Here is a 222,976-nt window from a genome sequence, read left to right on the forward strand (position 1 = left end):
CCGGCCCCGTGCGCCGGCCTGGCCGCGGATGGTTTCGCGGTAGCCGACCTGCGGCGGCCGGCTCGCCACCGCCACGCCATAGCGGCCCGCGAGCTTCTCCAGCGCGACACGCAGATGCATCTCGCCCTGGCCGGACAAGCGGGTCTCGCCGAGCTCCGGCACCTGGGTGACCGAAAGCGCCGCATCCTCCTCGGTCAATCGCTGCAGGGCGGCCGCAAGCCGGACATCGTCCTTGCGTTCCTTCACCGCGATCGCGACGGCATGGACCGCCTCGGGCGGCGCGATCGCGCTGACGACGCTTGCACGCTGCTTGCCGAGCATGAAGGAATCGCCGGTCTCGATCCCCTCCAGCTTGGCGAAGGCCGCGACCTCGCCCTCCTCGGCCGCGGGCTTGCGGCTCTGCTCCGCGCCCTTCAGCGCCAGGACGCCGGCGATGCGGGCCTCGACCCCGGCAGACGAGGTCACGACATCCCCTTCGGCCAGGCGCCCGCGCATGACCCGCGCCAGCGAGAGCTTGCCGCCCTGGCTCGAATGCCAGGTCTTCATCACCTGGGCGAGCGGCGGTCCCTCCGGCAGGATACCGGTCCGCCCACGCGTCTCGGCCAGGCCCGGCGCCTCGTGGCGGAGCGCCTTGAGCAGCCGCGTCACGCCATTGCCGCGTTCCGCCGCGCCGATCAGCACCGGCACGACATGGCGATGCTGCAGCTCGCGGGCGAGATCGTCGAAGATGCGGTCGCGCGGCGGCTCCATGTCGCCGAGCAGTTCCTCCATCAGTTCGTCGTCGTAATCGGCGAGCCGCTCGAGCATGGAGAAACGCGCTTCCTTCTCGCGGTCGCTCTCGTCGATCGCCAGCGGCACGACCTCGCTCGGCGCATGCTCGCGATAGATGAAGGCCCGCTCCAGAGCGAGATCGATGAAGCCGACGGCGATGCCCTTTTGCCAGATCGGGATCTGGCGCAGCAGCAGCGGGGTGCGCGACGCCCGCTGCAGGATGCCGAGCGTCTCGCGCACACGGCGCGAGGCCGTGTCGATCTTGTTGAGGAAGAGGAAGCGCGGAATGTCGGCCTCCTCGAGCTCGCGCAGCACGAGCTCCAGCGCCGGCGCCTTGCGGTCATCCGCCTCGCAGACCACGACGGCGGCATCGACCACCGGCAGGACATGCCGCATCTCGTGCAGGAACTCGACCGAGCCGGGACAATCGATGAAATGGAAGATGTCGCCGAGGAAATCGACCGTCGCGACGCTGGGCTCCGTGCTCATCTGGTGGGCGCGGGCCTCGGGCGCGGCATCGCCGACCGTATTGCCGCCCTTGACGGAGCCCGTGCGCGAGAGCGCGCCGCACCGCATCAGGATGCTTTCGAGCAAGGTGGTCTTGCCGCTCTGAAAGGGGCCGACGATCGCGATGCATCGCGGCCCCGCGCGTCGGGTGCCGCGGGCTTCGTCTCCCTTGCCGTTCTGTGCTGCCATGACGTCCTCCTGCGGGTTGGGCCGCGTGGAGGGCTGGAGCCCGTTCCGGCGCGGCTGGAGGCCGGCGCGGCGGGAAAGCGAAGCCGAGACGCCGGTCGGGCGGCGGTCGCACCGGCCCGAGCAGGTCGGGCGGCCGTCGAGAGGCTATCGTGCAGGAAGGTTCGCGCCGTTCCGCGGTCGGTGCAAGGGAATTGTCTGCTGCGCTGCGACGATGCGGAGGAGACGACAGGGCGTCATGCGCGGCCTCACGGCTGCGACAGGCGCTCGGCATCCGGCAGTTTCCAACTCTTGTCGAAGAGCGGCTTCTCCGGTCCGTAAAGCCGGAACAGCAATTCGAACTTGCGGTTCGGGTCGGTCGGCACCCAATTCGCTTCCTTGCCGGCCGGCGCCTGTGGACCGAAGAACACGTCGACCGAACCATCCGGATTCTTCTGCACCCCGGGGCCGATCGAGGCGAGGCTGGCCCGGTTCATGTTCTTGACGAGGGCGTGGGTTTCCCGGTCGTAGACCGTCGCCGACCAGTATTGCTTCACCGGCGCGTTGGGCGGCACGGTCAGCCTGTAGCTGGCGCCGCCGTCGAACGGGTTGCCGTCCTTGTCCTTGTTTGCCATCAGGTAGAACTGCGCGGTACCGATCCGCTTGATGCCGGTGAAGCCGAGCGTATAGGTCACGCCGCGCGCATCGACGGGATAGAGGTCGATATCGGCGTAGCCGTTCTGGACCGCCTTGATGACCTCTGGCATCGCGGCTGGAAACCAGCGGATACCCTGGTTGATGACGGGGAACCCGGCCTCGTAGCGCTGCGAGAGCAGCGCGCGGGCTTCCCTGGCGCCCGCCTCGAGAGCGTCCTGCGTCTTCGCATCGGGGGTGAAGGGCTTGCCCTTCTCGATGCCGAGCGTCTTGAGCTGGTCGATCATCGCCCGGTCGCGCTGCAGCCAGGGTTCGTTCTGCACGACGCGGTCGAGGTTGCGATAGAAGCTGGCGTCGTACTTGATCGTCGAGTCGAACATCACGTCATAGGCGTCGACGAAATTCGTCGCCGGCGGGCTCGCGGCGCGCGACAGCGGGTAGATTCTGACCTGCTTGCCATAGGCGACCGATTTCGCGATGTCCGCCGCGCTGTGGCTCGGCAAATTGGCGCGCAGCAGTGCAAAGCCGCTATAGCTGTCGGACGGCAGATGGAAATAGCCTGCCGGAACCCTGCCCTTGTAGCCCGGCGGCGTGATCAGGTACTTGCCGCCTGTGCCCCTGTCCGCCCCTTCCGGCCCGGCATCCTCGAGCGGCATCTGCCAGATGGTGACGATGTTGCCGGCGATCGATCCACCCTTTGCCGGAGGAATCTGGATGACGACCGGGCCGTCCTTCACGTTCCAGAACGACATGAAGTAGATCGAATCCGGGTTCGGCGTCAGCGTCTGGTTCTTCCAGTTCACCGGCTGCGACCAGAAGACGATATCGTTGGGCTTCGCCTTGGTCTTGCTGAGAGCCTCCTGAAGCATCAGATCGGTATTGACCGCAGGCATGGCCCAGATCATGGCCTCTGTCGCACGCCGTTCGACGCTGCGGCGCGCCAGCTCGTCCGCAGGGACTGTCTGAGCTTGAACCGCAAGCCCGTGCAGGGCCAGCATCGCGCCACCAAACCAGCTTAACCGCATCGTCCTCTCCCGCGCAAAGGCTTGGATCGGCAACTTCGCACGCCTCCCCGACCTGTCGATGCTGTAACGGTTACAAGCGCATCGCCCGCGCGCCGCTTTGGGGATGATGCGGGGCAATGGCCTGCCGCGCCGCGACAGCGGCTCCTGCGCACGCCGCCGAACGGCAAACTGTTCAGGACCGAATAGGCGGGAAACTGGACCGATCCACCGAGGCCACAGTCCGTCAGTCCGGATTGCCGGCGCGATAATGGGCCACCAGCGCATTGGCATGGCCGTGCCCCATCGTGTGCTCCGCCTTGAGCACCGCGACCATCTCGGAATGCTTCTTCTCCTTCATCCCATCGATGATCGAAAGCCAATGATCGATCGACTGGCCGTAGGTCTTCTCGATAGAGGGGAAATACGAGGCAGGGCCTTTGACCTTTTCGGCAGACATCTTGACCTCATTTCCTTTTTTGCTCAGCCCCGCCTGTGCGGCAACACGAAGACCGCCGGATGAAGACACAACCGACCTCGCCTACAGGTTCCGTCGCTCGCCGCGCAGCGTGGCGAGACCGATGCCGACCGCGTCGAAGCCGCCATCGACGGCCAGCACCTGCCCGGTGATGTAGCTCGCCTTGTCCGAGCACAGGAAGAAGATCGACTCGGCCAATTCCTCCTCCCGCCCGTAGCGGGCGAGCGGAATGGCGTCGCGATAGTCGGCGCGGATCTCGGCGCTGTGCACGGCCTTGGCCATCGCGGTCTCGACAGGGCCCGGCGCGACCGCGTTGACCCGGATGCCGAGCCCCGCGAGCTCCGCCGCCTGCTGCTTGGTCAGATGCGCCAGCCCCGCCTTCGAGGTGCCGTAGGCGACGCGCAGGGTCGAGGCGCGCAGGCCGGAGATCGAGGTGATGTTGACGATGGCGCCGCCGCCATGGTCGGCCATCAGCGGCGCGGCGAGCTGCGTCGCCAGGAACGGGCCGGTGAGATTGACCGCGAGCACCCGCTGCCACTCCTCATAGGTCGTTTCCAGCAGCGGCTTGAACACCGCGGTTCCCGCGTTGTTGACGAGCGCATCGAGCCGCCCGAAACGCTTGGTCAGCCCGGCGAAGGCCGCTTCGAGCTGCGCGGGCACGGCCACGTCGCAGGGCAGCACCAGCGTCCGCTCCGGCTCGGCGATCTCCGCCGCCGCTCGCTCCAGACCGGCCCCGTCGATGTCGAGCAGCCCGACCTGCCAGCCTTCGGTCAGGAAGCGCTTGGCGGTGGCAAGCCCGATGCCGCGCGCGGCGCCGGTGACGAGGGCGGTCTTCGTGGTCGTCTCGGTCATGGCCTGTCGTCCCGCTGGTATCTCGGTTCCGGCAAGGCTATGCATATCGCCATTGTCGCCAACAAGCGGTTCCTCGCCGGCGCGCTTTGCCGGCATTGCCGCTCGACAAATGCACGGGTGTCCTGTATGGCCCCGCACTCAACTGAAAACAGCGCGCCGTAACGCCCGCGTGTCCACACGCGAACACGGCCATGGAGAGACCCATGAACATCATCGAACAGCTCGACCAGGAGCAGATTGCCAAGCTGAGCGAGGGCCGCGAGATTCCGCAGTTCCAGCCCGGCGACACCGTGCAGGTCAACGTCAAGGTCAAGGAAGGCGAGCGCAGCCGCGTCCAGGCCTATGAGGGCGTCGTGATCGCCCGCAACGGCGGCGGGCTCAACCAGAGCTTCACCGTCCGCAAGATTTCCTATGGCGAGGGCGTCGAGCGCGTCTTCCCGCTGTTCTCGCCGAACCTCGATTCGATCAAGGTCATCCGCAAGGGCAAGGTGCGCCGCGCCAAGCTCTATTACCTGCGCGATCGCCGCGGCAAGTCGGCCCGTATCGCCGAGCGCGTCGATGCCAAGCCCGCCAAGGGCCAGAAGGCCGCCGGCAAGTAAGCCGCAGCCTCAGCGCGAGAAGATTGGAACGCGGTCCTTCGGGACCGCGTTTTTTTGTCGCCTGGAATGGTCCCCGAAATCTGCCGGCGTCGCACGGAGACGCGCCGTCATCCCGGGCTTGACCAGGAATCCATGCCGGAGCGCTTCCGGTCGAGGTTCAGGCCTGGATCCCGGATCTCCGCTTCGCTCCGTCCGGGATGACACGCTCGCCGACGCATCAACCCCAAGACATTCTAAAAACGCATCTCAAGGCTCAGTTTTGTCGGTTGATATGCGTCCTAGTCAGATATAAGTATGCCAATCATTAGCATGCTACTTATGTTCGCCCTATGGATCACGCACAGCTTCAGGCCGCCTTCACTGCCGAGCTCGCTTCCGTCAACCGGAAGCTGAGGGCGCTCGTCGACGAGCGTGCCCGCGGCATGGGGCTGACCCTTGCCCGCGCCCGCCTGCTGATGGAGCTCGCCCGCGAGGACGGCCCGATTCAGTCCGATCTCGCCGACTTGCTCGACATCGAGCAGCCGACGCTGGTGCGTCTCCTCGACGGTCTCGAGCGCAACGGCATGATCGAGCGCCGAGCCGTCGAGGGCGACCGGCGCGCGCGCCGCGTCTTCCTGACCGAGACAGCTCGCGCCCAGGCGCAGGACATCCTGAACTTCCTCGCCGAACTGCGCGCCGGCATCCTGCAAGGCATCGCACCGGCCGAGCTGGAGACCGCGCTCGACGTCCTGCGCCGTACCTCGCGCAACATCGTCGCCGGGCGGAGCGCCGCCCCATGAGCGCGACCGAAACGACGATCGCTCCCACCGCCGCGCCTCCGGCCGGGCTCACCATGCCGCCCGCCCGCGCCCTCGCCTACATGCTCGCTTCGGTGACGCTGGCGATGACGCAGCAGATCGGCCAGAACATCGTCAACACGAACGTCTACCAGATCCAGGGCGAGCTCGGCGCCACCATCGCCGAGACCAACTGGCTGATCGCCGCCTATATGGCGCCGAACGTCTCGCTCTCGATCGCGCTGATCAAGATCCGCATGCAGTACGGACTGCGCAATTTCGCGGAGATCAGCCTCGCCGGCTTCGTCCTCGCGGCGCTGCTCAACTTCTTCTTCGTCCACGATTTGCAATCGGCCGTGATGGTCCGCTTCATGAGCGGCATGGCGGCGGCGCCGATGTCCTCGCTCGCCTTTTTCTACATGATCGAGCCCCTGCCCCCGCAGAAGAAGCTCACCGTAGGCATCTCGCTGGCGCTGACCAACACCACGCTCGGTATCCCGGTGACGCGGCTGATCTCGCCCTGGCTCCTCGATATCGGCGGCTTCCATGGCCTGACCCTGTTCGAGGCGGGGCTCGCCATGGTCGCCTTCGGCTTCGTCTACGCGCTGCCGCTGACCTCGCCGCCGCGGGTGAAGTGGATCGGCCCGCTCGATCTCGTCAGCTATCTGTTCATCGCGATCGGCTTCGGCTCGATCGCGATCGCGCTCAGCCTGGGCCGGATCTACTGGTGGTTCGAGGCGCCCTGGCTCGGCTGGCTCCTTGCCTGTGCGGTCGTCTGCCTGATGCTGGCCGCGATCATCGAACTGCACCGCGAAAGCCCGCTCATCGATATCCGCTGGCTCACCAGCCCTGCGACGCTGCATTTCGCCGGTGCCTTGCTTCTGCTGCGCGTCGTCCTGGCGGAGCAGACGGTCGGCGCCTCCAACTTCTTCCAGGCGCTCGGCATCCAGAACGAGCAGACCCTGTCGCTCTACGGCGTGATCCTCTGCACGATCCTGGCGGGAGGGCTGACCTGCGCGCTTTTGCTGCGCCCCGGCCGCGAGAACTGGTTCTATGGCACGGCGCTGGCCTGTGTCGCGCTCGGCGCCTGGCTCGACAGCGGCGCCACCAGCCAGACCCGGCCGCACGACATCTATCTCAGCCAGGCGTTGGTCGCCTATGGCTCCGCGCTGTTCCTGCCGGCGGCGATGGCACAGGGGCTCGGCGGGGCGATCGCGCGCGGGCCGATCTACATTCTGAGCTTCATCACCGTCTTCCTGTTCACGCAGAGCATCGGCGGCCTGCTCGGCTCGGCGATCTTCGGCAGCTTCATCACCCTGCGCACCAGCTTCCACTACCATGTGCTGGCCGAGCGTTTCGCGATGTCCGACCCGCTCGTCGCCCAGCGCATCAGCCAGCTCGGCGGCAGCTACGGCCATGTCCTGACCGACACGACGCTGACGCGGGCCGAAGGCGTGACGCTGCTCGCCCAGCAGGCGACGCGGGAGGCGACCGTGCTCGCCTATAACGATGCCTTCCTGCTGATCTCGCTGATCGCCGGCCTGGCCTTGGCCGGCCTCCTCCTCCACCTTGCCGTCCTGCGCTTCAGGGCGCGCTTCACCACCGCCCCTGCCCCGGCAGCCGGCTGACCCAACGTATCGACCATGACCCGCGTCTTCCGCTCCGTCTCGACCTATATCGCCCTGGCCATCGGCCTCGCCGGCCTCGCCGTGATCCTCTACGCATGGCGGCTGCCGCCTTTCGCCAGCGCCATCGAGACCACCGAGAACGCCTATGTGCGCGGTCAGGTCACGATCATCGCGCCGCAGCTCGCCGGCTATGTCGCAGAGGTGCCGGTGCAGGATTTCGCGACAGTGAAGCAGGGCGACCTGCTGCTGCGCATCGATGACCGCATCTTTGCGCAGAAGCTGGAGCAGGCCCGCGCCAGCCTCGCCGCCCAGCGCGCCGCACTCGCCAATTCCGAGCAATCCCGCGCTGCGGCCGAGGCGCGGCTGCGCGCCAGCGAGGCGAATGTCGCCAGCGCCGAGGCCGCGCTACGCACCGCCGAGGCGAATTGGGGCCGCATCGAGCCGCTGCGCGAGCGCGGCGTCGTCAGCCAGACCAGCACCGACCAGAGCCAACAGGCCCTCGACCAGGCCCGCGCCGCGATCGCCGCCACCAACGCCGCCGTCGACGTCGCCCGGCAGGACATCCAGACGGCGATCGTCAACCGCCAATCATTGGAGGCGGCGGTCCAGGGCGCCGAGGCCGCCGTCCATCTCGCCGAGATCGACCTGCAGAACACCCGCGTCACCGCCCCGCAGGACGGGCGCCTCGGCGAGGTCTCAGCCCGGCTCGGCCAATATGTCTCGGCCGGCACGCAGCTCATGTCGCTCGTGCCCGCGCAGATCTGGGTGATCGCCAATTTCAAGGAGACGCAGCTGCCGGGCATGCGCGTCGGCCAGCCGGTGAGCTTCACCGTCGATGCGCTGCGTCATGCCAGGCTGACCGGCAGGATCGAGCGCTTCTCGCCGGCGGCAGGCTCCGAGTTCAGCATCATCCGGGCCGACAACGCCACCGGCAACTTCATCAAGATCGCCCAGCGCGTGCCAGTCCGCATCGCCGTCGATCCGGGCCAGCCCCTGGCGGAGCAGCTGACGCCCGGCATGTCCGTCGTCGTCAGCGTCGATACCTCGCGGCGCTGAGCGCGGAGCCTCAGGCCAGCGTTGCAAGCCGCTCCAGCAGAAGCCGCGCATCATCAGCGTTCTGATAGAGGCCGAAGCCGAGGCGCAGCCGGTCGCCGCGCAGGTCGACGGTGATGCCTGCACGCGCCAGCCGCTCGTGCCAGAGCGGCGCATCGCCGTGGCGGAAGGTCAGGAAATTGCCGCGCGCCGGCTCGGAGAGCGGCAGGACGAGGTTCTCGGGCGCGAGCACGCCGCAGGGCCGGCGCTCCAGCCCCTCGACCACGATCGCCTGCAGGGCGTGCGCATGGGCATGGATCGCCGCCGCGTCGAGCCCTTCCGCGTCGAGCCAGTCGAACACCGCACCCATGCGATAGAGCCCCGAGGGATCGAAGGTGGCGCCCATGAAGCGCCAGCCGTTCTCGGCATAGCCGACGCCGCCCTGCGGCCCGGAAAGCGCGCCGAAGGAGGCATACCAGCCGGTGTCGCGCGGCCGCGTCGCGAAGCCGGGCGGGCAGTGCATGAAGCAGGCTCCCTCGCCCGCCATGGCGTATTTGTAGCCGCCGGCGATGTAGAAGGCCTTGTCGGCGATGGCCGAGAGATCGGTCGGCCGTGCCAGGAAGCCGTGATAGCCGTCGATGACGACGAGCCGGTCCGGCGCGCCGACCCCGGCGACCAGCCCTTCCAGATCGGTCAGCGCATAGCCGGAGTTGAACTGCACCTGGCTGACGAAGACCATGTCGGGATTGCCAGCCCTCGCCGCCGCGACGAGCCGCTCCGTCAGGCCGGCGAAGGGCTCGGCCGGCACGACGGTGAGCTCGATCAGCCCCTCCTCCGCCAGCCGCTCGATCTGCCGGCGGAATGAATGGAACTCGGCGTCGCTCGTCAGGATGCGCGGCCTGCGCTCGCGCGGCAGGCAGGAGAGCAGCCGGTTGACGAATTCATGGGTGTTGTTGGCGGGAACGAGCCCTTCGATGCCTGGCAGGTGGAGGCGTTTCGCCACGCCCTGCGCCACCTTCCGCCAGACCGGGCCAAGAACCTCCTCCCACTTGCCGTCGACGAGGCGGGCGGCATCGTCCCAGCAGCGCAAATGCGCCTCGCGGGTGACGTCGGGCCAAAAATGGTGGCTGTGAGCGGCGAAATGCAGCTCGTCCGGCCAGTTTCGGCGGAAATGCGAGAAGGCGGCAGTGAGGTCGAGGGGCGGCCGGCCGAGCGCCGCGGGAATATTCGTCGCCTGATCGGTCGCCATTGTCATGTCCCGTCAGCCTTGTTCGCGCGGCAAAATACTTTAAGCTTAAAATATATGGCGCCTTCCCTTCGTCAAGGCGCATGGCAAGCGAGGGCAGAGCGATGGGCACCGGCACAGGGGATCATCAGAGCCGCGTCGAACCGGGCATGCAGACCGACTTCAAGGAGCGCATGGACTACGCCTCCTATCTCGGCCTCGATCTCCTGCTCGCGGCGCAGAAGCCGCTGAGCGACGCGCCGGACGAACTGCTTTTCATCACCATCCATCAGGTACAGGAACTCTGGCTGAAGCTGGCCGCGCATGAGCTCGACGGCGCCACCGCAGCGATCCGGGCCGACCAGCTGCAGCCGGCCTTCAAATCGCTGGCGCGGGTTTCACGCATCCAGTCCCAGCTCGTCAGCGCCTGGGACGTGCTCTCGACCATGACGCCGGCCGACTACCTCGCCTTCCGCGACGCGCTCGGCCAGTCGTCGGGCTTCCAGTCCTACCAGTACCGCGCGCTGGAGTTCCGCCTCGGCGCCAAGGACCCTCGCATGATGGCGATGCACCGGCACGATGCCGGGCACCATGCGCATCTGCAGGCGCTGCTGGAGGCGCCGAGCCTCTATGACGAAGCCCTGCGCCTGCTCGCCCGGCGCGGCCTGCCGATCCCGGCCGACTGCATCGAGCGCGACTGGAGCGTGCCGCATGTCGCGAGCGATGCCGTGAAGGCGGCATGGCTTACGATCTACCGGGACACGCCGCGTTACTTCGATCTCTACGAGCTCGCCGAGGAACTGGTCGACGTCGAGGACCAGTTCCAGCAATGGCGCTTCCGCCACATGAAGACGGTCGAGCGCATCATCGGCTTCAAGCCGGGCACCGGCGGCTCCAGCGGCGTGAAATTCCTGAGGACCGCCCTGGAGCGCTCCTTCTTCCCGGAACTCTGGCAGCTGCGCAGCGAGCTCTGACGCGGCCACTGCCAGCTCTCCGGCCGCCCCGGCGCCTCTGCGTCACATTGATGACATGGCTGCGATGGCGTCGATTGTCCGGCTTCATTGGAACTGCTACATAGTGCCCATGTCGCCGTGTGAGCATCAGTTCCAGCGCTTCTGCGCCGTGCAGGGAGAGGGCCATCTGCCGCCCCTGCCGACGACGCAGGATTTTGTCGCGCTGGATGATCATGCCCGCCTGCCGTGGCGCTTCTTCGGCCGCTTCACAGCCTCCATCGCCGCGGGCCTTACCAGCGCCTGAGACCGGCCGCTCTCGCGGCCGGCGACAGGCGCTTGACCCAACGCGTCGGAATGACCGGCGCGGCGATGCACCGAATTTCCAAGTCACAGTTTTAAAGACCGAGACCAAGCCATGACTGCGTCAACAGGCCCCCGCACGCTCTACGACAAGATTTTCGACGATCACGTCATCGACCGGCAGGATGACGGCACCTGCCTGCTCTACATCGACCGCCACCTCGTCCACGAGGTCACCAGCCCGCAGGCGTTCGAAGGCCTGCGCATGACCGGCCGCAAGGTCCGCAGCCCCGAAAAGACGCTTGCCGTCGTCGACCACAACATCCAGACGACCGACCGCTCCAAGGGCATCCAGGAAGAGGAAAGCCGCATCCAGGTCGAGGCGCTCGCGAAGAACGCCAGGGACTTCGGCGTCGAGTATTTCAACGAGCTCGACAAGCGCCAGGGCATCGTCCACATCGTCGGCCCCGAGCAGGGCTTCACCCTGCCCGGCACGACCATCGTCTGCGGCGACAGCCACACCTCGACGCATGGCGCCTTCGGCGCGCTCGCCCACGGCATCGGCACCTCCGAGGTCGAGCATGTGCTGGCCACGCAGACGCTGATCCAAAAGAAGGCGATGAACATGCTCGTCCAGGTGGACGGCACGCCTGCGCCCGGCGTCGGCGCCAAGGACATCACGCTCGCCATCATCGGTGAGATCGGCACGGCCGGCGGCACCGGCTCGGTGATCGAATATGCCGGCGAGGCCATCCGCGGCCTGTCGATGGAAGGCCGCATGACGGTCTGCAACATGTCGATCGAGGGCGGCGCGCGCGCCGGCATGGTCGCGCCGGACGAGAAGTCCTTCGCCTATCTCAAGGACCGCCCGAAGGCGCCGAAGGGCTCAGCCTGGGAGGCCGCCGTTCGCTATTGGGAGACGCTGTACACCGAGGACGGCGCGCATTTCGACCGCGTGGTCACGCTCGACGCCGCCAACCTGCCGCCCATCGTCTCCTGGGGCACCAGCCCGGAGGACGTCATCTCGGTCACCGGCGCCGTGCCCGATCCGGAGCTGATCGCCGACGAGGTCAAGCGTGCCTCGAAGAAGCGCGCGCTCGAATATATGGGCCTCTCCGCCGGCACGAAGATGACCGAGATCCCGCTCGACGTGATCTGGATCGGCTCCTGCACCAATGGTCGCATCGAGGATCTGCGCACGGTCGCCAAGATCGTCGAGGGCAAGAAGATCCATGAGAGCCTGGACTACGCCATGATCGTGCCGGGTTCGGGCCTGGTGAAGATCCAGGCGGAGCTGGAAGGCCTCGACAAGATCTTCCTCGCCGCCGGCTTCGAATGGCGCGAGCCGGGCTGCTCGATGTGCCTGGGCATGAACCCCGACCAGCTCAAGCCCGGCCAGCGCGCCGCCTCGACCTCGAACCGCAATTTCGAGGGCCGTCAGGGCTATCGCGGCCGCACGCATCTGGTCTCGCCGGCCATGGCGGCAGCGGCGGCCCTGACCGGCCATTTCATCGACGTCCGCACCCTGGGCTGAGCGGCAAACGCGGGGAGCCGATCATGACGAACGATCCCCGCGGAGCCTCTCGGGAGGCCGAGGCCAAGGCGGCGCTGGAGCGGGTCAAGCGCGACAGCGAAACCGTGCTCGGCTCCTCGATGAACCGGGCGGCACAGCATTTCTCGGGCGCCGACGCGCCCGATGGCGACAGAATCGAGCTCTGGGGCCGGCGCATCGGCCGCACGCTCTCGCTGCTGGGCGTCGTCGTGCTGGCCTGGTGGCTCGGCCATCAGCTGAAGGTTTGGTGAGACAGGTTATGGACGCCGTGGCGACGAGAAGCACGGAGATCGACTGGGACGGAGCCAAGGCGCCGTCGCAGGACGCGTTCGAGGTGCTGGCGCAAGCCGCCTTCGACCGCCTGCCGGAGGAGTTCCGCGCCTTGTGCTCGGACGTGATCTTCAACGTCACGGAGTTCCCGGAGGACGACGTGCTGAAGGAGTTGGAGGCGGAGAGCCCGTTCGACCTGCTCGGCCTGTTCAGCGGCGTCGGCCTGCCCCAGCAGGGCTTCGGCCCGCAGACGGGCCAGATGCCCAACACCATCCATCTCTATCGCAGGCCGATCCTCGACTACTGGGCCGAGCATGATGAGAGCCTCGGATCCATCGTCACCCATGTCATGGTCCATGAGATCGGCCACCATTTCGGCTTCTCCGACGAGGACATGGAAGCCATCGAAGCCGGAGCGCTGGACGATGCTGGATGATTTGATCCGCCATCTGCCCAATCTGGCGCTGGTCTATTCGGCCTTCTTCCTGGCGGTCGCCAGCCCCGGCCCGAGCAACCTCGCCGTGATGGCGACGTCGATGGAGCGCGGCCGCAGCGCCGGCGCCACCCTGGCGCTCGGCGTCACCGCCGGTTCCCTGACCTGGGGCGTTCTCGCCGCCATCGGCGTCACCGGCTTGGTCGTGGCGCATCCCGGCGCGCTCTACGCCATCAAGATCGTCGGCGGCGTCTACCTGCTGTTTCTGGCCTGGCGTTCGGCGCGATCGGCGTTGCGCGTCGACATGCCACCAGCAAGGGCCGCCGTTCCCGGGCATCGCGCCTTCCTGCGCGGCTATCTCATGCATCTCACCAATCCCAAGGCGATCCTGAGCTGGACGGCGATCATCGCGCTCGCCCTGCGGCCGGATACGCCGCCGGTCGTGCTCTACGCCATCATCGGCGGCTGCATGCTGATCTCGCTCGCGATCAACCAGTTCTACGCCGTGCTGTTTTCGACGGCCTCGATGATCGCGGGCTACCGCCGGATTCGTCGCCGGGCCGAAGCCTGCCTCGCCGCCTTCTTCACCTTCGCCAGCTTTAAGCTGCTGACCTCGCAGCTCTGAAACCCTCATCGTCATACCGGCAAGAACATCGCAAAAAGGCCCATCGGAGTTTCCGCCATGCAGCCCTTCACCACCCTGACCTCGACCCCCGCGCCCATGAAGGTGGTCAATGTCGACACCGACATGATCATCCCGAAGCAGTATCTGAAGACGATCAAGCGCACCGGCCTCGGCACCGCGCTGTTCTCGGAGATGCGCTACAAGGAGGACGGCTCGGAAAACCCCGATTTCGTGCTGAACCAGCCGGCCTATCGCAAGTCGCAGATCCTGGTCGCCGGCGACAATTTCGGCTGCGGCTCCTCGCGCGAGCACGCGCCCTGGGCCCTGCTCGACTTCGGCATCCGCTGCGTGATCTCCACGAGCTTCGCCGACATCTTCTACAACAACTGCTTCAAGAACGGCATTCTGCCGATCAAGGTCACGCCCGAGCAGCTCGACGCCCTCTTCGACGACGCCGAGCGCGGCTCCAACGCCACGCTGACCATCGACCTCGAGAAGCAGACGATCCAGGGGCCGGATGGGGGCACGATCACCTTCGAGCTCGACCCCTTCCGCAAGCACTGCCTGCTCAACGGCCTCGACGATATCGGCCTGACCATGGAAAAGAACGCGAAGATCGACGCGTTCGAGGACAAGCTGAAGCAGCGCGAATGGGCCTGACCGGGCTCCGCTGAGCCCAAGCGAAAGGCCGCCGCTTCCTGCGAAGCGGCGGCCCCTGCGAATGGTCGTCGCGATCGCCCGCCTCTACATCGCCGGTAGAGCGGCGACGTCTCGTACCGGCGCGCTGAGACCGGCGACCTTCCCGACCATCGTAGCCTTGCCCGTGGCGAGATCCACCTTGTGGAGTGCGCCATCCGCCAGCAGCCAGCCCGTATTCGCGCCGTCCGCCCCGGTCTCGATATCGAAGGCGATGGCCTTCGCCGTCACGCCGAGCTTGCCGACGGCGCCGAGCATGCCGTCATTCGGCGGCGCCTGCTTGATCAGCCCGCCGATCTTGCCGTCGATGTCGTAGAGCGCCGTCTCCTTGGCGCCCTTCATCGAGTTGGTATAGGCGCCGGCCACGATCATCGGCGCCTCGCCCTTGTGCATGTCGGTCTCGGCGAATTTCAGCTTGCCGTCGACGGTCGTCTTGCCGTCCTCGACATTGACGCGGAGATTGGTGCCGTCAGAGCCGATGACGCGCAGTCGGTCGGCGGCGGGGTTGAAATCGACGGTCGCCATGGCATCGGCGGCGAGCACGGTGTCCATCTTCGACTTCATCGTCGCCTTGCCGGCGGTATCGACCGTGTAGATCGTGCCGTCCGTCGCCAGCGCATAGAGCATGCCGTCGGCCGGGCGCACGTCGATGCCGGCGATCTTGCCGTCGATGCCGGTGACCTTCATCGACTTGCCGGCCTTCATCGTCGCCGTGTCGATCATGGTGAGGGTGTTGTCGCCGCTCAGCGCCGCAAGCGTTCCCGCCTGGGCCAGCCCGGCCAGCGAGCCGGCGCTCAGGATGGTCGTGGCCGTCAGCGCGATGCGCATTATCCTGGTCATGTCGTCGTCCTCCGCTTGTGTTTCGCGGCGCCGCCGGGCCTGTCGGAGGCTCGCGGCGCTCGGAGGGGTTAGACGCCAGGGGAGTGCCCGGATGCGCCGGGAAAAATAAAGAAAATCGCTGCATCCATGATCGTTTCCAGCGTGTAACCTTTCGCTGGACCGTGCCGAGGCGCGGCTGGCCGATCAGGGAGACGAGGATGGCGGGCGACGCCGCGCGACCGGAAATGACGATCGCGATCGAACAAGCGCTCCTCGCCTGCGCCGGCGGCGATAAATCGGCATTGAAGCGCATCTACGAGGCCGAGTCGCCGCGTATGGTCGGTGTGGCCCTGCGCATCCTGAAGCGCCGGGCGCTGGCGGAGGAAGCGGTGCAGGACAGTTTCATCCTGATCTGGCGATATGCGGCGCGGTTCGATCCGCAGCGCGGCAGCGGCCTGACCTGGATCTACGCCATCCTGCGCAACCGCTCGCTCTCGATCCTGCGCGATGAGAAGCGCACCGAAACGAGCGACAGCCCGCTGGCCGAGGACACCCCGAGCGAGGAGGACGATCCCGAAACCGTCATGGCCAAGCTCTCCGACGCAAAAGCCCTGCAGGGTTGCCTGGAGGCGCTGCCGGCCCAGCGACGCGGCATGGTGCTGCTCGCCTTCGTCCAGGGTCTGACCCATGGCGAGATCGCCGGGCGCCTGGGCATGCCGCTGGGCACGGTGAAGTCCTGGATCAGGCGCTCGCTGATCACGCTGAAGGAGTGCCTCGGATGAGCCCGGTCTCCGGCATGATCCCGACGCCTGAGGACCGCGACGCGCTCGCAGGCGAATATGTGCTCGGCCTGATCGAGCGCGTCGACCGCGAGCGCTTCGAGCAGCGCCTCGACAACGACAGCGACCTGTCCCTGGCCGTCGCACGCTGGCAGGCCCGCCTCGCGCCGATCGATGCCACTGCCCCGGCCATCCCGCCCTCGCCTGCCTTGTGGCCGGCCATCGAGGCAGCGATCGCCATGGCAGCGCAGCCCGGCCGTCGGCCGGCAGCCCAAACGCGCAGCCGCTTCGCCGGTTGGTGGGAAAGCTTGCCGGTCTGGCGCGGCGCAGCGCTGGCCGGCGCGTTCGCTACGCTCCTGCTTGCGGCGGGCCTGATCGGCGCGCTCGACCGGGCGCGGCGCCAGCCGGTCATGATCGCGGTGCTGCTCACGGACACGAGCGTGGCCGCCGCCGTGGTCAACACCTTCGCCGACGGTCGCGTCGAGATGGTGCCGCTACAGAACATCGCGGTTCCCGAAGGCAAGGCGCTCGAGATCTGGACGCTGTGGGATCGCGCGGTCGGCCCCCGCTCGGTCGGGCTCATCGATCGCGCCCGCAGCACGCCGCTGCGGCTGGATCAATTGCCTCTGGGTCGCGACCAGCTCTTCGAAATCACGCTGGAACCGTCGACAGGCTCGCCGACAGGCCGCCCGACAGGCCCCGTCATCGCGAAGGGTACGACGGCGCAGGCTTTGTGACGGATGAGTCGACGTTTGGAAGCGGCCATCCGGATGAAGGCTGCTGGCCCGAGTCGCGCCTCGAATATGTTTGCTTCCGGATGTCGCCGTCGTGCCTGCCGTGATGTGACAGCGAAACCCGGTGTGTCGATATGCCTTCGTAGATTGTCCCCAGGGACAGCTTTCAGCTTGAAGGTCGTACGAATAGTAGGCGAAAAGCCGAGCTGTCCGAAGAGGACGTCCGGCGCTGGTTCCGGAATGCAACAATGGAGTTCGCTGTGCTGAAACGATGTGTCACCGTGGTGTTCATCCTGCTCGGGCCGGTCGGTTGTGTCACGCAAGATACCGTTCCCAGCAAAAGAGCGGATGGGCCTGCCTACACGCAGCCTGGCGTTGGCGCGCCTGCTCGCCAGACCGACATGTTTGGGAATGCCTTTCGCTAGTCGAAGAGCGGCGAAGGCGACTGCGCAACTCTGATCCGTCAGGTGCGGCAGGCCGGCTTTCCAGGCGGCGCCATCACTCAGCGATCCGAACGAGGCGATTTGCGCTTATGCCGCGTACCCTTAGCCGCAAGCAGCGGCGTTCGCTTGGAGCCTGCTGCGTTTTCGTGGAAGCGCCGGTCATCCCGGACGGAGCGAAGCGCAGATCCGGGATCCATGCCCGACGATCCGTCCGACAGGCTCTGGCATGGATCCCGGGTCAAGCCCGGGATGACGGTGTGGTTCCGTACAAAATCAGCAAGCTTTAGAGCCAGTCCGCCAGCGCTTCCCACTCAAATAAGACGTCGCCCGAACGCGCTAAACCACCACCGTGATCGTCTCCGCCGCGCGTGTCAGTCCCGTATAGAGCCAGCGCGCCCGGTGCTCGCGGAAGGCGAAGCTCTCGTCGAAGAGCACGACGTCGTCCCATTGCGAGCCCTGCGATTTGTGCACCGTCAGCGCGTAGCCGAAGGTGAACTCGTCGGTGTGCTTGCGCAGCTCCCAGGGGATTTCCTCCTCGGTGCCGTCGAAGAAATTCGGCATCACCGACACCTTCACCGCCTTGGCGCCGGTGTCGTCCTCCGGCGTCACCCGCATGGTGACGAGCCCCTTCTTCGAGGTCTTGATCTCCTGCACGATCCAGGAGCCCCCATTGAGCAGCCCCTTGCTCTTGTCGTTGCGCAGGCAGACCAGCTTCTCGCCCGCGACCGGGCTGTTGTCGGTGCGGCCCATCAATTGGCGGATGCGGGCATTGTAGTTGCGCCGCGTCTTGTTCATGCCGACCAGCACCTGGTCGGCACCCATGACGATCTCGGGATTGATCTCGTCGCGCCGGATCACCCGGCTCGGGCCGTACTCGCCGAGTTCGAGCCGCCCGCCCTCGCGCACGATCATCGACATCCGCACGATCGGGTTGTCCGCCGCCTGGCGATGGACCTCCGTCAGCATCACGTCCGGCTCCTGCTCGGTGAAGAAGCCGCCGCCCTTCACCGGAGGGAGCTGGGCGGGATCTCCGAGCACCAGCACCGGCGTGCCGAAGGAGAGCAGGTCGCGCCCCAGATCCTCGTCGACCATGGAGCATTCGTCGATGATGATAAGCTTGGCCTTGGCGGCCGCGCTCTCGCGGTTGAGCACGAAGGTCGGGCTCTCCTCCTCGACGCCGCGCGAGCGGTAGATCAGCGAATGGATGGTCTGCGCGCCATCGCAGCCCTTGTTGCGCAAGACGAGCGCAGCCTTTCCGGTATAGGCGGCGAAGACGACCTCGCCGTCGACCGCCTCGGCGATATGGCGCGCCAGCGTGGTCTTGCCGGTGCCGGCATAGCCAAACATGCGGAAGAGCTGAGGCTCGCCGGCCTGCAGCCAGCGCGCAACGGCGGTCAATGCCGCATCCTGCTGAGGCGACCAGCTCATCGTAATGGGACCGTCGAAGAAGGCATGGCGCAGATGGGGCCGAGTCGCGCGCCGAAGGCAAGCGCGACGATGCGGAAACAGCTCAGGCCGCGCGCAGGCGCCGCACGAAGGCACCGGCCTCCACCTGCAGCGCATGAATCCGCCGGTCGAGCTTGCCGGCACTCGCGGCGCCCATATCGGCCTGCCCAACAGTCTGCAGATTGGCGGCCGCGATCTCGCTCATCGCGATCGCCGCCGTGGCGGTGACGTCGGAGATGCGCCCCACAGTCTCGCCGAGCGAACCCAGCAGTTCGACATGCGAATTCACCATCGTCGCGATCTCGGTTCCAGTCTGCTCGACGGCGGCAACGCTCGTTCCGATGGACGAGACGGCTCCCGCCGCATGGGAAAGGGCTTCCTCGGCCTGCGCGATACGACCCACGATCCGTGCAGCCGCCTCAGAGGCCTGGTTCGCCAGCGTCTTCACCTCGGCGGCGACCACGGCGAAGCCGCGGCCATGGGTGCCGGCCCGCGCCGCCTCGATCGTGGCGTTGAGCGCCAGCATGTTCGTCTGCCGCGCGACCGCCTCGATGATGCCGACGACATCGCGCATCTGGGCGGCATTCTCGGTCAGCCGCGTCACCAGCGCGTGGGTCCCGGCCGCTTCATGCGTCGCGGCGGTCGCCATCTCCGAAACCCGCCTCACCTCGGCATTGATCTGGCCGATGACATATTCCATGCGCAGCGCGGCCTCGCTGGAGCGACGCGCTTCGATGCCGGCTCCGTCGACGGAGCCCGCCGCGGTCTCCGTGCTCCTCGATACCTGATGGACCCGTACCGCCGCGTCCTGCAGCGCCATGCGCAGCACTTCGCTCTCCCTGCCGATCTCTCCGAGCAGGAGGCCGAGCCGCGCTTCGAACTCGTCGGCGATGCGGGCAAGCTCCGCGCTGCGCATCTGCTCATGGCGGCGCGCGTCGCCTGCTTCCGCCTCGCGCGTCACCAGCGTCGCCCGCACCTCGCTGAACTGGCGCACGATGCGGGCGAGCTGGCCGATTTCATCGGCCCGCCCGCGATAGGGCACCTCGATCACCTGATCCGATGCCGCGGCCTGCCCGATCGCCGTCATGAGGCTTCGCAGCGGCCGCGTCAGGTGGCTGCGCAGAAGCAGCAGCGCCGCCAGTCCACCGGCGAGTGGCAGCAGGCAGGCGAACAGGATGGTCCAGAGCCGGACATTGCCGGCGCGCTCCCCGGCACGGGCTGCCGTCTCGGCCGCACGGCGCGCAAGCTGGTCGCGCAGGGCCGATGTCGTGATGATGATCTGGTCGACATTGGTCCGTGCTTCATCGGCTCCCGCTTCGAGGAGGGCGGCCTTCGCCGAAACGCGGCGGCCGATATCGACGATGCCGCGCTGAAAGGCGATGAAGGTCCGGATCCGGGCGTCGAGCGTCGGGTTGGCCTCGCGTAAGGCGACAGGCAAGGAGGAGATCAGATGCGCGCGGGCCGCGTCGACCAGCTCGACGGCGCCGTCGAGCCGCTCCAGCATCGTCTCGACCTCCCGCTTGGGCATGTCGGCGTCGACACTGCTGAGCAGGGCTGCGGCTGCGACGCGGCTGGAAAGCAGCGAGGCGCTGCTGGCCAGTCCGATATCGGCGAAGGCGGCGGCATCGATGCGCCGGGCCTCGTCGAAACCCTGCAGCGCGCTGACGAGGCCAAGCGCCCCGGCGAGGCTCAGCAGCGCGAAGAATGCCATGATCTTCGCCGTCAAACCCAGTCGTCGCATGGTCGTCACCGTCTCGTAGCCACGGCCCGTTTCGCAGACGCGAACGAACGGGAGGTTAACAGCAGCTTCATATTACAACAAAATCAACAACTTAGCCGATTACATAAACTTGCACCTCCTGGCGCGGCGCCTGCTTTGTCAGCGGCGTTGCCCACGGACGAGAGGCAGCCTAGCTTCGCACGATGAGACCACGCGCGACCCGGATTCTCCTGCTCTGCCTCGGCTTGGCGCTCGCGGCCTATGCAGCCTTCGTCCTGTCGCCCTGGCCTTCGGCCCTGCTGACCCGAATGGCTTTCGCCTACGGTGCTTCGAGAACCAATGCGGCCCTGGCCAAGCACGTTCCGGCCTCGCTTCGCGAGCGACTCGATATTCCCTACGGCAAGGCCGAGGAGGCGCGGCTGGATGTCTACCTGCCGCAGGGCGGTGCCCAGCCCGGCCGTCCGACCATCGTCTGGGTACATGGCGGCGGCTTCGTCGGTGGCGACCGGAAGGATGTCGGACCTTACCTGAAGATCCTGGCCGGGCGCGGCTATCCGGCCGTTGCCGTGGGCTACACCCGCGCGCCGACCGCCCGCTACCCCGAGCCCGTGCTGCAGGTGAACGAAGCGCTCGGCTTCCTGCAGCGCGAGAGCCAGCGCCTCGGCCTCGATCCCTCGCGGATCGTGCTCGCCGGCGATTCCGCCGGCGCGCATATCGCGGCCCAGCTCGCCGCCGGCCTGACCGGAAAGGACTATGCCGAGCTGCTCGGCCTCAAGCCCACCGTCGGGCCCGCCACCCTGCGAGGCGTCGCGCTGTTCTGCGGGGCCTTCGACCCGACGGCGCTAGACTTGTCAGGGCCGTTCGGAAGCTTCATCCGCTCCGTACTCTTCGCCTATTTCGGGGTGTCGAACCCGCTGGAGAGCGACCGCATCACCGAAGCCGCGGTTCCGCGCTATGTGACGGAAACCTTCCCCCCGAGCTTCATCACGGTCGGCAATGGCGACCCGCTGGCGCCGCAATCGGTGGTGATGGCTCAGGCTCTGCAAGACCGCGGCGTCAAGGTCGACACGCTGTTCTTTCCGCCCGAGACCGAGCCGAAGCTGCCGCACGAATACCAGTTCGACCTCGACAGGCCCGAAGGACGGCAGGCGCTGGAGCAGCTGACGGGTTTTCTCGGCAGGCTGAGGAATTGAACTCCCGGATACGACAATCATGCACGTTACCGTGAACGGGGTTCGCCTCTACGTCGATACCGAGGGAGCTGGGCTGGTCCCGGACGGGCCTCGAATGCGCGAGACGCCGACACTCGTGCTGCTTCATGGCGGCCCGGGCGCTGACCATAGCCTCTACAAGCCCGCTTTCTCTGCTCTGCGCGACATCTGCCAGATCGTCTACTACGACCATCGCGGCTGCGGACGCAGCGAAGACGGACCACGAGACCTGTGGACGCTCGCCCAATGGGGTGACGACGTTAAGGCGCTTTGCGACGCGCTCGGCATCAACAAGCCGATCGTGCTCGGAACCTCCTTCGGCGGTTTCGTCGCCCAGGCTTATGCGACGCGCCATCCGGGCCATGCCGCAAAACTGATCCTCGTCAGCGCGGCGGCAAAGGTCGATTTTCAGCAGATCTATGCGGCCTTCGAACGGTTCGGAGGCGCGGAGGCGGCGGCTGCGGCGCGAGCCTATTGGTCAGCCCCGTCCGACGCGACCCGCGCGGCCTATCGAGAGGTCTGCGTCCCGCTCTACGCGCCTCGCAACCAGAGGCATGACGGGTTGTGGGTTGCCCGCGCCATCATGCGCAACGAAACTGGCGTCCACTTCAACGGTCCCCGCAACGAGCACGGCCGCTTCGACTTCAGGGATGCGCTCGCGCGCGTGTCCTGCCCGGTTCTCGTCATGGCCGGAGACAAGGACCCGATCACACCGATCGCCTTCAGCGAGCAGATCGCGGCAAGCCTCCCACCTGAACAAGTCCGCTTTCAGCGCTTCACCGATTGCGGCCACGGTATTCTCGCCGACGATCGGGATGGCGCCTTACAGGCGATCCGCGACTTCATCCTCGCATAGAGCGAAACCCGTTCTGCCTACAGTATCAGCCTGAGTAGCGGCCGCCCCGGCTTCTGCCGGGCCACCTCGACGAAGCCCGCGCGCAGGAACACGCTTTCCGGCCCGACATAGAGCCCCTCCGCGCTGCGCTTGTCCTGGTTATCCATGGCAGCCGCCTCGATCAGCCGCGCGCCGCTGTCCCTCGCGAACGCAACGGCTCCATCAACCAGCGCGCCGGTGACGCCCTTGCCGCGAAATCCCCTGCGCACGAAGAAGCAGGAAGCCGCCCAATTGCTGATGTCCTCGGCCGCCGCGTCCGGCAGCGGCGTCGAGGCGCGGCGCGGATTGTTCCATTCAGGGATATGCGCCCGCGGGCCAATCTGCAGCCAGCCCACGGCCTTGTCCTCCGCATAGGCCAGCACGCCCGGCGGCGGCCCGTCCCGCACCCGCTCCTCGAACAGCCGGCGCGCTCCCTCGCCGAGCAGAGGCTTGCGCAGGCGCTGCGGCATGCGGAAATGGTTGCACCAGCAGCCATAGCAGGGGCCCTGCGGGCCGAAGAGGTCCTCCAGATCGCCCCAGCGCTCCGGCGTCAACGGCCGCACGGCAAAGCTGGCATCACCCATCGCGAACCTCTCGTTTCGGCGACTGCGAAGGGACTGGACACCCGTTCGGCATCGGCAGATCACTAGGCGATACACCCGGAGGCCCGCGCCATGTCGCTCGAAGTCTATGCCGCCTATCTGCTCGCCTGCATCGTCATCATCATCGTTCCCGGTCCGACGGTCACGCTGATCATCGCCAACAGCCTGAAGCACGGTACCCGCGCTGGCCTCCTCAACGTGGCAGGAACCCAGGCCGGCCTCGCGATCATGGTCGTCGTCGCCGGCATCGGCCTCAGCTCCGTCATCGCAGCGCTCGGTCACTGGTTCGAGTGGCTGCGGCTGGCGGGCGCCGCCTACCTGATCTGGCTGGGCTGGAAGATGTTCCGTTCAGCCGGCGCAGACCTCGACGGCAGCGCCCCGACCAAGGCGCCGCGCGGCGGCTTCTTCCTGCAGGGCGCGCTGGTAGCGCTCAGCAACCCCAAGACGCTGCTGTTCTTCGGTGCCTTCTTCCCGCAGTTCCTCGACCCGGCGCGCGACCACGTAACCCAGATCGCGATCATGGGCGCGACCGCGCTGGCCTTCGCCGCGCTCAGCGACAGCGCCTATGCCGTGCTGTCCGGCCGCGCCGGCCATCTGCTCTCGCAGCGGCGCGTCCGGCTTCTGTCGAAGTTCAGCGGCGGCCTGTTGGTCGGCGGCGGCCTCTGGCTCGCCTCGACGCGGGCGAGTTGAGCAGACGCCGCCCTTACCAGGCGATCTTTTCGCCCGTGTAGTCGCGGAAGCTGTTGGTCTCGGCCATGCCGGAGGCGTCGATGGTGAGGATCAGCCCGCCTGCGCTTTCGGCAGGGGTGATGTCGGCCCCGCCGCCGCCCATGTCGGTCTGGACCCAGCCCGGATGGAACAGCAGCACGCTGACATTGCGCTCGCGCACCGCGTTGCCGAACACGACCATCGCCATGTTCACCGCAGCTTTCGACGAGCGATAGATCAGCGCATTGCCGGGATTGGCGGCGATCGAGCCCATGCGGCTGGAGATCGTCGCGATCTTGCGCGCCTGCCCGGCCTCTATATTGGGTAGGAAGGCCTGCGCGACCCGCACCGGAGAATAGACATTGACCTCGAAGACCTCGCGCCATTCGTCGAAATCGACATCGAGCCCGCTCTGCCGGTCGCGCGGGCCGTAGAGGCCGGCATTGTTGAGGAGAACATCCACCGGGCGCCCCGCCAGCGCGTTCTTGGCGGCCGCCACGCTCTTGTCGGAGGTGACATCGAGTTCGAGCGGCGTCAGCGCCCCGGCATGTTCGGCTGCGAGATCGCCCAGCGCCCCGCCCCGGGGGTTGCGCGCCGCGGCGACGACATGGTCGCCTCGCCGCAGCAATGCGTTGGTGAGCGCGAGCCCGATGCCGCGATTGGCACCGGTGATCATCCAGGTCTGGGGCATGTCCGTCTCCATGGTCGAGAGACGGAGCTAAGCCTCAACCCTCGGCTTTTCCATAGCCCCCGGCCGTCGGCGTGATCACCGTCACCGCTTCCCCGGCCTGCAGCAGCGTCTGGTCGGACGGCTTCAGCTCCTCGATCGCGCCGGAAAGCCTGCGCACCAGCGTCTTGCCGAGCTGGCCGGGCTCGCCGCCCTTCACGCCGAAGGGCCTCACCTTCCGGTGCGAGGCGAGGATCGCGCAATCCATCGTCTTGAGAAAACGGATGGTGCGGCTGGTGCCGTCGCCCGCCGTCCATTCGCCCTTGCCGCCGGAACCGGCGCGGATGTGGAAATCCTCCAGCACGACGGGGAAGCGCGTCTCCAGTATCTCCGGATCGGTGAGCCGCGAATTGGTCATGTGGACATGCACGCCCGACGTGCCGTTGAAGCCCGGCCCCGCCGGCGAGCCCGAGCAGATCGTCTCGTAATACTGATACTGGTCGTTGCCGAAGGTGAGGTTGTTCATCGTGCCCTGCGAGCAGGACATCGCCTGGAGCGCCCCGAACAGCGTGTTCGTCACCGCCTGCGACACCTCGACATTGCCCGCGACGACGGCCGCCGGATAGCGCGGTGCCAGCATCGAGCCCTCCGGCACGACGATTTTGATCGGCCTGAGGCAGCCGGCGTTCATAGGGATGGCATCGTCGACCATGACGCGGAAGACATAGAGCACGGCGGCGCGGGTGACGGGCGCCGGCGCGTTGAAATTGTCCGGCCGCTGCTCGGAGGTGCCGGTGAAATCGACCGTTGCCTCGCGCTTCTCGCGGTCGATGGTGATCTTCACCTTGATCGCGCAGCCCTGGTCCATCGGGTAGGTGAATTCGGAATCGTGCAGCTTGGTCAAAAGCCGCGCCACGCTCTCGGCCGCATTGTCCTGCACGTGGCCCATATAGGCCTGCACGACATCGAGGCCGAAGGAGCCGATCATCTTCTTCAGCTCCGCCACGCCCTTCTCGTTGGCGGCGATCTGCGCCTTCAGGTCGTTGACGTTCTGCACGACGTTGCGCACCGGATAGCGCGCCCCGGTCAGGAGCTTGACGAGGTCTTCCTCGCAGAAGCGGCCCTGATCGACGATCTTGAAGTTGTCGATATAGACGCCCTCTTCCTCGATGTTCGTCGCCAGCGGCGACATCGAGCCCGGCGCCGTGCCGCCGACATCGGCATGGTGGCCGCGGCTCGCCACCCAGAACAGGATGTCCCTGTCCTCGGCATCGAAGACCGGCGTGCAGACCGTGATATCCGGCAGATGCGTGCCGCCATTATAGGGCGCGTTGAGGCAATAGACGTCGCCCGGCTTGATGACCGGATTGTTGGCGATCACCGTCTCGACCGAACGATCCATCGAGCCGAGATGCACCGGCATGTGCGGCGCATTGGCGACGAGCGCGCTGGTCTGGTCGAACACTGCGCAGGAGAAGTCGAGCCGCTCCTTGATGTTCACGGAATAGGCGGTGTTCTGCAGCGTCACGCCCATCTGCTCGGCGATCGACATGAACAGGTTGTTGAAGATCTCGAGCATCACCGGATCGGCCTTGGTGCCGATCGCCGCCAGCTGCACCAACGCCTTGCTACGCACGAGGACGAGATGGTCCTTGGCCGTGAGTTTGGCGCTCCAGCCATCCTCGACGACGACGGTCTGGTTGGGTTCGATGATGATTGCCGGCCCCGCGACGCTCTGGCCGGGCCTGATCGCTTCGCGCCGGACGATGGCGGCATCGTGCCATTCGCCCTTGGAGAACAGCCGCGTGCGCTCGGCGATCGCCGGCTCGCCAGCCTCTTCCGCGACTGAGGCCTCCTCGAACTTGGCGCCGCCACCGACCGCCTCGACCTCGACCGCTTCGACGACCAGCGCCTTGGTCTCGTCCATGAAGCCGAAGCGCGCCTTGTGCGCAGTCTGGAAGGCCTCCTGCATCGCAGCCCGTGTCCCAGCCGGGACCGCGATCGCGGTGTCGGTGCCGGCGTAACGGATATGGGCTCTGGTATGGATGGCGATGTCGCCCGCGGCCACACCCTGCCCCGCGACCTCCGAACGGGTCTCGGCAGCGAGCTTCCCGGCCACGGCCTCGATCGCTGCTTTCGCCTCGCCATCGAGCGGGACATCCAGCGCCGCCGTCCGCGTCGAGCGGATTTCGGCGAGGCCCATGCCATAGGCCGAGAGCAGCCCGGAGAAGGGATGCAGCAGCACCGTCTTGATGCCGAGCGCATCGGCGACGAGGCAGGCATGCTGCCCGCCGGCACCGCCGAAGGAATTCAGCGCATAGCGGGTGATGTCGTAGCCGCGCTGGACCGAGATCTTCTTGATCGCCTCGGCCATGTTGGCGACCGCGATCTGGATGAAGCCGTCCGCGACCTCCTCGGCCGAGCGGCCGTCACCGACCTCCGCCGCAAGCGTCGCAAACTTGGCCCGCACCGTCTCGACGTCGAGCGGCGCATCCTGCTTCGGCCCGAAGATCGCCGGGAAATAGGACGGGATCAGCTTGCCGACCATGACGTTGGCGTCGGTCACCGCGAGCGGCCCGCCGCGGCGATAGGCGGCCGGACCGGGATTGGCGCCGGCCGAATCCGGGCCGACGCGGAAGCGCGCGCCGTCATAGTGGAGAATGGAGCCGCCGCCGGCCGCGACCGTATGGATCAGCATCATCGGCGCGCGCATGCGCACGCCGGCGACCTCGGTCTCGAAGGCGCGCTCATACTCGCCGTCGAAATGCGCGACGTCGGTCGAGGTCCCTCCCATATCGAAGCCGATCACCTCGGCGAAGCCGGCCGAGCGGCCGGTCTCGGCAAGACCGACGACGCCGCCGGCAGGGCCCGACAGGATCGCATCCTTGCCCTGGAACAGCTCGGCGGCGGTGAGACCGCCCGAGGACATCATGAACATCAGTCGCGCGCCGGTGCGGGCGACATCGAGTTCCTCCGAAACCTGCTGCACATAGCGGCCAAGGATCGGCGAGAGATAGGCATCGACCACGGCGGTGTCGCCACGCCCGACCAGCTTGATCAGCGGCGAGACCTCATGGCTGACGGACACCTGCGGAAAGCCGATCTCGCGGGCGATGCGCGCCGCCGCCTGCTCATGCGCCGCATAGCGATAGCCGTGCATGAAGACGATGGCGACGGCGCGAAAACCGGCATCGTACTGCGCCTGCAGCGCCGCGCGGACCGTCGCCTCGTCAAGCGCGTGCTCGATCGTGCCGTCGGCGAGCACACGCTCCTCGACTTCCAGCACGTCTTCATAGAGCTGCTCCGGCTTGACGATCTCCTTGGCGAAGATGTCGGGCCGCGCCTGGTAGCCGATGCGCAGCGCGTCGCGGAAACCCTTGGTGGTGACGAGCAGCGTGCGGTCGCCCTTGCGCTCCAGCAGCGCATTGGTGGCGACGGTCGTGCCCATCCTGACCTCGCCGACCGCACCGGCAGGGATCGCCTCGCCCGCCTTCAGACCGAGCAGGTCGCGGATTCCCTGAACGGCCGCGTCGCGATAAGCGCCGGGATTTTCGGAGAGCAGCTTCCTGGCATGGAGATTGCCAGCCGGATCACGTCCGATCACGTCGGTGAAGGTGCCGCCGCGATCGATCCAGAAGTCCCAACACGCCGCCGACATCAGACGTTCTCCCCACCGTCATGCCAGCGACGGGTCACGCTGACGTTTTATCGATAAATCGTCGATGAGTTATTGACAAGACAATTTCGGCGGCTACCATCCCGATTGTGGCTGGAACATGGCTGAGGGGCCGGGCCGGCACGAAAGCGGAGAATGCGACGATGCGAGCAGTCCTGGCAATCGGGCGCTCATGCGCCACTCACCGGCGGGAGCGGCGCGCGCCATGATTCGCCGCACGCTCGACGCGCTCTACCTCTGGGCCGGCTACGCGGCCGGGGTCTTCCTCATCCTGATCTTCGTGCTGATGATGCTGATGTCGATCGGCCGCGAGATCGGCCTCAACATCCCCGCCGGCGACGATTTCACCTCTTGGTGTATGGCGGCGATGGCCTTTCTCGGGCTCGCGCACACCTTCAAATCCGGCGACATGATCCGCGTCGGATTGCTGATCGACCATTTCAAGGGCCGCAAGCGCTGGTTCTTCGAGGTGTTCTCGCTGGTGCTCGGCCTCGGCTTCTCCGGCTTCTTCGCCTGGCATGCCGCAGTGATGACCTGGCAGTCCTGGGAGTTCAACGACATCGCCGGCGGCGTCGTGCCGATGCCGCTCTGGATTCCGCAGCTCGGCTATTCCGGCGGCCTCGTCATCCTCTTCATCGCGATGGCGGACGAGTTCGTCCATGTCGTGATCCGCGGCCAGGAGCCGCGCTACGAGAAGCCGCCCGCGCAATCCGACGAGGAAATCGTCGAGCGCGCCATGGCGAGCGGAGTGTAACGCCATGGCGATGATCGAGATATCCGGGCTTCTGCTCCTGCTGCTCGTCGTCTTCCTGGCCGGCGGCGTCTGGATCGCCATCTCGCTGATGGCCTGCGGCTGGGTGGCGATGCAGTTCGTCGGCGGCGGCATCCCGGCCGGCTCCGTGCTGGCCACGACGATCTGGGGCAACAGCGCCTCCTGGACGCTGGCCGCGCTGCCGCTCTTCATCTGGATGGGCGAGATCCTCTACCGCACGAAGCTCTCCGAGGAGATGTTTCGCGGCCTCGCGCCCTGGCTCAACTGGCTGCCGGGCCGGCTGATGCACGTCAACGTGCTCGCCTGCGGCATCTTCGGCTCGGTTTCCGGCTCCTCGGCCGCGACCTGCGCCACCGTCGCCAAGATCGCCCTGCCGGAGCTGAAGAAGCGCGGCTACAACGAGAAGGTCGCGCTGGGCTCGCTGGCCGGCGCCGGCACGCTCGGCATCCTGATCCCGCCCTCGATCACCATGGTGGTCTATGCGGTGGCGGCCAACGTCTCGATCATCCAGATCTTCCTCGCCGGCTTCCTGCCGGGCCTGCTCGTGATGGTGCTCTATTCCGGCTACATCGCCATCTGGCACATGCTGAACCCCAGCCAGTCGCCGCCGCCAGAGCCGAAGATGAGCCTGCGCGAGAAGCTGCGGGAATCGGCGCAGCTCGTCCCCTGCATGCTGCTCATCCTCCTCGTCTTCCTGTCGCTGCTGCTCGGCTGGGCGACCGCGACGGAATGCGCCGCCTGGGGCGTGCTCGGCTCCTTCGGCATCGCCTGGTGGTCGGGCACGCTGACCAGGGAGGCGTTCTGGCAGAGCGTGATGGGCACGACCCGCATCACCTGCATGATCATGCTGATCCTGGCTGGCGCCTCCTTCATGTCGACCTCGATGGCCTATACCGGCATTCCGGCGGCGCTGGCCGCCTGGGTCGACAGCCTGCACCTCTCGCCCTACGCGCTGATCGCGGCGTTGACGGTGATGTACATCGTGCTCGGCACGGCGCTCGACGGCATCTCGATGATCGTGCTGACCACCGCGATCGTCATCCCGATGATCAAGACCGCCGGCTTCGATCTGGTCTGGTTCGGCATCTTTCTCGTGCTGATCGTCGAGATGGCCGAGGTCTCGCCGCCGGTCGGCTTCAACCTCTTCGTCCTGCAGACCATGTCCGGCAAGGATTCGAATACGGTCGCGCTGGCGGCGCTGCCGTTCTTCTTCCTGCTGGTCGCCGCCGTCGCGATCATCACCATCTTCCCGCAGATCGTGATGGTCTTGCCCCAGATGGCCTTTCCGCCTCAATGATACCGCATCAAAACCAAGGGAACGGAGACAAGACCATGCATCGCAAGGACTTCATCAAGGGCCTTCTCGTCGCCGGCGTCGCCGCCGGGGCGCTCGCTTTCGGATCGCTCGGCGCGGCGGCTCAGACCAAGTGGAACCTGCCCAACGCCTATCCGGCGGATAACCCGCACACGGAAAACCTCGTCCTCTTCGCCAAGGATGTCGAGGCGGCCACCGGCGGCAAGCTGTCGATCACGGTCCACGCCAATGCCGCGCTGTTCAAGGCGCCGGAGATCAAGCGCGCCGTCCAGACCGGCCAGGCCCAGATGGGCGAGATCCTGATGTCGATCCATGAGAACGAGGATCCGGTCTACGGCATCGACGTCGTGCCCTTCCTGGCCACGAGCTTCGCCGACTCGCGCAAGCTCTACACAGCCTCCAAGGCCGCGATCGAGAAGAAGCTCGATTCACAGGGTATCAAGCTGCTCTTCATGGTCCCCTGGGCACCGCAGGGCGTCTACGCCAAGAAGGACATCAACACGATCGAGGACATGAAGGGGCTGAAGTGGCGCTCCTACAATGTCGGCACCGCCCGCCTCGGCGAATTGCTCGGCATGCAGTCCGTGACGATCCAGGCGGCCGAGCTGCCGCAGGCGCTGGCGACCGGCGTCGTCAACTCGTTCATGTCGTCCGGCGGCACCGGCTACGATTCCAAGGTCTGGGAGTCGCTGACGCATTTCTACGACACGCAGGCCTGGATCCCGAAGGATGCCACCTTCGTCAACAAGGCGGCCTTCAACGCCCTCGACCAGGCGACGCAGGACGCAATCCTGAAATCTGCCGCCGCTGCCGAGGAGCGCGGCTGGAAGATGTGGCAGGAGAAGGCCGGCTGGTATCTCGACCAGCTCAAGGCCAAGGGCATGAAGGTACAGGCGCCCTCGCCCGAACTGGCCGCGGGCTTCAAGAAGGCCGGCGACACCCTGACCGCCGACTGGCTGAAGAAGGCCGGCGCCGATGGCCAGGCGATCGTCGACGCCTATAAGAAGATGTGAGGCGGGCCAACTCGCCACAGGTCAAATCGAGATAGCGGTCATCACGGGCGACCGGAGGGAGACCCGGGATCCATGCCGGAACGGTTCAGGCATGGGTCCCGGATCGGCGCCGCTATCGCGGCTTGTCCGGGATGACCGCGCGTTTTTATTCAGGATAATGGAGCGCGATGACCTCTCCCGCCCCCGACCACCTCGGTCCGATCGTCTCCTCCGGCCACCTTGCCGCGGGCGCCTTGCCGGCGCTGTCGGAGTTCGAGTTCGCGCTGAGCATGACGGTGCACGCTTTCCAGCGCTGGATGATCCGCTGCATGGCGGCCGCCGGGGTGCCGGACCTGTCGCCGCTCGACGTCCTTGTCCTGCACAACGTCAATCATCGCAGCAAGCCGAAGCGGCTCGCCGATATCTGCCTTGTCCTCAACATCGAGGACACGCATCTGGTGAACTATTCGCTGAAGAAGCTGGAGCGGCTGAAGCTGCTCAAGGGCGGGCGCAAGGGCAAGGAGAAGACCGTGGAGGTCACTCCGGCCGGCGAGGAGGCCTGCCGGCGCTATGCCCAGATCCGCGAGCAGCTTCTGGTCAAATCCGTCCGGGCCAGCGGCGCAGATTCCGAGCGGCTGTCGGAGATCGCCGCCGCGATGCGCTCCCTCTCCGGCCAGTACGACCAGGCGGCACGGGCGGCGGCGAGCCTGTAGGTCTCAGGCCGAACCGCCCTGTTCCGGCAGATCGGCATAGCGCGCCGCATAGTCCGCCTCCAACTTCTGGTGGCGCGACCAGAATCCGCGCCTCGGGCTGCCCGTGAGCAGGTCCTCCAGCAGGCCGAGATGCATGTGCCAGCCGCCGGAAACGCTGGTCATCTCCGCCTTGCTGCCGAGCTTGCGATGGGTCAGCACCAGCAGGACCTTGTCGCCCTGCGGCGAGAGAGCGAATTCCACCTCGGATTCCGGCTCGTCCCCGCCGCCCCAGGTGAAGGCGATGAGACGCGGCGGTTCGTAGCGGGTGATCGTCCCGGTCGAGGGCCAGCCGTTCTCGTGCATCTCGCGATAGGCCTCGGGCGGCGCCTCGTCCGTGATCTGCGAATGCTTGAACAGCATCTGGGTGCGCCCGCCGACACGCAGATCGAAGGGCCCGGAAGCGAGCCAGCGCCCGCGCTTCTCCGACTCGGTGATATAGGCCCAGACACGTTCGACCGGCCCGGGCAGCAGGCGCTCGAAACGCACCGCCCCGCTTTCCAGCACAACGCCATATTCGCTCATCGCGTTTCTCCCTCGCCCGTCCCGGGCTTCGCGAGTTCCTGTTCCAGCAGATCGAGGTGATGCCCCCAGAAGCGCCGGACCCGACGCAGCCAGGCATCGAAGGCATCGAGCCCAGCCGGATCGAGCCGGTAGATCCGCTGCTGGCCCCTGACTTCGACCGTCACCAGCCCCGTCTCCCGCAACACCTTGAGATGCTGCGAGATCGCCGGCGCGCTCGCACTGAAGCGCGCGCCGATCTCCCCGGCGGAAAGCGCGCCTTCGCCCAGCATCTCGACGATGCTGCGGCGCGTGGGGTCGGCAAGGGCGGCGAAGGGATCCATGCGCTATAATTTTCAAACTCACTTAATTAAGTAAATACTTAAATCAAAAACGCGGCCCTGCCATGCTGCCAGGCGGGCTTGCTTCGCAACCATGAGTTGGCCAGTGGTGGCGCGCCATGAAAACCGACAGCTCGCCATGACCGCCCGCAACGCCTCGCTCGCCGGCATCGCCATGATGCTCATCGGCATGCTGCTGTTTTCGCTCAACGACGTCATGGGCAAATGGCTGGTCGCCACCTACACGGTCGGGCAGGTGCTCGTATTGCGTAGCATTGCGGCGCTCCTCGTCATCATGCCCTTCGTGTTCAAGCAGGGTGTGCAGCGGACACTGCGCCCGGAGCGCCCCCGATTGCAGGCGCTGCGCGTTCTCTTCGGCTCGGCCGAGGTCGCGCTGTTCTATCTCGCCGTGACCTACCTGCCGCTTGCCGACGCCATGACGATCTGGCTCGCCGCCCCGGTCTGGGTCGTCATCCTAGCGGCGCTCCTGCTTGGCGAACGCGTCGACGGGCGGCGCTGGCTTGCCGTTGCCCTCGGCTTTACCGGTGTTGCCGTTGCCCTCGCCCCAAGCGGCGCGAGCCTGTCGATGCCAGCGTTGATCGCCGTGCTCGGCAGCTTCTTCTTCGCCTCGATGATGATCGCCGGCCGACAGCTGCGCGGCACGCCGGACGTGACGCTGGTGGCGTGGCAGACTCTCGGCGCGCTACTCATGGGGTTGGCGCTGCTGCCCTTCGGCTGGGTGACGCCGAGCCTGAAGGACGCCGCCCTGCTCGGCCTGCTCGGCATCATCGCGATGACCGCGCATATCTGTGTCACGCGCTCGCTCAAGCTCGCCGAAGCCTCGGTCGTCGTGCCCTATCAATACACGCTGATCGTCTGGGCGCTGGTCTTCGGCTGGTTCATCTTCGGCGACTGGCCGACACCTGCGATGCTGTGCGGGGCCGCCCTGATCGTCGCGGCAGGTCTCGCACTGCTTGTCCTGGAAAGGCGCACGTCCGGCGCCGCCTACAAGGCCCGACAGGAAGCTGTTACCATCGAGCAGGGTTGACGCGAAACGGAGCAGGGCCACGGAACGGAAGCCATCCGACCTCTGGCTCATGACGCTGGGCGTGGTGGCCACTGCCGTCGGCCTCTATATTGCGGCCACGGCCTGGGCGCGGTTTCCGTTGCCGCGCGAGCAGCTCTCGGTCGCGGGCCATGTCGGTCCGATCTCGATCGATACGCCGCTCGTCCAGGAAGGCACAGGCCGCAACCAGGGCAGCTACCGCACCCAGCGCATCGCGCTCGTCGCCACCGGCCACCCGCTCAAGACCTATTCGCCGGCGCGCACCCTGTGGTCGAGAATACCGATCGCATCCGCTGGGGCCAGCCATTGCACTTCCTCGTCGATCCCGACAGGGGCTTGATCTACGAGGCCACGACCGAAGGCAGGACGATGCTGTCCTATGACGACACCGTCGGCAATCTGTCGGCCTCGGCCCGCAATCGCTTGCTGGTCGGCCTCGCCTTGTTCGCCTTTGCTATCTGGCAGTTCGGGACGGTGTTCCAGCGGCATAGGTCCGGCCGGTCGCCGAACCCTGCAGCCGAGCGCTGAGCGATACCGCGCTCGAGATCGTCACTCTTTTCGAGCCGGGGTGATCTGCGCCGGGCTCACGCCTGCGGGCTGGCATCCTCCGCCCGGCCGGGCGACAAAGCTGCCCTGCGGAAAAGGCCGGCGGGAGGCACGACATGGCGCTGATCACCTATCTCACGACGATCAAGTTCGGCTTCGGCGAGGTCGCTGGCATCGAGGCCGATCTCTCCGGGCTCGGCATCACCAGGCCGATGATTGTTGCGGACAAGGGTATCCTTGCGGCCGGGCTTGTCGAGGCCGTGCAGAGACATGCCACCGCCTTGCGATCCGCCCCGGTCTTCGTCGATACGCCCACGAATCCCACCGAGGAGGCTGTCGAGGCGGCGCTCGTGCTCTACCGCCAGCATGGCTGCGATGGTGTCGTCGCGATCGGCGGCGGCTCTCCGATCGATCTCGCCAAGGGCGTGGCGCTGCTCGCCACCCATGACGGCCCGCTCGAAACCTACGCCGCGATCCTCGGCGGCATCCCGAGGGTCACCGCCAAGGTCGCCCCCGTCATCGCGATCCCGACGACCTCAGGCACCGGCAGCGAGGTCGGCCGCGCCGCGCTGATCACCCTGAAGGACGGGCGCAAGCTCGGCTTCATCGCACCGTACCTGATCCCGCGCCTGGCCATCTGCGACCCCGAGCTGACGATGGGGCTGCCCGCTTGGCTCACCGCGGCCACCGGCATGGACGCCGTCACCCATTGCATCGAGACCTATCTCAGCCCGCGCGAGAACCCGCCGGCCGAAGCCATCGCCCTCGACGGGCTGAAGCGCGCCGTCGACCATATCGAGCGCGCCGTTAAGGACGGCTCGGACCGCGAGGCCCGCAAGGAGATGATGATGGCCGCTCTACAGGGCGGCATGACCTTCCAGAAAGGGCTCGGCGCTGTCCATGCCCTCTCCCATCCGCTCGGCGGGCTGAAGGAGGTCTCGCTGCATCACGGCACGCTGAACGCCGTGCTGCTGCCCGCCGTGCTGCGCTTCAACGCGCCGGCGGCCGAGGCGAAATATGCCGAAATCCGGCGCGTCCTCGGCCTTGCCCCCGATGCCGACCTCGCAGAATGGATTGCCAGTCTGGTCGCCCGGCTCGGCATGCCCGGCAGCCTCTCGGCCATGGGTTTGCCACGCCGTGTCGTGCCGGCCATCGCCGAGGCGGCGACGCTCGACCATTCGAGCGCGACCAACCCGCGCGCGGCCACGGCGGCCGATTATGCCGCCATGCTCGAAGCGTCGTTCTGACGGCACGCGCCTCTCAGTAGAGGCGCGTGCGATAACCTTCCTCGAGATTGCGATCGGCCTCGTCGCCATCGACCGCCTTGGTCTGGTCGGCGATGATCCGGCCGAGCGTCGGGAAGCTGTTGCGAGGCACCTGCGAGGCCTGATCCCACAGCTTCGAGCGGATCAACGCCTTGCCGCAATGGAAGAAGGTTTCCTCGACCTCGACGATGAGCCCGGTGACGGGCGGGCGTTCCAGCATCGCGGACGGCGCCAGCAAATCGGAATCGCGCGTCGCCCGGCCCTTGCCGTTGACGCGCAGAGTCTCGGGAATGCCCGGCACCATGAACACCAGCCCGACGCCCGGCGCCGACACGATGTTGCCGAGCGAGTCGACGCGGTTGTTGCCGCGCCGGTCCGGAATCAGCAGGGTCCGCTCGTCGAGCACGCGCACGAAGCCGGGGCCGTCGCCACGCGGGCTCGCATCCGCATTCCCATCCGCATCGCAGCTCGCCAGCACGAGGAACGGCGAAAGCGCGATGAAGTCTCGGCAGAACTGATCGAGCTTTTTCAGGACCTTGCCGGTCGCCAGCGGATGGACCGGGCCGATATGGCCGCGCAGCAAGCCTGCATCATCGATGCGCGCCGCCGGATCGTCGAAGCAGTTCGTCATGGCGTCTCCCCATATCTGCAGACAATCTGTCGGAAGCCGGATGAACGCGCCAGCATGGCTTCCGACGAGATGCTCTGACCGGCTCGCATGACAACGCGACTGTGGCCGCAAAGCCCGCCGAGTGCTCCGCAACAGCGACGAGAAGCATCTTTTCTTGACCCCTGACCGCGGCATCGCCATCGTGCCATCTATATTCGCCCTCCTGTACGAGGCCTGATTCCATGCGCCGCGCTCTGCTGCGAACCGCCCTTGTCTCCCTCGCTTGCCTGACCGCCTTCGCGGCCGGCGCGAGCAGCCGCCGCTACGTCCATCCCGCCGACCGGGCCGAAGCGCGCATCATCCCGATGTACGGCAACCTGCCGGCCTGCGAGGACCCGGCCGTCCTCGGCGAGCTGACGAGCTGGTTCAATTCCCGCGAAGCCAAGTTCTGGGGACCGCTCCAGGCCGTCTCCTATGATCGCATCGGGGAAATCGGCTTCCGCTCCTGGGGCGACGACTTCATCCCGCGGCGCTTCTGCAGCGGCCGCATCCTGCTCAATGATGGCACCTTCCATCGCGTCGATTATTCCGTGCGCGAGAATCTCGGCCTCTTCGGGCTGACCTGGAACGTCAACTGGTGCGTCAGCGGCCTGGACCGCAACCGGGCCTATGCGCCCGACTGCAAGATGGCGCGGCCGTAAGATCTGCCCATCGCGCGATGATGAAGCGCCTTGCGCTTGCAGCTCTGTCGCTGTTCTGCCTCGGCGGAGCGGCTTGCGCGCAAGGCTTCGGCCAGCGCGGCGGCACGCCGGGCGATTTCGACTTCTATGTTCTGGCGCTGTCCTGGTCGCCCGGGTTCTGCGAACTCGACGGCGACCGCTCGCGCAACCGCGAGCAATGCGGCGAAGGCAGCAATCTGCGCTTCGTCGTGCATGGGCTCTGGCCGCAGAACGAGCGCGGCTATCCCAGTGAATGCGGGCCCGCCGGCCGCTCGCCCTCGCGAATCGCGCTGGAACAGGCGGAGGGCCTGTTCCCTACGGAAAGCCTTGCCCGCTACGAGTGGCGCAAGCACGGCACCTGCAGCGGCTCCAGCCCGAGCGATTACTTTCGCGATGTCCGACGCGCCCGCGACAAGGTGACGATCCCCCCGGTGCTCGCCAGGGCCGAACGCGATCAGAGCTGGACCGCGATCGATCTCGAGCGGGCCTTCGTCGCGGCCAATCCCGGCCTGCGCACCGACATGATGTCCGTCGCCTGCAAGCGCGGCGTCCTGCAGGAGGTCCGGATCTGCTTCAGCAAGGACCTGCGCGATTTCCGCAGCTGCCAGGAGGTCGATCGCTCCGGCTGCCGCGCCCGCGAGTTCACCGTCGTCGCGCCGCGCTGAAAGCTGCGGCCTTCAGGGGCTTTGCCGCTTTCGGGCGCGAGCGCCTTGCTCTACGAACGCTCCATGAATTACCGCCACGGCTTCCATGCCGGAAACTTCGCCGATGTGCTGAAGCATGTCGTGCTGACCCGCATCCTGCTGCATCTTGCCGCCAAACCGACGCCTTATCGCATCATCGACACCCATGCCGGCAGTGGGCGCTATGATCTGAGTTCCGAGGAGGCGCTTAGGACGCATGAATGGAAGGATGGAGTGGCGCGAATCGAGCAATCGCCGCTCGCGCCCGCTGCAGAGGAATTGCTCGCCCCCTACCGTGCCGCGCTGGCCGGCATTCGCGCGCTCCACGGCCCCGGCGCCTATCCCGGCTCGCCCTGGTTCTGTCGCCACGTCATGCGGCCCGACGACCGGCTGATCGCGGCCGAGCTCCACCCGCCGACCTATCAGAAGCTCGTCGAGGCGGTCGGAATGGACAAGCGCTGCAAGGCCCTGGCCATCGACGGCTGGACGGCGCTCAGGGCCAATGTCCCGCCGAAGGAACGCCGCGGCCTCGTCCTGATCGACCCGCCCTTCGAGCAGAAGGACGAGTTCGCGACGCTCGCCGCCCAATTCATCGCCGCCCATCGCAAATGGCCGACCGGCATCTATGCGCTCTGGTATCCGATCAAGGACCGCGGGGGCGTCGAAACCCTCATGAACGATGTCCGCGATGCCGGCATCGCCCGGTTGCTGCGGCTGGAGATCGAGGTCGATCGCCCGGAGGCGGCCGGCGGTCTCGGCGCAACCGGTCTGCTGATCGCCAATCCGCCATGGCGGCTTGCCGAAGAGGCGAAGATCCTTCTCCCGGCCCTGACCGAACGTCTCGCGCAAGGGCCGCGGCCGCGCTATCTCTGCGAACCGATCCGCTCCGACGGCTGATCGTCTTCCGTCTCGTCCCAGCAAGGGTTTTGTCGATGCTCGTCCTGCGCTCCTCCCCCGCTTCGCCCTTCGGCCGCAAGGTCAAGATGGCGGCTATCGAACTCGAGCTCACGGACCGCATCGAGATCGTCGCGGCCGATACGAACGATCCTTCCGAGCCGCTGCGCCAGCAGAATCCGCTCGGCAAGATCCCGACGCTGATCCTGGAAGACGGCACGACGCTGTTCGATTCCCGCGTCATCGTCGACTATCTCGACCATATCGCCGGCGGAAAGATCATCCCGGCCGGCGACGCGCGCTTTGAGCAGCTACGCCTGCAGGCCTTGGCCGACGGCATCTGCGATGCCGCCCTGCTTCAGGTCTACGAAGGGCGCTACCGCGCAGAGGAAGGCCGCAATGCCAACTGGCTGGCGCATCAGGACGGCAAGGTTGGCCGCGGACTCGCCGCACTGGAAGCCGCGCCGCCTGCTTTCCCGAATCGCCCTCGAATCGGCGAAATCGCGCTGGCCTGCGCGCTCGGCTATCTCGATCTGCGATTCGAGGGGAAATGGCGCGCTGCTCATCCGAAGCTGGTCGCCTGGCTCGATGATTTCGCCGCCCGCGTCCCCGCCTTCGAGACGACGCGCTTCAAAGGCTGAACAGCGCGAGCGCAGCACGGCGTCGGGCATACCGACGTCGTCACGAATCTGGTCCGCCGGCAGTCAAAAGCTGCCGGCTTTTTCTATCGCCGAGGCTCAGCGGCCCCCGTCATCAAGACAACAAAAAACCCGGTGGCCGAGGCCACCGGGTTCGTTCCGTCTCCGGGAGGAGAGATCAGAACTTGTAGCTGAGGCGAGCGCGGACGACCGAGAAGTCGGCGCCGACCTTGCTGGTGCCAATGTTGTTGATGATGTTCTTCTCGCCGAGGTCGACGTAGAGGTACTCGACGCCGGCAACCAGGTTGTTGGTGAAGGCGTACTCGAGGCCCGCGCCGATGGCATAGCCGCCGGTGTGGGTGCGGTCGGACGAGAAGCCGATGCTCGGGATCGAGGTCTTCACGTTGCCGTAGGCCCAACCACCGGTGACGTAGGGCATCCAACGATCGATGGCCCAGCCGAGACGGGCGCGGACGGTACCGAAGTACTCGGTCTTGACGCTCGTGCCGAAAATGTTGCCGCCGGAGCTCAGGTCAGCGCCCTGGAAGTCGGCTTCGGCGCCGAGCACGAACTGGCCGATCTGGTAGTTGTAGCCGACCTGGCCGCCACCGATGAAGCCGTCGAGATCGCCGACCTGACCGAGGTTGTTAGTGCTCGTGTTGCCCCAGCCGTAGCCGGCGTTGGCACCGACGTAGAAGCCGGTCCAGGTGAAGACGGGGACGTAGATCGGGGCAGCGATCGGGCCCTTGCGCGACGGCAGGTCAGCGGCAGAGGCGGCGCCAGCGGCGAGGATGCCGAGCGCTGCAACGCTCGCAAGCAGGTACTTCTTCATGATAAACTCCTTAGTCGTCGCAGCGCCAACGGGCCGGCAGGTGATTTCGATGGACCCTGTATAAGACGGGGCAGCGGTTTTGTCTGTTGCACTGGAAGCACATCTGCATTGCAGACCGCGGCAGAAATGCGGCACGAATGCGATGACTGCATGCAAATAGGTAAAGCCAGGTTAACCACGCTCCTCCCGACATCAATGGTAAATCGAATACTAATAAAGCGCTAAACCCGGCTCGTTGACCGCGGCTGATCGGGGCTAAAAACGCGGGAGATCACGCAAGGTTCCGGCAATTTTTAGCGCGTGCAGGCCCGCTCTCCGTTCCAACCTTGCCGCACCGCACTGGGCATGCTTAAGCCTTGAAATCACAAGGATTGATCGAAACCGTGCCGCCCCTCTCGATTTTCATCATCGCGCAGAACGAAGCGGACCGGATCGGGCGCACCATCGAGGCTGCCCGCGCGCTCAGCGACGATATCGTGGTGGTCGATTCCGGTTCGACCGATGGAACGCAAGCCCTCGCAGAATCGCTCGGCGCCCGGGTGATCTTCAATTCATGGCCGGGCTACGGCCGGCAGAAGCGCTTCGCCGAAGAACAATGTCGCCATGATTGGCTCCTGAACCTCGATGCCGACGAGGTGCTGCCTCCCGATCTCGTCGCCGAGATCGCCGCGCTCTTCACCCGCGGGCCAGCAGCCGATGCCTACAAGATCAGAATCGCGGAGATATTCCCCGGCGAGAAAGCGCCACACCGCTTCGCCTATGCGCTCGCCCCCGTGCGGCTCTATCGGAAGAGCTGGGGCCGATACTCGCTCTCCCCGGTGCATGACCGTGTCGACCTGCAGCCCGGCACGAAGGTCGGGCGCCTGAAGGGAACGGTCCACCACTTCTCGGTCCGCTCCCTCGGCGAGCAGATGGAGAAGCTCAATGCCTATAGCGATGCGCAGGCCGACGATCTCGATGCCCGCGGCGAGACGCTCTCGGCATTTCGGCTGGTCGCCGAATTCCCAGCGAACTTCTTCAAAGCCTATATCGGGCGCCGCCACGCGCTACGCGGCGTCTACGGCTTCATGACCGCGATGAACTACGCCTTCTATCGCTATCTGCGCGTCGCCAAGCACTGGGAACGCCGGCTTCAGCGGCGCTCCGCCATTGAAGCCCCGGTAACGCCTGCCGACCCGGCCCGCTCCTCCAATGACTGAGGTCGCTATGGTCACCGGCGGCGCCCGGCGAATCGGCCGCGCGATCGCCACGGGACTGGCGAAAGCCGGCTATGCCGTCGCGATCCATCACGGCGACAGCCGCGGCGAGGCCGAAGCTCTCGCTGCAGAACTTCGGCTCACCGGAGCCTCCTGCTGCACGCTTTCGGCGGACCTCGCCGATTCGCAGGCCGCGGCAGCCCTGATTCCGGCAGCCGCGAGGGAGCTGGGGCCGGTGACGCTGCTCGTCAACAGCGCCGCCAGCTTCATCGATGACGACGTCCGCTCGCTCGATGTGGCGGCATGGGACCGCCAGTTCGCGATCAACCTTCGTGCGCCCTCGCTGCTGATCGGCGCCCTGGCCGAGCATCTGCCGGAGGGCATGAACGGCGCGGTCGTCAATATCGTCGACCAGCGCGTCTGGAAGCTGACGCCGCAATATTATTCCTACACCTTGACCAAGGCCGCGCTGCTCACCGCAACCCGGACGCTGGCGCAGGCGCTCGCTCCACGGATTCGCGTCAACGCGGTCGGCCCCGGCCCGACCTTTCCCAATGCCTATGACGGTCCCGCGCTGATGGAGCAGGAGGCAGCCGCCACCCTGCTCGGCCATCGGGTCTCCCCCGACGAGATCGCCGACGCGGTGCTTTATCTGGCGCAGGCGCGCTCGGTCACCGGCCAGATGATCGCCGTCGACGCCGGCCAACACCTGGGCTGGCGCACGCCCGACATCGTCGGCTGAGTCTCAGACCGCACCGTCCGGGCGATAGGCTTCGCGCCCGCTCGCCAGCGCTGAATCGAGCAATTCGAGGCGGTCCTGCCCCCAGAACACCTCGCCATCGAGCACATAGCTGGGCGCACCGAAGACGCCGGCCTCGATGGCTTGCCCCAATGTCGCCTCGTAGCGTTGCCTGATCGGCGGGCTGTCGGCCGCGGCGAGCAGCGCCAGCCCGTCAAGCCCGGCTCGCGCGGCGCAGGCGAGAAGCGCCTCGGGCTGCGTCATATCCTCGTCCCGGGCCCAGAGGCCGGCCATCACGTCGCTGATGAACGCGAAGGGATCGCCGCCGGCAGCCAGGATCGCGATCGTCATGCGGTCGGCCTGGGACGGATCGAAGGGAAAATGCCGGGGCTGCAGGACGAGCGGCACGCCGCGTCGCTCGCGCCAGCGCTGCAGATCGAGCAGCCTGTAGCGTTGCCGAACCGGATGCCGCTTCGGCAAGGGCAGCCCGCCCGTCTCGTCAAAAACGGAGCGAAGCGGCATCGGCCGGTAGTCGATGGTGCAGCCATGCCGGCGAGCGATATCGTGGAAGACAGCATTGCCGAGATAGGTCCAGGGCGAATGCAGCGAGAAATAATAAGCGATCGAACGGGACAAGGCGGCCTCTCAAGCGTCTTCGGCCACGCAGCATCGCCGCTGCGGGAACCGCCGCGCAAGGTCCAGGCCGTGCGTAGCGCGCAGCCCGGCCCCGCAAAGAGCCGGGCTGCCGTATCGCGTTGCTTGCTCAGGCGGTCTTGTTCTTGAGCGCGCCGATGATCGCGGTCAGGATCGCGCCGCCCGCACCACCGGCGATCAGGTTGGTCAGGACACTGCCGACGCTGAGATTGCCGCCCTGCGCCGCCGCGCTGATCGCCGGCAGCAGGAGCGGTATCAGCTGGCCGAGCACGCCGCCGCCGACGAGTCCGGAAATCGTATTGCCCAATGTCCCGAGATCGAAGCTTGGACTGGCCTTGCCGGCCGCATTGCCGCCGATCGCACCGGCGATCAGGTTCATCAGGATCTGTTCCATCTCGGCCCCCGCATCTGGAATGCATCGCCCGAAGAACGTCTCTAAGCCGCGGAAGCGATGCATTCCGACCAGCCGGGAGCGACGATGACTCCGCTGTCGGGCCGCGACAAGCGCAGCAGCCGAACCGTCAACCGCTTTCCGGTCAATCGAGGGCGATCGCCGAGATCAGCCGCCCGTAATCCGGCTCGCCGCGATGCGTGGTGCGCCGATAGCTGAAGAATCGCTGCTCATCGCCATAGGTGCACAGCGCCATGTCGACGAATCGACCGATCCCGGCCTCCTGCGCCTTGAGCGCGATGAAGGCCGGAAGATCGAACATCGCATGGGCCGCCCGCTCGGACGCCGTGAAGAAGCGGGAATAGGTCCGGTTCTCCGCCTTGAAGCGCTCGATGAACTCGGGCCCGACCTCGTAGGCCTTGGCGCTGATCGTGGGCCCGAGCACGGCAACGATGCGCTCCCGCCGCGCGCCGAGCTTCTCCATCGCGGTGACCGTCGCACCGACGATGCCGGTAAACGCGCCCTTCCAGCCGGAATGCGCCGCGCCGATGACCCGCGCCTCGCTGTCGGCGAACAGGATCGGTCCGCAATCGGCCGTGGACACGCCGAGCGCGACATGCGGCGCAGTCGTCACCATCGCATCCGCCTTCGGGCGCTCACCCGGCCAGGGGCCGGTGACGACAGCCACATCGGCGGAATGCACCTGATAGAGGCTGACCAGATTCGCCGGCTCGACTTCGAGATGCCGCGCCATCCGCGCGCGGTTCTCGGTGATCGCCGCAGGATCGTCGTTCGAGCCCAGCCCGCCATTCAGCGAAGTGTAGATGCCGGTCGAGGCGCCGCCCTCACGCGTGAAGAAGGCGTGGCGGATGCCGGCTTCGCCGGCGAGTTCACGGGCGGTGATGAACATGGCGTGGTCCGGTTGGCGCGAATCCGCAGATGGTTCCGCTGAAATCAGCCCTGCTCTGGCAGCCGATGAAGGTCAAATCCGGGCAAGGGCGGCAGGCCGGGGTGGGATAGCGCGAAAACCTTGAACAAATCGCCCATCCCGGTCTCCCCTTCTTCGGTCAGCCGATCGAAAGCGGCAGAGATTGCAGCCTGCTGGTCAGGAGCTGCCTTGAGCGAAAGCGCCTGCGCCCGCTGCGCGAGACCCAACGCCAGCAGGAAATCGCGCTGGCTAGCCGGGCCATGCAGCGCCGCGCCAGCCTTGAGCGCTGCCTGCCCCATACGCTCGAAATCGACATGCACGGTGAGATCCGCCTCCCCCGGCTCGGCCAGCGGATCGACGAAGCCATGCCGCTTCATCGCCTGCAGCGTGTCGCCGAAGCCGGATCGCGCCGAGCCGTAATCGATGAACAGCGCCGCCCCGCCTTCCGCCGCGACATGGCTCGCGATCTGCCTGACGATGTCGAGCGCCAGGCTAGGCTGCTCGAAGGTGGCCCCGGCCGGCCCCGCGATATGCAACGTCTCCTCGCGCGCGGCAGCCAAACCGAAGGCAAGGCCGCCATCCGCATCGAGCCCCACCAGCCGCGCGCGCCAGCCTTCCGGCGTCATCACGAACTGGTCGAGCGGCAGGGCATCGAGGAATTCATTGGCGACGACGATCACGGGGCCGGACAGGGCGTCGCCGACATTGTCGTGCCAGACCGGATCGATGCCTTTCAACGCGGCCGCCTGCCGCTCGCGCAGAACCGGGTTCGTCTCAACGAGATGCACCGAGACCGCCTCGCGAAAGCCCGGAACGATGCGGGTCGCCCGCAGCATGTCGGCCATCAGCGTGCCCCGCCCCGGCCCGAGCTCGATCAGGCGCAGTCGCGAGGGTGTCCCCATCGCCTGCCAGAGATGGGCTGCCCAAAGCCCGATCAGCTCGCCGAACATCTGGCTGATCTCGGGCGCCGTGGTGAAGTCGCCTTCCTGCCCGAAGGGATCGCGCGTCATGTAGTAGCCATGGCGTGGATGCCCGAGCGCCAGCGCCATGTAGCGGCCGATTCCGATCGGCCCCTCCTGCCGGATCAGCTCGACGATCTCGGCCTTGAGGGCATTCACGCACGCACCTCGCCCTGCGGCCCGCGCCGGCTCCGCAGCACGAGCCAAAGACCTGCGAAGAAGACCGGCAGCGAGAGCAGCATGCCCATGGTGATGCCGCCGGAAAGCGCATCGACCGAAGCGCCGAACAGGAAGCCGAGCTGCGGGTCGGGCTCGCGGAAGAACTCGCAGACGATCCGGGCCAGCGCATAGCCCATGCCGAACACGCCGGCGACGAGGCCCGGCCGCTTGAAGCCGCCGAAGCGGACAACGAGGTTCACCAGGACGAAGAGCAGGATGCCTTCGCCGAGCGCCTCGTAGAGTTGGCTCGGATGGCGCGGCACTGGTCCGCCATGGGGAAAGACCATCGCATAGGCGAAATCCGGCGCCGGCCGGCCCCAGAGCTCGCCATTGATGAAATTGGCAATGCGCCCGAGAAAGAGTCCAATCGGCACGACCGCCGCCGCCAGATCGAACACCGACAGGGCCGGGTATCCGCGCCGCTTGGCGAAGAGCCACAGGCCCAAGGTCGCGCCGAGCAGCCCGCCATGGAAGGACATGCCGCCCTGCCAGATCGCGAAGATGTCCTGCGGGCGCTCGAGATAACGCGCCAGATCGTAGAACAGCACGAAGCCGATCCGCCCGCCCAGCACGACGCCGAAGGCGACGAACAGCAGCATGTCGTCGAGCTCTTCCGGCTTCGGCCGCGCCCGCCCCGCCCAGAGACTATCGGCTGCGACCAGCCGGCGCGCATACCACCAGCCGCCGAGCAGGCCGACGACATAGGCGAGCCCGTACCATTTGATCGCGAGCGGCCCGAGCTGGACCGCGACGGGATCGATCATCGGGAAGGGAATGGCGAAGACGGGCATGGGCAGGGTCCGGTAGCGGGCGAACGGTGATGGCCGCCCGCCCGCTGACTGGTCAAGGAAAAAGGCTTGCGCGTGGCACGCTGCCTCAGAGCTTGACGATCAGCTTCCCGAAATTCCGGCCTTCCAGCAGCCCGATGAAGGCTTCCGGCGCATTCTCCAGGCCCTGGACGATGTCTTCTTTATATTTGACGGCGCCATCCGCGATCCAGCGGGCCATCTCCTGCCGGAAGGTCGGCGCCTGGGCTGCGGCGAATTCACGCTGGATGAAGCCGCGGATCGTCAGGCTCTTCGAAAGCACCTGTCGCATCAGCACCGGCAGCCGGTCCGGGCCCGGAAAATCGCCGCTCGCATTGTATTGCGCGACGAGACCGCAGACCGGAATGCGCGCGAAGGTGTTGAGCAGCGGGAAGACGGCATCCCAGACATGCCCGCCGACATTCTCGAAATAGACGTCGATGCCGTCCGGACAGGCGGCCGCGAGCTTGCCCGCCATGTCGGGATCGCGATGGTCGATGACCGCGTCGAAGCCGAAGGTATCGCGCACGAAGGCGCATTTCTCCGCCCCGCCGGCGATGCCGACAGCCCGCGCCCCCTTGATGCGGGCGATCTGCCCTACGGCCGAGCCGACTGGCCCGCTCGCCGCCGCCACGACCACGGTCTCGCCCGGCTTGGGCTGGCCGATCGTCAGCAGCCCGGCATAGGCGGTGAAGCCCGGCATGCCCAACACGCCGAGCGCCGTCGTCACCGGTGCGCTCGCCGGATCGAGCTTGCGCAGCTGCGAGCCGCTGGCCACCGCATGCGACTGCCAGCCGGAATGGGAGAGCACGATGTCGCCCGGCTTGAAATCGGGATCGCGACTTTCGAGCACCTCGGCCACGGTGCCGCCTTCCATCACCTGCCCGATCTCGACGGGAGCGGAATAGGATTTCGCTGCGCTCATCCGCCCGCGCATGTAGGGATCGAGCGACAGGTAGAGGACCTTGAGGAGCACCTGCCCATCGGAGATCGTTGGGATAGGGGCATGCTCCAGCCTGAAATTCGCCGGGCTGGGACGCCCTTCCGGACGGGAGGCAAGGACGATTTGAACGCTGTCAGGCTGGGGCATGAGCTTCGATCCTCGGTGATATCTGCCGCGTAAGGCTGTCTTCTCATATTGGCCCGACAGCGAACGACCGGCACCACCTACGATCTGCATTTCCGGACGAGGCAGGACGCATTCCGAGCATGACACGGCTAACGACGGTTGATCGCTCCCTCTCCTGACATGACGAAGGCGCTCCGGCATCCTACATGGAGGCCATGAATCGCGAACGTCAGGACGATCTGCCGCAGGACGAGTTCGAGGACGAGGAGGACGGTCTCCTCGCGCCCGAGCCTGCGCTCGATCTGGCGGAGGCCGCCCCCGGCGCGCTCAAGGCCGGCATCGAGGTCATTCAGCAATTCGCGAAGCATCTGCCGAACAAGCCCGGCGTTTACCGGATGTTCGATCGCGCCGGCGACGTGCTCTATGTCGGCAAGGCCAAGAGCCTGAAGAACCGCGTCACGGCCTATGCCCGCGGCATGGCCCACACCAATGCCGTGGCGCGCATGATCGCCGAGACGGCGAACATGGAATTCGTCACCACCGGCACCGAGACCGAGGCGCTGCTGCTCGAGTCCAACCTGATCAAGCAGCTCCGTCCGCGCTACAACGTGCTGCTGCGCGACGACAAATCGTTTCCCTATATCCTGCTGACGGGGGACCACGAGGCGCCGGCCCTCTTCAAGCATCGCGGCTCGCGCCATCGCAAGGGTGATTATTTCGGCCCCTTCGCCTCGGTCTGGGCGGTGAAACGCACCATCGATGCGTTGCAGAAGGCCTTCCTGATCCGCACCTGCTCGGATTCATTCTACGAGAACCGCACGCGGCCCTGCCTGCTCTTCCAGATCAAGCGCTGCGCCGGCCCGTGCACCGGTGAAATCTCGATCCCCGACTATCAGGCCCTCGCCGGTCAGGCGCGCGACTTCCTCTCGGGGCGCTCCTCGGCGGTGAAGCAGTTGCTCTCGACCCGGATGCAGGCGGCGGCGGAAGAGCTCGAATTCGAAAAGGCCGCACGCTATCGCGACCGCCTCGCCGCACTCTCGGCCGTGCAGGCCGGGCAGGACATCAACACGCAGGGCGTCGAGGAGGCCGATGTCTTCGCCATCGACGAGCAGGCCGGGCAGTTCTGCGTCGAGATCTTCTTCTTCCGCAATCACCAGAACTGGGGCAACCGCGCGCTTTTTCCGCGCGCCGACCGCTCGCTGACGCCAGCCGAGGTGCTCGCCTCGGTCGTCACCCAGTTCTACGACGACAAGCCGCCGCCACGCGTCGTCCTGCTCTCGCATCCGGTCGAGGAGATCGAGCTGATCGGCCAGGCCTTGTCGGCCCGCGCCGGCCGCAAGGTCGAGGTCGCCCATCCCAAGCGCGGCGAGCGCGCCGACCTAATGGCGCATGCCGTCAAGAACGCGCGCGAGGCGCTGTCGCGCAAGCTCGCCGATAATGCCGGCCAGAGCGCCCTGCTCTCCGCGCTCGGCGCGGCCTTCGGCATCGAGAAGGCGCCGCGCCGCGTCGAGGTCTACGACAACTCCCACATTATGGGCACGAACGCGGTCGGCGGCATGATCGTCGCCGGGCCGGACGGCTTCATGAAGAGCCATTACCGCACCTTCAACATCTCGACCGACACCATCGCCGGGGACGATTTCGGCATGATGCGCGAGGTGCTGACGCGTAGATTTGCGAAGTTGGCGAAGGAGGGCGGCATCTCTCTCGGCCCTCATCCTGAGGAGGCCGCGCCGGCTGTCGTCTCGAAGGATGCTTCAGAGGGCGACGGAGCCGCGATCATCATCCTGCCAGACGCGCCAGACGCTGCCACTCAGGATGGACCCTTGCCCGGCAAGAGCCGCAAGACACCGAAGGCACGTAAGGACGAGGACGGCTTCCCCTCCCGTCCCGATCTCGTCATCGTCGACGGCGGCAAGGGGCAGTTCGAGGCCGCCCGCAAGATCATGGCAGAGCTCGGCGCGACCGACATCCCGCTCGTCGCCATCGCCAAGGGCGCCGACCGCAACGCCATGCGCGAGACCTTCCACATGGTCGGCCGCGAGCCCTTCAAGCTGCAGCCGCGCGACCCGGCGCTTTATTTCATCCAGCGCCTGCGCGACGAGGCGCACCGCTTCGCCATCGGCACGCACCGGGCCAAGCGCAAGCGCGAGACGATGAAGAACCCGCTCGACGAGATTCCCGGCATCGGCCCCTCGCGCAAACGCGCGCTGCTGCTGCATTTCGGCACGGTGAAGGCGATCCAGCGCGCCAAGCTCGACGACCTCATGCGCACGCCCGGCGTCAACGCCGCGACGGCCAAGGCCGTCCATGATTTCTTTCATGATGCTTGAGCTTTCTGCCGCCCTCGCGGTTTTGCGTGTTGACGCTGCGGTGGCGCGCTTGCTTTGGTGCTTCCCGTGACGATTCTTCCAGACGCCATTAGGCGGCGCGGCCCCTGGTCGCTGCCAAACCTCCTCACCTACGGCCGGATCCTCGCGATCCCGGCGCTGGTGGCGATACTGTTCTGGCCGCGTGACGACTGGATGCGCTGGCTCGCCTTGGCGATCTACACGCTGGCCGCCGTCACCGACTATCTCGACGGCTACATCGCTCGCGCCTGGAGCCAGCAATCGGCGATCGGCCGCATGCTCGACCCCATCGCCGACAAGCTGCTCGTCGCTGCCTTGCTGCTCATGCTGGTGGCTGACGGCACGATCCATGGCTGGCCGCTCTGGGCCGCCATCGTCATCCTCTGCCGCGAGATCCTGGTCTCGGGCCTGCGCGAGTTCCTCGCCGAGCTCAAGGTCAGCGTCCCCGTCAGCAAGGTCGCGAAATGGAAGACGACGGCGCAGCTCTTCGCGCTCGGCTTCCTCATCGCCGGCCCGGCGGGCGACAAGGTCCTGCCCGGCAACACCACGATCGGCATCGTCCTGCTCTGGGCCGCTGCCGGCCTGACGATCTATACGGGCTGGGACTATTTCAACGCCGGCATCCGCCATCTCGTCCAAGAAGACGAGCGCATGCCATGAGCGCCGCCGTCGCAACGGCTGCGACAGGCACGCGCCCGGTCAGGGTCGTCTATTTCGCCTGGGTGCGCGAGCGCGTCGGCCTGCCGGAAGAGACGCTCGACATCCCCGCCGATCTCGCCACCGTCGCCGAGCTCGTGCGCTGGCTGAAGGCGCGCGGCGAAGGCTATGAAGCCGCCTTTGCCGACGAGGCCGTCGTGCGGGCAGCGCTCGACCATGTCCACGCCAAGCCGCAGGCCGCGCTCGGCAACGCCCGCGAGATCGCCTTCTTCCCGCCGATGACCGGCGGCTGAGGCCGCTCGTGACGCCCCTCATCCGCATCCAGCGCGAGGATTTCGAGCTCTCGGACGAGATCGCGGCGCTCAGCCATGGCCGTGCCGATATCGGCGCCGTCGTCTCCTTCACCGGCTTGTGCCGCGACGAGAACGGAATGCTGAGCGCGCTGGAGATTGAGCATTATCCCGGCATGGCCGAGGCGGAGATCGCCCGCGTCGCGGCGGAAGCGGCCGCGCGCTGGCCGTTGATCGGCCTCGTCGCGATCCACCGCTTCGGGCTGATCCGGCCGGGCGAGCAGATCGTGCTGGTGCTCGCGGCCTCGACCCATCGCCGCGACGCCTTCGAGGCCGCCGATTTGATGATGGACTACCTCAAGACCCGCGCTCCGTTCTGGAAGCGCGAGCATCGCGCCGACGGCACGCTCGGCGGCTGGGTCGAGGCCAAGGCGGGTGACGACGATGCGGCGAAGCGCTGGGAACAGGCTCCCTGACACGATGAAGCCGCTTTGGCTCGGCGCCGGACTGGCCCTGCTGCCGGCGCTCGCCCTAGCGGCCGCGCCCGAACCGAAGAGCTTCCGCGACTGGATGGCCGGCTGCGACAACGTCAAGGGCTGCACCGCCCTGTCGCTGCCACCCGAAATCGCCGATACGGTCGCCTATCTGCGCCTAGAGCGCCCGGCCGGTCCGGATGCGGCGGTCAAGCTCGTCCTGCGGCTGCGTGGCGACTGGAAGAAGCCGCCGGCGACGGTCCAGCTCAAGCTCGACGGCGCCCCCTTCCCCACCGGCGGCAAGCCGCTTCCGGTCACCGCCGACGGCGACACCGTCTCGCTGGCCTTTCAGCCGGCCGATATCGCCGCTCTCATCGAAGCCGCGCGCAAGGCGACCAAACTCGCCGTCGCAGCGCCGGGCGTGACGGCCAGCGTCTCGCTTTCCGGTTCGGTTGCGGCACTGCTCTGGATCGACGAGCAGCAAGGGCGGCTCAACACGACATCCGCCCTCATTCGCAAGGGCAGCGCGACGAATGTGCCTGCCGCCCCTGCCTTGCCGGTCATCGAGGCGAAGCCCGCTGCCGGCACCGTATCGGAGAAGGACGGAAAGGCGCTCGCCGCTGCGCTGCGCAAGCAGATCAAGCAGCGCGACGCCGATCTGTGCGAAGACGACGAGATGCTGGTGGCCGCCGACGAAGCCTGGCCGCTCGCAGGAGAGCGCCGCCTTGTCGGCCTCGCCTGCTCGCGCGGCGCCTACAATGTCACGACGGCGTTCTGGACGGCCGAGCGCGGCGATGTCGCAGCCGCGAAGCCGATGGCCTTCCCGCAGGGCGAGGGCGATGCCGGGAACATGCTGACCAACGCCGATTTCGATCCGAAGACCGGGCGCATGAGCTTCTTCGCCAAGGGACGGGGGCTGGGCGATTGCGGCGTCATTGGCAGCTATGCCTGGACCGGCGCCGCCTTCGTCCAGACCGAGCTCAGCATGATGGGCGAATGCCGCGGCATCGGCCCCGACGACTGGATCACGCTGTATCGCAGCACGGCAAGGTAAAACGCGTCAGTCTCGGACGGAGCGAGGCTCCAATGCCAGATGGATCCTCGCCGTCATTCCGGGGCAGGCCGCAGGCCTGAGCCCGGAACCCAGAACCGATACCGTCATGAATTCAAGCGCTGGCCCGACTGCGCTTCTCGTGAAACCCGCATCGGTTCTGGGTTCCGGGCTCTTCGCTGACGCGGAGCCCCGGAATGCCCCCGTGGTCCACAAAAACACAGGATAGCCGTTTGTCGTCATGCCCGGGTCAAGCCCGGGCATGACGGGGCTGGCTCACGCCGCCTTCGACTTCGGGCGGACGGCGTCGGAGTAGTCCTCCATGATCACCTTGCCCATATTGCCGGTGACGAAGGAATACGGTCCGATCTCGGAGACCAGCGTCACCTCGGCGGCTGATCCGGTGATGAAGCACTCGTTGAAGCCTTCCAGCTCCTCCGGGCGGATACGCCGCTCCACCACCTCGAAGCCGCGCTGGCGGCACAGGTCGATCACGGACTGGCGGGTGATGCCGTTCAGGAAGCGGTCGGCCAGCGGCGTATGGACCACGCCGTCCTTGATGAAGAAGATGTTGGCGCCGGTGCACTCGGCGACATTACCTTCCCAGTCCAGCATCATCGCATCGGCATAGCCGCCGCGCTCCGCCTTATGCTTCGACAGCGAGCAGATCATGTAGAGACCCGCCGCCTTGGCATGGACCGGCGCGCAGGCCGGGTCGGGCCGGCGGTAATCGGCTACGTCGAGGCGCACGCCCTTCAGCTTCTGCGCCATGTCGAACATGCTCGGCCATTCCCAAACCGCGATCGCGGTATGGATCTTGTTGTTCATGCCGGACACCGCCATCATCTCCGAACCGCGCCAGGCGACCGGGCGAAGATAGGCGTCCTTCAGCCCGTTCTCCTTCAGGCAGAGATACTTGGCCTCGTCGAGCTCGGCGACCGAATAGGGGATCGTGAAGTCCATGATCTCGGCAGACTTGTGGAAGCGCTGCGAGTGCTCGGTGCTCTTGTAGATGACGCCGTCATAGGCGCGCTCGCCCTCGAACACGCAGGAGCCGTAGTGCAGTCCGTGGGTCAGTACGTGAATCTTGGCGTCCTTCCACGGCACGAGCTTGCCGTCGAACCAGATGACGCCATCGCGCTGGTCGAAAGGAATGACTGACATGGGACCTTCTCCTGGGTGCTTCCTCGCTCCGAACTCCGGCACAGCCGTTTTGGGAACGCAAGCATAGGTCTAAAGCTGCGCTGCGACGACGGGCTTTGAAATAATCGTTCGCCGAGCGCCCTTGACCGGTAATCTTCCGTCTGAGATATGTCAATAAGGCTGACCCAAATTTTTGGAAGCGCATTTTGTCCCTGTCCGAACCACGCCCCGACGACACGCCGCTCAGATCATCGGCCGATGCCGTGCCGCACGATCTGATCGAGCTGCTGTTCTTCGCCTATCGTGACTTCGTCGGCGACCCCGATCGCATCCTCGCCGATTACGGCTTCGGCCGGGCGCATCACCGCGTGCTTCACTTCGTCCAGCGCTGTCCGGGCCTGACCATCGCCGAGTTGCTCGACATTCTCCAGATCACCAAGCAGAGCCTGAACCGCGTGCTGAAGGAGCTGGTCGAGAAAGGCTATATCGAGCAGCGCACCGGGCGGCAGGACAAGCGCCAGCGCCATCTCCACACCACGGCCGCCGGGCAGGATCTCGCGCTTCGCCTCGTCCGCCTCCAGGCCAAGCGGATCAACCGGGCGCTCGACGGCGTCGGCCCCGAAGCTGCCGCGATCGCCGCGCGATATCTGTCCGCCCTGATCGAGCCCACCGAACGGCCGAAGGTCGACCGCCTGCTCGCCAAGCCCTGACGGCGACCCGCTTCGCGCAGTGTGCTATGGGGACCTGGCACCATGCAGGAGGAAGCTACACGCATGATCGCCAGCGAGACCGTACCCAAACCGGCCCGCAAACCTCTGCCCGACGAGGCACCGCATGTGCTCGTCGTCGACGACGACCGGCGCCTGCGCGAACTGCTCGCCCGCTTCCTCGGCGACAACGGCTATCGCGTCACCACGGCCGCCAATGCGGCGGAAGCCGATACGCGACTGGGCAACCTCGTCTTCGATGCGATCGTGCTCGACGTGATGATGCCGGGCGAGAACGGCTTCGACTTCGCCCGGCGTTTCCGCGGTGGCTCCGCCGTGCCGATCCTGATGCTGACCGCCCGCGCCGACGGCAAGGACCGCATCAACGGCCTCGAGATCGGTGTCGACGACTATCTCGCCAAGCCCTTCGAGCCGCGCGAATTGCTGCTGCGCCTCGGCAACATCCTGAAACGCACATTGATCGTCGAGGCCGGCCAATCCGGCACGCGCCCGGATTTCGTCCGCTTCGGCCCCTTCATCTACGGCCTGGCCCGCGGCGAGCTGCACAAAGGTGACGAGACCGTCCGCCTGACAGAGCGCGAGCGCGAAATCCTGACGTCGCTGGCCGAGCGTTCCGGCGAAGTCGTGCCGCGCGAGGAGCTGGCTGCGCAAGGTTCGGCCGCCAACGACCGCACGGTCGACGTGCAGATGAACCGGCTGCGCCGCAAGATCGAGCGTGACCCGGCCGACCCGCTCTACCTCCAGACCGTGCGCGGCGTCGGCTACAGGCTGGTGACGGACAGGACGTGACCCCGCTTCAACCCGGCAGGAAGAAGCAGTCGATGCTGCACCCGGTGGCGGCCGCGCTGACGCGTGGCCTCGCCGCGCTCGACAAGCTCGGCAATCGCGTTGGCAGATCGCTGCGCCCGGTGGTGAAATGTGTCGGCCGTCCACTCCAGATCATCGCGCGCTACATGCCCAAGGGGCTTTATCCGCGCGCGCTCGTCATCGTCATCGCGCCGGTCGTGCTGCTGCAGTCGGTCATCGCCTATGTCTTCATGGAGCGGCACTGGCAGACGGTGACGCAGCGGCTCTCCTCGGCGGTTTCTGCCGACATCGCCATGCTGATCGACGTCTATGAGAGCTATCCGCAGGATGCCGACACCACGACGCTCTCGCGCATCGCCGCCGAGCGCCTCGGCATGGATCTCGACATCATCCCGGATTCCGACCTGCCCGCGCCGGGGCCGCGCCCCTTCTTCTCGCTGCTCGACAACGCCCTTTCGACGGAGCTCAGCCAGCAGGTCGCACGGCCCTTCTGGCTCGACACGGTCGGCCGCTCCAGCCTGATCGAGATCCGCATCAAGCTCGGCAGGGATGTGATGCGCATCCTGACGCGGCGCAACGCCGCCTATGCCTCCAACAGCCACATCTTCCTGCTCTGGATGATCGGGACGTCGCTGATCCTGCTGACCATCGCGGTGCTGTTCCTGCGCAACCAGATCCGGCCAATCCTGAAGCTTGCCGATGCGGCGGAGGCCTTCGGCAAGGGCCGCGACGCCGATTTTCGCCCGCGCGGCGCCCGCGAGGTTCGCCGCGCCGGCAACGCCTTCATCGAGATGAAGCGGCGCGTCGAGCGCTCGATCGGCGAGCGCACGACGATGCTGAACGGCGTCAGCCACGACCTGCGCACCATCCTCACCCGCTTCCGCCTCTCGCTCGCCCTGATGGAGCGCTCCTCCGAAATCGAGGCGCTCGAGAAGGACGTCGACGAGATGAGCCGCATGCTGGAGGATTATCTCGCCTTCGCCCGCGGCGATGCCGGCGAGGTCGCGGTCGAGACCGATATCCGCGCGCTGCTGGAAGAGCTCAAATCGGATGCCGAGCGCCAGGGCCATCAGACCGGGTTGAAAGTGGTCGGCGATCCGCTCGTGGTCATTCGGCCCGATGCCTTCCGGCGCCTGCTGACCAATCTCGTCTCCAATGCCGCCCGCTACGGCGACCGCATCGCGATCACCGCCACGCATGACGCGCGCTACCTCATCGTCATGGTCGACGACGACGGGCCGGGCATCCCGTCGGACCAGCGCGAGGAGGTCTTCCGCCCCTTCTTCCGCCTCGACGAAGCCCGCAACGTCGATGGCGGCGGCACCGGCCTCGGCCTCGCCATCGCCCGCGACATCGCCCGCGCCCATGGCGGCGACATCATCCTCGGCGACTCGCCGCTCGGAGGCCTGCGCGCGACGGTGCGCCTGCCGGTTTAGAGCCGTGCGGGCGAGCGCGCGTCAGCCGGTACCGATCGGCGCAAGCTGCGGCAGCCGCTCAACCGCGTGATCGATGAAGGCGCGCACGCGCGGCGCGGGCTGGCGGCCGCCGGGCATGACCAACTGGACCGGCAGCGGCAGCGGCTCGAATTCCGGCAGGAGCCGCACCAGCGTTCCGGCCGCCAGATCGTCGGCGGCCTGATAGGACAGCACCCGCGCCAGCCCCCGGCCCGCCCGCGCCGCGATCAGCGCCGATTCCACCTCGTTGACGATCAGCCGCGGCGTCAGCACGATCCCGCTGCCACGTCTCGGCCCGCCAAAGCGCCAGTGCAGCGTCTGGTTGGCAGCGACGCTGGCGATCGTCTCATGCGCCGCGATATCGGCCGGGCGGCGTAGCGGCGGGCAGCGCGCGAGATAGGACGGCGCCGCGACGAGGATGCGCCGGACTTCTCCGACTTTGCGCATCAGGAAACCGGAGTTCGGCAGCGGCCCGATGCGGATCGCGAGCTGCAGATCCTCCTCGATCAGGTCGAGATTGCGGTCGGCCAGCACGATCTCGACCTGGACATGCGGGTAGCGATCGAGGAACTCCGAGACCAGGGGCGTGACGTGCCGCCGGCCGAAGGAGAGCGGCGCCGTTATACGCAACAGCCCGCTGACGGGCTCATTCGCCGCGACGCCGAGCGCAGCGTCATAATCGGACAGCAGCCGCCGCGCCGTCGCCGCTAGCTCCCGGCCCGCATCGTTGGGCGTCAATCGCCGCGTGGTGCGCGCGATCAATTGCGCACCGACACGCTCCTCCAGCGCCGCGAGCGCGCGCGTCACCGCCGGACGTGAGCGGCGCAGCCGCCGGGCGGCCCCGGCGAGGCTGCCCGCATCGACAATCGCGACGAAGATCGCGAGCTCCTCGATCCGGTCCACGGCATCGTTCCGAAAATTGAAATTCTGACTTCCTTCGATAGCAGATTTTGACATTTATCCGAAACGATCATGATCCTCTCGACAAAGAGGATCATCGCCATGCCATCGACCGAGATCGTCCTTCACGGCACCGCCCTTTCCGGCCATGCCCACCGTGTCGAGCTGCTGCTGCGAGCGCTCGGCCTGCCATATCGCTTCGAACAGGCGCCGGCCGAAATCCGGCAGGGCGCTGCGTTCCGCAAGCTCAACCCGCTCGGCCAGATTCCGGTACTGCAGGATGGCGAGATCACGCTCGCCGACAGCAACGCGATCATGGTTTATCTGGTAAGACGCTATGCTCCGGAGAGTGACTGGCTGCCCGGCGATGCCGTCGGTGCCGCCCATGTCCAGCGCTGGCTCTCGATCGCGGCCGGGGAGGTCATGCACGGCCCCTCCATCGCCCGGCTGATCACGCAGTTCGGCATCAAGGACGACAAGGCGCGAGCCAAGCGGATCGCGGCGCGGTTGCTCGCTTTCATGGAAGAGCATCTGGCGGAGCGCGAATACCTCGCTGCCGCTCATCCGACGCTCGCCGACCTTGCCTGCTATTCCTACATCGCCCATGCACCGGAGGGCGGCATCTCGCTCGCGCCCCATCCGGCCGTGCGCCGGTGGCTCGCCCGCGTCGAGGCCCTGCCCTTCTTCAAGCCCATCCCGCCTTCACCCCTTCCCGTGGAGCGCGACGACGATGCTGCCTGATAGCCCCTTCCACGCCGGCGAACTCGCCGCGCAGGCACGGGCGGGCGTCGCCGCACGCGGCGCCGGCATCCGCAGCTTCATGCCGGACCAGCACCGCATCTTCTTCGGCCAGCTGCCCTGGCTCTTCGCGGGCGTTCTCGATCAGAGTGGCTGGCCCCTGGCAACGGCGCTGAGCGGGCCGATAGGCTTCGCCGCGAGCCCCGACCCGACCAGCCTCGCCATCGCGGCTTTGCCGCAATCCGACGATCCGGCATTCGACGCCATCCGGCCGGGCAGCGCGATTGGCCTGCTCGGCCTCGAATTCGAAACCCGCCGCCGCAACCGCGCCAATGGCCAGATCGAAACCGTCGACGACAAGGGTGTCACGGTCTCCGTCGCGCAGAGCTTCGGCAATTGCGCCAAATACATCCAGGCGCGTACCAGGTTACCGGACGGAGGAGAACAGCCCCAGGCGGTGCAGACGCTCGCCCGCCTCGACGGAGCTGCCCAAGCCCTGATCGCCGCTTCCGACACGCTGTTTATCGCGAGCGCCGCAGTTGCCGGTACGCCGGGCGGCGGCGTCGACGTCTCGCATCGCGGCGGACGGCCCGGCTTCATCCGCATCGACGGCGACACGCTGACGGTGCCCGACTTCATCGGCAACAACTACTTCAATACGCTCGGGAACCTGCTGGAGGAGCACCGCGCGGCCATCCTCCTCGTCGACTTCGAAACCGGAACGATGCTCCAGCTCCAAGGGCTGGTGGAGATCATCTGGGACGGGCCGGAGCTTGCCGGGCTGGAAGGCTCCCAGCGCCTCTGGCGCTTCCATGTCACTCGCGGCTGGCGAAGCTCTCATGCGCTGCCGCTGCGCTGGACGGCACCCGATTATGCGCCGACCACGCTGCAGACCGGCATCTGGACAGGCTCGCGCGCGTCGGTAGCGGCGGCCTAGAACAGCCGGCCGCCGTCCGGAACGGCGAGGCCGGGGCTGATCAGCACGACCTCACCCTCAGTGTCGGGGATGCCGAGCGTCAGCACCTCGGACATGAACTTGCCGATCTGACGCGGCGGGAAATTGACCACGGCGAGGACCTGCCGGCCCGGCAGGTCCTCGGGCCGATAGTGCTTGGTGATCTGCGCCGAGGATTTCTTGCGGCCGATCGTGCCGCCGAAATCGATGACGAGCTTGAGCGCCGGCTTGCGTGCCTCGGGATAAGGCTCAGCCTCGACGATCGTGCCGACACGGATGTCGACCTTGAGGAAATCGTCGAAGCCGATCGGTGCGGCCGGCTCGGTGGAAGCGCTCAAAACTCCTCCCAGCCCTTGTCGCGGGCGTCGGCATCGAGCTTGCGCGCGACCATCGCACTCCCGTTATGGGCCTTGGTGGCACGCGGCGCGACAGGCCGGGGTGCAGCCTTAGCAGCGGGCGCGGCCACCGCCTGCATCGTTCGCGCCATGGCCTTGAGGCCGGCGACGTCCCCGCCGAGCTGGAAGCGCGCGACCATCGCGGACAGGCGGTCGGCCTCCTGCGACAGCGAATGAGCCGCTGCGGTCGACTGCTCGGCCATCGCGGCGTTCTGCTGCGTCGCCTGGTCCATCTCGCTGACCGCGGAATTGACCTCCTGGAGACCGGAGGCCTGCTCCTGCGCCGCACCGGCGATCTCCGCAACCAGCACGGTGACGCGGTTGATCTCGGAGGCCATGCGCTGCAGCGCCCCGCCCGTCTGGCCGACGAGGGTGACGCCCTTCTCGACCTCGATGGTCGAGGCGTCGATCAGCGTCTTGATTTCCTTGGCGGCAGAGGCCGAACGCTGCGCCAGCGCCCGCACCTCGGATGCGACGACCGCGAAGCCCTTGCCGGCATCGCCGGCGCGGGCGGCCTCGACCGAGGCGTTGAGCGCCAGGAGGTTGGTCTGGAAGGCGATCTCGTCGATCACGCCGACGATCTGCGAGATCTCCTGCGCCGACTTCTCGATGCCGCCCATCGCCGTCACGGCATCGCGCACGATGCTGGTCGACTGCTCGGCCTCGGTCTTGACCTGATCGGTCGCCTGATTGGCAAGGCGTGCGCTCTCGGCGGTCTGGCGGACCGTGGCGGTGAGCTGGTCGAGCGCCGTCGCCGTCTCCTCGACCGAGGAGGCCTGCTGCTCGGTGCGGCTGGCGAGGTCGTCGGCCGCCTGGCTGATCTCGGTGGAGCCGGCCTTCATGCTCTCGGTGTTGGTCGCGATCTGGCGCATCGCGTCTTGCAGCTTGGCGATCGCGCCGTTGAAGTCGTCCCTGAGCTTGACGTATTCCGTGGTGAAGGCGTCCTGGATCCGATAGGTCAGGTCGCCATCCGAAAGCCGCTCCAGCCCGGTGGCCAGAGCCTGGACCACGCCGGCCTGCACGCGGGCATGCTCTGCGCGGTCGGCTTCGTTGCGGCGACGCTCGCCATCGGCGGAGCTGCGATGACCGGCGGCCTCCTCCTCGGCGCGCAGCTTGTCGGTCTCCATCGCCTCCTTGGCGAGAGCCGCATCACGGAAGACGACGAGGGAACGTGCCATCGAGCCGATTTCGTCGGGCCGCTCCTGATGGGCGATCTCGGCATCGAGATCGCCGGACACGAGGCTGTCCATCGAACCCTTCAGCGAATGCAGCATCCCGGAGGCGCGGCGGCTCAGGAAGAGGACGAGGCCGAGCATGACGAGCCCGAGCGGCACCAGCACCTTGGCGACGCCGCCGACCATGCTCATGAAGGCCGCATCGACGTCATGCACATGCACGCCCGAACCGACCACCCACTGCCACTTCGGAATGCCGATGACGTAGGAAATCTTGAGGGAGGGCTCCTTGTCGCCGGCCTTGAGCCAGCCATAGTCGACGAAGCCTTCGCCCTTTGTCTTCCCCAGCGAGATCATCTCCTGGACGAAGAACTTGCCGTCCGCGTCCTTGAACGGCTTCATGTCCGTCGACTGGATCTTCTTGTTGGCATGCAGCATGCTGATGCCGTCGAAATCGCAGAGGAAGTAGTAGTTGCCGTTGTCGAAGCGCGCGCTGCCGAGGGCCTCGATGGCCATCTTCTTCGCATCCGCTTCCTTGAGCTCGCCGGCTTCGACGCGTGCCAGATAGCCCTTGATGGTCGTTGCCGCGGCCTCGACCTGATTCTTCATCTCACCGCGTTTGAGCGCAAGCATCTCGTTGCGGGCGGCATTCAACGTGTAGCCGACGCTGCCGACGACGATCAGCACGGCCAAGGCTGCGATCAGCGAGAATGAGCGGCTGATCGACAGGGTCGTAAGCTTCTTGGTAAACGACATGCCCGTGTCCTGCGCGAGATGAAGCTTCCCTCCATTCGCGCAAATTGACTAAGGCACGCTTAACGTTGACGCATTTCGGCCATATTCTGCGGAATTTGGTCCGGACGTCAGATGGCGGGCGCGTAATCCTCGTTATCCTCGCCGCGATCGGAAGCGCGCTCGCGTCGGCGGGCCCTCAGCGGCCGGCCCGAGCAGATCGCCCGCGCCAAGCCTCGGAACGGCGCCGTCAGCCGGTGGACATCCTCGACCCGCGCCATGATGCGCCCCGCCGTCTTCAGCTCGCGATCGAGCCGCGCCATGGTCTTGGACAGTTCCGGCTCGTCGTCATCGAGCCAGGTTTCGGAGACCCGCGCCATCAGCAGCACCGCGCCCTGCACCCGCAGATGGCCGAGTGCATCCTCGGTCGGGATGCCGGCCGAGGCAAGCATGTAGCGCCAGGAATTGACCGCCCCGCGGTTGAGCGCCGCCAGCGTCAGCGGATCGCGCCGGATGATGGGCGCGATCTTGCGCAAGGCCGCCTTGTAGGGCGCCATTGCGTCGAGCCGGCGCATCACGAGATCGAACAGGCGCTCCTTGACGGGTTCTCCCGCCAGATCGTCGGACGCACCAGCCAGCACCGCGTCGTCGACGATGCGCGTCACGCCGCCGAGCATGGCGAGCTTCGAGGGGAAGAGCCCGCGCAGCTGCGTCAGCGTCAGCCCGGCCTCGGCAGCGATGTCGGGCAGCTCGATCTGATCCCAGGGCCGGTCCACGGCGAGCTTCATCAGCGCATCGACGGCGCACCTGCGCGGATCGCCCGGCTTGGCGGCAGATTCAGGCTGCACGGCCTCGGGCAGGGTGGAAACGGGCTTGCGGGCCATAGGACTGCTCCTCTCGCTTCGCGATGGACAGAAGTTAGGCCGCTATCGTGGCAGGTGGAAGGCCGATCAGCCCGAAAGCTCGCCGGCGCGACGTTTGGCAGCAGCCACGGCCTTGCGCAGCAACGGCTTCATGCCGTCATCGGCCATCAGGACCTCGAGCGCCGCAGCCGTCGTGCCGCCGGGCGAGGTCACATTCTGGCGCAGCGTGCCGGGCGGCAGTGGCGACTGGAACAGCAGCTCGCCCGCACCCTCGACTGTCGCCCGCGCCAGCCGCTCCGCCACATCCGCGGGCAGGCCGGCTTCGGTTCCGGCAGCGGCCAGGCACTCGACCAGATGAAAGACATAGGCCGGGCCGGAGCCGGACACGGCCGTGACGGCGTCGATCAGCCCCTCGTCATCCAGCCATTCGACCTTGCCGATGCTGCCGAGCAGCGCATCGGCGGTTGCGCGCTGTGCCGCGCTCACGCCCTTGCCGGGCGCCGCGGCGGTGGCGCCGCGCTGCACGGCGGCCGGCAGGTTCGGCATGGCGCGGATGATCGCGCCCGCATTCGGCAGGCGCGCGGCGAGGTCGCCGAGCGTCTTGCCGGCGAGGATCGAGATCAGCAGCGTCCGGGGATGGATGAAGGCCTGCACCGCTGGCGCCGCCGTGTCGAGCATCTGCGGCTTGGTCGCGAGCACGACGACATCGGCAGCAGGAATCTCCTTGGCCGACGGATTGAGCCGCATCCCCTTTTCCTGGGCGAGCTCGACCATCTCGTCCGAAGGCTTGGGGTCGATCAGGCTGATCCCCTTCGGATCGATGCCGATGCGCAGCCAGCCCTCCAGCATCGCTCCGCCCATCTTGCCCGCACCGATCAGGACGAGCGATTGCGGAAGGGAATTCGACATGGCGGCCTCGCGACGGCTGGCGATCCCGGACCCGCGCCGGGATTCTCTAGCTCTCAGCCTTCCCGTCATGTCGCCGCCGGGTCAAGCCCGGCAGCAACCTCTGCGCAAGGTCAGGCTTCGCCGACCGTCTCGAGGATGGCGCCTTCCATCCCTTCCTTCGCCGTCTTGCCGGCCCAGACCACGAACTGGAAGGCCTGATAGTAGCGTTCGCAGGCCTCGACGGCCGTCTTGACCAGCGCCGCCGCCTGCTCGTCCGTCGGCTCCGCTCCGCCCGACAGCAATAGCGCATGGCGGTACATCACGACGCTTTCGGTGCTCCAGAGATCGAAATGGCCGAGCCAGAGCTGCTCGTTGACCAGGCTCACGAGCTGCAGCACCTCGCTGCGCCGCCGCTCCGGCACCTTGAGATCGAAGGCGCAGGCGATGTGCAGCGCCTCGACCTCGGCCAGCCAGGTGATGGCGACGTGATATTCCGACCAGCCGCCCGTCACCGCGACCGAAAGCTCATCCTCGCTGTCGCGGTCGAAGTTCCAGCCATTGAGGGCAGCGAGGCGTTCGAACAAGTCGAGAGGGTTGGAGGGCCGATCCAGCTCGGCATCCATATCGAGGTCTATCATGCCCTGGGGTCCACCTTCCGGAGCTGGCGCCCCGGCGCGTTCGAGAAGAGGAACACGGCGACTGGAAATCCGAAGGAACGCAACACACCTCCGGGGCACTCCGCGGGGAGCATCCCAACTCGTCGACCCGGAGCGAATCCGCCCGACGAATCAATTCTTTCCACCGACGATAGCGCAGGCGCTGTGACGCTCCCAACACAGCGTGAAGCTCTGCGGATTCGGCCGGCCGGCTCAATCCCCCCGAAGGGCTGTCCACAGCACATGGCTGTGGACATGACATGAGGACATGGGCGCCATCGCGCCAGGGCTGCCTCGTCAGGATTTGCCGAGCCGCTCCTCGATCGCGGCGAGGCGCGCCGCGAGCTTGTCGTTCTCCTCGCGGGCGATCAGCGCCATTTCGCGCACCGCCTCGAACTCCTCGCGGGTGACGACATCGAGATCGCGCAGCAGGCGTTCGATCTGCGTCTTCACGACGGTCTCGACCTCGCGGCGCACGCCCTGCGCGGCGCCGGCCGCGTCGGTGGCGAGGCGCGCGATGTCGTCGAGGATGCGGTTGCCGGGGTTCACCATAGCTCTCTCCCGTTTGGGCGAAACTCTCTGACGACAGCCTATAGGCAGCGCAGGCGGGCGCCGCAATCGCACTGCCACGTCGAGGACTTGCCCGGCGGACGGCGGCGCGATCAAATGTCGGTCCGCTTCAAGGAGTTGCGCCATGGCCCTGCATTTCACACCCGCCGAATTTACCCGCCGCCGCGAAGCGCTCCTTGCCGCCATGCAGGCCGGCCGCCTCGACGCGCTCTTCCTGTACCAGCAGGAATCGATGTTCTGGCTGACCGGCTACGACACCTTCGGCTTCTGCTTCTTCCAGTGCCTCGTCGTCAGGGCGGACGGCACGATGGCGCTGCTGACCCGCTCCGCCGATCTGAGGCAGGCGCAGCAGACCTCGAACCTCGGCGACATCCGCATCTGGAAGGACGGACGTGAGGCCAATCCGGCCAGGGACCTGCTCGCTCTGTCTGACGATCTCGGCCTCTCCGGCAAGCGCATCGGCGTCGAGTTCGAATCCTACGGCCTCGTCGCCGCCAATTACCGCAAGCTCGAAGCCGCCTTCGCCGGCCGGGCCGAGCTCGTCGACGCCTCGACCATCGTGACGCGGCTGCGCGCCGTGAAATCGGCGGAGGAGATCGCCTATGTCAGGCGCGCCGCCGCGCTCACCGACGCCGCAGACCAGGCAGCGCTCGACGTGATCCGGGCCGGCGCCGACGAGGGCGAGATCCTCGCCGCCCAGCACAATGCGATCTTCGCTGGCGGCGGCGACTATCCGGCCAACGAGTTCATCATCGGCTCGGGCCGCGACGCCCTGCTCTGCCGCTACAAATCCGGCCGGCGCCGGCTCGACGCCAACGATCAGATCACCCTCGAATTCGCTGGAGTCGACCGGCACTACCATGTCGCGGCGATGCGCACCGTCGTGGTTGGCGAGCCGCGCCCGCTGCACCGCCCCTACCACGCCGCCGCGAAAGACGCGCTGCTCGCCTGCGAAGCCGCGCTGAAGCCCGGCCGCACGGCCGGGGACGTCTTCGCGGCGCATGCCCGCGTCCTCGACGAGCACGGCCTTGCGCAGCACCGGCTCAACGCCTGCGGCTACTCGCTCGGCGCCAAGTTCACGCCGTCCTGGATGGATTGGCCGATGTTCTACGAGGCCAATGACTGGGAGATCGTGCCTGGCATGGTAATGTTCGCCCATATGATCCTGATGGATTCCGACAGCGAGACCGCCATGTGCCTGGGCAGGACCTATCTCGTCGGAACCGGCGGCGCCGAAGCGCTCAATCTGCCTGATCTGGACCTCGCCCTCCGTTGAGCCTAGAACAGGGGCACAGGGAATCTCGAAGCGGTCCACAGCCCAAAGGGCGGGAGGCGTCATGATCAACCGTTTGAGCGGCCTCGCTTTGGGGCCGGTTTTTGCGCTGGCGCTCGCCGGATGCCAGGAAACCACCCAGACCGCGGCGCGTCCGCGCGTCGATGCGCCGGGCGTGCCGGTCTCGGTCCAGAGCATCTCGGGCGCCCCCGAGGATGTCACCACGAGTTTCGCCGGCCTGCTCGGCGAGGCCGCGGCCGAGCGCAAGATGGAAATCGTTCCCGGCAACAAGCCGGCACGCTTCAGGGTCAAGGGCTACCTCACCGCCCAGCCGACCGAGGACGGCCAGACCTCGCTCGCCTTCGTCTGGGACGTCTATGATTCGACCAAGCAGCGCGCCCAGCGCGTCCAGGGCGAAAGCATCGGCAAGCGCAGCGGCGGTTCCGACCCCTGGGCCGGCATCGACCAGACGATCGTCGCCAAGGCCGCCTCCGACTCGATGGACGCGATCGCGAGCTTCCTGGTCACGACGCCGGCCGTCGCAACGCTCGATGCCGGCAAGGACAAGAAGAGCGCCAAGCCCAGCACCAGGGTCGCCGCCGCCCCCGACAAGAAGAGCTGATCGCCGGCGCTCCGCTGGCCGGCGACGTAAGGTCAGTGGATTCCGGGTCACGCCAGGCGCTCGACGCCTTTTTGCGCAGCTATATTGCAGCGCAACGGTCGACTCCCTGTCATCGCGCTGTTAAGAGCCGTTCGAATTGAGCCGGCATCGCCGGCTCGTGCCCCGCCTTGTCCAACGGTGCGCCACGGCATGCCCTCTCATTTCAAAGTCGTCGCCGGCAATTCCAACCGGCCGCTCGCTGAAGCGATATGCAGCCATCTCAGCATTCCGCTCGCCAAGGCCACGGTCCGGCGGTTCGCCGACATGGAAGTCTTCGTCGAGATTCAGGAGAACGTACGCGGGCAGGATGTCTTCATCATCCAGTCCACCTCCTTCCCGACCAACGACCACCTGATGGAACTTCTGATCATCACCGATGCGCTGCGCCGCTCCTCGGCCAAGCGCATCACGGCGGTGATTCCCTATTTCGGCTATGCCCGGCAGGACCGGCGCGCCTCGGGCCGCACCCCGATCTCGGCCAAGCTCGTCTCGAACCTGATCACCCATGCCGGCGTCGACCGCGTGCTGACGCTCGACCTGCATGCCGGCCAGATTCAGGGCTTCTTCGACATCCCGACCGACAACCTGTTCGGCGCCCCGCTGATGGCGCGCGACATCAAGGACCGGCTGGAGTGGAAGAACGCCATGGTCGTCTCGCCTGACGTCGGCGGCGTGGTCCGCGCTCGCGCGCTTGCCAAGCGCATCGACGCCCCGCTCGCCATCGTCGACAAGCGGCGCGACCGGCCGGGCGAGTCCGAGGTTATGAACATCATCGGCTCGGTCGAGGGCCGCTCCTGCATCCTGATCGACGACATCGTCGACTCCGGCGGCACGCTTGTGAATGCGGCGGAGGCCCTGCTCGATCAGGGCGCCAAGGAGGTCTTCGCCTATATCACCCATGGCGTGCTCTCGGGCGGCGCGGTGGCGCGCATCGCCTCGTCGAAGCTCAAGGAGCTCGTCATCACCGACTCGATCATGCCGACCGAGGCCGTGAAGGTCGCCCGCAACATCCGCGTCATCTCCATCGCCGGCCTGATGGGCGAGGCCATCGAGCGCACGGCGAGCGAAACCAGCGTGTCCAGCTTGTTCGACTGAGGGCGCTAGTGTGAGCGCCCGCGCCCTCGTCCTGTTCTCCGGCGGCCAGGATTCCACCACCGCGCTGGCCTGGGCTCTCGAGCGCTTCGATGCGGTCGAGACGATCGGCTTCGACTACGGCCAGCGCCATCATGTCGAGATGGAATGCCGTCTCGCGATCCGGGAAAAACTGCCTGCGCGGTCCTCGCGCTATGCCGAGCGGCTCGGCCCCGACCATCTCGTCGATCTGAAGGCGCTCGGCGCGATTTCCGACACCGCGCTGACGCGCGAGACCGAGATCGCCTTCGCGGAAACCGGCCTGCCGACCACCTTCGTGCCCGGGCGCAACCTGATCTTCCTCACATTCGCCGCCGCCGTCGCCTATCGCCGCGACCTGAAGCACATCGTCCTCGGCGTCTGCGAGACCGATTATTCGGGCTATCCCGATTGCCGCGACGACACGATCAAGGCGATGCAGGTCGCGCTGGGCCTGGGGCTCGATCGCCGGCTCGTACTCCATACGCCGCTGATGTGGCGCGACAAGGCGCAGACCTTCGCGCTGGCGCGCACGCTCGGCGGGCAGGCGCTGCTCGACCTCGTTCTCGAAGAGACGCATAGTTGCTATCTCGGCGACAGGACGACCCGGCATGACTGGGGTTTCGGCTGCGGCCATTGCCCGGCATGCGATTTGCGGTCAAAAGGCTTCGCGGCCTATCTCGTAACACCCGACGACAGCGGACCATCCTATGACTCGTGATCGCCAGCGACAGCTCGAAGGCCTCGTCGCACTCGTCCTGTTCGGCCTCACCATTCCCGCGGCCAACTGGCTGATCGGCAATGCCGGCTCGGTCTGCATCCCCAACGGGCCCTGCCTCGTGCCGGTCTGGCCCGGCGTGATGGCGCCGAGCGGCGTCCTCATGGTCGGCCTCGCGCTGGTGCTGCGCGACCTCGTCCAGCGCCGCCTCGGCACGCTGGCAGGCCTCGGCGCGATCGCCGTCGGCACGCTCATCTCGGCCATGCTCGCCCCGCCGGCCATCGTGATCGCCTCGGTCGTGGCCTTCCTGCTGTCGGAGCTCGCCGACTTCGCCGTCTATACGCCCCTGCAGCGCCGGCGCTTCCTCACCGCCGTCCTGGCATCCGGCGTCGTCGGACTCGTCGTCGACAGCATCGTCTTCCTGCATCTCGCCTTCGGCAGCCTGGATTTCCTCGCCGGCCAGATCATCGGCAAGGCCTGGATGGTGCTGTTCGCGGTGCCGCTGATGTATGTCCTGCGCCGTCGCGACGAGCGGCTCGGCCTCGCCGCCGCCTGAGGCGGGTAAAGTTTGAATCGGCGTCGCAATCGGCCCTTAAGGCGTTTGCGGTAAGCCCGCGTTCTTCGACAAGCTCTCAGCGTCGGGAACTGCGTGATCAGACCCTCGGGCCACCTGCAAGCTCTGCAGAACGATATTCTGGAAGACATCGCGCGGGGCGAGGCCCTCGCGACATGCATGGAGCGTCTCTGCCACCGGGCCGAGGCGATCTCGCCTGGCGTCGTCTGTTCCGTCGTCAACGTCGATGATCGCGGCTGCCTGCAGCCTCTCGCCTCGCCCAGCCTGCCCGCGCATTACATCGCCGGGATCGCCGGGATGCAGATCGGTCCCCAAGCCGGATCGTGCGGCACTGCGATCCATCGCGCCGCTCCGGTCGAAGTCACCGACATCGCGACCGATCCGCTCTGGCAATCCTATGCGCAGCTTGTCCTGCCGCTCGGCCTGCGCGCCTGCTGGTCGACCCCGATCAAGGCGCGCGACGGCCGCGTCGTCGGCGCCTTCGCCTTTTATTTCCCCAAGCCGCGCCAGCCGCGGGACCTCGAACGCCGCATCGTCGCGACCTGCGTGCATCTCTGCGCCATCGCGATCGAGCATGACGAGGTGCGCACGCGCAACCACCGCCTCGCCTATTTCGATACGCTGACCCGGTTGCCGAACCGCGCCCAGTTCAACGATGCGATCGCCACGATCAGCGCGGCCTCGCAGCGCTATGGGCTGCTGCTGATCGACATCGACCATCTGAAGATCGTGAACGATACGCTGGGCCACGCCGCCGGCGACAGCCTGATCGCCGGCGTGGGCGATCGGCTGAGCGCGGCCTTGGGCGGCTGCCTGACCTGCCGGATCGGCGGCGACGAATTTGCCGCGCTGATTCCCGGTTGCGACAGCGCCGCAAGGATGCGCAGCCTCGCCTCGGCCGCTCTCGCAGCCGTCGCCACGCCGCTCGACCATGACGGCCACAGCATCCAGCCCAGCGTCACCATCGGCGGCGCCATTGCCGGCGAGGACGGGGAAGACAGCGTGACGCTCCGGCAGAATGCCGATCTCGCGCTTTATCATGCCAAGGAAACCCGCCGCGGCCGCTATGTGCGCTTCCGCCGGAAGCTGCGCAGCGCGATGATGCATCGCACCCGGATCCGTAAGGATGTCGCAGGCGCGCTCGGCAGCGAGCGCATCATTCCCTACTACCAGCCGATCATCCGGCTCGACACGGCCGAGATCGTGGGCGTCGAGGCACTCGCCCGCATGCGGCTCGATGACGGCCGCATCGTCGCGGCAGGCGAGTTCCAGGAGGCGTTGCAGGACCCCAAGATCGCCCACCGCATCACCACGCAGATGCTCGCTTCCGTCGCCGCCGACATGGCCGACTGGCAGGATGCCGGCCTGCATGTCCGGCATGTCGGCCTGAACGTGACCTCGGCCGATTTCCAGAAGGGTGACCTCGCCCAGCGTGCCGCAAGAGCGCTCGACAAGGGGGGCGTGCCGATGCAGCACCTCGTCATCGAGATCACCGAGCAGGTCTTCATGGGCGGGCGCAGGGACGGCGTCGCCAGGACGATGGAAGCGTTGCGCGCTCTCGGGATGCTGGTGGCGCTCGACGATTTCGGCACCGGCTTCGCCTCGCTGACCCATCTGCTCGATTTTCCGATCGACATCATCAAGATCGACCGCTCCTTCGTCGGCCCCATCGACAGCGGCGCCCGCAGTGCGGTGATCGTCGAATCCCTGCTGACGATGACCCGCCGCCTCGGCATGAAGATCATCGCCGAAGGGATCGAGACCCAGTCGCAGGCCCAGCGCCTCGAGGAGATGGGTTGCCGCTTCGGACAGGGCTACCTCTATTCCCCGCCGGTCCCGGCATTCATCATCCGCGAACTGGTGCAGCGCTTCGGCCAGGCCGCTCCCGCCTTCCTGCCCGAGCGCGATATCGTCGCCAACGCGGCGTGACGCAGCGGACTTGAGATTGCGCCGGTTTTACCCTATGAGCAGCGTCGCGCCCGGCTGACACCCTTGGAGGCTCTGGACGCACGAACCGATGGCCGCCACGAGGCGGCCTTGTCATTTACAAGTCAAGGACATCCAACATGACCGCCGTGAAGCAAATCGAGGCTTCGGCGCGCGCACAGGTCGGCAAGGGGGCCGCCCGTGCAGTTCGCCGCCAGGGCCAGACGCCTGCCGTGATCTATGGTGGGGGCGCTGCTCCCGAAGCCATCGCGCTCGACTCCAACAAGACCCGCCAGCTGATTTTCGGCGGCCACTTCCTGACCACGATCTTCGAGATCACCGTCGCCGGCAAGAAGCACCGCGTCATTCCGCGGGACTACCAGCTCGACCCGGTCAAGGACTTCCCGCTGCACGTCGACTTCCTGCGCGTCGCCAAGGGCCAGACCGTGACCGTTCAGGTTCCGATCCACGTCATCGGCCAGGACGCCAGCCCCGGCATCAAGAACGGCGGTCTCGTCCAGCTCGTCGAGCACACCCTCGAAATCACCGTCGAGCCCGAGAACATTCCGGAAGCCTTCGAGGTCTCCGTCGCCGGCCTGAACATCGGTGACCAGATCGAAGCCAAGGCCATCAAGCTCCCGACCGGTGCCAAGCTGACCGTCGGTTCCGACGCGACGATCGTCACGCTCGCTCCGCCGACCGTCGATGTCGAGCCTGCGGCCGAGGCCGAGACGGCTGCCGAGGCTCCGACCGAAGCCAAGGCCTGAGGACGCGGCGCCAACCCGGCGCCCTCCCTGCCCAATCCAGTCGAACGAGACGGCCGGGACCTCCCGGCCGTCTTGCTATGAGCCTGCCGGAGTTCCGCCATGCTGATCTTTGCCGGCCTCGGCAATCCGGGCGGGCGCTATGCCCGCAACCGGCACAATATCGGCTTCATGGCCGTCGAGGAGATCGCGCGCCTCCATCGCGCCTCGCCCTGGCGCGCGCGCTTCCAGGCGGAGGCCTGCGAGGCCACCATCGGGGCCGAGAAGATCATCCTGCTCAAGCCGCAGACCTACATGAACGAGTCCGGCCGCTCGATCGGCGAGGCCGCCCGCTTCTTCAAGATCGCCCCCGCCGACGTCATCGTCTTCCACGACGAGCTCGACCTCCCGCCCGCGAAGCTCAGGGTCAAGCTCGGCGGCGGCAATGCCGGCCATAACGGGCTGCGCTCGACCACCGCGGCGATCGGCAACGAATACCGCCGCGTGCGGATGGGCATCGGCCATCCCGGCGACAAGGCGCTCGTCCATTCCTACGTGCTCAACGATTTCGGCAAGGTCGAGCAGCCCTGGGTCGAGGATCTCTGCACCGCCTGCGCCGATCACGCGGCCCTGCTGTCGGCCCATGACGATGCCGGTTTCCAGAACAAGGTGCATCTTTTCATGGATGCGCGTGGTCATGCCGCGGTGAAGCAACTCGGCGAGAAGGCTGCCGACTGAGCCGTCACAGGGGCAGCTTCGCCCCGGATTTGGCGACCGTGACGCGGCTCGTGCTGTAGCTGCCATCCGCTTGCCGGCTTGCCGTCATCGCGACCTGCGCGCCGGGCCTGAGTTCGCTCGCCTCGGCCGGCGCGGCCATTAGGATGGCGGCTTCCGGCGTGATCACGACCTTCTGCTCGCCGCCGGGATAGCTCAGCACCAGGCTGGCGCCATCGACCCGCGAGACCGTCTCGGCCACCGTCGCATTGGTCATGGTCGAATCCGGCAGCACGCCCCAGGGCCGGTGCCCCTCGCCCGTGCCGCGCATCGCCTCGGGGAAGATGAATACCTGCACGGCTAGCAGGGTCCCGTCCGGCTGCGGCTTGGCGCCGACGCCGATGAAGCTGCCCTTGGCGATGTCGGAGGCCTTGGCGGGCACCACCCCGCCGGTGGAGAAGCCCGGCGCGAGCGCGATCTTGGCCTCGCGTCCCTCGGGAGTCTTGAGGGTCAGGACCGAGCCGTTCATGGCTTCGACCTCGCCCCGTAGCCGCGTGCCCCCCTGTTGGGCCTGCGCCGCGCCGACGGCAAGGAGGGAAGCGAGAACGACGGAGAAGAGCGGGAGCTTGCGCATGGGATAACCGATCGCGAGGAGGCCTGCCGGCGATCCAGCACCGCCGCCCGCCCAGCCGCCATGCACGTTCGCGTGAGCGGCACCTCGCCCATCCGGCCGGCGGCTCTTGTCTTTATCGCGCAAGCCCCCCAATAAGGCCGCAACTTTCAAAGCTTCACGCCCGGCAGCGGCCAATCGCGCCGGGCAACGGAACAGGCGATCATGGGCTTCAAATGTGGCATCGTCGGCCTGCCGAACGTCGGCAAGTCGACCCTCTTCAACGCGCTGACGCAGACGGCCGCGGCACAGGCCGCGAACTATCCGTTCTGCACCATCGAGCCCAATGTCGGCGACGTCGCCGTCCCCGACGAGCGGCTGGAGAAGCTCGCCGCCATCGCCGGCTCCAAGGAGATCATCCCGACGCGGCTGACCTTCGTCGACATCGCCGGCCTGGTCCGCGGCGCCTCGAAGGGTGAAGGGCTCGGCAATCAGTTCCTCGCCAATATCCGCGAATGCGACGCCATCGCCCATGTCGTGCGCTGCTTCGAGGATGGCGACATCACCCATGTCGAAGGCAAGGTCGCGCCGATCGACGACATCGAGATCATCGAGACCGAGCTGATGCTCTCCGATCTCGAAAGCCTCGAAAAGCGCGTCCTGCCCCTGGAGAAGAAGGCGAAGGCCGGCGACAAGGAGGCCAAGGAAGCGGCCGATCTGATGAATCGCTGCCTCGTGCTGCTGCGTGACGGCAAGCCCGCCCGCCTCGTCCAGCTCGCCGCCGAGGAACGCCGGCCCTTCGAATTGCTCGGCCTGCTCTCCTCGAAGCCCGTCCTCTATGTCTGCAATGTCGAGGAAGCCAGCGCCGACAAGGGCAATGCCTTCTCCGAGCAGGTGAAGAAGCGCGCCGCCGAGGAAGGCGCCGTCGCCGTGGTCGTCTCGGCCAAGATCGAGAGCGAGATCGCGGTGCTGCCGCCCGAGGAGCAGGCGGATTATCTCGAGGCGGTCGGCCTCGAGGAGCCCGGGCTGAACCGCGTCATCCGCGCCGGCTACAGCCTGCTCAACCTCGTGACCTACTTCACCGTCGGTCCCAAGGAGGCCCGCGCCTGGACGATCGAGAAGGGCACCAAGGGCCCGCAGGCGGCAGGCGTGATCCATACCGATTTCGAGAAGGGCTATATCCGCGCCGAGACCATCGCCTATGACGACTATGTCGCCAACAAGGGCGAGGCCGGGGCGCGCGAAGCCGGCAAGTTCCGCCTCGAAGGCAAGGAATACGTCGTCGCCGACGGCGACGTGCTGCATTTCCGCTTCGCGAACTGAGGCGCGCCCAGAGGATCCCGGCCGATGCTGCAGTTCGAGGATTTCGTCGCCGGCGCGGTCACGCGCTCGCGCGGCATCGCCGTTTCTCAGGACGAGCTGATCGCCTTTGCCTCGCGCTACGACGCGCAGGATTTCCATGTCGATCCGGAAGCCGCCAAGGCGAGCTTCGTCGGCGGGCTGATCGGCTCCGGCTGGCATAGCTGTTCGCTGCTGATGCGCTTGATGGCGGAGGAGTTCCTGCTGGACTCCACCGGCATGGGTGCGCCCGGCATCGAGGAGGTGAAGTGGCTGCGGCCCGTCTTCCCCGGGGACACGCTGAGCGCGCGACGAACCGTGCTTGAGACCAAGGCCTCGCGCTCGCGCCCGGAAATGGGCCTGGTGCGCTTCCGGCTCGAATTGCTCAACCAGCGCGACGAGCCGGTGCTGGAGCAGACCAACTGGATCATGTTCGGCCGCAAGGGCTCCGGCATCGCTCCGCAGCCGACCGGGAACTGGCTCGCGCATTCCGCGCGGTATGAGCGCCCGGCCATCGAGAGCCCGCTCGAAAAGCCCGCCACAGCTGCGGAACCGACCCGCTTCTTCGAGGAACTGGAGATCGGCAGCCGCCATGAGCTCGGCAGCTTCGTCTTCACCGCCGGGGAGATCGTCGCCTTCGCCCGCAGCTTCGATCCGCAGCCCTTCCATATGGACGAGGCGGCGGCCGAGGCCTCATCCTTCGGCAAGCTTGCGGCCTCGGGCTGGCACACAGCCGCCGTCTGGATGGCGACGATGGTCTCGCATCGCGAGCGCCAGCTCGCGGCGACGACCGGGCGCCCTGCGCGCCTCGGCCCCTCGCCCGGCTTCAAGAATCTGCGCTGGTCGAAACCGGTCTTCGCCGGCGACCGCATCACCTATTTTTCGGAAGTGATCGACAAGCGCGAGAGCGCCTCGCGGCCGCAATGGGGCCTGTTCTTCCACCGCAACACCGGCGTCAACCAGCACGGCGAAGAGGTCTTCAGCTTCGACGGCTGTGTCTTCGTCGAGCGCAAGCCCGCGGCCTGAATTCAGCCCGCTCTAGCGTTGGCCGAAACGGGTAGAAGCAAGATCTCGATCCGGTCGCGGCCATTGCGTTTCGCCGCATAGAGCGCCTCGTCGGCACTGGCATAGAGGGCATCGCCGTTGAGCGGCCCCTGGCCGCAGCACAGCCCGATCGACACCGTCGCGCCCTGCAATTGTGCGTCGACCGCGCGCCAGGGCGCCTGGGCCAGCGCATGCCGGATCGCTTCCGCGACGCCCTTCGCCTGATCCGCCGTCACATCGGCGATCAAGACGCCGAATTCCTCGCCGCCAAGCCGTGCGACGAGCAGCGCCTGGCTGGTCGGGGGGCCGGCGATGATCTGCGCCACCATGCGCAGGCAGGTATCGCCGGCGACATGGCCGAACTGGTCGTTGATCGCCTTGAAGTGATCGACATCGACGATCAACAGCGCCAGCGTCTGCACACGAGCCGCCTCGCTGGCGAGGCATTCGATGAAGCGGCGGCGGTTGGCGAGCCCCGTCAGCCCGTCAGTCTGCGCCAATTGGACAAGTTCGGCATTGGCCTGCCGCAAGGCGTCCCGCGCGCTCATGAGCGCTGCCTGCTGGCGTTTCGCCATCGTGATGTCGGCATGGATGAAGCAGCTCAGCCCCTCGACCGTATGGCGAGCGACGACGCGCCGCCAGCGCTGCCCCGGCAGTTCGATCTCGAAGGGCGCGCCATCATAGCGCAGACCGTTGAGGATGCTGGCCCGCAGGCCCGCGACGGCCGAAACGCCGCGCCAGCATTCGGCGACGATCTGGTCGAACGTCAATCCGACGATCAGCATGTCAGCGGGAATGTCGTAGAGCTGGCGGAACGCATCGTTGGCCGCGATGATCCGGTCTTCGCCGTCGAGCAACATCGCACCGTCGGGAATGAAACGAAGCGCCTCGAAAGCGGGCAGCATGGCGTCCGCCGCATCGACTTGGTGCGCGGTCTGGATCATCTGCCACATCCGCACCCGGCTGCCGCAGGGCGCCCTGAGCGAAGTCGCGCGCAGCCGCCGGCCATTGTGCAGGAATTCGAAGGCCTGGGTCTGGTTTTCGTGGCGGGCCATGCCCTCTGCGATGTAGCGCTCGATATCCGGCATCTCCTCCGGCGCAAGCCGCAGCGTGTAGAACCGCCGCAGGTTGTCGACATAGGGCTCGCCCGGATAGATCAGGCCGTCGTCCTCAGGGAAGAAGTGCAGGAACGTGCGGTTCCAGCTGACGGCGCGATGCTCGGCATCGTATTCACACACGCCGACCGAGAGCACATCGAATGATTCGTGCAGATAGCGCGAAACGATCATGATCCATGTCTACGCGGCATTGTTTAACGCTGCGTAAGACGAGCCTCGCCAGATTAACCGACCTTGCCGTAGCCCGCGAATTTGGCGCCGACGCGCTCCATTTCGGCGCCATCGAGGATGATCGGCTCAAGCCCCGCCGCCAGGATGTCGAGATACTGGCCTGCGAGGTTCTCGACCTCGGCAACGATGGTGTGGGCGCCCGCCAATGTCTGTCCGAGCGCGATGACGCCGTGGTTGGCGAGCAGCACCGCCTTGCGTCCATCGAGCCCCCTCACGGCATTGGCTGCCAGCTCGGGCGAGCCGAAGGTCGCGTAATCCGCGCAGCGCACATCGGCGCCGCCGCAAAGCGCGATCATGTAGTGGAAGGCCGGGATGCCGCGCCGGGTGCTGGAAAGCGCCGTGGCACGCGGCGAATGGGTATGCACGATCGCCTGCGCATCCGGCCGCGCCTTGTAGATCTCGACGTGGAAGGGCCATTCCGAGGAGGGCTTGCGCGTGCCGTCCAGAACCGTGCCGTCGAGCGACAGATGGATCAGATCCTCGGGTTTCGTCTTCGCATAGGGCAGTCCCGAGGGCGTGATCAGCAACCCCTCGCCGAAGCGTGCGGAGACATTGCCCGATTTCGACGGGCAGAAGCCCGCAAGGTCGATCGCCTGTGCGACCGCCACGATCTCCTGCCGCAGCTCCAGTTCGTTCATCCTGTCGCCCTGCTTGCCAGATCGGGAAAGAGTTGCTCGAGGCCCTCAGTGCTCGCCGCGCAGACACCGCGCTCGGTGATGAGCCCGGTGACCAGCCGCGCCGGCGTGACGTCGAAGGCCGGATTGACCGCATTGCTGCCCGGCGCGACGACGCGGACGGAGCGCACCTCGCCATCCTCGGCCAGCCCGGACAGATGCGTCACCTCGCGCGCCGCCCGCTCCTCGATCGGAATGTCGGCGAGGCCGTCGCGGATGCTCCAGTCGATCGTCGGCGACGGCAGTGCGACATAGAACGGCACGCCGTTATCGTGGGCCGCGAGCGCCTTGAGATAGGTGCCGATCTTGTTGGCGACATCGCCATCGGCCGTGGTGCGGTCGGTGCCGACGATAACCATGTCGACCGCGCCGCGCTGCATCAGATGCCCGCCGGCATTGTCGGTGATCACCGTGTGCGGCACGCCATGGGCGCCGAGCTCATAGGCCGTCAGCGCCGCGCCTTGGTTGCGCGGGCGCGTCTCGTCGACCCAGACATGGACAGGGATGCCGGCATCGTGAGCCAGATAGATCGGCGCCAGCGCCGTGCCCCAGTCCACCGTGGCGATCCAGCCGGCATTGCAATGGGTGAGGATGTTGACCGGCTGCCCCGCCGGCTTGCGCGCCGCGATCTCGCGGATCAACGGCAACCCGTGCTCGCCGATGGCGCGGCAGAGCGCGACATCCTCGTCGCAGATCGCCGCCGCCTCGGCATAGGCGGTTTCCGCCCGGCGTTCGGAAGGCTTGGCCGCCAGCACTCGCTGCATGCGTTCCAGGGCCCAGTGCAGGTTGACCGCGGTCGGGCGCGTTGCGCCCAGCAGCGCCAGCGCCGCTTCCAGTGCAGCGTCGGAGGCATCCGCCCGCATCGCCAGCGCGACGCCATAGGCGGCTGTTGCGCCGATCAGCGGCGCGCCCCGCACCACCATGGAGCGGATCGCGTCGGCGGCCTGCTCGGCCGAGCCCAGCGCCACCGTCTCGAAGCGGAAGGGCAGCCGCGTCTGGTCGATCACCACGACGCGCCAGCCATCCTGCCCGAGCCAGATCGTTCGATAATGCTGGCCGTTGATCTTCATGCGCGCTCAGTGATCGGCGAAGGAGACGAGCGTCCGCACGGGCACGCCGAGCCTGCGGATCTTGTCGGCCCCGCCGAGCTCGGGGAGGTCGACGATGAAGCACGCTGCCACCACCTCCGCCCCCAGGCCGGCGAGCAGATTGACGGCCGCTTCGGCCGTGCCGCCGGTCGCGACGAGATCATCGACCAGCAGCACCCGCTCGCCCGGCTGCACCGCGTCGCGATGGATCTCGATCTCGTCCGTGCCGTATTCGAGCGCATAGGTCGCGCGCAACGTTTCCCGCGGCAGCTTGCCCTTCTTGCGCACGGGGATGAAGCCGGCCGAGAGCTGGTGCGCCACAGCGCCGCCGAGAATGAAGCCCCGCGCCTCGATGCCGGCAATCTTGGCGATCTTCAGCCCGGCGAAGGGCTGCACCAGCTCGTCCACGGCACGGCGGAAGGCCCGCGCATCGCCGAGCAGCGTGGTGATGTCGCGAAAGACGATGCCGGGCCGGGGATAGTCCGGGATCGCGCGGATGCTGTCGGCGAGGTTCATGGGCGTCGTCTCGGGCGTGGTGACGGACGCCTTGGTCGGACGCCGAGCCGGCTTCGTCAAGGGCACAGCCATGACTCAGGCCTTGAGCACGCGCCCGGCTACCGCATCGAGCTTCGCCAGCAGAGCCGGATCGCGGAAGGCAGGCGCGGTGATGATCGCATTGTCGAGGGCATTATGCGAGCCGGCCGGGCAGGCTTCGCGCTCGGTCGGGAAATCGGCCGCCAGTCGCGCGACGAGGCGGCGTGCCTTGTCGGCATTTTCGTGCAGCACTGCCACGACGGAGGCGACATCGACCGCGCCATGGAGCTCGTGCCAGCAGTCATAGTCCGTCACCATCGCGACGGTGGCGTAGGTGATCTCGGCCTCGCGCGCGAGCTTGGCTTCCGGCATCGCCGTCATGCCGATCAGGTCGTAGCCGAGGCCGCGATAGGTCATCGATTCCGCATAGGTCGAGAACTGCGGCCCCTCCATCGTGACAAGCGTTCCGCCGCGCACGAAGGGCAGCTCCTCCGCTTCGGCGGCCGCTGCGATCCGCGACTGCAGGGCCGGGCCGACCGGGTGGGCGACGGAGACATGGGCGACGCAGCCCTTGCCGAAGAACGAGCTCTCGCGCCGGCTGGTGCGATCGACGAACTGGTCGACCAGCACGAAAAGCCCCGGATAGAGCTCCGCCCTGTAGGAGCCGCAGGCCGAGAGCGAGACGAGGTCGGTCACGCCCGCCCGCTTCAGCACGTCGATATTGGCGCGGTAGTTGATCTCGGAGGGCGGGATCGCGTGGCCGCGGCCGTGCCGTGGCAGGAAGACGATCTTGGTTTTGCCGATGCGGCCGATCCGCAATGCGTCGGAGGGTTCGCCCCAGGGGCTGTCGATCCGCTCCTCGCGGAGGTCGCTGATACCCGGCAGATCGTAGATGCCCGATCCGCCGATGATTCCGAGAACGGCTTCGCTCATGGTCGATTCCCTGTTGCGGGCGCGGAAAGGACCACCTTTCGATGACGGTCGCAATACGGTGCGGCCGCAGGAGGCCGTCATGCTCGGGCTTGACCCGAGCATCTCCCGACGAGCAACGCATCGGAGTTTCTTCCTGCCAGGGATTCTCGGGCCTGCGTTCCGCTTCGCCCGAAATGACGGCTTTGGACCTAGCGCTCTACGGAACGGATAGTCTCCGCCGAACAAAGGTCGCGCTGATCTACAAGCGCACCGGCAATCTGCGTGCATGCCAGCTTGTTCTAGGCCATACGAAACTGGAAAGCACCGTGCGCTACCTAGACGATGCGCTTCTCCTTTCGGAGCAAACGGACCTATGACCTTGGGCACGGCGGGCACCCGCCGTGCCAGTTTCGCCATTCGACCACGGCCAGCTTGGGTGGGAAGCAGAAGTTCTGCAGCACGCTCAGTATCTGCCGATCCGCGCCCGTAGCGGGACTTGGGCATCTTCAGGAAGCAGACATGGAGCCCGCCGGATCGCCACTGCATTAATTAGCCGGACTTATCAAGCCTATTGAATCCAGATGGCTAATCGAAGAGTGCATAGGAGACTAGGTTCCTCGTGAGCTGATGCGGCGAACGAGGGGCGAATGCCTTCCATCGATACCAAACTCCTTATTGCGCCCTTCCTTCTCGCGGGGGGCTTGATGGGTTCAACACCGGCGTTCTCGCAACAGGCTGCCAAACCCGGCTTTCTGACGATCCAAGAGCAAGGCAGCTTCGCCGTCGGCGGCACGGTGGTGAGCACCCCCGGAAACTTCGCTAACGACAAGCCCACGGCCGAAGGGCAAAGCCTTCATGGCGACCATCTCTACGCCTTCTATCAGGTTCCCCAGAATCCCAAGCCGCTGCCGATCGTCATGCTGCACGGCGCCTTCCAGTCGGCGCGAAGCTGGGAGACGACCTCGGACGGGCGCGAGGGTTTCCAGACCCTGTTCCTGCGCGGCGGATTCCCGGTTTATCTCGTCGACCAGCCGCGGCGCGGACGTGCCGGCAACAGTACGGTCGGGACGACGATCGAACCCACCCCCTATGACCAACTCTTCTTCGATCAGTTCCGGCTCGGCAAATGGCCGAACTTCTTCGATAACGTCCAGTTCGACCGCAAGCCGGAGACGCTGGACCAGTTCTTCCGCTCGGTCACGCCGAATACCGGGCCCTACGATGCCGGCGTCATTTCCAACGCGATGGCGGCGCTGTTCGCCAAGACCGGTCCGGCGATCCTGTTCACGCATTCCCAAGGCGGCGGTCCGGGTTGGCTGACGGCGATCAAGAACGCCAACGTCAAGGCGATCGTCGCTTTCGAGCCGGGCAGCGGCTTCATTTTCCCGGAGGGCGAACTGCCCCCGGCCATGCCGAGCGCTGCCGGGACTTTGTCGCCCGAGGCGGTGCCTTCGGCTGATTTCCAGAAGCTCACCCGCATCCCGATCGTCATCTATTACGGCGACAATTTTTCGGTCGAGCCAACCACGGAGCGTGGGCAAGACAACTGGCGCGTCCGGTTGGCGATGGCGAAGCTCTGGGTCGCGGCCGTCAACCGGCACGGCGGGGATGCGCGCCTCGTACACCTCCCCGAGATCGGCATCCGCGGCAACACGCACTTCCCGTTCTCCGACCTTAACAATGTCGAGATCGCCGACCTGGTCTCGAAGTTCCTCGCCGAGAAGAAGCTCGACTGACGCTGGCGGCGCCTCGCGCCCGGCCTCCAAAGCACTGCATTCGAAAGGAAGACCATGATGACCCGTCGAACCGTCATGAAGACGGCCGCCGCTGCCGCAGCCACTGGCGTTGCCGCCGGGGACGCCCGCGCCGCCGATAACAGGAAGAATCCCTTCGGCCTGGTCTATGAGGGCGCGATCACCGGCAACGAGCCCGGCAAGGTCGATATCCACCCCGTGACCTACAAGCTGGGCGGGCTGGACATCGTCGCCAACGTCTACACCCCGGCCGGGTACAGCGCTGCCAAGAGCTATCCAGCTATCGTCGTCGCCCATCCGAACGGCGGCGTGAAGGAGCAGGTCGCGGGGCTCTATGCCCAACGGCTGGTGGGCGAGGGTTACATCGCGATCACAGCGGACGCCGCCTATCAGGGCGGGAGCGGCGGCCAGCCCCGCAGCGTGGACAAGCCCCAGAACCGGATCGAGGACATCCATGGCATGGCGGACTACGTCACCCGCTATCCGGGCGTCGATGTCGCCCGGATCGGTCTGCTCGGCCTCTGCGGCGGCGGCGGCTACGCGCTTGCCGCAGCGAAGGTCGACAAGCGGTTCAGGTCGATCGCGACGCTGAGCATGTTCAACTCCGGTCGCGTGCGCCGCAACGGCTTCGCGGATTCGCAGCTGAACACCATCCAGGACCGCTTGCGGCAGGTCTCGCAGGCGCGCGCCCAGGAAGTGGCAGGTGGCGAGATCCTTTACTCCGGAGACGCCAACCTGACCGACGAGCAGATCGCGAAGCTGCCCTTCGAGATGTATCGGCAGGGCTATGGATGCCACCGATCAGATCGAGCTGATCGACCAGCCCCTGCTGATGATCGCCGGCAGCAAGGCCGACAGCCTCTACATGACCAAAGAGGCCTTCCCCAAGGCGACCGGCACCACGGACAAGGAGCTGTTCGAGATCGAGGGCGCGACGCATATCGAGACCTACTGGGTGCCGAAATACGTCGATGCCGCCATGGGCAAGCTGGCCCCGTTCTTCGCCCGGACGCTTCCGTACCGCCGAAGTTGAGCCATCTCCAAACGCGAATGAGGTCTGCCATGCGAACCATCCGCAACGCGTCGGTTGCCGCCCTGCTCCTGGGTGCGGCGCCATTCGAGGGCTCCGCCCAAGCGCAAACCCCGGCACAGCCGGCGACGGCGAAGCCGCCGTCCAGGGCGCAGCAACTCATGGGGGACATCGCCCCGAAGATGGCCGAGCTCACCGACAACGTGCTGTTTGGCGACATCTGGGAGCGGCCGGGACTGGCCAAGCGCGACCGCAGCCTGATCACGGTTGCCGCCCTGATCGCGCTGAACCGGCCCGAGCAACTTCGTTCGCATATCGCGCTGGCGCGCACGAACGGCGTGAAGGAAGAGGAGATCGTCGAGGCGATCACGCAGCTCGCCTTCTACGCCGGCTGGCCGAATGCCATCACCGCCATCGGTGTCGCCCGCGACGTTTTCAAGCAGAAGTGAGCCCCATCATGCTCACTCCCGCCCTGATCTTCGCCGCGATGGCGCTACCTTTCGGGGCAGCGCTCGCTCAGAGCAACCAGGAGGTGGCGGTCCAGCGCGCCTCCGCGCAGAAGCCGACCGACGGCCCGGCCCAGAACTTCACCGGCAAGGTCTCGGTGACAGGGAGGTTCCAGGGAACGGCTCCGGCGCGCGTTGGTGGGGGCGCGGTCAGTTTCGAAGCCGGTGCGCGCACCGCCTGGCACACCCATCCGCTTGGCCAGACCCTGATCGTCACCCACGGCGTCGGTCGGGTGCAGCACTGGGGCGGCGAGATTCAGGAGATTGGGCCAGGGGATACCGTCTGGATTCCTCCTGGCGTGAAGCACTGGCATGGCGGATCGCCGGCTTCCGGGATGACGCATATCGCCATCTCCGAATCTCTGGACGGCAAGACCGTCGACTGGATGGAGCACGTCTCCGACCAGCAATACGGCCGCTGAGGATCCAGGATGAAACGCGCTACCCAGGCGGCCGTGACGGCCGCCGCGATGACCATCGTTCTCGGCGTCGGCTGGCAGGTGCATGCGGAGTCCACCCGGGCGACGCTTCCGGATCTCGATAAGCTGGTCCACTACACTACCGTACGGCGCGGCAACGTCACCGAGCACATCATGACGACGCCGCAGGCGCTGGAGGCGGTCAAGAACCGCCAGCCCATCCCGCCGGGCACGCATTTCGTGCTGGTCGACTTCCGGGACGGCAAGCTGTTCCGCTACTTCGTCATGGAGAAGGGCGAGGGCTGGGGCGCCGACTACGACGAGCGCCGCCGGACCGGCGACTGGCAGTATCAGTGGTTTTGGCCGGACGGAAAGATCAACACCGCCGAGAACACAGCGCGCTGCGCGAGCTGCCACAGCAGTCAGGCCGGCAGCGATTATCTCTACACGGCCTATCGGATCCCGCGCTTCAACGGCAAACCGGTCGAATAGGCTTTACGATGAGCCGGTTCTTCGCCCTTCGTCTCTGGCTGGACGGTCTCGCAGCCGTCCTGCTCGTGCTCGGCCTGTCCTACTGGTGGCTCGGCAATGTCGCACACGAGATCGCGGGCACGCTCATGTTCGTGCTGCTGATCGCGCACAACGTGTTCAATCGTCGCTGGTACGGCAGTCTCCCGAGGACACGGCGCGAGCCCCGCAGCCTCTTCAACGCCCTCCTCACCGGCGGACTCCTTCTTGCGATGCTGGCGCTGCTGACGACCAGCATCCTGATCTCGAATGCGCTCGCATCCTTCCTGCCTCCCTGGGGCGGGTTCACCGTGCGCCAGATCCATACCGTCGCCGCCTACTGGGTTCTGGTCATCGTGGCGGTGCATCTCGGCCTGCGCTGGCCGATGCTCATGGGGCTGGCGAGGGTGGCCTTCGGTATTCGCGACACCGGTCCGACCAGGACCTGGTTCCTGCGCGCGTTCACGGGCGCAGTGGCTGCTTACGGCATCTGGAGCTGCCTCGTTCTGGGCATCGGGATGAAGCTGACCATGCAGATGAGCCTCGACTGGTGGAACTTTGAAGAGTCGGTCGCGGGCTTCTTCATTCATGTCGGCGCCATCGCCGGGCTGGTCATGTCGGGCACGTATTATGGCATGAGGCTGATCGATTTCGGCCGCCGCCGAAGCCGCGACGCCCGGCCCGTTCCGACGACCGTATCACCATGACGACGCGTCTATCACGGCGTGAGTGGCTCGCCACGGCAGCACTGTGTTCGGCTTCGACCCAGGCATCGGCCGAGACGGCTCCGCGGCATCAGCCTCTGACCGGTGACGCCACCCTTGGGCAGTTGGTCTCTCATCCGGCATTTACCGGGTTCGGTCGTCGGATACTGCCCTGGGACGATCGCGCGCTCGACGAGAGCGCCAGGCTTTCCTCGATCGCCAGCCTGCTGCCCTACCATACCCAGGTCGACATCCCCTCGACCGTTGCCGCGCTCAACCGACTGATCGAGGACGCAGGTCGCGGCCGGCAGATCTTCTACGAGCTCTATGACGACGAGGAGCGACGCGTCGACCCGAGCAAGTTACATGCGGGACTGTTCTTCCTGCGCGGCACGCCCGGCGCACCGTTCGCGATCATCGCTCCAGGAGGCGGTTTTGCCTATGTCGGATCGGTCCATGAAGGATTCCCCTACGCGGCCGAGATCAGCCGCGCCGGGTTGAACGCCTTCGTCCTGAAATACCGGGCCGGAATGGGCGGAGAAACAGCCACCCGGGATCTGGCGGCCGCAATCGGCTTCGTGTTTCGGAACGCCCCCGTGCTGCAGGTTGATACCCGCGCATATTCGCTCTGGGGCAGTTCCGCCGGCGCGCGCATGGCGGCATTCATCGGCAGCCACGGTGCGGCCCGCTTCGGTGGACCCGAATTGCCCCGGCCCGCTGCCGCCATCATGGCCTACACCGCTCATGCCGATGTCGGGGCCGTGGAGCCGCCCACCTTCGCCGTCGTCGGTGCGCACGATGGTATTGCACCGCCGGCGTCGATGGAGCGGCGCATCGCCATTCTCCGCAGCATGGGCGCCGAGACCGAGTACAGGGTTTACCCGGATGTCGCGCACGGCTTCGGTCCTGGCATCGGCACCAGCGCAGAGGGCTGGATAGGAGAGGGTATCCGCTTCTGGCAGCGTCAACCCCGGTAGCGCAGGACATCGACCAGCAGGGAGAGAGCCGAGGAGAAATGCCGTCTGCTCGGATAGTAGAGGTGGTAGCCGGGAAACGGCGGGCACCAATCGTCGAGCACGCGTATGAGCTTTCCCGTGCGGATATGCGGGATCGCCTGGTCCTCCGGCAGGTAGGCAAGGCCGAGCCCGTCGAGCGCTGAGTTCAGCCGAAGTGCGAGGCTATTGAACACGAGTTGCCCTTCACCACGTACCTTGACCTCGCGCCCATCCTTTTCGAGGCCCCAGGGAAACAGGCCGCCATAGGTGGGGAGACGAGACGCGATGCAGTTGTGGGAGGTCAGGTCCTGCGGCGTTTCCGGAACACCGTAGCGTTTGAAATAGGCGGGCGATCCGACCACGGCCATACGCATCTCCGGCCCGATCCGGACGGCGATCATGTCCTTTGCGACCTGCTCGCCCAAACGCACCCCCGCATCATAGCCCGCCGCCACGATGTCGACGAGGCCATAGTCGACGATGATCTCGACCTTGATGTCGGGATGATCCGGCAGCAAGCGGCGCAGGGCTGGCTGCAAAGCTGCGATCGCAGCATGTTCGCCGGCCGTGATGCGGATCGTCCCGGCCGGCTTGCCCCGCAATTCGCCAAGCGCTGCGATCTCTGCCTCGATCTCGTCGAAGCGCGGCGCGATGGTTTCGAGAAGGCGCAAGCCGGCTTCGGTGGGAGCGACGCTTCGGGTGGTGCGCGTTAGAAGCCTAAGCTTCAGGCGTTCCTCGAGAGCCTTGATGGTCTGGCTGAGTGCGGACTGCGAGACTCCCAGCTTGGCACCGGCCTTGGTGAAGCTACGCTCCTTCGCGACCATGGCGAAGGCGGCCAGATCATTGAAGTTCGGCTGCGCCATTTAATTAGAATGCCTTATGAGCTGAGTCGAATTATAGCTCCTGACTGTCATGGCGGGTACTCGCTGGCTGCGCCACATCAATATGGCAATTCGCCGCCGGGAACCGCGGTTTGATCGCCCGAGAGCGGACGCTCTCAACGTCGGGAAGCGTCAGCCTGGTTCGAAATGCGGACTCGCGGCCAACGTCTGACATGGGTCGCGAACTGCCGCCCACTCCGTCCGCGCGAAATGTCTGCTTCCTGGCTAGGCCCCAACTTCCGCTAGTGGCGCGATTGAACCAACAAGGAGGGGTCTGACGAACGTCAGATTCTGGCCCTTCCGGACTCCCGGGACGTCGGCTCTTGGGCAGTCCGGTCTGCGATCCAGCCAACGAGCAAGAGTGGCCCGATACAGACCTCTCTACAGTCCGCTTTCGGCAGCTAATACCTTGGACGAAACGGGAGTGGATCGGCTGCTTTTGAAAATCAGATCGTCGGCAGATGCATGCTCATCGCTTCGGCGCGTCGCTCGGCGGATGTCCTTCACGACCTGCTCTGCCGGTGCTTTCTCCGGCCTGGGGTTCACTGGCGCGGCCTTTGGTTTTGACTCATCTGCGTTCCATAAGGGCTGTGATGATCCAGAAATCCTTCCTCCCTCTGAATGGCATCAAGGGCGCTGACGGCAGATTACAACACAGCCAGAGCCAATGTACTCGGTTAGATTGAAAGGTTCTACAACACGAACTGCACGTACTCGTTTATTGGCTATCTCAGCCCGGACGAGTTCGAAAAGAAAAGGGGACTATCCACAGGACCGCCAGCAGTTCCGCTAAACGTCTCGCCACAAAGAGCGCGAGGCGCGTCGCGCGACCTCCATCGGCGTTTCGCCGAAGCGACGGCGAAAGACCTTGGCAAACCGCGACGAATTGGTGAAGCCGTATCGGCGAGCGACGGTAGTGACAGAATCACTTAGCACGCCAAGAGCTAGCTCTTCGCGCGCTAACTCTAGTCGAATGGCGTGCAACGCGCCCAACGGCGTGCTGCCGCGGAATTGCTTGAACGCATCGTCAAGGGTCCGCAGGCTGCATCCAGCTGCTGCCGCGACATGAGCCATGCGGATCGGTTCAGTGGCACTTTCGCGCATGAAATCCTCCGCACGCCGAATGTAGGCCGGGACGGTCCCGGAAGAGCCCTTCGCCAACCAATTGGAATAGTTGTGCGACGTGCCGCGTAGCACAAGCGAGACCAACAGATCGATCAAGGACGCGAGTGCTACGGGGCTGCTGACCACGCCGTCCTCTCGCCGGAAGTCGTTAAACACAAAATCCAGCTGACTCTTGAGGCTCGCTGCCAGCCCTCTGCTCCAGTCGACGCTGGGCGCGAATTCTAGTGGCTGGCGGAGCGGTTCGTCGAGCATGCGTACCAGCCCATCCTCGACATCCGTAACCCTCAAGAAGACATTTGTGCGCGCGTTGTCATCGCCAATCAGGAGCTGAGTTCCCCGGCTCGGGCGCCACGCGAAACCCTGGCCTCTCATGGCTGTCGCGTGCTTTCCTCGTTGAGCCAACGCCATGTGGCCGGCGAGGATCGATGTGAAGCAAAAAAGGTCGCCTTCGTCGCCGTCGATGGAGAGCTCGGTTGCAAAGCTGCTGTTGGCGTAGCTCGCGACGATTGCGCCGGTGCTACGGGTTGCGAGGGTAAAAAATGGTCTAGCGAAGCTGGCTCGCCACAGCGCTCTGCTCTGGAGCTGGTAGGTGTAGATCCGGCTCGATTTTGCAACGCGTTCGCTAATCCGGAACGAGCCCTCCAAATCCTCGGGTTGTCTCGCTTGGATGACATCGAACATCGTCAACTGGGCAGGATCGATCGCAGCCGTGTTCATTGGCTCGTTCCCCGTGGGCCCTCTAGTCGTCTCAGCATAGACACTTTTCGCAGCGTTTTGACAGAATTGGCAGAAATCTTAGAAATGCCTATCAAATAGCCACCTCAACCAATTTGAATGTGGCAAGTTAATTGCGCTCAGATTCCGCTGTTGTTGCGCCACCATAATCTCGGAAACGGATTTATATATAATAGTAACTATCGCAGCTGGATCCAAGAAATATCGGAGCTTGTTATCAATATGCCAAGCTACGAACAATTATCGCAAATAAATAAAGTAGACATTGTAGGTCTACTAGCAGCAATTTGTACAATATTGGCTTTCTATAATAAAAGCATGAAAACAACGAGGATATACGCCATTTCTGCAAACGTACTATTTATAATATACGGCATAATTTCATTATTATACCCGATACTATTACTTCATTTGATACTATTTCCAATAAATATATTTCGCCTTCTCGAATTAATTAATATCGAATATCAAGCAACTAAAGCGATTAGACAAAACATTGCATAGCATAATGAATGATAATCCCGCAGCAAAAACAAATAACCGAGGCACTCCGATGCATAAGGGGTCAGTAGACTGTTTTTCAATGTTATTGTTCTGCGCATGCGTAGGTCTGGCACCAATCTCTCTCGCCAAGGCCTCGGAACTGACGCCGAGTAAGACATTTCAAACCCGGACCTGTTCTGCCTGGGATAGGCAGCTGCATGGCTTGCTCGACTGGAGCGAGAGGCTCAATCTCCACACGCCCGAGTTTCGCGGGGTCATTCGCGCAGAGGCTCTTAAACTTCAGGTGAGGTGCCTGCGCGATTTGAGCATGGCCTCGCTCAATCGGTATGTGCTGCTCATGAAGGTGATATACGATGATGAGGCGGACGAAGTCGAAAGTTACGATTAAAGCACGATGACGCCCGTCGAACGTTCTTTGAGATGGAAATCCAATCGCGATCCCTGGAATGCCTTGTTGTTCTCGCCGCAGGATTAAATTTTCGTCGGGCGGCTCATAATCTGAGATGGTCTCAACCAGCTCTCAGCATGCGCATCAAGTTGCTTGAACAGTACGTGGTGACCCCTTTATATTCGCGATACCCTCGACAGGTTGCGCTCACACCTGGCAGCGAAGCGTTCCAGACCTGCTCAAGCAGCGATCGCCTGCATCGGACTTGCTCGGCATGGCGCACGCGCGTGCATTTCGGCCAGGCCTGCCGAGTGCCGCTCGGCAGGCCTTCCATCCTGCAGCGACACAGAGCACCACGGTCTATCCCATCGGGACTAGCGCATGAGCCCCGCCGCTCGCAGCGCGTCCTCGATCACCTTTCCCACGCCAGTAGCGGACGCCCGAAGCTGCGAGAAGGGGGCGGCAGGTTTGTCGCCGACACGCTCAGGCGTGGCTTCGGATTTCAGTTTTTCGCCATTGGTGGTCAACGAAAGTTCGGATCCCGTCTCGGTCAACTGCCAGAACCGGGCAATGTGACGTGTCGATGAGATCCTCGCTTCGAGCATGAAAGCTCCTGAAGCCCCGATATCGTCCGCACTGCCAAGGGGCGTGCCGTGCCCCATGCCCTCGACGCTGAACGCCTCGATTTTTGGAACGCCGGCGTCATCGCGCCAGACCCGCTGGGAATGCAGGCCTATCGCGTTTTTCTCAGGGCTTACGCGCTGCAGCCCATGAAGGCCCCTCCATTGTGCAACAATGGCGTCCATGTTCGCGTAAGCAACGGTCTGGTCGGCTGCGCCATGCCAAAGCGAGAGCGTGGGCCAAGGCCCATGGTGGCTAGACGCGCTACGCACCATGGCCTCGAGGTCTCGCTCCGCGGGAAGTCCGTGGCCCCGCATCCTGTCAAACGCTTCGGGGATCGAAGTCGCGCATCCAAAAGGCAGCCCCGCAACGATTGCGCCACCCGCGAAGAGCTCGGGATAGGTTGCGAGCATCGCCGAGGTCATCGCGCCGCCGGCCGAAAGCCCGGTGATGAAGACCCGCCGTCGGTCGAGCCCATGGGCCTCGATCATTGTCCCGGCCATCTGCGCAATCGAAAGCGCCTCTCCGGAGCCTCGCCGGATGTCTTCGGGCACGAACCAGTTGAAGCAGAGGTTTGCGTTGTTGGCCCGCTGTTGCTCGGGGTAGAGAAGCGCGAAGCCGTGTCGGTCCGCAAGCTGGGACCAGCCGGCGCCATGGTCGTATGCGGCCGCCGTTTGTATGCAGCCATGTAGTACGACGACCAGCGGCGCCTGTTCCGGCAAACCTTGGGGAACATAGGTGTACGCCCGAAGCGCGCCTGGATTGGCGCCGAACTTGGCGAGCGGCGACAGTCGGGAAGGCATTGCCGGACCTCCGGCCGCCATATGAACCGATTCAGGCGTGCGATCGTGTCAGAGAGATTGCGCATCGCGGCTGTCCTTTGCGGGTCATGCCGAGATGGCGCTGACACGAGCCCAACGGCCGCGCGCTGATTATGTTGCGATGCACAATCTTCATTTGCTGGTCCGTGCCCCATCGGAGCGAGCGGCGGGCGGGGGAATAGCGCGCCGCTGCTCGAAGCCTGCGATTACTCAGGACCATCAAAATTCCGATTCTTGCGTAACAATGAGAATTCGTCCGGATACTCATAAAATTATGTGAGCTACTTTATTTTATTATCGAAATATTCAACTGGAACTTTTTTGTTTTGGATACGTTTCCGACATAGATGGTCATCTTGCGGGATTTTCCTTCCGGCTGACTCATGCGAAGGATTACTTCCATGCTCAAGACTTTTTTCCTTGTTGCCGTAATCGCTGCCATTCCTGCAACGACCTTCGCTCAGAATGCACCGGCAGCCCAAGGTGGGGCAGTCGGCGGCGCGGCGACCGGAGCGGTTGGCGGCGCGATCGTCGGCGGTCCGATCGGCGCCGTCGTCGGCGGTGTCGGCGGGGCGGTGGTCGGTGCGATCATCGGCGACCAGACGCCGCGCTTCCAGACTTATGTCGTGGAGCAGCGTCGCCCGTCATACACCTATGCCGAGCCCGTGGTCGTCGGCACGACGCTGCCGAGTGAAGGTGTCGTCTATTACGACGTGCCGCGCGAATATGGCGAGACGAGCTATCGCTACACGGTGGTCAACAACCGCACCGTGCTGGTCGATCCCAGAACGGGTCGCATCGTTCAGGTCATCCAGTAAACCGGATCGACTGCCCCGATGGTGATGGCGCGATACGCGTCGTCACCGGCCTAGCCGGCCCATGGGGCATGCCGAAGAACCCACCGGCGAATTCAGGATCGAACCTGCGGGCCAAGCGCCGCAGACGATGGGGTCCATGAAACGCGGCCCCTTCAAGACGCTTGATGATGCACTCGCCGAAATAGAGCGTTTTACCCACGGCACTTGCAGACGGGCGCTACGGGACGATCCAAGCTGACAGCGAGACAACCTGATGGAGCGGCGTGGCATCGGACGAAACCGCATACACAGGAGGCGGTTGGTATGACCGCTCCGTGGTGGCAGACGGGCGTGATCTACCAGATCTATCCGCGTTCATTTCAGGACACGAACGGCGACGGCATCGGCGATCTCAAAGGCATCACGCACAGACTCGACTATCTGGCCAGCCTCGGCATCGACGCCATCTGGATCTCTCCGGTCTACCCTTCGCCGATGGCGGATTTCGGCTATGACGTCGCCGATTACTGCGATGTCGACCCGCGTTTCGGCACTCTTGCCGATTTCGACGATCTTTTGGCCCGCGCCCACGCCCGCGGGCTCAAGGTTCTGCTCGACTTCGTGCCAAACCATACCTCCGACCGCCATACTTGGTTCGTGGAGAGCCGTTCCTCGCGCGACGCTGCGAAACGGGACTGGTACCTCTGGCGCGATCCTGCCCCCGATGGCGGGCCACCCAACAACTGGATCAGTGATTTCGGTGGCTCGGCCTGGGCGTGGGACGAAGCCTCTGGCCAATATTACTACCACGCCTTCCTGAAGGAGCAGCCGGACCTCAACTGGCGCAATCCCGCCGTGCAGGCTTCGATGCACGAGGTGATGCGGTTCTGGTTCGATCGCGGCGTCGACGGTTTCCGTATCGACGTGCTCTGGCACCTGATCAAGGCAGCGGATTATCCCGACAATCCGCCCAATCCGGCCTATCGGCCTGCGATGGGCGAAATGCACCGCGTGCTCCAGCTCCATTCGACCGACCAGCCCGAAGTGCATGCGCTTGCCGCGGAGATGCGCGCCATCGCCGAGAGCTATGGAACGGCAGAGCGGGACGAGCGCGTGCTGATCGGTGAGATCTACCTGCCGGTCGACCGGCTGATGCAATATTACGGGCAGGAGCGGGCAGGCGTGCATCTGCCACTCAACTTTCAACTGATCGATGCGTCTTGGCAGGCGCGCGCTCTTGCGGATTTGATCGCCGGCTACGAGGCGGCGCTTCCACCGGGTGCCTGGCCTAACTGGGTGCTCGGCAACCATGATCGGCCGCGCGTCGCCAGCAAACTGGGTCGGGCGCAGGCTCGCATCGCTGCAATGCTCCTGCTGACGTTGCGGGGCACGCCGACCCTTTATTATGGCGACGAACTCGGCCTGAGCGATTTCCAGATCCCGCCCGGCCGGGTTCAGGACCCCCGCGAATTGCGAGAGCCCGGGCTCGGCCTCGGTCGCGATCCTGTCCGCACACCGATGCCGTGGGACGGAAGCGAGAATGCGGGCTTCAGCACCGCCTCGCCCTGGCTGCCGCTGAATGCCGATTGGCCGGCGCGCAACGTTGCGGTCATGGCTGAGGAGCCGGCCTCGATTCTGGCGCTCTATCGCCGGTTGCTGGCCCTCCGGCGCGCGCATCCGGCATTGGAGATCGGCGATTTCACGCTGCTGGACTCTACAGGCGATGTGCTTGCCTTTGAGCGCCGGCACGGGGTGCAGCGGCTGATCGTGGCGCTTAATATCGGGACAGATGGACAGCGTCTCGAATTGCCGGGCTGGGCAAGCAATTGCCGGCCGATCCTGTCGACGATCGCCGAGTCGACGCTCGTCGAGGATAATGCGCTGCTGCTGCGGGCGAATGAGGGCGTGATCCTAGAAGCCTGATCACGGCTTTTATTTTTTCATCAGATTTTCCGAAAACCGCAATCCACTTTTCGGGCCGATGATTTAGGAAAGGACGACCGTTTGCGCATCGCCATGCTGGCGCCGATCTCCTGGCGCACCCCACCGCGCCATTATGGTCCATGGGAGCTGGTGACCAGTCTCCTGACCGAGGCGCTGGTGGCGCGCGGCGTCGACGTCACCCTATTTGCCACCAGGGACAGCCAGACGGCGGGCACGCTCGCGGGTGTTTGCCCGGCGCCGTATTCCGAAGACCCCACCATCGATGCCAAGGTCTGGGAGATGCTCCACGTTGCCCATGTCTTCGAACGCGCAAACGAGTTCGATCTCATCCATAATCAGGCCGATTTCGTGCCGCTCGCCTTCTCGCGGCTGGTCGAGACGCCGGTGGTGACCACGATCCATGGCTTCTCCTCGGGCCGGATCCTGCCCGCCTTCAAGGCGTATGAGGATCGCGTCCACTACGTCGCGATCAGCGCTGCCGACCGGCATCCCGATTTGCGCTATGCGGCGACGATCCATCACGGGATCAGACTGGAGGATTTTCCCTTTGATCCCGATGGCAGCGAAGACCTCCTCTTCTTCGGCCGGATCCATCCCGACAAGGGGGCGGCCGAGGCGATCACGGCAGCACGCCGCGTAGGCCGACGGCTGGTCATGGCGGGCATCGTGCAGGACCAGAATTACCATAACGAGCATGTCTTGCCCGCTCTCGACGATCGTTCCGTGGCCTATCTTGGCCCGGTCGGCAGGACTGCCCGCACGAAAGCTCTGGGCTCCGCGCGAGCCCTGCTCCACCTCATCAACTTCGAGGAGCCTTTCGGCCTATCGGTCGTGGAGGCTCTCGCCTGCGGAACACCGGTCATCGCCTCCAGGCGCGGCTCGATGCCGGAACTGATCGAGCATGGGGTGACGGGCTTTCTGGTCGATAGCCTCGATGAGGCCGTGGACGCGATTGGGCGCCTCGACGAGATCGATCGCGCCGCCTGCCGCTCGTCAGTCGCCGCGGGCTTCACTGTGGACCGCATGGCCGATCGATACTGGGAACTCTATCGATCGCTCCTTGCATGATAGCCGGCGCGCGGATGTGCTATCAAACCGCCCTTTTACGCAGCGCTATGCGCTTCTCGAACGCCCGAGATCTGCGCTTATGGCGCTGGCGAGGACCCTCTTCGACAAACCTCGCGATGGCTTAGATGCGTGGAAAGCGGATGATGTCGACTAAGCGATGAGCGTTAGCGGCCGCCCGGCTTCGCCTTCGGGCGAGCGCATGCCCGAACTGCTCGGCATGATGCCGGGCGCCCTGCCCACTTGGGCTGATTAACGACTAGGCCGGGCTGACTACGGCTGTCGTTTCCTTGCTCGACGCCGAGCAGATGAACTTCCACCCACTGACCAACGTCGAGAGCACCGGGATATCGCCAGCCAAACTGCTGGATTTCATCCGGTCCTGCGGACTCGAGCCTGTGGTCGTCGACCTGGCGTCCTAGGCGTGACCAGGCTGGTTGGTGACCCAAGTCGCGATCAAGGTACGCGGTTCGCAGGCGGCCGCGACGGTCAGTTAGGCATCCGGAACGTGAACCGGGTCTCCTCGAGCGTGGACGTGGCGTCCAGCGTGCCGCCGTGCGCCTTGGCGATCTCGGAGCAGATGTAGAGCCCCAAGCCGAGGCCCTGTTGGCTTGGCCTCACAGCGCCGCGGACGAAGGGCTTGAATAGTTCTGACGCCACCTCCGGCGGAATCACTTCGCCGGAATTCGAAACCGAGAGTTCGAAGACGCCGGGCGCCGTCATTCCCCTCACGACGACGGGGCGATCATCGGCGCCATGCGTGAGCGCGTTCGCCACAAGGTTGGACAGCATCTGGGCGATGCGGGCGTTGTCGCAGTGGACCTCACCCGCGATGTCGAACTCGGCAAGAATGTCGCGGTTGGGATGTGAGGTCCGAAGCTCGTTGATCACCTCGCCCAGTCGGCTCTCCAAGTCGCCGACAACTTGGCGCCTCAGCGCGATGCCGCTGCCCATGCGCCCACGCGCGAAATCCAGCACGTCGTTAATCAGGCCCGACATCCGGACGACGCTGGAACTCATCATCTTCGTGAGCGACCGTATCTTGTTCAGGTCTTCGGTCCGGTCCTGCATGCGCAGGCCGGCATCGATCGACGCGAGGGGGTTCCTGAGGTCGTGGCCGAGGACAGCGATAAATTGCTCCCGCGTCTCGCCGGTCTGGACCTCGGTTGCGAGGCTCGCCTGGCTTTCGGCCAACTTCTGGTGAGCGTCGAGGTGGAAGGCGATCAGCTCCGCAAACAGCTTGAAAGTGGCGATCGTCGAAGGGGTGCTGACGACGTGCGGCTTTGGATCGATCGCGCACAGCGTGCCAAAGAAGCGGCCGTCCGACAGGACGATCGGCATCGAGATGTAGCTTTGGAGGCCGTACATCGCCGGCGTGTGGTGGGAGCAGTAGACCGGGTCCTCCGCGACGTTGTCGATCACCACGATCTCGCGATGGTCCCGGATTTCGTTGCAGATAGTCGTCTCGATCTTGAGTTCGCCGCCCGGCTGGAGACCGAAGGCGATCTCGTCGCGGACCCCGCAGGCGACCCAGCGGTCGTCGGTGACCCGCGCGACGGCGGCGAAGCCCATTCCGGTAATGCGGCACACCACGTCGAGAATGCTTGGCACCGCCGCGATTTGGGCGACCGCATCGAGGTCATCTTGAAAGTCGTGCAATGGCGGGACCTGTGGAGATCGGAAGCAATCACTACCACGCCGCAGTCTTGGACCGAAAGTTTGCGGCCGGCCAGGCAGCCAGCGCATGCAGCAGCGCGTCCTCGCGATACGGCTTCTCCAGAAAGACGGTCTCGGACGGCATCTCCTCCGCCCTCGGCGAGACCCGGCCGGACGCCAGGATCAAGGTCACCGGCGGCCAGCGCTTGCGGATTGCGTGGATCAGCTTCAGGCCGTCCATAGATCCTCCGGGCATCTCGATGTCGGAGAACACGACGCGGATATCAGGGCGGGTCTCAAGAAGCTCGATGGCTTCGTCGGCGTGCGCTGCCTCGATGACGTCGTAGCCAGCCTCCTCGATCAACGCGACCGCGTTCATGCGAATGAGTGGCTCATCCTCCACGACCAGAACAAGAGTTTTTGTCATGGGAACTCTCGAGGGGACCAACCCGATCTAACTGTCGGGGAATGGAATGGTTGCATAGAGGTGCAAGCGAATTCCTAACGCCTCGTCAGCCATTCGGCCGCAGCCATGCAGCCGCCCGTCGATCACCACCTCCGAGTGCTCCCCCCGAGCTTCTCCAGCAGGTACCGGTCGTCCTCCGAATAGTACCGGGCCCTCTGGAGATAATCGCGGCGAATGCCTGGATCGACTCGATGGACGTCCAGCCAAGATAGGGTGCCGACCTCGGTGGGCGGTTGCCGATATCCCCCGCAGCATCGGGAAACTTAGGTTGCCTTCCGTGCCGTCGTAATCGCTGAGGATGCATGCTGCCAGACAAGCCCGGCCCGACAACCGGCTTCCGGGCGAGATGGAGGGAGGCCTTAGTAAACCTGCCTACTGCAATTGAATCTTGAGCTTGCGGATGAGCGGCACCCAGCTCTGGTCCTCCTTCTCGAGATAGGCTCGGAAGGCCTCGCGCTCCATCGGTGCGGCCCGGGTGCCGAGATCGGCGAAGCGCTTGGCGGTATCGGGCTCGTTCAGGATTTTCGTCACCGCGGCATGGATCGCGGCGACGACAGGCTCCGGCGTCTTGGCAGGCGCCATCAGGCCCGTGAAGGTCTGGCCGTCGAATTCCGGATAGCCGAGCTCGACGAATGTCGGGACGTCCGGCAGTTCCGGCAGCCGCTTCGCCCCCGTCACCGCGAGGGCGCGGGTCTTGCCGGTGGTCACGAAGGGCAACGCGACGGAGAGCTGGTCCAGGTTGAAATCGACCTGTCCGCCGACAAGATCGTTGGTCGCTGGCGCATTGCCGCGATACTGGACAGTCGTCCAGCTCGCTCCAAGCTTGGATTGCATCACCTCGGAGATCAGATGGTTGGTCGTCCCGGCACCTGGAGACGCCATGTTCAGCGGAGGATTGCGCGTTTTCGCGAGCTCGACGAACTCGGCGAAGCTCTTCGCGGGCCGGTCCGGATGCACCTGCAGGATCAGCGGCGTCAGGGTCAGGGTCGTGATCGGCACGAAATCCTTGCGCCATTCATAGGCGCGGCGTGCGGCCATCTCGGGCGCGAACAGGATCGGCCCGTTGGCGCCGACCAGCAGAACGCTGCCGTCCGGCTCGCCCTTCGCCACCACTTCGCTGCCGATCAGACCTCCGGCGCCGGGCCTGTTTTCGATCACGAAGGCCTGCCCGGTATCGCGCTGGAGCTTCTCGGCGAGAAGCCGCGCCGCGACGTCGACATTGCCGCCGGCAGCATAGGGTACCATGAGTTTAACCATGCCCCTGGGCCATGTCTGGGCCCCAGCCTCTCCCGCGAAGACGATGCCGGCCATGGCGATGACGCCGATCATGAGACGTTTCATCTTGCACTCCCCAGAATTTATTGTCGGGTCTTTGTTGCGCCGCTTGCCTCAGAAGCCGAACAGCCTCGCAGGATTGTCGACGAGCACGGCGCGTCGCAGAGCCTCGTCGGGCACGGCACGGAACAGGAAGTCGAGAAGATCGCCCTCGTTCGGCGGCTGCCGGACGGAGACCGGATGAGGCCAGTCGCTGCCCCAGATGATGCGGTCGGGTGCGGCCTCGAGCAGCGCCTCCACGGTCGGGATGACGTCGTCCCAGGGTGCGCCGGCCCGCGAGATCTTCTCGGTGAGCGAGAGCATTACCCAGACCGTGTCGCGTTTCAGCAGTTGCAGGATCTTGGCGAGGCTGGGGTCGTCCTTTCCTCGGGCGGGATCGGGGCGGCCCATATGGTCGAGCACCAGTGGCAGGTCGAGCGCTTCGAAAGGTGCGATGTTGCCGATGATGCCCTCGACCTCGGGCTGCACCTTCACATACCAGCCGAGCTCGCGGATGCGTGCGAGCGCGCGCTCGAACTCCGTCTCGCTCATGCCGATGCCAAGCCCCGCTCGTGTGAAGCGCGCGCCCTTCACGCCGGCGGCGTCGAGCTTTGCGAGATAGGCGTCGCCACGGTCCTGGAAGACGGCGGCGTTGGCGCAGCCGCGATAGTTCGGGCCGGCGAGCGCCAGACCATCCAGCGTGACGCTGTGATCGGCGCCGTATGTGGTCGGCTGGACGACGACACCGCGGGAGATACCGAGTGTCGCATGCATGGCGAGCGCGGTTTCGATGCTGGCGCTCGGCATCTCGTAGACCGCACCGGGGCGCACCGGGTAGCGCTCCGCGGGGCCGAGCACATGGAACTGGCTGTCGCAGGCCAAGGCGGGCAGCGGCGACTTCGGCGCGCGCGGTGCGGGATCGAACGGGAGGTAGGTCGCCATCACAAGGCTCCGGTCGCGATCAGGATTTGGAGGTCTGGTGGATCGCCCGCATCGTCATGATCTCGCCGAGCGTCGTGTAGTTCGGGCCGGCGATGCGCCCGATCGGGTCGAGCGCGCGGGTATCGACCTTGCCGTCGGCCATCAGCCCGTCCCGCAGGCGGAAGACGAGCACCTCGCCGACGAGGAGGCGGCTGCGTGTCTCGCCGAACTCGATGCAGTGCCGCAGCCGGCATTCCATAGCGACGGGCGCGGCGGCCAACCGCGGCACCGCGACATGCAGGCTGGGCGCGGTTTCCAGCCCCAGCTCCGCGACCTCGCTGACCTCAGGCGCGAACTCCTTCGCGCTGTCATGCAGCGGTTCGACCAACGAACGATCGGCGATGTGGACGACGAATTCCTCGCTCGCGAGGATGTTGCGGGCCGTGTCCTTGTAGGTGTCGCCCTTGCGGCCGACGCTGATCGCCAGCAGGGGCGGCTTCGGCGAGACGAAGGTAAAATGGCTGAAAGGCGCCAGATTAACGGTGCCGGCAGCCGAAATCGTCGTCACCCATGCGATCGGGCGCGGCACGACGAGCCCGGTCAGCAGGCGATAGCTCGCCTCGGCCGGCAGGTCCGCAGCCGCGATGTCGGTCGTCCCGCCCATCAGCCCCGACCCTCCATGACCGCCACGAAGTCGCACTGGATGAGCTTGCCGCCGTCGAGTTCGCCAGCCATCGCCTGGCGAGCCGGGCGGTTCGCGGGATCGGGGAACATCGCGAGCCATTCGAGATTGACCTGCTCGCGCTGCGAGCGGTCGGACAGCCAGACCGTCACCTTGACGATGTCGTCGGTCGAGCCGCCGGCTTCCTGCATGATGCTGCGGATATGCCGGAACATCAGCGCGCATTGCGCGTCGAGCGTTTCGGCCGGCTTGCCCGTTTCCGGATCGAGCCCGTAGACGATGCCCGACATCAGCACGTCGCCGACGCGGCAGGCGGCAGGGATCGGGTTCTTGTGGCCGAAGCCCTCGACATGGATGCTCTGGCGTCTGGTCATCGCGACCCCTCAGGCGAAATGGCAGGAGACCGTGCCGAACGGTCCGTAATCGGCATGGATCGTGTCGCCCCGGGAGCAGGGGATCGGGCGGATGAAGGATCCCGCCAGGATCACCTGACCGGGCTCCAGCACCACGCCCCGCGGGGCCAGCTTGTCGGCGAGCCAGACGATGCCGTTGGCGGGGTTGTTGAGCACACCGGCGGCGACGCCGGTCTCCTCGACCATGCCGTTCTTGCTGACGATGGCGGAGATCCAGCGCAGGTCGGCGTCCTGCGGCCGGAAGGGGCGTCCGCCCAGGACGATGCCGCAATTGGCGGCGTTGTCGGCGATGGGGTCGACGACCTTGCGCGTCGCCTTGCTGGCGGGGTCGATGCGCTGAATGCGCGCATCGAGGATCTCCAGCGCCGGCACGACGTAGTCCGCGGCGTTGAGCACGTCGAAGACCGTGCAGCGCGGCCCCGCGACCCTGTCCTTCAGCACGAAGGCGAGTTCGGCCTCAATCTTGAGCTCGATATAGCGATCGGTCGGGATCCGGCCGCCATCCGGAAAGAGCATGTCGTCGAGCAGCACTCCGTAATCCGGCTCGTCGATATTGACTGCGCTCTGCATGGCCCGCGAGGTGAGGCCGATCTTTCGGCCGATGACCTTGCGCCCGGCGGCGAGCTTGCTCTCCATCCAGGCGCTCTGCACGGCATAGGCATCGTCAATGGTCAGCCCCGGATGGGCGAGGCTGAGCTGGCCCATCTGCACGCGGCTGCGCTCGGCTTCGTCGAGGGCGCGTGCCGCGGCGGCGATCTGGTTGGCAGAGAGCATGGTCGCCCCTTATGCTTCGTCGACGACGCGATTGGAGAGCAGGCCGATGCCGGGAACCTCGACCTCGACGAGATCGCCAGGCTTCAGCCAGCGCGGCGGGTCGAAGCGAACCCCGGCCCCGGTCGGCGTCCCCGTCACGATGATGTCCCCCGGCTTCAGCGTCGCGAAGGTGGAGAGATAGGCGAGCAGCCGATCGAACGGGAACATCAGGCGCTCGGTCGTGTCGTTCTGGCGCTCCTCGCCATTGACACGCGTCGTCAGTTCCAGCGGCCGCGAGAGATCGATGTCGTCGGAGGTGACGATCCACGGACCGATCGAGCCGGAGCGGTCGAAATTCTTGCCTTGGGTAACGTTGAACTTGCCGTGCCGCAGCCAGTCCCGCACCGTGCCCTCGTTGCACAGCGTCAGGCCGAAGACGTGGTCCAACGCGCTTTCGCGCGGGATGTGGCGCCCGCCCCGGCCGATCACCAGAGCGATCTCGCCCTCGTAGTCGAGCTGTTCGGAGACTTTTGGGCGTTCGAGCGGGACGCCGTGACCGACGAAGGAGGAGGCCGAGCGGCAGAACAGGCTCGGATAGCGCGGAAGGTCCGAGCCGTCCTTGTACTCGGCATTGCGGTCGGCATAGTTCACGCCGACGCACCAGATTTTCTCCGGCGCAGGGATCGGGATCAGCAGTTCGACATCGGCGAGCGCATGGTCGGCGCTCTGCCCCTTGGCCGCGTCGCGCAGAGTCTGAAGAGTTCCCGCGGCAATCGCATGTCGCAGGGTGGGCAAGGCCGGCAGGCGCCGGCCGAGATCGATCACCCCGTCGTCGACGATCGCGCCATAGCCTTCCGCCTCGGCGCTGCGAAAGCTCGCCAGCCTCATGAACTTTTCCTCCCCGCCGGCGGATTATCCGGGCCTGTTCTCGTTGATCGGATCGAAGCGCGAGGTGGGGCACAACTGGATTCCTCATTTTCTGTCCATATAATGGACAAGACCGATGGAGCTGAGGTGGACCGCGTCGCATGAGATCCCCGAATGTCAGAGCTGACGCTGTTCAAGGCACCGGCAGCCTCCGACGGGCGATCGAGATCCTGCGCATCCTGGCCGCGAGCCGGGAGGCTGGGCTCGGCCTGTCGGCGCTTGCGCGGTCGACGGGCGTGCCGCATCCGACCGTGCACCGGATGCTGAAGGCTTTGGTCGCCGAGGGGCTCGTCGAACACAGGCCGGCGACGCGGCGCTATGTCGTCGGCGAGCAGATCCAGTTCCTCGCCCTCTCGCGGGAGCGCCCGAGCGTGCTGCAGGCCGTGGGCGAGCCCCACATCGCCCGTGCGGCGGAGACGGTGGGAGACACGTTCTTCCTGACGCAACGTACCGGCTTCGACACGATCTGCATCTCGCGTGTGCTCGGCTCCTATCCCATCCAGGTGCTGCCGTTGCGCGTCGGGGATCGTCGTCCGCTCGGCGTCAGCAGCGCGGGGCTGGCTTTGCTCGCGGCGCTCGAACCCGGCGAGGCCGCCGCGGTGCTCGCCGAGAATCGGGGGCGGTTGCGCAGCTACCGCATCGACGAGGCGGTGGCTCACGGCTGGGTGCGCACCGCCCGGCATCTCGGCTATGCCCTGCGCGACCGGGGGCTGGTACCGGGCACCCGCGCGCTGTCGGTCGCGATACGCGACGAGGCCGGCCGGCCCTTCGCCGCCGTAACCGTGGCCGGGGTGACGCGCCGTATGGGACATTTGCAGGTGGAGGCTCTAGCATCCCAGCTGCAGGACATCGCCGCCACAATCGGGCGCGAACTCCGCAGGTGAAAAAAGGCCGATCTGGGCTGGCCACGATAATTCGCCGGTCAACGTCTGCCGACCCGGATTGGACGGAAGTACGGCCGGCCAAATGTCGGCATTACGGCTGAAGCCCAACTTCTGCTTCTGGCGCGAGGCGAGCGCCACGTCCCGCAACACTTGATAGAATAACCCCGGATGCGGCGTCCCAAGAGGGGATCAGCCATGGATATCCAAGCGCAGAACCAACTGCCTCATCAGGCGTGGAACCTCGAGCGCATCATCGGACCGAAACCACCTCTGAATCCAAAGCATATCGGGGCGATACGCACCCGGCTGCAGCACGAGGCGCGCGTTCGTGATCTCGCCATGTTCAATCTCGCGATCCAGAGCAAGCTAAGGGGATGCGATCTGGTTCGTCTCCGCGTTGGCGATGTCGTCCTCGGAGGCACCGTTCGCCTGCGAACGGCGATGTTCAACAGAAGACCTGGCGGCCGGTGCCGTTTAAACTAGTCGATTCGGCCCGCGAGGCACTCACAGCGTGGCTCAGAAAGAGAGGCCCGCGCGAAGAGGATTGGCTCTTCCCGAGCCGTAGCCGGCATGGTGATCACATCACAACGCGCCAGTACGGCCGTCTCCTCGACACCTGGGTGGGTCTGATCGGATTGGATCCAGCGCTCTATGGAACTCACAGTCTCCGCCGAACGAAGGTCGCGCTGATCTATAAACGCACCGGCAATCTGCGCGCCTGTCAGCTCCTGCTCGGCCATACAAAGCTGGAGAGCACCGTGCGCTACCTCGGCATCGAGGTTGACGACGCGCTTCTCCTTTCGGAGCAAACGGACTTGTGACACTGGGCACGGCGGGCACCCGGCGTGCCATTTCGTCATTCGGCCAACGGCGCAATTGGGTGGGAAGCGGTAGTTCGGCGGCACCCTCAGTTTCTGCCGATCCGCGCCCACAACCAGACATTGGGGGTGCGCCACGAAGCGGACAATTCGCAAAAGAGAAGACTGAGGCTGGTGATCGTTGCTCAGGGACCGCCAGCCCCTTTTGAACCCAGCTACAGGCGTTTTGCAATTCGCGGATCGAGGGAGTCTCGCAGGCCGTCGCCGAGGAGGTTTACGGCGAGGACGGTGATGGAGAGGAACACGGCCGGGAACAGGATGATATGCGGCCGGACCTGCCAGAGCGCCCTGCCCTCGGCCATGATGTTGCCCCAGGACGGCGTCGCCGGCGGCACGCCCGCGCCGATGAAGGACAGGATCGCCTCGACGATCATGGCGCTGGCGCAGATATAGGTCGCCTGCACGCTCATCGGCGCGAAGGTGTTGGGCAGGATATGTCTGATGATGATGCGCGGCACGCGCGCGCCATTGGCCACGGCAGCCTCGACATAGGGCTGCTCGCGCAGCGACAGCACGACGCCGCGCACGAGGCGCGCCACGCGCGGGATCTCGGCGATGGTGATGGCGAGGATGACGTTGCCGACCGAGCCGCGCGTCAGCGCCATCAGGGCGATGGCGAGCAGGATCGGCGGGATCGACATCATGCCGTCGATGACGCGCATGATGATGCCGTCGGCCCAGCGCACGAAGCCGGCGAAGAGGCCGATGGTCAGCCCCACGACCGAGGACAGCACGGCGACGCTGAAGCCGACGAGGAGCGAGACCCGCGCCCCGTAGATCACGCGCGAGTAGATGTCGCGGCCGAGCATGTCGGTGCCGAACCAGTAGAGCTCGGAGGGCACGCGGGTGCGCCTGGACGGCGAGATCGCGGTCGGGTCGACCGTGCCGAGCAGCGGGGCGAAGATGCCGATGAGCGCCATCAGCACGAGCAGGCCGCCGCCGATCGCGACGGAGGGGTGGCGCCGCAGATAGCGGCGGAAGCGCACGGAGCGGCTGAGGCCGGGAGCCTTGATCGGCTCGGCAGCCACGACGCCGACGGGGGCCGGAATGGACGATTGCGCGGTCAATAGCGGATCCTCGGGTCGACGAGGGTGTAGGTCAGGTCGATCAGCAGGTTCACCAGCACGTAGACCAGGCTGAACATCAGCACGACGCCCTGGATCACGGGATAGTCGCGGCGCAGGATGGCATCGACGGTGAGCCGGCCGAGGCCGGGAATGGCGAAGACGCTTTCGGTGACGACCGCGCCGCCGATCAAAAGCGCGATGCCGATGCCGATGATGGTGACGATCGGCACCGCCGCGTTCTTGAGCGAGTGCAGGAAGAGCACGTCCTTCTGGGCCACGCCCTTGGCCTGGGCGGTGCGGACGTAATCCTGCTGGAGCACCTCGAGCATCGTGGCGCGGGTGATGCGGGCGATCAGCGCGATATAGACGAGGCCCAGCGTCACCGAGGGCAGGATCAGGTTCCTGAGCCAGGGCCACAGGCCCTGCGAGATCGGGGTGTAACCCTGCACCGGCAGCCAATCGAGCTTCAGCGCGAAGAAATAGGCGAGCAGGTAGCCGACGACGAAGACCGGCACGGAAAAGCCGAGGACGGCGAAGGCCATCGCGGCCTTGTCGATCCAGCTCCCGGCCTTCCAGGCCGCGAGCACGCCCATCGGCACGGCGATGACGACGGCGAAGATCACGGTCAGCACCATCAGCGAGACGGTCGGCTCGATGCGCTGGGAGATGAGCTGCGTCACCGGCAGCGAGGTGAAGATCGAGGTGCCGAGATCACCCTGCAGCACGCGGAAGGACCATTCGGCGAAGCGCACGAGATAGGGCCGGTCGAGCCCGAGGCTGGCGCGGATGCGCTCGACATCGGCGGGCGAGGCCTGGTCACCGGCGATGATGGCCGCCGGGTCGCCCGGCGCGATATAGAGCAGCGAAAAGACGAACAGCGCCACGAAGGCCATCACAGGGATGGTCGTGAAAATGCGCCTGACAACAAAAGCGAGCATGTTCCACCATTAAGCCACAACCGGTCCAGGCGACCGGCTTGGCAGGCGCCAGGGTCCGAAGGTCCAGCAAAAGAAATCGGTCACAGGCGCCTTCGCTTGCACCACGGCGCTTCAGGTCTTTGCTGCCGCACGGAAATGAGGGCCAAGTCGGCTTCGGCCGCCGCGTCAGCCGGCCGACCGGAGGCTGCCGAGCACCGCATCCTTGAAGGCAAAACGCTCGGCCTTGATATCGATGTCGTAGCTGGCCGCGAACGGAGGCTGAGGCTGGCATGACAGGGTCACGATGACGATGTCGGCCTTGCGGTTCACATACAGCGTCTGCCCGGCGAAACCTGCTGCGACCATGGAACCGTCAGGGTCGATCCACCAGCTGTAGCCATAACCGTCGGCGCCGCAGCTGTTCGTCGACGGATCGACGGCAAAGATGCGCGATCCCGCGTCGTCGAGCCAGTTTTCCGGCAGTATACTCTGACTGCCGATCACGCTGTCGCGAAGCAAGAACAGGCCGAACCGACCAAAATCCCGCAGCGCCATGCCTGCCCGGCTGCCGCCTATCTCCTGGCCACCTTCGGATTCGAGCGTGTAGAACGCATCGAACTCCATGCCAAACCGCGCCCAGATCTTGCTCGACATATAGTCGGCCAGGGTCTGGCCCGTCGCCGACGAGAGTAGAGCTCCGAGAACGTAGGTGTCGCCGGTGTTATATAGGAACTGCGTGCCCGGCGTGTGCAGGCTGTGCACGCTCCTCATCAGTTCCAGAACGCCTCCGGGAACCTTGTCGCCGAGCGACTTGCTGTAGCGGTTCACATGGGAGTTTCGGTCCGTATAGTCCTCATTCCAGTCCATACCGGACGACATGGTGATCAGATCGCGCACGCTGACGGTGTCATAAGCGCTGCCGCGGAGCGCCGGGAGGTAATGCGAGACCGCATCTTCCAGGCTCGCAATGGCGCCGTCCCGCAGTGCCACGCCGACCAGCGTCGATGTCAGCGACTTGATCATCGACATGGACGACCAGCGCAGATGCTCCTCCAGGCCCAGCCCGTAGCGTTCGAGCCGGATTTTGTCGCCCTGCAAGACGAGAAGGCCGGCGACGTTGGCACGATGGATGTAGTCATCGACCCCATATCGTTCTTCGCCCACCTCGTATTCGGGCGCGATCTCGGCTGCCCGGACGAGCGGGAACGCATGAGGTCCGCGCGCGATGGAGCGCGTCGCGAACATGCTGTCGACGTTGCGATAGGCGTAGGCCTGCCACGTTGGCGAAAGCAGGAGGAAATCCTCGCCTCTCGGGACGTAGCGACGCGGCTCTGCCTTGCTTTGGCTCATGTCCGGCGCACCCCGTAGAACAGCGGCAGGCCCTTCTGCACGCCCGTCAGATTGCTGCGGTAAGCCGTCTGCTGGTAGTAAAGGCCGGTCGGCGCGTAGGGCACCGCCTCATAGGCCACCCGCTGGATTTCGGCGCAGATCGCAGCCTGGGCCTTTTCGTCCGCGGCCCGGAACCAGTCCATGCGCAGCTCCTCCAGGCGCGGGATATCGGACCATCCGAAGATCGCGGAAGTGCCGCTCCCGCGCAGGAAGTTGTTGCTCGACGGGTTGAGCAGGCCGACGCCGGCCGTGAAGGTGCCCACCATATGCCAGCCGCCCTTGTCGGGGGCCTGCCGGTTATTGGCGCGGGCCAGCACCGTGCCCCAATCCATCAACTGCATGTCGATGTTGAAGCCGGCCTGCTTCAGCGCGTCCGTCACAACCTCGCCCTGGGCCTTGATCGACGCAACGTCACCCGGCACCAGGAAGACCAGAGGCTCGCCTTTGTAGCCGCCCTCCTTCAACAGGCGCTGCACGAGCTCCCGATCCGGCGGTTCCTTCTGCGCAGCAGGACTAACGGGACTGGCCATCGGCGTGTCGGGCAGGAAATACCCGACCTTGTCCCGCCAGTGCTTGGAGTCCTCGCCGATGACGCCGGTCATGACGTCCTTCTGGCTGATGGCCGCCAGCGCGGCCTGCCGGATGCGCGCATTGCTCGTCGGCCCCTGCAGGAAATTGAAGCGGATGACGCCAGCCGAACCGAAGGTGTCGATCAGGTCGAGCTTGACGTTGCCCTTGGCCGACAGCAGGTCCCAGTAATCGGAGGCAGGCTGTTCCCACCAGTCGATCTCTCCCGTCTGCAGGGCCGAGGCCGCAGTGGCGACATCCGGCATGACCACCCACTCGACCCTGTCGAAATGGGCGACCTTGGGGCCGGCCAGCGCGCTCGTCTGCCCGCTTTGGCGCGGTACGTAGTCCGCAAATTTCTCATAGACGAGACGGCTGCCCGGCACCCTCTCTCCGGCGACGAAACGATAGGGACCGCTGCCGGTCATCTCCGTCACCTGGACGGTCGCCTCCGTCAGGGCCAGCCGCTCCGGCATGATGACGGCATTGTTGGTCCCGAATTTTCCCAAAGCGTCCGGCAGCATCGGGAAAGGAGCTTTCAACCGAAAACGCACGGCCCGGTCCGAGACGGCCGAAAGTTCGTCTGTGAGCGCCGCCAGAACCTGGCCGACATTGTCGCGCTTCCACCATCTCTTCACGCTAGCGACGACATCGCGGGCGAGGACCGGCGAACCGTCGTGGAAACGCAAGCCTTCCCGCAGAGTGAGCGTCCACTGCCGCCCGTCCTGCTCCACAAGGTGGCCCTCGATCATCTGCGGCTGGGCGCGATTGTGCTCGTCGGCTCCGTACAGTGTGTCGAAGATCAACATCGCGTGGTTTCGCGTGACGTAGGACACGCTCATGATCGGGTCGAGGATCGCCACGTCGGATTGCGGCGCGAATTTCAGGACCGAAGCGCCCTGGGCTCGCGCGATGGACGGCATGCACAAAGCTGTTGTCATGCCGGCGAGGAATGCGCGTCTTGTGGCCATTTCGTTCCCTGTTTGCGTTTGTTTTTCGTTTTTTCAGCGCCCGTCATCCGCCAAGCGAGGCGGTTCCGGCAGATCGAGATCGAGCAATGCGGAACTGAGGCCCTTGCCATGGGCGTCGAGCGCCAGAGAGCGCGTGACGCCGCCGCCCAAGGCGCCGCGCATGACGAAGTTCAGGGCGCATAGGGTGGGTAGTTCGTAGCGCGTGACAGGACCGGTCGCGATCCCGCGGAAACGTTCGGCTACGAGCGCGGCCGTAACGTGCTCGGCGATGAAGGGGTAGTCGCGTTCGTCGAAGGCGATGACGGAGATGGTTGCGACGTTGCCCTTGTCGCCGGTCCGGGAATGCGCAATCTGGCGAAGCTTCATGACGTCAGGCCTCGAAGAAGCTGAGCTGGGTCGACACCATGGTTTTGGGCACCAGCGCCGATGCGATCGCTACGATGGGTCTGACCGACTTCCAGCACCCGCCACCTCCGGCCGGGCCGTTTGTGTAGAGCGCCTCGACCTCGTCTCCGATCGCCTTCGCATCATCCGCGGCTTCGGTGCGCGCGGCGACACGGATGCGGACCTCGTAAGGTTCGCTCCGGCGCGAGAGCTCGGCGCCGTGCAATGCGTCGACACCGATCAGATCGAAGCGCGCTTCCGTCATGGGGGTACCGCAGAGCGCCAGGCGTTCGCGTACGATATCGAGCGCCAGGCGAGCACGTTCGACCGCACCGCTGCCTGCGTAGGAAATCTGCCCCTCGCCGACAAAACCATCCCGATAGCCGATGGAGACCTTGAGAGAGCCGGGGCTGGGCTCTCCGCTTCCGCCTTCGACGGCCACGCGGTCCCGCCCCGCGCAGCGTACGCGCACATGCGAGAAATCCGCGACGACGTCAGGCTGGAGATAGCGCGCCGGGTCCTCGATCTCGTAGAGCAGTTGCTCCTTCACCGTGGCGGTTGTCACTGCTCCACCCGCCGTGTCGAGCTTCGTCACAATAAGGTCGCCGCTCTCACCGACCTCCCCGATCGGAAATCCCAGACGTGCCAGATTGGGGACATCCTTGACTCCGGGGTCGGCGAAATAGCCGCCGGTGATCTGTCCCGCGCATTCGAGCAGATGGCCGGCGAGAACCCCCTTGCCGAGCTTCTCCCAATCGTCCGCCGCCCAGCCGAATGCATGGATCAAAGGGCCTAGGAACAGGGCGGGATCGGCTGCGCGGCCCGTCACCACGACATCCGCCCCCGCGGCCAGAGCCTCGGCAATCGGGTGCCCGCCGATATAAGCGTTGGCCGAGATCACGCGATCACCAAGGTCGGACAGCGCGCCGCCCTCCAGGAGTGCGGTATCCCTGCGACGGATCGTTTCGAGGATGTCGTCGCCGGTGACCGCCGCAACCTTGAGGCCGGACAAGCCCTGCCGCCGGGCCACATCGCGGACGAGCTCCGCGGCCGCCAGCGGATTGGCGGCCCCCATATTGGTCACGATCCGCGTACCCGCCTCCTGGCACGGCCGAAGCACGGCCAGCATGCGTCGCTCGAGCAGAGGATCGTAACCCTTGGACGCATCGGCGAGCCGCGCCTGTTGGGCCAGAGCGATTGTCCTCTCGGCGAGGCATTCGAACACGAGGTAGTCCAGGCGCCCATGCCGGGCGAGCTCGAGGGCGGGCTCGATGCGATCCCCCGCGAAACCTGCCCCTGCACCAATTCTGATCGTTCTCATGTCGCGCAGGCTGCGGGCAGCACAGCGATTAATCAATTGAAATAATTCAATTGCTCAAATAGCTTTTTACTATGGATCTCAGCCTGCGTCAGATCAAAGCGTTCGTGGCCGTCGCACGGCTGAGCAGTTTCACGCGCGCCGCGGCGTTGCTGCATGTCGCCCAGCCAACATTGACGGTGCAGATCCGGAAACTCGAAGAGACGCTGACGGTCCGGCTCTTTGACCGAACTTCGCGTTCCGTCACCCTGACCCAGGCGGGGCGGGACTTGCTGCCTGTCCTGGGACGATTGGTCCAAGAGCTGGACGGCATCGTCGGCGACGTACGAAGCCAGGGCACCGACTACCAGGGGCTCGTGAAGATCGCCGCGCTGCCGACCGCTGCCGCTGGCCTTTTGCCAAAAGCCATCAAATCCTTTCGCGCCGCTCATCCCGGGGCCGATTTCCGCATAAGGGATGTCATCGCACGCCGCATCCTGTCCTTGGTGGACGCAGAGGAAGTCGACCTTGGAATAACCGGCGGTCCGACGAACATGGCTGACGTCGACGTGCTGCTGGCTCTCGAGGACAGCATGCATGTCGTCTTCCCGCTCGCCCACCCGCTTGCTGAGGCGCAAACGATAACGCCCGACCTATTGCTTCGTTATCCGCTGATCATGATGCATCCCGATACCAGCGTCCGGGCGGTGGTCGAGGCGGGCTTCCACGCAGCCGGTCTGATCCCGACAGCGGCTGGAGAAGCGACCTACATGATGACTGCTGCCGGCATGGTGCACGCGGGCCTGGGCATCACCTTCCTGCCCTCATCCGCAAAGGAGATCGAAGCCTTCCCGACCCTATCCTCGCGCCCGATAGAAGCAGCAGGCTTCGTCAGGCCTATCAGCCTCGTTAAGAAGAGCGGGCGTCCGCTGCCGAGACTTCCTGCGATGTTCGTCAGCCACTTGCGCGAGACGATCGTTGTATCGACTTCGTGAGAGTACCGTGACCAACTACTACCTAGCGCCAATAGCGGAACCTAGTTCGCTGCCCGAAAGCGGACCTTCCGATCTCGATGTTCAAGGCGCTGATCCTTCAGGCGCAGCATAATCTGAGCGACGCGGGGACCGCCTGTCCTGGATGCGTTGCCTGCACTCGATCTTGGCGCTCCGACGCCCGACGAGAACACGATCCGGCACTTCCGCAACAGACTGGCTGAACCGGCACGCTGCGGCGGGCGATGAAGGCCTCCGACTGGCAACTGCAGAAGAAGGGCTACATCCCGATGTCGGGTCAGATCGTCGATGCCTTCCTCGTGCCCGCACCCAAGCAGCGGAACACGGAGCGGAGAAGGAGGCGATCAAGCCTGGCAAGACTGCCCAGGAGATCTGGCCCGATCAACCCAGCAAGGCGGCGCAGAAGGACGTCGATGCGCGCTGGACGCTCAAGATCGGCGGCAAGAATCTGGTACGGCCCGACGGCACGCCCTTGCGCAGATCGCCTTGCCAGCCTTCGGCTATAAAACCCATATCACGATCCACCGTCGTTTCGGCTTCATCCGGGAGAGCGCGGTGACCTCGGCAGCGCATGCCGATGGGCGGATGCTATCGCGCCTGCCGACGCGATGCTTCGCGCCTGGTGGCGACGCAGAACACCGCCTGCGAGGTCTGGGCCGACAGCGCCTACCGATCACAGGGGAAGAAAAGCTCTGCGGCGAAGATGCTGGTCAGCCGAGTCCATCGCCGCAACCGCCCGGACGGCCGATGCCGCAGCATGTCGCGCGCGCCAATGCCGGCAAGTCGGCGATACGGCCTGCGGTCGAGCACGTCGTCGCCCATCAGAAGCGAGTTCACGCTGAGCCTTCTCTGGGAACGGGTCGGCCTAACGGCTCTGCTCAACCATGGGCATCGATTGCGAAGAATGCGACCAGTGCGGCGATTGCCAAGCGCCCGCGCCGACGCAGCAGGCAAGACAAGAATCCGCAAATTCAGGAATGGATTGCTTGTCTCGACGCAAGGATCGATGTTTGCCGTTGTGATAGCCTCGTCGGACAATCAGTCAAATTTAAGATTTAATCACAGCAGCTTAAGCCGATTATCAAAGTCCCTCTCCCACCAACTTTCTCGCGAAGCTTGGGCTCACGGTCGATCTTTCGAAATCCCGTATGTCTGCGGCAGCATCGCAGCCCTGCGTGCCGGTCAGGCGGCCAGGATGGCCCTGATCTGGCGCCAGCTCTCTGCATCGGGCGCGCAGAGCAAGCCGGTGGATGGCCGTCCCGCGCGATAGACGCTGCCGTCAAGCATCCGGGCATGCCCACCGGCCTCGCTGAAAAGCAGTGCGCCCGGCGCGTGATCCCAGGGATTCAGGACACCGTAGAGCAGGAAATCGCAACGCCCTCCGGCCGCGAGCCGGTATTCCTGCCCGCAGCAACGCAGCGACGAAACATTCGCGAAGGCCGGGAATCGCCCGGGAAGCGCGTTGCGGAGCAGTTCGGGAAAATACTGCCAGCTGACCATGCCGCTCATCGCCGCTGGCGTTGCCGCCTTGCCGACGCGCAGGTCGCGAGCTTCGCCACCACATCCGCGCAGCCAGGCACCTTCCCCCCGCAGGGCGAGCGCGCTGTCGGCGAGGATGGGGTCGTGGATCACAGCCGCCACGGTTTCGCCCTTGACGGTGGCGGCTGCCATGACGGCGAAAAGCGGCAAGTCGGAGGCATAGTTCAGCGTGCCGTCGATCGGATCGATCACGAAGGCGAGCTCAGCATCCGCCAATTGGCTCAGCACCGCCGGATCACGCGTCGCCGCCTCCTCGCCGACCAGCAGCGCGCCGGGAAACGCCCGCTCGAGCTCGGCATAGATGAAGCGCTCCGCCGCTTCGTCGGCTTCCGTCACGAGATCGCCTGGCGCGGACTTTGCGCGGACATCCCCCTGCGCCAGCTTGCGGAAGCGCGGCATGACCTCGCGGCGCGCGGCCTCAATGAGAATGCTGTCGAGCCTGTCGTGGTCCTGCCGCGTGAAGATCATCACAGTACCGCCTGCCCGCGCTCAGCCGGCATCGAACGCGACCAGGATCGGCTGATGATCCGAGGCGCGCGTCTCGACGTCGCAGACGATGCTGCGGGCTCGGGCGGCCAGATCGGGCGTCGCCAGCACATAGTCGAGGCAGCCCGGCGGACCAAAGGTCTGGTCGACGATGAAGGCGGTAGGCGGCGGCGGGGCCTCCCCCATCAGCGCCGGCCAGAGATCGGCAAGCGTTGGCGTTTCGCTATCGAAGGGGGCCATCAGCCGCGCCAGTGACGGATCGTCGGGCCGCATGTTGAGATCGCCGGTCAGGATCGCGCTCGCCGTGTTCGGCGTCGGCGCATAGGTGTGCTGCCCAGGCGCTCGCGGCGTGCGTGCACGGGCTGCCGCCATGCGATGAGCCTCGCGGATGCCCTCGACCTGTGCCGCGCGCAGCGCAGGCGAGGAATATTCGAGATGCGTCGTCATCACCCGCACCGACCCGAACGGCGCCACGACGACCGCCTCGACCAGCACGCGCGGCATGTTGCTCGTCGCCGCCGCCTCCCAGGGCAGGAGGTGGCGCAGTGCCTGCGCGACGGGGTAGCGACTCAGGATCAGGTTGCCGAAGCGCTTGCGCCCGCCCTTGCCGTCATCGACATCAACCCCGATGCCCTCGATCGCAGTGAAGCCCGGCAGGAGTTGCGAAAACAGCGCGAACTGGTCCGTCGTATCGTTGCCATCGAGATCGGGGAAATTGGCCGCGACCTCCTGTAGGCAGAGCACGTCGAAATCCGCCATCGCGCGGGCGTGTTCGATGATCCGGCGCGGATCGACGACATCGTCCGTCCCCCGCGCCCATTGGATGTTCCAGGTGATCAACTTCATCTGATCAGCTTCGCCCGATGCCTTATTTGATCCCTGCGCGCATAAAGCTCTGCACGAACTGACGCTGGAACAGCAGGAAGCCGACGAGCAGAGGCGCCGAGGTCATCAGGGTCGCAGCGCAGATCACCGCCCAGTCGATGCCCTGATCGCTTGACGAGAACACTTGCAGGCCGACGGTCAGCGGCCGTGATTCGACCGAATTCGTGACCAGCAGCGGCCAGAGGAAGTTGTTCCAGTGGTAGCTGACCGAGACCAGCCCATAGGCGATATAGGTCGGCTTCGCGAGCGGAACATAGACCTTGATCAGCACCTGCAGCGGGCTCGCGCCCTCGACGCGAGCGGCATCGTCGAGCTCCTTGGGTACGGTCTTGAACGTCTGCCTGAGCAGAAAGATGCCGAAGGCCGAGGCGATGTAGGGCAGCGCGATCGCGGGAATGGTGTCGATCAGGTTGACTTTGGCGAGCGTGCGGTAGTTCTCGACGATCAGCGCATCCGGCATGATCATCAGCTGGGCCAGGATCAGCGCGAAGGCAACGTCGCGCCCCCAGAAATCCTGCCGCGCTAGCGCATAAGCCGCGAGCGTCCCCAGCACAAGCTGGAAGGCGAGGATCATCGTCACCAGGATGAAGGTGTTGAGGAAATAGCGGGCGAAGGGCGCCGCCGCCCAGGCGCGGGCGAAATTGTCCAGCGTCAGCGGCGCGGTGAGAACGAAGCGCGTCGTATATTCGGCCGGGTGGAAGGCGGCCCAGACTGCATAGGCCAGCGGCAGGACCCAGAGCAGCGCGAGCAGGATCGCCCCGGTCGATTCCAGCGTCAGCGAGAGACCCTTCGGAGCGTAGGGGTCGGTGCGCGCCGCATGCGCGGCCGGCTGCGCGACGGGAGCGCTCATCGATAATGCGTCCTGCGCTCGAGGATGCCGTATTGGACGAAGGCGACGAGCGCGAGCAGCGCCAGCAGCACACAGGTCAGCGTCGCCGCATAGGCCGTATCCCAGAAGCTGAAGCCGACCTGATAGATGTAGAACAGCAAAAGCGTGGTCGCGTTGTCGGGCCCGCCGCGCGTCATGACGAAGATATGGTCGACCATGCGGAAGGCGTTGATCACGGCGTTGATCAGCACGAACAGCGTCGTCGGCATCAGCAGCGGGAACTGGATCCGCCGAAAGTAAGTCCAGCGCGAGGCGCCCTCAATCGCGGCCGCCTCGCCCAGGCTCGGCGGCAGGGCCTGGAGCGCCGCGAGGTAGAAGATCATGAAGAAGCCGGCTTCCTTCCAGATCGCCACTATGGTGATGGCGGAAAGCGCCGTGTCCTGGGAACCCAGCCAGTTGGTGTTGCGCCCGCCGAAGAATCCGACGATCTGTTCCAGCAGCCCGTATTGCGGGGTGAAGAAGAACAGCCAGATATTGGCCACCGCGATCATCGGCAGGATCGTCGGCGTGAAGAAAGCCATTCGCACCCAGGTCCGCCCGACGATCTTGTCGTTGACCCAGACCGCCATCAGCAGTGCGAGCGCGATCGAGGCCGGAATCGTGCCGAGCGCGAACCAGAGATTGTTCGACATCGCCTTCCAGAAGATCGGGTCGGCGAGCATCTGCTCGTAGTTGTCGAGGCCGACGAAGCGCGCCGGGCGGCGCGCCTTGGCTGTCGAATGGAAGCTCTCGATCAGGCTCGCGACCGCCGGCCAATGCGTGAAGAGCACAAGGCAGGCCATGGCAGGCAGCAAAAGCAGCCAGCCGTGGACCGTGGCGGTCGCGCGGTTGTTCATCGCCAAAAGGTCTTGACCTCAGCGATACGGCTTCAGGATGCGCTCGGCCTCGGCCTGCGCGTCCTCCATCGCCTTCTGCGGCGCCTTGGTGCCGGTCAGCACCGCCTGCAACCCATCGTTCAGCGCCTTGGTGACGCGCTGGTTCTCATGGGTCGAGAGCTCGGCCACGGCATTGGGCAGTTGGTCGCGCGCCACCAGCGCCTGCGGGAAATCGGCGACGTATTTCTTCATCGCCTCCGTCTCGTAGGAGGCGGGTGTCACCGCCACATAGCCGGTTTCGATGCTCCATTGGGCCGCGCGCTCCGGCGTCGTGATCCAGCGCACGAACTTGACGGCGGCTTCCTGCTCGGCGGGCGTGGCCTTCTTGGACAGGTAGAAATTGCCGCCGCCCGTCGGACTGCCGAAGCGTTTGCCGGCCGGCAGCAGCCCGACGCCGAAGGGAAACTTGGCGTTGGCGCGCACATTGGTCAGGTTGCCGGTGGTGGTCCACATCATCGCGACCTTCTTCTCGAAGAAGTCCTTCGGCGTGGTGCCCCATTCGACGATGCCGGTCGGGTGCACCTTGTACTTCTGCGCGAGGTCGACCCAGTATTGCAGCGCCTCGACGACACCCGGATTGGCGAAGTCGGTCTTGTCGCCGGCGGCATTGGCGAGGATCGCGCCGGCCTGCGTCGAGAGGCCCTGGAACAGCCAGTAGGGGAAGCCTGAGGACGGGATCTGGATGCCCCATTGCGTGACATTGCCGGCAGCGTCGCGCTTGGTCAGCTTCTGCGCGAATTCGACCTGCTCGGCCCAGTTCTTCGGGGGCTTGTCGGGGTCGAGCCCGGCCTCCTTGAACAGCTCCTTGTTCCAGTACAGCACCACCGTCGAGCGCTGGAACGGAATGCCCCAGGTCTTGCCGCCGGACTGGCTGTTTTCCATGAAACCGGGGAAGAATGAGCCGAGCCACTTCTTGTCGTCGTCGCTCTTGATGAAGCTGTCGAAGGGCACGACGGCCTCTTCGTCGATTAGCGTGAACATGTCGGTCGAGAGCAGCACCGAGAGCACCGGCGGGGTGCCGCTCTTATGCGCGGTCAGCGCCTTGACGATGGTCTCCTGATAGGTGCCGGCATAGATCGGCTTGACCTTGATCGAGGGATTTTCCTTCTCGAAGCCGGCGGCATAGGCATCGATCAGCTTGGTGATCGGCCCGCCGACCGCGACCGGGTAGAAAAAGGAGATCTCCGTTGCCTGCTGCGCGAGGGCAAGGCCCGGCAGGGCCAGAGATCCCGCGAGCGCGGCAGCGCCGCCCAACACTTCACGCCTGTCCATTTTGTAGTCCTCCCCTGTGAGATGGCTCGCGCCCGACCCTTGTAAGCAGGTCCTAACCCCGAACCACTTTGCGCTCGGACGCCTGGTCGAACCAGTGCAGTCCCGATTGTGACAATGTGATGTAGACCTTTTCGCCCGGCTTCGTCCGCACCTTGCCGGGGCGCCGGACGATGAAGCCATGCCCGCCGATGCGGGTTTCAACCAGCGTATCGGCACCGAGATATTCCACCGCGACCACATCGGCCGCGATGCCGCTGTCGCCGAGTTCGGTCATCTCGGGGCGGATGCCGACGGCAAGCTTGGCCGGGTCGAGGCCCGGCGGCGGCGTCAACTGCCCCACACTACCGGCCGCCACAATGGCCGACAGCGGCACGACATTCATCGGCGGCGTTCCCACGAAGCGCGCGACGAAGATGCTCGCCGGATTCTCGTAGATCTCGTCGGGCGGCGCATCCTGTTCGATGCGGCCGTTGCGCATCAGCACGACCTGGTCGGCCATGGTCATCGCCTCGACCTGGTCATGCGTGACATAGACCATGGTGATCCCCAGCCGCTGTTGGAGCTCGCGAATCTCGCGGCGCATCTCGACCCGAAGCTGCGCATCCAGATTCGAAAGCGGCTCGTCCATCAGGCAGACGGGAGCCTCGGCGACTATCGCGCGCCCGAGCGCGACGCGTTGCTGCTGCCCACCCGACAGTTGTGAAGGCTTGCGGTCGAGCAGACCACCCAGCCCGAGAATATCGGCGGCCCGCGCCAGCCGCGCATCGCGCTCGGCGCGCGGGACCTTCCGCACCTGCAATCCGAAGGCGATGTTCTCCGCGACCGACAGATGCGGAAACAGCGCGTAGTTCTGGAACACCATCGCGATGCCGCGCTTCGATGGCGGGGCGTAGGTGACATCGCGCCCGCCGATCATGATCGCGCCGCTGCTGGTGTCCTCTAGCCCGGCGATCAGGCGTAGCGTCGTCGACTTTCCACAGCCGGACGGCCCCAGCAGCGCGACGAGCTTGCCGCCCTCCACGGCGAAGCTGACCTCGTCGACCGCGGCAGCGCCGCCCCAGGTTTTCGAAACGGCTTTCAGCTCAACAGAAACCATGCGCTATCCGGTTTGCCGCACCAAATGCCATCTTGGAGCCGGCACATGATCTGCTGTTCCCTCTTGACCAGGAGCATGAGGCCAAAACGCGCCAATGCACAAGGGCATGCCTATGCTCGGAAAGTAGCACGGCGGAGCTCCCGGACTGGGGTTTTACGTCAGAACTTTAACCCTCGTAGCGAGCAAAGCCCCACCCGCCGCCGCTGGTGTGCCGCCGGCCGATGCGCGCTTCGTTGCGCATTTCGATCGCTGATCAAAGGGTAACTTGCCTCCTGACCTTCACGAACCGACGCGTCGCTCAGTCCTGACAAGTCAACCAGCGGCGTGTCGTGCCCGGGGGTGAAGCTCAAGCTCATGTGCGTCGGCACGCCCGAAGACTGGCAGCCTTTCTCGAACCCTAGCAGCGACGTGGCACATACATTTCCGCAGCCACGTGCTCACTTTCGGATAGGTGTGATCTGGTGTGCACTCGTAAGCTACCGGCGGAAATGGGCCGCGACGGCGGTTGGAAGCGGGGCTACGTCATCGCCGACGCCGATGGTTCCGCTTACGACAATGCGGGCTGTGATGCCGCCGAGTCCCCGCACTGCATTGTATCCGCCTACCCCCAAGATTTCTTCCATGCGAGAGCACGGATGACACTCTCCGGTCGTTTCCAAGACAGTGGAACCGATCTTGAATCGCTTCTCCTTGAGAGCGAGCAGATTGATGCCGCAGGTTACGACGTTGCGCCGCAAATCCTCGGGAAAAACTTGCGGGCGCCCGATGTGGCTCGCGATCGCGGCGAGGTGTTCGGCCTGAACCAAGGTCACTTGCCGCGCGCCTGCGGCCCGGACGTAGCGATCACCAATGATACCCTGCACCAGATCAAGATCCGCGCTTTGTACAGGAAGCATTGGCTCTCGGCGGCGCGGCCGGAGGCCAATCCAAATAACCTGCCCCGGTTTCACCGGGGCGTTCAAGAGTTGGGAAAGGGCAGACGAGGGATTGAGAGCCATAACGTCACGCCGAGCAAGCGAGTATCTGCCTCGCGTTTCTGGCGAGGAGCCGACGACGCTTCCGAATGGTGCCACTTCGCTTTCTCAAGGGACAATCCTTGTCGCTGTTCGAGATCGCTGACCACCAATTCATTCTTAGCACAAGCTGCTCAGCTCAAGACAGGCGGGCGCCAGTTGCCGACGTTCCAAGGCCGCCGGAAGGCGGAACTCAGCCAACTGCAGGGCTCAGCAGACTAAGCGAACGCAACATAGGTGAATACCGGCTTCCAACTTCAGAAGCTGATCCTGATCTGAGCGCTTCCGCCGAGGCGTCTGGTGTTGGCGGAGAGCTCGCTGTCGAGGCGGACGCCAAGGGTGACCCGCTCACCGAGTCTGGCATTGAGCCCGGCCGCGAGCAGAGCGGCGTTGGTGGCGGGCCTCGTGCCTTGTGTCACGAAGCTCGCTCCGGGCAGCGCGATCAGGCCTGCGGTGATCTCAGCATCCCGCTGGAAGCCGCGCCCAGGAGGCGCGATCTATCAATCCTTGTCGATCTTGCCTAGAAGTATCGCCCTTGTGGGCGTCAGCCCAGTCGCGGATCTCTGACGTGAGACGACTGAACTCCTGGCCCCTTCGGACCCCTCAAGTCCGTCGCTTAGCGCCGCCGCGCGCGAGGGCCGCACGATACTCGTCCTGTCATTGGACTGCTCCGACATCATGTGAGCTCAACCGGCCCCGCCGATTGTTCATCGAGCAATTCGGCCGCCGCCCGAATGAGCGCTTCCGGAGGCGTCATGTCTTCCTGCAGATGCCATTCGACAAAATCGCGGCCCTTACCGGATCGCTCCGCGAGGAGCGCAACCCAATCGCGTTCCGGGTTAGCGGAGGAACGCCTTCAGCCTGACCGGTTCGCAGTGAGTGATCCCGTCGGAGGAGTCGGTCGACTTCGAGAAGGCCGAAAGCGGGGCGTCAAGCCGAAGGCGGTGGTGGAGTTGCAGGGGCCTTGTTTAGGAGAGTTGCTCTTCACCACTCAGCCTCGCGCCGAGTGGTGAATTGATTCTGACAAGAAGGCATCGGCGAGTTGCAGGGATAGCACCTAACCGAACGTCGACGACCGGTCATGGCTCCCAACAGCATATGTTGAAGTGCCCGGTGCGCCGCCCACATTTGCCTGAGGTGCGAGCGCTTTCCGATCGAGTTTTGTCGCAACGAAAAGGGATAGCGGATTGATCGCGCCGCTGTACCGTCTGAGTGCCGACGAAGCTAGGGCCGACGGCGCGAAGACCCCAGCATCGCAGCGACGGCGGCCCTGGCGTTCCAGAGGCATGATCTCGCGCTTCAAAAGCTCGCCCTAATTGCCTACATAAACTCGGAAATACTTTGTAGCCTATGGCGCCACCCTCTGATGTGGACGATGGCTACGGTGTTCCTTCCTGATAGCAGCCGGCTGACCGAGCGAGGCTACGGACGTGTTGCGCACGTTCGCCGCCCGTTGGGGCGGCGAACGAAATTGGCCCCATTTCGGACTCTGGGAGCGTCTGCTGTCGGGCACCTTGGATTGGAGGCAGGCCGGCAATGATGTAGACATATTGCGAAAGGTTGTGCGGCTTGACCGCCCGCCCGGCGGAAAGGTCGCTTCCGAATTCGAGGGAGAACCTTCGATGCTGCGCTCGACCTTGATGGCCTCGTTGATGCTTGCGGCCCTGTCCCATCCAGCCAAGGCGGCCGGCGAGCCCGCCGCGGGTGAGAAGGTCTTTCAAAAATGCCGTGCCTGCCACCAGATCGGGGAAACGGCGAAGAACGCCGTCGGGCCGAGATTGAACGGCCTCCTCGGTCGGCCGGCGGGATCGATCGAGGGCTACAGTTATTCGGCCGCCAATAAGAGCTCCGGCATCGTGTGGGACGAGCCCACGTTCCGGGATTACATCAAGGCGCCGCAGGTAAAGATCCCAAGCACCAAGATGGTGTTCCCGGGCCTAAAAACCGATCAGGAAATCGACGACATCGTTGCCTTCCTCAAGCAATTTGACGCTGACGGAAAGAAAAAATAGCCTTATCGGCGCTTGAAGCAGCCGTGACGACTCCGGGCTGCGATATCGGATCGATTGACAACTCCCGCGAGCAGGACGACAACATGAGGCGACTATGGGCTGGAGGCTTGAGTGTCCTGCGGCCTGGCTGAGAGCTTATGCGTCAGATGCGACGCGTGGTCGTCCAAGCGAACCATAGGTTCGGCGATGGCGAACAGGAAGCAAAACTTGCAGCCCGACGGTGCGTTCGCTCGAGCCCGCGCCCCACGGCAGTCATGTGCCTTCCCTAATGTTGTTGTCCTCGTCCGTTTTAAGCTGACGGCCCGATTCACCTCGGGCCGCAACACCGTTCTCATGTCGAAAGTGAGCGCGTTTACGTAGCGCCGCGGCGCGTTACTCATGCTGCGGCATTGCCTGATTCCTGTTCGTTGCCGCCCTCGGCAAGGATGAAAAGGGATGGGTATCGCGGTCGTCCTAGCTCTGGTCGTGATCGGCTCAGTGGTGTTCCACTTCCTGAGTCCGTGGTGGTGGACGCCGATCGCCTCCAACTGGGGCTATATCGACGATACCATCATCATCACGTTCTGGATTACCGGCGCCGTCTTTGCGGCTGTCGTGCTGTTCATGGCCTATTGCACCTTCCGCTTTCGCCACCGCGAGGGCAGCCGCGCCGCCTATGAGCCCGAGAACAAGAGGCTCGAATGGTGGCTCGCGATCGGCACCGGCGTCGGCGTCGCCGCCATGCTCGCGCCCGGCCTCATCGTCTGGCACCAGTTCGTCACGGTTCCGAAGGACGCCACCATGGTCGAGGTCATCGGCCAGCAGTGGCAATGGGCCTACCGGCTGCCGGGCGCCGATGGCAAACTCGGCGCCTCCGATGTCGCCCATATCACCCCGGAGAACCCGCTGGGCGTCGATCCGAAAGACCCGCACGGGCAGGACGACGTCGTCATCCAGGGTGACAACCTCCATCTCCAGCTCGGCAAGCCGGTGAAGATGCTGCTGCGCGCGGTGGATGTCGTGCACGATTTCTACGTGCCGGAGTTCCGCGCCAAGATGGACATGATCCCAGGCAGCGTCACCTATTACTGGTTCACGCCGACGCTGGCCGGCACTTTCGACGTGCTTTGCGCCGAGCTCTGCGGCACCGGCCACACCTTCATGCGCGGCAATGTCGTGGTCGAGCTGGAGGGCAAGTACCAGACTTGGCTGCAGCAGCAGAAAACCTTCGCCCAGCTTCAGGCGCCCGCCAGGGCGGAGGCGAAGAACTAGGGCTAGATGCGGGGCGAACCCCGGAACGGGACTTCGCCCCCGCGAGGAGTGGAGATGGTCCGATGGTCGACGTAATGCACGGCGCCCCTGAACCGCTACCGGCGGCCGAAGTCGACGATGTCGAACTCTATCACCCGCATAGCTGGATGACGAAGTACGTCTTCTCGCAGGATGCGAAGATCATCGCCATCCAATATTCCATGGTGGCACTGTCGATCGGCCTTGTCGCCCTGGTCCTGTCCTGGCTGATACGGCTGCAGCTCGGCTTCCCGGGGACATTCTCTTTCATCGACCCGGATCGCTACTACCAGTTCATCACCATGCATGGGATGATCATGGTGATCTACTTGCTGACCGCCCTGTTCCTCGGCGGCTTCGGCAACTATCTCATTCCGCTGATGCTCGGCGCGCGGGACATGGTGTTCCCCTATTTGAACATGCTGAGCTTCTGGATCTACCTGCTCGCCGTGCTGGTTCTCGTCACCGGCTTCTTCGTGCCGGGCGGCCCGACTGGCGCGGGATGGACCCTCTATCCGCCGCAAGCGATCCTGGCCAACACGCCCGGCCAGCAATGGGGCATCGTCGTGTTGCTCGTCTCGCTCATCCTCTTCATCATCGGTTTCACGATGGGCGGGCTGAACTATGTCGTGACCATCCTGCAAGGGCGCGCCCGGGGCATGACGCTGATGCGCATGCCACTGACGATCTGGGGCATCTTCACGGCGACCGTCATGGCGCTGCTCGCCTTTCCCGCACTCTTCGTCGGCGCCGTGATGATGCTGCTCGACCGGCTGATCGGCACGAGCTTCTTCATGCCGGCCATCGTCGCGATGGGCGAGCGGCTGGCTTATAAGGGCGGCAGCCCGATCCTGTTCCAGCACCTGTTCTGGTTCTTCGGGCATCCGGAGGTCTACATCGTCGCGCTGCCGGCCTTCGGCATCGTCTCCGATCTGATCAGCACCCATGCGCGCAAGAACATCTTCGGCTACCGCATGATGGTGTGGGCGCTAGTGGCAATCGGCGCGCTCAGCTTCGTCGTCTGGGCGCACCACATGTACGTCAGCGGGATGCACCCCGCCTTCGGGTTCTTCTTCGCCACCACGACACTGATCATTGCGATCCCGACCGCGATCAAGGTCTATAACTGGGTGCTGACGCTCTGGCGCGGCGACATCCATTTCACAGTGCCGATGCTGTTCGCCCTCGGCTTCATCGTCACCTTCGTCAATGGCGGGCTCACCGGCCTGTTTCTCGGCAATGTCGTCGTCGACGTGCCGCTCTCCGATACGATGTTCGTCGTCGCCCATTTCCACATGGTGATGGGCATCGCGCCGATCCTCGTGATCTTCGGCGCGATCTACCATTGGTATCCGAAGGTCACCGGGCGGATGCTCGATGACGCGCTCGGGAAGCTGCATTTCTGGATCACCTTCCTCGGGGCCTACCTGATTTTCTTCCCGATGCACTATATCGGGCTGATGGGCGTGCCGCGCCGCTATCACGAGATCGGCGAGATGGCCTTCATCCCGCCTTCGGTGGGGACGCTGAACGCCTTCATCACGATCGTCGCCCTGATCGTCGGCGCCGCCCAGCTCGTCTTCCTGTTCAACCTCGTCTGGAGCGTCAGGCACGGCCGGCCGGCCGGCGGCAATCCCTGGCGCGCGACCACGCTGGAATGGCAGACGCCGACGACGCCGCCGCCGCACGGCAATTGGGGCAAGACCCTGCCGGTGGTCTACCGCTGGGCCTATGATTACAGCGTGCCTGGCGCCGCGCAGGATTTCCTGCCGCAGAACCAGCCGCCGACCCCGCTGACCGCGTGAGGAGAGGCGCGATGGGCGTGGTCCTCGTCTTCATGGTCATCGTGGCAGCCTTCGCTGGCTGGTGGCTCTCGCGTCAACGCCTGGCTTCCAAGCCCTGGCTCGAGGTCGGAGTTATCGGCGATGCCGCGGAGCCGTCTTCGCCGGCGACGGCGAAGCTCGGCCTCGGCGCCTTCCTCGTCGTCGCCAGCTCGCTTTTTGCGCTGCTCGTGAGCGCCTACTCGATGCGCATGGGCATGGCGGATTGGCGCGCGCTGCCGATGCCGACCGTGCTCTGGTTCAGCACCGGACTTCTGATCCTCGCGAGCGTCGCGCTTTACATGGCGGTGATCGCCGCGCGCTGCGACGAGCTCGGCCATCTTCGCTCCAGCCTCGTTGCCGCGGGCGTGTGCTCGCTCGCCTTCCTTGCCGCTCAGGTGCTGGCGTGGCGCGAGCTTGCCGCCTCCGGCTATTTCACGGCGGCCAACCCCGCCAGCGCCTTCTTCTACCTGGTCACGGCGATTCATGGCGCGCATATGCTGGGCGGGCTCGTGGCGCTTTGCCGGACTTCCGCCGGAGTGTTCGCCGCACCGAAGGACATCGCCCCGAAGACGATGGGCGAGCTGACCCTCAGCGTCGAGCTCTGTGCCATCTACTGGCATTTCCTGCTGCTGGTCTGGCTCGTCCTGTTCAGCCTGCTGATGCGCTGGACGGACGATCTCATCGAGATCTGCCGCGGATTGCTGAGTTAGCGAGGAGAGGCCGATGAATGAGGTCGCGCCCACCACCCTGAATGCCAAGGTCGGTCGCGCCCCCGGCTGGCAGGGCATCGTGGCGGACTGGTCGTCCGATCAGCGGGCCTTCACGAACGTCTCATGGGGGAAGGCCATGATGTGGATCTTCCTGCTCAGCGACACCTTCATCTTCGGCACGTTCCTCATCTCCTACATGACAGTGAGGATGTCGACGACCGTGCCCTGGCCCAATCCGAGCGAGGTCTTCGCTCTTGAGATCGCCGGCCACCACCTTCCGCTGATCCTGATCGCGATCATGACCTTCGTCCTGATCAGTAGTAGCGGCACGATGGCGATGGCGGTCAATTTCGGCTATCGCCGCGACCGTAGGAAGACGGCGATCCTGATGCTGGTGACCGCCGTGCTCGGCGCGACCTTCGTCGGCATGCAGGCCTTCGAATGGTCGAAGCTGATCTCGGAAGGCGTCCGCCCCTGGGGTAATCCCTGGGGCGCGGAGCAGTTCGGCTCCAGCTTCTTCATGATCACCGGCTTCCACGGCACCCATGTCACGATCGGCGTGATCTTCCTGATCATCATCGCCCGTAAGGTCTGGCGCGGCGATTTCGACCAGGAGCGGTGCGGGTTCTTCACCAGCCGGAAGGGACGCTACGAGATCGTCGAGATCACCGGGCTCTATTGGCACTTCGTCGATCTCGTCTGGGTGTTCATCTTCGCGCTGTTCTATCTCTGGTGAGTGGTCGACATGGCACAGGCCGCAGCTCATACCGACGCACAACAGCATCCGATCAGGCTTTATCTCGTGGTCTGGGCCTGGCTTTTCATCCTCAGCGCCTGCTCTTACCTGGTCGATTACTTCGGTCTCGTCGGCTATCTCAGATGGTCGCTGATCCTGATCTTCATGGCGCTCAAGGCCGGGCTGATCGTCGCCGTCTTCATGCACATGGCCTGGGAGCGACTGGCGCTGAGCTATGCGATCCTCGTCCCGCCGCTGGTTTTGTTGGTCTTCGTCGGAATCATGGTCTTCGAATCGAACTACACGCTCTTCACCCGGCTGGCGTTCTTCGTGGCCGGTTCATGACGGGCGGTCTGGAGGCTCGGTCACCATGGATGCCGCAGCCGGATGGCGCACCAGCCCACCAGGCTGTGTTTCAGTAGAGGGAGGCGCTCATGAGAACCTACTGCTTGTTCCAAGCGGTGAACTCCCGTGACCTACGCGGCTTCACCGAGGAGCCCACCGGCGCCAGCTTGCCTCCGGATCTTGGGCCGTGGACCCTCGTGCGGGAGATCCGACCCGACGCGGAATGGACCCCGAAAGTCAGCAGGGCGGTCGTTGCGGCCGGCATCATCGAGAATGGCTTCTATCTCTGGGGGCCGGTCGAGCGGCCAGCGGCAGCGCACCTGTTCATCGAAAGTGATCGCGTCGCAGGGACCGCCGTATTCGACCGCAAGTACGATCAGATCGGCACCATCAAGCGCTTGTTGATTGAGAAGGTCAGTGGTCGCGTATTCTTCGTCGATGTGACGTTTGGAGGATTTCTCGGCATTGGCAGCCACCACGTTACGATCCCATGGGAAAAGCTCGTCTACGACAAGGAGCTCGAGGGCTATCGCACCGACATCACCGAGGCCCAGGTCCGAGGCGCCGCGACCCTCTATGGGGACGGAAGAGTTTCACCAGACCAAAAACGTCAGCAGGAAATGAGGGACTATTGGAACGACCTTCCCCAATGACACGCCATTTTCCGACGACTTATCGCCAACGGGTAATTGTTGCGAATACGGTCTGAAGTAGAGGCGAGGATACGCTTCTGTCTCATTGACAGACACGGCGCGTCTAGGGTCTCTTTTCTCAACCGAAGCTCGCTACTATGTCGGGATACTGGAGCGTTTCAATCGCTGGCGGAACCGAAATCGTCGGTCTTCCGCCGATTGAGGCCTCCGATTCAGGTTTGCTGTGAAGGCCCGCTTTCAGGCGAGGACCCAGAGTCCGCTGGCGCCCGGCTGATACTGAGCTGTTCCGCCAAGAACGTTCCTTTTCGGTTGCGGCCGGTCTTTCAGCGCGCCGAACAGCTCATACGGCGTCACCGCTGGATGTGTGACCCACATCACATTCAATTCCCCCGAGGTGCGTATCCATAGCGCTGGATTGAACCCCGGAGCGTGCCACATGCCCCCCACTTTCGATCACAAACTTGCGCTATTCCATCGCAATACCATTCAACAAATGCGGAGCGTTGGGCTATCGGCTTATCTTCTAAGAGAAGATGGCAGCGTCATACGCTTTAAGCCTGATGGACAAAGAGAATACATCGTTTCGGGATCAATTTTCGCCGCAAGATTGACTTCGGAAGCGCACGCGCTGGCGCAAACCTGAAGACTAAACATTGCAGATGACGCAGCTCCGAGTTCGATCGGCAATTGTGGCGTATCCAAGACTTCGACCACACCTTGCCGCGACGCAGGCCAACAACGCCATTCATCGCAACCGACCGGGGGACCCCGCCATGCGCAAGGCCACCATCCTGCTCTATGGCCTTCTGTCATACGCTTTCTTCTTCGCAACCTTTGTCTATGCGGTCGGCTTCGTCGGCGCACTTTTCGTGCCGAAGGGGATCGATGACGGACCGGCTACGCCGATCGTGCAGGCTGTCGTCATTAACCTCGCATTGCTGTCGCTTTTCGCGATCCAGCATAGCGTAATGGCTCGCCCTTGGTTCAAGCGCCGGTGGGGCGGTTGGATCGATCCAGCGCTTGAGCGGCCAACCTATGTCCTGCTCGCGACGGCTGCCCTTGCGCTCTTGATGTGGCAGTGGCGGCCTTTGCCGCAACTCGTTTGGAGCGTGACGGATACGAGGCTGTCGGCCGCTCTCACCGCGCTGTCCTTGTTCGGCTGGCTGCTCGTACTGCTTTCGACCTTCATGATCAGCCATTTCGAGTTGTTCGGGCTGAAGCAGGTGTTCATGCGGTTCTCCGGGCGCGGCATGCCCGCTGCCGAGTTCCGCACGCCGGGCCTCTACAAGCTTGTTCGGCATCCGATCTACCTCGGATTCATCATTGCCTTTTGGGCGACGCCCGTCATGAGCCAGGGTCATCTGCTCTTCGCGGCAGTCACGACCGCCTACATCCTGATCGGCATCATGCTGGAGGAGCGTGATCTGATTGCGCTCTTCGGCGACGACTACCGGCGTTACCGCGAGCGTGTCTCCATGCTTCTGCCGTTTTCGCGAAGAGGCGCCGTACGGCGCAGCAGTGTTCCATCAGCACCCGCACATGATGCGGGGCAAGAATGGCCGCGCTGACTGTAGATGCTCGCGCAGCTGGCTGGTCGTCGGCTCAGCCGCCCTCATGCTGGCTTGGTGATGAAGGATGGTTGCCTTGGGTCGGACTGGCCTTGGCTAAGCGGCCGGGGGCGTAACCGACATCGGTGGCCTTGAAGCGAGGCCGACGACGATGACGACAGAAGCCATCAGGCAGCTCACGACGATCAACGCCGTCGACAGCGAGACTGCGGTCATGACCGCGCTGGCGATGATGACACCGGTCGCGTTGGCGGTGCGGAGCAGCGCGAAGACCTCGGGCCGCTTTTTTGGCGGAGCAAGCGTGTCGAGGATCAGCGAGTAGTAGGTTCCCAACGGCGCGAGCACTGCACCGACCAGGATAGCCCCCGCCACGGTCACCGCCATTGATAGCTGAAGTGCGACGACGATGGCGCCAACCGTCATGACCGTCAGCTGGATCAGGACGGCACGCCGGCTCGCGATGCGATTTCTGACGCTGACCCAGATGCCGCCGGCCACCGACGCGACGCAAAGCGGGACGGTGAACAGGATTGCAAGAGCCGGGGCATAGCCAAATTGCAGGGCAAGCCCGACCGCGCCGATCTCCAGAGCTGCCACTGTCGAGCCGCCCGCCGCAGCGCACATCAGCCAGAGCAGGATCGACGGCGTAAGGACGGAGGCGTCCGGCGCGTGCACGTCTTCGGTCGGCGCCGATGGGGCGGTTGGAACGAGCAAAGCGGGAATGGCGCCCAAGCAGGACAAAGCGACGACGGCAAACGCGGGAGAAACCGTGCCGAGCCCGGAGGCGAGCACCGGTGCGAGAACGAACGTCACCTCGTTCAGCGTCGAAGAAATGCCCAGCGCCCGGGGCAATTTACCTGCCGGAGCAAGCTCGCTCAGCACGGCTCGCAGATATCCGAAGGCCGCGCCTGTCACCGCTCCTGCCAGAGCCGAGAATGCGACCAGCCAGATGAAGGGCGCAGCGTAATGCGTCATCAAGGCCACGGTCCCGAGCGCGACAGCCCGGAACAGAACGAGCGCTCGCAAATACGTTGTTGGGGCGAGGCTCCGACCCGCCCTCGTGAGGGGGATCGCGCCCAACACCTGGGCGAGCGTGAAGGCGAGGATCATCGCCGCGCCGCCGCTTGTGTCGCCCGTCAGCGCCAGCGCGACGAGGGCGAACGCGACCGGTCCCGCCGCCTGAGGTACAGCGAATGTCGCGGACGATACATACCAGCGAAACAGCGCCGCCGTACCTGATGTCGTGGAAGTCGCCATAGCCAACGCCAAAAGTAAGGGCCGGGCCGTTCCCGGACATTGCTAATCCCGTTTTGGGATCGAGGCCGTTACCTCGCGGCGCGTACTCGGCGATGTTCAATGCCCTGTCAACGCTCGCCAAGCTCCGATAGCCTGCTGCGGTTCCCGCGACGGTGGCTCGATGTCTGCTTTACGCAGTGGGTTGAACGTCTGCAAATGGCGCATTCCGCCTCGATCCTTGCCACCAGAGGCTAACGACTGGGCCGGGTGGCTAGCGGACATATGGGGAGAGCCGAGTTCATATCCGCCGAGCTTCGTATCAGGATAGTCGCACTCGTCAGCGGAAAACTCGGAGCCGGCGATCGAGAGCTGCCCGATATCGCCGAACAACACAAGAAAGAGCCCCTCGCTCGGCTTTTGTGTATTAATGAGGCAGCTGGTCCAGTTCTAACCTTTGGCCGGGTGTGGAAACGGAGAGAAAAATGCCCATTTTTCTTGATCGGCATGACTTGCGAGGTCTCTCCGCCGCCGATATCGCCGAGGCTCATCGCAAGGACTTGGAAGTGCAGGAGCGCTATGGCGTACGGTTCCTGACGTACTGGTTCGACGAAGCACGGGGTACAGGCTTCTGCCTCATCGATGCACCTGACATCCGTGCAGCAATGCGGGTGCATGACGAGGCCCACGGAGATTTAGCCAAAGATATAATCGAGGTAGATATTTCTGCAGTCGAAGCCTTCCTTGGTCGCGTCTCGGACCCACCTCCGAAGGGGGATAGCCCCCACGCGATGTTTGATCCGGCCCTACGAGTCATAATGTTCACCGACATAGTCGACTCGACCGGCATGACCGCGAGATTAGGTGACCTCCAGGCAGTTGAGATGACCAGGGCCCACGATTCCTTGGTACGCCGCGCGCTGAAGGACAAAGGGGGGCGCGAGGTCAAGCACACCGGGGACGGGATTATGGCTTCTTTCGATGAGGCCGCTGTTGCCGTGGATTGCGCCCGTACAATTCAGCAGGCCTTTGATGCCTTCAATCTCGCGAGCAAGGAGAAGTTGCGGGTGCGGATCGGGTTAGACGCGGGCGAACCCGTAGCCGACAGCAATGACTTGTTCGGTGCGACAGTTCAAACGGCGGCTCGCCTATGTCAGATAGCAGAACCCGACACCATTGTCGTGTCGGGGACAGTATCCGAATTGGTTCCGAATCGATTCAGCCTCATTTCACTTGGTGATAAAGCCTTGAAAGGCTTCGTGCATCCCATCGCCGCGTTCGAGGTACCGTGGCGCTGAGATTGCATGTTTGCGATGATATCGCATCGCAACTGTGTGCTGAAAGTCAAAAATGGTGAAAGGGCTCGTCCTGTCGATGAGGAATGTCAGGTTTCGGGCTGCGAGCCAGTGTCCGAAAGTGGCGCGTCTCGCCCGTTTCAGCGACGGGTGTTAGTGGCCCACCCTTGGGTCACTCTCTGGAGTGTCCGCAGCCGCGTTTTCGAACTGCCTGTCCGCCGGAGTTCCGGTGATAGATGGTTGAGCTGGTCCGATCCGGCGGACGTGTGGGGAGCTGTCGCGGGAGTTCGAGCCGACCGCGTGCCCATCGCGAACTGGGCTCGTCAAGCAGACCGCGATGTTGGCAAGATCATGGGCCGGGACCTCTCGATCCTGCCCACCGAGGCGTTGAGCGGGCTCGGCATCGGCTTCGTCTCCGAAGGACGGCGCCTCTGCCGCTATCTCGTTGTGCGGCCGGCTGGACGAGATGCTCGCTTGCCGTCCGCCACCTGCGCCGCCGTGCTTTGCCAACGGCGCTACTCATGCTCTATGTGCCGCCATGCGCTTTTCGCTACGTCAGTTGGAATATTTCAGCGCAGCCGGCGAAACGGGCAGCATCACTCTGGCCTCTGAACTCGTCCATATTTCTCAACCCTCGATCTCGACGGCGATCTTGCATCTCGAGCGCGAGCTGAAAGCGCAGCTCTTCGTCCGCCACCATGCCCAGGGCCTGTCGCTCACCCCTGTCGGACGTGCGCTTCTCGCTGAGGCCAAGCGCGTGGTCGCGCAGGCGGAGAGCCTCTACACCGTCGCCGACGAGACCAGCGGCCTGGTGCGCGGCACGCTGTCTCTCGGCTGCATGGTGACGCTGGCTCCCATGCTGGTCCCGGAATTGTCCCAGGGCTTCGTCTCGGCCTTTCCCGATACGACGATCCGCCATGTCGAGGGCCATCAGGAAGACCTGCTCCGGGGGCTGCGGCGGTCGGAGACCGACCTCGCCCTGACCTATGACCTCCAGATTCCGGAGGACATCGCGTTCTCGCAGCTCGTCAGCCTGCCGCCCTACATCGTCGTCGCCGAAACGCACCCTCTCGCGCGGCAGAGCGCCATGACGCTGGAAGAGCTTGCGGATCAGCCGCTGGTGCTGCTCGATCTGCCCCTGAGCCGGGAGTATTTCCTCGCGCTGTTCATGGCCAAGGGGATCACGCCGACGATCGCGTCCCGTTCGGCGCATCCGGACGTCGTCCGGGCGATGGTCGCCAACGGCGCCGGCTACGGGCTATTCAACGTCCGCCCGCGATCGGACCACGCGCTCGATGGCCGGAGGCTGGTCTCGATCCGGCTCGCCGGGGAGCATCGCCCGATGACGATCGGAGTTGCGACGCTGCGCAGCTTGGCGAGTCCAAGCTCGTCGAAGCCTTCCGGGCCTATTGCCAAGCCCGCATCTCGCGCTCGTACATTCCAGGGATGATCGCGCCGGCCATGACCGAGCGCACCCGGATCGACGGCTGAGCCGCCGGAAGGCCGCTTACTCGTCGCCCGGCACGCCGTAGGACGGCGCCTCCCGCGGATCGAGCGCGCGCTGAATATAGGCCTCGATCTGCGGCTTGTAGACCTCCCAGGCCTTCGCAACCGTCTCGACGGGGCAGTCTTCCGTCCAGTCGCAGCGCAGATCGGCGATCGGCCAGCTGAGCTTGTCGACGATTTTGAGTCCCGCCGAACGGACGGGCCCGGCCTCGCCGCCCGCCGCGAGGCCTGTGCGCATGGCGGCTATCAGCCGGTCGCCCAGATGGCCGGAGCCGGAGCTTGCGAGGAAGCCGTCGACGATCGCCTGCGGAACGCCGTCATTGGCCAGGAGATTGCCGCCCGAGGCGACGTTCTCGGCCTGCGCCGACGTCCAGATGCCCAGCGATCGGGGGCCGGAATGGATCGCCGCCGTCCCGTTCCGGTCGACCGCCAGCACCTGCCGGTATTCGACGAACCGGCCGCGTTTCCGGATCTCGGCGATGGCTTCCGCCGCGCTCCGGCCTTCTTCCATCAGATCGAGCGCCAGGGGACCCAGGGTCGGGTCCGTGACGTTCTGCGAGGCCACCGCTCCAACCCCGGCGCGTGCATAGGAGCAGCGCGCGGCGACCGCAGGCGAGGAAGACGAGACCGCGACGCCGAACATGCCGGTCCGTGCGCATCGGGCGACGAGGGAAAAGGTCATCGGCCTGTGAGCTCCTAATCCGGAATGACGGCGGTGCCGTCGATCTCGACCAGCCATTCCGGCCGGGCCAGCGCCTGCACGACGAGGCCGGTCGAAACGGGGTGCACGCCTTTGATGTATTCGCCCATGGTGCGGTAGACCGCCTCGCGGTGGCGTACATCCGTCAGGTAGACGACCACCTTGACCAGGTGCTCCATCCTGCCGCCGGCTTCCTCGATGAGCTGCCTGATGTTCTGCATGACCTTGTGGGTCTGCTCGACCGGGTCATGGCTGTCGATGTTGACGGCGTCGTCGAGGTTCTGCGGACATTGGCCGCGCAGCCAGACGATGCGGCCACCCCGGGTCACGACCGCCTGCGCCAGGTCGTTGTCGAGCTTCTGCTCCGGGTAGGTTTCCTTGGTGTTGAACTTGCGGATGCGGGTATGTGCCATGTGGCCTCCTTAGTCGGACCATGCTCGACGCGAACCGCCATGGGGGCCGCGCGACGAACTCAAGTTCCTGTTCGACGCTCACGCGCTCTCGAGTTCGCGCTGCATGGCAGCGTGATAGGCTGCGTAGTTGCGCTGGATCGTGATCTGGTCCGCCAGATACTTGGCGTCGTGCCACACGCCCCAGATGAAGCTCGACCCTCGGCGCGACTGCCAGGGCAGCCCCAGGAAATAGACGCCGGGCTCTGACGAGACGCCGCGCTGGTGCCGCGGGCGGCCGCTTTCGTCGAAAGCGTCGACCTCCATCCAGCTGTAGTCGGAGGAGAAGCCCGTCGCCCAGATGATCGTGCTGATCCCGGCCTGCGCCAGATCGAGCGAGGCGATGGGATTTGTCACGCAATCGGAATCCGCGACCACGGCGCGCGCCTCCGGTTCTTCCGGCAGGTCGAGGCCGTTGCGGGCGACGTAGGCATCGGCCTCGTCCAGCAAGGCATGAAGATTCGCGTCGCCGCGCCCGAGATTCTCGACGAGATCGGGGGCAAAGCCGACCACGCCATTCTCGCAGGCTTGCGTCCGCCCGACGAGGAGCATTCCCCGTGCCGCCAGGCGCCGGAAATCGATCGTGTGACCGCCATTCGCCCCGCTGACCGCGATCGTGACGTGCTCCGTTCCGGGCTCCCGCGCAGAAGCGTCCCATTTACCGAGAACGCCCAGCCACCAGCAGAAGTCGCGGCCGCGATAGGCGCGCGGCGGGCGATCATGCGGGCCGACGGACAGGTAGACGCGCCGCCCCGACTCCAGCAATTCCTCGGCGATCTGCGTCCCCGAAGAGCCCGACCCGACCACCAGCACGGCGCCCTCGGGAAGCTGGCCGGGATTGCGATAAGCGGTGGAGTGCATCTGCAACATCCCCGTTTCCGGCGGAACCAAGGCTGGAATAGTCGGGCACTGGAAGGGGCCGGTCGCGACCACGATCCGGTTGGCCTCCATCATTCCTGCCGACGTCTCGACGCGGAATCCGGGCCGGCCGGCAATCCGCTCGACATGCCGGACTTCGACGCCGCAGCGGATCGGTGCCGCAATCTTCCTGGCGTAGGCGACGAAATAGTCTGCAACCGTTTCCTTCGACGGGAAGTCATTGGGGCCGACCTGGTCATTCACATCGGAAAACGCGAGGCCCGGAAACCGATCGTGCCAGGCTGGCCCGTTCGCGGCCAGTGTGTCCCATCGTTCGGAACGCCAGCGTTCGGCGATGCGGCTCCTCTCGAGAACGACATGAGGGACACCGGCCCGGTCCAGATGCTCGCTCATCGCGATTCCAGCCTGACCGGCGCCGATGACGAGCGTGTCGATCTGCTCAACTGACATTATCCGCCTCCCGCCGAATCTGGAGAATTTCTTTGGGAGAAATCCCAATCCCGGCATTGGTCTACCGGCGGCGTCAGCACTGTAAAAATACGAAATCTTGCTGTGGTGATTAGGATTTTCCTAAACGGGCCGGATCGAGCGGCCGGCGCCGACCCCACGCCGCGCAAGCGCCCGGACGAGATGTCTGGGCCTTACGCGGAACAGCAGCAGAGGGGTTCCGCGGTCGTCAGGCGGCACAGGCAGGACGAGGTGATCGGCACGTCGGCCTTGGACAGCGCAAGCGCAAGCTTCGCCTCCAGAGCCGGAAGCTCGGCTTCCTCGCCGCGCCGCCGGAGGCATTCCACGAGGCCGTGGAGAGCCCAGACATTGTCCGGATGCTGGGTGCAGCGCTGCACCCTGCCGCTCAGGCCGAGATCGTCGCGATAGACCCCCTCGGCCTCGACGACATGGCCCTGCTCCATCAGGAGCGCGGCCAGCGCGTGGCGCGGCGGGTGCATCCAGGCCCAGGGCTCGGTGTAGCCGAGATTGTCGTCGCGGCGCACCGCTTCGCGCAGATGGACATAGGCCTCTTCGTGATCGCCCTTGTGATAGGCGAGTTCGCCATCGAGCATGGCCTGCCCGACCGACAGCGTGTTCCGCGCATAGTTGCTGAGATACCGGTGCGTTTCCGAGATGCGCTCGTAGCTCTCCCGGAATAGCCGGCGCTCTTCCTCGGCGCGAGCGAAGTCCTTGAGCGTGGCGAAGGCGATGCCGCGCGCATAGTGATGCATCGGGATCGAGGCCCGGAAGATCGCGGGATCGCCGGGGAAAGGCTCCGCGATGATGTCGTGCCAGCGCCCGAACCGGACGAGCACATGCATCCTCATCGAGTAGTAGCCTTCCGTCGTCATGGCGAGCTTCGGCCGGCCTTGCACGCCGAGGATGTCCGGCGTCAGGATTTCGCGGATCCTGTCGGCGGCGGCGAGGGCCGGCGCATACTGCCCCATGAACATGCAGGTGAACATCATCAGATGCAGGTCGTGGCAGCGCGCCGTGACGTAGAAATTGAACGAGCCGGCATAGCCGGCATAGATGTCGTCGGCGGCGATCGCCTTCTCGCTGGCGATCCTGGCGCGCTCGTAGTCGCCGCACAGCACATAGATGTGTCCGGGCATGTGATTCAGATGGCCGGCATCGGGGCGGAGGGTCGCGAGCGCATCGGCCGAGCGCATCACCTGACAGCCTAAACAATCGCCCGCCAACTGACGTGAACGCGGCGGACCGGTGGCGGCGCGGCTGCGCCGCCACCTATTGTGAGTGTCCGTGCTCGCGAAAATGACTTAAGCCAACAGGGTCACCTGATCACAAGCATGAGGGGCTTTACGCATAGGAGCGACGCTGCTCAGTGAGCCGGCGAGCCGTCCGGCATGCGCGACCACACCTTCTTCTTGGTGTAGTAGAGCAGCCCCGCGAAGATCACGAGGAAGATCATCACCTGCATGCCCAGGCGCTTGCGCGCCTCGAGATGCGGCTCCGCCATCCAGACCATGAAGGCCGAGACGTCGCGGGCATACTGATCGACCGTCTCCGGCACCGGCGACTTGCCGTCCGGCCCCTTCGGATACTCGACCTGCCCGTCCGAGAGCGGCTTCGGCATCGCGATCAGATGGCCGGGCATGTACTCGTTGTAGTTCTGCCCCGGCAGGAGCGCCGGGAAGCCGGCCGGCGGCTCCTTGTAGCCGACGAGCAGGGCGTGGATGTAGTCCGGCCCCTGCTCCTGATACTGGGTGAAGATGTCGAACACGAAGGTCGGGAAACCGCGCGTATAGGTGCGGGCCTTGGCCAGGACCGAGAAATCCGGGGGGTAGGCGCCGCCATTGGCCGCGCGCGCCGCCTGCTCGTTCGGGAACGGCGACGGGAAGCGGTCGGCCGCCCGGCCCGGCCGGTCGAACATCTCGCCGGTTTCGTTGGGGCCGTCCTTGATCTGATAGGTCGCGGCCAGCGCTGCGACCTGGCCGGGCGTGAATTCGGGGCCGCCCGGCTGCGACAGGTTGCGGAAGGCCGCCAGGCTGGCGCCATGGCAGCTCGCGCAGACTTCCTTGTAGACCTTGAAGCCGCGCTGAAGCTGCGCGCGATCGAACTTGCCGAAAGGTCCGGCGAAGGACCAGTTCAGCGCCGGCGGCCTGGGTCCGCCCTCGGCTGCCTGCGCCGCCGGCTGGAACAGCGCCAGCGACAGGCCGGCGGCAAGCCCGGTGAGGGCGAGACGAAACGATGTTCTGCTCATGGTTCCGTCAGCCCTTGACGTTCGGTTCGGCAGCGGTGGCGGTCGCGATGCGCACCGCCGAACCACCCTTGGCGGAGGCCAGCACGGAATCGGCGATCGAGGTCGGCAGCGCCTTCGGCCGCTCGAACAGGCCGACGACGAACAGCGCGACGAAGAAGCCGAAATACAGCACGGTGAAGATCTGGGAGGCGATGACGTAGCCGCCTTCCGCCGGCATGGCGCCGAGATAGCCCAGGCCGATGCACACCACGAGGAAGGCCCAGAAGAGCTGGCGCGCGATCGGCCGGTAGCTCATCGACTTCACCTTGGAGGTGTCGATCCAGGGCAGGAAGGCGAGCACGACGATCGCCGCGCCCATCGCCATCACGCCGCCGAGCTTGTCGGGAATGGCGCGCAGGATCGCGTAGAACGGCAGGAAGTACCATTCCGGCACGATGTGCGCCGGCGTCGAGGCCGGGTTCGCCGGGATGTAGTTGTCGGCATGGCCCATGAAGTTCGGCTGGTAGAACACGAACCACGAGAACACGATCATGAACACGACCATGCCGAGGATGTCCTTGACGGTCGCATAGGGCGTGAACGGCACGGTGTCCTTCGCGACGTTCTTCACCTCGACGCCCGACGGATTGTTCTGGCCGACGACGTGCAGCGCCCAGATGTGCAGGATCACCACGCCGAAGATCATGAAGGGCAGCAGGTAGTGCAGCGAGAAGAAGCGGTTCAGCGTCGGGTTGTCGACCGAGTAGCCGCCCCACAGGAAGGTCACGATCGTCTCGCCGATCACCGGCAGCGCCGAGAACAGGTTGGTGATGACGGTCGCGCCCCAGAAGGACATCTGCCCCCAGGGCAGCACGTAGCCCATGAAGGCCGTCGCCATCATCAGCACGAAGATCACCACGCCGAGGATCCAGAGCACCTCGCGCGGCGCCTTGTAAGAGCCGTAATAAAGCCCGCGGAAGATGTGCACGTAGACGGCGACGAAGAACATCGAGGCGCCGTTGGAGTGCAGATAGCGCAGCAGCCAGCCATAGTTCACGTCGCGCATGATGTGCTCGACCGAATTGAAGGCCAGCAGCGAATTGGCGGTGTAATGCATCGCCAGGATGATGCCGGTGACGATCTGCGCCACGAGCATGAACACGAGGATGCCGCCGAAGGTCCAGAGATAGTTGAGGTTGCGCGGGACCGGGTAGGACACCGCCGAGTCATGCGCGAGGCGGATGATCGGCAGACGCGCGTCGAGCCAGCGCTCGATGCCGGTCTTCGGGACGTAGGAACTGTGACCACTCATGAAGAATGCCTCAAGGCTGTCTCATCTTGGCGGGAAAGCGTCGAGCGCATTGCTCAGCCGATCTTGATCTTGGTGTCCGCGGTGAAGGCGTAAGGCGGAACCGGCAGGTTGAGCGGTGCCGGGCCCCTGCGGATGCGGCCGGAGGAATCGTAGTGCGAGCCGTGGCACGGGCAGAACCAGCCGTCATAGTCGCCCTTGGACTCGCCGGGCGCGGTGCCCAACGGAATGCAGCCGAGATGGGTGCAGTTGCCGAAGACGACAAGGAACTGCTCGTGGCCGGCCTTGGTGCGCTGCTGGTCGGTCTGCGGGTCGCGCAGCGTCGCGACGTCGACGGCCAGGGCCTCGTCGATCTCCTTCTTGGTGCGGTGGCGCACGAAGATCGGCTTGCCGCGCCAGAACAGCTTGATCGCCTGGCCTTCCGCGATCGGCGCCAGATCGACGTCGACAGGCGCGCCGGCGGCGACGGTCTGCGCATCGGGGGCGAGCTGGCTGATCAGCGGCACGACGACGGCACCGAGGCCGACGGCGCCAAAGGCGCCGGTCGCAAGCATCAGGAAATCGCGGCGGGTTGTTCCGGTCGATGTATCGGTCGCGTTCGCCACGATCCAATCCTCTTACACGTCTTGCGAGCTGTAACAGCTCGAAATTGTCGCCTGTCGCCCTCATAGGGGCGCGCCGCTGCCGCCGCAATGCGGCGGTGCGTCACCATCGGCTCTTTGACATGCAGATTGGACGAAGTCTACTGTCGCGAACGTCCCGCCCATGCATGGCGCACAGACCTCTGGCGGGGACTTCAGACCGCGAGCTTTTCCGGATCGGCGGCGGCAAGGAAGCCGCCCGATTGCCGTGCCCATAGCCGGGCATAGAGCCCGCCGCTCCCGATCAGCTCCTCATGGCTGCCGGTGTCGACGATACGGCCCTTGTCGAGCACGATCAGGCGGTCCAGCGCCGCGATGGTCGAGAGGCGGTGCGCGATCGCGATCACGGTCTTGCCCTGCATCAGCGCGGTGAGCTGCTGCTGGATCGCCGCCTCGACCTCCGAATCCAGGGCTGAGGTCGCCTCGTCGAGAATCAGGATCGGCGCGTCCTTGAGCAGCACGCGGGCAATGGCGATGCGCTGGCGCTGGCCGCCCGAAAGCTTCACGCCGCGTTCGCCGACGCGCGAATCGAAACCCTGCCGTCCATCCTGGTCGCCGAGCCCGAGGATGAACTCGTGCGCCGCCGCCTGCCGCGCCGCGGCGACGATCTCGGCCTCGCTGGCGCCGATGCGGCCATAGGCGATGTTGTCGCCGATCGAGCGGTGCAGCAGCGAATTATCCTGCGTCACCATGCCGATCTGGGCGCGTAAGGAGTCCTGCGTGACATGGGCGATGTCCTGGCCGTCAATCAGGATGCGCCCGCCCTCGAGCGGGTAGAGCCTCAGCAGCAGGTTCACCAGCGTCGACTTGCCGGCGCCCGAAGGGCCGACGAGCCCGATCCGCTCGCCGGGCTTGATCGCAAGGTCGAGCCCTTCGAACAGCCCGCCACCCCTGCCGTAGTTGAAGCGGATCTTCTCGAAGCTGATCGCCCCCTTGTCGACGACCAGCGGCACGGCTTCCGGCGCATCGGGCAGGTCGTGCGGCTTCGCGATCGTCTCCATGCTCTCCTGCACCGAGCCGATATTCTCGAAGATGCCGCGCACGAGGTGGATCAGCCAGCCCGACATCTGCACCAGCCTGAGCACGAGGCCGATCGCGGCAGCGACCGCGCCCGGCGTCATCTCGCCCTGGCTCCACAGCAGCAGCGCGAGCCAGGCGGTCGCGACGACGAGCAGGCTGTTCATCGTCTGCAGGATGACGCTGACGCCGGTGATCAGCCGCGACAGGTTGAGGAAGGAGGCGTTCCAACGCGTCAACGAGTCGCGCACGGCCGAGCGTTCCGCGTCGCTGCGGGCGAAGAGCTTCACCGTCAGGATGTTGGTGTAGGAATCGACGATGCGTCCGGTCGTGCTCGACCGTCCGAACGAATTCGCCTCCGAGCGCGCCTTGGCGCGCGGCACGAAATAGATCAGCAGCGCGATATAGGCCGCGAGCCAGGCGATGACCGGCATTGCCAGCCAGATGCTGGTCCTGCCGAAGAAGCCGATTGCCACGGTCGCGAACACGAGCGCGTACCAGAGGTCGTCGATGACCTCGATCGTCGCGCCGCGGATCGACTGTCCCGCCTGGATGACGCGGGCCGACAGCCGCCCGGCGAAATCGTTCTGGAAATAACCCAGCGCGTGGCCGAGCGTGTAGACGTGGTTGCGCCAGCGGATCTGGTTGGTGATCTGCGGCACCACGACTTGGTCGACGATGGCGTGGTTGGCGAAATAGATCAGCGGCCGGACGACTACGAGCAGGAAGGCCGCGCTGGCGAGCACCCAGCCATGGTCGCGGAAGATCGTCTCCGGCGACTGGGTCGAGAGCAGGTCGACGAACCAGCCGACCATCAGATACATCGCCGCCTCGATGCCGCTGAAGCCGAGGCCGGTGATCATGATCGCCGCCATCCAGCCCTTCACACCCTTGATGTGGTGCCACATGAAGGGCCAGACGCCACGCGGCGGCGTCTCCCGCTCGTCGAAGGGAGCGAAGACGTCGATTCGGCTTTCGAGCCAGCGGAAGAGCGGGGCAAACATGTCCGCCCTCCTCTGGGTCGGCATGACGACGGAATTGAGACCGCGATATGGGCGCGTTTCGGGGCGATCGCCAGTGTTCTTGACGCATGTCGGCTCGCCACCGCATGACAGCAGACATGTTGCGTCTCGCCCTCTTCCAGCCGGACATCCCGCAGAACGCGGGCACGATGATCCGCATGGCGGCCTGCCTCGGCATTGCCGTCGACATCGTCGAGCCCGCCGCCTTCGACGTCTCGGACCGGCATTTCCGCCGCTCGGGCATGGATTATCTCGAACGCGCCGCCGTCGCCCGGCATGATTCCTTCGCGGCTTTCGACAGCTGGCGTCGCGAGAACGGCCACCGCCTCGTCCTCGCCGAAACGGACGGAGCGATCCCCTTGCCGGATTTCGTCTTCCAGCCCGGCGACGTCGTGCTGGTCGGCCGCGAATCGGCCGGCGTGACGGCCGAGGTGCAGGCGGCCGCCGAGACGAGCCTGCACATCCCGATGCGGACGGGTTTGCGCTCGCTCAATGTCGCGCTGGCCGCTGCGATGGTAATGGGCGAGGCGTTGCGACAGACAGGCGGCTTCCCGCGCCGCGATGGACCGGACCATGAGCACACCCAAGCCCGTTGAGAATCCGCCCGCCGACCCGGCCGTCGTCGAGGCGATGAAGCCCCGCGCCGCGGCGTGGTTCGAAAGCCTGCGCGACCGTATCTGCGCCGCCTTCGAGGCGGTCGAGGACGAGGCGGGCGGCCCCTTCCCCGCCGAGGCCGACCAGCCCGGCCGCTTCGTCCGCACGCCCTGGCAGCGCACCAATCATGACGGCGCACCCGGCGGCGGCGGCGTGATGTCGATCATGAAGGGCCGGGTCTTCGAGAAGGTTGGCGTCCACGTCTCGACCGTGCATGGCAGCTTCCACCCCGACTTCGCCGGGCAGATCCCCGGCGCCTCCGAGGATCCGCGGTTCCACGCCACCGGCATCTCGCTGATCGCCCATCCCTGGAACCCGCATGCTCCGACCGTGCATATGAACACGCGCTTCGTCGTCACCACGAAGCCGTGGTTCGGCGGCGGCGCCGACCTGACGCCGGTCCTCTTTGCGAGGCGCAATCAGGAAGACCCGGATTCGAGCGAGTTCCACGCGGCCATGCGCCGCCCCTGCGAGAGTTTCCCCGCAGTAGCTGACTACCCGCGCTTCAAGCAGTGGTGCGACGACTACTTCTTCCTGAAGCACCGCAACGAGCCGCGCGGCATCGGCGGCATCTTCTACGACTATGTCTGGACAGGCGATCCGGAAGCCGATTTTGCCTTCACCAAGGCGGTGGGCGAGGCGTTTCTCGACATCTATCCCAACCTCCTCTGCCGCAATATCGGCAAGCCCTGGAGCGAGGCCGAGCGTCAAGAGCAGCAGGTTCGCCGCGGCCGCTATGTCGAGTTCAACCTGCTCTACGATCGCGGCACGATCTTCGGGCTGAAGACCGGCGGCAATGTCGATTCGATCCTGTCCTCGATGCCGCCGACGGTGCGCTGGCCCTAAGCCAACGCCTGCCGGCTCACGGCGTCGAGCAACTCGAACTGCGCCTGCCGCTCGGCCGGACACCCCGCCTCGATCCACAGCCGGCGCGTCTCCGTCAGGACCCGTCCGATCCCCTCGCCTTTCGGCACGCCGCGGGCCACCACATCCTGCCCTCGCGGCAGGAATGGCGGCGTAGCTCCCAGCTGGCCGATGAGGCTCCGGACATGACGGCCGGTTTCATCGCCCGCCATGGCATTGAGCAGCACGAGGGCCGCGGCAGCCGCGTCGTCTCCGGCGCGATCGGCAACCAGGCGAAAGCATGCGAGCGAGGGTAGCTCGCCCCGGCCGCCGAGCGCTTCCAAGGCAAGCGCGATCCGCTCGATCCGGTCGAACTCGTCGTTCGACAGCCGCAGCCGGTCGCGCAATCGCGGCGCATCCTCGGCGACCGAAACGGCCAAGGCCGCCAGCCGGAACGCCGGGTGGACACCTTCGCCGTCCTCTCGCGCCACGGCCGCGAAACGGGCAAGGTGCGGCACCGCGCCGATCACCGGCATCACCAGCCCGGCGCCTGCCATCGCATCGAGCGTGGCCGCAGCCCCAGGCGCGACCAGCAGCTTCATCAATTCGGCGCGGACCCGTTCGCGCGACAGCCCCTCGAGCCCCGCGCGGCCCGCGATGCAGGCGCGCAAGCCCTCGGCATCGGGCGCACCGACACCATACCGGGCATGGAATCGGAAGAAGCGGAGGATCCGCAGATAGTCCTCGCGAATGCGCGTTTGCGCCTCGCCGATGAAGCGCACGCGCCGGGCGGCGAGATCGGCGAGCCCGGTGCTGTAATCGTGGAGCCCACCGTCCCGGTCGAGCCCCAGCGCATTGATCGTGAAGTCACGCCGCAGCGCATCCTCAGCGAAATCACGCCCGAAGGCGACCTTGGCGCGCCGCCCGTCGGTTTCGACGTCGCGCCGCAGCGTCGTCACCTCGAAGGTCGCACCGCCCGATATCAGCGTGACCGTGCCGTGCTCGATCCCGGTCGGAACGGCCTTGAAACCGGCCTTCCGGCCGCGCCTGATCGTTTCCTCGGGCAGGGCCGTGGTGGCGAGGTCGATATCGCTCGCGGCCTCTCCCAGCAGGAGATTGCGCACCGCGCCGCCAACGACACGGGTTTCCTCGCCCTCGCCGTTCAGCGCGCTCAGCAGCCGGACCAGAACCGGCTCGGCCAGAAAGCGCGCGATGGCGCTTTCACGCTCGGGTTTCATTTGAAGCGGCCGGGCACGAGCACGCCATTCTCCATATGCGGCGGCTCATAGGCGCCCTGGCTGCGCGGCGCGAAGAAGCCGCCATAGGCGAAGACCGCGATCGACAGCAGCAGGCCGACGACGGCGAGCCAGAAGGCATGCCGGCTCCAGTGCTCGACATCGAAGGGGTTGCGCCTCTTGATGACGAGATAGCCCGCGAAAATGCAGAAGGGCAGGACGAAGAGCAGAACCTCTTCGATGATCGCGCGCAGCATCGGCTTCGTCGTTCCCCGGTGCGCTTTCGGCGCAGAGACATGAATTCTAACCGGCCAGCCGCTCGTAGAGATTGCGGATCATGCCGGCGGTCGCACCCCAGATATAGCGACCCTCGAACGGCATCGCATAGTAGGTCCGGAAATGTCCCTTCCACTCCCGCCCTTCCCGCTTGTGGTTGGCGGGGTCGAGCAGGAAGGAAAGCGGCGTCTCGAAGGCCTCGTCGACCTCGTGACGGTTGATCGTCAACGAGAAGGGCGGCTCGACCAGCGCCACGACGGGCACGATGCGATATCCGGTCCCGGTCAGATAGGCGTCGAGGAAGCCGAGCGTGCGGATGCGCTCCCGCGGCAGGCCGATCTCTTCTTCCGTTTCACGCAGGGCGGTAACCACCGGGGAGCCATCGATGGCATCGACGCGGCCCCCGGGAAAGGCGACCTGCGCCGAATGGTTGCGCAGCGCTGCGGCGCGCTGGGTCAGCAATACCGTCGGCCCCGTCTCGCGCGGCACGATCCCGATCAGCACGGCTGCCGGCACCGCGCGCTTCTCGTCGGGGATCGGCACGGGCTGGGGCTGGTTCTCATGGTCGCCGCGCGGACGCGCGATCACCTCGCCGAGCAAGGGCGGCTCGGCGCGCAGGCGCTCGCGCGCCAGCTTCGCGAATGCCTCCGTGCTGAGGTTCAAGGCGTGGCCGTTGGTCGTCAAATCTCGATGCCTTCGATCTCGCTCGCCGGCAGCGCCGGGTAGAAATGCCCGGCGGCGGCGATGCCGAACATCGCCTCTCCTTCGGCCCCTCGCACCTCGCCGAGCGCCAGCAGGTCATAGGTGACCGCCCGCGTCAGCCGGGCCCAGAGGCCGTGCCGAACATGGACATAGGGTTTCAGCCCGTCCTTTGCAGCCCGCTCGAAACGCAGGGGATGCTCCGGCCCGACGCAGAGCAGGTCGTCGACCTGCGTCCGGAAGGCGATTCCCCTGCCGTCGCCCTCGCCGTCCAGCTGCATCTCGACAGCCTGGAACGGCGCGTCCTCGACCGTGATCCCGACTTTCTCGACCGGGGTCACGAGAAAGTAATCGTCGCCCTCGCGCTTCAGCACCGAGGAAAACAGCTTCACCAGAGCCGGCCGGCCGATCGGCGTGCCCAGATAGAACCAGGTGCCGTCGGCGGCGATACGCATGTCGAGATCGCCGCAAAAAGGCGGGTTCCAGCGCTCGACAGGCGGCAATCCGCGCATCTTGCCGCCGCCTATCGCGGCCATCAGCCGATCCATCGCATTGCCCGGAGCCGTCATCGAAAGACCCGTCCCCACCTGCTGCGGCACATTGGTTGCATCGTGTTTCTGCCTTGAACTCCACATAATCGTGAAGCCGAGATGATGTGTACCGTCCCATTCGGCGCTTGAGCCGCCGGGGTGGCCCGTCCACAGTCAACGGCGGAACACATCGATCGGTTCGCATAGGGGCGCAACGGCCCGCGACAGTGAAGGAGACCGACATGGCGGTACAGGCCCGCGCGAGCGAGAGCAATTCCCCGATCGATCTCGACAGCGGCATCGTCGAGGCGGCCGAAGCCGCGCTCGGTGCCATCGGCGCGGCGCGCAAGGAAATCGGCCAGGTCATCTTCGGCCAGCAGAAGGTCGTCGATCTCTCTCTCGTCACGCTGCTCGCGGGCGGCCACGGCCTGCTCGTCGGCGTGCCCGGCCTCGCCAAGACCAAGCTCGTCGAGGCGATGGGCACGGTGCTGGGGCTCGCGGCGCGGCGCGTTCAGTTCACGCCCGACCTGATGCCCTCCGACATCCTCGGCTCCGAGGTTCTCGACGAGAGCGCCGATGGCAAGCGCCATTTCCGCTTCATCAAGGGCCCGGTCTTCGCCCAGCTCCTGATGGCGGACGAGATCAACCGCGCCTCGCCCCGCACCCAGTCCGCCCTGCTGCAGGCGATGCAGGAGCACCACGTCACCGTGGCCGGCGAGCGCTACGACCTGCCCGCGCCCTTCCATGTGCTGGCGACGCAGAACCCGATCGAGCAGGAGGGCACCTATCCCCTGCCCGAAGCCCAGCTCGACCGCTTCCTGCTGGAGATCGATGTCGGCTATCCCGACCGCGAGGCCGAGCGCCGCATCCTGCTCGAAACCACCGGCGCCACCGAATACAAGCCGTCCCAGGCGATGACGGCGGAGACGCTGATGTCGATCCAGCGCCTGGTTCGCCGCCTGCCGGTCGGCGAGGCCGTCGTCGATGCGATCCTCGACCTCGTCCGCTCCGCCCGCCCCGGCGAAGGCGACGCCGCCGTCACCGAGAAGCTCGCCTGGGGTCCCGGCCCGCGCGCCAGCCAGTCGCTGACGCTCGCGGTGCGGGCCCGCGCATTGGTCGAGGGCCGGCTCGCGCCCTCGGTGGACGATGTCGCCGCCCTCGCTTTGCCCGTGCTGAAGCACCGTATCGCCCTGACCTTCGCCGCTCGCGCCGATGGCGAGACGGTCGAGCGCGTCATCGGCAGGCTCGTGGAACGGCTGGGATAGGTCGATGCTGCGCACGCGCGTCCTGGGTTCGAGCGAACGGAAGCCGGCCAAGCCGATCCTGACGGAGTCGCTCGACCTCGCCGCGCGCTTGCCGCGCCTGATCCTCGAGGCCCGCCGCGTCTCCGCCAGCATCCACGGCATCCACGGCCGGCGCCGCTCCGGGCCGGGCGAAACCTTCTGGCAGTACCGACCGCTCGTCGCCGGCGAATCGGCTTCGCGCATCGACTGGCGCCGTTCGGCGCGGGACGGCCATCTCTTCGTCCGCGAGCGCGAATGGGAGGCTTCCCACTCGATCTGGCTCTGGATCGACCGCTCGCCATCGATGGGTTTCGCCTCCTCATTGGCGATGGCCTCGAAGATCGACCGTGCGCTGGTCACCGGCTTCGCCCTGGCCGAAGCGATGGTCGAGGGTGGCGAGCGCGTCGGCCATCTCGGCCTGACGCGGGCGCTTGCCTCGCGCCGCATCGTCGAGTTGCTGGCCCAGGCCATCGTCGCCGACAGCCGCGGCGGCGACGCCGATCTGCCGCCGGGCGGGCCGCTGCCGCGGCTGGCCGACGCCATCATCATCACCGACGGGCTTTCACCCTCCTCCTCGCTGGCGCAGCGCATCGCGACCATGGCGTCATCAGGCGCGCGCGGGCATGTCCTGCTGATCGCCGATCCGATCGAGGAAACCTTCCCCTTCACCGGCCAGGCCGAGCTCTTCGACCTCGAGGACGGCTTGACGCTGCGCGTCGGCGACGCCGGCTCCTGGGGCGAAGAGTATCGCCAGCGCCTCGCTGCCCATCGCGAAGCGATCGCGGAGGCCTGCCGCAAGGCCGGCTGGACCTTGACGCTCCACCGCACCGATCGTCCCGCCAGCGAAGCCGTGCTGCGGATCGCCAGCCTCGTCGCCGCCTCGCGCGGCGCGTCGGGCTTCTAGGGGACCCGCCATGTTCAGCGCCCTCCCCTTGAGTTTCTCCGCCCCGCTCGCCCTGGCAGCGCTCGCGCTGCTGCCGGCCCTCTGGCTGATCCTGCGCGTGACGCCGCCGCGCCCGCGCCGCATCGATTTCCCGCCGCTCAAGATCATGGCGGACCTCGTCGCCAAGCGGGAATTGCCGGCCCATACGCCCTGGTGGCTGCTTGCCATGCGCATGACGGCGGCTGCGCTCGCCATCCTCGCGGTCGCCGGCCCGATCTGGAATCCGGCGCGTGAAGGCGCACCGCTGCGCGGCCCGGTCCTCCTGCTCGTCGATAACGGCTTCGGCGCCGCCGCCGACTGGCCCGAGCGCATCGCCGTCGCCGAATCGCGCATCGCTGCCGCGACGCGCGAAGGCCGCCCCGTCGCCATCCTCGGCCTCGCCGAGGCTCCGGCAGCCATCACGCTCGCGGAACCCCGCGCCGCCCTCGATCGGCTGCGGGCTTTGGCGCTTCAACCTCACGCGCCCGACCGCGCCGCCCATCTGCCGCGCGTCGAGGCCTTCCTGCAGACCGCGCCCGAGGCCGAGATCGTCTGGATATCCGATGGCCTCGCGATGGCGGACGATGGCAGCTTCCAGGCGCGGCTGAAGCAGATTGCCGATGCGCGCCGCCTCTCGATCCATGCCGGGCCGCCCGGCCAGCTCGCGCTCGCCGCGCCCGACAATCTCGCCGGTGCTCTCAGCGTGAAGGTCCTGCGCCCGACGGCGAGTGCTCCCGCGACCGGACAGGTCCGTGCGCTCGACCTTAAAGGCCTGCCGCTCGGCGATGTGCCCTTCATCTTCGAAGGCTCCAATCTGCAGACGACAGCGCGGCTGACCCTGCCCATCGAGGTCCGCAACGCCGTTTCGCGCCTGGAGATCGTCGGCGAGAATAGCGCCGGCGCGGTGGCCCTGCTCGATGATCGCGCGAAACGCCGCCGCGTCGGCATCGTCTCGGGTTCCACCGCCGATACCGCCCAGCCCCTGCTGTCGCCGACCTATTACATCTCGCGCGCGCTCCAGCCCTTCGCCGAGGTGCGCGAGCCGCGCCAGGGCTCGACCGATCCGGTCGGAGAGCTTCTCGCGCAGAACCTCTCGGTGCTCGTGCTCGCCGATATCGGCGCGCTCGACCGCGACACCAGCGCCAAGGTCTCGGATTTCGTCACCCGCGGTGGCGTGCTGCTGCGCTTCGCCGGCGCGCGCCTTGCCGCCTCGTCCGACGACCTGACGCCGGTTCGCCTGCGCCGGGGCGGCCGGACGCTGGGCGGCGGGCTGTCCTGGGAGACGCCGCGTAAGCTCGCGCCCCTCACCCGGGAGAGCCCCTTCTTCGGCTTGATCATCAATGACGACATCCGCGTCACCCGCCAGATCCTGGCCGAGCCGGAGCCGAACCTCTCGCGCAAGACCTGGGCTGCGCTGGAGGACGGCACGCCGGTCGTCACCGGCGAGCGCCGCGGCGACGGCCTCATCGCCATGGTCCATGTCACCGCCGACACGACCTGGTCGAACCTGCCGCTCTCGGTCCTCTTCGTGGATATGCTGCGCAGGGTCGTGAACCTCGCCGGCACGGGGCCCGCCGCCGATGCGCAGAGCGACGAGACTCGCGTGGAGACGCTGTCGCCGACCCGCGTGCTCGACGGAAGCGGCCGCTTCCGCACCCCGCCGGCGACGAGCCAGCCCGTTGCCCGCAACTATGCCGGCCGCGCCACCTTGGCCCACCCGCCCGGCCTCTACGGCCCCACCGACGGCTCGCTTGCCGTCAATGCGCTGACGCCGAACGATACACTCGCAGCCCTGGACCTCGCCGGCCTCGGCGCGCCGATCCTGCCGATCGACGAGCCCGTCGCGCGCGATGCCCGCCCGCCGCTGCTGGTGCTCGCCTTGCTGCTGCTGATCGTGGATACGCTGGCGACGCTCTGGCTCGGCGGACGGCTCAATCTCGGCCGCATCCGCAAGGCGGCTGCGCCGGCCGCGATCCTCCTGGCCCTGACATTTGCCGGCGGCCTCCTGCCCGACATCGCCCGCGCCCAGCCCGCCCCGGCCGCGCCCGCCGATAATCGCCCGCCGATCCCGCGCGAACTCCTCGCCAATGGCGCCGTGACGCGGCTCGCCTATGTCGTCACCGGCGACAGGGCCGTCGACGACATGTCGAAGGCCGGCCTCGCCGGCCTGAACACCGTGCTCGGCGCGCGCACGGCGCTGGAGCCCGGCGATGCCGTCGGGGTCAATGTCGAGCGCGACGAACTCGCCTTTTTCCCGGTGCTCTACTGGCCGATCGTCGCGGGCCGGCCGATCCCCTCGGCCGAGACGCTGCGCAAGCTCGAAGCCTATATGAAGGGTGGCGGCCTCGTGATCTTCGACACGCGCGACGCCATGAGCGCGCGGCCGGGCGGCGGCACCACGCCCGAGGGCGACCAGCTCAAGCGCATGCTGCAGACGCTCGACATCCCGGAGCTCGAGCCGCTGCCGCGCGACCACGTCCTGACCAAGACCTTCTACATCCTCGACGAGCTCATCGGCCGCTACGACACGGGCACGACCTGGGTCGAGACGCTTCCGCCGGCGGACAATGACGGCCGCCGCCCGGCGCGCGCCGGCGACAATGTCTCGCCCATCATCATCACCGCCAACGACCTCGCCTCGGCCTGGGCCATCGACAAGCGCGGCGAAGGGCTGGTGCCGCTTTCCGGCGCCGATCCGCGCCAGCGCGAGATGGCGCTTCGCGCCGGCATCAACCTCGTGATGTACGCCCTCACCGGCAACTACAAGGCCGACCAGGTCCACGTCCCGGCCCTGCTCGAACGCCTGGGACAATGACCATGTGGAGCGTCTCCTTCGCCCCGCTGGTGCCGCTGCCGCTGCTGATCGGCCTTGCCGTTCTCGCCGCGCTGGCCGCCGGCGCGGCCATCGTCCTGGCCGGGCGCAGCGCCATCCTGCGGGCGCTGGCGCTGATCGTGCTGACCGTCGCGCTGGCCGATCCCTCGCTGGTCTTCGAGGATCGCGAGCCGGTCAAGGACGTCGTCTCGGTGGTGGTCGACCGTTCGGCCTCGAACCGCCTCGCCGATCGCTCCGCTCAGACCGACGCCGCGGTGGCGGAGGTCGAGCGGCAATTGCGCGGCATTCCCAATGTCGAGCCGCGGATCGTCGAGCTGCGCGACGCGCAAGGCACCAGCGACGGCACCCGCCTGTTCGAGGCGCTCGCATCGAGCCTCGCCGACGTCCCCTCCGAGCGTGTCGCCGGCGCCATCGCCATCACAGACGGCCTCGCCCACGACACGCCGGCCAATGCCGAGGCTCTGGGCCTGCGCGCGCCCCTGCATGTCCTGACCACCGGCCGCAACGCCGAGATCGACCGCCGCATTATGCTGGTCGATTCGCCCCGCTTCGGCATCGTCGGCAAGGATCAGGTCATCCGCCTGCGGGTCGTCGACAAGAACGGTTCGAGCCGCGCCGGCCTCACCATCCGCCGCGACGGCGAGATCGTCGCCCGCCGCGACGTCGCCACCGGCCAGATCGTGCAGGTTCCCATTCGCATCGACCGTGGCGGGCCGAACGTCGTCGAGATCGAGGCCGCGCCGCTCGACAACGAGCTGACGCTCGCCAACAATCGAGCCGTCATCACCATCGAAGGCGTGCGCGACAAGCTGCGCGTGCTGCTGGTCTCGGGCGAGCCGCATCCGGGCGAGCGCACCTGGCGCAACCTCCTCAAGGCCGACGCCAATGTCGATCTCGTCCATTTCACCATCCTGCGCCCGCCGGAGAAGCAGGACGGCACGCCGATCAACGAGCTCTCGCTGATCGCCTTCCCGACGCGCGAGCTGTTCCAGGTCAAGATCAAGGAATTCGACCTGATCATCTTCGACCGCTACGCCAACCAGTCGATCCTGCCGCTGCTCTATTTCGAGAACATCGTCCGCTATGTCCGCGACGGCGGCGCACTCCTGGTCGCCGCCGGCCCGGAATATGCGGGATCGCAGACGCTCGCCCGCACACCGCTCGGCCATATCCTGCCGGCCGTGCCGGATGGCAGCGTCATCGACGAGGCCTATCGCGCCCAGGTCAGCGAGCCCGGCAAGCGCCACCCCGTCACCCGCGACCTGCCGGGTTCGGAAGTCTCGCCGCCGCGCTGGGGCGAATGGCTGCGCATGGTCGGCGCGCAGGCCCGCGCCGGCGCTGCCCCCGTGATGACCGGCCCCGGCGAACGGCCACTGCTGATGCTGGCGCGCGAGCAGAAGGGGCGCGTCGCGCTCTTCCTCTCCGATCACGCCTGGCTCTGGGCCCGCGGCTTCCGCGATGGCGGCCCCTATCTCGACCTGCTGCGCCGCCTGAGCCATTGGCTGATGAAGGAGCCGGAGCTTGAGGAGGAGGCGCTGCGCGCCACCGCCCGCGGCGGCACCGTCGAGGTCGAGCGGCAGACGCTGAGCGACAATCCCACCCCCATCACCATCACCGGCCCCGATGGCCAGTCGCGGACGATCCCGCTCGAGCCGGGCCGCCCCGGCCTGTTCACCGCGCGTATCCCGACCGGCGATCAGGGCCTCTACCGGCTGACCTCCGACAATCTCACCGCCTTCGCCAGCGTCGGCCCCGAGAACCCGCGCGAGCTGATGGAGGTGGTCAGCGACCCCGCCGCCCTCCAGTCGCTGGCGCAATCGACCGGCGGCTCCTCGCGCCGCATCGGCCAGGAGAGCGGCTCCGGCGTCAGCCTGCCGCGCATCGTGCCGGTGCGCTCCGGCAGTCAGTTCGCCGGCAACGACTGGATCGGGCTGAGGATCAGCGATTCCGGCATCGTTCGCGGCGTGCAGATCTCGCCGCTCTTCGTCGGGCTGCTCGGCCTCGCGATCCTGTTCGGCGCCCTCGTCGCCGGCTGGCTGGGGGAAAGCGGGCGCCGCTTAAAGCGTCAGGCCTGAGGCCCCGCCGTCATTCTCGGGCGAAGCACAGCTTCGACCCGAGAATCTCTGGACGAGAAGCCACTGGTTTCCGAGATGCTCGGGTCAAGCCCGAGCATGACGCCGGTTGGGTTCACCCCACCCGCGCCGACGTCACCGCACCGCGGCGCTGCTTCAGCACGCCTTCGACCAGCTCCAGCGCCAGGAAGCGCGCCGGATCGGCCGGGCCGGGCAGCACGAGCTGGCCGAGAGGCAGGACCTTGAAGCCGAAACGGGCGTAGTAAGGCGCATCGCCGATCAGCATGATCAGGTCGTAACCGGCCTCGCGCGAGGCCTCGATCGAACGGTCCATCAGCGCAGCCCCGATTCCCCGGCCTTCGAAGGCGGGGTCGACCGTCAGCGGCCCGAGCATCAGCGCCTTGTGGCCGCCCGCGACGACCGGCGTCACCTTGATCGAGCCGACGAGAAAGGTGCCGACATGCGCGGCGAAGGACAGCGCCGGATCGGGCGGCACGCCCTCTCGCAAGCGGAAAGCCGTGCGAGCGAAGCGGCCGGGCCCGAAGGCGCGCTCATGCAGGCGCTCGATGGCGGCGGCGTCCACGGGCAATTCGTGGCGGATGGTCAAAGGCAGGGATGTCATGACGTTAACGCGAGGCAAGAAGCGGATCGGCGAAACGAAGGCAGGCGCGTATGGGCGCAATGCCAGGCAGGCGCTTTCAGCGCGCCGGTCGTCGCAGGTCTCGGAGGCTTTGCCCGTTCGTCATGGGCTGCGCCTCTAGCAGAGCTTCCGGCCGGCGTCCATCCGTCTCGCGCCAGCGCCCCGCCGCCTTGCCGGCGATGGCGGATTGGTTTCGATTCACGACGTGAACGGCGGGGGGAATAACCGGTCGCTTTCGAGGAGCGACAAGGCATCGGACAGGTGCCGCTTCACAACGGAGGAAACCAATGCCGACACGCCTGTGGCACGCTGTCATCCTTCTGGCGGCGAGCGCCCTGCCCGCCCATGCCCAGCAGCAGGCCCTGCCGAAAGAATCCGTCAGGGACGAGTTCTTCTGGCTCGGCGAGATCAACAAGGCGAGCACCGTCATCAATACCGAGCAGGGCCTGCTCGACCGCATGCTCGCGCCCAAGCTGGCACAGGGCATCGCCAAGGTGATCGCAGCCGGCAACCAGCCGGGCGCCAAGCGCCCCTCGACCGTCATCACCTTCGAGCCGCTGATGATCAAGGAGGCCGGCGTCGAGGTCACGCTGATCCATGCCGGGCGCTCCAGCCAGGACATGCATGCGACCTACCGCGCCGCGATCCTACGTGACCGGATGCTGACGCTGGCCGACGAGCTCAACAGGACGACGCGCACGATGGTGGAGCTCGCCGCCACGCATCGGGGGACGATCGTCCCCAACTACACCAACGGGGTCGCGGCCCAGCCCAACAGCTACGGCCACTATCTCCTCGGGCTCGCGGCGGGGCTCGATCGCGATGCCCAGCGCATCCGCGAGACCTATGCCCGCGTCGACCGTTCGCCGATGGGCACGACCGTCCTCAACGGCACGAGCTGGCCCCTCGATCGCCAGCGCATGGCCGATTATCTCGGCTTCGGTGCCCTCGTCGACAATGCCTATGACGCCTCGCAGATCGCCGCCGCCGACCTGCCCGTCGAGACCGGCGGCATCGTGACCGGCATCGCGCTCCATATCGGCGGCTTCATCGAGGACGTGATGACGCAATATGCGCAGTCGCGGCCCTGGATCCTGCTGCGCGAGGGCGGAGGCAACACCTATGTCTCCAGCGCCATGCCGCAGAAGCGCAATCCCGGCCTGCTGAACGGCACGCGGGAGGAGGCCTCGACGGCGCTCTCGCTCGCGATGGGGCCCATCTTCAAGGCGCATAACATCCCGCCCGGCATGCCCGACGCCAAGGATGCCAAGGCCAACAGCGCCATGATCGACAGTGCCGCCAAGACCCTGCAGGGGCTCGACCGCATCCTGAAGGCGCTGGTCATCGATCCCGACCGTGCTCTGGAGGAGCTCAACAGCGACTGGACCGCCTCGCAGGAGCTCGCCGACGTTCTGATGCGGCAGTACAAGCTGCCTTTCCGCGCCGGGCACCACTTCGCCTCCGAGGTGGTCGACTACGCCAAGGACAAGGGCATCAAGCCGACCGACTTTCCCTATGCGCAGGCGCAGGCGATCTATCGCAAGGCGGCGGTGGAGATGAGCCTGCCGGTGGCGGAGCTGCCGATGAGCGAGGCCGAGTTCCGCGCGACGCTGGACCCGGTCGCGATCGTGAAGAACCGTGCGACCTCCGGTGGTCCACAGCCTGCCGAGATGGACCGCATGCTGGCGGGCGCGAAGCAGCGCCTCGATCAGCAGGATGCCTGGATCAAGGACAGGCGTACACGGATCGCGACGGCTCTGGCGAAGCTCGACGCCGATTTCGGCAAGCTGGCGAAAAGTGCGGAATGAGTCGCGCGATCCCGCGCCAGCCGACGCTCGCGATCACCACTCGGCCGCGGGGAGCTTGCCCGCGGCGATCTCGTCCAGCCGCCGCCGCGTGGCCGGCGTCGTCCCTTCCGGCAGATCGTCGAGCCGGAAAAAACCGGCTTCCGCGATCTCCCGATCCGGCTGCTTGACCTGCTCGACCTTGAACGCGCGGATGACATAGACGGCGATATGGTCGCGCCGCGAAATCCGGCGATTGAAGAACAGCCCGTACAGCACGGGCTGCTCCGTCGCCGCGATTCCGGCCTCTTCCGACAGTTCGCGCTCCAGCGACTCCGCCGCCGTCTCGCCGACCTCGACGCCGCCGCCGGGAAAATGCCAGCCCGGAACATAGGTGTGGCGGATCAGGAAGACCTCGTCGCTATCGTTCAGCACCACGGCGCGCACGCCGAAGGTCACGCCGCGCGCGAACCGAAAATAGAGATGGAGAAGCCGGGTCAGCAGTCGCTGCCGGATCGTCCGGGGCGTTTCCGGATCGGCAGAGCCGGAGTGCGTCGGCGGTTGCATCGGAGATTTCTCAAGCCCGAGTTCATTGTCTATGCAAAAAGCGCATAACGGATCGTCCAGCAACTTGGTTGCTCTGTCACAAACGCGCCCCAAATAAGGATCACACCGCCGCATCACCGCTGGGGACTATCGTCATGTTGCTTTCTTTCATCATCGCCCGCCTGAGGGCCAAGCCTGCCTATGTCTGGAAGCCCGCTGTCACGCTGACCGATTCGCGTATCGTGTCGGAACTGACCGGCTACGCCAACTGAGGCTGTCCGCATCCGCCAGTCGAGGCGCGTCAACAGCGCGCTTGACTGACGGCACGCGGGAAGGGCAAGCGCTTGAGCGTGTTCAAGCTCGCGCATCTGTCGGACCCGCATCTCGGCCCGCTCGCCGGGTTTTCGCTGCATCAGCTCTTTGGTAAGCGTGCGACCGGTTACGTCAACTGGCGCCGCAAGCGCCGGCACGCCCATGACATGGAGATCCTGGCGCGGATCGTCGCCGACATCCATGCGCAGCAGCCGGACCATGTCGCCTGCACAGGCGATGTCGCCCATATCGGCCTGCCGAACGAATTCAAGACCGCCATCGCCTTCCTCGACACGCTCGGCCCGCGCGAGACGGTCAGCTTCGTCCCCGGCAATCACGACACCTATGCGCGCTCCTCGCTGAAGCCGCTGGCCGGGCTGCTCGCTCCCTGGATTTCCGATGACGAAGGCCGCGCCGGCTATCCGTGGTATCGCCGCCGCGGGCCGGTCGCGCTGATCGGCGTCAACAGCGGCGTGCCGACCATGCCGCTGATGGCGACGGGCCGCGTCGGCAGCGAACAGATGAAGCGCATCGAGGCGTTGCTGGATCGCGCGCGCGACGAGGGTTTGATCCGCGTCGTGTTGATCCATCACCCGCCCTATGTCGGCGGCGCCAAGCGCGGACGCGAACTGGTCGACGCCGCCGCCTTCGAGGCCATGCTGAAGCGCAAGGGCGCCGACCTCGTCATCCACGGCCATAACCACAGCTTCTCGCTGGCCTGGCGCCCAGGCCCGGGTCATGACGTGCCGATCGTCGGCGTGCCCTCGGCCTCTCTCGGCCCGCGCGGCCATGGCGAGCTCGGAACCTGGCATCTGTTCCGTATCGAAGGTGATGCGACCGCGCCCCGGATCACGCTGGAACAGCGCGGCTTCGAGCCCCATGGCACGGTCATGCTCCGCCAGGAGATCGCACTGCTCGGCGAGCGGGTCTGACGGTCAGGCCGTCGTTTCCGCGCCCCGCTTCCCTTCTCCCCTTGCGGGAGAAGGGAGAGGCCCTGCGCTCAACCGGGCAGCCGTGGGTCGAACCCGAGCACGACGCTTGTTCAGATGCAGCGTCCGCCGTCGACGGCCAGCACCGAGCCCGTCACCATGTCCGCCTCGTCCGAGCACAGGAACAGCGCCGCATTGGCGATGTCCTGCGGCGTCGAGAAGCGGCCCCACGGAATCGTCGCCGTGAAGGCCTTGCGCCGCTCGGGCGTGTCCTCACCCATGAAGGTCGCGAGCAGCGGCGTCTCGCCCGCCACCGGCGCGATGGCGTTGACACGGATCTTGTCGGGCGCGAGTTCGACCGCCATCGACTGCGAGATCAGGTTCGCCGCGCCCTTCGAGCCGTTGTACCAGGTCAGGCCGGGACGCGGGCGCAGGCCCGCCGTCGAGCCGATATTGAGGATGACGCCGCCGCCATGCTCGCGGAAATGCGGCACGGTCGCCCGCGCCATCAGGTAGATCGACTTCACGTTGACCGCGAAGATCCGGTCGAACTCCTCTTCCGTCACCTCGGTCATCGGCTTGTTGCGATGGGTGGTGCCGGCATTGTTCACGACGATGTCGAGCCGCCCGACCTTGGCGAGGATCTTCTCCACCGCCTTGTCGACGCTCTTGGCCTTGCCGACGTCGCAGGTCACGGCGAAGGCCTTGCGCCCGATGGCCCTGGCCGCCTCCTTCGCCTTGTCGCCGTTGATGTCGAGCACCGCGACGCGCGCGCCCTCGCGCACGAAGGTCTCCGCGATGCCGAATCCGAACCCTTGCGCCGCGCCGGTCACCAGCGCCGTCTTGCCCTTCAGTCTCATGGTCATTCCTCGCGATCTCGATTGCCACGATGTTTGAAACGATTGAGCAGGTCCGTAAATGCGTTTTGATGCGCAGCTGGATACGGAATTCGTATGGGCACCGTCATTCTCAAGGAGCGCAGACCCGGGAATCTCGTGACGAGAGAAGGCTGGTCTCCGTCATGCTCGGGTCAAGCCCAAGCATGACGGCGGGAACTACGCCCCGATCTCCTCGCGCAGCATCTCCAGCTCCAGCCAGCGCTCCTCGGCATCGGCAATCTCGCGCGCAACCTCTTCCAGACGCGTGGTCGCCCTGGCGAAGAGCTTGGGATCGCGCGTGTAAAGATCGCCCGCCATGGCGGTGTTGAGCTTGGCGGCCTCGGCCTGCAGCGTCTCGATCTTCTTGGGCAGCGTTTCCAGCGCATGCTTCTCGTTGAAGGAGAGCTTGCGCCTGGAGGCCGAGGCGGCCGACGCCGGAGCGCCTGCAGGCTTCGGCGCAGAAGCCGGCGCCCTCTCAACCACTTTCGCCTTGGCGCCGACACCGCGTCCGCGCTGCGCCAGCATGTCGGAATAGCCGCCGGCGAACTCGGTCCAGACTCCGTCGCCATCCGAGATCAGTACGGCAGAGACGACACGATCGATGAAATCGCGATCATGGCTGACGAGCAGCACCGTGCCCTGATAATCCGCCAGCAGTTCCTGCAGCAGGTCGAGGGTTTCGAGGTCGAGGTCGTTGGTCGGCTCGTCCAGCACCAGGAGGTTGGATGGCTTGGCGAGCGCGCGCGCCAGCATCAGCCGGCCGCGCTCGCCGCCCGACAGCGCACCGACCGGCGTGCCGCGCTGGATGGGCTGGAACAGGAAGTCTTTCATATAGGCGATGACGTGGCGCGGCTGGCCGCCGACCATGACCTGATCGGAGCCGCCGCCGGTCAGCGCATCGCCGAGCGGCGTCGCCGGATCGAGGCTCTCGCGGCGCTGGTCGAGCGTCACCATCTCAAGCGCCGTGCCGAGCTTCACCTTGCCGGAATCGGGCTTGAGCGCCCCGGTCAGCAAATTGATCAGCGTGGTCTTTCCGGCCCCGTTGGGACCGACGATGCCGATCCTGTCGCCGCGCGCGACGCGCAGCGACAGGTTCTTGACCACGACATTGTCGCCATAGGCCTTGGCGACGTCGATGGCCTCGATGACGAGCTTGCCGGAGGTCTGCGCCTCGCTCGCCTCCAGCCGGACGTTGCCGACCGCGCTGCGGGCCGTGCGGCGCTGGTCGCGCATGGCGTGGAGTTCGCCGAGCCGGCGCTGGTTGCGCGTGCGCCGGGCGCTGACGCCATAGCGCAGCCAGTCCTCCTCGCGCGCGATCTTGCGGTCAAGCTTGTGGCGGTCGAGCTCTTCCTGGGCGAGCACCTCGTCGCGCCATGCCTCGAACTCACCGAAGCCCTTGTCCATGCGCCTTGTCAGGCCGCGGTCCAGCCAGATCGTCGCGCGCGACAGCGAGGTCAGGAAGCGCCGGTCATGGCTGATCAGCACCATGGCGGAGCGAAGCGACTTAAGCTCCTGCTCCAGCCACTCGATCACGGGCAGGTCGAGATGGTTGGTCGGCTCGTCGAGCAGCAGGATGTCCGGCTCCGGCGCCAGCACCCGCGCCAGCGCCGTCCGGCGCGATTCGCCGCCGGACATGGTGGCGGGGTCCTCCTCGCCGGTCAGGCCGAGTTCGGTGATCAGATATTGCGCACGATAGGCGTCGTCGCCCGGCCCGAGGCCCGCCTCGACATAGGCGAGCGAGGTCTTGTAGCCGGTGAAGTCCGGCTCCTGCGGCAGATAGCGGATGGTCGAGCCGGGCTGGACGAAACGGTCGGCATGGTCGGGCTCGACGAGCCCCGCCGCGATCTTGAGCAGGGTCGACTTGCCCGAGCCGTTGCGGCCTACCAGGCAGACGCGCTCGCCTGCCGAGACCGCGATCTCCGCGGCTTCGAGCAGCGGCTGTCCGCCGAAGGTGAGCGCGACATCGCGCAGGTGCAGCAAGGGGGCCATGGTCCGTCCTGTGATCTTAAGCCTGCCGGATAGACCGCCGCCGCCGCCCTGTCACGCCCGCAAGTCAGATTGGCAAGCCATGGCACGGCGCTTGCCAGAGTTGTGTCGGCCCTTATCGTGATGCGGAGCGTCGTTTTGAGTCCGAAAGCCATGCCCAGCGAACGCCCCATCGGGATCGGCCATAATGGCGGCCCGCCGCTGAAGGAACGCAAGCGTCGCTCCGCCGCTGGCAAGGGCAGCATCGGCCGCTATTTCGACTGGCGTTTCGCCCACCGCAAGGCCTGGAAGAAGCCGCGCGAGATCGCCTTGCGCCGCGAGGAGAAGGCCGAGGCGCTCGGCCTGACCTATGAGGAATACTCGCTCGAGGTCATGGAGCGTGGCTATTTTCCACAGCCCGAGCATGTCGAGACGATCAAGGCCAAACGCGCGCAGCGGCGAAAGGACAACGGCGTCGTCGGCCAGTCGCTCAAGGGCATGAAGCTGAGCTGAGTGCCGCCGTCATTCTCGGGCGAAGCGAAGCGCCAACCCGAGAAGCTCAGGACGAGAAGACACGGGCTTCCGAGATGCTCGGGTCAAGCCGAGCATGACGACCGCCTCAGCTTCCGAGCCAGCGCCGCGCCAGCCGCGTCGCCGGTTTCTCGAAGAAGCGATAGACCAGCAGTGCCGCCAGGACGGCGCCGGCCAGCGCGAGCGGGATGTAGAGCGCCGGCGCATGCAACCCGATCCTTAATGCGACCTCGCGCATTCCCCGGATCACGAAGGGATGCACGAGATAGAGCGCATAGGAGGCGTCGCCGACCGTCGCCAGCACCTTCACCGGTTTGGGGGTGACGATGCCCTCGCGGCCGCAAGCCGCCGCGAGCATCAGCAGCACTGCCGCGCCGCCGCGCCAGAGCACGCTGCTCCACGGGCCGTCCGCGCCCGGCACATGAGCCGCCGCGATCAGCACCGCGACGCCGGCCGCCGCGACCGGGACACGCACCGCGCCACGCAGGCGCAGCCCCTTCCGCCTGAGAATCGCGATGCCCATCCCGGCGGCAAATTCGAGCACGATCGGCTGGCCCCAGAAGCCGAAAGGCAATTGCAGCGGGCCTGCCAAACTCTCGGCCGCAACCAACACGGCTAGCACGATAGCGACCACCGGCAGCGTCCAGCGCAGCGGCAGGGCGAGCCCGGCCGCGAACAGGACGTAGAACAGCATCTCGTAGTTCAGCGTCCACCCCAGCGAATAGACCGGCTGGACGAAGCCCTGGGTCGAGACTGTCGGCCAGAACAGGTAGGAGCCGAGGATCTGCGTCAAACTCGGCACGCCCGAGTTGAGCAGCGCCGGAACGGCAAGGCCGACCAGCAGGAACAGCGTCGTCATCGCCCAGTAGAGCGGCACGATGCGCGCCAGCCGGCGCTTCAGGAACAGGCGCGAGGCTCCTGCCCGGCCCAACAGGTCCTGCGAGGCATGGACCATGATGAAACCGGAGACGACGAAGAAGATATCGACGCCGGCCATCCAGGGAAGCAGGTCGCTGCGGGTGAAGCTCAGCCCCGCCCGCTCGGCCAGCGCCGCCGCATCGGGCTGAACGTGATGGATCGCGACCATGAAAGCCGCGAGCGCGCGCAGAACCTGGATCGAATAGATGGGCTGCACGCGGACCTGGGGGAAGCGATCGGAGGAGCGGGACGCGCTCAGCCAAACCACAGCCGCTTCGGATCGTCGAGGCCGAAGCGATGAAGATTGGCCGCGATCGCGGCCAGTCCCTGCTCGGCCGCATCCTTCGCGGTGATGACATGGAGTGGGAAACGCCCGGCCAGTTCCTCCATCGGCGGCTTGCCGGCAAAGGCGGAACGGATAGCGGGCTTATCTGCAAGCCCCAGGAGATGCGGCGCGATACCGCCGGCGATGAAGACGCCGCCGGTCGCCTTGAAGACGAGAGCGAGATCGCCGGCGACCCGCCCCAGCAGGCGCCAGAAGCAGACCACCGCCATCAGCGCCGCCGGATCGCCGTCATGGGCCAGCCGGGACACGTCGGCGGCGCTCACCTCCGCCTCCAGCATGCCCGAGGTCCGTGCCACCGCCTTGTGCAGACGCACCAGCCCGTCGCCGCTCAGGAGATGCTCCACCGTCAGGCGCGGCACGCCATCGGTCAGTGCCGGCCAGATCCTTTGCTCGGTCTGGTCCTCCGGTCCGATGCCGATATGGCCGGATTCGGTCGGGATCAGCATGCCCCGCTCGCCATGCGTCAGCAGCGCCGCGGCACCGAAGCCCGTGCCGGGGCCGAGCACCAGCTTGATACCATCCGGCTCCGGACGCCCCTCGACCAGCGTGGCGAGATCGCCCGGGCCGAGGACGGCGAGCGACGCCGCCAAGGCCTCGAAATCATTGACCAGCAGGCCCTGGGTCAGCCCGAGGGCCTCGGCCATCCGCGGTCCATCGAGATTCCAGACCGCGTTCGTCAATTGCGCCCGCCGGCCATCGAGCGGGCCGGCGACGGCGAGCACCGCCGAGCGGGGCTTCTCCGGCAATTCGCCGAGCACCGTCGCGAAGGCGGCCTCGGCGGTGGGATGGCTCCCGGTCCCGATCCGCGCGAGCGGCCGGTGCGGGCTCTCGGGATCGGAAACCAGCGAGAGCCGGCAGTTCGTGCCGCCGATGTCGGCGACGAGCACCGGATAGGATATCGACGGCGGCCGCATCAGAGCGGCTTCCGCCAGGGCGCAAACCAGCCGAGGCCTTCGAGCGTGCCGTGTTCCGGCCGGTACTCGCAGCCGACAAAGCCGTCATAGCCGAGGCCGTCGAGCTCGGTGAAGAGCTTCGGATAGTCCGGGCCCGTCGCATCGGGCTCATGGCGACCGTCGGCGCGCGCGATCTGGACATGGCCGACAAGCGGATAGAGCGCCTTGAGCCGGGCCGAGACATCGCCATGGATCAACTCGCAGTGATACATGTCGAATTGCAGCCTGACGTTCGACCGGCCGGATTCGCGGATATAGGCCGCCGCCTGGTCGAAATCGTTCAGGAAATAGCCCGGCATGTCCTTGCCGTTGATCGGCTCCAGCAGCAGGTCGATACCGTGCTCGGCGAGCTTGTCGGCGGCATAGGCCAGCGAGGCACGATAGGTCTTCTGCGCGGTCGCATCGTTGGGATCGGCGAGCCCCGCCATCATGTGCAGGCGCTTGACCCCGGTCTCGTGGACGTATTCGAGCGCCTTGTCGACCGAGGCCTTGAACTCGTCCTCGCGCCCGGCCAGCGCAGCAATGCCGCGCTCGCCCTTGGCGAAATCGCCCGGCGGCAGATTGAACAGCGCCTGCTCCAGTTCGCCGCCGGCCAGCGCGAGCCCCACCTGCTCGGGGCTGTGCTCATAGGGGAACAGGAACTCCACCGCCTCGAAGCCGGCCTCCGCGGCTGCCTTGAAGCGGTCCAGGAAGTCCCACTCGGTGAACATCATCGAAAGATTGGCGGCGAAACGCGGCATGAATATCTCTGCAGGCTAAGCGATAGCGATAGCGGCAAGCTAGCGCGCTGAGCCGGCCGCGTCATGGCCAAACGCGGCAGGAACGGAATGCGTTCCGCCGCGGTCTCCTGCCCGTTACTTCTTCTCGGGCTTCGGCGGCGGATTCGGATCGGCCGAAAAGTGCCGGAAGACCATGTCGGGGGAGGAGGTGTTGTGACGCGAATGGGTCGTGCGCCCCGTCCAGATGTCGGTCGCCTTGCCGCCCTGGAACGGCATCAGCGGCTCCTCGCGCCAGCCCTTGGCACCGGGCTCGCGCACCGCGATACGGGCGACGTCGTTGTTGAACTCGGTGACGTACATCGAGCGCAGCGCGACGAAGGCCCTGCCCCCGGTCACCGGCTTGTCGAGCACGGCGTCGAGCACCATCCGGTTCTCGTCGACGCTGTCGAGCTTGAGGGTACCGGCCGACCCGTCCTTGAAGTTGAGCTTGAAGGAGATCGTCTGCGGATCGAACTCGATCTCCCTGATGTTCACCACCGGGCGGCCGTCCTGCTCGATCGGGCCGAACAGAAAGGACGAACCGTAGGAGGAGAAGCCGAGATGCTGCGGCGGCATCGGCCGGGCGCGCCAGTAGCCATCCTGCGGATAGACGACCAGCACCTCGTAGGACTTGTCCCTGCCGAGCTTCCAGAGCTGGACCAGATGCAGCCCCTTCTCGACCCGGTCTCCGACGCGGAAGGTCGTGTCGGCTGGGCGCCAGAAGGTCGGGAAGGTGTAGCCGACCAGCCAGTAGTCGACCGTCTCCCAGAAGGTGACGCGGCGCGGCGGGGTCGGCGCGGCGAAGGACGGATCACCCTTCATGTCGCAATTCGCCCAGTCCGCATCCCAGTTGTCGCGCACGAGCCCGGAGATATAGGCCGGATGCGCCGCCTCGATCTGGAAGCGCCGGACCTCCGGGGAGATCGCCTTGATGGTGACGTTGTCCTTTTCGGCGCAGAGCACCGGCTCGGATTCGTTCTTGACCTCGACGGCGATATCGCCGGCCGCGATGGCCGGGCCGGCAATGCAGGCGAGAATCGTGATGAAAGCGGCGGCGCGCAGGCGCGAAAACGTCATGAGGTCTCGATCTCAGCTCTGAAGGATGGCGTAGACATCGCCCGAGTTGGCCGCATGAGGCAAGCCGCGCAGATAATCGCCCATGGCGTCGGCGCTCGCCGGCGCGGCCAATTCGAGCTGTTGGCTCTCGCCGATCGCGACGTTGAAACGATAGGGGCCGAGCGTCTCCAGCAACGCGATGCAGGCCTCCGCGACCTCCCGCTGGATCGTCGTGAATTCGAAGGAGATCACCGGCACGGCCTTGGTCAGCCCGGCCAGCACATGCGCCTCGAAGCCTTCGACATCGATCTTCAGCAGCCTGGGCAACCCGTGACGCAGGATCAGCCGGTCGAGCGTAGTGCAGGGCACCGTGATCTCGTGGTCCCAGACCTGCCCCTCCCAGCCCCGCGCCCCGACCGCGGCGCCGATGAAGGCGGCCGAGGCCGTCGAGACCGTGGGATTGGCGCTGTTGATCTTGAGCGCGATCGAGCCCTCGTGATCGCCGCAGGCCGCCTCGATCAGCGTCACCAGCGGATCGCGCCGGTGGATCAGGCGGACGACGCGGGCCGGACCCGGCTGCGGCTCCAGCGCAACGACGCGGGCGCCCAGCCTGCGGAAGGAGGAAATGCGGTCGCCGACATGGGCGCCGATGTCGAAGGCGAGATCGCCGGGCGCAAGGAATGTCCCGTAGAGCCGGTCCATCGCCGCGTTGCGTTGCTTGTCGCCATGATAGATGCGCAAGGAGCGCGAAAGCGCCTTCACCGTTCCCTTCGGATAGGCGATGGCGTTCATGCCCTCTCCCCGTCACGGATGGTCGCCAGCACCGGTGGCATGTCGAAATCCTCGGGAATGCCGCAGAGCCCTTGTCGTGCGAGCCAGGCGCCTGCGCTGGGCCACGCCGTCAGCATCGCGAAAGGAATGGCCAGCACGTAGCCGGCCGTCAAGGGCAGCGACCACAGCAGCACTGCCGGCGACAAGGCGCCGAGCGCGACGAACAGATAGGCCCCGAACAGCAGATGCGGCCACAAGCCCGCGAAGGCGGTGGTGAGGGACAGCGCATAGGCGTCGCGCGCTTGCCCGTTCCAGCCGATCCGCACCTTGCCGAAGGCGAGACCGATCATGAACAGCGTCGTGCGGAAGCTCGAGACGGCGCCCTGCAGGAAGGCGAACAGGACCTCGATCACCGCCGAGGCGAGGAAGCGCGCCGCGCCGCCATAGCGGCCTACGCCTCCCCTGGTCAGCAGGATATCGGCGAAGCCGGCGAGCTTGGGCGAGAGATACATCGCCAGGAACAGGACATAGAGACCGACCGCCAACGCTACCGGGTAATCCGCGACGACCCGGTCCTCCAGCACCTTGAGCGGCAGCAGCGCGATCATCAGCGTCCAGGCCGGCAGGCCGAGGAACATCAGGATCGCCCAGACCAGCTGGAAGCGGCTCATCGGCTTGAGATCGGGCAGGTCGAGCAGCTTGAGATATTGCAGGTTGCCGAGGCACCAGCGCAGGTCGCGCTTGGCGAAATCGAGCATGGTCGGCGGGTTTTCCTCCCAGCTTCCCCCCTCGACCGGCAGCACGCGCACCTCATAGCCGGCCCGGCGCATCAGCGTCGCCTCGACCTGGTCATGGCTCATCACGGCGCCACCGAGGGGCGGCCCGCCCGGCAGAACCGGCAGATGGCAGCTATCGCGGAACGGCGCGATCCGCACGAGCGCGTTGTGCCCCCAGAACGGCCCGCAATCTCCGCCCCACCAGGCGGAGCCCATCGTATAGGGCCGCATGCCCTGGCGCATGCCGAACTGGAAGATGCGCGCGAAGGCGGAGTGGCTGGGCATGCCGACGACCAGACTTTGCAGGATTCCGAGCTTCGGATACGCCTGCATCATCCGGGCCATGCCGAGGATCGTCTCGCCCGCCATGACGCTGTCGGCGTCGAGCGGCAACATCAGCTCGTAGCGCTCGCCCCAGCGCTCGCAGAAATCGCGGAGATTGCCGGCCTTGAAGCCGGCATTGTCGGCGCGGCGGCGATAGGTCAGGCGCGCCGGCTCGCCGATCTCGCGGGACCAGGCCTCGGCCAGCGCCGCCTCGGCGCCAGCCACCGCCGGGTCGTTGGTGTCGGACAAGACGAAATAGTCGAACCAGACCCCCTCGCCAGTAGCGTCGAGGCTGTCCTTGACAACCTTGAGCCGGCGGAAGGCGCGGGCCGGATCCTCGTTGCGGAGCGTCATCAGCACGGCGGTGCGCAGCGCGAGCGGCGTCGCCTGCTCGCCGGCCGCGGCGAAGGGAGCGACCTCGGCGAGCCCGTCCTTGCGGGCATGCAGCAGCCAGAGCCCGATCGCGGCATTCCAGAAGCCGAGCACGGTCCAGGGCGCACCGAACAGGAAGGCCACGAAGATCGCCACATCCGCCACGGTCCAGCCACCGGCAGCGAGCACATGGGCGAACCCGGCCAGCAGAGCGGCCAATGTAAGGAGATTCAAGGTAAGAACGAGACGGCGCCGCCTGCGGAGAACGGCCTCGTCCTGCAACCCGGCCGGCGTCAGGCCAGTTACGTCTACCTCTTGCGCCGCCCGCTGGAACGTGGTCGGAGCGGGACGCTGGTTCATGGCGGTCTCTGTCATGGAGAGGCAGACAGGCTCGGACGGACGGGATCGGACGCGATGGCGCGGGAGCTAAAGCCTGCCACCACGATTGACGCAAGGGCAAAGGCTCTTGCGCTCTGGTATACGGCATCTCGTGAATGCAACCTGAACGATGTCTTGCTGTCCGTCCCCGGCCCGGACGATTGCCTCGTCACCACCTTGTGGAGCGGGCTCAGCCGCGGCACCGAGCGGCTCGTCTTCGAGGGGCGCGTGCCCGCCTCCGAGCATGAGCGCATGCGTGCGCCGTTCCAGGAAGGCTCTTTCCCCTTCCCGGTCAAATACGGCTACTGCGCCGTCGGCCGCGTCGACGCCGGCCCGTCCGATATGCTCGGCCGCATCGTCTTCTGCCTGCACCCGCACCAGGACCGCTTCATCGTCCCGCGCCACAGCCTGATCATGGTGCCGGACACCGTTCCTGCACGGCGCGCCATCCTTGCGGCCAATGTGGAAACCGCCCTGAACGCTCATTGGGACGCCGGCTCGGGCCCGGCCGACCGGATCGTCGTGGTGGGCGGGGGCGTCATCGGCCTGCTCGTCGCCTGGCTCGCCGCGCGCCTGCCGGGCACCGAGGTGACATTGGTCGATATCGAGCCCGGTCGCGCCGAACTGGCTGCCCGGCTCGGCTTCGGCTTCGCCCTGCCCGACGCCACCCCGCGAGACGCCGATCTCGTCTTCCACACCAGCGCGACGGCCTCTGGCCTCGCCACGGCCGTCGCGGCCGCCGGCACCGAGGCGCGGATCATCGAAATGAGCTGGTATGGCGAGGGAACCGTGCCGGCCGCCTTAGGCTGCGCCTTCCACGCGCGCCGCCTCCAGCTCGTCTCCTCCCAGGTCGGCATGGTCGCCGCGTCGCACCGGGCGCGCTGGGACCATGCAAGACGCGCGCGGGCCGCCATGGCGCTTCTCGCCGATGACAGGCTCGACGCGCTGATCACCGACGAGATCGCGTTCCGGGATGCGCCGCAGCGCGTTCCGGAACTGCTGGCGCCCGGTGCCGCTGGCCTGACCGCCGCGATTTGCTATGAAGCGCAGCCTTGATCGACCCAAGCTGATCCCCGGGAGCCCGCATGTTTTCCGTCGAAGTCCGCGACCGCATCATGATCGGCCACTCCCTGCCCGATCCCTTCTTTGGCCCTGCGCAGAACATGCATGGCGCGACCTTCGTGGTCGACGTCGCCTTCTTCCGTGAGACGCTGAACCGGCAGAACGTGGTCGTCGACATCGGCGCCGCGCTCGATGTCCTCGGCAAGACGCTGAAGCCGCTCAACTACCAGAACCTCGATGCCCTGCCGCAATTCGCCGGCGTGCTGACCACCACCGAATTCCTCTGCAAGCACATCTTCGATGCCATGGCCGCCGCGGCGAAGTCCGGCGCGCTCGGTGCCGATGGCACCGGCCTCGCCAAGATCCGTGTGACGCTGCACGAGACCGACCTCGCCCGCGCCAGCTACGAGAGCGCGCTGGCGTGAGCGCCATCGTCTTCGCCATCCCCGGCGATATCGACCTGCCGACCGGCGGCTATGGATACGATCGCCGTCTGCTGCGGGAATGGCGCGAGATGGGCATAGAGGCCCGGCACCTGGCTTTGCCGGGCAGCTTCCCGTCCCCCAGCCAGGCCGATCTCGCCGCGACCGAAGAACTCCTCGCCGCGACCGCTCCGAACGACATCCTGCTGATCGATGGCTTGGCCTTCGGCGCCTTTCCCGAAGCGCTCGCCGCCCGCTTCGCCGATCGCCTCGTTGCCCTCGTCCACCATCCCCTCACCCTCGAAACCGGGCTGTCCCTCGAACAGGTCGAGACCTTGCGTGCAAGCGAGCGCGCCGCCCTGCGCCACGCCCGCGCCGTCGCGGTGACGAGCCCGGCGACAGCCGGCACTCTCGCAGCCGATTTCGGCGTGCCCGATCATCGCATCGCCATCGCCATACCCGGCGTAGACCCCGCGCCTCGGGCTGTCGGCAGCGGTGGCCGCGGGCCGCTGAAGTTGCTCGCTGTCGGCTCACTGATTCCCCGCAAGGGCTATGACATTCTGATCGAGGCATTGGCCGGGATCGCGGATCGCGACTGGCATCTCACCATAGCCGGCTCCCCGGATTACGCGCCCGAAACCGCCAACGCGATCGAGGCGCGCATCGGTTCGGCCGGACTGGCGGACCGCATCTTGCTTGCCGGAGCAGCCGACCCGGAACGTCTTGGTGAACTCTATGACAAGGCCGATCTTTTCGTCATGCCGTCCCTGTACGAAGGCTACGGCATGGTGCTGACGGAAGCGCTGGCGCGCGGCCTGCCGATCGTCTGCACGCTGAGCGGCGCCGGCGCCGACGCCTTGCCTGATGCCGCCGCCCTCAAAGTGCCGCCCCGCGACCCTGCGGCACTTGCCAAGGCCCTTGCCAAACTGGTTGATGCGCCGGCTGAGCGTCGGCAACGCGCCGACGCCGCATGGGCGGGTGCCCGCGCCTTGCCGCGCTGGCGCGACACCGCACGTATCGTCGCGGGGGCTTGCCTGCGCGACGGCAGCCGAGAGGTGGGGTAATGGCTGGTTTCTCTCCGGAATGGCTCGCCTTGCGCGAGTCTGCCGATCACGCGGCGCGCAATCCGCAGGTGCTCGCCGCGGTCGGCAGCTATTTCTCGGACCGGGCTTCGCTCTCCATCCTCGATCTCGGCTGCGGCGGCGGCTCGAACCTGCGCGGCTCCTATGCCGCCCTGCCCGCTCGCCAGCACTGGACCCTCGTCGACCACGACCCCGAATTGCTGGCCCATGCCCGCGAGCGTCTCACGGATTGGGCGGACGAGGCGCGCGAGCAGGGCGAGGAGCTCGTCCTGGCCAAGGGCAGCAAGACCATCACAGTCGACACCCGCAAGGTCGACCTCAACAAGGATCTCGAATGGGTGCTGGGCTGGCAGCCCGACCTCGTCACGGCCGCAGCCCTTTTCGACCTGACGTCGCGGCGCTGGCTCGAGCGTTTCGTCGCGGCCCTCGCGAGCCAGCGCCTGCCGCTCTACACCGTGCTCACCTATGATGGCCGCGAGGATTGGAAGCCCCGGCATCCGGCCGATAGCGGCATTCACATCGCCTTTACCGACCATCAGCGCGGCGACAAGGGCTTCGGCCCTGCCGCCGGCCCGGATGCCTGCGACGTCATGGCCGAGGCCTTCCGCAAATCCGGCTTCGCGGTTTCGAGGGGCGACAGCAGCTGGCTGATCGACCAGAGCCGGGCCGATCTGGGCACAGCGCTGGCGGAAGGGATCGCGGAAGCGGTGCGGGAGACCGGGCGGGTCGACCCCGCGACCGTCGATGGCTGGCTATCGGCACGCCGCGAAGCGCAGTCGGTCCGGATCGGCCATCAGGATCTCTGGGCGCGCCCCGTCTGACCGTCCTATCCAAGCCCCGGCCACATCCGCCGGAGCACCCCGTCCTTGCGGATGAGCCGGTGGTAGAGCGCCGCCGCGATATGCATGATTGCAAGCGCGCCGAGCGTCAGCGCAAGCTTGCCGTGGATGCCGAGCACCCGCTGCGCCGCCGCCTCGTCCGGTATGGCCAGGGCCGGTAGGTTGAACAGACCGAATATGTCCAGTGCCGGATACAGGGAAACGCCGATCCAGCCCAGCAACGGCACGACGAGCAGCAGCCCGTAGAGCAGCCAGTGGACGAGGTGGGAGCTGGCCCTCTGCCACCATTCCAGCGTCGGCTCGTCCGGCGGCGCGCCATGCAGCACGCGGTAGATCAGCCTGCCCGCCGTCAGCCACAGCAGCAGGAAACCGGTCAGTTTGTGAGCGCTATAGAGGCCATTGGTCAGCCCGTCCCAGATATCGAGCACGTTGCCCCGGTAGCTCATCGTCAGCCCCACCGGGGTCATCCCGAAGACCGCAACGACCGTGATCCAGTGCAGCGTACGGGCGATCGGACTGTAGCGGTCGCCAGGCGGCATCTCCTTCTGCATGGGCAGCCTCCGGGCCTTGCCGTTGGGGAAGGCATTCATCTCACGTTCAAGCTCATCAGCCTATACGAACCTGCTTCGGTCAGGTTCCCGCTTCCGCGGTACCGCGCGCTATTTGCCGTGGAACCGCGTCGTTTCGGGAACGTTGCTGGAAGGGCGGATCAAGAACCCCTATATCGATGCTCGATGGTGCCTCCTGATGCTCCTCGGCCGCACGCCCGGCCCAATCTGACGGACTTTTCGATGCCTGAGTCGCGTACGCTCTTTGGCCCCTCCCTCGAAACCGCTCTCGTGAAGGTCGACCGGGCCATCGCCGAGTTTCGCGCCGGTCGCCCCGTTCTGCTGCGTAACGGTGGCCGGCTGGCGCTCGCCCTGTCGGCGGAGCTGGCCGACGGAGAGCTGGTGCGCGGGGTCAACGATCTCGCGCGCGGCGGCGGTCACCTCGTCCTGAGCGCCGCGCGGCTGCGCCGCCTTGGCGCCAAGGGGCGCAGCGAGAGCGGCATCTTCGCATTGCCCACGATCGACCAGGCGCGCATCGAGACGTTGGCCCTCAAGCTCGATGGGCGCATGGACGCGCCGATCGCGCCGGCATCGGGCCTCGACGAGGCTGCGCTGGAACTCGCCCGCCTCTCGCTCGTCCTTCCGGCCGTCATCGCCGTACCCGTGAGTGCCGCCGACATCGCCGGCGAACCGCTGGTCGAGGTCACCCTCGACGCCGTGAACGGCTACCGTGCCGAGCAGGCGGCTTCTCTGAAGATCGTGGGCCGCGCCCCGGTGCCGCTGGAAGGCGCGCCGGAGACCGAATTCGTCGTCTTCCGTGGCGGCGAGGGCCTGCGCGACCAGGTTGCGATCATCGTCGGCAAGCCCGATCTCTCGACCGCCGTGCCGGTGCGCCTGCATTCCGCCTGCCTGACCGGCGATCTCTTCGGGTCGCTGAAATGCGACTGCGGCGACCAGCTGCGCGAAACCGTGCAGTGGATGGCGGAGAACGATGGCGGCATCCTGCTCTATCTCGACCAGGAAGGCCGCGGCAACGGCATCTCCAACAAGATGCGCGCCTACAAGCTGCAGAGCCAGGGCTGGGACACCTATGACGCCGACGAGGTGCTGGGCTTCGATCTCGACCAGCGCCATTTCGACTTCGCCGCGACCATGCTGAAGCACCTCGGCGTCTCCAGCGTCGTCGCGCTGACCAACAACCCGCAGAAGATCGGCGCGATCGAGGCGGCGGGCCTGGAGGTCGCCGCCAGCCAGCGCGTGCTCGGCCGCCCGAATGCCCACAATGTCCGCTATCTCGCCTCGAAGCGGGACCGCGCCGGCCATTTCATCGATATGGACGCGCTGATGGCGCGCGCCGCCCCGACGGATTGACGGCCTTTCGGATTTCGATCAGGCCAGGCTGATGCCGGTGCCCGAAACGACATCATTCGAAAACGCTCCGACACGCTGGCCGCTCGCCAGCGTGTTCTGCATCGTCGCCCTCGCCTGGCTTGCTCTGTCCTGGCCCTGGCTCTCGGGCGCTGTCACCATACCCTGGGACGCCAAGGCGCATTTCCACCCGCAGCTCCAGTTCCTCGCCGATAGCTGGCATCGCGGTCTCTCGCCCTTCTGGACGCCCTATGTCTTCTCCGGCTCGCCGCAGGTCGCCGATCCGCAATCGCTGATCTTCTCGCCCTCCTTCGCGCTGATCGCCGCGCTCAATCCCGCGCCCGACTTCCGCTGGAGCGACGGCGCCGTGCTTGGGACGCTGCTGCTCGGCGCATTCGCGATCGTCATGGTCTTCCGCGACCGGGGCTGGCATCCGGCCGGCGCCGTCGTCGCGGCCATGTCGTTCGCCTTCGGCGCGGCCGCCTCCTGGCGCATCCAGCATGTCGGGCAGGTGCTCAGCCTCGGCTATTTCGCCGTCACGCTCTTCCTGCTCTCCCGCGCGCTGGAGCGCGGCTCCGTCGGCTACGGCTTCGCTGCCGGGCTGATGTCGGGCTTCATGGTGCTCGGCCGCGATCAGGTGGCGCTGATCGGCGTCTATGTGCTGGCCGGGCTGGTCATCGCCGCCATCCTGATGGCGAACAGCCCCTGGCGCGCCTTCCGGGCCAGCCTGAGGCCCCTGCTCGCGGGCACGCTCGGCGCAATCCTCGTCGCCACCATTCCCATTCTGCTGACGGCCTTCATCGCGCAGGAATCGAACCGGCCGGTCATCGATTTCGTCGAGGCCGGCAAGGGCTCGCTGCACCCTGCCGCGCTGCTCACCGGCCTGATCGCCAATCTCTACGGCGCCGCCGGGCCGCTGGCGGATTTCTGGGGCGCTCCGAGCCCGGCCTGGGAAGCCCGCTTCGGACCGCTCGGCCTCTATCTCGCCCGTAACATGAGCCAGCTCTATCTCGGCCTGCTGCCGATGGGGCTGATCCTCACCATCGGCCTCGTCCGCGGCGCGCTCTGGCGGCGGGAGGTCGTCGCGCTCAGCGTCGCGGCGCTCGTCGTGCTGCTCTTCGCGCTGGGCCGCTACACCCCCGCTTTCCGGCTGCTGTTCGAATTGCCCGGCGTCAGCTTCTACCGCCGTCCCGCCGATGCGCTGTTCATTCTCGGCGCCCTGCTCGCCCTGCTCGGGGGCTACCTGACCCATCTCGTCATGACCGGAACGGCCCCGAAGGCACGGCCCTGGCAGATCGCCATCGAGGCCCTGATCTTCGCCGTGGTGCTCGCCCTCGCCGCCTGGCTCGCCTGGACGGTCGGGCGCATCCCGGTCGCGATCACACCGCTGGTCATTGCAGTGCTCTGCGGGGTTCTTACGCTCGGCGGCATCGTCGCTGCGCGCGGCCTGGCACAGCGCGGCTCGGCGCTGGCGGCCGCGGTCGTCATCGCCGCGACGCTGGTCATGGACCTGTCGGTCAATAACGGCCCGAGCGAATCCACCGCCCTGCCGCCGCAGATGTACGATGTGCTGCGCAAGGACAGCACCAACGAGACCATCGCGCTCCTGAAGCGCGAGACCGGCCGCACCGCCGCACCCGACCGGCGCGACCGCATCGAGCTCGCTGCCATCGACTTCCACTGGCCCAATGCCAGCCTGGTCCACGAGCTCGACAACACGCTGGGCTACAATCCGCTACGGCTCAGCCTCTACAGCAAGGCGACCGGCGCCGGCGACCATGTCGCCCTGCCCGACCAGCGCACCTTCTCGGCGCTGATGCCGGGCTATCGCTCGCTGCTCGCCGACATGCTGGGCCTGCGCTTCATCGCGACCGGGGTGCCCGTCGAGCAGATCGACAAGACGCTGAAACCCGGCGATCTCCGACAGATCGCCCGCACCAAGGACGCCTATGTCTACGAGAACCCGCGCGCCCTGCCGCGCGTGCTGCTCGTCACCGAGGCGCAGAAGGCCGATTTCGACGCCATTCTGACGACCGGCCAATGGCCTGAGGGTTTCGACCCGCGCCGAACCGTACTGCTCGACCGCGACCCGCCGCCGCTTCCCACCGGCGCCATCGGCCCGGCGACGGTCGCGATCCGCGACTACGGCACGACCACGGTGACGCTCGCCGTCGATGCCCCGCGCGGCGGATATCTCGTCCTGAACGATGTCTGGCATCATTGGTGGCAGGTCGAGATCGACGGCCGGCCCGCCGAGTTGCTGCGCGCCAACGTGCTGTTCCGCGCCGTCGTGGTGCCACCGGGCAAATCGACCGTGCGGTTCGTCTTCCGGCCGCTCGAAGGGCTATACGCGGATATCGTCGCGCGCCTGCGCCAGCACGTGGCAACGCAGCCCGGATAGCCGCCTCACTGCCAAGACGGAAAAACTAATGTGGCGTTCTCCTGCCAGATTCGGCCGCACTCCCATGGCAAAGGGCGTGCCCGGAACGAAAGACCGTGAGTGAACGATGATTTCGGCGCCCGTCCCGATACAGGATGAGAAAAAGGCGACGCGCCGCGAATGGCTCGGCCTGATCGCGATCGCCCTGCCCTGCATGATCTACTTGATGGACCTCACGGTGCTGAATCTCGCCGTACCGACGTTGACGCGCGAATTGAAGCCGAGCGCGAGCCAGCTGCTCTGGATCATCGACATCTACGGCTTCATGGTCGCTGGCTTCCTGATGACGATGGGCACGCTGGGGGACCGTATCGGCCGGCGCCGGTTGCTGATGGTCGGCGCGGCGTTCTTCGGCCTGGCCTCGACCGTCGCGGCCTTCTCGAACAGCTCGGAGATGCTGATCGCCATGCGCGCCGTGCTCGGCATTGCCGGGGCGACGCTGGCTCCGTCGACGCTGTCGCTGATCACGGTGATGTTCACCGACGAGAAGGAACGCACCTTCGCGATCTCGATGTGGATCGCCAGCTTCTCGGCCGGCGCCATCATCGGCCCGGTCGTCGGCGGCTTCCTGATCGAGTATTTCTGGTGGGGCTCGGTCTTCCTGATCGCGGTGCCGCCGATGCTCCTGCTGCTCGCGATCGGCCCGATCCTGCTGCCGGAGTACCGTGCGCCGAATGCAGGCCGCATCGACATCCTCAGCGCGCTGCTCTCGCTCGCCGCGGTGCTCGGGCTGATCTGGGGCGTCAAGCACTGGGCCGCGGAGGGCTTCGACTGGCTGGCAGCCGCCGCGATCCTCGTCGGGTTCGGCTTCATCCTGATCTTCCTGCGGCGGCAGACGCGATTGGCGGACCCGATGGTCGATCTCGCCATGTTCCGCATTCCCGCCTTCCGCGCGGCGCTGGCCATCAACCTCGCCAGCATCCTGTTCATGTTCGGCAGCTTCATCTTCCTGGCGCAGTATTTCCAGCTTGTCGCCGGGCTGACGCCGCTACAGGCCGGGCTCTGGTCGCTGCCCTCGGCCATCGCCTTCACGCTCGCCTCCTTCGTGACACCCGCCCTCGTCGGCCGCCTCACACCCGCGGCGCTGATGGCGGGCGGCATGGCGGTATCGGCGCTCGGCTTCGTCTGGCTCGCCTTCGCGCCGAGCCTCGTGCAGATCGTCGCCGCTTCCGTGGTCTTCTCCGTCGGCTTCACGCCGGTGATCACGCTCACCACCGGCATCGTCGTCGGCTCTGCGCCGCCCGAGCGCACAGGCGCGGCCTCTGCGATGTCGGAAACATCAGCGGAGCTCGGCGGCGCGCTCGGCATCGCCGTGCTCGGCAGCCTCGGCGCCGCACTCTATCGCAACAGGATGGTGGATCTCGTCGTGCCCGGCATCAGTGCCGAGGCGCTCGCCCCGGCTCGTTCGACCTTGGGCGGCGCGCTGGGCTTGGCGGCGGACCTCGCGCCCGATCAGGCCGGGCCGATGCTGGCGCAGGCGAGCGAGGCCTTCATGCTCGGCTTCCGCGCGGCCGCGATCCTGTCGATCATCGGCATGCTGCTCTGCATCGTCATTACAGTGACGACGCTGCGCGACGCCCGTACCGGCGACGCGCACTGAGGGGTGCCGATTTTCAGGCGGACCACAGCGTCATCCCGGGCTTGACCCGGGATCCATGCCAGAGCGCTTGCGAAAAAGGTTCAGGCATGGATCCCGGGTCTCCCTCCGGTCGCCCGGGATGACCCGCGTTTCAATGGAAACGCAACACGCTTCACAAACTCGACGCGGCAGCGGAATCTCAAGCCAGCGCCGCCATCGCCGCGATCGGCTGGACGGCGAGCCCGTCCAGTACCTTGGCGAGCCCAGCCGGATCGACCTCGCCGCCGCGCATGGTCTCGTCGCGATGAATGCCCCCGGCGATGAACAGGCTGTCGAAGCCCATCAGCCGCGCCCCGGCGAGATCGGTGCGAACCGCGTCGCCGATCACCAGCACCTTGCCGGTCTCGACCGATCTGCCGCCGCGCGCATCGGCCGCCGCCGACAGTGCAAGGTCATAGGCCGGGCGATACGGCTTGCCGGCCCAGGCGACAGTGCCGCCCAGCGCCTCGTAGATCGTCGCGAGGGACCCGGCGCAAGGCAGCAGATCCTCGCCGACATGCACGACGAGATCGGGATTGCCGCAGATGAAGGGCAGACCGCGCCGGGCGAAGCGCTCCAGCAGCGGCCGGTACTGCTCCGGCGTCTCGGTGCGGTAGTCGTTGAGCTCGGTCGCGACGACGATGTCGGCCCGCTCCTCGTCGACCAGCTCGACATCGAGCCCGGCGAAGACCGCCCGGTCGCTCTGCCAACCGATATGATAGGCGCGCTTGTGATGGCTCTCCGCGATGAGCGAGCGCGTGACGTCGCCGGAGGTGACGAGCCTGTCCCAGGCCTCGCGCGGCACGCGCTTGGTGTCGAGCAGCCCGGCGACCTGCTGCGACGGCCCCGGCGCGTTCGAGAGCAGAATCACTGTGCCGCCACGCTCGCGGAAGGCCATCAGCGCGTCGCAGGCCGGCTCCAGCGCCCAGAGCCCGTCATGGACGACGCCCCAGACGTCGCTGATCAGCACATCGTAGCGGGCAAGGAGGTCGCCCGCGCGCTTCAGGACTTGAACGGCCATCAGGCTTGTGCCTCGGCAGCGATGCGCGCCTCGACCTCGGCGCGGCGCGGCAGCGGCGCGACGGCGCCATAGCCTTGCGTCGAGAGGGCCGCGGCGACATTGGCATAGGCGCCGGCAGCGAAGGCATCGCCCGTGCGCAGATACTCGGCCAGGAAGGCGCCGTCATAGCAGTCGCCGGCGCCGGTCGCGTCGATGGCATCGACCTTGATCGGCCGGAAGCGCTCGCGCCGAACCGGCGTCGCGACCAGCGAGCCCTCGTGACCGAGCGTCAGCGCCACGACGCGCGCGCCAAGCCTGAGATAGAAATCGGCGATGGCATCGGGATCGTTGAGCCCGGTGAGCTGCGTCGCATCGTCCAGCCCGGGCAGCACGATATCGGCCATCGCACAGGCGGCATGGATGATCGCCCGCGCCCGCGTGAGCGGCCAGAGCTTGAGCCGCAGATTGGTGTCGTAGGCGGTCAGCACGCCGGCCTTGCGCGCAGTCTCGAAGGCATCGAACACGGCGTCGCAGGCAACGGCCGAGATCGCCTGGCTGATGCCGGAGGCCTGGACGATGCGGGCCGAGCGGATGAGATCGCGCGGCAGGTCGCGCGGGCCGTAGAGACTCGCGGCCGAGCCGGCACGCAGATAGGAGAAGACATGGCCGGACGGGCCGTGATCGACGAAATAAAGGCCGGTCGGCGCGGTCGGATGCGTCGGGACATGGGCATCGTCGACGCCCTCGCGCTTCCATAGCGCGCGGATCGAATGGCCGGCGCTGTCATCGCCGAGCGCGCCGAGATAGCCCACCGACATGCCCTGCCGCGCGGCCGCGACGGCACAGTTGGACGTATCGCCGCCATGCCCGAACAGGAAGGCGCCGGTCTCGGCCCGGGTCGCGTTGAACTCGCCGAGCGGCTCGCCCAGGCACAGAAGATCGATATGGCTGTCTGTCACGGTTTAAAACCATTCAGGTGGCGCCGACGCGCCGGGAGGCCCCGCCTTCCTAGAGCATCGAGCCGGCAGGGGGAAAGCGGTTTTCGACGCTGCCGGGAGCCGGCGAACGGGAGGCCGCCTGCGCCGCTACTCTGCCGCCTCGCGTTTCGGCGACAGGCTCATCAGCCGGTCCGCCAGCCGGACGATCTCCTGGCGCAGGGCCGCATTGGCCGGTCCGCCCGCGGCGGCGGCCTTCCGCAGATTCGACATATCGTCGAGGAGCTGGTTCCGGTCGTCCCTGGCCTGGCCGAGCGCGCCTTCGAGCGTCTGGAGCTCGGCGCGCAGAAGCTCGACCTGGCCTTCGCGTTCGCGCTGGCTGTTCTGCAAGGTAGTGATCTCTTCCTCGTTTCGGCGGCGGGTATCGGCCAGCTCGGCCTGTGCGGCGGCAAGCGCCCGCTGGAGGGCATCGGCCTTGTCCTGCAAGGTCGCACGCTCGGCAACCGCCTGCTGCAAACGCGTGCCGAGTTGCTGCGCCTCGACGGCAGCCGCACTCGCCCGCGCATCGGCCGCAGCCAACCCGGCTTCGGCCTGTTCGGCCCGCGCGGAGAAAGCGCCGGCCCGGACCTGCTCGCCATCTCGCTCGCCCGTCATCGCCTTCAACGAGGCCTCGCTGCGGGCCAGCAATTCCTCCACCGCAGCCAGCCGGCCGGCAAGCTCGTCGCGCTTGCCTTGCAGCACCATGATCTGGGTCCGGTCCTCGACCTGCTCCACGCGCAGCTTCTGGTGCCCGTCGCGGCTCGCCGCCAGTTCGCTTTCGCGCTCGGCAAGCAGCTTCTCGATCCGCCCGACCGTCTCACGCTCCCGCGCGAGATCGCCATTGCGCTCGCTCAGGTCGGCGCCGGTCCCGGTCAGGGCCTGCCGCGCCTCAGCCAGGCTCTGCTCCAGGCTGGCAAGATCGGCCAGACGCTTGTCCAGCGTGACGGAGGTCTCGGCATGGCCGGCCTGCTCCCGTTCAAGGGCCGTCCGGGTCTCGTCGAGCGTCCCTTGGGTCGTCTTAAGCGTTATCGTGAGTTCTTCGATGCGGACATCGCGCTCGCCGCGCTCGCGCTCGAGCCGGCCGATCGTCATGTCGCGACGCCCGAGTTCCTGCAGGGCTTCGGCCTTCGCCGCAAAGCCGCGCTCGGCATCCTGTTCGACGGAGCGCATGCGCAGCGCAAGCTCGGCCCGCAGATGATCGCGGTCGGCGGCGATTTCAGCGAGGGATAGTGGAAAAGCGGCTTCGGCACGCTTGCGCGCCAGCCGGTCGGCCCGTCGCGCGAGCGCCGGCACCGCAGCCAATGCGAGAAGGGCCGCACAGAGGAAGCCGAGTGCGAACAGCATGGCGGCTTCGATCAAGGCTCAAAGCTCCCGACAGCGCATCGATACGACGTCGAATCTGCCATGCCCGCGCAGCCATGGCCAGCGCTTGTCGCCGGTCTCCGCCACGCGGACTAGAACGGATTCCACGTCGCCTGCGGCGTGAACTTGAGATAACCGAGATTGACGCCGAGCCGCCAGCCGACGCCGGTGCGGATCGGCACCACGGTGATCCCTTCGGCCGTCAGGGCCGTGAAGCCGAAGCCGCCGATGAAATAGGCCGAGCCGTCGACGCCGGCGAAGCGCTGATAGAGCGCGTCCACCGCCGGCAGGTTGTAGACGAGCATCATCGTGCGCGCGCCTTCGCCGCCGAAATCAAAACCGATCGAGGGTCCCTGCCAGAACAGCCGGCGATCCCCGGCATTGCGCGTGTAGAGCTGGCCTTCACCGAAGCGCAGACCGCCGACGAAGGCACCCGATGCCTCCTGGCCGAGCACGTAGCCGTTGGGTTCGCCCCAGCGCCGCACCGCCTCTTCGATCGTCAGCGCGAGGCCACGCGACACGTTGCCGAAGAACTTGTGGCCGGAGGTGACCAGTTCGTTCTGCGAGAAGTTGCGCTGCTCGTTGTAATTCTGCGCGAAAGCCGGCGTGGACAGGCCGGTCAGGCCCGTGCCTGCGACGGCGAGACCGCCCTTGATGAGACTGCGGCGGGTCTGGTTCATAAGCAAGATCTCCGGACAGGGGGTCGAGCCAGGCAGGACCCCAGGGCGGTTTGATCGCCCGGCTGCTCGGCGCCGGTTCCGGTTGCGATGCAACCCGTTCCGGACAGATGCGATGCAGGCCGGAAGGCGGGCCGATCCTGGGCTATCCGCCGCTCGCACAGCCGTCGAAACACGACGTCCGGCGAAAACGAATCAATTCGGTAACCAATTTGATACGCCGCAAATCTATCCAAGGCGTGAAGATTCCGGAGAGCCGAACGGCCCGGGGTTGGAAGTTCGCAAGGATTTGACGTGATGAAGGCCGCAACAAGGCAACGCTGGACCTCGCTTGCCGCAGGCATGGCTTGCCTGTCGTTCGTCACTCCTGCCGCGATCGCACACACGACCTCGGCCGAACCTGCCTCGACTGCATCGTCGATATCACCCGGCCTACCAGTCGGCTTGCCGGGGCTGCCGTCCCTGGGGGAGGCGATGCAGCGCGATCTGCGCACCGGCCTCGCCATCAACGGCTTCGATCCTGTGTCCTACCAGCTCGGCGGCAAGCCTGCAGCCGGCCGGCCGGAGCATGAGCTGATCCATGACGGCATCGTCTGGCGCTTCGCCTCGCAGGCCAATCTCGAGGCTTTCCGGGATGCCCCGGAAGTCTATGCGCCCGCTTTCGCCGGCTTCGATCCGACGGGAGTGGCCAACGGCGTCGCCGTCGAAAGCGACCCCAGCCAGTTCGCGATCATCGGCTCGCGGCTTTTCCTGTTCCGCTCGGCCGAGAACCGCCAGCGCTTCCTGCAGGACGCCGGGCTCCTGGCCAAGGCCGAAGACAGCTGGAAATCGGTGTTGCGCTTCGTCGCTCGCTGAGGCGGCTCAGCAGCCGCTATCGCCGGCGATGGCGCGCCGCGCGAGCGCCTCGCTCGATGCAGCCACGAAGGGCGGATTGCGGAACTGCCGCTGGATGACGCCGTAATGCGGCAAGGCGCCGTCGAGCGTCAGCACGATTCCGCCGGCCGCCGAAAGAATGGCGTCGCCCGCCGCGATATCCCATTCCATGGTCTGGCCACAGCGCACATGCAGGTCCGCCTCGCCCGAGGCGATCATGCCGAACTTCACGGCGGATGACACCGGAATGCCCTTGTTGCAGCACATCGCCGACGCGATGCCGTCGCTGCGCCCGTCGCCGTGGAAGCGGCTGACCAGCGCCACCGGCCCATCGCTGGGAAGGGCGCGCACCTCGGTGCGGCGCGCTTCGCCGAGCGCCGCGCCGTCGCCGGCAAAATCCTGCACATAGGCGTGCTCGCCCGCGAACCAAAGCCGTCCGATAGCCGGAGCGGCGATCGCACCCGCGATCGGCCGGCCGTCGCACACGACCGCGATCGCGACGCAGTAGCTGTCGCCGCCCGCGAGGAATTCGCGCGTGCCGTCCAGCGGATCGAGCAGTATGAAGACCTCGCCGGGCGCGACGCTGTCGGCGGTCTCCTCGCTGATGATGGGAAAACCGGGCATCAGCCGGGCCAGCGCATCCTTGGCCGCATGGTCAGCCGCCAGGTCCGCCGAGCAGACCGGCGAGCCGTCAGCCTTGAGCCTCACGTCACGCGCCGCCCGCTTCGCCAGCAGGACGGCGGCACTGACCCGTGCGGCTTCCGCGAGTTTGCGTCCCAGCCCGTCGCAATCGCGCAGGCGGGGATCGTCACGGCCGATCATGGCGGCCCATCCTTCGAACATTTGCCCGGTATATGGGGGTTAACCACATGAAAACCAAGATGACAGCATATCTGGCAGCAACGGCGCCTTACTCCCGGCGCATCGCTGAAGCCAGGATTTTCCCTCCATGACCGCCATCTCGCTCGACTCGCTCGACCTGGCCGCTCTTCTGTGCAGCCGCGTCTGCCATGACGTGATCAGCCCGGTCGGCGCGATTGTCAACGCTCTGGAGGTCCTGGAGGAAGACGACCCCTCGATGCGCGACTTCGCGCTCGAACTCATCAAGAAGAGTGCGCGCAACGCTTCGGCACGCCTGCAATTCGCCCGCCTGGCCTTCGGCGCCGCCGGATCGGCCGGCGCGATGATCGATCTCGGCGATGCCGGCAACGTCGCCAATGGCTTCCTCAACGACGAGAAGCTCTCGCTCGATTGGGATGCCCCGCGCGCCCTGCTGCCGAAGAACCAGGTCAAGCTCGTGCTGAATCTGCTGGTCATCGCGGCGCAGGCCGTGCCGCGCGGCGGCAAGCTCGTCTCGCGCGCCACCGTCGAGGGCGAGCAGGGCAGCTTCGAGATCACCGCCACCGGCTCGCATGCCCGGATTCCCGCCCATGTCGAGGAGTTGCTGGCCGGCGAAGCTCCGGGAGGCGCGATCGACGCCCATGCCGTCCAGCCGGTCTACACCGGCATGGTCGCGCGCGCCGCCGGCATGGCGATCTCCGTCGCGATCGAAGGCGAGACGGTGACCATCAAGGCGGCCAAGGCGGCCTGAGCATCCGCATCAGTCGAAGGGCGATCTCAACTGATCATAAACCCTTCTGCTGCTTTAGTTCCTGCAGAGTTTCGCGTTGAGTGATGTTCCTGCATGGACGAGTTGCTGCAAGAGTTCCTGACGGAGACCGGCGAGAATCTCGACACGGTCGATCGGGAGCTCGTACGCTTCGAGCAGGACCCGAACGATCGGGACATCCTGCGCAACATCTTCAGGCTCGTTCACACGGTCAAGGGAACCTGCGGGTTCATCGGGCTGCCGCGCCTCGAGGCGCTGACCCATGCCGCCGAGTCGGTGATCGGACAGTTTCGCGACGGGGCGACGGTGAAGCCGACTGCCGTCACCGCGATCCTCGAAACCATCGACCGCATCAAGGATATCCTCGCCGAGCTCGCCGAAAAGGGCCAGGAGCCGGAGGGTAACGACGAGACGCTGATCGGCGAGCTGCAGGCGCTGGCCGACCACGCCAGGGGCGAGCTCGATCAGGCCCGTCCGGCCGGGGAGCCACTCGATCCGGTCGCCGCCTATCTCGCCCGCCATGGCCAGGTCGTGGCCAAGCCCTCGACCGACGATCTCGTCTTCCGCAGCGCTCCGGGCCCCCAGCGCGGCCGCGACGGCCGCATCGAGGGCAACGAGCAGACCATTCAACCCGACGATGGCGCCGAGCGCATGCGGGCCGGCAGCCCGGCGACGCTGCGCGTCAATGTCGACACGATCGAGCATCTGATGACCATGGTCTCGGAGCTCGTCCTGACACGCAACCAGCTTCTCGAGGTCTCGCGCCAGCAGGAGGACGCCAAGCTCAAGGCGCCGCTCCAGCGCCTGTCGCTGATCACCGCCGAGCTGCAGGACGGCGTGATGAAGACGCGCATGCAGCCGATCGGCAACGCCTGGTCGAAGCTGCCGCGCATCGTGCGCGACCTCAGCGCCGAGCTCGGCAAGCGCATCGACCTCGTGACCGAAGGCGCGGAAACCGAACTCGACCGCCAGATCCTCGACCTGATCAAGGATCCGCTCGTCCACATGGTCCGCAATTGCGCCGACCATGCGATCGAACTCCCGGCCGAACGCCGTAATGCCGGCAAGCCCGAGCAGGGCACGATCCGGCTCTCCGCCTATCACGAGGGCGGCTCGGTCACGATCTCGATCGCCGATGACGGGCGCGGGCTCGATGTCGGGCGTATCCGCAACAAGGCCGTGGCCCGGGGGCTCGTCACGGAAGCCGAGATCGAGAAGCTCGGCGATGCCCAGATCAGCCGTTTCATCTTCCAGCCCGGCTTCTCGACGGCCGACAATGTGACGGCGGTCTCGGGCCGCGGCGTCGGCATGGATGTGGTCAAGGCCAATGTCGATTCGATCGGCGGGACGATCGACGTCGCCAGCCGTTCCGGCCTCGGCACTACCATTACCATCAAGATCCCGCTGACGCTCGCCATCATCTCGGCTCTGATCGTGATTGCGGGCAGAGACCGCTATGCGATCCCGCAGATCGCCGTGCGCGAGCTCGTGCGGGTCAAGGCGGGCGACGATAACCGCATCGAGGAGATCAACGGCGCCCCGGTCCTGCGGCTGCGCGGGCGCCTGCTGCCGATCATTTCGCTTCCCGAGCTGATGGGCGCGCCCAAGACCACCGAAGGCGAAGGCTTCATCGTCATCACCCAGATCGGCGAGCGGCAGTTCGGAATCCTCGTCGACAGCGTGTTCCACACCGAGGAAATCGTGGTGAAGCCGATGTCGAGCAAGCTTCGGCACATCCCTCTCTTCTCCGGCAACACCATCCTTGGCGATGGCGCGGTCGTGCTGATCGTCGATCCCAACGGGGTCGCCAGCCTCGTCGGCGCCGTCCTGTCGGACGAGGCCGAAGCCGAGCCGCGCGCCACCGCCCCCCGCGTGCAGGGTGGCGAGAAGCAGACGATGCTCGTCTTCCGCACCGGCGCCGGCAGCCTGCAGGCTCTGCCCCTCTCGCTCGTGACCCGGCTGGAAGAGGTCGACGCTGCTCAATTCCAGCGCGGCGGCGGCCGGACGCTGCTGCACTACCGCGAGCGTCTCATCCCGGTCACGCCGCTGGCAGAAACCCAGTTGCGCAGCCAGGGCATCCAGCCGCTCGTCATCGTATCGCACGGCGATCTCACGATCGCCCTTGCCGTCGAGGCCATCATCGACATCGTCGAGGATAGTTTCGACCTCGAAATGGCGGCGGCCGACCAGCGCGGCGTGATCGGCTCGGCGATGATCCGGGGCCGTGCCACCGATATCGTCGATCTCGCCCATTATCTGCCGCTGAGCGAGCCCGGCTGGTTCGCCGCGAAGCGCGGTTCCGCCGCATCGGGCCAGGTTCTGCTGGTCGAACCGTCGGACTTCCTGCGGGAGATGCTGAGCCCGATCATGAGGGCTTCCGGCCACGCGATCACCCTGGCGGCCGATTTCAATCTCGATACTTCCGCCACAGACGAGCCGTTCAGCATCGCGCTGCTCGATCTCGACCGGCAGATGGAAACGGCCTTCGCCTTCGCCGCGACGTTGCGCGCCCAGCCCGGGAGCGAGCGTCTGCGTATCCTCGGCCTCACGACCTGCGCGACGCCGGACCTGCACATGCGCGCCGTACAAGCCGGCTTCGACGATGTCATCGCGAAGTTCGATCGCCGGGCCCTGCTGAGCGAGCTGAATGCCGGGGGCACGGATATGAGGCAGGCGGCATGACCCCCTCCGACCCCACCAAGGCCCAGCACGTCGGCTTCAGCGAATCGCTGGACTACGTGACGATCCGGATCGGCGAGCAATTGCTCGGGCTGCCGATCGGGCGCGTGCAGGACGTCTTCATCACCGACCGCATCACGGTCGTTCCGCGCGCGCCGGGCGAGATCGTCGGCCTGCTCAATCTGCGGGGGCGCATCGTCACGGCGATCTGCCTGCGCAAGCGCCTCGGCCGGCCTGTCCCGGATGCCGAGGGGCAAGGCGAGTTGACCGCGATCGGCATCGACCACGGCGGCGAGGCCTATGCATTGATCGTCGACGCCGTCGGCGAGGTGATCCGTTTGGACCGCTCCACCTTCGAGCCGCTCCCGGTTCATCTCGATCGCGTCTGGACCGCGTTGGCCATGGGCGTTCACCGGCTCGCCGACGAACTCCTCGTCATACTCGATCTCGACGCCGTCCTCGATCTTGACCTTGCCACCGCGGCCTGAGGCGCGGCCACACAGTTTTGGAGAGCACCATGAAATATTGCCTCGTCGTCGATGACTCAGCGGTGATCCGGAAAGTCGCGCGCCGGATTCTGGAAGGTCTGCAATTCCGTATCGCCGAAGCCGAAGACGGCGCGCGCGCGATCGACGCCTGCAAGGGCGAGATGCCCGATGCCGTGCTGCTCGACTGGAACATGCCGATCATGGACGGCTACGAATTCCTGCGCACGCTGCGCCAGATGCCGGGCGGCAAGCGGCCGAAAGTCGTCTTCTGCACCACGGAAAACGACATCGCCCACATCGCGCGCGCCATGCATGCGGGCGCCGACGAGTACATCATGAAACCGTTCGACAAGGAGATCGTGGCGTCGAAGTTCCATCAGGTCGGCCTGCTCTGAACAGGCCGGCTCCGGAACGGAGTCCGATCCCTCCGCTGACGCGGTCGCCCCTATAAGCAAAGTCCTGATGATGGCTACCCGCCTTTCCTCTCCAACTCCGGCGAACCGGCACAAGACGGTCGTGATCGCCGACGACTCCGTCGTCGTGCGCGGGCTTTTCGCGCGTTGGCTGGGGGAAGCCGGGCATTTCCACGTCGTCGCGGTCGCGGGGGACGGTGAAACCGCCGTCGCCCATGCGACGCGCTACAAGCCCGACGTGATGGTGCTCGACCTCGACATGCCCGGCGTCGACGGCGCAGCCGCCCTGCCCCAGATTCTCAGGGAGAGCCCCAATACCGGTGTTCTGCTCGCCGCCACGCTGAACGAACGCAACACCCGCATCGCGCTCGAATGCATGACCAAGGGCGCGATGGACGTCGTATCGAAGCCGGACAGCCGCAGCGGCATGACGCTCTCCCTGGATTTCCGCAGCGAATTCCTGCTCAAGCTCGGCAACATCGCCCACACGCCGATAAAGCCGGGCTCGCTGCCGCCGGAGGTCGATGTCGTCGACCTGCACCATACCGGTCCGGTCAATCTGCGCCCGCTCGTCTCGGTGATGCCGCGCTATCTCGTCATCGGCGCCTCCACCGGTGGCCCGCGCTCCGTCGCCAAGGCGCTATTCGATATCGGCGATGGCCTCCACGACCTGACGACGCTGGTCGTCCAGCATATGCCGCCGCTCTTCACCGCCTCCTTCGCCGAACAGGTCGCCAGCCATATCGGCGTGCCCGCGCGCGAGCCCTTCGACGGCGAGCGCCTGACGCGCGGCACGGTCTATGTCGCGCCCGGCGGGCGCCATCTCGGCATCGATCGCCGCCTCGGCCACATCGTCGCGCGCATCGGCGACGAAGCGCCGGTCAATTTCTGCCGGCCTGCGGTCGACGTGCTGTTCAACGACGCGGCACGCCATCTCGGCGCCGCGGCCCTCGGCCTCGTCCTCACCGGCATGGGCAGCGACGGCACCGAAGGCGCCGGCGCCCTGCGCAAGGCAGGCGCTGCCGTTCTGGCGCAGGACGAGCAGAGCAGCACGATCTGGGGCATGCCGGGCTCGGTCGTCCGCGCGCGCCACGCCAGCGCCGTGATCCCGCTCGACGAGATCGGCGCCTCGATCCGCTGCCTGGTGCGCGGGGTGCAGCCGGCATGACCGAGACCGATTTCGCATATCTGCGGCTGCTGCTGCAGCAGCGTTCCGGCCTGTCGCTGACGGCCGACAAGCAGTACCTCGCCGAAAGCCGCCTCAGCATCCTCTGCCGCCGACGCGGCGTTGCCGACATCGCGACCCTGATCGGCCAGCTTCGGCTGGGGCGTGATCGCCTGCTGGAGAACGCCGTCGTCGATGCGATGACGACGAACGAGACGCTTTTTTTCCGCGACAGGACGCCGTTTGACCTGTTCCGCGACGTGATCCTGCCGGAACGCCTCGCTGCCAACGCTGCCAGCCGCTCGCTCCGCATCTGGTGTGCTGCGGTTTCGAGCGGGCAGGAAGCCTATTCGCTGGCCATGCTGATCGACGATATCGCCGGGCGCCTCGCCGGCTGGAAGGTCGAAATCATCGGCACGGATATTTCCGCGGAGATTCTCGAGAAAGCCCGGTCGGGCATCTACAGCCAGTTCGAGATCCAGCGCGGCCTGCCGATCCAGATGCTGCTGAAGTATTTCGAGCAGCGCGGCGATAAATGGCAACTCACTGAGCGCCTGCGCCACATGGTCGAGTTCCGCCAGCACAACCTGCTCGAGCGAAACGACCATCTCGGCCGCTTCGACATCATCTTATGTCGCAATGTGCTGATCTACTTCGACGTGCCGACCAAGATGAAGGTCCTGGAGCTGCTGGCCCCGCGGCTTGCGCCCGATGGAGCCTTCATTCTCGGCGCCGCGGAAACCGTGCTCGGGCTTGCGACGAAGTTCGTCGGCGATCCCGATCATCGGGGCCTCTACCGTCAGGCGCCCCTCGCCGCGCAGCCGCGTGCCGTCACGACGGCCGGATCCCGCGCCTATGCCGCGCCGCTCGCCGGCTGGCGTGCCTGAGCGCCAGATCCGCGACCGCCTCCCGAGCAAGCCGCCAAACAAAAACCCCGCCTCGCGGCGGGGTCCCGTCGACCTGTCGTGTACATCCGACGATCAGGTCAAAACATGTATGGCATAGTTCCATGACCGCCCGATGACGGCCAGGCGAGACGAGAAAGCGTCAGGCCGGAATGCGTTCCTCGACATCGCTGGGCTCGCGCAGCACATAGCCGCGGCCCCAGACGGTCTCGATGTAGTTCTTGCCGTCCGACGCATTCGCCAGCTTCTTGCGCAGCTTGCAGATGAACACATCGATGATCTTGAGCTCGGGCTCGTCCATTCCGCCATAGAGATGGTTGAGGAACATCTCCTTGGTGAGCGTCGTGCCCTTCCGGAGCGAGAGCAGCTCCAGCATCTGGTATTCCTTGCCGGTGAGGTGGACGCGGGCGGCGTCGACTTCCACGGTCTTGGTGTCGAGGTTGACCACGAGGTCGCCGGTGGTGATGACCGACTGGGCGTGGCCCTTCGAGCGGCGCACGATCGCATGGATGCGGGCGACCAGTTCGTCCTTGTGGAACGGCTTGGTGAGGTAGTCGTCGGCACCGAAGCCGAGGCCCTTCACCTTGTCCTCGATGCCGGCGAGGCCGGACAGGATCAGGATCGGCGTCTTGACCTTGGCGACCCGCAAGCTGCGCAGAACCTCGTAACCCGACATGTCGGGGAGGTTCAGGTCGAGCAGGATGATGTCGTAGTCGTAGAGCTTGCCGAGATCGACGCCCTCTTCGCCGAGATCCGTCGTGTAGACGTTGAAGCTCTCGGATTTGAGCATGAGCTCGATGCTTTGAGCGGTCGCGCTATCGTCCTCGATCAGCAGAACCCGCATGTCCACATCCCCAATTTCGCCCGCAGGGCAGGTTGACCGTTGCCTTTCGCCCGAACCTTCCGGCCCTTGGCGACGACGCACTTGCCCAATGAAACGCCACGCGACACGCTACGAAGAACTGGTTAACAAACCGTGATTCCCGAGCGCAAGCGCTTCCTCGGAGAAAGTTAACGATCCTTGTCGAGGTGAGTCGAATTTGACACGGATCGGATGACTCTCGTCCGCGAAAACGCTTTCCGCGGAGGGATGCTTCGGGAAACAGGACGGAAAAGCCCTGCGACACGCGGCAGCCTCGATCTGCAGTGTTAATCACAGAGCTTAATGAACGGTAAATCACCGCAATTTGTTAGGCTTTTGCACAGGAGGCTGATCGGAGCACCGATGACAGTCGCGCACCCTCCGGAATCGCCACGCGATATGCGCTGTCCCGCCTACGCTTTCGGCTGGCGCACGGCTTCGCGGGCGCGGCCGTCTCCAGGCGAATCCGACTGCAGATTCTCGCCCGCGCTCCGCTCTCGCGGCTTCTGGCCCATGGCGCATGCCGCGAGCACCACGCAGCCTGCCGCGAACAGCACAAAACCGACTATCGGTAGCCAGAGCGGCGCCGTTGCCCATGTCCATGAGATCGGAAAGCCGGCATGCTTGGCGGCCACCAACCCCATTGCGAGCACCAACGCGCCCAGCCCCAAACGAGGCCCCATCGCATTTCTCCCAAAGGCACCTGCCCGGTGTCTTCTTGTTTGTGACGGCAGTGTGACACGTTCGCGAGCGATGACAAGCACCCGGCACAGGCGATGGGCAATGCCGCCTCGACCGGATATAACCCGTTTGCGCAACGGTTCTCCGATCCGATCAGCCATCATTGGCCGTCGTAATCGCCCGGACGGGATATCGGTACAGCGACCGGATCGGGTTTCGCTTTTTGGCGAGGTGAACGAAGAGTTGACGCGGTTTTCATGAGCAGCCCCCCCTATGGTCACGACCGCCTCTCCGCCCTCGCCTCGACCATCGAGCACCTCGAGGCGCTGAGCATCTATGGCCGCGTCATCGGCGTACGCGGCCTGCTGGTCGAGGTCGCCGGACCGATCGGAGCGATGAGCCTGGGCGGCCGGGTCGGTATCGAGATCGCACCGGGAACGCGCGTTCCCTGCGAAGTCGTCGGCTTTTCGGGCGAGAAGGCGCTGGTGATGCCGTTCGGCGGGCTGGACGGCGTGCGCCGCGGCTGCCCGGTCCATGTCGACCGGGCCCAGCCCGGACTGCGCCCCACCCCCGCATGGCTCGGCCGCGTAGTCGATGCGCTCGGCCGTCCGGTCGATGGCGGGCCGCCCTTGCCGCAGGGCGACACGCTCTTCGCCTTTCGCAGCGATCCGCCGCCGGCCCACAAGCGGCGCCGTGTCGGCAAGCCGCTCGACCTCGGCGTGCGCGCCCTCAACACTTTCCTGACCTGCTGCGTCGGCCAGCGCATGGGCATCTTCGCCGGCTCGGGCGTCGGCAAATCCGTCCTGCTCTCCATGCTCGCGCGCTATGCGCAGGCCGACGTCAACATCATCGGCCTCGTCGGCGAGCGCGGCCGCGAGGTCCAGGAGTTCCTGCAGGAAGATCTCGGCCCGCAGGGCCTTGCCCGTTCGATCGTGGTCGTCGCGACCTCCGACGAGCCGGCGCTGATGCGCAAGCAGGCTGCTCTGACCACGCTGACGCTGGCCGAGTACTTCCGCGACCGAGGCCTGCAGGTGATGTGCCTGATGGATTCGGTGACGCGCTTTGCCATGGCGATGCGCGAGATCGGATTGGCGGCAGGCGAGCCGCCGACCACCAAGGGCTACACCCCGACCGTCTTCACCGAACTGCCGCGCCTGCTGGAGCGAGCCGGGCCGGGCACGGCCGACGGCGCGATCACCGGTCTCTTCACCGTGCTCGTCGACGGCGGCGACCATGACGAGCCCGTCGCGGACGCGGTGCGCGGCATCCTCGACGGACACATCGTCATGGAGCGCTCCATCGCCGAGCGCGGGCGCTATCCCGCCGTCAACATCCTGAAATCTGTATCGCGGACCATGCCGCGCTCCTGCGATCCCGCCTATTACCCGATCGTGCAGAAGGCCCGCGCGACGCTCGCGACCTATGCCGATATGGAGGAGTTGATCCGGCTTGGCGCCTATCGCCAGGGCGCCTCCGTCGAGGTCGACGAGGCGATCCGCCGGCATCCTCCGCTCGAAGCCTTCCTCAAGCAGTCGAAGGACGACGCGACTCCGCTGCCGGAATGCTATCAACGCCTAGCCGCCATCATGAGCGATGGCGTATGACGCCGGTTCGGAGCCTCACAGGATGACGTCTCGATGATTGCCTCGGTCCTGATCGGCCTCGTCACCCTCATACACATCTACATCGTCGTTCTCGAAATGTGGCTGTGGGATACGCCGCGTGGGCACAAGGCCTTCGGGCTGACACCGGAATTCGCCGCACGTTCGAAGGTCCTGGCGGCCAATCAGGGGCTCTATAACGGCTTCCTCGTCGCCGGCCTGGCCTGGGGGCTCTGGCTCGGTGCGGCGGGCTTTCCGATCAAGCTGTTCTTCCTGGCTTGCGTCCTGGTCGCCGGCGTCTTCGGCGCGGCCACGGCGAGCCGCAAGATCCTCTATATCCAGGCGCTGCCCGCGGCACTCGCGATCGTCGCCCTGCTGGCGGGCGTCTGAGCGGCGTCAGGCCCGCGCCAGCATTCGCACCAGCGCGAACATCGCCGCAAAACCGATCGCCTGGATCGCGGCCGAGACGATCAAGGTCATATCGGCACCGAGACGCTCGACCATCACGGCGAAGAGCAGCGGTGCCGCGGCGAAGGTGATGTTCTGCGGCACGGTGAGCTTGCCGAGCATCGCAGCGAAGCCGTTGCGGCCGAACAGGGCGAGCGGCAGCGTCGCCCGCGCCACGGAGATGACCCCGAGCGCGGCGCTGAACAGCACGACGAAGCCCGCCGCAGCGCCAATCGTCATCGGGACGAGCGGCAGCGCGAGGCACAGCGCCGGCCCGAACAGCAGGCCGGACAATGCGACCTTCTCCGCCGGCAGCCGTTCGCCGAGCGTCGCGTCGATGGCGCGTGCCGCGATCGTCGCCGGCCCGCTCAGCGTCGCGATCCAGACCGCCTCGGCCTGCGTCAGCCCGGCCTCCTGAAAGAGGGTGATCAGATGCAGCGGCAGCCCCCAGGAGACCAGCCCGCTCGCCGAGAAGGCGAGCGCGACCAGCCAGAAAGCGGCTTTGCGCAAGGAGGACGGAACGCGCCCATTCTCGCCCGGCGAGGGCGCCCCGGTCGCTTTCGCGGACGGCGGCACGTGCCGGAAGCGCGGAACGGCGGCATAGATCGGCAGCACGATCACGATCTGCATCGCCGCGAAGACGAGAAGCGTCGCCCGCCAGCCGAAGGCATCCATCAGCACCGCGGTCAGCGGCCAGAACACGCTCGATGCGAGCCCTGTCACGAGCATCATCAGTCCGATGACGCGCCGCGTGCGCTCGCCCATCAGCTGCGCGATGGTGACGTTTCCGACATTCGCAAGCGACATCGCGTGCCCCAGCCCGATGACGAACCAGCTTGCGAGATAGCTGACCGGCCCCTGCGCCATGGCGAGGACCGCAAGCCCGAGCGCGCAGATCACGGCGCCCATGCACATCGAGCGCCGGGTGCCCTCCCGGTCTAGCTGCCGGCCGATCGCGGGGGCGATCAGCGCGCCCGTGATCAGCAGGATGGTGATGCCGCCGAAGACGATCTCGGGGTTGAGGCCGATCTCGCGGTCGAGCGCCCTCACCAGCACGGAGGGCGAATAGAAGGTCGAGCCCCAGCCGATGATGCGCGTGAGCGCGAGGCCGCAGAGCAGGGGACCATGCCCGCCGAAACGAGAGAAGAAGGCCAAGACAGGATATCCGCAGGCAGGGGCCGGGCGACCGCTGCCGCAGTCACTAGATCATCGCGCCAGTTCGCGGCAGCAGCCGCAGCGCGGTTTGATCATGCAGAAAAAGCAGCCCGTTTCGGTAAGGAAAGGTCAACCTCCTTGCGCCATGCTGCGCCTCGTCTCGCGGATGGAGTTCGGGCTGTTGCCGAGGGGTCGGCGGTGGCCAATGCGTAATCAGGAGTTGAAAACGACATGAAGTCGCGAGAGACCCTTCTGCGGCTGAAGCGCTTCCAGGTCGACGAGAAACGTCGCCGGGTAAGCCAGATCGAGATGATGATCGCCGACTTCCACAGGATGGCGAGCGATCTCGATCGGGAGATCCAGGCCGAGGAAGCCCGCGCGGGCATCGCCGACCCGGCTCACTTCGCCTATCCGACCTATGCCAAGGCGGCGCTCGGCCGCCGCGACAACCTGCGCCAGTCGGCCGACAACCTGAAAGGCCAGCTCGAGGAAGCCAAGGGCGAGCTTCAGGAGGCCTTCGAGGACATGAAGAAGGTCGAGATCCTTGACGATCGCGAACGCGCCACCGAGCGCGCCGCCGAAGCGGCCCGCGACCAAGCCACGATGGACGCGATCGGGCTGCGCTCGCGCGCCTGAGCGATTTCGACGGTCTCTGTAATGAGGCGGCGTTCCTGGGACGCCGCCTTTTTCTTATGCGATGACGGGGTGATGCGGCACGCTGCCCGGCGGCATGTGCCCGTGGAGCCGCGGATCGTCGTCGATCTCGATGCCGCGCTTGAACACCTTGAAGCCCGAGCGCTGATAAAAATCGAGAGCGCCGGGATGGTCGATCGTGCAGGTATGAACCCAGAAGCGCGAAATCGGCTGGGCCCAGGCCAGAGCGAGCGCCCGGTTCATCAGCCAGCGGCCCGCCCCCTTGCCGAGGACCGGCTCGTCCAGCCCGAAAAAGGCGAGTTCGCCCTGTCCCCCTACGCGGAAATCCAGCTCGAGCAGGCCGACATCCCGGCCGTCGAATCGCGCCGCATAGAGCGCGACCGCCGGGTCGGCAAAGATGTCCAGAAGCTCCGCGCGCGGCTGGGTCAACCGGCTGAACCACATCCAGCGCTCGCCGAGCAGGCGATAGATGCGCAGGTAGCGCTCGACATCGCCGCGATCGATCGTGTCCAGCGAGAACCCCTCGGTTCCCGGCGGATCGGCCCGTTCCTGCGGCCGTTCGCGCATTTCCAGCGACGTCACGATCGTCGCGATCTTGCCCGGCGGCAGGTCGGTCGTTCCGGTGAGGGTGATGGTCAGGCTTTGGGACATGGGACGCAGGTTGCACCGATGGCTTGGAAAATGATGTTCGCCCCGATCATGACATGATCGGGTTCGAAAGATCACCGCGCAATGATGCATGCCCCGCGTGACATCGATGAGAGATCGAGGCGCCTGCCGCAGCGCGACCGGCCGTTCGGGCTGTTGTTCGCGCTGCTGGTGATGTGTTTTGCCGTGCTGCCGCATGCCACGCTGGCGGCGACGATGATGCGCATGCCCATGGGCGAACGGCCGCACCATGCCGAGAAAACACCGGCGGTCGCCGTGGAGCAGGCTCAGGCGCCCACCCCCTGTCGCGAATCAAGCACCGCGGACCATTCGGCATCCGCCATGCCGCTCTGCTGCGTCGTCGGCTGCGGCCTGATCGCTCACGCGCCGGCGGCGCCGGTGCTGGAGGCAGTGATCAACTGGTCGAGGATGCCGCCGACCCTCGCCATCCTGGCCGGAGGCCTGTCCATGGAACCGGCGGAGCGACCGCCGCGATCCCTGCTCCCGGCCTGACTCCCCTTCCTCGCGGATCAGACAAGCCGCTTTCTGGCGCGATCCGCTTTTCGCATCGATCAAGGACAAGACAGATGAATCGTACCACTCTTGCGCTGGCAGCCCTTCTTGCCGCGGGCACGTTCGGCAGCGCCGCCCAGGCGCAGCATCAGGGCCATGGCGCGCCCGCTGCTTCGGCCACCACCGAGAGCGCCGCGACCAAGGCCTACAAGGACGCCAATGCGAAGATGCACAAGCAGATGGACGTCCCCTATTCCGGCGATGCCGATGTCGATTTCGTTCGCAGCATGATCCCGCATCATCAGGGCGCGATCGACATGGCCAAGGTCGTCCTCGTCCACGGCAAGGACCCCGAGATCCGCAAGCTCGCCGAGAGCGTCATCCGCGACCAGGAGAAGGAAGTGGCGACGATGCGGGACTGGCTGAAGAAGAACGGCAAATAACCTTGCCCAGCGGCGGGGGCGAGCGTCTGCGGGCGCTTGCCCTCGCCCCGTCCCGCTGGCACAGAGAATGTAAGGTTCGCGCCGCAGCGGTGACGGCATGGGCCCTCGCGTCACCCCGTCGATCGCTCCCAGCCCCGCGACCTGCATGAAACGTTATCTGGACTACCTTTGGCCGATCATCGGGCTCGTTGCGGTCGTCTGGTCGGTCGAACTGCTCTGGGGCAAGCTCAAGGCGGAGGCCGGCTCCGACGCCGCCATCGAGGCGCTGCTCGAGAATGCTAGCCTCTGGCAGAGCATCAAGATCATCGCCCACCGGATCGGCCACAAGATCGCGGTGATCCCGCCGGAAGCCTTCTACCACGCCGCGCTGGCGACCCTCGTCGCCTATGCCGCGCTCGCCTGGTACGACCGCATCGCCCTGATCCATCTCGGCAAGGAGAAGGGCATCTCCTGGTTCTACATCTCGCTCTGCTCCTTCGTGACCTACGCGCTCTCCCACAACATCGGCGCCTCGGTCTTCTCGGGCGGCATGGTGCGCTACCGGGCCTATACGGCGAAGGGCCTGACGGCCGGCGAAGTCGCGGTCCTCGTCGCGCTCTGCTCCTTCACCTTCGCCTTCGGCACCATCTTCCTGATGGGCCTCGTCCTGCTCTACGAACCCCAGATCCTGCATCCGCTCGAGCGGATGTCGAAATGGTTCGCGATCACCGACCGCACCGCCCGCATGATCGGCGTCGGCATGCTCGCCTTCGTCGCGCTTTACACGATCGGGTCCTGGCTGCGCTTCCGGCCGCTGAAGATCGGCAAGTTCGAGATCATCTATCCGCGTCTGCCCATCGTCATCAGGCAGTATCTCGCCGCCCCGCTCGAGCTCGCGGGCGCTGCCGGCATCATCTATTTCGCGCTGCCTGACCAGGGCAATCCCGGCTTCCTGATTGTGCTGGGCGCCTTCCTGCTGTCCTTCTCCGCCGGGCTCCTCAGCCAGGTTCCGGGCGGCGTCGGTGTGATGGAGGCGGTGTTTCTCGCCGTCATGCCGGGCGTGCCGGCCCCGGCGGTCTTCGCCGCGCTGCTGATCTGGCGGCTGTTCTACCTGATCCTGCCTCTGGTGATCTCGCTGCCGATCGTGCTGGCCTTCGAGCGGGCGCAGCTCAAGCGTAGCACCCGCATCGCGCCGCCGCCCTAGCAACGGCCGTCATGCTCGGGCCTGACCCCAGCATCTCGGGCAAAAGAGGCTCGGCACCCCGTTCCGGCAGAGATTCTCGGGTCTGCGCTCCGCTTCGCCCCAGAATGACGCTTAGCGCTTGAGCGCGATCGCGGCCGCCCCGAACATCAGCAGCGCGCCGGTCGCCTCCGACCAGCCGAAAGGCTCGTGCAGCGCGACGACACCGACCGCGACCGCGATCGCCGGGCTGATGAAGGCGTAGAGGGCGGCCCGGAACGCGCCCCAGTCGCGCAGCAGCCGCATGTAGATGGTGAAGCCCATCAGCGAGCCGCCGATGATGAGGAACACGACGGCCGGCAGAACCGGCCATTGCACCAGCATCATCAGATCCTCGCGCCCGACCGGCTCGATGGCGAGCGAGACCGCCGTCAACCCGATGCCGCCGATCAATGTCTGCCAGCCGGCGAGCGTCAACGTCGGCATCGCGCCCGCGATCGGACGCGCCAACACCGCGCCGACGCAGTAGAGCAGCGTCCCCGCCGCCACGGCGGCGAGCCCCCACACCTCCAGCGGGTTGCCCTGCGCCACCGAGATCCCGCCGAGAGCGCGCGTCGCGAACAGGAAGCCGAGGCCGACCGTACCGAGCGCGATCGCCGCGAGCTTGCGCCTGTCGATCCGCTCGCCCTCGATCGCGCGGCTCGCCAGCAAGGTGAAGATCGGGATCGTCGCGAAATTGACGATGGCCGCGAGTCCGCTCGGCGCCTGCGCCGTGCCCCAGAACAGCAGGGTGTAGTTACCGGTGTTGAGCAAAAGCGCCGTGCCGATCAGCCGCGGCCAGGCCTCGCGGGGAACCTTGGGCACGTCGCGCCCGGCCCAGAGCAGCATCACGAAGCCCGCGATCGAGAAGCGAGCCGCTGCCAGGAACACCGGCGGAACATGCGCCGCGCCGACCTTGACCGGCAGCCAGGTCAGCCCCCAGACGAGGCACATCACGGCAAAGAGGGCGGCATTGCGGGACATGTATTTGGCTTAGCCGCGTGCCCGGCTGCTGACCATTGCGCGCCCGGCATCGCGCCCCCGTGGAAACCGGAGGCGTGGCCGACTCAGACGCTGCCGACCGTCTTGAGCCGCACCCGCGGATGGATCTCGGCCTGCGACAGCACCGGCGTCTCGCGACGGAAGCGCTCGATGATCTGGCGCGCGAAGGGCCGCGCCATGCCGGAGGTGACGAGCGCCGGCATCTCGCCGATACGCGCGGCATCCTCGAACTTGTCGCGGACGTGATGCACGAACTCCTGCAGCCGCGAGGGCTGCATGGCGAGGTGCCGGTCCTCGCCCTGGCCGATGATGGATTCGGCGAAGACGCTTTCCCAGGCCGGCGACAGCGTGATGATCGGCAGGACGCCGTGCTGGTTCGAGAACTGCGCGCAGATCTGGCGGGCCAGCCGGGCGCGGACATGCTCGGCGATGTCGCGCGGACTGCGCACGCCAGCCGAAACCTCGGCGACGCCTTCGATGATGGTCGGCAGGTCGCGGATCGAGATGCGCTCGCCCAGCAGGAGTTGCAGCACGCGCTGGATGCCGGTGGTCGAGATCTGGCTCGGCACGATCTCCTTGACGAGATCGGCATGGTCCTTCGGCAATTCGCGCAGCAGCTTCTGCACCTCGGTATGCGAGAGCAGCTCCGGCATGTTCGACTTCAGCACTTCCGTCAGATGCGTCGAGATCACCGTCGCGGCGTCGACCACGGTGTAGCCGCGCAGTTGCGCCTCGTCCTGCAGCGCGCCGTCGATCCAGGTCGCCGGCAGGCCGAAGGTCGGCTCAAGCACGTTGTGGCCGGGCAGATTGACCGCGCCGCCCATCGGATCCATGGCCATGTACTGGCCGGCATAGACGATGCCGTGCCCGGCATCGATCTCCTTGATCTTGATGAAGTAGTGGTTCGCCTCGAGCTGGACGTTGTCGACGATGCGCACTGCCGGCATGACGAAGCCGAGCTCGGCGGCGAGCTGGCGCCGCAGCGCCCGGACCTGATCGGTCAGCCGGTCCTGCCCGCCGGCGGCGTTGACCAGCGGCAACAGCCCGTAGCCGATCTCGATCTTCAGCTCGTCCATCTTCAGGAGGTCGTTGAGCGTCTCCTCGCGCGGCGTGCCGTCCGCCGCCATGGCCGTACCGGACTGCGCCGTGCCACCGGCGAGCGCCTGCTCGGCCTCTCGCTTCTTGGCCGCCTGGCCGAAGCGGCGGGCGAGGTAACCGGCGCCGCCCGCGAGCAGCAGGAAGGGCAGCATCGGGATGCCCGGCAGCAGCGCGATCAGCAGCATCACCGCCGCCGACATGCCGAGCGCTTTCGGGTAGCCGGAGAGCTGCTGGCCCAGCGCCTTGTCGGCCGCACCGCGCACGCCCGCCTTCGACACGAGCAGGCCCGCGGCGGTCGAGACGATCAGCGCCGGGACCTGGCTGACGAGACCGTCGCCGACGGTGAGCAGGGTATAGTTGTGGGCCGCGTCGCCGAAGCTCAGCCCCTGCTGCGCCACGCCGATGATGATGCCGCCGAGCACGTTGATGAAGGTGATCAGCAGGGCGGCAATGGCGTCGCCGCGCACGAATTTCGAGGCGCCGTCCATCGAGCCGAAGAAGGAGGATTCGTCCTCCAGAGCCTTGCGGCGGAGCTTGGCGGTGTCCTGGTCGATCAGGCCGGCCGAGAGATCGGCATCGATCGCCATCTGCTTGCCGGGCATGGCGTCGAGGGTAAAGCGGGCGGCGACCTCGGCAATGCGGCCCGAGCCCTTGGTGATGACCACGAAGTTCACGATGATCAGGATGGTGAAGACGATCACCCCGATCACGAAATTGCCGCTCATGACGAAGCCGGCGAAGGCCTCGATGACGTGACCGGCCGCCGCCGTGCCTTCGTGCCCATGCGCGAGGATGAGACGCGTCGAGGCCAGGTTCAGCGCCAGCCGGAACATGGTGACGATCAGCAGCACCGTCGGAAAGGCTGAGAACTCCAGCGGCTCCTCGATGAAGAGCGCGGTCATCAGCACCAGTACCGACAGGATGATCGAGAGCGCCAGCATCAGGTCGAGCAGCAGCGCCGGCATCGGGAAGATGAGCACCACCAGGATGCCCATGACGCCGATGGCGAGGAACAGATCGGGCCGGTTTAAGAGCTTTCCCAGCGCGCCGCGATCGGGAACGCTGAACCCTCTCCCCTGCCCTGCCGTCACATCGGTCATCGACCGTTCCGCCCGCCGCCTGATGCCCGCCATGAGGCAAGCGAGCGCTTCGAATTGAAGCGCAACCCGGCAATTCTTGCCGGGTGTATGGTGAACGAATTGTTAAGAAGCGGATTAATACCGTCGCGGAACCATCTGATGAACGGATGGTTATCGAAACGCCGCGTTGTGGCCCCATTCGCCACCCCAACTCGGCTGCGGGCGGCAATATCTTGCCAGGTCCCGCTGATATCGGAGGTAATCTTGAATCGACGTTCCTTTTTGACGAGTCTTTTCGGCGGTCTCGCAGTCGCCGGCATTGGCGGTACCGCCATGGCGACGAGCATGATCGAAGCGGCCGCTGCGCCCGCCGAAGCCGCCGCGGGCGAGCTGGACGCCAATCTCAAGGCTGGCCTCGATCAGGCTGACACCGAATTTACGCAGTACCATCGCGGCCACCCGTCTCATTATCGCGACCACCCGTCCCGCTATCGGCACCATCGCCGCCCGCCCCCGCCGCCAGTGCACCGCCGCCCGCGCCGCGTGGTCCGCAACGGCCGCGTCTACTACATCCGTTGACAAGCTCGGAGGGCGGCACCTGCCGGTGCCGCCCTTCTTCGTCACCAAGACATTCGGCAAGCGATATTCGGGAGGAAGCCGGCATGACAGCGCCGGGCATCGATCAGGACGGCACGATCACCACCGATGTCCCGGCGCGGCTGGACCGCCTGCCCTGGTCGCGGTTTCACACGCTCGTCGTCGTCGCGCTCGGCATCACCTGGATCCTCGACGGGCTCGAGGTCACGCTGGCTGGCGCCGTATCCGGCGCGCTGAAGGAAAGCCCGGTTCTTCGCTTCACCAATACCGAGATCGGCCTTGCGGGAGCGGCCTATATCGCCGGCGCGGTGGTCGGCGCCGTGCTCTTCGGCTGGCTGACCGACCGCCTCGGCCGCAAGAAGCTCTTCACCCTCACGGTTCTCGTCTATCTCTCCGCGACGGCGGCCACCGCGTTTTCCTGGAACGTCACGAGCTTCATTCTCTTCCGCTTCATGACCGGCATGGGCATCGGCGGCGAATACACCGCGATCAACTCGACCATTCAGGAACTCATCCCCGCCCGCGTGCGTGGCTGGACCGACCTCGTCATCAACGGCTCGTTCTGGGTCGGGGCGGCGCTCGGCGCGCTCGGCGCCATCGTCCTGCTTGATCCGGCCTGGATCAACCCGGAGCATGGCTGGCGCCTCGCCTTCTTCATCGGCGCCGCGCTGGGCCTCGTCATCCTCTTCCTGCGGCAATGGATTCCTGAAAGCCCGCGCTGGCTGATCAGCCACGGCCAGCCGGAGCGCGCCGCTGCCATCGTCGCCGATATCGAGCGCCGCGCCGGCTTCGTCCCGCCCGCCGGCGAGGTCCTGTCCCTAACGAAGCTGCGCCCCCGCGCCGCGACGCCGCTCGGGGAGGTCTTTCGCGCCCTGTTCGTTGTCCATCGCGAGCGCGCGCTCGTCGGGCTGGCGCTGATGCTGTCGCAGGCCTTCTTCTACAACGCGATCTTCTTCACCTACGCGCTGATCCTGACCGATTTCTACGGGGTGCCCTCGCAGAATATCGGCTGGTTCATCCTGCCCTTCGCCGCCGGTAATTTCCTCGGCCCCCTGCTGATCGGCCGGCTGTTCGACACGATCGGCCGCCGCGTGATGATCGCCGCGACCTATGCGCTCTCGGGCGTGCTGCTGACCGGCACGGGCTATATGTTCTGGCAGGACTGGCTCACCGCCGCGCAGCTCACCCTGTGCTGGAGCGTGGTCTTCTTCTTCGCTTCGGCCGCGGCGAGTTCGGCCTATCTCACGGTCTCGGAAACCTTCCCCGTCGAGATGCGCGCGCTGGCCATCGCGGTGTTCTACGCGGTCGGCACCGGCGCGGGCGGCATCGCCGGCCCCTGGCTCTTCGGCGTGCTGATCGATACCGGATCGCGCGGCAGCGTCTTCGCCGGCTATCTGCTCGGCGCCGCGCTGATGCTCGGAGCGGCCTTGATTGCGGCTCGCTTCGCCGTCCGGGCCGAACGCAAGCCGCTCGAAAGCGTCGCGCGTCCACTCAACGCCGTGGATTGATCGCCATGCCCGTAACCATAGCGCCGGAAAGCCGGCCTCGGGAACAAAGCATCATTTAAATGCATTACTCGTGACCTGCGTTCCGGCCTTAAGAATGTAGGGGAAGATGTGGTGACAGAAGCCTGGAGGTCGTTGTGGACAGACGCTCATTCCTGATGACGCTGGTTGGAGGCTTGGCAACTGCCGGCATGGGCGGCATCGCCGCCGCCGAAGCGGCCCAGCCGAAGCCGGTCCTGAAGCCGGAAGCCGAGCCCGCCCAGGGCGACGAGGCGGTCCCGGCCGAAATGAAGGAGGCGCTGGACAAGACCGACGCCGAATTCAGCCAATACTATTATTACCGCCGTCCGCGGTATTACGCCCGGCCCCGCTATTATGCCAGGCCGCGCTACTACTATCGGCCCCGCTACTACGCCAGGCCGCGCTACTATCGCCGGCGCTACTACTGATAAGCGGCCGCTTACGGGTCAGGCTGCGCTGATGCGCGTCTGACCCGGCTCCGCCACGGCGACGCCGGAGGCGGTGTATTCGCTGAGCTTGTTACGCAGCGTGCGGATCGAGATTCCCAGGATCTTGGCCGCATGCGTGCGATTGCCGAGACAATGATCGAGCGTATCGAGGATCAGCTCGCGCTCGACATCGGCGACGGTGTTCCCGACCAGCGAACGCGTCATCGCTTCAGCCGTCTGTGCCGCCCGCGCGGCCGGATCGCGCGTCGAAACGGGCGATAGCGCCTCGCCCTCCGGCGTCAGCACTGCCGAGGTGGCGATCTCCGGCCCGCTGGCCAGCAGCACCGCCCGGTGCATGGTGTTCTCCAGCTCACGCACATTGCCGCGCCAGGCATTGGCGAGCAGAAGCTTGCGCGCATCGGCTGCGATCGGCCGCACCGGCAGACCATTCAGATCGGCGTATTTCTTGGCGAAATGGTCCGCCAGCGCCAGGATGTCGCCCGGCCGCTCGCGCAGCGCCGGCAGGCGCAGATGCACCACGTTCAGCCGGTAGAACAGGTCCTCGCGGAACAGCCCGTCGCGCACGGCGTCCCCGAGATTGCGGTTCGAGGTCGCGATGATACGGATATCGACCTTGACCGGCTGCGTGCCGCCGACACGGTCGACCATGCGCTCCTGCAGCGCGCGCAGCAGCTTGGCCTGCAGACGGACGTCCATCTCGGAGATTTCGTCGAGCAGCAGCGTGCCGCCATGGGCCTCCTCGAACTTGCCGATCCGGCGCGCGATGGCGCCGGTGAAGGCGCCCTTCTCATGGCCGAACAGCTCGGATTCGAGCAGGTTGTCGGGGATGGCCGCGCAGTTCACCGCTACGAAAGGCTTGTCCTTGCGCGCCGATTTCTGGTGCAGATGACGGGCGATTACCTCCTTGCCGGTGCCGCTCTCACCCGTGACGAGGACCGGTGCCTCCGAACGCGCGATCTGCGAGGCGAGTTGCACGACGCGCTCCATCGCCGGATCGCGCCAGATCAGGCTGGACTGGTCGGCGGCGACAGCCTCCAGTACTGCCGCGATCAGTTCCGGATCGGGCGGCAGCGGTACGTATTCGCGCGCACCCGCCTGGATCGCCGCGACAGCCGCGCGGGCATCGGTCGAGGTGCCGCAGGCGACGATGGGGGTGCGGATGCGCTCGGCTTCCAGCGCCGCCACATAGGCTGCGATCGGCTGCACGACATCGATCATCAGCAGGTCGGCGCCCTTGGAGCGCAGCACCGCGAGGGTCTGTTCGAGCCCTTCGGTATGCGTCACGGCCGCTCCGTGCGACATCGCGATCTTGGCCGCGGCGATGATCTGTCCCTTGAGACCGCCGGCGATGATGAGGCGCATGGCTCAGGTCCTTCTGTTCTGCGTCACGATGGCGGTCCCGGCTCTCACCGGTCCGCCTTGATGATTTCCGTCATGGTCACGCCGAGCCGGTCCTCGACGACGACGACTTCGCCGCGCGCCACCAGCCGCTCGTTGACGAAGATGTCGATCGCCTCGCCGACACGCCGGTCGAGTTCCAGCACCGTGCCCGGCACGATCTGGAGCAGGTCTCCCACCGCGACCTTCGACGACCCGAGCACGGCCGAAACCATGACGGGAACGTCGAAGACCTGCTCGAGATCCTCGGCCGTCTTGACCGGGACCGGGCCGGACCGTGCGACCGAGGTCTGGTTCTGGTCGAACGACAGATCGGCCTGGTTCAGCGGCGGCAGGTTGAGATCGTTCTCCTGGCTCATGGCTCAAACTTTCATGGTTCCGCCTGGCCATGGCCGAACACGCGCGCGACCGCCTGCTCGACCAGGGCCGAAAGCTGCTGGCTGTCGAGGACGAAACCGCCCTCCGCCCATTCGATGCGCCCGTCCCCAGGCGCGATGTCGGCCTGACCGAGCACGATCAGCTTTCCGGAGAAGCCGTGCTCGGCCGTAAGCTTGCGAGCCAACTCCTCGGCCGGCTCGACCATCGCCTCGTTGACCCGCAGCACGAGATGCGGCGCCGTCCTGGCGTGGCTCAGGCATTCGCGTACGGCTCCCGCCAGCGCAGCCATCGGCTTATCCGCCAGCGCGGCACCTGCCAGCGCCTTTGCGGTCACGAGGGCGACATGCGCGGCATGCTCCTCCAGCGCCGCGGTGCGAGCCGCCTCCTGCGCGAAGAGCCGCTCGGCCGAACGCGCGATCTGGCCCGTCAGGCCGGTGAGCTGCGCCTCCGCTTCCCGGCGTGCCTGCTCATGGCCGGCATGGAAGCCCTCGTCCCGCGCTGCCGCGAGCTCGGCCTCGCCGGCGGCCTTTCGACCGCCTTCGCGGAAATCCGCCCCGAACATGAATTTCGTCGCGGAGGCCATCTCAGTACACCAGCTCGTCGTCGGCATTGCCCTTGGACAGGACGATCTCGCCCTTGTCCGCCAGGTCCTTCGTCATCTGGACGAGCTTGGTCTGGGCCTCGTCGACCTCCTTGAGGCGGAGGGGTCCGAGACCTTCCATGTCGTCCTGCATGTTCTTCGCCGCGCGCTGCGACATCGCGCCGAAGAAGAAGTCCCGCATCGATTGGCTCGCACCCTTGAGCGCGCGCGCCAGCGTGTCCTTGTCGACCTGGCGCATCAGCGTCTGCAACCCGGCCGGGTCGAGCTTGGCGAGGTCCTCGAAGGTGAACATCAGGGCGCGGATACGCTCGGCCGATTCCTGGTTCGAGGCGTCGAGTGCCGAGAGGAAGCGCATCTCGGTCTGCCGGTCGAACCCGTTGAAGATCTCGGCCATCATCTCGTGCGGATCGCGGCGACGCGTCTGGGTCAAGGTCGAGACGAATTCGGTCCGCAGCGTATTCTCGATATGGTCGAGCGCTTCCTTCTGCACCGATTCCAGCCGCAGCATGCGTCCGACCACCTCGATGGACAGGTCGTTCGGCAGGTTGCGCAGCACGTTGGCGGCATGCTCCGGCCGGATCTTGGACAGGATCACGGCAATGGTCTGCGGATATTCGTTCTTCAGGAAATTCGCGAGCACGACGGCATCGATGTTGCCGAGCTTCTGCCACATGTTGCGGCCGGCCGGCCCGCGGATTTCCTCCATGATCAGCGCGACCTGATCGCTCGGCAGGATCTTCTCGAGCAGCGAGATCGTGCGGTCGAAGGAGCCGGTGACGGCGCCGGCGCTGGAGAGCTTCCCGACAAAATCAAGCATCAGTCGCTCGACCTCGTCCGCATCGACCGTGCCGAGCTCCGCCATGGCGCGCGTGATGATGCGGATCTCGTCGTCGTCGAACTCCCGCCAGATCGTCCGGCCATGGTCCTCGCCGAGGACGAGCAGGATCACGGCCGCACGCTGCGGGCCGCTCATCTCGGCGATGGTGGTCACGCCGAAGCCGCCACCCTCGATGCTGTCCTGGAGGGATGTGCTACGCGTTGCGATGGATCGTGGCTCAGCCATGGTTCAGCGGCCCGTCACGCCGGGGCTTTTTCGTGGAGCCAGCTACGCAGCACCGCGACCGAATCGGCCGGATTCTGCGCGACCAGCGCCCCGATCTTTTCCACCGACTGCGCCTTGAGCTGGCCCTTGATCTGGGCGATCGCCAGCATCCGCTCGGACGGGCCTTCGACGTCCTCCGCCACGATTTCCCCACTGGAGCCGACCGGGGCGAGCGCACGTCCGGGGCCGGCGGGATCGCCGGTCGCGATATCGGGTCCGGCCAGAACCGCATTGCGCATGAAGGACGGGATCGCCCGCACGGTGCTGTTGTCTGAAGCCAGGATCTGCTTCAGGAGCGGCCGCACCACGGTCATCAGCACGATCAGCGTCAGCAGCGAGATCACCCCGAGCTCGGCGAAGCGGACCAGGTCCTCCCGGGTGAAGGAAAGGAGCTGCTGCATCAGCGTCTGCTCGGCCACGTCGCTCGGTGGCGGCGGCGCCTCGGCGAAGCGCAGGTTGACGACCTCGACCTTGTCGCCGCGACCCTGGTCGAACCCGACGGCCGTGCGGACAAGCTCGCCGATGCGGTCGAGTTCCTCGGCGTTGCGCGGCTGGTAGGACAGCTCGCCGGCGGGGCTGCGGGTATAATTGCCGTCGACGAGGACGGCGACCGACAGCTTCTTGACCCGGCCGCCCTCGAGCACCTCGGTGCGGGTCGTCCGCGAGATCTCGTAATTCGCCACCTCCTCGTTCTTCGAGGAGTTCTCCCGCTGCGCCTGCTGCGTGCCCTGCGTCTGCTGGGCGCCCGGCAGCTCGTTGCCGACCGTGACCGCGCCGTTGCCGCCTTCGGCGGTGCTGGAATTCTCGGTGCGGTTCTGGCTGGAGCGGAGAACGCGGCTCTCCGGATCGAAGCTCTCGGACCGGCTCTCGACGCGATTGCTGTCGAGCGCAGCCGAAACCTGGATGCGCGCCCGGCCATAGCCGACGACGCTGGCGACGATATCCTCCACCTGCGACTTGATGCGCTTCTCGATCGCGGTCTGGCGCTCCTCGATGCCGAGCCCGATCAGGCCCTGGTCGCTCTGGGCGCCGTCGGCGAGCAGACGGCCGCGCTCGTCGACTATCGAGACGCGCTCGGGCTTCAGCCCGTCGACGGCCGAGGCGACGAGATGGCGCACCGCCCGGACCTGCGCCGCATCGAGATCCCCGGCGAGCTTGAGCGCGATTGAGGCCCGCGGCGGCTCGCGATCGCGCTCGAACAGCCGGCGCTCGGGAATGACGAGATGTACGCGCGCTGCCTGCACCCGGCTGATCGAGCGGATCGAGCGCGAGAGCTCGCCTTCGAGCGCGCGCAGATGGTTGATGTTCTGGACGAAGCTGGTCGAGGAGAAGGCGTCGCCCTTGTCGAAGATTTCGTAGCCGACGCCGCCGCCGGCCGGGATGCCCTTGCCGGCGAGGTCGAGGCGCAGGCGCGGCACATCGGCCTTCGGCACCAGCACCGTCTGCCCGTCGCCGCGCAGCTCGTACTTGACCCCGCGCGTGTCGAGATCCTTCAGGACCGCGCTGACATCCTGGCTGGACAGGTCCGTGAACAGCACGCTCATCGCCGGCTGCGACATCTTCAGCATCACGAAGCCGAAGAAGCCGACGAGCGCCAGCGTCACCGCCAGCATGGCGGCCAGCCGCGCCGCGCCGAATTTGGCAAACTGCTCGATCAGGCCGTTCACGCCGCCATCCGCCCCACAGAATCGCCGGGACGGCGCACCTGCTCCGACCCACTAGGCAAGTTTTTCCCAGTGCATGGTTAGCGGTCGGTTAATTTTTCGGGGCGGGCCATTAACTTTCCACACGGCGATGGCGCGCAAACGCGAAAAGCGCCGGCCCTTTCGGGGCCGACGCCTTTGAAAAGAAACGAAAATATCTGTTTCTTATTGGCGGTAGTGCTGGATCCGGGTCGTCCGAAGCCCGGCGAGGCCGTGCTGGTCGATCGACATCTGCCAGCTCAGGAACTCGTCGACGGTCAGCGTGTAGCGCTGGCACGCTTCCTCGAGGCTCAGGAGGCCGCCGCGTACAGCGGCCACCACCTCAGCCTTCCGCCGGATGACCCAGCGCCTTGTATTCATCGGCGGGAGATCCGCGATCGTCAGCGGACTTCCGTCCGGTCCGATCACGTATTTCACCCGCGGTCGCAATGGCTCGGTCATGGTACTCTCACACAACTCAACAGAGCTACTGAGGGCAGCATAGAAGGCCGGTTTTAAAAATTGGCTAAAACGATCGTGTCTTATGTCCACGACTGATTCGCCCTTACTCACTCGCTGCGCACCACGCTCTTCACCTTGTCGATCGGCACGCTGATCGAGCCGATCTTCAGCATCGGGATCGAGGAGGTGAAATCGACGCCGTCGACGATGCCGCTGATCTGCGTCTTCGCCGTGACGGCCTCGCCCGCGACGTTCTTGGCGTCGATCGTGATCGTGTACTCGCCATCCGGCGCCTTGGTGCCGGTCGAGGTCGTGCCGTCCCAGCTATAGGTCTGGTCTCCGGCGACCAGGGTCTTGGTGGCGGTCTGGACGACGTTGCCCTTCGAATCCTTGATCGTGACGGTTCCGGTTCCCGCCGAGGCCATGTTGACCTTCCACTCGGCCTTGCCCTCGATCAGCCGCGTCGTGGCGCCGTCCGCCGTGATCTTGGCGCCGATGAAGCCGACCGCGTTCGTCGCCGTTCCGGCAGCGCTGAGGCTGAGCAGCGAGCCCAGCGTCTCGTTGGTCTTGAGCTGCTGCTCGACACCGGCGAACTGCACGAGCTGGGCCGTGAACTGGTTGGTGTCGAGCGGATCCAGCGGCGACTGGTTCTTGAGCTGCGTCGTCAGCAGTAGCAGGAACTGGTCGAAATTGTTGGCGATCCCGGAGGTGCTACCGTTGACCGTGGTGTTGTTGGATGTGCTGGACGAGCTGCTTGCCCCGGAAACCGCCATGGCGCTTGTCCTCGCTTAGATGCTGAGATCGACGCCGCCGAGCCGCACGAGGCGGCGCTGCGGGACGGGATCGTTGGAAAGGGAGGCATCATCAGCCAGTTCCGCGCCATGCGGCAGGCGCGGACGCTGCGGCGCCTCGTCATGCTGGCGATTCTGGCGGAAAGCCGACTGATCGGAAGGGTCGCGCAGGCTGATGTCGACGCCGCCGTCGGACGGCTTCAGGCCCGCCTGCTCGAAGGCGCGTTCCAGCGTGCGGGCATCGCGCTGCAAGAGATGCAGGGTCTCGACGCGGTCGACGACCAGCCTGGCGCTGACCTCGCCCTTGTCGGAAATCGACAGGTTGACGTCGACGCGGCCGAGCTCGTCGGGATCGAGGCGGATGTCGAACTGCTTCGCGCCGGACATGGCGCGCAGCCCGATCTCGATCGGCACGACATGAATCGGCGTCGGCTGGCCGGTCGCGTTTGCCTGCGATTGTGCCGTCGCGGCTCCGTTGGGCATCACGTTCGGATCGAGCGGCTGGACGAGGCGGTCCTGCCCCGGCTTGCCGCCCGCCTGTTGCAGCATGCTCGACAGATCGAGCGGACCAAGGAGCTGCTGCAGGTTTTCGAGCGGCTTCGGATCGGCGGGCGCCGGCGCAGCGGCCGCGCTTGGCCCCTCCACCTTGGCGCCGGCGCCGGTGGCAAACTGCTCCTCGGAATTCTTGACTCCGGCGACATGCCCGGCATCGACGGTCGCCTTGCCCAACGCAATGGCTCCTTCGCCCTCTCCAGCCGTCGAGGCGGCATCCGCCGAGACCGGAGCGGGGGCGATGAAGCCGGGTGTCAGAGGCGCTGCCTGTTGGGGCTTTGCTCCGACGCCCACAGCAATGGCAGACGCTTTTTCAGCCTGCTTCGGTGCATCGCCGGCAGCAGATGTCGCGACCGGCAGCGCGAGGGCCGGCATAACAACGGGCGGCGGCACGACGGTGACTTTGATGTCCACCGCGCCCAGGTTCTGGCTTGCGCCATCGGCGGCAGCTTTATCGTCTTTGCGGTCGACCGCCTTTTCCTCGCCTTCGGGCACTGCCGGCTTTCCGTCGGCCTTCGGCGTTCCCTCACCAGCAGCACCGGCGGCAGCGGCGGCTTCGGCCTGCGCCGCCGCCATGGCGATGAGAAAATCGGCCCGCGTGGTCGGCACGGCCGTCTCCGGCTGCGATCCCGCCGGCTGTTGCGCGGATGGCTTGGCCACCGCGATATCCGGCTTGACGACGAACTCGCCCTTCCCGCTCGCCGTCACCGCGGGCTTTTCAGCCTGACCGGCGGCAGCAGCTTCCTCGATCACGGCGATCTTTTCTGCGGCTTTGGCGGTGTCGCCCTTCTCGGCGTCCGCAACCTCGCCTTCCTTCTGCTCCGGCAGGGCAAAGGCCTCTCCGCCCTCATCCGCACCGCCGCGACGGCGCGAGGCGGAAACTTCCGAAGCTCGCTGATTGGTGATGACAGGCTGGATCGACATGAACGGTTCCGCGGCGCGGGCAACAACTCGCCCGCCCGCCATCCAGCAAGTTGCAAGCCAGAACCGAAGCGTTCAAAATCAATATCTTAGCGGGATGCGCCCCACATAGTCGCGGCAAGAAGCGCCCGCGCAGAAGCCGCCAACCGGCAGGATTTGCCGATCCCGCTGGCAGCATCCGGCCAAAGCCGGTATAGAGCCGGCAGATGCGCGCGCAACCGCGCCTTCGATTTCCCGAGCACGGACACCTCCGCCGACGATGACGACGACCCGCAACTCTCTCGACATCGCCAAGCCGCCCGCGGCGACGCGCGTCGTCGCGGCGATGTCGGGCGGCGTCGATTCCTCCGTGGTGGCGGCCCTGCTCAAGCGAGAGGGCTACGACGTCATCGGCGTGACGCTCCAGCTTTACGACCACGGTGCCGCCGTCCACCGCGCCGGCGCCTGCTGCGCCGGCCAGGACATCCACGACGCCCGCCGCGTCGCGGAGGCGATTGGCATTCCGCACTATGTGCTCGATTACGAAAGCCGCTTCCGCGATGCGGTGATCGAGCGCTTCGCCGAAAGCTACCTCGCAGGTGAGACACCGATCCCCTGCGTCGAATGCAACCGCACCGTGAAGTTCCGTGACCTGCTCGATCTGGCGAAGGAGCTTGGAGCCGACGCGCTGGCGACCGGCCATTATGTCGTCAGCCGCGATCTCGGCAACGATCATCGCGGTCTCTTCCGCGCCGCCGACGCCAGCCGCGACCAGAGCTATTTCCTCTATGCCACGACGCAGGAGCAGCTCGACCTGCTGCGCTTCCCGCTCGGCCATATCGACAAGGCGCAGACCCGCGCTCTCGCCGCCGAACTCGGCCTCGCCATCGCCGACAAGCCCGACAGCCAGGACATCTGCTTCGTGCCGAACGGGCGCTATGCCGATGTCATCGAGCGGCTGAAGCCCGGTGCGGCCCGGCCCGGCGACATCGTCCATCTCGACGGGCGCGTCCTCGGCCATCATGACGGCGTGCTCCACTACACCGTCGGCCAGCGCAAGGGCCTCGGCATCAGCGCGACGGAACCGCTTTACGTGCTCCGGCTGGATGCCGACGACGCCCGCGTCATCGTCGGCCCGCGCGAGGCGCTGAGCGTGCGCGAGATCCGCCTGCGCGACCTGAACTGGCTCGGCGAAACCGCCCTCGACGACCTGCCACTGGCAGGGCTCGACGTAGCCGTGCGCGTCCGCTCGACCCGCGCGCCGCGCGAGGCCCGCCTGTTCCGCGACGAAGAAGGCCTGCGCATCGAACTCGTCAGCGACGAGGAAGGCGTTTCGCCCGGCCAGGCCTGCGTGATCTATGCCGATGCCGGCCCCGGCTCCCGCGTCCTCGGCGGCGGCACGATCCTGCGCCGCCCGCTCGTGCTGCCGGCCGCCTCCGCGCAGGCCGCGCTCGCCCTGTCCTGACCGCCCTTCCGCTCGGACCCTCCACGCCATGCCGGTGACTTACGATCTCGACGGCCAGAAGCGCGTCTACGCGACCTGGGCCAAATTCTACGACAAGATCTATCAGGGCATGCTGGCGCGCCCGCAGCGGGAAGCCGTGGCCGCGGCCTGCGCCTGCGGCCCGGATATCCTCGAAATCGGCGTCGGCACGGGCCTCACCCTGCCCTACTTCACACCGAATTCGCGCGTCCTCGGTGCCGACCTCTCGCTCGACATGCTCAAGGTGGCGCATCGCAAGGTCACGAGTCAGAAGCTCGATCATGTGCGCGGTTTGATGGTGATGGACGCCTGCCGGCTCGGCTTCGACGCCGAGCAGTTCGACGCCGTCACCGCACAGTTCGTGATCACCCTCGTGCCCGATCCCGAGCAGGCCCTCGCCGAGATGGACCGCGTGCTGAAGCCGGGCGGCGAGATCATCGTGTCGAGCCGCCTCGTCGACGATGGCGGCCTCCTCGCTCCGTTCTGGAGCGCGCTTGCGCCCGTGTCCAAGGCCATCGGCTGGAGTTCGGATTTCAAGGTCAGCCGCCTGACCGATTGGGCGAAGGCGACGGGGCGCTATGAAACGGTCCATGTCGGGCGCGGCTATTTCAAGGTCGTCCGGCTGCGCAAGCTCGCTTCTGCCGATAAGTCGCGATCCGAGGCTTGACGCGACCGCACCGCGACGCCTATATCGCGCCTCGACGACGGGGCCGGCGCAGCCGGCCACGATGTCTGTGGCGGGGTAGCTCAGCTGGTTAGAGCAGCGGAATCATAATCCGCGTGTCGGGGGTTCAAGTCCCTCTCCCGCTACCAAACTCTCTCTCACCGATGTTCGCTGACGACCGAAACCGGCCCCTCGAAGGCCGGTTTTGCTGTCTTTGGCGCCAGTGGTGTTCACAGGCGTTCATTGACAGCCGGCCGATTTGTTGGCCCTTCTGTTGTCCTCACCCTGAGGCCATCAATTGGGAGGCCAACATGCCCTTGACCGATACGGCCATCAGAAACGCGAAGGCCCAGACGAGGGGACGTCATAGACTATCGGCTGATCAAGGATGAAATCTTCGTCATCGCGGCTAGCAAGGGTATGTTCAAGCGTTACTCTCGCTACCATCGCGATGGAAACGGCCTTCTCGGCTTCGATTTCTGGTGGAGTAAAGAGACCGCACCAGTTTACGGCGATCGATTGGTGACGTTGATCTCAGGCTCGTTCTGGGCCTCGATGACCGGTGCGCCATATGCGACTGTCGCGCGCGTGTCCTATCCATGGGAGATCGAGCCGAAGTCTAGCGGTAACCCGCAGGTAGCAACCGCCCCGGCCGTTCCGCAAGCCGCTCCGGTACCGTCCCCCGCTGCGCCGCCAGAACGGACGACAACGAGGATCTCTGCTGGGTCGGGCTTCTTCGTCAGCCAGGCCGGGCATATCCTGACAAGCGCCCATGTCGTCGAAGGCTGCTCTTCCGTAGTGATCAGGGTCGATGGCCAGACTGCAAAAGGCGCCAGCGTTCTTGCTCAGGTCAGCAAAAATGATCTCGCCCTAATCAAGGCTGCCGGGAGCCCTACAGATGTACTGCCGATACGGCCCGGTGTTCGGCTGGGCGAAGGGGTCGCGGCCTTCGGTTTTCTGATCTGAGCCCTTAAAACTGGACCGCTTTAGGTTAGAGTTTTCCGCGTCGTTTCCCATGGGCTGGGAGGAGCGGAAGACGATGAAGGATTCGAAGTTCTCGGACGCCCAGAAGGCGTTCATTCTGAAGCAGGGCGCGGATGGGATTCCGGTGGCGGAGATCTGCCGGCGGGCCGGAATCAGCCAGGCGACCTACTTCAACTGGAAGAAGAAGTACGACGGGCTCCTGCCGGCCGAGATGCGCCGGCTGAAGCAGCTCGAGGACGAGAATGCGAAGCTGCGCAAGCTCGTCGCCGACCTCGCGCTGGACCGTGAGATGCTGCAGGACGTGATCCGCCGAAAGCTCTGAGCGACTGTCTTTCGCGTCAAGCGTTTTGCCATGGCGTCGCGCTCCGGATGATCGCGTTGAGGATGGTGAGGAGGCGCCGCATACAAGCGACGAGGGCGACTTTCTTCGGACGCCCTCGTGCCAGTAGCCGCTGATATTGATCTTTGAGAACGGGGTTCCAGCGCACGCCGACGAGAGCAGCCATGAACAGCGTTCGCCGTACGGTTGGGCGCCCGCCGGCTATCGCACGATGGCCGCGCCAGGTGCCACTGTCGCGGTTGACGGGCGCCACGCCGACAAGGGAGGCGATGCTTCGCCGATCGAGGCGCCCGAGTTCTGGAAGATCAGCAATCAGCGTACGAGCTGTGACGCTGCCGACGCCTGGAACGGACAGAAGAAGGTCATCCGCGGCACGCCAGACAGGCGAGGCGCGAACCGTATTGTCGATGTCGTGATCGAGAGCGGCAAGTTGCGCCTCAAGCATTTTGAGCGTTGCCCTCAGACTCTTCTGGATAAGCGGAGTGTGCGCCTGGCGTAGGCGGTTGCCTTCCATGCCGATCATCTCGACCAGTTGACGCCGCCTCGCGACCAGATCCGCAAGTGCTTGTGCATCTGGCCCAGGCAAGTGGCGCGCTTCCGGGCGGATGCGCTCAGCAAACAACGCGATAACCTCGGCATCGAGCGCATCGGTCTTCGCCAATCGCCCGGTGGCACGAGCGAAATCCCGAATCTGACGCGGATTAACAACGGCGAGCGGTAGATCGGCAGCGGCAATTGCGGCTGATACCGTGAGTTCATATCCTCCGGTCGCTTCGATCACGATGAGGCCTACGGATCGGCAGCGAAGGGCTGTCAGCAGTTCGTCCAAGCCTTTGCCGTTACGGGCGACCGCGAACGCGTCGCCAGACGGCAAAACATGGACATCGAGACGATCCTTCGAGACATCGATGCCGACGAAGCTCGGCGGCGCTGGAGGTTGTTCCATGACCCGTCCTTGCAAATCCGGGCTCGCACTGCGGCCCAAGCGACTGTTCGGGCTCCCTCTGGAACCGACGGGCGGGGCCCCATGCTCAGAGGCGGGCTCAATCACCCAAGGCCTGTACGGCTCCCGTCCGTCGACAGCTTCCCCGGCTCAGAGCCGGTCGGCAACCGTGAGATACAAGGCCTGGTCGCAAGCGCGAGCTTGTCGGCGCGATGTGTGGCGAGTGGCAGGTGTCGATCCGGCGGGCCTGTGCGGTCCTGGAGTTCGACACCTCAAGCTACCACTACAAATCGTGCCGGCCCGACCAGGCCCCCCTGGCAGCCCGGATCAAGGCGATCTGCGAGACCCGCGTTCGTTATGGCTATCGCCGTGTCGACGTGCTGCTGCGGCGCGAGGGCTGGCATGTCAATCAGAAGCGGATTCGAAGGATCTACAATGAGTTAGGCTTGCAACTCCGTAACAAGACGCCCAAGCGTCGGGTCAAGGCGAAGCTGCGCGAGGACCGCGCGCCGGCGACGCGGCCCAACGATGTCTGGGCGATGGACTTCGTCCATGACCAGCTCGCCACCGGCCGCAAGATCCGGGTTCTGACGGTGGTCGACACCTTCTCGCGCTTCTCGCCGGCGATCGATCCCCGCTTCAGCTACCGGGCCGAGGACGTCGTCGCCACGCTCGAAAGGGTCTGCGCGAAACTGGGCTATCCGAAGACGATCCGGGTCGATCAGGGCTCCGAGTTCGTCAGCCGCGATCTCGATCTGTGGGCCTATGCCAAGGGCGTCACCCTGGACTTCTCGCGGCCAGGCAAGCCGACCGACAATGCCTTCATCGAGGCGTTCAACGGCCGCTTCCGCAGTGAGTGCCTGAATACCCACTGGTTCCTGACGCTTGCGGATGCGGAGGAAAAGATGGAGACTTGGCTCAGATACTACAACGAGGATCGGCCGCACGGGGCCATCGGCAACAAGCCTCCGATCCTGCTGCAAAATCCTGGCGGAGCACCCAGCCCACCGCCGTGATCGAAGGCCGGAAACTCCAGCCTCCGGCGATCCAGCAAATGGTCTCGGATCATCAAACTCAGGATTCTCCTCAGGTCGGAGGAGAAAAGGGTCTCAGGTCAGTGAGCTTGAGCAGGCCCTCGCGCACCCGCTCGCCCTCATAGGCGGCTGCATCCGTCACCAGCCAGCGACGGATCCGGCCATGCTCGCGGTCGATCGCGATATGGTTTTGATAACCGAAGGCGGGAATGGCGATGTCAACCGGCGGCATTGTGCCGTCCGCCTGCCGCCTGGCCTTGGTGAACTTGAGGGTCCAACGCGCGTCACGATCCCTCTGCCTGAGCCTGGCCCGACGTTCCTTCCAGGCCTGGGAATACGCCCGGCCTTGATCTCGTCCTTTTACGCTGCCTGGGTGCCGCAACAGTCTGAAATCGACAATCTGTCCGGCCATGGCGATGCGGACGCAGAACGCGAATCGCGTCGTAAGCCATGGCTGGGCCGTCAAGGGGTGGCTCCCAAAAGCTACACCGCCATAAGGGACGCAATCCTTTGTGATTTGGTATGAGTTTATTTTTTGCGACCTCGCTACCTTTCAGATACCAATCGATGACGAGAATGCGGATTTCTGAATGAACGCCTCGGCTGGTGCCTGGCCAGGTCGCTAGGGTGCTTGTCTGTTTCGGGTCAATGTTAGGGAATTCATATGCAGAACGCTAGAATTGTTGGCGCGATGCCTAACTACGCTAAGTATTCAATAAGGGTAGAGCATGTAATTCTTGTGCTCTTGCTTATCCTTGCGATGTTTTTTCGCAATTGGGGGATCGGCGCCGATCTTCCCTACCTCTATGACATTGACGAGCCAGTATTCGTAGATCCTGCCCTCAGGATGGTATGGTCGGGAGACCTAAACCCTCACTGGTTCGGACATCCTGGGTCCACGGTCATCTATATTAATGCATTGATCTATCAAACTATAAGATTAGCAGGGCAGACTATCGGCGCTTTTTCGGATTTGAGTGGATTTAAGTCATTTTATTTAGCTGACCCAACATTGTTCTATCTGATTCCAAGGATATTTTTTGCTTTGGTTGGAACTTTTAGTGTGTTGCTCGTATACCTGATCGCGAGAACACTGTACGGAGTGGCGCCCGCACTGGTGGCGTCATTAGCATTAGCTTTGTCACCTCTACATATCGAGTTTTCTCAAAAGATCAGATCTGATGTACTTGCTAGCGGGCTCATACTGCTCGTGGCATATTTTTCTCTGCGAATTTATCGCACTCGATCACTTAATGCCTACGTCTGGGCAGGCGCGTTCGCTGGCATATCGGTCGCCACCAAATATCCATCGATCTTGGCCGTAATTATGATCGCCCTTGCGCATTTTCTCGGAGGCGGAAATCAATTCAGGAACTTTTCGAAACTCGTAGTGGCTGGAATTTGTACTGTTGTTGCTGTTTTTCTAAGTTCTCCTTATTTGTTTTTGGATTATCAGACTACGCTCGGCAATATCGCCGGGGAGGCCCGTTCTAGTCATCTCGGGGCAAACGGCGGAGGGTTCTTAGGTAACGTATGGTGGTACATTCAAACCGCCCTGATCCGATCCGTCGGCTGGCCAGCACTATGCCTATCTGCACTAGCGGTTGTTGTTGCCGTCAGGAATCGTAATAGAAAGACTATTATACTTATTTCTTTCGCATTTATATATTTGTGTTTTATTGCTGCACTCTCGATAAGATGGGAGCGCTGGGCCGTCCCGTTGCTACCTTTTTTTGCGATTCTAACGGCAGGCGGATTAAACGCAGTTTCGGTCTTTGCATGCGCCCGTTGGCCGGTTCTCTCCGAAAAGGCCCTAGTCTACCTAACAGGAGTTTTAATTCTACTCCCAATAGCGGCCATCGCCGTTCAAGGGGCCCGCTACCGTACGTTGCCCGATAGTCGCACGGCAGCTCGTGACTGGATTGTTGCCAATATTCCTAAAGATAGCCGCATTCTTGTCGAAAGCCATGGGCCTCAGCTTCCGCGCGGCCAATACCAACTTTTCGATGTTGCCTGGAACGGAAACTTCGCGGCAAGAGACCTCGCTATTCACCCTGCTGCCAATGCCAACACTGCTAATATCACACCAATTAGTAACGTAAGCACCGTCGACCTGAAGGCTCTGTCAGAGCTGAAAATTGAGTATGTGGTGCTATCAGTGATCTATGATATTTACCAGCAAGAAGCAGCAAGATACCCAGAAAATATCGAAAACTATCAGCGTTTTCTTCGTATCGCGCATCCTGTTGCTGGATATTCAAGAGACGGTCAACTTCAGGGACCGAATATTAGAATATTTCGCTTGTCCGCTACGCGGTAGCACGCGACCGAAATCAAATAGCTTTGGGGCAGAACAAAGAAGGCCGCCTTGGGCAGTTCGAACAACCTCGCAGACTTGGCGTTCTCAGGTTCGTAGTTCTTAAGAGTGAATTCCGAACTGATTGAATCATCTGGGATTCGCACAGACTGCCCGCCGGATCGGAGACCAGCTTGTATGTCGAAGGTTCTGTCTGTCGATCTTCGGGTTTGGGTTCTGGCTGCGGTCGCGCAAGGTTTGACGCACCGGGAGGCTGGTGCATCGGTGTGAGCGCGGCGAGCACCAGCCGGCGGCGCAAGCTGGACACCCGCAAGAACCTACCGGTTTCGCTGATTTCGTGATTCAATCTCTCATCGGCACACGAGGCGGGGGAGACGATGGGAACAGCGGTCGTTTTTCGGGTTGTCGGAGCATCTGGAGCGATTGAGTGCGATCGGCGATCCGCTGGAGACGCTCGAAGCGACGATCGATTTTGAGTATTTCCGGGGCTGGCTGGTCGAGGGCCTTGGCTATGGGGACGGGGCCAAGGGCGGACGTCCAGCTTTCGACCCGGTCTCGATGTTCAAGGCGCTGATCCTTCAGGCGCAGCACAATCTCAGCGACGCGAAGATGGAGTTCATGATCCGGGACCGTCTGTCCTGGATGCGCTTCCTGCGCTTTGATCTTGGCGGTCCGACACCCGACGAGAACACGATCCGGCACTTCCGCAACAGGCTGACCGAGAGCGGCACGCTGCGGCGGGTGATGAAGGCCTTCGACTGGCAATTGCAGAAGAAGGGCTACATCCCGATGTCGGGCCAGATCGTCGATGCCTCCCTCGTGCCGGCACCCAAGCAGCGGAACACGGACGCGGAGAAGGAGGCGATCAAGGCGGGCAAGACGGCCCGGGAGATCTGGCCCGATGAACCCAGCAAGGCGGCGCAGAAGGACGTCGATGCGCGCTGGACGCTCAAGATCGGCGGCAAGATCCGGTATCGGCCCGACGGCACGCCCTTGGCGCAGATCGCCTTGCCCGTCTTCGGCTACAAAACCCATATCGCGATCGACCGGCGCTTCGGCTTCATTCGGGAGAGCGCGGTGACCTCGGCAGCCCATGCGGATGGGCGGATGCTGCCGCGCCTGGTGACGACGCAGAACACCTCCTCCGAGGTCTGGGCCGACAGCGCCTACCGATCACAGACGAACGAGAAAAGTCTGGCGGCGAAGATGCTGGTCAGCCGCATCCATCGCCGCAAACCGCCTGGACGGCGGATGCCGCAGCATGTCGCGCGCGCCAATGCCGGCAAGTCGGCAATCCGGGCTGCGGTCGAACATGTCTTCGCCCATCAGAAGAACAGGTTCGGCCTGTTCATCCGCACCATTGGCCTGGCTCGCGCCGAGGCAAAACTGACCCTGGCCAACATCGCCTACAACTTCGACCGGCTGATCTTCCATGAACGCGTCAGGGCCATGGGATGAGTCTGCCCGAAATCCAGGATCGGCGCTGAAATTAGCCCTAAATGCCGCTCTCTCAGGCAGCCTGACGCCGATCATCATGCCGCCAAGGCGCCAAGGCGCCAAGGCGCCGAGCATGCCGAAAATCAAACGGTTCTTGCGGGTGTCCAGCTGCGATCCGGAACGGACTTCGACCCGCTGAGGAGATCTCTGAGAGGGGCCTGGCTTACGATCTAGTTGCCAAGATTGCTCGGGAGCATGGAGTGGGAGTAGATGCGGTAGAGGTTGCCCTAGCAGCGCTCAGACGCGGCAAGGGCTCAATGGCCCAATTTTCTCATCCCGAGTTTGGGGGGATGGCCCAATGGACTGCCGGCGGGATGAGCATGGTCGGTGACATGTTCAATGCCGGGACAAAGGCAAAGCTAGATGGAGTTCTCCACGATCTGGCTGATGCGCTCCGGCGCGGCGAAGTTGAGATGGATGAGGCGAGGGCCGCCACAAGCGGGTTGGCGCAAGTGAGCGAATTGGGCTGGCCTGCTGAGTTTGGCCGCCCGGCGACGGCGGGCAGCCAAAACGACATGCGGTACGCGTTCTTCCCGACAGCCCGCCGCCTGGTCATCGAGGACGGAACCAAACGGACAGTTTATGACACGGGGGAGCACATAATCTCCGGAGTCTCCCAACAGCAGAGTTCCGATCGGACGCTGACGTTCCAAAGCCAGCTCGGCGTGGTAGATATCGGAGACCTCCCAATTCTGCGTTAGCGCGAGCGGATGCTCGTGCAAGGCCGAAGCTGAACGTCTTGCTCTGGAAAAGCCTATAATCCAGCCCATCATCAGGCGCGCCAAACGAAGGCGTCTCGCCAGGACGGCGAAAGCTCAACGACGGCGAGCCAGAGAAGCTGAATTTGTTGGAACCGGGATATTCGGGGCCGAGTTTTGCCGTCCCACCGACCGATACGATCCACCCGGACGCCGGCTGCTCAGCGTAGATGCGAACGGCCGGGTCGGCAGCCAGAGCGGCAAAAGCTGTCGCCACAAGCATAACGGGCGCGATTAGTGGAACTTTCAAATACGACAAATCGCCCGCTCCTCGCTGGTGCGCTGCACCATTGGCACATTCTGTTTGACCTACCAAAGAGACACTTGCTCGGGCGCCCAGCATGCCGCGGTTCAATCTGTTCGCGGATGCGAGCGCGGCAGTCGTGGGTGTCGTTGCCCATGGCCTGATCCCTGTCGAGCGGCTTTCGCTCAACTCGGCGGCGGAGAAATTTCAGGTGCGACAATTTGGCCGCGACGTTCGCGTGCGAGCGCTGAAATGCGTAGGCAGTCGACAGAAAAGTTGGCCTTTATGTTGGCCTACGAGGAAATATAGAAATTAAATACCATTTAATATCAGATATTTCTGAGACGATTCCGAGTCCCTCTCCCGCTACCATCTTCCTTCACTACCATTTTCCCTGAGAGCGTAGGCCTTCAAGCGAAGGCCGTTCTTCGACGCCGATTCGGCCGTTCCCGCTCGCGGGCACCCACCCGGCTGCCTGGCCCAAATCCGCCTCTTCCCGCTCTGGCGCAAACGATCATGCGGGATGAGATCTCGCGCCGAATTCCGCCCGGGCTCTGGCGCCGATGCCATTGCGAATCTGATCTTGGAGAGGGCCAGCTAACATCCGATCAATGTCATGTGATTGTTCATGTCACACATCGGAATCTTGGGAGGTACACCAGAGAAGTCGCCATTCGGCCAGACCACACACTGGTCCAAAATCGCTTGGACACTTTTCGGAATAAACCGGAGCCTGAGTGTGTTGATCGAATTGAGCTTTGAGTTATGGTTTAGAACCAAAAAAATATGGGAGGAAATAATGATAACTGCGATAGCCACCGCGTGGTTATTTTGCGTTGCAATATTTCTTGAGCTCGCCGACCGGGCGCCTGCCATCGACTGTTGAGGAGGCGTCGCCTGCTCCGCTTAGAGTGTATCGCTGGCGGCAGCCCGACAAATTGGAGTGACCATGGCGCGCAAGAGCGTGCCACGGCCTGATATATTCCGCCGGATTGGTCAGCTTCGCTGAAATCCGAAGTATGATCCGCGGCGGCCGCCGACGCTCCGGGCGACGACAAGACCGCACGCTTCCATCGCCGGATCGGCGGCCATCAGGCCGCAGCGAAAGCCGCGTCGACGATCTGCCGCGCCTCGTCCTGGATGCGGGCGAGATGGCCTTCGTCGCGGAAGCTCTCCGCGTAGATCTTGTAGACCTCCTCGGTGCCGGAGGGTCGAGCCGCGAACCAGCCGTCTGCGCTCGTGACCTTGAGCCCGCCGATCGCCGCGCCGTTGCCGGGCGCCTCGCTCAGGATCGCCGTGATCGGCTGGCCGGCGAGTTCCTTCGTCGCGATCTGCTTGGCCGAGAGGGTTTTCAGCACCGCCTTCTGGCTCGCCGTCGCCGGCGCGTCGACCCGCGCGTAGCATGGCTTGCCGAGCTCGCCGGTCAGCTTGTCATAGAGCACGCCCGGATCATCGCCGGTCTTCGCGGTGATCTCGGCGGCGAGCAGGCCGAGGATCAGCCCGTCCTTGTCGGTCGTCCAGACCGAGCCGTCCTTGCGCAGGAAGGAGGCCCCCGCGCTCTCCTCGCCCGCAAAGCCGAAATCGCCCGAGATCAGCCCGTCGACGAACCATTTGAAGCCAACCGGTACCTCGACCAGCCTGCGCCCCAGCTTCGCCGCGACCCGGTCGATGATCGCGCTCGACACCACCGTCTTGCCGATGGCGGCATCCGCCCGCCAATCGGGGCGGTTGGCGAAGAGATAGGCGCTGGCGGCAGCAAGGTAGTGATTCGGGTTCATCAGCCCGCTGCTGCGCGTGACGATGCCGTGCCGGTCGGCATCGGTGTCGTTGGCGAAGGCGACGTCGAACCGGTCGCGCATGCCGATCAAGCCGGCCATCGCATAGGGCGAGGAGCAGTCCATCCGGATCTTGCCGTCCCAATCGGCGGTCATGAACCCGAATGTCGGATCGACCTCCGTGTTGACGATGGTTGCCTTCAGCCCATAGCGGTCGATGATCGGCTGGTAGTAGTCCAGCCCCGCCCCGCCGAGCGGGTCGATGCCGATCGAGACGCCGGCCTTGGCAATCGCCTCCATGTCGACGACATCCGCGAGATCCGCGACATAGCCGCTGATATAGTCGTGCCGCCGGACATGCGCGCTCTTCAGCGCCTTGTCGTAGGGAATGCGGCTGATACCGGCGAGCTTGGCGGCGAGAAAGGCGTTGGCCTTCTTCTCGATCCAGCCGGTGGCGTCGGTGTCGGCCGGGCCGCCATGGGGCGGATTGTACTTCAACCCGCCATCGGCTGGGGGGTTGTGAGAAGGCGAGATGACGACGCCGTCCGCCTTCGCCGAGGTCCGGCCCCGATTATAGGTCAGAATCGCGTGCGAGATGACCGGCGTCGGCGTGAAGCCGAGCTTCTGGTCGATCATCGTGGTCACGCCGTTCGCCGCGAAGACCTCCAGCACCGTCTCGAACGCATTGCGCGAGAGCGCGTGGGTGTCGATGCCCAGGAAGAGCGGCCCGTCGATGCCCTGCTCACGGCGATAAAGGCAGATCGCCTGGGCGATGGCGAGAATATGCGCCTCGTTGAAGGATTTGGAAAAGGCCGAGCCGCGATGGCCCGAAGTGCCAAAGGCGACCTGCTGCGAGCGCTGCGACGGATCCGGCTGGTCGAAATAGGCTTTGGTCAGAGCCCCGACGTCGACGAGCATGGCGGGTTCCAGCCGCTTTCCGGCGAGCGGGCTCACTGAATCAGTCATGAAAGGTCTCGGGTTGGAAGCCTGCGGAAAAGGCCGCCGTTATAGACGGCGGCGGCCGAAGAGTCGCGGCCGAAAAAGGCCTGAGCGCGGCAGGCGGGCGCAACCGAAGGCGGCCCTTCGCTCGAAATTCGCGTCGCTTCACGGCGCACGCAGCGTCCATCCACCCCGCCAGAGGCCGGCGCGCTTGGCTTGGGCTTCTCTGAGCTCGTCCGCGAAGCTTGCTTCGCCATCCGGCAATGGCCGCGCCCAGCCCTGCAGAACCAGCAAATGCGCGATGTCGCCTCCCGGCGCGCCGGCACTCGCCTCGATACGGCAATCGGCGGCGATGGTTCCGTCCGCGAGGGCGCGGCGGGGTTGGCAGAACAAGCTGCGCCCGGCGACCAGATTGTGCAGCGCGGCACGAGCCTGCAATCCGCAGGACCAGCGCGTCTCCCCGTCCAGGCAGACATCGCCAGCACGAGGACCGTCGACGCGCGCGAAGCGGATGACCTCCTCCTTGAATTTGAAGCTTGTGCCGTCGACCGAACGCAAGGGCGCGGCAACCTCGATGACAGGCAGGTCGCTCAGGTCGTCTGGGTGCTTGCGCCGTATGACCTCGACGGCCGCAGCTTCCATGCGGGCCGCGAGCTTTTCCTGTAAGGGCGGCGATCCCAAGGATTCC

At 65.8% G+C, this 222,976-nt stretch carries 216 protein-coding genes, 1 tRNA gene and 9 pseudogenes (2 of these 226 cut by a window edge); 118 read left to right on the plus strand and 108 right to left on the minus strand.

The window, feature by feature from the left end:
- From NWE53_RS10760 to NWE53_RS10775, 4 genes are all read right to left on the minus strand, one after another.
- Positions 1–1,467, minus strand: the 5' portion of a protein-coding gene (locus NWE53_RS10760) for an elongation factor G (RefSeq protein WP_265054294.1). 618 nt of this gene lie to the left of the window's left edge; the window shows 1,467 of its 2,085 coding nt (coding positions 1–1,467); its start codon is at positions 1,465–1,467; the stop codon falls past the left edge of the window.
- A 245-nt stretch (positions 1,468–1,712) separates the two neighbouring features.
- On the minus strand, positions 1,713–3,122 hold the full coding sequence (locus NWE53_RS10765; protein WP_265054295.1) for a DUF1254 domain-containing protein: 1,410 nt from the start codon (positions 3,120–3,122) through the stop codon (positions 1,713–1,715).
- 223 nt (positions 3,123–3,345) lie between these two features.
- Positions 3,346–3,558, minus strand: coding sequence for a DUF4287 domain-containing protein (locus tag NWE53_RS10770; RefSeq protein WP_265054296.1), 213 nt, complete (start codon positions 3,556–3,558; stop codon positions 3,346–3,348).
- 81 nt (positions 3,559–3,639) lie between these two features.
- Positions 3,640–4,428: an SDR family NAD(P)-dependent oxidoreductase gene (locus NWE53_RS10775; RefSeq protein ID WP_265054297.1), complete on the minus strand. Its 789-nt coding sequence runs from the start codon at positions 4,426–4,428 to the stop codon at positions 3,640–3,642.
- Positions 4,429–4,631: 203 nt separating this feature from the next.
- Between NWE53_RS10775 and rplS the strand changes: the two genes are divergently transcribed.
- The 4 genes and pseudogenes from rplS (at position 4,632) to NWE53_RS10795 (ending at position 8,552) form a co-directional block, all read left to right on the plus strand.
- Positions 4,632–5,027, plus strand: a complete 396-nt coding sequence (gene rplS / locus NWE53_RS10780; RefSeq protein ID WP_265054298.1) for a 50S ribosomal protein L19 — start codon at positions 4,632–4,634, stop codon at positions 5,025–5,027.
- Positions 5,028–5,356: 329 nt separating this feature from the next.
- Positions 5,357–5,806: a MarR family winged helix-turn-helix transcriptional regulator gene (locus tag NWE53_RS10785; protein WP_265054299.1), complete on the plus strand. Its 450-nt coding sequence runs from the start codon at positions 5,357–5,359 to the stop codon at positions 5,804–5,806.
- The gene (locus NWE53_RS10790) at positions 5,803–7,431 is read left to right on the plus strand and encodes an efflux MFS transporter permease (RefSeq protein ID WP_265054300.1); all 1,629 of its coding nucleotides are present in this window, start codon (positions 5,803–5,805) and stop codon (positions 7,429–7,431) included. Before NWE53_RS10785 ends, NWE53_RS10790 begins: the two co-directional genes overlap by 4 nt.
- A 15-nt stretch (positions 7,432–7,446) precedes the next feature.
- Positions 7,447–8,552: pseudogene (locus NWE53_RS10795) on the plus strand (HlyD family secretion protein).
- Here NWE53_RS10795 and NWE53_RS10800 read toward each other — a convergent pair.
- Positions 8,498–9,712 carry a cysteine desulfurase gene (locus NWE53_RS10800; protein WP_265054301.1) on the minus strand — a complete coding sequence of 405 codons (1,215 nt, stop codon included), beginning with the start codon at positions 9,710–9,712 and terminating at the stop codon, positions 8,498–8,500. The pseudogene NWE53_RS10795 and the gene NWE53_RS10800 overlap by 55 nt on opposite strands.
- 101 nt (positions 9,713–9,813) lie before the next feature.
- On the opposite strand from NWE53_RS10800, the gene kynA reads away from it, so the two are divergent.
- From kynA to leuD, 7 genes are all read left to right on the plus strand, one after another.
- A complete protein-coding gene (kynA, locus tag NWE53_RS10805) occupies positions 9,814–10,662 on the plus strand; it encodes a tryptophan 2,3-dioxygenase (protein WP_265054302.1) in 849 nt (282 codons plus the stop codon).
- A 64-nt stretch (positions 10,663–10,726) separates the two neighbouring features.
- Positions 10,727–10,945, plus strand: coding sequence for a hypothetical protein (locus NWE53_RS10810; RefSeq protein WP_265054303.1), 219 nt, complete (start codon positions 10,727–10,729; stop codon positions 10,943–10,945).
- A gap of 111 nt (positions 10,946–11,056) precedes the next feature.
- Positions 11,057–12,475, plus strand: a complete 1,419-nt coding sequence (gene leuC / locus NWE53_RS10815; RefSeq protein WP_265054304.1) for a 3-isopropylmalate dehydratase large subunit — start codon at positions 11,057–11,059, stop codon at positions 12,473–12,475.
- A gap of 23 nt (positions 12,476–12,498) precedes the next feature.
- Positions 12,499–12,744, plus strand: a complete 246-nt coding sequence (locus tag NWE53_RS10820; protein ID WP_265054305.1) for a hypothetical protein — start codon at positions 12,499–12,501, stop codon at positions 12,742–12,744.
- 8 nt (positions 12,745–12,752) lie between these two features.
- A complete protein-coding gene (locus NWE53_RS10825) occupies positions 12,753–13,199 on the plus strand; it encodes a metallopeptidase family protein (protein WP_265054876.1) in 447 nt (148 codons plus the stop codon).
- The gene (locus tag NWE53_RS10830) at positions 13,189–13,821 is read left to right on the plus strand and encodes a LysE family translocator (protein ID WP_265054306.1); all 633 of its coding nucleotides are present in this window, start codon (positions 13,189–13,191) and stop codon (positions 13,819–13,821) included. The genes NWE53_RS10825 and NWE53_RS10830 overlap by 11 nt, the downstream gene beginning before the upstream one ends.
- A 57-nt stretch (positions 13,822–13,878) precedes the next feature.
- Positions 13,879–14,481, plus strand: a complete 603-nt coding sequence (gene leuD / locus NWE53_RS10835) for a 3-isopropylmalate dehydratase small subunit (RefSeq protein WP_265054307.1) — start codon at positions 13,879–13,881, stop codon at positions 14,479–14,481.
- Between the two features lie 84 nt (positions 14,482–14,565).
- Here the strand turns inward: leuD and NWE53_RS10840 are convergent, their stop codons facing one another.
- Positions 14,566–15,357, minus strand: coding sequence for a DUF4394 domain-containing protein (locus tag NWE53_RS10840; protein WP_265054308.1), 792 nt, complete (start codon positions 15,355–15,357; stop codon positions 14,566–14,568).
- 197 nt (positions 15,358–15,554) lie between these two features.
- On the opposite strand from NWE53_RS10840, the gene NWE53_RS10845 reads away from it, so the two are divergent.
- A complete protein-coding gene (locus tag NWE53_RS10845; protein ID WP_265054309.1) occupies positions 15,555–16,118 on the plus strand; it encodes a sigma-70 family RNA polymerase sigma factor in 564 nt (187 codons plus the stop codon).
- Positions 16,115–16,852: an anti-sigma factor gene (locus tag NWE53_RS10850; protein ID WP_265054310.1), complete on the plus strand. Its 738-nt coding sequence runs from the start codon at positions 16,115–16,117 to the stop codon at positions 16,850–16,852. Before NWE53_RS10845 ends, NWE53_RS10850 begins: the two co-directional genes overlap by 4 nt.
- Before the next feature lie 776 nt (positions 16,853–17,628).
- Here the strand turns inward: NWE53_RS10850 and NWE53_RS10855 are convergent.
- Entirely contained in the window at positions 17,629–18,720 is a 1,092-nt protein-coding gene (locus tag NWE53_RS10855; RefSeq protein WP_265054311.1) for an ATP-dependent DNA helicase, read from the minus strand.
- A gap of 82 nt (positions 18,721–18,802) precedes the next feature.
- A complete protein-coding gene (locus NWE53_RS10860; RefSeq protein WP_265054312.1) occupies positions 18,803–20,449 on the minus strand; it encodes a methyl-accepting chemotaxis protein in 1,647 nt (548 codons plus the stop codon).
- A 212-nt stretch (positions 20,450–20,661) separates the two neighbouring features.
- Here NWE53_RS10860 and NWE53_RS10865 point away from each other — a divergent pair, with 212 nt between their 5' ends.
- Both NWE53_RS10865 and NWE53_RS10870 read left to right on the plus strand, forming a co-directional pair.
- Positions 20,662–21,651 carry an alpha/beta hydrolase gene (locus NWE53_RS10865; RefSeq protein ID WP_265054313.1) on the plus strand — a complete coding sequence of 330 codons (990 nt, stop codon included), beginning with the start codon at positions 20,662–20,664 and terminating at the stop codon, positions 21,649–21,651.
- Positions 21,652–21,670: 19 nt separating this feature from the next.
- A complete protein-coding gene (locus tag NWE53_RS10870; RefSeq protein ID WP_265054314.1) occupies positions 21,671–22,525 on the plus strand; it encodes an alpha/beta fold hydrolase in 855 nt (284 codons plus the stop codon).
- A gap of 17 nt (positions 22,526–22,542) precedes the next feature.
- Here NWE53_RS10870 and NWE53_RS10875 read toward each other — a convergent pair whose 3' ends face one another.
- Positions 22,543–23,127, minus strand: coding sequence for a GNAT family N-acetyltransferase (locus tag NWE53_RS10875; protein WP_265054315.1), 585 nt, complete (start codon positions 23,125–23,127; stop codon positions 22,543–22,545).
- Between the two features lie 90 nt (positions 23,128–23,217).
- On the opposite strand from NWE53_RS10875, the gene NWE53_RS10880 reads away from it, so the two are divergent.
- The gene (locus NWE53_RS10880) at positions 23,218–23,835 is read left to right on the plus strand and encodes a LysE family translocator (protein ID WP_265054316.1); all 618 of its coding nucleotides are present in this window, start codon (positions 23,218–23,220) and stop codon (positions 23,833–23,835) included.
- Positions 23,836–23,848: 13 nt separating this feature from the next.
- On the opposite strand, the gene NWE53_RS10885 is transcribed toward NWE53_RS10880, so the two are convergent.
- Both NWE53_RS10885 and NWE53_RS10890 read right to left on the minus strand, forming a co-directional pair.
- The gene (locus tag NWE53_RS10885; RefSeq protein ID WP_265054317.1) at positions 23,849–24,544 is read right to left on the minus strand and encodes an SDR family oxidoreductase; all 696 of its coding nucleotides are present in this window, start codon (positions 24,542–24,544) and stop codon (positions 23,849–23,851) included.
- A gap of 34 nt (positions 24,545–24,578) precedes the next feature.
- Positions 24,579–28,178, minus strand: coding sequence for a hydantoinase B/oxoprolinase family protein (locus NWE53_RS10890; protein WP_265054318.1), 3,600 nt, complete (start codon positions 28,176–28,178; stop codon positions 24,579–24,581).
- 223 nt (positions 28,179–28,401) lie between these two features.
- Here NWE53_RS10890 and NWE53_RS10895 point away from each other — a divergent pair, with 223 nt between their 5' ends.
- The 4 genes from NWE53_RS10895 (at position 28,402) to NWE53_RS10910 (ending at position 31,988) form a co-directional block, all read left to right on the plus strand.
- Positions 28,402–28,950, plus strand: a complete 549-nt coding sequence (locus tag NWE53_RS10895) for a TRAP transporter small permease (protein ID WP_265054319.1) — start codon at positions 28,402–28,404, stop codon at positions 28,948–28,950.
- A gap of 4 nt (positions 28,951–28,954) precedes the next feature.
- Positions 28,955–30,265, plus strand: coding sequence for a TRAP transporter large permease (locus tag NWE53_RS10900; RefSeq protein ID WP_265054320.1), 1,311 nt, complete (start codon positions 28,955–28,957; stop codon positions 30,263–30,265).
- 35 nt (positions 30,266–30,300) lie between these two features.
- On the plus strand, positions 30,301–31,296 hold the full coding sequence (locus tag NWE53_RS10905) for a TRAP transporter substrate-binding protein (RefSeq protein ID WP_265054321.1): 996 nt from the start codon (positions 30,301–30,303) through the stop codon (positions 31,294–31,296).
- Positions 31,297–31,463: 167 nt separating this feature from the next.
- Entirely contained in the window at positions 31,464–31,988 is a 525-nt protein-coding gene (locus NWE53_RS10910; RefSeq protein ID WP_265054322.1) for a winged helix DNA-binding protein, read from the plus strand.
- 3 nt (positions 31,989–31,991) lie between these two features.
- On the opposite strand, the gene NWE53_RS10915 is transcribed toward NWE53_RS10910, so the two are convergent.
- Positions 31,992–32,549 carry an SRPBCC family protein gene (locus NWE53_RS10915; RefSeq protein WP_265054323.1) on the minus strand — a complete coding sequence of 186 codons (558 nt, stop codon included), beginning with the start codon at positions 32,547–32,549 and terminating at the stop codon, positions 31,992–31,994.
- On the minus strand, positions 32,546–32,869 hold the full coding sequence (locus NWE53_RS10920; RefSeq protein ID WP_265054324.1) for an ArsR/SmtB family transcription factor: 324 nt from the start codon (positions 32,867–32,869) through the stop codon (positions 32,546–32,548). Before NWE53_RS10920 ends, NWE53_RS10915 begins: the two co-directional genes overlap by 4 nt.
- A gap of 136 nt (positions 32,870–33,005) precedes the next feature.
- On the opposite strand from NWE53_RS10920, the gene NWE53_RS10925 reads away from it, so the two are divergent.
- The 4 genes from NWE53_RS10925 (at position 33,006) to NWE53_RS10940 (ending at position 35,725) form a co-directional block, all read left to right on the plus strand.
- Entirely contained in the window at positions 33,006–33,914 is a 909-nt protein-coding gene (locus NWE53_RS10925) for a DMT family transporter (protein ID WP_265054325.1), read from the plus strand.
- Positions 33,915–33,963: 49 nt separating this feature from the next.
- Complete coding sequence (locus NWE53_RS10930; protein WP_265054326.1) at positions 33,964–34,272, plus strand: hypothetical protein; 309 nt, start codon at positions 33,964–33,966, stop codon at positions 34,270–34,272.
- On the plus strand, positions 34,269–34,460 hold the full coding sequence (locus NWE53_RS10935) for a hypothetical protein (protein WP_265054327.1): 192 nt from the start codon (positions 34,269–34,271) through the stop codon (positions 34,458–34,460). Before NWE53_RS10930 ends, NWE53_RS10935 begins: the two co-directional genes overlap by 4 nt.
- 134 nt (positions 34,461–34,594) lie before the next feature.
- The gene (locus NWE53_RS10940) at positions 34,595–35,725 is read left to right on the plus strand and encodes an iron-containing alcohol dehydrogenase (protein ID WP_265054328.1); all 1,131 of its coding nucleotides are present in this window, start codon (positions 34,595–34,597) and stop codon (positions 35,723–35,725) included.
- A 13-nt stretch (positions 35,726–35,738) separates the two neighbouring features.
- Here the strand turns inward: NWE53_RS10940 and NWE53_RS10945 are convergent, their stop codons facing one another.
- On the minus strand, positions 35,739–36,374 hold the full coding sequence (locus NWE53_RS10945) for a pyridoxamine 5'-phosphate oxidase family protein (RefSeq protein WP_265054329.1): 636 nt from the start codon (positions 36,372–36,374) through the stop codon (positions 35,739–35,741).
- A gap of 221 nt (positions 36,375–36,595) precedes the next feature.
- Between NWE53_RS10945 and NWE53_RS10950 the strand changes: the two genes are divergently transcribed.
- The 4 genes from NWE53_RS10950 (at position 36,596) to NWE53_RS10965 (ending at position 39,290) form a co-directional block, all read left to right on the plus strand.
- Positions 36,596–37,054: a hypothetical protein gene (locus NWE53_RS10950; RefSeq protein ID WP_265054330.1), complete on the plus strand. Its 459-nt coding sequence runs from the start codon at positions 36,596–36,598 to the stop codon at positions 37,052–37,054.
- Positions 37,055–37,074: 20 nt separating this feature from the next.
- The gene (locus NWE53_RS10955; protein ID WP_265054877.1) at positions 37,075–37,737 is read left to right on the plus strand and encodes a ribonuclease T2 family protein; all 663 of its coding nucleotides are present in this window, start codon (positions 37,075–37,077) and stop codon (positions 37,735–37,737) included.
- A 63-nt stretch (positions 37,738–37,800) separates the two neighbouring features.
- Positions 37,801–38,652, plus strand: a complete 852-nt coding sequence (locus tag NWE53_RS10960) for a 23S rRNA (adenine(2030)-N(6))-methyltransferase RlmJ (RefSeq protein WP_265054331.1) — start codon at positions 37,801–37,803, stop codon at positions 38,650–38,652.
- A 35-nt stretch (positions 38,653–38,687) separates the two neighbouring features.
- Positions 38,688–39,290: a glutathione S-transferase gene (locus NWE53_RS10965; RefSeq protein WP_265054332.1), complete on the plus strand. Its 603-nt coding sequence runs from the start codon at positions 38,688–38,690 to the stop codon at positions 39,288–39,290.
- Between the two features lie 175 nt (positions 39,291–39,465).
- Here NWE53_RS10965 and NWE53_RS10970 read toward each other — a convergent pair whose 3' ends face one another.
- Positions 39,466–40,119, minus strand: coding sequence for an outer membrane protein (locus NWE53_RS10970; RefSeq protein ID WP_265054333.1), 654 nt, complete (start codon positions 40,117–40,119; stop codon positions 39,466–39,468).
- Positions 40,120–40,502: 383 nt separating this feature from the next.
- Between NWE53_RS10970 and NWE53_RS10975 the strand changes: the two genes are divergently transcribed.
- A complete protein-coding gene (locus NWE53_RS10975) occupies positions 40,503–41,318 on the plus strand; it encodes a glycosyltransferase family 2 protein (protein WP_265054334.1) in 816 nt (271 codons plus the stop codon).
- Positions 41,311–42,057, plus strand: a complete 747-nt coding sequence (locus NWE53_RS10980; RefSeq protein ID WP_265054335.1) for an SDR family oxidoreductase — start codon at positions 41,311–41,313, stop codon at positions 42,055–42,057. The genes NWE53_RS10975 and NWE53_RS10980 overlap by 8 nt, the downstream gene beginning before the upstream one ends.
- 3 nt (positions 42,058–42,060) lie before the next feature.
- Here NWE53_RS10980 and NWE53_RS10985 read toward each other — a convergent pair whose 3' ends face one another.
- The 6 genes from NWE53_RS10985 to NWE53_RS11010 all read right to left on the minus strand — a co-directional run bounded on the left by NWE53_RS10985 (position 42,061) and on the right by NWE53_RS11010 (position 47,101).
- Positions 42,061–42,690, minus strand: a complete 630-nt coding sequence (locus NWE53_RS10985; protein WP_265054336.1) for a 2-hydroxychromene-2-carboxylate isomerase — start codon at positions 42,688–42,690, stop codon at positions 42,061–42,063.
- 127 nt (positions 42,691–42,817) lie between these two features.
- Entirely contained in the window at positions 42,818–43,102 is a 285-nt protein-coding gene (locus NWE53_RS10990; RefSeq protein WP_265054337.1) for a hypothetical protein, read from the minus strand.
- A gap of 142 nt (positions 43,103–43,244) precedes the next feature.
- Positions 43,245–44,009, minus strand: coding sequence for a peptidoglycan editing factor PgeF (gene pgeF / locus NWE53_RS10995; RefSeq protein ID WP_265054338.1), 765 nt, complete (start codon positions 44,007–44,009; stop codon positions 43,245–43,247).
- Positions 44,010–44,053: 44 nt separating this feature from the next.
- Complete coding sequence (locus tag NWE53_RS11000; protein WP_265054339.1) at positions 44,054–45,145, minus strand: class I SAM-dependent methyltransferase; 1,092 nt, start codon at positions 45,143–45,145, stop codon at positions 44,054–44,056.
- Positions 45,142–45,996 carry a prolipoprotein diacylglyceryl transferase gene (gene lgt, locus NWE53_RS11005; protein WP_442865003.1) on the minus strand — a complete coding sequence of 285 codons (855 nt, stop codon included), beginning with the start codon at positions 45,994–45,996 and terminating at the stop codon, positions 45,142–45,144. The genes NWE53_RS11000 and lgt overlap by 4 nt, the downstream gene beginning before the upstream one ends.
- A gap of 85 nt (positions 45,997–46,081) precedes the next feature.
- Positions 46,082–47,101 carry an NADP-dependent oxidoreductase gene (locus NWE53_RS11010; protein ID WP_265054340.1) on the minus strand — a complete coding sequence of 340 codons (1,020 nt, stop codon included), beginning with the start codon at positions 47,099–47,101 and terminating at the stop codon, positions 46,082–46,084.
- 194 nt (positions 47,102–47,295) lie between these two features.
- Here NWE53_RS11010 and uvrC point away from each other — a divergent pair, with 194 nt between their 5' ends.
- The 5 genes from uvrC (at position 47,296) to NWE53_RS11035 (ending at position 51,905) form a co-directional block, all read left to right on the plus strand.
- Positions 47,296–49,413: an excinuclease ABC subunit UvrC gene (gene uvrC, locus NWE53_RS11015; RefSeq protein ID WP_265054341.1), complete on the plus strand. Its 2,118-nt coding sequence runs from the start codon at positions 47,296–47,298 to the stop codon at positions 49,411–49,413.
- A gap of 66 nt (positions 49,414–49,479) precedes the next feature.
- Positions 49,480–50,091: a CDP-diacylglycerol--glycerol-3-phosphate 3-phosphatidyltransferase gene (pgsA, locus tag NWE53_RS11020; RefSeq protein ID WP_265054342.1), complete on the plus strand. Its 612-nt coding sequence runs from the start codon at positions 49,480–49,482 to the stop codon at positions 50,089–50,091.
- A complete protein-coding gene (gene moaD, locus NWE53_RS11025) occupies positions 50,088–50,381 on the plus strand; it encodes a molybdopterin converting factor subunit 1 (RefSeq protein WP_265054343.1) in 294 nt (97 codons plus the stop codon). The genes pgsA and moaD overlap by 4 nt, the downstream gene beginning before the upstream one ends.
- A gap of 8 nt (positions 50,382–50,389) precedes the next feature.
- On the plus strand, positions 50,390–50,854 hold the full coding sequence (locus NWE53_RS11030; protein ID WP_442865004.1) for a molybdenum cofactor biosynthesis protein MoaE: 465 nt from the start codon (positions 50,390–50,392) through the stop codon (positions 50,852–50,854).
- A 4-nt stretch (positions 50,855–50,858) separates the two neighbouring features.
- A complete protein-coding gene (locus NWE53_RS11035; RefSeq protein ID WP_265054344.1) occupies positions 50,859–51,905 on the plus strand; it encodes a DUF1176 domain-containing protein in 1,047 nt (348 codons plus the stop codon).
- A gap of 273 nt (positions 51,906–52,178) precedes the next feature.
- Here NWE53_RS11035 and NWE53_RS11040 read toward each other — a convergent pair whose 3' ends face one another.
- Entirely contained in the window at positions 52,179–53,066 is an 888-nt protein-coding gene (locus NWE53_RS11040; protein WP_265054345.1) for a branched-chain amino acid aminotransferase, read from the minus strand.
- A 191-nt stretch (positions 53,067–53,257) separates the two neighbouring features.
- Between NWE53_RS11040 and NWE53_RS11045 the strand changes: the two genes are divergently transcribed.
- Genes NWE53_RS11045 through NWE53_RS11055 form a run of 3 tightly spaced genes read left to right on the plus strand, consistent with a single transcriptional unit; the run spans position 53,258 to position 56,016 of the window.
- Positions 53,258–53,755 (plus strand): MarR family winged helix-turn-helix transcriptional regulator, encoded by a 498-nt coding sequence (locus tag NWE53_RS11045; RefSeq protein WP_265054880.1) that lies wholly within the window; start codon positions 53,258–53,260, stop codon positions 53,753–53,755.
- Between the two features lie 42 nt (positions 53,756–53,797).
- Positions 53,798–54,562 (plus strand): response regulator, encoded by a 765-nt coding sequence (locus NWE53_RS11050; RefSeq protein WP_442865005.1) that lies wholly within the window; start codon positions 53,798–53,800, stop codon positions 54,560–54,562.
- Between the two features lie 32 nt (positions 54,563–54,594).
- On the plus strand, positions 54,595–56,016 hold the full coding sequence (locus NWE53_RS11055) for an ATP-binding protein (RefSeq protein WP_442865024.1): 1,422 nt from the start codon (positions 54,595–54,597) through the stop codon (positions 56,014–56,016).
- Positions 56,017–56,037: 21 nt separating this feature from the next.
- Here NWE53_RS11055 and NWE53_RS11060 read toward each other — a convergent pair whose 3' ends face one another.
- Positions 56,038–56,937 (minus strand): LysR family transcriptional regulator, encoded by a 900-nt coding sequence (locus NWE53_RS11060; RefSeq protein ID WP_265054346.1) that lies wholly within the window; start codon positions 56,935–56,937, stop codon positions 56,038–56,040.
- A 69-nt stretch (positions 56,938–57,006) separates the two neighbouring features.
- Here NWE53_RS11060 and NWE53_RS11065 point away from each other — a divergent pair, with 69 nt between their 5' ends.
- Both NWE53_RS11065 and NWE53_RS11070 read left to right on the plus strand, forming a co-directional pair.
- Positions 57,007–57,675: a glutathione S-transferase family protein gene (locus NWE53_RS11065; RefSeq protein WP_265054347.1), complete on the plus strand. Its 669-nt coding sequence runs from the start codon at positions 57,007–57,009 to the stop codon at positions 57,673–57,675.
- The gene (locus tag NWE53_RS11070; RefSeq protein WP_265054348.1) at positions 57,665–58,609 is read left to right on the plus strand and encodes a pyridoxamine 5'-phosphate oxidase family protein; all 945 of its coding nucleotides are present in this window, start codon (positions 57,665–57,667) and stop codon (positions 58,607–58,609) included. Before NWE53_RS11065 ends, NWE53_RS11070 begins: the two co-directional genes overlap by 11 nt.
- Here NWE53_RS11070 and NWE53_RS11075 read toward each other — a convergent pair.
- From NWE53_RS11075 to NWE53_RS11100, 6 genes are all read right to left on the minus strand, one after another.
- Complete coding sequence (locus tag NWE53_RS11075) at positions 58,606–58,965, minus strand: tRNA-binding protein (RefSeq protein WP_265054349.1); 360 nt, start codon at positions 58,963–58,965, stop codon at positions 58,606–58,608. The two genes, NWE53_RS11070 and NWE53_RS11075, sit on opposite strands and share 4 nt — an antisense overlap.
- Positions 58,962–60,953 (minus strand): methyl-accepting chemotaxis protein, encoded by a 1,992-nt coding sequence (locus NWE53_RS11080; protein WP_265054350.1) that lies wholly within the window; start codon positions 60,951–60,953, stop codon positions 58,962–58,964. The genes NWE53_RS11075 and NWE53_RS11080 overlap by 4 nt, the downstream gene beginning before the upstream one ends.
- Before the next feature lie 107 nt (positions 60,954–61,060).
- Complete coding sequence (locus NWE53_RS11085; RefSeq protein WP_265054351.1) at positions 61,061–61,813, minus strand: TetR/AcrR family transcriptional regulator; 753 nt, start codon at positions 61,811–61,813, stop codon at positions 61,061–61,063.
- A 66-nt stretch (positions 61,814–61,879) separates the two neighbouring features.
- Complete coding sequence (gene proC, locus NWE53_RS11090) at positions 61,880–62,701, minus strand: pyrroline-5-carboxylate reductase (protein ID WP_265054352.1); 822 nt, start codon at positions 62,699–62,701, stop codon at positions 61,880–61,882.
- Between the two features lie 110 nt (positions 62,702–62,811).
- On the minus strand, positions 62,812–63,318 hold the full coding sequence (locus NWE53_RS11095) for a type III secretion system chaperone family protein (protein ID WP_265054353.1): 507 nt from the start codon (positions 63,316–63,318) through the stop codon (positions 62,812–62,814).
- A 315-nt stretch (positions 63,319–63,633) separates the two neighbouring features.
- On the minus strand, positions 63,634–63,888 hold the full coding sequence (locus NWE53_RS11100) for an accessory factor UbiK family protein (protein WP_265054354.1): 255 nt from the start codon (positions 63,886–63,888) through the stop codon (positions 63,634–63,636).
- 142 nt (positions 63,889–64,030) lie between these two features.
- Here NWE53_RS11100 and NWE53_RS11105 point away from each other — a divergent pair, with 142 nt between their 5' ends.
- The 8 genes from NWE53_RS11105 to pth all read left to right on the plus strand — a co-directional run bounded on the left by NWE53_RS11105 (position 64,031) and on the right by pth (position 71,649).
- A complete protein-coding gene (locus NWE53_RS11105) occupies positions 64,031–65,182 on the plus strand; it encodes a M24 family metallopeptidase (protein ID WP_265054355.1) in 1,152 nt (383 codons plus the stop codon).
- Between the two features lie 61 nt (positions 65,183–65,243).
- Positions 65,244–65,801 carry a hypothetical protein gene (locus NWE53_RS11110; protein WP_265054356.1) on the plus strand — a complete coding sequence of 186 codons (558 nt, stop codon included), beginning with the start codon at positions 65,244–65,246 and terminating at the stop codon, positions 65,799–65,801.
- 189 nt (positions 65,802–65,990) lie between these two features.
- On the plus strand, positions 65,991–66,935 hold the full coding sequence (locus tag NWE53_RS11115) for a ribose-phosphate pyrophosphokinase (RefSeq protein ID WP_265054357.1): 945 nt from the start codon (positions 65,991–65,993) through the stop codon (positions 66,933–66,935).
- Between the two features lie 10 nt (positions 66,936–66,945).
- On the plus strand, positions 66,946–67,671 hold the full coding sequence (gene queC / locus NWE53_RS11120; protein ID WP_265054358.1) for a 7-cyano-7-deazaguanine synthase QueC: 726 nt from the start codon (positions 66,946–66,948) through the stop codon (positions 67,669–67,671).
- Positions 67,661–68,224, plus strand: coding sequence for a VUT family protein (locus tag NWE53_RS11125; protein ID WP_265054359.1), 564 nt, complete (start codon positions 67,661–67,663; stop codon positions 68,222–68,224). The genes queC and NWE53_RS11125 overlap by 11 nt, the downstream gene beginning before the upstream one ends.
- Positions 68,225–68,317: 93 nt before the next feature.
- A complete protein-coding gene (locus NWE53_RS11130) occupies positions 68,318–70,171 on the plus strand; it encodes a putative bifunctional diguanylate cyclase/phosphodiesterase (protein WP_265054360.1) in 1,854 nt (617 codons plus the stop codon).
- 137 nt (positions 70,172–70,308) lie between these two features.
- Positions 70,309–70,935 carry a 50S ribosomal protein L25/general stress protein Ctc gene (locus NWE53_RS11135; protein WP_265054361.1) on the plus strand — a complete coding sequence of 209 codons (627 nt, stop codon included), beginning with the start codon at positions 70,309–70,311 and terminating at the stop codon, positions 70,933–70,935.
- 99 nt (positions 70,936–71,034) lie between these two features.
- Positions 71,035–71,649 carry an aminoacyl-tRNA hydrolase gene (pth, locus tag NWE53_RS11140; protein WP_265054362.1) on the plus strand — a complete coding sequence of 205 codons (615 nt, stop codon included), beginning with the start codon at positions 71,035–71,037 and terminating at the stop codon, positions 71,647–71,649.
- 4 nt (positions 71,650–71,653) lie between these two features.
- On the opposite strand, the gene NWE53_RS11145 is transcribed toward pth, so the two are convergent.
- Positions 71,654–72,259, minus strand: coding sequence for a hypothetical protein (locus NWE53_RS11145; RefSeq protein ID WP_265054363.1), 606 nt, complete (start codon positions 72,257–72,259; stop codon positions 71,654–71,656).
- Between the two features lie 201 nt (positions 72,260–72,460).
- Here NWE53_RS11145 and ychF point away from each other — a divergent pair, with 201 nt between their 5' ends.
- A complete protein-coding gene (ychF, locus tag NWE53_RS11150; protein ID WP_265054364.1) occupies positions 72,461–73,558 on the plus strand; it encodes a redox-regulated ATPase YchF in 1,098 nt (365 codons plus the stop codon).
- A gap of 24 nt (positions 73,559–73,582) precedes the next feature.
- The gene (locus NWE53_RS11155) at positions 73,583–74,599 is read left to right on the plus strand and encodes a MaoC family dehydratase (protein ID WP_265054365.1); all 1,017 of its coding nucleotides are present in this window, start codon (positions 73,583–73,585) and stop codon (positions 74,597–74,599) included.
- 2 nt (positions 74,600–74,601) lie between these two features.
- Here NWE53_RS11155 and NWE53_RS11160 read toward each other — a convergent pair whose 3' ends face one another.
- The 5 genes from NWE53_RS11160 to NWE53_RS11180 all read right to left on the minus strand — a co-directional run bounded on the left by NWE53_RS11160 (position 74,602) and on the right by NWE53_RS11180 (position 79,195).
- Positions 74,602–75,906, minus strand: a complete 1,305-nt coding sequence (locus NWE53_RS11160) for a sensor domain-containing diguanylate cyclase (protein ID WP_265054366.1) — start codon at positions 75,904–75,906, stop codon at positions 74,602–74,604.
- Positions 75,907–75,959: 53 nt separating this feature from the next.
- Entirely contained in the window at positions 75,960–76,604 is a 645-nt protein-coding gene (locus tag NWE53_RS11165) for a class II aldolase/adducin family protein (protein ID WP_265054367.1), read from the minus strand.
- Positions 76,601–77,710 (minus strand): S-methyl-5-thioribose-1-phosphate isomerase, encoded by a 1,110-nt coding sequence (gene mtnA / locus NWE53_RS11170; protein WP_265054368.1) that lies wholly within the window; start codon positions 77,708–77,710, stop codon positions 76,601–76,603. The genes NWE53_RS11165 and mtnA overlap by 4 nt, the downstream gene beginning before the upstream one ends.
- 6 nt (positions 77,711–77,716) lie before the next feature.
- Positions 77,717–78,244 carry an adenine phosphoribosyltransferase gene (locus tag NWE53_RS11175; RefSeq protein ID WP_265054883.1) on the minus strand — a complete coding sequence of 176 codons (528 nt, stop codon included), beginning with the start codon at positions 78,242–78,244 and terminating at the stop codon, positions 77,717–77,719.
- A gap of 75 nt (positions 78,245–78,319) precedes the next feature.
- Entirely contained in the window at positions 78,320–79,195 is an 876-nt protein-coding gene (locus NWE53_RS11180; RefSeq protein ID WP_265054369.1) for an S-methyl-5'-thioadenosine phosphorylase, read from the minus strand.
- Between the two features lie 200 nt (positions 79,196–79,395).
- Between NWE53_RS11180 and NWE53_RS11185 the strand changes: the two are divergent.
- The 8 genes and pseudogenes from NWE53_RS11185 to NWE53_RS11220 all read left to right on the plus strand — a co-directional run.
- Positions 79,396–79,551 (plus strand): annotated as a pseudogene (locus tag NWE53_RS11185) (integrase); the annotation flags it as partial.
- 327 nt (positions 79,552–79,878) lie between these two features.
- Positions 79,879–80,910 carry an alpha/beta hydrolase gene (locus NWE53_RS11190; protein ID WP_265054370.1) on the plus strand — a complete coding sequence of 344 codons (1,032 nt, stop codon included), beginning with the start codon at positions 79,879–79,881 and terminating at the stop codon, positions 80,908–80,910.
- A gap of 75 nt (positions 80,911–80,985) precedes the next feature.
- Positions 80,986–81,961, plus strand: a pseudogene (locus NWE53_RS11195) (alpha/beta hydrolase).
- A 17-nt stretch (positions 81,962–81,978) separates the two neighbouring features.
- A complete protein-coding gene (locus NWE53_RS11200; RefSeq protein WP_265054371.1) occupies positions 81,979–82,407 on the plus strand; it encodes a carboxymuconolactone decarboxylase family protein in 429 nt (142 codons plus the stop codon).
- An 8-nt stretch (positions 82,408–82,415) separates the two neighbouring features.
- Entirely contained in the window at positions 82,416–82,886 is a 471-nt protein-coding gene (locus NWE53_RS11205) for a (R)-mandelonitrile lyase (protein ID WP_265054372.1), read from the plus strand.
- A gap of 9 nt (positions 82,887–82,895) precedes the next feature.
- Positions 82,896–83,375, plus strand: a complete 480-nt coding sequence (locus NWE53_RS11210; RefSeq protein WP_265054373.1) for a cytochrome P460 family protein — start codon at positions 82,896–82,898, stop codon at positions 83,373–83,375.
- 8 nt (positions 83,376–83,383) lie between these two features.
- Positions 83,384–84,097, plus strand: coding sequence for a DUF4405 domain-containing protein (locus NWE53_RS11215; RefSeq protein ID WP_265054374.1), 714 nt, complete (start codon positions 83,384–83,386; stop codon positions 84,095–84,097).
- Entirely contained in the window at positions 84,094–85,071 is a 978-nt protein-coding gene (locus NWE53_RS11220) for an alpha/beta hydrolase (protein ID WP_265054375.1), read from the plus strand. Before NWE53_RS11215 ends, NWE53_RS11220 begins: the two co-directional genes overlap by 4 nt.
- Here NWE53_RS11220 and NWE53_RS11225 read toward each other — a convergent pair.
- Both NWE53_RS11225 and NWE53_RS11230 read right to left on the minus strand, forming a co-directional pair.
- Positions 85,059–85,952, minus strand: coding sequence for a LysR family transcriptional regulator (locus NWE53_RS11225; protein WP_265054376.1), 894 nt, complete (start codon positions 85,950–85,952; stop codon positions 85,059–85,061). The two genes, NWE53_RS11220 and NWE53_RS11225, sit on opposite strands and share 13 nt — an antisense overlap.
- An 807-nt stretch (positions 85,953–86,759) precedes the next feature.
- A complete protein-coding gene (locus NWE53_RS11230) occupies positions 86,760–87,812 on the minus strand; it encodes an AraC family transcriptional regulator (protein WP_265054377.1) in 1,053 nt (350 codons plus the stop codon).
- Positions 87,813–88,754: 942 nt separating this feature from the next.
- Between NWE53_RS11230 and NWE53_RS29995 the strand changes: the two are divergent.
- A pseudogene (locus NWE53_RS29995) lies at positions 88,755–88,925 on the plus strand (helix-turn-helix domain-containing protein); the annotation flags it as partial.
- Between the two features lie 171 nt (positions 88,926–89,096).
- Here the strand turns inward: NWE53_RS29995 and NWE53_RS11235 are convergent.
- Positions 89,097–90,146, minus strand: a complete 1,050-nt coding sequence (locus NWE53_RS11235) for an extracellular catalytic domain type 1 short-chain-length polyhydroxyalkanoate depolymerase (RefSeq protein ID WP_265054378.1) — start codon at positions 90,144–90,146, stop codon at positions 89,097–89,099.
- A 419-nt stretch (positions 90,147–90,565) separates the two neighbouring features.
- On the opposite strand from NWE53_RS11235, the gene NWE53_RS11240 reads away from it, so the two are divergent.
- The 3 genes from NWE53_RS11240 to NWE53_RS11250 all read left to right on the plus strand — a co-directional run bounded on the left by NWE53_RS11240 (position 90,566) and on the right by NWE53_RS11250 (position 93,973).
- Positions 90,566–90,982 carry a DUF1236 domain-containing protein gene (locus NWE53_RS11240; RefSeq protein WP_265054379.1) on the plus strand — a complete coding sequence of 139 codons (417 nt, stop codon included), beginning with the start codon at positions 90,566–90,568 and terminating at the stop codon, positions 90,980–90,982.
- Between the two features lie 303 nt (positions 90,983–91,285).
- Entirely contained in the window at positions 91,286–92,884 is a 1,599-nt protein-coding gene (locus NWE53_RS11245; protein ID WP_265054380.1) for an alpha-amylase family glycosyl hydrolase, read from the plus strand.
- 81 nt (positions 92,885–92,965) lie between these two features.
- On the plus strand, positions 92,966–93,973 hold the full coding sequence (locus NWE53_RS11250; protein WP_265054381.1) for a glycosyltransferase family 4 protein: 1,008 nt from the start codon (positions 92,966–92,968) through the stop codon (positions 93,971–93,973).
- 486 nt (positions 93,974–94,459) lie between these two features.
- Here NWE53_RS11250 and NWE53_RS11255 read toward each other — a convergent pair whose 3' ends face one another.
- The 8 genes from NWE53_RS11255 to NWE53_RS11290 all read right to left on the minus strand — a co-directional run bounded on the left by NWE53_RS11255 (position 94,460) and on the right by NWE53_RS11290 (position 101,063).
- Positions 94,460–95,629 (minus strand): GAF domain-containing sensor histidine kinase, encoded by a 1,170-nt coding sequence (locus NWE53_RS11255; RefSeq protein WP_265054382.1) that lies wholly within the window; start codon positions 95,627–95,629, stop codon positions 94,460–94,462.
- Positions 95,630–95,660: 31 nt separating this feature from the next.
- Positions 95,661–96,053 (minus strand): response regulator, encoded by a 393-nt coding sequence (locus NWE53_RS11260; RefSeq protein ID WP_265054383.1) that lies wholly within the window; start codon positions 96,051–96,053, stop codon positions 95,661–95,663.
- Between the two features lie 411 nt (positions 96,054–96,464).
- Positions 96,465–97,433 carry a Bug family tripartite tricarboxylate transporter substrate binding protein gene (locus NWE53_RS11265; RefSeq protein ID WP_265054384.1) on the minus strand — a complete coding sequence of 323 codons (969 nt, stop codon included), beginning with the start codon at positions 97,431–97,433 and terminating at the stop codon, positions 96,465–96,467.
- Between the two features lie 48 nt (positions 97,434–97,481).
- Positions 97,482–98,348 (minus strand): amidohydrolase family protein, encoded by an 867-nt coding sequence (locus tag NWE53_RS11270; protein ID WP_265054385.1) that lies wholly within the window; start codon positions 98,346–98,348, stop codon positions 97,482–97,484.
- Between the two features lie 19 nt (positions 98,349–98,367).
- Entirely contained in the window at positions 98,368–98,991 is a 624-nt protein-coding gene (locus tag NWE53_RS11275) for a flavin reductase family protein (RefSeq protein WP_265054386.1), read from the minus strand.
- Entirely contained in the window at positions 98,991–99,383 is a 393-nt protein-coding gene (locus NWE53_RS11280) for a RidA family protein (protein WP_265054387.1), read from the minus strand. Before NWE53_RS11280 ends, NWE53_RS11275 begins: the two co-directional genes overlap by 1 nt.
- 9 nt (positions 99,384–99,392) lie before the next feature.
- Positions 99,393–100,196 carry a 2-oxo-hept-4-ene-1,7-dioate hydratase gene (gene hpaH / locus NWE53_RS11285; RefSeq protein ID WP_265054388.1) on the minus strand — a complete coding sequence of 268 codons (804 nt, stop codon included), beginning with the start codon at positions 100,194–100,196 and terminating at the stop codon, positions 99,393–99,395.
- A 9-nt stretch (positions 100,197–100,205) separates the two neighbouring features.
- On the minus strand, positions 100,206–101,063 hold the full coding sequence (locus tag NWE53_RS11290) for a fumarylacetoacetate hydrolase family protein (RefSeq protein WP_265054389.1): 858 nt from the start codon (positions 101,061–101,063) through the stop codon (positions 100,206–100,208).
- 140 nt (positions 101,064–101,203) lie between these two features.
- Between NWE53_RS11290 and NWE53_RS11295 the strand changes: the two genes are divergently transcribed.
- The gene (locus NWE53_RS11295) at positions 101,204–101,986 is read left to right on the plus strand and encodes an IclR family transcriptional regulator (RefSeq protein ID WP_265054390.1); all 783 of its coding nucleotides are present in this window, start codon (positions 101,204–101,206) and stop codon (positions 101,984–101,986) included.
- Between the two features lie 195 nt (positions 101,987–102,181).
- Positions 102,182–102,807 (plus strand): annotated as a pseudogene (locus tag NWE53_RS11300) (tyrosine-type recombinase/integrase).
- Between the two features lie 212 nt (positions 102,808–103,019).
- Here NWE53_RS11300 and NWE53_RS11305 read toward each other — a convergent pair.
- The 6 genes from NWE53_RS11305 to NWE53_RS11330 all read right to left on the minus strand — a co-directional run bounded on the left by NWE53_RS11305 (position 103,020) and on the right by NWE53_RS11330 (position 109,480).
- On the minus strand, positions 103,020–103,931 hold the full coding sequence (locus tag NWE53_RS11305) for an ABC transporter permease (protein WP_442865006.1): 912 nt from the start codon (positions 103,929–103,931) through the stop codon (positions 103,020–103,022).
- Complete coding sequence (locus NWE53_RS11310; protein WP_265054391.1) at positions 103,928–104,869, minus strand: ABC transporter permease; 942 nt, start codon at positions 104,867–104,869, stop codon at positions 103,928–103,930. Before NWE53_RS11310 ends, NWE53_RS11305 begins: the two co-directional genes overlap by 4 nt.
- Before the next feature lie 165 nt (positions 104,870–105,034).
- Positions 105,035–106,198: a serine hydrolase domain-containing protein gene (locus tag NWE53_RS11315; protein WP_265054392.1), complete on the minus strand. Its 1,164-nt coding sequence runs from the start codon at positions 106,196–106,198 to the stop codon at positions 105,035–105,037.
- Positions 106,195–107,775 carry an ABC transporter substrate-binding protein gene (locus NWE53_RS11320; protein ID WP_265054393.1) on the minus strand — a complete coding sequence of 527 codons (1,581 nt, stop codon included), beginning with the start codon at positions 107,773–107,775 and terminating at the stop codon, positions 106,195–106,197. The genes NWE53_RS11315 and NWE53_RS11320 overlap by 4 nt, the downstream gene beginning before the upstream one ends.
- 33 nt (positions 107,776–107,808) lie before the next feature.
- Positions 107,809–108,141 carry an AtuA-related protein gene (locus NWE53_RS11325; protein WP_265054394.1) on the minus strand — a complete coding sequence of 111 codons (333 nt, stop codon included), beginning with the start codon at positions 108,139–108,141 and terminating at the stop codon, positions 107,809–107,811.
- 4 nt (positions 108,142–108,145) lie between these two features.
- A complete protein-coding gene (locus NWE53_RS11330) occupies positions 108,146–109,480 on the minus strand; it encodes an acyclic terpene utilization AtuA family protein (protein WP_265054395.1) in 1,335 nt (444 codons plus the stop codon).
- A gap of 71 nt (positions 109,481–109,551) precedes the next feature.
- Between NWE53_RS11330 and NWE53_RS11335 the strand changes: the two genes are divergently transcribed.
- Both NWE53_RS11335 and NWE53_RS11340 read left to right on the plus strand, forming a co-directional pair.
- Positions 109,552–110,451 (plus strand): LysR family transcriptional regulator, encoded by a 900-nt coding sequence (locus NWE53_RS11335; RefSeq protein WP_265054396.1) that lies wholly within the window; start codon positions 109,552–109,554, stop codon positions 110,449–110,451.
- Between the two features lie 504 nt (positions 110,452–110,955).
- A complete protein-coding gene (locus NWE53_RS11340; RefSeq protein ID WP_265054397.1) occupies positions 110,956–111,528 on the plus strand; it encodes a hypothetical protein in 573 nt (190 codons plus the stop codon).
- 123 nt (positions 111,529–111,651) lie between these two features.
- Here NWE53_RS11340 and NWE53_RS11345 read toward each other — a convergent pair whose 3' ends face one another.
- The 8 genes from NWE53_RS11345 to NWE53_RS11380 form a co-directional block, all read right to left on the minus strand.
- Positions 111,652–112,476, minus strand: coding sequence for an inositol monophosphatase family protein (locus NWE53_RS11345; RefSeq protein ID WP_265054398.1), 825 nt, complete (start codon positions 112,474–112,476; stop codon positions 111,652–111,654).
- Between the two features lie 21 nt (positions 112,477–112,497).
- Positions 112,498–113,340 (minus strand): endonuclease/exonuclease/phosphatase family protein, encoded by an 843-nt coding sequence (locus NWE53_RS11350; RefSeq protein ID WP_265054399.1) that lies wholly within the window; start codon positions 113,338–113,340, stop codon positions 112,498–112,500.
- A gap of 22 nt (positions 113,341–113,362) precedes the next feature.
- On the minus strand, positions 113,363–114,229 hold the full coding sequence (locus NWE53_RS11355; RefSeq protein WP_265054400.1) for a carbohydrate ABC transporter permease: 867 nt from the start codon (positions 114,227–114,229) through the stop codon (positions 113,363–113,365).
- The gene (locus NWE53_RS11360) at positions 114,226–115,104 is read right to left on the minus strand and encodes a carbohydrate ABC transporter permease (RefSeq protein ID WP_265054401.1); all 879 of its coding nucleotides are present in this window, start codon (positions 115,102–115,104) and stop codon (positions 114,226–114,228) included. The genes NWE53_RS11355 and NWE53_RS11360 overlap by 4 nt, the downstream gene beginning before the upstream one ends.
- Before the next feature lie 18 nt (positions 115,105–115,122).
- Positions 115,123–116,415 (minus strand): ABC transporter substrate-binding protein, encoded by a 1,293-nt coding sequence (locus tag NWE53_RS11365; protein ID WP_265054402.1) that lies wholly within the window; start codon positions 116,413–116,415, stop codon positions 115,123–115,125.
- Positions 116,416–116,467: 52 nt separating this feature from the next.
- Positions 116,468–117,511: an ABC transporter ATP-binding protein gene (locus tag NWE53_RS11370; RefSeq protein WP_265054403.1), complete on the minus strand. Its 1,044-nt coding sequence runs from the start codon at positions 117,509–117,511 to the stop codon at positions 116,468–116,470.
- 476 nt (positions 117,512–117,987) lie between these two features.
- On the minus strand, positions 117,988–118,509 hold the full coding sequence (locus NWE53_RS11375) for an MOSC domain-containing protein (RefSeq protein ID WP_320109566.1): 522 nt from the start codon (positions 118,507–118,509) through the stop codon (positions 117,988–117,990).
- A 272-nt stretch (positions 118,510–118,781) separates the two neighbouring features.
- Positions 118,782–118,943 carry a hypothetical protein gene (locus tag NWE53_RS11380; RefSeq protein WP_320109567.1) on the minus strand — a complete coding sequence of 54 codons (162 nt, stop codon included), beginning with the start codon at positions 118,941–118,943 and terminating at the stop codon, positions 118,782–118,784.
- 1,203 nt (positions 118,944–120,146) lie between these two features.
- Here NWE53_RS11380 and NWE53_RS11385 point away from each other — a divergent pair.
- The 8 genes from NWE53_RS11385 to mddA all read left to right on the plus strand — a co-directional run bounded on the left by NWE53_RS11385 (position 120,147) and on the right by mddA (position 127,640).
- The gene (locus NWE53_RS11385; RefSeq protein WP_265054886.1) at positions 120,147–120,536 is read left to right on the plus strand and encodes a c-type cytochrome; all 390 of its coding nucleotides are present in this window, start codon (positions 120,147–120,149) and stop codon (positions 120,534–120,536) included.
- 435 nt (positions 120,537–120,971) lie between these two features.
- Positions 120,972–121,787, plus strand: a complete 816-nt coding sequence (locus NWE53_RS11390) for a cytochrome c oxidase subunit II (RefSeq protein WP_265054405.1) — start codon at positions 120,972–120,974, stop codon at positions 121,785–121,787.
- A gap of 62 nt (positions 121,788–121,849) precedes the next feature.
- Positions 121,850–123,610 (plus strand): cytochrome c oxidase subunit I, encoded by a 1,761-nt coding sequence (gene ctaD / locus NWE53_RS11395; protein WP_265054406.1) that lies wholly within the window; start codon positions 121,850–121,852, stop codon positions 123,608–123,610.
- Positions 123,611–123,621: 11 nt separating this feature from the next.
- Positions 123,622–124,338 (plus strand): cytochrome c oxidase subunit 3 family protein, encoded by a 717-nt coding sequence (locus NWE53_RS11400; RefSeq protein WP_265054407.1) that lies wholly within the window; start codon positions 123,622–123,624, stop codon positions 124,336–124,338.
- A 13-nt stretch (positions 124,339–124,351) separates the two neighbouring features.
- Complete coding sequence (locus NWE53_RS11405) at positions 124,352–125,074, plus strand: heme-copper oxidase subunit III family protein (RefSeq protein WP_265054408.1); 723 nt, start codon at positions 124,352–124,354, stop codon at positions 125,072–125,074.
- A gap of 9 nt (positions 125,075–125,083) precedes the next feature.
- Complete coding sequence (locus tag NWE53_RS11410; RefSeq protein ID WP_265054409.1) at positions 125,084–125,419, plus strand: cytochrome C oxidase subunit IV family protein; 336 nt, start codon at positions 125,084–125,086, stop codon at positions 125,417–125,419.
- Between the two features lie 89 nt (positions 125,420–125,508).
- The gene (locus NWE53_RS11415; RefSeq protein WP_265054410.1) at positions 125,509–126,072 is read left to right on the plus strand and encodes a PRC-barrel domain-containing protein; all 564 of its coding nucleotides are present in this window, start codon (positions 125,509–125,511) and stop codon (positions 126,070–126,072) included.
- 773 nt (positions 126,073–126,845) lie between these two features.
- A complete protein-coding gene (mddA, locus tag NWE53_RS11420; protein WP_265054411.1) occupies positions 126,846–127,640 on the plus strand; it encodes a methanethiol S-methyltransferase in 795 nt (264 codons plus the stop codon).
- Between the two features lie 96 nt (positions 127,641–127,736).
- Here the strand turns inward: mddA and NWE53_RS11425 are convergent, their stop codons facing one another.
- Complete coding sequence (locus tag NWE53_RS11425) at positions 127,737–128,897, minus strand: MFS transporter (RefSeq protein ID WP_265054412.1); 1,161 nt, start codon at positions 128,895–128,897, stop codon at positions 127,737–127,739.
- A gap of 461 nt (positions 128,898–129,358) precedes the next feature.
- Between NWE53_RS11425 and NWE53_RS11430 the strand changes: the two genes are divergently transcribed.
- A complete protein-coding gene (locus NWE53_RS11430) occupies positions 129,359–130,171 on the plus strand; it encodes a nickel-binding protein (RefSeq protein WP_265054413.1) in 813 nt (270 codons plus the stop codon).
- A 556-nt stretch (positions 130,172–130,727) separates the two neighbouring features.
- Positions 130,728–131,618: a LysR family transcriptional regulator gene (locus tag NWE53_RS11435; protein ID WP_320109568.1), complete on the plus strand. Its 891-nt coding sequence runs from the start codon at positions 130,728–130,730 to the stop codon at positions 131,616–131,618.
- A gap of 57 nt (positions 131,619–131,675) precedes the next feature.
- Here the strand turns inward: NWE53_RS11435 and NWE53_RS11440 are convergent, their stop codons facing one another.
- The 8 genes from NWE53_RS11440 to NWE53_RS11475 all read right to left on the minus strand — a co-directional run bounded on the left by NWE53_RS11440 (position 131,676) and on the right by NWE53_RS11475 (position 140,365).
- On the minus strand, positions 131,676–132,356 hold the full coding sequence (locus tag NWE53_RS11440) for a DUF1028 domain-containing protein (RefSeq protein ID WP_265054414.1): 681 nt from the start codon (positions 132,354–132,356) through the stop codon (positions 131,676–131,678).
- Positions 132,357–132,370: 14 nt separating this feature from the next.
- On the minus strand, positions 132,371–132,787 hold the full coding sequence (locus tag NWE53_RS11445) for a RidA family protein (protein WP_265054415.1): 417 nt from the start codon (positions 132,785–132,787) through the stop codon (positions 132,371–132,373).
- A 78-nt stretch (positions 132,788–132,865) separates the two neighbouring features.
- A complete protein-coding gene (locus NWE53_RS11450) occupies positions 132,866–134,152 on the minus strand; it encodes a flavin-containing monooxygenase (RefSeq protein ID WP_265054416.1) in 1,287 nt (428 codons plus the stop codon).
- Between the two features lie 191 nt (positions 134,153–134,343).
- Positions 134,344–135,363 (minus strand): tetratricopeptide repeat protein, encoded by a 1,020-nt coding sequence (locus tag NWE53_RS11455; RefSeq protein ID WP_320109569.1) that lies wholly within the window; start codon positions 135,361–135,363, stop codon positions 134,344–134,346.
- A gap of 170 nt (positions 135,364–135,533) precedes the next feature.
- A complete protein-coding gene (locus NWE53_RS11460) occupies positions 135,534–136,415 on the minus strand; it encodes a cytochrome c1 (RefSeq protein ID WP_265054417.1) in 882 nt (293 codons plus the stop codon).
- 7 nt (positions 136,416–136,422) lie between these two features.
- Entirely contained in the window at positions 136,423–137,706 is a 1,284-nt protein-coding gene (locus NWE53_RS11465) for a cytochrome b (protein ID WP_265054418.1), read from the minus strand.
- A 53-nt stretch (positions 137,707–137,759) separates the two neighbouring features.
- A complete protein-coding gene (gene petA / locus NWE53_RS11470) occupies positions 137,760–138,308 on the minus strand; it encodes a ubiquinol-cytochrome c reductase iron-sulfur subunit (protein WP_265054419.1) in 549 nt (182 codons plus the stop codon).
- Positions 138,309–138,499: 191 nt separating this feature from the next.
- Positions 138,500–140,365 (minus strand): ABC transporter ATP-binding protein, encoded by a 1,866-nt coding sequence (locus tag NWE53_RS11475; protein WP_265054420.1) that lies wholly within the window; start codon positions 140,363–140,365, stop codon positions 138,500–138,502.
- A 116-nt stretch (positions 140,366–140,481) separates the two neighbouring features.
- On the opposite strand from NWE53_RS11475, the gene NWE53_RS11480 reads away from it, so the two are divergent.
- Together NWE53_RS11480 and hemF are read left to right on the plus strand one after the other, a co-directional pair.
- Positions 140,482–140,979 carry a tRNA (cytidine(34)-2'-O)-methyltransferase gene (locus NWE53_RS11480; protein WP_265054421.1) on the plus strand — a complete coding sequence of 166 codons (498 nt, stop codon included), beginning with the start codon at positions 140,482–140,484 and terminating at the stop codon, positions 140,977–140,979.
- On the plus strand, positions 140,957–141,883 hold the full coding sequence (gene hemF / locus NWE53_RS11485) for an oxygen-dependent coproporphyrinogen oxidase (protein WP_265054422.1): 927 nt from the start codon (positions 140,957–140,959) through the stop codon (positions 141,881–141,883). The genes NWE53_RS11480 and hemF overlap by 23 nt, the downstream gene beginning before the upstream one ends.
- On the opposite strand, the gene NWE53_RS11490 is transcribed toward hemF, so the two are convergent.
- The 4 genes from NWE53_RS11490 to NWE53_RS11505 are packed head-to-tail and all read right to left on the minus strand — an operon-like array spanning position 141,880 to position 144,659.
- Entirely contained in the window at positions 141,880–143,118 is a 1,239-nt protein-coding gene (locus NWE53_RS11490) for a CCA tRNA nucleotidyltransferase (RefSeq protein WP_265054423.1), read from the minus strand. The genes hemF and NWE53_RS11490 overlap by 4 nt on opposite strands.
- Positions 143,115–143,372 (minus strand): DUF6111 family protein, encoded by a 258-nt coding sequence (locus NWE53_RS11495; RefSeq protein ID WP_265054424.1) that lies wholly within the window; start codon positions 143,370–143,372, stop codon positions 143,115–143,117. Before NWE53_RS11495 ends, NWE53_RS11490 begins: the two co-directional genes overlap by 4 nt.
- Before the next feature lie 46 nt (positions 143,373–143,418).
- Complete coding sequence (locus NWE53_RS11500) at positions 143,419–144,075, minus strand: CoA pyrophosphatase (RefSeq protein WP_265054425.1); 657 nt, start codon at positions 144,073–144,075, stop codon at positions 143,419–143,421.
- Positions 144,072–144,659 (minus strand): DUF1285 domain-containing protein, encoded by a 588-nt coding sequence (locus tag NWE53_RS11505; protein WP_265054426.1) that lies wholly within the window; start codon positions 144,657–144,659, stop codon positions 144,072–144,074. Before NWE53_RS11505 ends, NWE53_RS11500 begins: the two co-directional genes overlap by 4 nt.
- A gap of 203 nt (positions 144,660–144,862) precedes the next feature.
- On the opposite strand from NWE53_RS11505, the gene NWE53_RS11510 reads away from it, so the two are divergent.
- Genes NWE53_RS11510 through NWE53_RS11525 form a run of 4 tightly spaced genes read left to right on the plus strand, consistent with a single transcriptional unit; the run spans position 144,863 to position 151,733 of the window.
- Positions 144,863–145,885 (plus strand): AAA family ATPase, encoded by a 1,023-nt coding sequence (locus NWE53_RS11510; protein WP_265054427.1) that lies wholly within the window; start codon positions 144,863–144,865, stop codon positions 145,883–145,885.
- 4 nt (positions 145,886–145,889) lie between these two features.
- On the plus strand, positions 145,890–146,807 hold the full coding sequence (locus NWE53_RS11515) for a DUF58 domain-containing protein (protein WP_265054428.1): 918 nt from the start codon (positions 145,890–145,892) through the stop codon (positions 146,805–146,807).
- Positions 146,808–146,817: 10 nt separating this feature from the next.
- Positions 146,818–149,640: a DUF4159 domain-containing protein gene (locus NWE53_RS11520; protein WP_265054429.1), complete on the plus strand. Its 2,823-nt coding sequence runs from the start codon at positions 146,818–146,820 to the stop codon at positions 149,638–149,640.
- Between the two features lie 2 nt (positions 149,641–149,642).
- A complete protein-coding gene (locus NWE53_RS11525; RefSeq protein WP_265054430.1) occupies positions 149,643–151,733 on the plus strand; it encodes a hypothetical protein in 2,091 nt (696 codons plus the stop codon).
- Between the two features lie 112 nt (positions 151,734–151,845).
- Here the strand turns inward: NWE53_RS11525 and NWE53_RS11530 are convergent, their stop codons facing one another.
- Positions 151,846–152,352, minus strand: a complete 507-nt coding sequence (locus NWE53_RS11530) for a GNAT family N-acetyltransferase (protein WP_265054431.1) — start codon at positions 152,350–152,352, stop codon at positions 151,846–151,848.
- A 305-nt stretch (positions 152,353–152,657) separates the two neighbouring features.
- Here NWE53_RS11530 and NWE53_RS11535 point away from each other — a divergent pair, with 305 nt between their 5' ends.
- On the plus strand, positions 152,658–154,178 hold the full coding sequence (locus NWE53_RS11535; protein WP_265054432.1) for an argininosuccinate lyase: 1,521 nt from the start codon (positions 152,658–152,660) through the stop codon (positions 154,176–154,178).
- Positions 154,179–154,211: 33 nt separating this feature from the next.
- On the opposite strand, the gene NWE53_RS11540 is transcribed toward NWE53_RS11535, so the two are convergent.
- Positions 154,212–154,721: an NUDIX domain-containing protein gene (locus NWE53_RS11540; RefSeq protein WP_265054433.1), complete on the minus strand. Its 510-nt coding sequence runs from the start codon at positions 154,719–154,721 to the stop codon at positions 154,212–154,214.
- Between the two features lie 329 nt (positions 154,722–155,050).
- Here NWE53_RS11540 and NWE53_RS11545 point away from each other — a divergent pair, with 329 nt between their 5' ends.
- Positions 155,051–155,944 carry a metallophosphoesterase family protein gene (locus NWE53_RS11545; protein WP_265054887.1) on the plus strand — a complete coding sequence of 298 codons (894 nt, stop codon included), beginning with the start codon at positions 155,051–155,053 and terminating at the stop codon, positions 155,942–155,944.
- Positions 155,945–156,054: 110 nt separating this feature from the next.
- On the opposite strand, the gene NWE53_RS11550 is transcribed toward NWE53_RS11545, so the two are convergent.
- Complete coding sequence (locus NWE53_RS11550; protein WP_265054888.1) at positions 156,055–156,801, minus strand: SDR family oxidoreductase; 747 nt, start codon at positions 156,799–156,801, stop codon at positions 156,055–156,057.
- Positions 156,802–156,996: 195 nt separating this feature from the next.
- Positions 156,997–158,808, minus strand: coding sequence for an ABC-F family ATP-binding cassette domain-containing protein (locus NWE53_RS11555; RefSeq protein WP_265054434.1), 1,812 nt, complete (start codon positions 158,806–158,808; stop codon positions 156,997–156,999).
- A gap of 150 nt (positions 158,809–158,958) precedes the next feature.
- On the opposite strand from NWE53_RS11555, the gene NWE53_RS11560 reads away from it, so the two are divergent.
- Positions 158,959–159,297: a hypothetical protein gene (locus NWE53_RS11560; protein ID WP_265054435.1), complete on the plus strand. Its 339-nt coding sequence runs from the start codon at positions 158,959–158,961 to the stop codon at positions 159,295–159,297.
- Between the two features lie 106 nt (positions 159,298–159,403).
- On the opposite strand, the gene NWE53_RS11565 is transcribed toward NWE53_RS11560, so the two are convergent.
- From NWE53_RS11565 to mdoH, 6 genes are all read right to left on the minus strand, one after another.
- Positions 159,404–160,450: an acyltransferase family protein gene (locus tag NWE53_RS11565; protein WP_265054436.1), complete on the minus strand. Its 1,047-nt coding sequence runs from the start codon at positions 160,448–160,450 to the stop codon at positions 159,404–159,406.
- A gap of 38 nt (positions 160,451–160,488) precedes the next feature.
- On the minus strand, positions 160,489–161,493 hold the full coding sequence (locus NWE53_RS11570) for a glucokinase (RefSeq protein ID WP_265054437.1): 1,005 nt from the start codon (positions 161,491–161,493) through the stop codon (positions 160,489–160,491).
- Positions 161,493–162,272, minus strand: a complete 780-nt coding sequence (gene otnI, locus NWE53_RS11575; protein WP_265054438.1) for a 2-oxo-tetronate isomerase — start codon at positions 162,270–162,272, stop codon at positions 161,493–161,495. Before otnI ends, NWE53_RS11570 begins: the two co-directional genes overlap by 1 nt.
- 114 nt (positions 162,273–162,386) lie before the next feature.
- Positions 162,387–163,367 (minus strand): hypothetical protein, encoded by a 981-nt coding sequence (locus NWE53_RS11580; protein ID WP_265054439.1) that lies wholly within the window; start codon positions 163,365–163,367, stop codon positions 162,387–162,389.
- 12 nt (positions 163,368–163,379) lie between these two features.
- Positions 163,380–164,138, minus strand: a complete 759-nt coding sequence (locus NWE53_RS11585; protein WP_265054440.1) for an FkbM family methyltransferase — start codon at positions 164,136–164,138, stop codon at positions 163,380–163,382.
- Positions 164,135–165,949, minus strand: a complete 1,815-nt coding sequence (gene mdoH, locus NWE53_RS11590; RefSeq protein WP_265054441.1) for a glucans biosynthesis glucosyltransferase MdoH — start codon at positions 165,947–165,949, stop codon at positions 164,135–164,137. Before mdoH ends, NWE53_RS11585 begins: the two co-directional genes overlap by 4 nt.
- A 153-nt stretch (positions 165,950–166,102) precedes the next feature.
- On the opposite strand from mdoH, the gene NWE53_RS11595 reads away from it, so the two are divergent.
- The 4 genes from NWE53_RS11595 to NWE53_RS11610 are packed head-to-tail and all read left to right on the plus strand — an operon-like array spanning position 166,103 to position 169,354.
- Complete coding sequence (locus NWE53_RS11595; RefSeq protein ID WP_265054442.1) at positions 166,103–167,023, plus strand: zinc-dependent alcohol dehydrogenase; 921 nt, start codon at positions 166,103–166,105, stop codon at positions 167,021–167,023.
- Positions 167,024–167,052: 29 nt separating this feature from the next.
- Positions 167,053–167,454 (plus strand): 6-pyruvoyl trahydropterin synthase family protein, encoded by a 402-nt coding sequence (locus tag NWE53_RS11600; RefSeq protein WP_265054443.1) that lies wholly within the window; start codon positions 167,053–167,055, stop codon positions 167,452–167,454.
- Positions 167,451–168,515, plus strand: coding sequence for a glycosyltransferase family 4 protein (locus NWE53_RS11605; protein ID WP_265054444.1), 1,065 nt, complete (start codon positions 167,451–167,453; stop codon positions 168,513–168,515). Before NWE53_RS11600 ends, NWE53_RS11605 begins: the two co-directional genes overlap by 4 nt.
- Positions 168,515–169,354: a class I SAM-dependent methyltransferase gene (locus NWE53_RS11610; RefSeq protein ID WP_265054445.1), complete on the plus strand. Its 840-nt coding sequence runs from the start codon at positions 168,515–168,517 to the stop codon at positions 169,352–169,354. Before NWE53_RS11605 ends, NWE53_RS11610 begins: the two co-directional genes overlap by 1 nt.
- Positions 169,355–169,359: 5 nt before the next feature.
- Here the strand turns inward: NWE53_RS11610 and NWE53_RS11615 are convergent, their stop codons facing one another.
- The gene (locus NWE53_RS11615) at positions 169,360–169,923 is read right to left on the minus strand and encodes a cytochrome b (RefSeq protein WP_265054446.1); all 564 of its coding nucleotides are present in this window, start codon (positions 169,921–169,923) and stop codon (positions 169,360–169,362) included.
- 240 nt (positions 169,924–170,163) lie between these two features.
- Between NWE53_RS11615 and ribA the strand changes: the two genes are divergently transcribed.
- The 3 genes from ribA (at position 170,164) to NWE53_RS11630 (ending at position 175,328) form a co-directional block, all read left to right on the plus strand.
- Complete coding sequence (gene ribA, locus NWE53_RS11620; RefSeq protein WP_265054447.1) at positions 170,164–171,291, plus strand: GTP cyclohydrolase II RibA; 1,128 nt, start codon at positions 170,164–170,166, stop codon at positions 171,289–171,291.
- 31 nt (positions 171,292–171,322) lie between these two features.
- Positions 171,323–173,689: a hypothetical protein gene (locus NWE53_RS11625; RefSeq protein ID WP_265054448.1), complete on the plus strand. Its 2,367-nt coding sequence runs from the start codon at positions 171,323–171,325 to the stop codon at positions 173,687–173,689.
- 106 nt (positions 173,690–173,795) lie between these two features.
- Complete coding sequence (locus tag NWE53_RS11630) at positions 173,796–175,328, plus strand: MFS transporter (RefSeq protein WP_265054449.1); 1,533 nt, start codon at positions 173,796–173,798, stop codon at positions 175,326–175,328.
- A 178-nt stretch (positions 175,329–175,506) separates the two neighbouring features.
- Here the strand turns inward: NWE53_RS11630 and NWE53_RS11635 are convergent, their stop codons facing one another.
- From NWE53_RS11635 to NWE53_RS11650, 4 genes are all read right to left on the minus strand, one after another.
- Positions 175,507–176,367 carry a TIGR01459 family HAD-type hydrolase gene (locus tag NWE53_RS11635; protein ID WP_265054450.1) on the minus strand — a complete coding sequence of 287 codons (861 nt, stop codon included), beginning with the start codon at positions 176,365–176,367 and terminating at the stop codon, positions 175,507–175,509.
- Positions 176,367–177,305, minus strand: coding sequence for a sugar kinase (locus NWE53_RS11640; RefSeq protein WP_265054451.1), 939 nt, complete (start codon positions 177,303–177,305; stop codon positions 176,367–176,369). The genes NWE53_RS11635 and NWE53_RS11640 overlap by 1 nt, the downstream gene beginning before the upstream one ends.
- 126 nt (positions 177,306–177,431) lie before the next feature.
- Positions 177,432–178,679, minus strand: coding sequence for a coiled-coil domain-containing protein (locus tag NWE53_RS11645; RefSeq protein WP_265054452.1), 1,248 nt, complete (start codon positions 178,677–178,679; stop codon positions 177,432–177,434).
- A 95-nt stretch (positions 178,680–178,774) separates the two neighbouring features.
- Positions 178,775–179,362 carry a DUF1134 domain-containing protein gene (locus tag NWE53_RS11650; RefSeq protein WP_265054453.1) on the minus strand — a complete coding sequence of 196 codons (588 nt, stop codon included), beginning with the start codon at positions 179,360–179,362 and terminating at the stop codon, positions 178,775–178,777.
- 294 nt (positions 179,363–179,656) lie between these two features.
- Here NWE53_RS11650 and NWE53_RS11655 point away from each other — a divergent pair, with 294 nt between their 5' ends.
- Positions 179,657–180,214 (plus strand): YHS domain-containing (seleno)protein, encoded by a 558-nt coding sequence (locus tag NWE53_RS11655; RefSeq protein WP_265054454.1) that lies wholly within the window; start codon positions 179,657–179,659, stop codon positions 180,212–180,214.
- Between the two features lie 6 nt (positions 180,215–180,220).
- Here NWE53_RS11655 and NWE53_RS11660 read toward each other — a convergent pair whose 3' ends face one another.
- A complete protein-coding gene (locus tag NWE53_RS11660) occupies positions 180,221–181,054 on the minus strand; it encodes a 3'(2'),5'-bisphosphate nucleotidase CysQ family protein (protein ID WP_265054455.1) in 834 nt (277 codons plus the stop codon).
- A gap of 127 nt (positions 181,055–181,181) precedes the next feature.
- Between NWE53_RS11660 and chpT the strand changes: the two genes are divergently transcribed.
- The 6 genes from chpT (at position 181,182) to NWE53_RS11690 (ending at position 187,473) form a co-directional block, all read left to right on the plus strand.
- Positions 181,182–181,823, plus strand: a complete 642-nt coding sequence (chpT, locus tag NWE53_RS11665; protein WP_265054456.1) for a histidine phosphotransferase ChpT — start codon at positions 181,182–181,184, stop codon at positions 181,821–181,823.
- 93 nt (positions 181,824–181,916) lie between these two features.
- Positions 181,917–184,523 (plus strand): chemotaxis protein CheW, encoded by a 2,607-nt coding sequence (locus tag NWE53_RS11670; protein WP_265054457.1) that lies wholly within the window; start codon positions 181,917–181,919, stop codon positions 184,521–184,523.
- The gene (locus NWE53_RS11675) at positions 184,520–185,008 is read left to right on the plus strand and encodes a chemotaxis protein CheW (RefSeq protein ID WP_265054458.1); all 489 of its coding nucleotides are present in this window, start codon (positions 184,520–184,522) and stop codon (positions 185,006–185,008) included. The genes NWE53_RS11670 and NWE53_RS11675 overlap by 4 nt, the downstream gene beginning before the upstream one ends.
- 29 nt (positions 185,009–185,037) lie before the next feature.
- Positions 185,038–185,403 carry a response regulator gene (locus NWE53_RS11680; RefSeq protein WP_038359309.1) on the plus strand — a complete coding sequence of 122 codons (366 nt, stop codon included), beginning with the start codon at positions 185,038–185,040 and terminating at the stop codon, positions 185,401–185,403.
- Positions 185,404–185,470: 67 nt separating this feature from the next.
- The gene (gene cheB / locus NWE53_RS11685; RefSeq protein WP_265054459.1) at positions 185,471–186,589 is read left to right on the plus strand and encodes a chemotaxis-specific protein-glutamate methyltransferase CheB; all 1,119 of its coding nucleotides are present in this window, start codon (positions 185,471–185,473) and stop codon (positions 186,587–186,589) included.
- A complete protein-coding gene (locus NWE53_RS11690) occupies positions 186,586–187,473 on the plus strand; it encodes a CheR family methyltransferase (RefSeq protein ID WP_265054460.1) in 888 nt (295 codons plus the stop codon). The genes cheB and NWE53_RS11690 overlap by 4 nt, the downstream gene beginning before the upstream one ends.
- 160 nt (positions 187,474–187,633) lie before the next feature.
- Here the strand turns inward: NWE53_RS11690 and ctrA are convergent, their stop codons facing one another.
- Positions 187,634–188,335, minus strand: a complete 702-nt coding sequence (ctrA, locus tag NWE53_RS11695; RefSeq protein WP_038359314.1) for a response regulator transcription factor CtrA — start codon at positions 188,333–188,335, stop codon at positions 187,634–187,636.
- A gap of 431 nt (positions 188,336–188,766) precedes the next feature.
- Positions 188,767–189,036 carry a hypothetical protein gene (locus NWE53_RS11700; protein ID WP_265054461.1) on the minus strand — a complete coding sequence of 90 codons (270 nt, stop codon included), beginning with the start codon at positions 189,034–189,036 and terminating at the stop codon, positions 188,767–188,769.
- 255 nt (positions 189,037–189,291) lie between these two features.
- Here NWE53_RS11700 and fliI point away from each other — a divergent pair, with 255 nt between their 5' ends.
- Together fliI and NWE53_RS11710 are read left to right on the plus strand one after the other, a co-directional pair.
- Complete coding sequence (gene fliI / locus NWE53_RS11705) at positions 189,292–190,638, plus strand: flagellar protein export ATPase FliI (protein WP_265054462.1); 1,347 nt, start codon at positions 189,292–189,294, stop codon at positions 190,636–190,638.
- A 33-nt stretch (positions 190,639–190,671) separates the two neighbouring features.
- On the plus strand, positions 190,672–191,025 hold the full coding sequence (locus NWE53_RS11710) for a DUF1304 domain-containing protein (protein WP_265054463.1): 354 nt from the start codon (positions 190,672–190,674) through the stop codon (positions 191,023–191,025).
- Between the two features lie 6 nt (positions 191,026–191,031).
- Here NWE53_RS11710 and NWE53_RS11715 read toward each other — a convergent pair whose 3' ends face one another.
- The gene (locus NWE53_RS11715) at positions 191,032–192,237 is read right to left on the minus strand and encodes an MFS transporter (protein WP_265054464.1); all 1,206 of its coding nucleotides are present in this window, start codon (positions 192,235–192,237) and stop codon (positions 191,032–191,034) included.
- A 231-nt stretch (positions 192,238–192,468) separates the two neighbouring features.
- On the opposite strand from NWE53_RS11715, the gene fliJ reads away from it, so the two are divergent.
- Complete coding sequence (gene fliJ / locus NWE53_RS11720) at positions 192,469–192,873, plus strand: flagellar export protein FliJ (protein ID WP_265054465.1); 405 nt, start codon at positions 192,469–192,471, stop codon at positions 192,871–192,873.
- Between the two features lie 54 nt (positions 192,874–192,927).
- On the opposite strand, the gene NWE53_RS11725 is transcribed toward fliJ, so the two are convergent.
- The gene (locus NWE53_RS11725; protein WP_265054466.1) at positions 192,928–193,542 is read right to left on the minus strand and encodes a GNAT family N-acetyltransferase; all 615 of its coding nucleotides are present in this window, start codon (positions 193,540–193,542) and stop codon (positions 192,928–192,930) included.
- 153 nt (positions 193,543–193,695) lie between these two features.
- Between NWE53_RS11725 and NWE53_RS11730 the strand changes: the two genes are divergently transcribed.
- The 3 genes from NWE53_RS11730 (at position 193,696) to NWE53_RS11740 (ending at position 195,678) form a co-directional block, all read left to right on the plus strand.
- Positions 193,696–194,052 carry a hypothetical protein gene (locus NWE53_RS11730; protein WP_265054467.1) on the plus strand — a complete coding sequence of 119 codons (357 nt, stop codon included), beginning with the start codon at positions 193,696–193,698 and terminating at the stop codon, positions 194,050–194,052.
- Positions 194,053–194,126: 74 nt separating this feature from the next.
- On the plus strand, positions 194,127–194,495 hold the full coding sequence (gene copM, locus NWE53_RS11735; RefSeq protein ID WP_265054468.1) for a CopM family metallochaperone: 369 nt from the start codon (positions 194,127–194,129) through the stop codon (positions 194,493–194,495).
- Between the two features lie 145 nt (positions 194,496–194,640).
- Positions 194,641–195,678: a lysylphosphatidylglycerol synthase transmembrane domain-containing protein gene (locus tag NWE53_RS11740; protein ID WP_265054469.1), complete on the plus strand. Its 1,038-nt coding sequence runs from the start codon at positions 194,641–194,643 to the stop codon at positions 195,676–195,678.
- A 111-nt stretch (positions 195,679–195,789) separates the two neighbouring features.
- On the opposite strand, the gene NWE53_RS11745 is transcribed toward NWE53_RS11740, so the two are convergent.
- Together NWE53_RS11745 and flhA are read right to left on the minus strand one after the other, a co-directional pair.
- Positions 195,790–196,677: a DMT family transporter gene (locus NWE53_RS11745; RefSeq protein WP_265054470.1), complete on the minus strand. Its 888-nt coding sequence runs from the start codon at positions 196,675–196,677 to the stop codon at positions 195,790–195,792.
- An 83-nt stretch (positions 196,678–196,760) separates the two neighbouring features.
- Positions 196,761–198,893: a flagellar biosynthesis protein FlhA gene (gene flhA / locus NWE53_RS11750; RefSeq protein ID WP_265054471.1), complete on the minus strand. Its 2,133-nt coding sequence runs from the start codon at positions 198,891–198,893 to the stop codon at positions 196,761–196,763.
- Positions 198,894–199,136: 243 nt separating this feature from the next.
- Between flhA and NWE53_RS11755 the strand changes: the two genes are divergently transcribed.
- The 3 genes from NWE53_RS11755 (at position 199,137) to NWE53_RS11765 (ending at position 201,423) form a co-directional block, all read left to right on the plus strand.
- Positions 199,137–199,451, plus strand: a complete 315-nt coding sequence (locus NWE53_RS11755; protein WP_265054472.1) for a hypothetical protein — start codon at positions 199,137–199,139, stop codon at positions 199,449–199,451.
- An 83-nt stretch (positions 199,452–199,534) separates the two neighbouring features.
- The gene (locus tag NWE53_RS11760) at positions 199,535–200,977 is read left to right on the plus strand and encodes an MFS transporter (RefSeq protein ID WP_265054473.1); all 1,443 of its coding nucleotides are present in this window, start codon (positions 199,535–199,537) and stop codon (positions 200,975–200,977) included.
- Between the two features lie 134 nt (positions 200,978–201,111).
- Complete coding sequence (locus NWE53_RS11765; protein WP_265054474.1) at positions 201,112–201,423, plus strand: hypothetical protein; 312 nt, start codon at positions 201,112–201,114, stop codon at positions 201,421–201,423.
- Between the two features lie 18 nt (positions 201,424–201,441).
- Here the strand turns inward: NWE53_RS11765 and flbD are convergent, their stop codons facing one another.
- The 8 genes from flbD to fliK form a co-directional block, all read right to left on the minus strand.
- A complete protein-coding gene (gene flbD / locus NWE53_RS11770; RefSeq protein WP_265054475.1) occupies positions 201,442–202,806 on the minus strand; it encodes a sigma-54-dependent transcriptional regulator FlbD in 1,365 nt (454 codons plus the stop codon).
- 44 nt (positions 202,807–202,850) lie between these two features.
- Entirely contained in the window at positions 202,851–203,201 is a 351-nt protein-coding gene (gene fliN / locus NWE53_RS11775) for a flagellar motor switch protein FliN (protein WP_265054476.1), read from the minus strand.
- A gap of 11 nt (positions 203,202–203,212) precedes the next feature.
- Positions 203,213–203,803 carry a FliH/SctL family protein gene (locus NWE53_RS11780; protein ID WP_265054477.1) on the minus strand — a complete coding sequence of 197 codons (591 nt, stop codon included), beginning with the start codon at positions 203,801–203,803 and terminating at the stop codon, positions 203,213–203,215.
- A gap of 1 nt (position 203,804) precedes the next feature.
- A complete protein-coding gene (gene fliG, locus NWE53_RS11785) occupies positions 203,805–204,884 on the minus strand; it encodes a flagellar motor switch protein FliG (RefSeq protein ID WP_265054478.1) in 1,080 nt (359 codons plus the stop codon).
- Positions 204,885–204,898: 14 nt separating this feature from the next.
- Entirely contained in the window at positions 204,899–206,590 is a 1,692-nt protein-coding gene (gene fliF, locus NWE53_RS11790) for a flagellar basal-body MS-ring/collar protein FliF (RefSeq protein ID WP_265054479.1), read from the minus strand.
- Positions 206,591–206,791: 201 nt separating this feature from the next.
- The gene (gene sciP / locus NWE53_RS11795) at positions 206,792–207,067 is read right to left on the minus strand and encodes a CtrA inhibitor SciP (protein WP_038359348.1); all 276 of its coding nucleotides are present in this window, start codon (positions 207,065–207,067) and stop codon (positions 206,792–206,794) included.
- Positions 207,068–207,174: 107 nt separating this feature from the next.
- A complete protein-coding gene (locus NWE53_RS11800) occupies positions 207,175–207,840 on the minus strand; it encodes a flagellar hook assembly protein FlgD (RefSeq protein WP_265054480.1) in 666 nt (221 codons plus the stop codon).
- A gap of 15 nt (positions 207,841–207,855) precedes the next feature.
- A complete protein-coding gene (gene fliK, locus NWE53_RS11805; protein ID WP_265054481.1) occupies positions 207,856–209,334 on the minus strand; it encodes a flagellar hook-length control protein FliK in 1,479 nt (492 codons plus the stop codon).
- A gap of 256 nt (positions 209,335–209,590) precedes the next feature.
- Here fliK and mnmA point away from each other — a divergent pair, with 256 nt between their 5' ends.
- From mnmA to NWE53_RS11830, 5 genes and pseudogenes are all read left to right on the plus strand, one after another.
- The gene (gene mnmA, locus NWE53_RS11810) at positions 209,591–210,775 is read left to right on the plus strand and encodes a tRNA 2-thiouridine(34) synthase MnmA (protein ID WP_265054482.1); all 1,185 of its coding nucleotides are present in this window, start codon (positions 209,591–209,593) and stop codon (positions 210,773–210,775) included.
- A 28-nt stretch (positions 210,776–210,803) separates the two neighbouring features.
- The gene (locus NWE53_RS11815; RefSeq protein WP_265054483.1) at positions 210,804–211,460 is read left to right on the plus strand and encodes a class I SAM-dependent methyltransferase; all 657 of its coding nucleotides are present in this window, start codon (positions 210,804–210,806) and stop codon (positions 211,458–211,460) included.
- A 69-nt stretch (positions 211,461–211,529) separates the two neighbouring features.
- Positions 211,530–211,606: transfer RNA gene (locus NWE53_RS11820), tRNA-Met, on the plus strand.
- A gap of 271 nt (positions 211,607–211,877) precedes the next feature.
- Positions 211,878–212,423: a S1 family peptidase gene (locus NWE53_RS11825; RefSeq protein WP_265054484.1), complete on the plus strand. Its 546-nt coding sequence runs from the start codon at positions 211,878–211,880 to the stop codon at positions 212,421–212,423.
- Between the two features lie 73 nt (positions 212,424–212,496).
- Positions 212,497–212,757 (plus strand): annotated as a pseudogene (locus tag NWE53_RS11830) (transposase); the annotation flags it as partial.
- Positions 212,758–212,779: 22 nt separating this feature from the next.
- On the opposite strand, the gene NWE53_RS11835 reads toward NWE53_RS11830, so the two are convergent.
- Positions 212,780–213,727 (minus strand): IS110 family RNA-guided transposase, encoded by a 948-nt coding sequence (locus NWE53_RS11835; RefSeq protein ID WP_265054485.1) that lies wholly within the window; start codon positions 213,725–213,727, stop codon positions 212,780–212,782.
- Between the two features lie 176 nt (positions 213,728–213,903).
- On the opposite strand from NWE53_RS11835, the pseudogene NWE53_RS11840 reads away from it, so the two are divergent.
- Positions 213,904–214,740 (plus strand): annotated as a pseudogene (locus NWE53_RS11840) (IS3 family transposase); the annotation flags it as partial.
- Positions 214,741–214,810: 70 nt separating this feature from the next.
- On the opposite strand, the gene NWE53_RS11845 reads toward NWE53_RS11840, so the two are convergent.
- On the minus strand, positions 214,811–215,224 hold the full coding sequence (locus NWE53_RS11845) for a hypothetical protein (protein ID WP_265054486.1): 414 nt from the start codon (positions 215,222–215,224) through the stop codon (positions 214,811–214,813).
- Positions 215,225–215,422: 198 nt separating this feature from the next.
- Here NWE53_RS11845 and NWE53_RS11850 point away from each other — a divergent pair, with 198 nt between their 5' ends.
- From NWE53_RS11850 to NWE53_RS11860, 4 genes and pseudogenes are all read left to right on the plus strand, one after another.
- Complete coding sequence (locus NWE53_RS11850; RefSeq protein WP_265054487.1) at positions 215,423–217,078, plus strand: ArnT family glycosyltransferase; 1,656 nt, start codon at positions 215,423–215,425, stop codon at positions 217,076–217,078.
- 174 nt (positions 217,079–217,252) lie between these two features.
- Positions 217,253–217,371 (plus strand): annotated as a pseudogene (locus NWE53_RS30000) (IS630 family transposase); the annotation flags it as partial.
- A 49-nt stretch (positions 217,372–217,420) separates the two neighbouring features.
- The gene (locus NWE53_RS11855; RefSeq protein WP_265054889.1) at positions 217,421–218,533 is read left to right on the plus strand and encodes an IS5 family transposase; all 1,113 of its coding nucleotides are present in this window, start codon (positions 217,421–217,423) and stop codon (positions 218,531–218,533) included.
- Between the two features lie 296 nt (positions 218,534–218,829).
- Complete coding sequence (locus tag NWE53_RS11860) at positions 218,830–219,273, plus strand: hypothetical protein (RefSeq protein ID WP_265054488.1); 444 nt, start codon at positions 218,830–218,832, stop codon at positions 219,271–219,273.
- Between the two features lie 34 nt (positions 219,274–219,307).
- Here NWE53_RS11860 and NWE53_RS30005 read toward each other — a convergent pair.
- From NWE53_RS30005 to NWE53_RS11870, 3 genes and pseudogenes are all read right to left on the minus strand, one after another.
- Positions 219,308–219,673: pseudogene (locus NWE53_RS30005) on the minus strand (hypothetical protein); the annotation flags it as partial.
- A gap of 992 nt (positions 219,674–220,665) precedes the next feature.
- Positions 220,666–222,315: a phosphoglucomutase (alpha-D-glucose-1,6-bisphosphate-dependent) gene (gene pgm, locus NWE53_RS11865; RefSeq protein ID WP_265054489.1), complete on the minus strand. Its 1,650-nt coding sequence runs from the start codon at positions 222,313–222,315 to the stop codon at positions 220,666–220,668.
- A 138-nt stretch (positions 222,316–222,453) separates the two neighbouring features.
- A protein-coding gene (locus NWE53_RS11870) for a thermonuclease family protein (RefSeq protein ID WP_265054490.1) crosses the window boundary here: on the minus strand, positions 222,454–222,976 show its 3' portion. It continues 185 nt past the right edge of the window; 523 of the gene's 708 nt are visible here — the last part of the coding sequence; the start codon falls outside the window, past its right edge — the gene reads right to left on this strand; it ends in the stop codon at positions 222,454–222,456.

Source organism: Bosea sp. NBC_00550, from assembly GCF_026020075.1.
GTDB lineage: Bacteria > Pseudomonadota > Alphaproteobacteria > Rhizobiales > Beijerinckiaceae > Allobosea.

What these genes read in the sequence shown, in the direction of transcription:
- NWE53_RS10765 (WP_265054295.1), bottom strand. Translation starts at nt 3,122, where the DNA reads ATGCGGTTAAGCTGGTTTGGTGGCGCGATGCTGGCCCTGCACGGGCTT.
- NWE53_RS10770 (WP_265054296.1), bottom strand. Translation starts at nt 3,558, where the DNA reads ATGTCTGCCGAAAAGGTCAAAGGCCCTGCCTCGTATTTCCCCTCTATC.
- NWE53_RS10775 (WP_265054297.1), bottom strand. Translation starts at nt 4,428, where the DNA reads ATGACCGAGACGACCACGAAGACCGCCCTCGTCACCGGCGCCGCGCGC.
- rplS (WP_265054298.1), top strand. Translation starts at nt 4,632, where the DNA reads ATGAACATCATCGAACAGCTCGACCAGGAGCAGATTGCCAAGCTGAGC.
- NWE53_RS10785 (WP_265054299.1), top strand. Translation starts at nt 5,357, where the DNA reads ATGGATCACGCACAGCTTCAGGCCGCCTTCACTGCCGAGCTCGCTTCC.
- NWE53_RS10790 (WP_265054300.1), top strand. Translation starts at nt 5,803, where the DNA reads ATGAGCGCGACCGAAACGACGATCGCTCCCACCGCCGCGCCTCCGGCC.
- NWE53_RS10800 (WP_265054301.1), bottom strand. Translation starts at nt 9,712, where the DNA reads ATGGCGACCGATCAGGCGACGAATATTCCCGCGGCGCTCGGCCGGCCG.
- kynA (WP_265054302.1), top strand. Translation starts at nt 9,814, where the DNA reads ATGGGCACCGGCACAGGGGATCATCAGAGCCGCGTCGAACCGGGCATG.
- NWE53_RS10810 (WP_265054303.1), top strand. Translation starts at nt 10,727, where the DNA reads ATGGCGTCGATTGTCCGGCTTCATTGGAACTGCTACATAGTGCCCATG.
- leuC (WP_265054304.1), top strand. Translation starts at nt 11,057, where the DNA reads ATGACTGCGTCAACAGGCCCCCGCACGCTCTACGACAAGATTTTCGAC.
- NWE53_RS10820 (WP_265054305.1), top strand. Translation starts at nt 12,499, where the DNA reads ATGACGAACGATCCCCGCGGAGCCTCTCGGGAGGCCGAGGCCAAGGCG.
- NWE53_RS10825 (WP_265054876.1), top strand. Translation starts at nt 12,753, where the DNA reads ATGGACGCCGTGGCGACGAGAAGCACGGAGATCGACTGGGACGGAGCC.
- NWE53_RS10830 (WP_265054306.1), top strand. Translation starts at nt 13,189, where the DNA reads ATGCTGGATGATTTGATCCGCCATCTGCCCAATCTGGCGCTGGTCTAT.
- leuD (WP_265054307.1), top strand. Translation starts at nt 13,879, where the DNA reads ATGCAGCCCTTCACCACCCTGACCTCGACCCCCGCGCCCATGAAGGTG.
- NWE53_RS10840 (WP_265054308.1), bottom strand. Translation starts at nt 15,357, where the DNA reads ATGACCAGGATAATGCGCATCGCGCTGACGGCCACGACCATCCTGAGC.
- NWE53_RS10845 (WP_265054309.1), top strand. Translation starts at nt 15,555, where the DNA reads ATGGCGGGCGACGCCGCGCGACCGGAAATGACGATCGCGATCGAACAA.
- NWE53_RS10850 (WP_265054310.1), top strand. Translation starts at nt 16,115, where the DNA reads ATGAGCCCGGTCTCCGGCATGATCCCGACGCCTGAGGACCGCGACGCG.
- NWE53_RS10855 (WP_265054311.1), bottom strand. Translation starts at nt 18,720, where the DNA reads ATGAGCTGGTCGCCTCAGCAGGATGCGGCATTGACCGCCGTTGCGCGC.
- NWE53_RS10860 (WP_265054312.1), bottom strand. Translation starts at nt 20,449, where the DNA reads ATGGCATTCTTCGCGCTGCTGAGCCTCGCCGGGGCGCTTGGCCTCGTC.
- NWE53_RS10865 (WP_265054313.1), top strand. Translation starts at nt 20,662, where the DNA reads ATGAGACCACGCGCGACCCGGATTCTCCTGCTCTGCCTCGGCTTGGCG.
- NWE53_RS10870 (WP_265054314.1), top strand. Translation starts at nt 21,671, where the DNA reads ATGCACGTTACCGTGAACGGGGTTCGCCTCTACGTCGATACCGAGGGA.
- NWE53_RS10875 (WP_265054315.1), bottom strand. Translation starts at nt 23,127, where the DNA reads ATGGGTGATGCCAGCTTTGCCGTGCGGCCGTTGACGCCGGAGCGCTGG.
- NWE53_RS10880 (WP_265054316.1), top strand. Translation starts at nt 23,218, where the DNA reads ATGTCGCTCGAAGTCTATGCCGCCTATCTGCTCGCCTGCATCGTCATC.
- NWE53_RS10885 (WP_265054317.1), bottom strand. Translation starts at nt 24,544, where the DNA reads ATGCCCCAGACCTGGATGATCACCGGTGCCAATCGCGGCATCGGGCTC.
- NWE53_RS10890 (WP_265054318.1), bottom strand. Translation starts at nt 28,178, where the DNA reads ATGTCGGCGGCGTGTTGGGACTTCTGGATCGATCGCGGCGGCACCTTC.
- NWE53_RS10895 (WP_265054319.1), top strand. Translation starts at nt 28,402, where the DNA reads ATGATTCGCCGCACGCTCGACGCGCTCTACCTCTGGGCCGGCTACGCG.
- NWE53_RS10900 (WP_265054320.1), top strand. Translation starts at nt 28,955, where the DNA reads ATGGCGATGATCGAGATATCCGGGCTTCTGCTCCTGCTGCTCGTCGTC.
- NWE53_RS10905 (WP_265054321.1), top strand. Translation starts at nt 30,301, where the DNA reads ATGCATCGCAAGGACTTCATCAAGGGCCTTCTCGTCGCCGGCGTCGCC.
- NWE53_RS10910 (WP_265054322.1), top strand. Translation starts at nt 31,464, where the DNA reads ATGACCTCTCCCGCCCCCGACCACCTCGGTCCGATCGTCTCCTCCGGC.
- NWE53_RS10915 (WP_265054323.1), bottom strand. Translation starts at nt 32,549, where the DNA reads ATGAGCGAATATGGCGTTGTGCTGGAAAGCGGGGCGGTGCGTTTCGAG.
- NWE53_RS10920 (WP_265054324.1), bottom strand. Translation starts at nt 32,869, where the DNA reads ATGGATCCCTTCGCCGCCCTTGCCGACCCCACGCGCCGCAGCATCGTC.
- NWE53_RS10925 (WP_265054325.1), top strand. Translation starts at nt 33,006, where the DNA reads ATGACCGCCCGCAACGCCTCGCTCGCCGGCATCGCCATGATGCTCATC.
- NWE53_RS10930 (WP_265054326.1), top strand. Translation starts at nt 33,964, where the DNA reads ATGACGCTGGGCGTGGTGGCCACTGCCGTCGGCCTCTATATTGCGGCC.
- NWE53_RS10940 (WP_265054328.1), top strand. Translation starts at nt 34,595, where the DNA reads ATGGCGCTGATCACCTATCTCACGACGATCAAGTTCGGCTTCGGCGAG.
- NWE53_RS10945 (WP_265054329.1), bottom strand. Translation starts at nt 36,374, where the DNA reads ATGACGAACTGCTTCGACGATCCGGCGGCGCGCATCGATGATGCAGGC.
- NWE53_RS10950 (WP_265054330.1), top strand. Translation starts at nt 36,596, where the DNA reads ATGCGCCGCGCTCTGCTGCGAACCGCCCTTGTCTCCCTCGCTTGCCTG.
- NWE53_RS10955 (WP_265054877.1), top strand. Translation starts at nt 37,075, where the DNA reads ATGAAGCGCCTTGCGCTTGCAGCTCTGTCGCTGTTCTGCCTCGGCGGA.
- NWE53_RS10960 (WP_265054331.1), top strand. Translation starts at nt 37,801, where the DNA reads ATGAATTACCGCCACGGCTTCCATGCCGGAAACTTCGCCGATGTGCTG.
- NWE53_RS10965 (WP_265054332.1), top strand. Translation starts at nt 38,688, where the DNA reads ATGCTCGTCCTGCGCTCCTCCCCCGCTTCGCCCTTCGGCCGCAAGGTC.
- NWE53_RS10970 (WP_265054333.1), bottom strand. Translation starts at nt 40,119, where the DNA reads ATGAAGAAGTACCTGCTTGCGAGCGTTGCAGCGCTCGGCATCCTCGCC.
- NWE53_RS10980 (WP_265054335.1), top strand. Translation starts at nt 41,311, where the DNA reads ATGACTGAGGTCGCTATGGTCACCGGCGGCGCCCGGCGAATCGGCCGC.
- NWE53_RS10990 (WP_265054337.1), bottom strand. Translation starts at nt 43,102, where the DNA reads ATGGAACAGATCCTGATGAACCTGATCGCCGGTGCGATCGGCGGCAAT.
- pgeF (WP_265054338.1), bottom strand. Translation starts at nt 44,009, where the DNA reads ATGTTCATCACCGCCCGTGAACTCGCCGGCGAAGCCGGCATCCGCCAC.
- lgt (WP_442865003.1), bottom strand. Translation starts at nt 45,996, where the DNA reads ATGCCCGTCTTCGCCATTCCCTTCCCGATGATCGATCCCGTCGCGGTC.
- NWE53_RS11010 (WP_265054340.1), bottom strand. Translation starts at nt 47,101, where the DNA reads ATGCCCCAGCCTGACAGCGTTCAAATCGTCCTTGCCTCCCGTCCGGAA.
- uvrC (WP_265054341.1), top strand. Translation starts at nt 47,296, where the DNA reads ATGAATCGCGAACGTCAGGACGATCTGCCGCAGGACGAGTTCGAGGAC.
- moaD (WP_265054343.1), top strand. Translation starts at nt 50,088, where the DNA reads ATGAGCGCCGCCGTCGCAACGGCTGCGACAGGCACGCGCCCGGTCAGG.
- NWE53_RS11035 (WP_265054344.1), top strand. Translation starts at nt 50,859, where the DNA reads ATGAAGCCGCTTTGGCTCGGCGCCGGACTGGCCCTGCTGCCGGCGCTC.
- NWE53_RS11040 (WP_265054345.1), bottom strand. Translation starts at nt 53,066, where the DNA reads ATGTCAGTCATTCCTTTCGACCAGCGCGATGGCGTCATCTGGTTCGAC.
- NWE53_RS11050 (WP_442865005.1), top strand. Translation starts at nt 53,798, where the DNA reads ATGCAGGAGGAAGCTACACGCATGATCGCCAGCGAGACCGTACCCAAA.
- NWE53_RS11055 (WP_442865024.1), top strand. Translation starts at nt 54,595, where the DNA reads ATGCTGCACCCGGTGGCGGCCGCGCTGACGCGTGGCCTCGCCGCGCTC.
- NWE53_RS11065 (WP_265054347.1), top strand. Translation starts at nt 57,007, where the DNA reads ATGATCCTCTCGACAAAGAGGATCATCGCCATGCCATCGACCGAGATC.
- NWE53_RS11070 (WP_265054348.1), top strand. Translation starts at nt 57,665, where the DNA reads ATGCTGCCTGATAGCCCCTTCCACGCCGGCGAACTCGCCGCGCAGGCA.
- NWE53_RS11080 (WP_265054350.1), bottom strand. Translation starts at nt 60,953, where the DNA reads ATGTCGTTTACCAAGAAGCTTACGACCCTGTCGATCAGCCGCTCATTC.
- NWE53_RS11085 (WP_265054351.1), bottom strand. Translation starts at nt 61,813, where the DNA reads ATGGCCCGCAAGCCCGTTTCCACCCTGCCCGAGGCCGTGCAGCCTGAA.
- proC (WP_265054352.1), bottom strand. Translation starts at nt 62,701, where the DNA reads ATGTCGAATTCCCTTCCGCAATCGCTCGTCCTGATCGGTGCGGGCAAG.
- NWE53_RS11095 (WP_265054353.1), bottom strand. Translation starts at nt 63,318, where the DNA reads ATGATAGACCTCGATATGGATGCCGAGCTGGATCGGCCCTCCAACCCT.
- NWE53_RS11100 (WP_265054354.1), bottom strand. Translation starts at nt 63,888, where the DNA reads ATGGTGAACCCCGGCAACCGCATCCTCGACGACATCGCGCGCCTCGCC.
- NWE53_RS11105 (WP_265054355.1), top strand. Translation starts at nt 64,031, where the DNA reads ATGGCCCTGCATTTCACACCCGCCGAATTTACCCGCCGCCGCGAAGCG.
- NWE53_RS11110 (WP_265054356.1), top strand. Translation starts at nt 65,244, where the DNA reads ATGATCAACCGTTTGAGCGGCCTCGCTTTGGGGCCGGTTTTTGCGCTG.
- NWE53_RS11115 (WP_265054357.1), top strand. Translation starts at nt 65,991, where the DNA reads ATGCCCTCTCATTTCAAAGTCGTCGCCGGCAATTCCAACCGGCCGCTC.
- NWE53_RS11125 (WP_265054359.1), top strand. Translation starts at nt 67,661, where the DNA reads ATGACTCGTGATCGCCAGCGACAGCTCGAAGGCCTCGTCGCACTCGTC.
- NWE53_RS11135 (WP_265054361.1), top strand. Translation starts at nt 70,309, where the DNA reads ATGACCGCCGTGAAGCAAATCGAGGCTTCGGCGCGCGCACAGGTCGGC.
- pth (WP_265054362.1), top strand. Translation starts at nt 71,035, where the DNA reads ATGCTGATCTTTGCCGGCCTCGGCAATCCGGGCGGGCGCTATGCCCGC.
- NWE53_RS11145 (WP_265054363.1), bottom strand. Translation starts at nt 72,259, where the DNA reads ATGCGCAAGCTCCCGCTCTTCTCCGTCGTTCTCGCTTCCCTCCTTGCC.
- ychF (WP_265054364.1), top strand. Translation starts at nt 72,461, where the DNA reads ATGGGCTTCAAATGTGGCATCGTCGGCCTGCCGAACGTCGGCAAGTCG.
- NWE53_RS11155 (WP_265054365.1), top strand. Translation starts at nt 73,583, where the DNA reads ATGCTGCAGTTCGAGGATTTCGTCGCCGGCGCGGTCACGCGCTCGCGC.
- NWE53_RS11160 (WP_265054366.1), bottom strand. Translation starts at nt 75,906, where the DNA reads ATGATCGTTTCGCGCTATCTGCACGAATCATTCGATGTGCTCTCGGTC.
- NWE53_RS11165 (WP_265054367.1), bottom strand. Translation starts at nt 76,604, where the DNA reads ATGAACGAACTGGAGCTGCGGCAGGAGATCGTGGCGGTCGCACAGGCG.
- mtnA (WP_265054368.1), bottom strand. Translation starts at nt 77,710, where the DNA reads ATGAAGATCAACGGCCAGCATTATCGAACGATCTGGCTCGGGCAGGAT.
- NWE53_RS11175 (WP_265054883.1), bottom strand. Translation starts at nt 78,244, where the DNA reads ATGAACCTCGCCGACAGCATCCGCGCGATCCCGGACTATCCCCGGCCC.
- NWE53_RS11180 (WP_265054369.1), bottom strand. Translation starts at nt 79,195, where the DNA reads ATGAGCGAAGCCGTTCTCGGAATCATCGGCGGATCGGGCATCTACGAT.
- NWE53_RS11190 (WP_265054370.1), top strand. Translation starts at nt 79,879, where the DNA reads ATGGGTTCAACACCGGCGTTCTCGCAACAGGCTGCCAAACCCGGCTTT.
- NWE53_RS11200 (WP_265054371.1), top strand. Translation starts at nt 81,979, where the DNA reads ATGAGGTCTGCCATGCGAACCATCCGCAACGCGTCGGTTGCCGCCCTG.
- NWE53_RS11205 (WP_265054372.1), top strand. Translation starts at nt 82,416, where the DNA reads ATGCTCACTCCCGCCCTGATCTTCGCCGCGATGGCGCTACCTTTCGGG.
- NWE53_RS11210 (WP_265054373.1), top strand. Translation starts at nt 82,896, where the DNA reads ATGAAACGCGCTACCCAGGCGGCCGTGACGGCCGCCGCGATGACCATC.
- NWE53_RS11215 (WP_265054374.1), top strand. Translation starts at nt 83,384, where the DNA reads ATGAGCCGGTTCTTCGCCCTTCGTCTCTGGCTGGACGGTCTCGCAGCC.
- NWE53_RS11220 (WP_265054375.1), top strand. Translation starts at nt 84,094, where the DNA reads ATGACGACGCGTCTATCACGGCGTGAGTGGCTCGCCACGGCAGCACTG.
- NWE53_RS11225 (WP_265054376.1), bottom strand. Translation starts at nt 85,952, where the DNA reads ATGGCGCAGCCGAACTTCAATGATCTGGCCGCCTTCGCCATGGTCGCG.
- NWE53_RS11230 (WP_265054377.1), bottom strand. Translation starts at nt 87,812, where the DNA reads ATGAACACGGCTGCGATCGATCCTGCCCAGTTGACGATGTTCGATGTC.
- NWE53_RS11235 (WP_265054378.1), bottom strand. Translation starts at nt 90,146, where the DNA reads ATGCCTTCCCGACTGTCGCCGCTCGCCAAGTTCGGCGCCAATCCAGGC.
- NWE53_RS11240 (WP_265054379.1), top strand. Translation starts at nt 90,566, where the DNA reads ATGCTCAAGACTTTTTTCCTTGTTGCCGTAATCGCTGCCATTCCTGCA.
- NWE53_RS11245 (WP_265054380.1), top strand. Translation starts at nt 91,286, where the DNA reads ATGACCGCTCCGTGGTGGCAGACGGGCGTGATCTACCAGATCTATCCG.
- NWE53_RS11260 (WP_265054383.1), bottom strand. Translation starts at nt 96,053, where the DNA reads ATGACAAAAACTCTTGTTCTGGTCGTGGAGGATGAGCCACTCATTCGC.
- NWE53_RS11265 (WP_265054384.1), bottom strand. Translation starts at nt 97,433, where the DNA reads ATGAAACGTCTCATGATCGGCGTCATCGCCATGGCCGGCATCGTCTTC.
- NWE53_RS11270 (WP_265054385.1), bottom strand. Translation starts at nt 98,348, where the DNA reads ATGGCGACCTACCTCCCGTTCGATCCCGCACCGCGCGCGCCGAAGTCG.
- NWE53_RS11275 (WP_265054386.1), bottom strand. Translation starts at nt 98,991, where the DNA reads ATGGGCGGGACGACCGACATCGCGGCTGCGGACCTGCCGGCCGAGGCG.
- NWE53_RS11280 (WP_265054387.1), bottom strand. Translation starts at nt 99,383, where the DNA reads ATGACCAGACGCCAGAGCATCCATGTCGAGGGCTTCGGCCACAAGAAC.
- hpaH (WP_265054388.1), bottom strand. Translation starts at nt 100,196, where the DNA reads ATGCTCTCTGCCAACCAGATCGCCGCCGCGGCACGCGCCCTCGACGAA.
- NWE53_RS11290 (WP_265054389.1), bottom strand. Translation starts at nt 101,063, where the DNA reads ATGAGGCTGGCGAGCTTTCGCAGCGCCGAGGCGGAAGGCTATGGCGCG.
- NWE53_RS11295 (WP_265054390.1), top strand. Translation starts at nt 101,204, where the DNA reads ATGAGATCCCCGAATGTCAGAGCTGACGCTGTTCAAGGCACCGGCAGC.
- NWE53_RS11310 (WP_265054391.1), bottom strand. Translation starts at nt 104,869, where the DNA reads ATGCTCGCTTTTGTTGTCAGGCGCATTTTCACGACCATCCCTGTGATG.
- NWE53_RS11315 (WP_265054392.1), bottom strand. Translation starts at nt 106,198, where the DNA reads ATGAGCCAAAGCAAGGCAGAGCCGCGTCGCTACGTCCCGAGAGGCGAG.
- NWE53_RS11320 (WP_265054393.1), bottom strand. Translation starts at nt 107,775, where the DNA reads ATGGCCACAAGACGCGCATTCCTCGCCGGCATGACAACAGCTTTGTGC.
- NWE53_RS11325 (WP_265054394.1), bottom strand. Translation starts at nt 108,141, where the DNA reads ATGAAGCTTCGCCAGATTGCGCATTCCCGGACCGGCGACAAGGGCAAC.
- NWE53_RS11330 (WP_265054395.1), bottom strand. Translation starts at nt 109,480, where the DNA reads ATGAGAACGATCAGAATTGGTGCAGGGGCAGGTTTCGCGGGGGATCGC.
- NWE53_RS11335 (WP_265054396.1), top strand. Translation starts at nt 109,552, where the DNA reads ATGGATCTCAGCCTGCGTCAGATCAAAGCGTTCGTGGCCGTCGCACGG.
- NWE53_RS11345 (WP_265054398.1), bottom strand. Translation starts at nt 112,476, where the DNA reads ATGATCTTCACGCGGCAGGACCACGACAGGCTCGACAGCATTCTCATT.
- NWE53_RS11350 (WP_265054399.1), bottom strand. Translation starts at nt 113,340, where the DNA reads ATGAAGTTGATCACCTGGAACATCCAATGGGCGCGGGGGACGGACGAT.
- NWE53_RS11355 (WP_265054400.1), bottom strand. Translation starts at nt 114,229, where the DNA reads ATGAGCGCTCCCGTCGCGCAGCCGGCCGCGCATGCGGCGCGCACCGAC.
- NWE53_RS11360 (WP_265054401.1), bottom strand. Translation starts at nt 115,104, where the DNA reads ATGAACAACCGCGCGACCGCCACGGTCCACGGCTGGCTGCTTTTGCTG.
- NWE53_RS11365 (WP_265054402.1), bottom strand. Translation starts at nt 116,415, where the DNA reads ATGGACAGGCGTGAAGTGTTGGGCGGCGCTGCCGCGCTCGCGGGATCT.
- NWE53_RS11370 (WP_265054403.1), bottom strand. Translation starts at nt 117,511, where the DNA reads ATGGTTTCTGTTGAGCTGAAAGCCGTTTCGAAAACCTGGGGCGGCGCT.
- NWE53_RS11375 (WP_320109566.1), bottom strand. Translation starts at nt 118,509, where the DNA reads ATGGCTCTCAATCCCTCGTCTGCCCTTTCCCAACTCTTGAACGCCCCG.
- NWE53_RS11385 (WP_265054886.1), top strand. Translation starts at nt 120,147, where the DNA reads ATGCTGCGCTCGACCTTGATGGCCTCGTTGATGCTTGCGGCCCTGTCC.
- NWE53_RS11390 (WP_265054405.1), top strand. Translation starts at nt 120,972, where the DNA reads ATGGGTATCGCGGTCGTCCTAGCTCTGGTCGTGATCGGCTCAGTGGTG.
- ctaD (WP_265054406.1), top strand. Translation starts at nt 121,850, where the DNA reads ATGGTCGACGTAATGCACGGCGCCCCTGAACCGCTACCGGCGGCCGAA.
- NWE53_RS11400 (WP_265054407.1), top strand. Translation starts at nt 123,622, where the DNA reads ATGGGCGTGGTCCTCGTCTTCATGGTCATCGTGGCAGCCTTCGCTGGC.
- NWE53_RS11405 (WP_265054408.1), top strand. Translation starts at nt 124,352, where the DNA reads ATGAATGAGGTCGCGCCCACCACCCTGAATGCCAAGGTCGGTCGCGCC.
- NWE53_RS11410 (WP_265054409.1), top strand. Translation starts at nt 125,084, where the DNA reads ATGGCACAGGCCGCAGCTCATACCGACGCACAACAGCATCCGATCAGG.
- NWE53_RS11415 (WP_265054410.1), top strand. Translation starts at nt 125,509, where the DNA reads ATGAGAACCTACTGCTTGTTCCAAGCGGTGAACTCCCGTGACCTACGC.
- mddA (WP_265054411.1), top strand. Translation starts at nt 126,846, where the DNA reads ATGCGCAAGGCCACCATCCTGCTCTATGGCCTTCTGTCATACGCTTTC.
- NWE53_RS11425 (WP_265054412.1), bottom strand. Translation starts at nt 128,897, where the DNA reads ATGGCGACTTCCACGACATCAGGTACGGCGGCGCTGTTTCGCTGGTAT.
- NWE53_RS11430 (WP_265054413.1), top strand. Translation starts at nt 129,359, where the DNA reads ATGCCCATTTTTCTTGATCGGCATGACTTGCGAGGTCTCTCCGCCGCC.
- NWE53_RS11440 (WP_265054414.1), bottom strand. Translation starts at nt 132,356, where the DNA reads ATGACCTTTTCCCTCGTCGCCCGATGCGCACGGACCGGCATGTTCGGC.
- NWE53_RS11445 (WP_265054415.1), bottom strand. Translation starts at nt 132,787, where the DNA reads ATGGCACATACCCGCATCCGCAAGTTCAACACCAAGGAAACCTACCCG.
- NWE53_RS11450 (WP_265054416.1), bottom strand. Translation starts at nt 134,152, where the DNA reads ATGTCAGTTGAGCAGATCGACACGCTCGTCATCGGCGCCGGTCAGGCT.
- NWE53_RS11455 (WP_320109569.1), bottom strand. Translation starts at nt 135,363, where the DNA reads ATGCGCTCGGCCGATGCGCTCGCGACCCTCCGCCCCGATGCCGGCCAT.
- NWE53_RS11460 (WP_265054417.1), bottom strand. Translation starts at nt 136,415, where the DNA reads ATGAGCAGAACATCGTTTCGTCTCGCCCTCACCGGGCTTGCCGCCGGC.
- NWE53_RS11465 (WP_265054418.1), bottom strand. Translation starts at nt 137,706, where the DNA reads ATGAGTGGTCACAGTTCCTACGTCCCGAAGACCGGCATCGAGCGCTGG.
- NWE53_RS11475 (WP_265054420.1), bottom strand. Translation starts at nt 140,365, where the DNA reads ATGTTTGCCCCGCTCTTCCGCTGGCTCGAAAGCCGAATCGACGTCTTC.
- NWE53_RS11480 (WP_265054421.1), top strand. Translation starts at nt 140,482, where the DNA reads ATGTTGCGTCTCGCCCTCTTCCAGCCGGACATCCCGCAGAACGCGGGC.
- hemF (WP_265054422.1), top strand. Translation starts at nt 140,957, where the DNA reads ATGAGCACACCCAAGCCCGTTGAGAATCCGCCCGCCGACCCGGCCGTC.
- NWE53_RS11490 (WP_265054423.1), bottom strand. Translation starts at nt 143,118, where the DNA reads ATGAAACCCGAGCGTGAAAGCGCCATCGCGCGCTTTCTGGCCGAGCCG.
- NWE53_RS11495 (WP_265054424.1), bottom strand. Translation starts at nt 143,372, where the DNA reads ATGCTGCGCGCGATCATCGAAGAGGTTCTGCTCTTCGTCCTGCCCTTC.
- NWE53_RS11505 (WP_265054426.1), bottom strand. Translation starts at nt 144,659, where the DNA reads ATGACGGCTCCGGGCAATGCGATGGATCGGCTGATGGCCGCGATAGGC.
- NWE53_RS11510 (WP_265054427.1), top strand. Translation starts at nt 144,863, where the DNA reads ATGGCGGTACAGGCCCGCGCGAGCGAGAGCAATTCCCCGATCGATCTC.
- NWE53_RS11515 (WP_265054428.1), top strand. Translation starts at nt 145,890, where the DNA reads ATGCTGCGCACGCGCGTCCTGGGTTCGAGCGAACGGAAGCCGGCCAAG.
- NWE53_RS11520 (WP_265054429.1), top strand. Translation starts at nt 146,818, where the DNA reads ATGTTCAGCGCCCTCCCCTTGAGTTTCTCCGCCCCGCTCGCCCTGGCA.
- NWE53_RS11525 (WP_265054430.1), top strand. Translation starts at nt 149,643, where the DNA reads ATGTGGAGCGTCTCCTTCGCCCCGCTGGTGCCGCTGCCGCTGCTGATC.
- NWE53_RS11530 (WP_265054431.1), bottom strand. Translation starts at nt 152,352, where the DNA reads ATGACATCCCTGCCTTTGACCATCCGCCACGAATTGCCCGTGGACGCC.
- NWE53_RS11535 (WP_265054432.1), top strand. Translation starts at nt 152,658, where the DNA reads ATGCCGACACGCCTGTGGCACGCTGTCATCCTTCTGGCGGCGAGCGCC.
- NWE53_RS11540 (WP_265054433.1), bottom strand. Translation starts at nt 154,721, where the DNA reads ATGCAACCGCCGACGCACTCCGGCTCTGCCGATCCGGAAACGCCCCGG.
- NWE53_RS11550 (WP_265054888.1), bottom strand. Translation starts at nt 156,801, where the DNA reads ATGAGACTGAAGGGCAAGACGGCGCTGGTGACCGGCGCGGCGCAAGGG.
- NWE53_RS11555 (WP_265054434.1), bottom strand. Translation starts at nt 158,808, where the DNA reads ATGGCCCCCTTGCTGCACCTGCGCGATGTCGCGCTCACCTTCGGCGGA.
- NWE53_RS11560 (WP_265054435.1), top strand. Translation starts at nt 158,959, where the DNA reads ATGCCCAGCGAACGCCCCATCGGGATCGGCCATAATGGCGGCCCGCCG.
- NWE53_RS11570 (WP_265054437.1), bottom strand. Translation starts at nt 161,493, where the DNA reads ATGCGGCCGCCGTCGATATCCTATCCGGTGCTCGTCGCCGACATCGGC.
- otnI (WP_265054438.1), bottom strand. Translation starts at nt 162,272, where the DNA reads ATGCCGCGTTTCGCCGCCAATCTTTCGATGATGTTCACCGAGTGGGAC.
- NWE53_RS11580 (WP_265054439.1), bottom strand. Translation starts at nt 163,367, where the DNA reads ATGACGTTTTCGCGCCTGCGCGCCGCCGCTTTCATCACGATTCTCGCC.
- NWE53_RS11585 (WP_265054440.1), bottom strand. Translation starts at nt 164,138, where the DNA reads ATGAACGCCATCGCCTATCCGAAGGGAACGGTGAAGGCGCTTTCGCGC.
- mdoH (WP_265054441.1), bottom strand. Translation starts at nt 165,949, where the DNA reads ATGAACCAGCGTCCCGCTCCGACCACGTTCCAGCGGGCGGCGCAAGAG.
- NWE53_RS11600 (WP_265054443.1), top strand. Translation starts at nt 167,053, where the DNA reads ATGTTTTCCGTCGAAGTCCGCGACCGCATCATGATCGGCCACTCCCTG.
- NWE53_RS11610 (WP_265054445.1), top strand. Translation starts at nt 168,515, where the DNA reads ATGGCTGGTTTCTCTCCGGAATGGCTCGCCTTGCGCGAGTCTGCCGAT.
- NWE53_RS11615 (WP_265054446.1), bottom strand. Translation starts at nt 169,923, where the DNA reads ATGCAGAAGGAGATGCCGCCTGGCGACCGCTACAGTCCGATCGCCCGT.
- ribA (WP_265054447.1), top strand. Translation starts at nt 170,164, where the DNA reads ATGCCTGAGTCGCGTACGCTCTTTGGCCCCTCCCTCGAAACCGCTCTC.
- NWE53_RS11625 (WP_265054448.1), top strand. Translation starts at nt 171,323, where the DNA reads ATGCCGGTGCCCGAAACGACATCATTCGAAAACGCTCCGACACGCTGG.
- NWE53_RS11630 (WP_265054449.1), top strand. Translation starts at nt 173,796, where the DNA reads ATGATTTCGGCGCCCGTCCCGATACAGGATGAGAAAAAGGCGACGCGC.
- NWE53_RS11635 (WP_265054450.1), bottom strand. Translation starts at nt 176,367, where the DNA reads ATGGCCGTTCAAGTCCTGAAGCGCGCGGGCGACCTCCTTGCCCGCTAC.
- NWE53_RS11650 (WP_265054453.1), bottom strand. Translation starts at nt 179,362, where the DNA reads ATGAACCAGACCCGCCGCAGTCTCATCAAGGGCGGTCTCGCCGTCGCA.
- NWE53_RS11655 (WP_265054454.1), top strand. Translation starts at nt 179,657, where the DNA reads ATGAAGGCCGCAACAAGGCAACGCTGGACCTCGCTTGCCGCAGGCATG.
- NWE53_RS11660 (WP_265054455.1), bottom strand. Translation starts at nt 181,054, where the DNA reads ATGATCGGCCGTGACGATCCCCGCCTGCGCGATTGCGACGGGCTGGGA.
- chpT (WP_265054456.1), top strand. Translation starts at nt 181,182, where the DNA reads ATGACCGCCATCTCGCTCGACTCGCTCGACCTGGCCGCTCTTCTGTGC.
- NWE53_RS11670 (WP_265054457.1), top strand. Translation starts at nt 181,917, where the DNA reads ATGGACGAGTTGCTGCAAGAGTTCCTGACGGAGACCGGCGAGAATCTC.
- NWE53_RS11675 (WP_265054458.1), top strand. Translation starts at nt 184,520, where the DNA reads ATGACCCCCTCCGACCCCACCAAGGCCCAGCACGTCGGCTTCAGCGAA.
- NWE53_RS11680 (WP_038359309.1), top strand. Translation starts at nt 185,038, where the DNA reads ATGAAATATTGCCTCGTCGTCGATGACTCAGCGGTGATCCGGAAAGTC.
- cheB (WP_265054459.1), top strand. Translation starts at nt 185,471, where the DNA reads ATGATGGCTACCCGCCTTTCCTCTCCAACTCCGGCGAACCGGCACAAG.
- NWE53_RS11690 (WP_265054460.1), top strand. Translation starts at nt 186,586, where the DNA reads ATGACCGAGACCGATTTCGCATATCTGCGGCTGCTGCTGCAGCAGCGT.
- ctrA (WP_038359314.1), bottom strand. Translation starts at nt 188,335, where the DNA reads ATGCGGGTTCTGCTGATCGAGGACGATAGCGCGACCGCTCAAAGCATC.
- NWE53_RS11700 (WP_265054461.1), bottom strand. Translation starts at nt 189,036, where the DNA reads ATGGGGCCTCGTTTGGGGCTGGGCGCGTTGGTGCTCGCAATGGGGTTG.
- fliI (WP_265054462.1), top strand. Translation starts at nt 189,292, where the DNA reads ATGAGCAGCCCCCCCTATGGTCACGACCGCCTCTCCGCCCTCGCCTCG.
- NWE53_RS11710 (WP_265054463.1), top strand. Translation starts at nt 190,672, where the DNA reads ATGATTGCCTCGGTCCTGATCGGCCTCGTCACCCTCATACACATCTAC.
- fliJ (WP_265054465.1), top strand. Translation starts at nt 192,469, where the DNA reads ATGAAGTCGCGAGAGACCCTTCTGCGGCTGAAGCGCTTCCAGGTCGAC.
- NWE53_RS11725 (WP_265054466.1), bottom strand. Translation starts at nt 193,542, where the DNA reads ATGTCCCAAAGCCTGACCATCACCCTCACCGGAACGACCGACCTGCCG.
- copM (WP_265054468.1), top strand. Translation starts at nt 194,127, where the DNA reads ATGAATCGTACCACTCTTGCGCTGGCAGCCCTTCTTGCCGCGGGCACG.
- NWE53_RS11740 (WP_265054469.1), top strand. Translation starts at nt 194,641, where the DNA reads ATGAAACGTTATCTGGACTACCTTTGGCCGATCATCGGGCTCGTTGCG.
- NWE53_RS11745 (WP_265054470.1), bottom strand. Translation starts at nt 196,677, where the DNA reads ATGTCCCGCAATGCCGCCCTCTTTGCCGTGATGTGCCTCGTCTGGGGG.
- flhA (WP_265054471.1), bottom strand. Translation starts at nt 198,893, where the DNA reads ATGACCGATGTGACGGCAGGGCAGGGGAGAGGGTTCAGCGTTCCCGAT.
- NWE53_RS11760 (WP_265054473.1), top strand. Translation starts at nt 199,535, where the DNA reads ATGACAGCGCCGGGCATCGATCAGGACGGCACGATCACCACCGATGTC.
- flbD (WP_265054475.1), bottom strand. Translation starts at nt 202,806, where the DNA reads ATGCGCCTCATCATCGCCGGCGGTCTCAAGGGACAGATCATCGCCGCG.
- fliN (WP_265054476.1), bottom strand. Translation starts at nt 203,201, where the DNA reads ATGAGCCAGGAGAACGATCTCAACCTGCCGCCGCTGAACCAGGCCGAT.
- NWE53_RS11780 (WP_265054477.1), bottom strand. Translation starts at nt 203,803, where the DNA reads ATGGCCTCCGCGACGAAATTCATGTTCGGGGCGGATTTCCGCGAAGGC.
- fliG (WP_265054478.1), bottom strand. Translation starts at nt 204,884, where the DNA reads ATGGCTGAGCCACGATCCATCGCAACGCGTAGCACATCCCTCCAGGAC.
- sciP (WP_038359348.1), bottom strand. Translation starts at nt 207,067, where the DNA reads ATGACCGAGCCATTGCGACCGCGGGTGAAATACGTGATCGGACCGGAC.
- NWE53_RS11800 (WP_265054480.1), bottom strand. Translation starts at nt 207,840, where the DNA reads ATGGCGGTTTCCGGGGCAAGCAGCTCGTCCAGCACATCCAACAACACC.
- fliK (WP_265054481.1), bottom strand. Translation starts at nt 209,334, where the DNA reads ATGTCGATCCAGCCTGTCATCACCAATCAGCGAGCTTCGGAAGTTTCC.
- mnmA (WP_265054482.1), top strand. Translation starts at nt 209,591, where the DNA reads ATGACGACGACCCGCAACTCTCTCGACATCGCCAAGCCGCCCGCGGCG.
- NWE53_RS11815 (WP_265054483.1), top strand. Translation starts at nt 210,804, where the DNA reads ATGCCGGTGACTTACGATCTCGACGGCCAGAAGCGCGTCTACGCGACC.
- NWE53_RS11825 (WP_265054484.1), top strand. Translation starts at nt 211,878, where the DNA reads ATGTTCAAGCGTTACTCTCGCTACCATCGCGATGGAAACGGCCTTCTC.
- NWE53_RS11835 (WP_265054485.1), bottom strand. Translation starts at nt 213,727, where the DNA reads ATGGAACAACCTCCAGCGCCGCCGAGCTTCGTCGGCATCGATGTCTCG.
- NWE53_RS11850 (WP_265054487.1), top strand. Translation starts at nt 215,423, where the DNA reads ATGCAGAACGCTAGAATTGTTGGCGCGATGCCTAACTACGCTAAGTAT.
- NWE53_RS11860 (WP_265054488.1), top strand. Translation starts at nt 218,830, where the DNA reads ATGGCCCAATTTTCTCATCCCGAGTTTGGGGGGATGGCCCAATGGACT.
- pgm (WP_265054489.1), bottom strand. Translation starts at nt 222,315, where the DNA reads ATGACTGATTCAGTGAGCCCGCTCGCCGGAAAGCGGCTGGAACCCGCC.